The organism is Stenotrophomonas sp. 2YAF26 (genome assembly GCF_052114625.1).
GTDB lineage: Bacteria > Pseudomonadota > Gammaproteobacteria > Xanthomonadales > Xanthomonadaceae > Stenotrophomonas > Stenotrophomonas indicatrix.
The window spans coordinates 52,095-280,669 of the sequence record NZ_JBFRFC010000002.1 but is presented as its reverse complement, the minus strand read 5'-3'; the positions used below and the strand labels follow the sequence as shown (position 1 = coordinate 280,669).

Sequence of the window (228,575 nt, the reverse complement as noted above, 5' to 3'; positions counted from 1 at the left end):
TGTCTTCGACGTACAGCTCGACATCGTTGTCGTCCAGGGCCTGCACACCGACCGTGACGGTCGCATCCGCGCCGGCGTAGCGCAGGGCGTTGTCGATCAGATTGTCCAGCGCCTCGTGCAGCAGGGCGCCGTTGCCCAGTATCCGGACCGGCTGCTGCGGACCCAGGTAGCCCAGGTCGATGCCATCGCGGATCGCTTCGGGCACGCGCATGCCCACCCATTGCGGCACCAGTTCGGACAGGTCCAGTGCCTCCACCGTCTCCGGCACGGTCTGGGCACGGCTCAACGCCAGCAGCTGGGTGCTGACGCGTGCGGTCCGCTGGTTGAGCCGGCGGATGTTCTGCAGCGCTTCGCGCACGGTCTCCGGATCGCCGTGGGCCAGTGCTTGGTCCACGTGCAGTGCCATGCCCGCCAGCGGCGAGCGCAACTGGTGGGCGGCATCGGCAATGAAGCGGTTCTGCAGCGTGATCATTTCCGCCTGCCGCGCGAACAGGCCATCGATGGTGCTGATCAGGGGCTGGATTTCCTCGGGCACGTCGGCATCGGAAATCGGTGCCAGCTCGCCGCGGCGCTGGGCCAGGCGCGAGGTCAGCGGGGTCAGGATACGCAGGCCGTGGGTGACGCCGAACCAGACCAGCGCGGCCATTCCCAGGGCCAGCATGGCCATCAGTGGAATGACGATCATCAGGATCTCGCGTGCACGCTGGCGGCGGTCGGCCATGCTTTCGGCCACGGTCACCGCCAGCTGGTCCTGCGGATCGTTCATCGCCTGGGTGCAGACCGTCGACATGCGCACCTGCTGGCCGTTCAACTCGCCTTCGTAAAGCGCCGGGTGCGTGCCGCTGCAGTCCTGCGAGGGCGCATAGGCGCTGAAATCTGCGTTGCCGGCGATGGTGCCCAAGCGGCTGCTGTCGACGTTGAAGTAGCGATGACCGTCGGGGTCGTATTCGATGAGAAAACGTGCCTGCGGGGACAGGTCGCTGCTGACCGGCATCGTGCTGAGCATCTGTGCGAACGACACGGTGTCATCGGTCAGGTTGCGGTCGTGGATGCGGTTGGAGTAGTCCAGCGCCACGTAGTAAGCCAGCAGCGTGTTGAAGGTCAGCAGACCCAGCATCGGCAGCGCCAGGAAGGCGAGCAGACGCCGTCGCAGGCTGGGCGGTCCGCTGATCACGCGCTGGCGTCTTCCAGCATGTAGCCCAGCCCGCGCACCGTGCGGATGCCCATGCCGCCCGGCTGCAGCTTGCGGCGCAGGCGGTGCAGGGCGATGTCCAGGCCGTTGTCGGTCAGGTCCTGGCCCCAGTCGCACAGGGCCTCCACCAGCTGCGCACGCGAGACGATGCGCTCGGCACGCACCGCCAGGGCGGACAGCAGGCCGAATTCGCGCGCGGTCAGTTCCAGCGTCTGCTCGTCTATCCACACACGGTGACCGGTCAGGTCCAGGCGCAGCCGGCCGATGCGCAGGTCGGGGTTGCCGTTGCTGGTGACCCGGCGCAGCTGTGCACGCACGCGTGCTTCGAATTCGTCCAGCGCGAAGGGTTTGACCAGGTAGTCGTCGGCTCCCAGGTCGAGCACGCGCACGCGCTCGGCCAGGCCATCGCGTGCGGTGACCACCAGCACGGCCAGGCCATCGCCGCGCTGGCGCAGCCGTTGCAGCACGTCGCGGCCATCCAGCTGGGGCAGGCCCAGGTCCAGCACCAGCAGCGCGTACTGGGTGGAGTTCAGGGCGGCATCGGCATGCGCGCCGTTGTCCACGTGGTCGACCACGTGGCCCTGCCGGCGCATCGAGGCGCACAGGCCAGAGGCGATGTCGGGGTCGTCTTCTGCGATGAGTACGCGCATGCGCGGGGCTCCTGGGGGCGGATGGGCCGCCCGCTGGACAGGGCGGGCCTCTCGGCTGCCGAGGGTAGCGGCAAACGGGGCGGAGGTGGCGGGCGAGGGCGGCCTGCGCGCACCCGGCGCTGGCCCTTCGTTCAGTCCTGCAGGCCGGGCTCACCCTCGGCCAGCGGCACCCGCGATCCGTCCAGCAGGCCGCGGCTGAGCTTGCCGTCCTCGATGAACAGCAGTTCGCCGTTCTCGCCATTCTTGATGCTGCTGTCGATGGCAATCACGCGGCCGTCGTGGAAGCTGCTGACGTGTGGCATCGAGGTGTGGCCGACCACGATGCGCCTGAGTTGGAGACGGTCGAGCACCGCCTGCACGCCCTGGCTGTCCAGGCGCCCGTCGAAGTAGCCGCGGTACCAGATCGGGCTGGTCTTGCCGTCGTACAACGGTGCGGTGGCGGGGTCTGCCTTCACCTCGGCCTTGGGAATGCCCAGCGAGGCCTGGTAGGCGGCATTGGTGTGGGCCGGGTCCAATGCCATCTGCACCGCTTCGGGCGAGATGCCGCCGTGCAGGAACAGGGTATCGCCGATCTGCAGCAGCACCGGCCGCGTGCGCAGCCACTGGCCGATCACCGAGTCGGCACCATACAGCTGCGGGTAGCTGCGACCGAGCAGCTGCGCGCTGCGCAGGTACTTCGGGTTGACGTACCGCAGGTCGTCGTACAGCACCATGGTCTCGTGGTTGCCGAGCACGAAATGCACCGCGCCACCGGCGGCGGCTGCCTGCTGCTGCAGGCCATACAGCAGCCAGAACGCTTCGGTCACCTGCGGGCCGCGATCGAACACGTCGCCGGCGATCACCAGCGTGTCCGTGCCCAGTGCCCAGCGGTCCTGCGTGTCGATCACCCGGTTGGCGCGCAACAGGCGGACCAGCAGCTCGTACTGGCCGTGGATGTCGGACACGGCGACGATGCGCGGCACGGCCGGCAGCACCGATGCCGACGGCGCGTTCGGCGGCAGCACATGCACCGCATGCGGGTAGCCGCAGCGCGAGGCAACCTCCGTGCCATCGGTGCCTGCCTGCACGCTGTGGGTTTCCACCTGGTCCTGGCAGATCCACTGCGCTTTCAGCTGCGCGCCTTCACGGAACAGGTAAGGGCCGTCGCTGTCCACGTGCTCTGCGGGTGCTGCCACGTCGCGGGCAGAGGCCGGTGGTGCGGCCAGCAGCAGGACCAGTGGCAGCAGGATCGACAGGGTTCGGGCGTAGTTCGGCATCGACGGCATCCAGCGGCAGGAGACGAGCGATGCTAACCGCCCACGAAAGCCACCGGTGTGCGCGAATGGGCGGATCAGGCCCGGCCGCCTTCTCCCTTGAGCTTGCGCACGCGGGTATCGGCGGCGCGCACGGGCTGACCGTCACGGCCATGGGGTTGCATGTAGGGCAGCGGCCGGCGGCTGCTGGATTCGATCAGTTGCGAGTGTGCTTCGCCAGCAGCGAAGCAATGCCGTTCTCCCCATTGGCGCAGGGCCACCAGCAGCGGAAACAGGTCCTGGCCGGCCGCGGTCAGCACATAGTCCTGGTAGGCGCTGCCATCGGCGGCGGGCTGCTGCACCAGCAGCCCCGCCTCGACCAGGCGCCGCAGGCGGTCGCTGAGGATGTTGCGCGCCGCGCCCAGGCTGCGCTGGAAATCGCCAAAGCGACTGACGCCATCGAAGGCATCGCGGATGACCAGCAATGCCCAGCGGTCGCCGAGCAGATCGGCGCTGCGGGCCACGGGGCAGGGGCTGTTGGCGTGCATGGCGGACTCCTCGATTGTGGTTGCAGTTTAAAACCAGTGACGCTACCGTGCACGTAGTTTTAAAATGCAACCACATTGATGATGCCTTTGCTTTCCCGCCCCGTGTTGGGCCTGCTCGCCATTGCTGCCGGTGCCAGCGTGGCCAACGTCTATTTCGCGCAGCCGCTGCTGGAGCGCCTGGCCCATGATTTCGCCCTGGATGCCGCCGTGGCCGGTGCAGTGCTGGCCGCCACCCAGGCCGGCAGCGTGCTGGCCCTGCTCGGGCTGCTGCCGTTGGCTGATCGTGGCGACCGCCGTCGACTGTTAAGGATGCAACTGCTGGCATTGGTCGTGGCGCTGCTATGGCTGGCCGCCGCCCGCAGCACCGCGTGGTTGCTGTCGGGCATGCTGCTGGCAGGGCTGCTCGGTACGGCGCTCACCCAGGGACTGATCGCCTACGTCGCCAACCTCGCTGCACCGGAGCAACGCGGGCGGGTGGTCGGCATGGTCCAGGGCGGCGTGTTCATCGGCCTGCTGTCGGCACGCGTGGTCTCAGGTGCGGTAGCCGCCGTAGCGGGATGGCGCGCGGTGTACCTGCTGTCGGCATTGCTGATGGCGGCGCTGGCGCTGCTGCTGTGGCGGCGTCTGCCGCACGTGCCGGTGCCTGCAATGCCGCCGTCGTGGCGCAACCTGCTGCGTTCGATGGCCGATATGCTGCGGCAGGATCGCGCGCTGCGCGAACGCGGGCCGCTGGCATTGTTCCTGTTTGCCGGCCTCAACGTGTTCTGGGCCGCGGTGCCACTGCCGTTGTCGGCGCCGCCGTTGAACTGGTCGACCGCCGCCATCGGCGCGCTGGGCCTGGCCGGCATCATCGGCGCACTACTGGCAGCGCGGGTCGGGCACTGGATGGATCGTGGCCTTGCCCACCGGGTGAGCCTGGGGGCGCTGCTGCTGATGCTGGTCGCCTGGGGGCCGTTGCTGGGCCTGCCGCATTCGCTGGCCCTGTTGCTGCTGGGCGTAGTGGTGCTGGATCTGGGCGGGCAGGCGTTGCATGTGTCCAACCAGGCCCTGCTGCTGCGTGCACCGGCCGAACAGCATGGACGCTTGGTGGCGCTGTACATGCTGTTCTATGCCGTGGGCAGCGGTGTGGGGGCTGCGGCGGGCACCTGGACGCAGGCGCGCTATGGGTGGCCGGCGGTGTGTGCGCTGGGCGCGGGCATCGCCTTGCTGGGCTTGGCTTGGTGGACGGCGTGGCGCATTCCGCGCAAGGCCGCCCGGTAACGCCGACGCCGTTCGACGCCCTACCGCGCGCGCTGCAGGCTCAACGTTGCAGCGCGCGTCGTCCTGGTGCCTCGGGCAGGGCTTCGTCGGCCACCACCACCCGGTTGCGGCCTTGCCGCTTGGCGGCGTACATCGCCGCGTCGGCGCGCGCCATCAGCCGCTCGTAATCGGGATGCCCATCGTGCCCGGCCACGCCGATGCTGGCGGTCAGCCCCAGCGTCTGTCCATTGGGCAGGGTGATCGGCGATTGTGCGATCTGCCGACGCAGGCTTTCGGCAATCACCTCCGCCTGCGACTCGCTTGCCGCCACCAGCACCACCACGAACTCCTCGCCGCCGTAGCGGAACAGGTAGTCACTGCCACGGGTCTGCTGGCCGAGCAGGGCGGCGACGTGCTGCAGTGCGCGATCGCCGGCGTCGTGGCCGTGGCCATCGTTGATCGCCTTGAAATGATCCAGGTCCAGCAGCAACAGCGAGAACGGCGTGCGGTTGCGCGTGGACAACTCGATCTCACGACGCAGCACGGTCGGCAGGAAGCGTCGGTTGAGCAGGTTGGTCAACGCATCGCTGCCCGCATCCAGTTCACCGATGCGTTCGAACAGCAGGGTCATCAGGTTGCGGATGGTGGCCAGGTCTTCGCGGATCATCGGCAGGGCGGTCAGCCGCCGTGCCGGATCTTCATCGGTGGCGCGCTGCAGGCGGCTGTCGATGCGTGCCATCAGCTGGCCCACCTGCTGCGTCTCGCTGCTTTCGCCGAAGCTGGGAATGCCCTTGTGGGTGAACCACAGGCCGAATTCCGAGCTTGCCAGACTGGCGTTGTCGGCACCTGTCGCATGGCCGGCGAGGGTGTACAGGAGGGTATTTTCCCAATCCAGCAGCAGGGCGCGCTGGCGCTCGCGCTCCGTGCTGACGTTCTGCACCAACGAGAACAGCCGGTACGCCGCATCGGTGCGCGAAGAGCGCTCACGGGCGTGCGTGTAGGCCAGCGTCATGCCTTCCATGGCGATGTCCATGATCGCGCTGAGGCAATCGATGGCGGCGAAGGCAGTGTCGTTGTCAGCGGCGTCGGCGCGCAGGCGGACGAACAGTTCGTGCTTCAGCACGCGAGCACCGCGTGCCACCAGGTCAACCGGAATGCCGACCCGCGCATGCACATCGCCGATCACCCGCTGCGCGGCGACCGTAGCGGCAATACCATCCGCATCGGTGGTCAGCAGCTGGGCCAGCCAACGCTGCATCGCTGGTTGCAGGCGCTGCTTGACCTGTTCGTGGGACAGGAAGCGGCGCGCACGCGTGTCCTGCAGCAGCACTTCGTAGAAGCGCTGCGCCAGCGTCGGCGGTGCATCGGCGGCCACGGCATGCAGCAGCGCGGCGGCGGCGGGGCCGGCCAGCAGCAGACACTGCTGCCAGGCCTGAGCCAGCGGTTGGCTGGCTTCGTCCAGTTGGGGTGTATCCACGTCGATCTCTAACGGCGCACAACAGACCACGGTATCGGCCGCGGCTGTCGACGGTTGATGGCAGGGAAGCCGGCCAGTTTAAGCGCCATGCAGGACGAAAAACGCGGGTGAAGCACATGCCGGCCGATGCCGCAATGCGTTGACGCATTTGAGAATCACTCGCATTTGTGAAAAAATGACGGCAGGAACCGGCATGCGGGCATCCCGCAGTGATCGTTCCGCCTCCCCCGTCGCCGCCTCGTGCCCTATGCCAGAGGCTTCCGTTGCCCTGCCAGAAGGTTCAGAACATGCCTGCAAACACTCTTTCACCGCGCCCGCTGGCGCTTGCCGTCGCTGCGCTGCTGGCCACCGCTGCCGTCACCGCCCAAGCGGAAACCGATGCCACCGATATCGACACCGTGCATGTCACTGCCTCGCAGATCGCGCGGCAGGCGCTGGGCACCTCCACCATCACCGCCGAGGACATCGCCAAGCGGCCGCCGGTCAACGACATCGCCGAACTGCTGCGGACGATGCCCGGCGTCAATCTGACCGGCAACAGTGCATCGGGCCAGTACGGCAACAACCGGCAGATTGATCTGCGCGGCATGGGGCCGGAAAACACCCTGATCCTGATCGACGGCAAGCGCGTGGGTGCACGCGACGCGGTGCGCATGGGCCGCAGTGGCGAGCGCAACACGCGCGGCGATACCAATTGGGTGCCGGCGGAAATGATCGAACGCATCGAAGTGCTGCGCGGCCCGGCAGCGGCACGCTATGGCTCGGGCGCCTCCGGTGGCGTGGTCAACATCATCACCAAGCGCCCGACCGGCGACCTGACCGGTGCGGTTGACCTGTACGGCCTGGTGCCCGAACACAGTGCCGAGGGCGGCAGCGAACGCCTCGGCCTGCAGCTGAGCGGGCCGATGACCGACACGCTGTCGTTCCGGTTGTACGGCAACCTCAACAAGACCGATGCCGATTCGCTGGATCTCAACCGCAACTTCGCCACCGGTGCCAATGCGGTACCGCCGGCGGGCCGCGAAGGCGTCAAGAACCGCGACGTCAACGCGCTGCTGCGTTGGGACGTGACCGCCAACCAGGTGGTCGAGTTCGAGGCCGGTACCAGCCGCCAGGGCAACATCTATGCCGGCGATCGTGCGGTCAGTACCACTGGTACCTCCACCGGCGTCGACCTGGCCGCGCTGGCCGAGCAGCAGGCCGAGACCAACCGCATGTACCGCACCACCGGCGCGATCACCCATCGCGGACGCTGGGGCGATGTCAGCTCGCGGCTGACGGCAGCGGTGGAAGGGGTCAACAATTCGCGCATCAACGAAGGCCTGGCCGGCGGCCCGGAAGGCAGCTTCAATGGCGCCGACTGGTCGACCTCGCGCCTGCGCAACTACCAGTTGGACGGCGAAGTCAGCTTCCCGACCACCCTCGGCGGTGCCGAGAACGTGTGGACGCTGGGCTTCGAGTACCTCGACAGTCGGCTGACCGATCCCTATTCGATGAGCCAGTCCAGCAGCAGCGGTGGCGGCATTCCGGGCCTTTCGGCCGATCGTGCACGCGGCAAGTCCGATGCACAGACCACCGCCGTCTACGTGGAAGACAACATCTACCTCGGTGAGCGCTGGATCGTGACCCCGGGCCTGCGTTTCGACCATCACAGCCAGTTCGGCAACAACACCAGTCCGAGCCTCAACGCGCAGTTCCGGCTCGACAGTGACTGGGTGGTCAAGGGCGGCATCGCACGCGCCTTCAAGGCGCCGAACCTGTACCAGTCCAACCCGGACTATCTGTATTACACCCGTGGCAACGGCTGCCCGAACGCGTTGCCGAGCCTGGGCGCCGGCTGCTACATGCAGGGCAATGCGGATCTCAAGGCAGAGACCAGCCTGAACAAGGAACTGGGCGTGGAGTGGGCACCGCAGAGCGGTTGGCAGGCCTCGTTGACCTATTTCCACAATGACTACAAGGACAAGATCCAGGCCGGTTACACCCAGATCGGCCTGACGGCCGACCGCAAGGGCCGCATCTTCCGCTGGGAGAACGCACCCAAGGCCATCGTGCAGGGGCTCGAGGGCAACCTGGTGATCCCGCTGCTGGGCGAGCAGGGCGACCGCCTGAAGTGGAGCAACAACTTCACCTACATGGTGGAGAACGAAAACAAGAGCACCGGCCAGCCGCTGTCGGTGATTCCCAAGTACACCGTCAACACCATGCTGGACTGGCAGGCCAACGAGCAGCTGTCGCTGCTGCTGACCGGCACCTTCTACGGCAAGCAGGAACCGGCCACGGCCAACATCAACAACGATCCGCGCTGCACCGCCAACTGCGATGCGTCCACCGTGCTGCAGACCCGCGGCGCGTACAACGTCTGGGGCGTGAGCGCGCGCTACAAGGTGACCGACACGGTCAGCGTGGGCTTCGGCGTCAACAACCTGGCCGACAAGCGCCTGTTCCGCGAGGCCAACAGCAGTGACGCCGGTGCGGCGACCTACAACGAGCCCGGCCGCGCGTACTGGGCCAGCCTGCGTTTCGGCTTCTGATCATCAGGCGGTGGTGCCGGCCGTCGGCCGGCACCCTCCCGCTTCGCGCCAGCCGTGCATGCCTGCAATGTTATAAACACCGTGATAGTTTCCCGACACCCGCCGGCGTAGCCTGACTCCCATCGCTAAGGAGCTGTTGCCATGGGTCACGACCACGATCACCTGCCATCCGAGATCCGCCACGAGAAACCCTTGTGGTGGGCGCTCGGCCTGACCTCCACCTTCCTTGTCGTGGAGGTGGTCGGTGCATTCTGGACCAACAGTCTGGCACTGCTGTCCGATGCCGCGCACATGGCTACCGACACCCTGGCGCTGATGATCGCGCTGGTGGCCGTGCGGCTGAGCCGGCGCCCGCCGGACGCGCGCCGCACCTACGGTTATGCACGTCTTGAAGCACTGGGCGCGATGATCAACGGTGCAATGCTGTTTGTGGTTGCGGGCTACATCCTGTGGGAAGCCATCGGTCGCTTCCGCCAACCGCAGGAGATCGCCTCCACCGGCATGCTGGTGATTGCCGCGGTCGGCCTGGTGATCAACATGATCTCCATGCGCCTGCTGCAGGCCGGTAGCGGCGAGAGCCTCAACGTGAAGGGCGCCTACCTGGAAGTGTGGGCCGACATGCTCGGCTCGGTGGCGGTGATCGCCGGCGCGCTGCTGATCCAATGGACCGGCTGGAAGCCGATCGACCCGATCCTGGCCGTGCTGATCGGTTTGTGGGTGCTGCCGCGCACGTATGTGCTGATGCGCGAGGCCATCAACGTGCTGCTGGAAGGCGTGCCCAAGGGCATGGACGTGGCCAGGGTCCGCGACCGCCTGTCCGACCACGACGCAGTGCTGGACGTGCATGACCTGCACGTGTGGGCGCTGGCGTCCAGCACGCCGGCACTGACCGCGCACATCGTGATGCGCGAAGGCGACGACGCCGACCGCCTTCGTCGCGAACTCGGTGATCGCCTGCACGACGATTTCGGCATCGAACACGTGACCCTGCAGATCGAAGCTGACCATTGCGGTGAAGCCTGTGGCCAGCCTTCAGCGGCCAAGGACGACGATCACGCCGGGCACGATCATGCAGCTGCCGATGCGCAGGGCCATCGCGGTCACGTGCATCGCTGAAGCGGGTGTGGCGGCCGGTGCCCGGCGCTACCTCTGTTCGTCGCGCCGCGAGGCCAGCCGATCCGCCAGCCGGGTCGGCTCGGGCAGGCGATAGCCGCGCAGCGTGCGCTGCACCCAGGCCAGCGCGGTATCGGCACTGACCCGATGCCCGCCGGCGACGAACAGCGGCTTGCAGCGCAGCTTGCTGCGCAGTACCCAGCCGAGCTGCTCGCCGCCGTCCAGCAACGGCGTGTGCGCGCCGGCCTCAGGGTCGGGCTCGATGAAGCGGCCCACCAGCTTCGATTTGGCCACGCCGATGCTCGGCAGGTCGGTCACCACGCCCAGGTGTGCGGCAATGCCCAGCCGGCGCGGATGGCTGATGCCATGGCCATCGACGAACACCAGGTCCGGTGCGCGCGGCAGCAACGCCAACGCAGCCAGCAGCGCCGGCAGTTCGCGGAAGCTGAGCAGGCCCGGGATATAGGGCATCACGGTGGGGATGCGGGCGATTTCCTGCGCCACCGGCTGCAGGGTGTCCGCGTCGAGCAACACGGCCGCAGCGCGGGTGATCGCGCCGTCTTCCTCGAAGCCGACATCCAGCCCGGCCAGCCAGCGCACGGTAGCGGGCAGCCGGTCCTGCCGTTGCACGCGGGTGGCCAGCTGCTTCTGCTGTTCGCGGGCGGCGCTGACGCTGCCTTCCCAGCGCCCGGGGTCGATCAGTGTATTCATCGGCCACAGGATGACATCCACACCGCCACGGCGCGGTGAGCGGGCGCCGGGGCTACAATGGCCGCCTGCCTTTCCTCGCGTTGGAGACCCTGCAGTGACCCGTAAACTCGTACTGTTGCGCCATGGCCAGAGCCAGTGGAACCTGGACAACCGCTTCACCGGCTGGGTCGATGTCGACCTGACCGAGCAGGGGCGCCGGGAAGCGGCTGCCGCCGGCCGCCTGATGCGCGAGGAAGGCCTGCAGTTCGACGTCGCCCACACCTCCGTGCTCAAGCGCGCCATCCACACCCTGCAGGGTGCGTTGGCCGAGCTGGAGCAGGACTGGCTGCCGGTGAACAAGTCCTGGCGCCTCAACGAGCGCCACTACGGTGGCCTGCAGGGCCTGGACAAGGCCGAGACCGCCGCCAAGCATGGCGAGGACCAGGTCAAGGTGTGGCGCCGTTCGTACGACATCCCGCCGCCGGCGATGGACCTGGAAGATCCGGGCCACCCGATCCACGACCGCCGCTATGCCGGGCTGGATCGCAACGCGCTGCCGGGCACCGAATCGCTGGCCACGACGCTCGACCGCGTGCTGCCGTACTGGCACGACGCCATCGCGCCGCAGTTGAAGGATGGCAAGACCGTGCTGGTCACCGCCCACGGCAACTCGCTGCGCGCGCTGTACAAGTACCTCAACAACGTCTCGCGCGAGGAAATCCTCGAGCTGAACATCCCGACCGGCATTCCGCTGCTGTTCGAGTTGAACGACGACCTCACCGTGAAGTCGTTCCGTTACCTGGGTGACCCGGAAGCGGCACGCAAGGCCGCCGAAGCCGTGGCCAACCAGGGCAAGGCGCGGTAGATACCCACCGTTGGTGGGTATTCCCCTGCTGGGTGTGTGCGGACCAACGGTCCGCACCTACCCGGTTGCGACCACGGGCGTTCCCCCTGTGACCTTTGGCCGGTCCCCACCATCGCCGCAGCGGCTACGCTGGACGATTCGCCGTTGGAGACACGCCATGAACGTCCGTAATCTGGTCCCGCTGGGCCTGACCATCGCCATCGCCGCTTCGCTCGCCGCCTGTGGCAAGAACGAGACCGCGCCCGCTGCCGACGCCGCCAAGCCGGCGTTCGACCAGTCGCAGATCAAGACCGCGCTGATCAGCCTCAACAGCGCCGATCTGGATCCGTCCATCGCCGCGTGTACCGACCTCAACGGCTTCGTCAACAGCAAGTGGCTCAAAGCCAACCCGGTGCCGGGCGACCAGACCACCTGGGGCAGCTTCGAGATCCTGCGCGAGCGCTCGCTGGAAGTGCAGCACGCGCTGGTGCAGCAGGCCGCGGCCAGCCAGGCCAAGGCCGGCTCGGTGGAAGCCAAGATCGGTGACATCTGGAAGACCGGCAACGACGAAGCGAAGATCGAGGCTGCCGGCCTGGCGCCGCTGCAGCCGACGCTGGACAAGATCACTGCGCTGAACGACACCGCCGCCATCACCCAGTACCTGCGCGACAGCCAGGCGCAGGGCCAGGGCGTGCTGTTCTCGCTGTTCGCCAATGCCGATTACAAGGATTCGGCCAACGTCATCGCCTACGTCGGCCAGGGCGGCCTGGGCCTGCCGGAGAAGGGCTACTACTTCGACGACGCGCAGGCCAAGATTCGCGACGCCTACGTGGCCTACATCGGGCAGGTGCTGACGCTGTCCGGCGTGGACGCGGCGCAGGCTGCCGAACAGGCCAAGGCGGTGATGGCGTTCGAGACCCGCCTGGCCAAGGCCTCGATGTCGCGTATCGAAATGCGTGACCCGGCCAAGCGCTACAACCCGCTCAGCGCCGCCGATGCGGACAAGCTGACCCCGAACTTCAGCTGGACCGCGCTGTTCGACACGCTGAAGGTGCCGGCTGCACAGAAGTTCTCGCTGGCCCAGCCGGGCTTCTTCAGCGAAATGGACAAGATGCTGGCCGACGTCCCGGCCGCAACCTGGCAGTCCTACCTGCGCTTCCACACCATCGACGATGCCTCGCCGTACCTGAGCAGCCAGTTCGAGAAGGCCAACTTCGAGTTCTACGGCAAGACCCTGCGCGGCCAGCAGGAAATGCAGCCGCGCTGGAAGCGTGTGCTGGAGTCGGTGAACGGCGGCATGGGCGAAGCCTTGGGCCAGCTGTACGTGGACGCGGTATTCCCGGCCGAATCCAAGGAGGCCATGCAGCATCTGGTGCAGAACCTGTCGGTGGCGCTGAAGGCGCGCCTGGAGCAGCTGCCGTGGATGGGCGAGGAAACCAAGAAGAAGGCGCTGGAAAAGTGGGCCAGCTTCACCCCGAAGATCGGTTACCCGGACAAGTGGCGTGAGTGGACGGGTCTGCAGACCAACGGTGACAGCTATCTGGGCAACATGCAGGCAGCGCGTGCGTTCAACTACCGATACATGCTGGACAAGATCGGCAAGCCGGTGGACAAGACCGAGTGGGGCATGACCCCGCAGACCGTCAACGCCTACTACAACGCCACCAAGAACGAGATCGTGTTCCCGGCGGCGATCCTGCAGGCACCGTTCTTCGATGCCAAGGCCGATCCGGCGCTGAACTACGGTGGCATCGGTGCGGTCATCGGCCACGAGATGATGCACGGCTACGACGACTCGGGCAGCCAGTTCGCCGCCAACGGCAACTTCGACAACTGGTGGACCGACAGCGACCGCAAGGCCTTCACCGAACGAACCGACCAGCTGGTCGCGCAGTTCGACGGCTATGAATCGGTGCCGGGCGTGTTCGTGAAGGGCAAGCTGACCCTGGGCGAGAACATCGGCGATCTGGGTGGCCTGACCGTGGCCTACGATGCCCTGCAGATGGCGCTGAAGGAGAACCCGAAGGCGAACGTCGAGGTGGACGGTCACAGCCAGGACCAGCGCTTCTTCATGAACTGGGCCACCGTGTGGCGTCGCAACTTCACCGACGGTGAGCTGCGCGTGCGCCTGAACACCGATCCGCACGCACCGGCGAACTTCCGTGCCAACGGTGCGCCGTCGAACATGCCGTCCTATGCGGCTGCGTTCCAGTGCAAGGCTGGCGATGCGATGGTGCGTGCCGACGACAAGCGCGTGGTGATCTGGTAATCGATCGCATGCGGCAGTAATGCAGGAGGCCCGGCGAATTCCGGGCCTTCCTGTTTCCGCCTGCCTACATCGCCATCGGCTGCAATGAATGCGTTAGGATGCGCGCGCTGCGCACGCCCTGCACGGGGCCCAGGGACGGTCATGAGCTTCAATTTATACGAATCCAGCAACACGTTACCTGCTGCAGCGGTCGCGCCGATGCCGACGTGCGGGCACCGCCGGCCCTTTTGGCTGGCGATGACCATTGGCGCGATCACGCCCTGGGTGGGCCTGGTGGTGGTGGTGGTCTTGTTCGCGCTGACACTTGGCAGGACCCCGTACTATCTCGTCCGGCTGGCTGCATCACTTCACGAAGTGATGGTGTCGATGGCATTCGCGGTAGTGCTCTGCGGGCCCTGGATCGGGCTGCTTCGCTGGCGCCGACGCCTGAGCTGGGTATCGGTCTGCGTTGGCGCTACGCTGATCGGCGGCATCATGCTGATGCTGCGGGCCGCCTGGCCGCCGGAAGATGGCTACCTGGAGATTCTGCTGATGGACCTTGGTTGGGGGCTCATCTTCTGCTTCCCGGTCGGCGGCTTCTTTGGATTGCTGAGCGGGATTGGCTTCAGTGCGGTTGCTGGGATTCCATTGAGGTCCCGCGCCCGCGCCAAAAGTACCTAGAGAGGCCCGCAGGCAGTCTCCGCGGTGTGCAACTCAGAGCAGCGCCGGCTCGTTCCTGAGCATGCCGTGGAAACGCTGCAGCACGTAGGGATCGATCAGGCCACCGGCCTGCTCATCGAGGATCCGCAGCACCGTCTCGTGCTCCATCGCCGCGCGGTAAGGGCGCACGCTGGTCATTGCATCGTAGGCATCGGCAATGGTGACGATGCGGGCGCCCAGCGGAATGGCCTCGCCGTGCAGGCCATCGGGATAGCCGCTGCCGTCGAACGCTTCATGGTGCGCGCGGATCAGGCGAGCGACCGGTGCCGCATCGCTGCGACCGGTGGCCAGGAAAATGTGCTCGCCGCGCACCGGGTGCTCGCGCATGATCGCGCGCTCTTCGTCGCTGTGCCGGCGCGGGCTCAGCAGTACCTCGTCGGGGATGCCGATCTTGCCGATGTCGTGGAAGCGCGCGGCCAGGCCGACCTGCGCACAGGCGTCCTCATCCAGGTCGCAGTGCAGGGCAAGGTGCTGCGCAAGAAGGCCCACGCGGTCACAGTGGTGGCGGGTATAGGCATCACGCATCTGCAGCGACATCGACAGGGCGTCGATCAGGCAGGCCTGCGCGTGCAGGAGGTCGGGAGGTCTGGGCTGGGGCATCGGAACTGGCGGCGCGACGAAGCTGCGCAGGAAACGGAAAGGCCCGCGAGAGCGGGCCGGGGCGGCGCATAGGGTACCCGCATCAGTGTCACGCGGGGGGCATCGACGGTCCCGCGTGGGGCTGTGCGTTCAGTCGCATGCAGCATTTGGCCCCGGCCGCATCGGCAACCGGGGCGGCGTGGCTCAGCCGGTGGTCTGCAGGTGGATGCGATGGGCTTTGGCGAAGGCGTCCTGCGCGTCGCTCAGGGTCTGCATGTCTTCGTCCATTCTGGTCACGGCCTCATCCAGGGTCTCCAGCAGCGGGGCGACCTGTTCTTCGCTATAGCCATCGGGCAGGGCAGCCAGCTGTTCCATCACCGCGAACATCTGTTCGGTGCTCTTCAGGGAATCGAGCAGGTTCTGGTGCAGTGCATCGGCGTCCTTGCCATGGGTGAACTGCTGGACGAAGACCAGCCGGTCGGCGATTTCCTTGTGCGCGTTCTTCAGGCCGAAGCGATGCTGCTGCATGCTCTTGCCGTCCTGCAGCGACGCATGGAAGGACTCGCCGTTCGGGCCGTTGGTCCATTGCTCGACCATGCTGACCGTGCCGTTCCAGCTGGCGACATTCTCGTGCAGGTAATCGCGGTTGCTCATGCCGCTGTGGCAGGCGGCCAGCAGGCCCAGGCTGGTGGCGAGCAGAAGGGGGGCGAAACGATTCACGGCAACACTCCTTGTCGCGGGCGCAGGAAACGGAAAGGGCGCCGGTCTGCCGCCCGCGGCGGACCGGAACCTTGGATATCGATCAACGCAGGGCCAGGGTCAGCAGCAGCGCGCGTGCGGCGTTGAAGCGGTCTTCGGGCAGTGGCAGCGGATGCTTGACGCGCAGCTTGTCCGGACCGTCCATGGCATAGAGGTTCGGTTGTTTCTGGATCAGCTGGATCACCGCCATCGGGTCGATGTTCGGCTTGGATTCGAACACGATGCGGCCACCGTTCTCGCCCAGGTCCAGCTTGCGGATGCCCAGCGTGCTGGCCTGCAGCTTCAGCTCGGCAATGGCGAACAGGTTCTTGGCCGCATCCGGCAGCAGGCCGAAGCGGTCGATCATCTCCACCTGCAGCTCGCGCAGCGCATCGCTGTCGCGCGCGCTGGAAATGCGCTTGTACAGCGTCAGGCGGGTGTGCACATCCGGCAGGTAGTCGTCCGGAATCAGCGCCGGCACGTGCAGCTCGACCTCGGCACCCCGCGCTTCTTCGCCGGCATCGATGTCGGGCAGATGGCCCTGCTTGATGCTGCGCACTGCGCGTTCCAGCAGCTCGGTGTACAGGCTGAAGCCCACTTCGGCCATCTGCCCGCTCTGGTCCTCGCCCAGCAGTTCGCCGGCGCCGCGGATCTCCAGATCGTGGGTGGCCAGGGTGAAGCCGGCACCCAGTTCGTCCATCGAGGCGATCGCTTCCAGGCGCTTTTCCGCATCCGGCGTGATCGAGCGACGGTCGGGCACGACCAGGTAGGCATAGGCGCGGTGGTGCGATCGACCGACGCGGCCACGCAGCTGGTGCAGCTGGGCCAGGCCGAAGCGGTCGGCACGGTTGATGATGATGGTGTTGGCGTTGGGGATGTCGATGCCCGATTCGATGATCGTGGTCGACAGCAGCACGTTGAAGCGCTGCTTCTGGAAGTCCAGCATCACCTTTTCCAGCTCGCGCTCGGGCATCTGCCCATGGGCGATGCCGATGCGCGCTTCGGGCACCAGCTCGGACAGCTCGCGCTGCATGCGGCCGATGCTCTCCACGTCGTTGTGCAGGAAATACAGCTGGCCACCGCGCGCCAGCTCGCGCTGGAACGCTTCGCGCAGCAGCGCGTTATCCCACTGGGTGATGAAGGTCTGCACCGCCAGCCGGTTCGGCGGCGGGGTGGCGATGATCGACAGGTCGCGCAGGCCGGCCATGGCCATGTTCAGCGTGCGCGGAATCGGCGTGGCGGTCAGGGTCAGCAGGTGCACGTTGGCGCGCAGTGCCTTCAGCGCCTCCTTCTGGCGCACGCCGAAGCGCTGCTCCTCGTCGACGACGACCATGCCCAGGTCCTTGAACTTCACGTCCGGCTGCAGCAGGCGATGGGTACCGACGATGACGTCGATGGTGCCGGCCGCGACCTTCTCCAGCTCGGCCTTGATCTCTTTGGTGCTCTTGAAGCGCGACAATACTTCGACCTTCATCGGATAGTCGGCGAAGCGGTCGCGGAAATTGCGGTAATGCTGTTCGGCCAGCAGCGTGGTCGGCACCAGCACCGCCACCTGCTTGCCGGCGCTGGCGGCAGCAAATGCGGCACGCACCGCGACTTCGGTCTTGCCGAAACCCACGTCGCCGCAGACTACGCGGTCCATCGGCTGGCTGCTGGCCAGGTCACGCAGGGTGGCGTCGATGGCGGCCAGCTGGTCCGGGGTTTCCTCGAACGGGAAACCAGCGGCGAACGGCTCGTACATCGCGCGGTCCACCTGCAGTGCCAGTCCGGCACGCGCCTGGCGGCGGGCCTGGATCTCCAGCAGCTCGGCGGCCACATCGCGCACCTTCTCGGCGGCCTTGCGCTTGGCCTTGCTCCACTGCTCGCCACCCAGTGAATGCAGTGGCGCGGTTTCGGCGGAGGCGCCGGAATAGCGGCTGATCAGGTGCAGCTGTGCGACCGGCACGTACAGGCGGTCGCCCTTGGCGTACTCGATTTCGAGGAACTCGCCGGGCATGCCGCCGACGTCCATCGCGATCAGTCCGCGGTAGCGGCCGACGCCATGGTCCTCGTGCACGATCGGCGCGCCTTCGGTCAGCTCGCCCAGATCGCGGATGATCGCTTCCGGCTCTCGTCCGGCGCGGCGCGTGCGACGGGTGCTGCCGGCGCGCTCGGGGAACAGCTGGCGCTCGGTCAGCACCGCGATGTGCGGCGCATCCAGGGCGAAGCCGTCTTCCAGCGGCGCCACGGCAATGGCGAAGCGCTCGTCGCTGGCCAGGAAGGACAGCAGGTCGGCCACCACCGGTGGCTTCAGCTCGGCGGCCTGCAGCACTTCCAGCAAGGCCTCGCGACGGCCGGGCGAATCGGCGGCGATCAGTACGCGGCCAGGGTAATGGCCGAGGAAGGATTTCAGCGCGTCACCCGCCGGTGCCTCGCGCGCGGCCACCGGCAGCGGCGGCAACGGCTGGTCGCCCAGCGCATGCGCCTCGGCGATGCGGGCGTGATCGGCAGCCCATACCTCGATGCGCGGTGCGTCGTTCAAACGCTCGCGCAGCAGGTCCGGCGACAGGTACAGCGCCGACGGTGGCAGCAGCGGTCGTTCCACATCATGGCGGCGTTGCTCGTAGCGCTCACCGGTCTGTGTCCAGAAGGTCTCTGCCGCTTCAGCGGCACCGACACAGACCACCGGCAGGCTGCCGGCAGGCAGGTAGTCGAACAGGGTGGCGGTGCGCTCGAAGAACAGCGGCAGGTAGTACTCGATGCCGGCCGGGGCCAGGCCCGATTTCAGGTCCTGGTACAGCGAACTGCGTCGGGTATCGACGTCGAAGCGCTCGCGCAGGGTCGCCAGCACCCGGGCGATGCTGGCGTCGTCCATCGGTACTTCGCGGCCGGGCAGCATGTGCACCGCCTCGACCTTGTCCAGCGAGCGCTGGCTTTCCGGATCGAACGCACGAATTGAATCGATGTCCTCGTCCAGCAGTTCCACCCGCAGCGGCTCGTCGGCGCCCATCGGGTAGACGTCAAGCAGGCCGCCACGCACGGCGAAATCACCCGGGTCCATCACCTGCGGCACGTTGCGGTAGCCGGCGCTTTCCAGGCGACGCTTCTCCGCTTCCAGGTCCAGGCGCTGGCCGACTTCAAGATTGAAGCTGCCGCCGATGACATAGCTGCGGGGAGCCAGCTGCTGCAGCAGGGTCTGCACCGGCACCACCACCAGGCCGCGCTTCAGCGTGGGCAGGCGGTGCAGGGCCGACAGACGCTGCGAAATGATGTCCGGGTGCGGGCTGAAGCGATCGTAGGGCAGCGTCTCCCAGTCCGGGAACGCCACCACCGGCAGGCTCGGGTCGCCTCCCAGAAGGGTATGCAGATCCGCTTCGATCTGGTTGGCACCGTGGTTGTCACGGGCCACCACCAGTATCGGGGCGTCATGCGTGCGCGCTGCCTGGGCCAGATACCAGGCCAGGGCAGTGGGCGAGGCGGGGGCGCGCCACCAGGCGCGAAGCTGGCCGGCACGTGGCAGCGGCGGGGCGGGGTATTGAGTACGCGACATGAACCGCGGATTTTAGCAGAAGCCCGATCGAAGCCCGCTGGGTAGTGCCGGCCGCTGGCCGGCAGCTCATGATGCTGCGGGGAATCGGTGGAGCCGGCCACAGTAGCCGGCACTACCGGAACGCGTGCCGGGCAGGGCCCGGCGCTGCCGTCAGTTGTCCAGTTCCAGCACCATCCGCACCAGGCCTTCGGCCCCGTTCGGATGGGGGACCGGCTTGAAGCCCAGCGAGGCGGCCAGCTGCTTCATCGGCTCGTTCTCGGCGGCGACATCGCCATACAGGCGGTCCAGGTACTTGCCGCGGCCCCATTTCACCAGCTTGCGCATCAGCTGGCGGCCCAGGCCCTGGCCGATCAGGAAGCGGCTGATCAGGATCGCGTACTCGGCTTCGCGGGTACCGGGGATGATCGAGGCACGGGCCACCGCGCCGACCACGGCCTCACCGGCCGGCAGCGACTCGGCGGCGACCAGGGTGATCTCGGTCTTCGGGTTGGGATGGGTCAGGCGCTGGGTGGTTTCCGGCGACAGCTCGGTCACCGACTGCAGGAAGCGGTCGCGGATTTCTTCCGGCCCGAACAGGCTGAAGGCGGCCTGCAGCGGCGCGCCATCTTCCGGGCGGATGGGGCGGATCAGCAGCTCGTGGCCGCTGGGAGCCTTGAAGATCTCATGCCAGGGCGGCATGCGGTTGCGAGTGGCCATACCGGGTGATTCCTTGGTGGTCCATCGATTGTGTCATCACCGGGGCTGCATTCCGTGAACGAAAGGCTCACGGTCGTACAGCCTCGTGAAGGCCCTTATTCGGCCGTCTTCAGCCAGTCCAGGCGGGTGCTGGCGCCAGGCTCGCCCAGATGCTGGCGCAGGGCCGGCAGGGCCGGGCCGACCACGCGGTCGAACTGCCAGGGAGCATTGAGCACCAGCATGCCGCTGCCGTTGAGGCGCAGCGGGGAGTCGTCCGGGCGGACCAGGAACTCGATGGTCATCGCCGACTTCACCGGCAGTGCGGTGGCCTTGCGCAGGAAATGCAGGATGGTGCGGCGCTGCTTGATCGGGAACCAGACCGCACAGGTGGCCTGCGGCCAGCGCGCCAGGGTCTCGGCCAGCGCGGCAAGGATCGCCTGGTACTCGGCATCCTGGGCTTCGTAGGGCGGGTCGATCAGGACCAGGCCGCGGCCGATCTTGGCACCGTTGGACTTGGGCGGCAGCAGCGAGCGCAGCAGCGCATAGCCGTCACCGGGGTGCACGCCGACGCGGCTGTCATGGGCGAACAGGGTCTTCAGCGACGCGGCTTCGTCCTCCTGCAGCTCGCACACCGCCATGCGGTCCTGCGGGCGCATGGCCTGCGCGCTGAGCAGCGGCGAGCCGGGGTAGGCGATCATCGCGCCGACCGGATTGTCGGCCTGCACCGCCTTGAGGTAGCGCTCGACCACCTCCGGCAGCTTGGGCTGGGCCATCAGCCGCATGACCCCGGATTCGGCTTCCAGGGTCTTGCGGCTTTCTTCGCTGGCCAGCAGGTAACGGCCGGCACCGCCGTGGGTGTCGAGCACGAAGAACGGGCTGTCCTTGCGCTTGAAGCTGTCGATCAGGGCCAGCTGCACGATGTGCTTGAGGACATCGGCGTGGTTGCCGGCGTGGAAGGCGTGGCGATAGTTCATGGGCGGCAGTGTACGGGGCAAGGGCCGCAGCGGCTATGCTGCGCGCCATGACAGCCCCTGTTACCCATGTCCTGGTGGTCGAAGACGAAGCGGCCATCGCCGAAACCGTGCTCTATGCGCTGCGCAGCGAAGGCTATGCCGCCAGCCATTGCCTGCTGGGCGGGCAGGCGCTGCAGCAGCTGCAGGCCGGCGATATCGACCTGGTGGTGCTGGATGTCGGCCTGCCGGACCTCAGTGGTTTCGAGGTCTGCCGCCGGCTGCGGGCCCTGCCGGGGCCGGTGGCGCAGGTGCCGGTGATCTTCCTGACCGCCCGCAACGACGAACTCGACCGCGTACTGGGCCTGGAGCTGGGGGCGGACGACTACATGGCCAAGCCGTTCTCGCCGCGCGAGCTGGTGGCGCGGGTGCGTGCCCGGCTGCGGCGTGCCACGCCCGTTCCGGCCGCCCCGGGCGCCGAGACCGGCTGGCAGGAACACGGTGCCTTCGCCATCGACCGCGAAGGCCGCCGCATCCGCTTCCAGGGAAACGCGCTGGATCTGACCCGTTATGAATATGCGTTGCTGGAAGCGCTGCTGCAGCGCCCCGGCGCGATCCTCAGCCGTGCCCAGTTGATGGACCGTGGCTGGGACAGCGCCGCCGACAGTGCCGACCGCACCGTCGACACCCACGTCAAGACGCTGCGCGCCAAGCTGCGTGCGGCCGGCGCCAGCGGTGAGCCGATCCGCACCCATCGCGGCCTCGGCTACGCCCTGGAGGTCTGACGCGTGCGTCTGGTCCTGAAACTGTTCCTGGGGTTCTTCCTGATCGTTGGCATCGCCGCGTTCTTCGTGATGCGCGTGTTCGTCAACGAAGTGAAGCCGGGCGTGCGCCAGGCGATGGAATCGACCCTGGTGGATGCGGCCAACGTGCTGGCGGAGATGGCCGCCGCCGACGTCAAGGCCGGCACCATCCGCAACGGCACTTTCACCCGCAACCTGGCCAAGGCCCGGCAGCGCGACCTGAAGGCGATGGTCTGGCGCTTCCCCAAGCGTGCGCTGGACTACCGGGTGACGATCACCGACGCCAAGGGCATCGTGATCTACGATTCGCTGGGCCGCGACGTGGGCCGCGACAATTCGCGCTGGAACGATGTCTATCGCACCCTGCGCGGCGAATACGGTGCGCGCTCCAGCCCGGAAACGCCGGGCGATGACAGCAATACGGTGATGCACGTGGCCGCGCCGGTGTACGACCCGGTCGATGGCAGCACCTTGATCGGCGTGCTCAGCCTGGCCCAGCCCAACCGCAGCATCGATCCGTTCATTGCCGCCAGCCAGCGCGCCATCATCGAGCGCGGTGCGTGGCTGATCGGCCTGTCGGCGCTGGTGGGCGTGCTGGTGACGATGTGGCTGACCAACGGCCTGGGCCAGCTCAGCCGCTATGCGCGCGCGGTCAGCGCCGGTGAACCGGTGCCGCCGCCGAAGCGGCGCAGCGACGAGATCGGCGATCTTGGCCAGGCGCTGGAGACCATGCGGCGCAAGCTGGAAGGCAAAGCGTACGTCGAGCAGTACGTGCAATCGCTGACCCACGAGATGAAAAGCCCGCTTGCGGCGATACGCGGTGCCGCCGAACTGCTGCAGGAGCCGATGGCCGACGCCGACCGTACGCATTTCGCACGCAGCATCGTCGACCAGCAGGAACGGCTGACCGAAACCATCGACAAGCTGCTGGCGCTGGCCGAGGTCGAGCAGCACGGCTGGTTGCAGACCCGTGATCCGATCGCCTTGCCGGTGCTGCTGCAGGAAGCCGCGGCGGCGGCGCAGGTGCGCGCGCAGGCCGCAGGTGTCCAGCTGCATATCGACGAGGTGCCCGACCTGCGCGTGCAGGGCGATGGTTATCTGCTGCGACAGGCGCTGCACAACCTGATCGACAACGCCATTGCGTTCTCGCCACCCGGGGCACAGGTGCAGCTGGATGCCCAACTGGACGGGCAGGGCGTACGCCTGCAGGTTGCCGACCGTGGCGCGGGCATTCCCGATTACGCACGCGAGCGCGTGTTCGAGCGCTTCTATTCGCTGGCCCGACCCGGCACTGGCCGCCGCAGTTCCGGCCTCGGCCTGCCCTTCGTGCAGGAAGTCGTGCGCCTGCATGACGGCCGCGCCAGCCTGCAGCCGCGCGAAGGCGGCGGCACCGTGGCCAGCCTGTGGCTGCCGCTGGCGATACCGGGCCAGCGTCTGCGGCGCTGACTTCACACCCGCTTCAAATTCGCCACAAACCCTGCTCACCGCAGCCGTCCATCCTGCAGTCCTCTCCAACGAGGACGGACGATGAAATCCCTGAAGATGCTGCTGCGGTTCGCCATTGTCGGCGGCCTGATCCTGCTGCTGCTGATCCCGCTGTTCCTGATCCGCAGCGTCATCACCGAGCGCAGCGCCTATCGCGAAGAGGCCTACTCGCGGGTGGCCGAAAGCCGTGCCGGTACCCAGCGCGTGGTCGGGCCGGTGCGCGTGGTGCCATGGTCCAAGCGCGAGCAGGTGGAAGTGGTCGATGCGCAGGGCAACAAGAAGACGGAGCTGCAGACCACCCAGGGTTACTGGTTGCAGCCGCCGGCCACCCTGCAGATCAGTGGCGAGCTGCTGCCCAGCCAGCGCTCGGTCGGCCTGTTCAAGGTGCCGGTATACAGCTGGAATGGCCAGCTCAAGGCGACCTTCAGCGAGGACGACTACCCGGAGCACGATGGCATGACCTATGGCGACGCCTACATTGCGCTGGGCGTGTCCGATGCGCGTGGCCTGGTCGGTACGCCGAACCTGCGGGTTGATGGGCAGCAGGTCAAGCTGCTGCCGGGCGTGGCCGGCGCATCCGCACTGGGCCGTGGGCTGCATGCACCGATTGCCGGCATTGCCCGCACCGGAGGCACCTTGGCGGCCAGCAGCGTGGAACTGGAACTGCAGCTCGATGGCAGCCGCTCGCTGTCGGTGGTGCCGGTGGGCGATGACAACCAGATCGCGCTGCGGTCCAGCTGGCCGCACCCGTCGTTTGCCGGTGCATTCCTGCCGAACGAGCGGCGTGTGGATGCGCAGGGCTTCGATGCACGTTGGGCCGTGTCCTCGCTGGCATCGGACGCACAGCAGCGACTGCGCGAGGGCGATGACCTGGATGCGCAGGCGGTGCAGGTTTCGCTGGTCGACCCGGTCGATACCTATACCCAGGCCGACCGCGCTTCCAAGTACGGCGTGCTGTTCGTGGTGCTGACGTTCGTTGGTTTCATCCTGTTCGAACTGATCAAGTCGCTGCGCATCCACCCGCTGCAGTACCTGATGGTCGGCCTGGCGCTGGCGATCTTCTTCCTGCTGCTGATCAGCCTGTCCGAGCACATCGCCTTCTGGCAGGCCTACCTGGTTTCCGCGCTGGCCTGCATCAGCCTGCAGGCGGTGTACCTGGCCAATGTGCTGGGTCACTGGAAGCGGGGCCTGGGCTTCGCCGCAATGCTGACGGTGCTGTACGGCGCGCTGTATGGGCTGCTGGTCTCGGAAAACAATGCACTGCTGATGGGGTCGCTGCTGCTGTTCGTGATCCTCGCGCTGGCGATGTGGGTGACCCGTCGGGTTGACTGGTACGCCCTGGCCGAGCAGAAGTAAGGAGCACGCCATGGGCTGGCGCCAAGGATTGCAGCAACGGGCACGACAGGGCATTCCCGCGCTGTTGGAGGTGGATGCACTGCTGCAGGCCCATGGGGTACTGGCGGCCTTGCCGGGGGCACGGATCGCGCCCGGCCTGGTCCGCTTCCAGCTGGCCGCCGTCACCTGCGAAGGATTGCACCGGCGCGGGCTGGACTGGTTGCGGGAGGCGCGGCACGGACGCGGCGCGCTCGCCGGCAAGGTGCCCCGTTACCGGCCATGGAAGGCCGGGGCGGCGGCATTGTCGGAGATCGGCATCGACGGGTTGCCGGCAGACTGGCCGGAACATGCGGCGGTGTTTGGTTGCAGCAGCATCGACCAGCGGCACTGGCTGCTGCTGTTGCCCGAACGCGCGCAGCTGTGGCTGGGGTGGAAGGGGTGACAGCGGAAGGCCCATCCACGCATGGCGTGGATCTACGGGGCCTCTGGTGGGCGGACCTTGGTCCGCACCGCTCTTCGGTGGGAAGGCCCATCCACGCGTGGCGTGGATCTACCAGATGCCCATGACCGATGGGACGGGGGCCGGGGCCCCCGGCTGGCTAGACTCGACCGGATGATGATCGAGCCGAAGGGCAGGGGTGCGGCGTGTTGACGTGGAGCGGGCTGAAGTGGGGCGTGCTGGCAGTAGCGCTGGCGATGGGTGGCAATGCGGTGGCGCAGCAGCGCGAGCCGGTGGACTTGGACATGGTCGGCAAGATCCGCCAGCAGGCGTTCCACAAGTCGCAGGTGATGGATACCTTCAGCTACCTCACCGAACGCATCGGGCCGCGCCTGACCAATTCGCCGGCGATGGGGCGTGCCAACGCCTGGACCCGCGGCAAGTTCAGCGAATGGAAGCTGGACAATGTCCATGACGAAGCCTTCGACGAATTCGGCCGTGGCTGGGAATTCACCTCGGCCAGCGTGGAGATGCTGGGCGATCGCGTGCAGCCACTGCATGCGCTGCCCAAGGCGTGGACGCCGGGCACCAACGGCCCGGTCGAGGGCGACCTGCTGCAGGTGGACATCAAGAAGCCCGAGGACATCGAGAAATATCGCGGCAAGCTGCGTGGAAAGATCCTGCTGCTGGGCGAGGCACGCGAATACAAGCGCGGCACCGACGCCGATTCGCACCGGCACGACGCCACCTCGCTGGAAGGCCTGCAGGAATTCACCCTGCCCAAGGACAAGGACGTGGCCGCCGACCGCGCCAAGCGGGTCAAGGAATACCAGGAGAAGCAGGCGCTGGCGGCGAAGGTCAACGCATTCTTCGTTGAAGAAGGCGCGCTGGCCTCGATCAGCATCAGCAGTTGGGACAACGGCATCATCCGCGTGGCCGGTGGCGGCTCGCGCAAGGCCGGCGAAGCGGTCGGCATTCCCGAACTGGCGATGATCGCCGAGCACTTCAATCCGCTGGTACGCGCGCTGGAAGCCAAGCAGAGCGTGCGCCTGCGCGTGGATGTGGCCGCACGCTTCACCGACGAGGCCGACCAGCCCGGCTACAACACCCTGGCCGAGATCCGTGGCAGCAGCAGGCCGGACGAGGTGGTGATGATCGGCGCGCACCTGGATTCCTGGCACAGCGGCACCGGCGCGGCCGACAACGCCGCCGGCGTGGCGGTGATGATGGAGGCCATGCGCATCCTCAAGGCCAGCGGCGCCAAGCCCAAGCGCACCATCCGGGTTGCGCTGTGGAGTGGCGAGGAACAGGGACTGATCGGTTCGCAGGCCTACGTGGCCAAGCACTTCGGTCGATTCCCCGAGCCCACCGACCCGGCGCAGAAAGCGCTGCCGGCCTCGCTGCGCGAACCGACCGGTGCCCTGCAGAAGACCCGCGACTACGGCAAGTTCCAGGTCTACTTCAACATGGACAACGGCTCGGGCCGCTTCCGTGGCATCTACGCACAGGAAAACCTGGCGGCGATGCCGATCTTCGAAGCCTGGCTCGCCCCGTTCCATGACGTGGGTGCAACCACCGTGGCCACCCGCAACACCGGCAGCACCGACCACATCAGCTTCGATCGCATCGGCCTGCCGGGCTTCCAGTTCATCCAGGACAAGCTGGACTATTTCAGCAACGTCCACCACAGCCACCTGGACACCTGGGACCACGCCGAACCGGAAGACCTGAAGCAGGCCGCCGCCATCGTCGCCTCCTTCGCCTACCACGCCGCCATGCGCGAGCAGCCGTTCCCGCGCAAGCCCGAGCCCTGAAAAGGGGACGGAGGGGATCAAGTCGTATTTCCCCTCCGTTGCATCGGCGTTCTCCCGGAAGCGCGGCAATAGCGACTTGACCCCCTCCGCCCCCTTTTTCCGCAGGGGGCGGAGGGCTGGTAAAATCGGGGGATACCCGTTCCTCGAGCCCTCCATGACCTGCCGCACCCGCTTCGCCCCCAGTCCCACCGGCTACCTGCATATCGGTGGCGCCCGCACCGCGCTGTACTGCTGGCTGGAGGCCCGCCATCGTGGCGGCGAGTTCGTGCTGCGCATCGAGGACACCGACCGTGAACGCAGCACCCAGGGCGCGATCGATGCGATCCTGGAGGCGATGGAGTGGCTGGGCCTGGACTACGACGAAGGCCCGTTCTACCAGACCGAGCGCGTCGCCCGGTACAAGGAAGTGGCCGAGCAGCTGATCGCCGACGGCAAGGCGTACTACGCCTACGAGACCCGCGAAGAGCTGGACGCCATGCGCGAGGCCGCGATGGCCAGGCAGGAAAAGCCGCGTTACAACGGCGCTGCCCGCGAGCAGGCCCTGCCGTACAGGGACGACCCGAACCGCGTCATCCGCTTCAAGAACCCGCTTGAAGGCACGGTGGTGTTCGATGATCTGATCAAGGGCCGCATCGAGATCGCCAACAGCGAGCTGGATGACATGGTCATCTTCCGGCCGGACGGCTACCCCACCTACAACTTCGCGGTGGTGGTGGACGACTGGGACATGAAGATCTCCGAAGTCATCCGTGGCGACGACCACATCAACAACACCCCGCGCCAGATCAACCTGTACGAAGGCATCGGCGCACCGGTGCCGAAGTTCGGCCACATGCCGATGATCCTGGACGAGCAGGGCGCCAAGCTGTCCAAGCGCACCGGCGCGGCCGACGTGATGCAGTACAAGGACGCCGGCTACCTGCCTGATGCACTGCTGAGCTACCTGGCCCGGCTGGGCTGGTCGCACGGTGACCAGGAACTGTTCAGCCGCCAGGAACTGATCGACCTGTTCGATGTGAAGGACTGCAATTCCAAGGCCTCGCGCCTGGACATGGCCAAGCTGGGCTGGGTCAACCAGCACTTCCTGAAGACCGAGGAGCCGGCCGCGATCGTGCCGCACCTGGTCTACCAGCTGCAGAAGCTGGGCCTGGATGTGGCCGCTGGCCCGGCGCCGGTGGACGTGGTGATCGCCCTCCGCGAGCGCGTGCAGACCCTGAAGGAAATGGCCGAGAAGGCCGTGGTCTGGTACCAGCCGCTGAACGAATACGATGAAGCGGCCGTGGCCAAGCACTTCAAGGTCGGTGCGGAACTGCCGCTGGGCAAGGCCCGCGAGCTGCTGGCGGCCCTGCCGGAGTGGACCGCCGAAGCCGTTGGCGTGGCCCTGCACGATGCAGCCGCCGCGCTGGAAATGGGCATGGGCAAGGTCGCCCAGCCGCTGCGCGTGGCCATCACCGGCACCCAGGTCAGCCCTGACATTTCCCATACCGTGTACCTGGCCGGCCGCGAGCAGGCCTTGAAACGCATCGATGTGGCCATCACCAAGGTAGCAACGGCCTGAGCCCTGCGGCCCACGCCCGAACTGGAGAACGCGCATGTCCGCCAAAACCGCCTGTACGGCCCCGCACCACCATGTCCACGACGCTTCTGATTTCGTGGCGGTGGTCGAGCGTGTCTCGCGCGAGCGCGGGCTGCGCCTTACCCCCATCCGCGCCAACGTGCTCAAGCTGATCGCCGAGGCCGGCAAGCCGGTCAAGGCCTACGAGCTGCTGGAGTGGGTGCGCAACGGCAAGGGTGTGGGTGCTGACGCCCCGCCCACCGTGTACCGCGCGCTCGACTTCCTCATGGCCAATGGCTTCGTGCACAAGCTGGAATCGGTCAATGCCTTCGTGGCCTGCCACCACCCCAGCAGTGCGGCCCATTCGGTGCCGTTCCTGATCTGCAACAGCTGCCACAGCGCGGTGGAACTGGAAGACCGCGAGATCGTGACCCAGCTGGAAAAGCGGGCCAAGGAGCTCGGCTTCCAACCGCAGGCACAGACATTGGAAGTACACGGACTCTGCGCCCGCTGCGCAGGTTGATGCGAGGGTAGGGCCGGCCGCTGGTCGGCTTCCTCGGGATTGGGGTCAGATCCCTTTGCCAGTGGCAAAGGATCTGACCCCATTTCACAACAATGCAGCCGAGCATGGAGCATGGCTCGACTCCACCGGGCCGGCGCCCTAGTCCATCGGCTTGGTCGCGGTATCCACCCGCACGATCACCGACATGCCCGGCCGCAACCGCGCCGCCAGTTCCTGGTCCCCGTTGATCGAGATACGCACCGGCAGCCGCTGCACCACCTTGGTGAAATTGCCGCTGGCATTGTCCGGGCGCAGCACGCTGAACTCCGATCCGGTGGCCGGCGCGATCTGCTCCACCCGTCCGCGCAGCACCTGGCCCTGGAACGCATCCACCGAGAACGAGGCGGGCTGCCCGATCTTCATCTGCCAGGTCTGGCCTTCCTTGTAGTTGGCCACCACCCACAATGCGTCGGGCACCAGGAACAGCAGCTGCGAACCGGCGGCTACGTACTGTCCCACGCGCACGCTGGCTTCGCTGATCTGCCCGTCGCGCGGCGCATGGATCACCGTATTGGCCAGGTCGATGCGGGCCAGCTCAAGCTGTGCCTGCGCACTTTCCACCTGCGCTTCCAGGCTCTTGCGCGAGACCTGGGTCGAGACCAGGGTTTCTTCGGCGATGCGGATCTGCGCCTGCGACTGCTGCACGCTGGCCTGCGCCGAGGCCTGGCTGGTGCGGAACTTGTCGCGGTCGTTGATCGACACCAGCTGCTGCGCCGCCAGTTCCTCGTAGCGCTTGGCCTCGTTGCGCGAGCGCTGCAGCTCGGCCTGGCCGGCCGACAGCGTGGCCTGCGCTGCAGCGATCTGCGCGCGGTTCTGCGCCTGCGACTGGTCCGAATTGGCCAGGGCCGCGCGCGCGCTGTCCAGCGTGGCCTGCGCCTGCGCCACCCGCTGCGCGTAGATGCGGTCGTCGATGCGCAGCAGCGGCTCGCCCTGCTTCACGTGCTGGAAGTCCTTCACCAGCACGTCGGTCACGTAGCCGTTCACCTGCGGCGCCATCACCGTGATCTGCCCGCGCACGTAGGCGTTGTCGGTCACCATCACGCTGCTGGTGAACGGCCACAGGTGCCAGGCGCGCAGGATCAGCGCGATGCCCAGCAGGGCCACCACCACCATCACCACCACGCTGCGCGAACTCGGCTTGAGGTACTTCGGCGCGGCGGCGGGCGCGGCAGGCGTCGCCGCCGGTGCCGCATCGGTGGGYGGCGGCGGGGTGACGTTCTCGGCAGCGTCGGTGTCGTCTGGACGGGGCGGGACGGGAGGCATGGCGGTGGACTCAGCGCGGTGCCGCGGTCGCAGCCGCAGCGGGGGAGGAAGGATGGCGCTTGCGCCATTGTTTGCGTACGGCGGTACGCAGCGACAGCAGCAGCAACCAGCACAGGAAACCGATTGCCAGCCAGCCGCTCAGGGTGAATACATCGTTGAAGCCTCGCACGTTGGCTTCGCGGCGGGTGGTCTGCGCCAGCTGCGCGCTGCCCTGGGCACTGCGCAGCACCGGGTCGGTGATCTGCGCTGCGTACAGCTGCTGCTGGATGCGCAGGCGCTGTGCCACCACCGGGTCGGCTGGATCAAGCTGGCTGGTCAGCGCGCTGGAATACAGCTGCTCGCGATGCAGCTGGAATGTTCCCAGCACGGCCGAGCCGGCCAGTCCGCCCAGCGTCTGCGTGATCGACAATGTCACCAGGAAGGTGATCATGTGGTCCACGCCTTGTTTCAACGCGGCGGAAATGCCGAGCATGATCAGCGGGCCCATGAACATGCCGGCGCCCACCGACGCCAGGAACTGGCTGATGTAGAAGTCGTGCGGGCGATCCAGGCTGGTGCGGTGCTGGTCGAAGAACGCGGCGGCACCCAGCAGCAGGATCGCCATCAGCAACTGCGCAATCAGGCGCTTCGGGCCGAAGGTCAGTGACGCACCGGCGATGCCGGTGACCACCCCGGCCAGGATCACTACGAACAGCGGCCGCATCTGGTCCGGCCCCATGCCCAGGGTGCGCATCAGGTTGACCACGCCGTAGGACTGTTCAGTGGTCAGGAAGCGGATCAGGAAGGCGCCGACGATGAAGTGCATCACCGGCAGGGTCGACAGCCAACGGATCTGCAGCAGCGGGTTGCGCCGGTAGTGTTCGATGATCAGTGCGGTGGTGGTCAGCACGATGGAGGCGATCAGCGCCCAGCCCAGCCACGGCGTGTTCAACCACCAGCGCGTGTAGCCCTGGGCCAGCACCACCACCAGCAGGGCGACGGCAGGCGCGAGCAGGGCGAAGGTGAGGAAATCCAGCGGTTCGAAGGCCTTGACCTGGATGCCCGGCGGCAGCTTCAGCACGACCACGGCGGCAAACGCGCACAGCGCCAGCCCCGCTTCGAACGAATACAGCTGGTGCCATTGGCCGGTATCGACCAGGCCGGGCGAGACGATCCAGGCAATCGGCACCGCCAGCTGCGACAGGCCGACGCCGATCACCAGCAGGTTGCCGGTGAATCGCCGTGGCAGCGCCTGCAGCATGTACAGCGTCCCCAGCGTCGAGCAGGCCGCGCCGGCGAAACCGCTGGCGGCGCGGGTCAGCATGGTGGTCTCGAAACTGCCGACGAACAGGTGCAGCACCGCCAGCGCCGCGTACAGCCCCAGGCCGATCTCGGCAAACAGGCGGATGCCGTATTGCTGGCGGAACTTGAAGGCCAGCAGGTTGGCGGTCACGTTGACCATGGCGTAGGCAGCCACCAGCCAGCTGCCCTGAGTGGGAGTGAGTGCCAGTTGCCCCTGCAGGAAGGGCAGGTTGGCCGTTACCAGCGCGTTGCCAAGGCCACCGGTGACGGCCACCAGCAACGACACCAGTGCATAGGCTGCACGCCGATAGGGCGGGTGCCAGGGCATCGATGCCGAACCGGGCATGGTCGGCTTCTCGTGCTCCTCCCAATCCGGAACCGGCTTGAGGTACGGCTGCACCATCAGCGTTCCCCGTTGGCTGCTCCCTGGAGTCCCCCGCGCAGCAGCTGCAGGGCACGCCCGGCCAGCTGGGCGCGCTCATCGCGGGTCTTGCCGCGCAGGGCCGCCCCCAGCATGCCCGAGATCAGTGAAATATCCGTCTTCTCCAGGTCGGGCCGGCACAGGCCAGCGGCCTTGGCGCGGGCGATGGGGGCTTCCAGCAGGTCGCGCACGGTCTCGCGTGCGGTGCGCATGGCCGGCACGTCCGAATCGACCGCGCGCCAGTAATCGGCCAGTGCCGGCGAATCGACGATGCGCTGGGCCATACCCTCGAACACTTCGAACAGGGCGTCGTCGCGGTCGCCAAGCTGCTCGACCTGGCGGCGGATGCGGTCGACCGTGCGCTGCAGCAGCGCCTGGATCAGCGCGGTGCGGTCAGGAAAATTCCGATACAGGGTGGCGCGGCCGACTTCGGCACGCTCGACCACCAGGTCCAGCGGCGCGGTAACGCCGTGTTGGCCGAACACATGGTCGGCAGCATCGAGGATGAGGGCTCGGCGGGCAGCGGCATCGGCGCGTTGGGTGGTCATGGCTTCATTTTCGGACACAAATGTCCGGATGGCGAGAGACGAATGGCGACGGGATTGTCCGCTTGTTGTCGTACGCACATCTTTGTGACGGATGCGTGAGGGTCGATCGAGGTCATCAAAAAAGACGGGGGGCCAACCTGGCCCCCCGGGAGAGAACGACAGCATGCCGCCGTCAAAGTCAGTAAATCCACACCACGCGCGGATGCACTTCAGTAGATCCACGCCATGCGTGGATGCCTCATCAGAAGAACGCGCGGATCCCGAAGGCGACACCACGACCCGGCAGCGGCGAGTAATCCTTCAGCAGCGAGGTATGCGGACGCACTTCGCGGTTGGTCAGGTTGCTGCCATCCAGGAACAACTCGTAGCTGTTGCTGTCGCTGCGGTCCCAGCGGTAGGCCAGGTGCGCATCGACCAGGGTGTAGCCGTTGCTCGGCTCCTCGTTCTGCGCAACGTCCTTCTGCCGGCTGTAACGCACCGCGCCCACCGAGGCACGCCAGCCATCCTTCGCCCAGCGCAGGTCGGCGCCGACACGGGCCGGGGCGATGCGCGGCAGGTAACCGGTGTTGGCCAGTTCCACGCTGTAGTTGTGGTTGTGGTCGCCGTGCGGCACGGCGATGTCGAGGGTGCGGCTGCCGTTGCCGTCCAGCTTGGCCTGTACGTAGTCGCCGAACACGCGCAGGTCCCAATCGCCGGCGCCGCCTTCGAACAGGTGCACCAGCGCTTCGGCCTCGGCGCCCTTGAACACCGCGTCCTGCTGGGTCCAGCTGCGCACCGGCAGGCTTTCGGTGATGCCGGTGTCGGCCAGGTAGATGAAGTCCTTGAACCTGGTCTGGTAGATCGCGGCAGAGAAGTCCAGGCGCTCGCTGTGGGTGTGGATGCCCAGTTCAATGCGTTGGCCGCGCTCGGTCTTCAGGTTGGCATCACCGATTTCCAGCGAACGGGTGGCGATGTGCGCACCCGCGGCGTACAGCTCCTCATTGGTCGGTGCACGCTCGGAGCTGTCCACGCCGATGCGCAGGTCGACCGCATCGTTGAGCTTCCAGATACCGGCGGCCGACAGGTTGGTCGCGTCGAACTTGCGGCGGCGGTAATCGCCGGTGGGGTCCAGCTTGACCTGGTCGTGGCGACCGCCCAGTTCCAGCTTGAACGGGCCGAACTGCTTTTCCTGCAGAACGAACAGGCCGATGTTCTTGGTTCCGGTATCGGGCACGAACGCTTCTTCGCCCTTGGCGCCGAAATCGCTGTTGCCGAACTGCAGGCCGAAGGCGCCGTCCCAGCCGCCGATCTGCTGCTGCACCGCTTCCAGGCGGCCTTCGATGCCGCGGTTGGTGAAGCGGGTGGACGGCGTGCCGGCTTCCAGCTCCACGTGTTCGTAGTCGGTGTAGGCCACGCGCGCGTTGACGTTCTTCAGGAACGATACCGGGTTGTAGGTGCCGGCCTTGGTCTCGAAGCGGTTCTGCACCATGTCGATGCGCACGTCGTGCTCTTCACCTTCCTCCTCCTCGCCATGGTCGTGGTCGTGACCATGGTCGTGGCCATCGCCGTCAGCATGCACGTGGGCGCCGTTGGGGATGCCGTAGTTGGTGCGGTAGGTGCTGGCCGAGGCGCCGAAGTAGCCGCCTTCGCCCAGCCAGGTGGCGCCGACGCCACCGGCGCGAGTGCGGATGGAACTGTTGTCCAGGCGGCCGCGACGCGGCTCTTCACCTTCCTCGCCCGCGTGGTCGTGGTCATCGTGGTGGTCTTCCAGGCCGTCGATCACCGCGTAGCCGGGAATGCGGAAATCATCGCCATTGCGCACCAGGCCATCCACGTGCAGCACGACATTGCCGCTCACGCCGTCCAGGCGGAACATGCCGCTGCGTTCGTCGTTGACCGAATTGCCACGCAGCTCGGCGCGGCCGCTGAGCGGACGGTCCGGCAGTTCGCGCGCAATGCGTCCATCGACCACGTTCACCGCGCCGCCGATCGCGCCGCTGCCGAACAGCAGCGTCGCAGGGCCTTTCAGTACTTCGATCTGGTCGGCCAGGAACGGCTCGATGCTGGTGGCATGGTCGGCGCTGACGGTAGAGGCGTCCATGTTGCCCATGCCGTTGGACAGCACGGCCACGCGCGGGCCTTCCTGGCCACGGATGATCGGGCGGCCGACGCCGGGGCCGAAGAAGGTGCTCTGCACGCCGGGCAGCTTGGCGACGGTGTCGCCGAGGGTGCCGGCCTTCTGCTCGTCCAGGCGCTCACCGGCCAGCACTTCAACCGGGCGCGCCAGCGATTCGGCATCACCCTGCAGCGGCGATGCCGTGACCTGCACCGAGGACAGCTCGGTCAGGTGGCGGTCACGATGCGAATCATCGTCGGAGGCTGCAAAGGCGACGGAGGGCAGCAGCGCAGCAAGCGCCAGGGCCAGGGAATGCGGCTTGAAACGAGGGTGGTGGGAGGGCATGGGCGGTCCTTTGTTACAATATATCAATCGGGTGGCGCACGAATCCCGTCGGCGGGACAGGGGGAGAGAACCGTGCGGTTCGGGGATCGATGTTATATTATTCCATAACGATTCGCCGCCCTGCTGGAAGTCATGCCTTTGCCCTCACGCCTGCGCCACCTGCTCGATCGCTTCGGCGCCACCGGTTCGATGCTGTGCGCGGTGCATTGCGCGGTCATTCCGCTGCTGCTGGCCGCTGCCCCCTCGCTGGGCCTGTCTTTCTGGCTCAGTGATGGCGTGGAGAAGGCGCTGGTGGTGTTCGTGACCCTGCTGGGCTTGTTCAGCCTGGTCTGGGGCTATCGGCGGCACGGCGCGCTGCGTGCGCTGGCGTTTCTGATTCCCGGCCTGGTCGCTTTGTGGGCCGGCGTGCTGTACGACCCGCTGCACCACAACGCGGTGCCGCATGCGGTGGTGATGACCTTGGGCGGGCTGCTGGTCGGCATCGCGCACTTGGTCAACCTGCGCCTGAACCACGGCCACGTGCATGACGCCAGCTGCGCGCACTAGGCGCTACGTGGTAGGCTTTCCGATCGTGCGCGGGGGCGCCCAGCAAGGCGGCCCCGCCGAACCCGTGTCAGTACGGGGTAACCAGATTTCACATTTGAGGAGTTGAAGACATGGGTAAGGGTGACCGCAAGACCGCCAAGGGCAAGCGCTACAACGCCAGCTACGGCAACGCCCGTTCGCACACCGCGAGCAAGGTCGCCGTAGGCGCCGCCGCCCCGGTTGCCAAGAAGACCGTGGCCAAGGCTCCGGCGAAGAAGGCTGTGGCCAAGAAGGCAGTGGCCAAGGCCGGCTGATCCGCCGACCGACCGGTCCAGAGAAAAACGCGGCGCTCGGCGCCGCGTTTTTTTTTGACCATGGCCAGGGCATGGCGCCGCGATCAGCGCAGGGTTTTCTGCAGCGTCTGCGCGTTGCCATCGTTGGCCGCTTCCGGCACCTGCAGCAGGTGCACCAGCAGCGGGTAGACGTCGACATTGTCGAAACCGTCGATCACCAGGCCTTGCCGGAATGAAGGGCCACGGGCGACGAACACTGCGCGCATCGACGGCAACGCGTTGTCGTAGCCATGGGAGCCGCGATCGGCGTGCTCGCGCTTGGCGATCTTCTCGCGCGTCAGCGCGTCCCAGCCTTCATCCATCTGGCAGACGATGGCAGGCACGCGCGGATGGGTGCCGTAATGCCAGCGGGCCGGCAGGTTCTCCTTCTTCCAGCATTCGTAGTGTGCGTGGCGACCGAGCAGGGCACGCTCGGCCTCTGCTTCGCGTCCCACCTCCGGCGCGAAGCCGACCGACTGGCCTGCGCTGACGTTGCGCGCGATGGCAGGGTCAACCATCGATTCGAGGGCGATCACCTGGCCCTCCGGTACCGGCGCCATGCCGTGATCGGAGACCACGATCACGTTGGTGCTGTCGGACAGACCGTGCTGCTGCAAGCCATCGAGTACCTGGCCGATGATCCGGTCGGCGTGCACGATGGCCTCGGTGTACTGCCTGGATTCGGGGCCAAAGTTGTGGCCGGCCTTGTCCACGTGCTCCATGTACAGCGTGGTCAGGCGCGGCGCATCGGCATCGGTCTGCGACAGCCAGTCGAGCACCGTCTGCGCACGCTGCCCCAGCGGTTCCTTGGCATCGTAAATACGCCACTGGCTGGGCCGTGTGCCCTGGATCTCGGCTTCGCTGCCCGGCCATGAGGTGGTGGCGGTGCGCACACCGACCTTCTCGGCACCGACCCAGATCGGTTCACCGCCCCACCATCCGCTGGTGGTCACCGCAGTGCGGTCGTGCAGCGCGAAGCGACCGAGCGCGGTATCGTCCATGCTGTTGTTGATGATGCCGTGGTGGTCCGGACGCAGGCCGGTGACCAGTGTGTAGTGGTTGGGGAAGGTGAGCGAGGGATAGGAGGGCGTCATCCAGCGCGCACGCACGCCCCCATCGATGATCCGTTGCAGGTTCGGGGTAAGCCCGCGATCCAACGCATCGGCGCGCAGGCCATCGATGGAAATCAGCAACAGTTTCGGCGGGCTGGCGGGCGGCGTATTCGCCTCCGCGGCAGGTGCAGCGATGGTTGTCGAAGGCGAGGGCGTGGTGGTACATGCGGCCAGGGGCAGCAGCAGCGCCAGCGTGCAGGTCAGGCGTACGGAAGTCATCCGGTCATGATAATCCGCAGCAATGACGTACCCAAGACACGCCATCGCGCCTGTGGCGCGCTGGTGTGTCCGCGCATTTCACCTTATCCCCGCGCTTTTGGCGCGCCCTCTTGAACAACAAGGGGGCTTTTCTCCAGACAGATTGCGGATGCTTCCATCCACGCACGGCGTGGATCTACCGGAACGAATCAAGCCGACACCGCCCCGACCACCCACGGATAGCCCGCTTTGGACGTTGATGTTGACGTTGACGTTGCTCTGGCTTGTAGCGGGTGCAGGGCGCAGCCCTGCCTCCAACCCTCATGCAAACAGCGGTGCCTGTCGCTGCTCCAGCCGCAACAACGCTGCTTTGGTTTCCAGGCCGCCACCGAAACCGGTCAACGTACCGTTGCTGCCGATCACGCGATGGCACGGTAGCACGATCGGCAACGGATTGCGGCCATTGGCCGCGCCGACCGCACGGGTCGCCGTCGGCTGACCCAGCTGCTGCGCCAGCTGCAGGTAGCTCCAGGTCTGGCCGAAGGGAATCAACGCCAGCGCATGCCAGACGCGCAGCTGGAACGGCGTGCCATGCGGTGCCAGCGCCAGGTCGAAACCGCTGCGCTCACCGTGCAGGTACTGCAGCAACTGTTCGCGCGCCTCCGGCAATGCGCCGGGCGCGTAATGCCAGTGCTCGCGGCCGCGCGCAGGATGGCGGTTTTCCGGGAACAGAACGTGGGCCAGGCCATTCTCATCCCCGGCGATGGTCAGTTCACCGATTGGTGTATCGAAGCGATCGAACAACAGGTTCATGAGGGTTCTCCAACGAAAGTGCCGGACAGGTGCCACAGATGCAGCACGGCATAGGCGCGCCATGGTCGCCATGATTGCGAACGGGCCTCGGTGGCGCGTTCGCTGAGACGCTGGCCCTGCGCGTGGCCCAGCACCTGCTGCAGCACCAGGTCACCGGCGGGGAAGGCATCAGGCTGGCCCAGCCCGCGCAGGGCAATGTACTGCGCCGTCCACGGGCCGATGCCGGGCAGGGCCACGCAGCGGGCGACGAATTCCTCCAGTGCCTGCCCCGGCCCGAAGTCCAGCTGGCCGCTCGCGCAGGCTGCGGCGAGGGCGCGCACGGTGGCGGCGCGGCTGCGTGGCAGGCCGATCGATTCCAGCGGCGCGTCGGCCAGTACGTCCGGCGCTGGAAACTGACGGTCGAATTCGGACGGCATGCCGGGCAGGTGCGCACCGTAGGCATCGACCAGCCGGCGCGCGAACGTGGTGGCCGCGGCCACGCTGACCTGCTGGCCCAGTACCGCGCGCACGCCCACCTCGAAGCCGTCCCATCCGCCTAGCACGCGCAGGCCGGGGCGCTCGGCGATGCCGCGCGCCAACAGCGGTTCGTCGCCCAGCGCTGCGTGCACCTGCTGCAGGTCGGCGTCCAGGTCGAACACACGGCGCACGCGGCGCACGATGTCCGGAATCAGGCGTGGGTCGACCGCGCCCAGTTGCAGGCGCAGCTCGGGCCGCTTCGGGTCGGCGGTGACGCGCAGCAGGGCGGGGCGCTCGGCTGTGCCCAACACGCGCTGGTAACTGTCTTCCCCGATCAGTTCGATGCCGGGCAGGCTGCGCTTACGCAGGAAGGCCAGCATGCGGGGGAAATCCAGCGGCGGTCGATAGCCCAGGCGCAGCACCAGCCCGCCATCGTCGGCGGCCAGCGGATGGTGTTGGCGACGCAGTACGGTGGGCGCCATGCCGCAGCCCTGCAGGAACGCCGTATTGAAGCGGCGCAGGCTGTTGTAACCAGCGGCCAGTGCCACGTCGGTCACCGGCAGCGTGGTTTCGGTCAGCAGCTGCTTGGCCAGCAGCAGGCGATGGGTTGCGTGGATCTGCCCTGGCGTTGCGCCCAGCCGTTCGACGAACAGGCGTTGCAGCTGGCGTGCGCTGAGGCCGATCTTTCCCGCCAGCTCGGCCACCGGCTGGTCCTGCAGGAAGCCGGCATGGATCAGCGCGAGGGCACGCTGCACGGCCTGTCCGGCCAGCGCCTGTTGTGCCAGCGGGGCCAGCTCGGGGCGGCAGCGCAGGCAGGGACGATAGCCGGCCGACGCAGCGGCAGCAGCCGTGGGGTAGTAGGTGATGTTACGTGGTTTCGGTGGCGGCGCCGGGCACACCGGCCGGCAGTAGATGCCGGTGCTGCGCACGGCGGTGAAGAATACGCCGTCGAAGCGTGCATCGCGGGCCAGGCGGGCACGGTCGCATGCGGCGGTGTCGAGGGCGAGTGCGGTATCCATGGCGCCAGTCTAGGCGCCTGCGGGCGGTAGTACTCGCCATATTCGGACATGGATGCTGGAGGGGCTTGGCCGGGCTGCGCCCGGCACCCTCAACAGCAACAGCAACAGCGGGCTATCCGTGGGATGGCGGGGTGGGGCCGGTTGCAGGGGACGCTGCAAGTCCCCCTCCGGGGCCCGGCCCAGCCGCTGGCGGCTGTGCGTTCGGGCGCTTGCGAAGCAGTGCGTCGCAAGCAAAGCGCCCTCACCCCTGTAAGCTTGGCCGCGGCATCCATGCCGCGGACACCCCTGCAACCGGACCCACCCCGCCTTCGACAGTTTCACGCGGCTGTTGGTGGGGGGGCGACCTTGGTTGATACGGTAGATCCACGACATGCGTGGAGGGGATGTCGGATGACGTTGGGACGGGAAATGACAGGGGCAGAGGGTCAGAACAGGTTCAGTGGCGGGCGCTGAATGCGCGTCGTGGACGGGTAGACTGTGGTTCTTGCCTGTCTGAATCCGGTTGCCCGATGTCCGCCAAACTCCGCTGGTTGCCCCTGTTGTGCCTGGCCCTGGCGGGCTGCAGCCAGTTGGAGAACCCTGGCAACGTAACCGCTGCCGACAAGGCCACGCGGGCTCCGGCCAGCGATGGCGAAAACATGGTGTCGATCAATGCCGCCGATGCGCCGCCACCGCCGGCACAGGCACGCAGCCGGGCTGATCGGCCCTGGCCGCAGGCGCAGCTGGAAAACGGCAAGGCCTGGGTCAGCTGCACCACCGATTACGCCGGCGACGGCGGCGATGGCATTGAACTGGAAGGCCTGCAGCGCGAACAGCTGAAGCAGGCGCTGGCGCCGTGCGCCGAGCGTGGCCTGCTGCGCGTGCGCTACAACGGCAAGATCAACCCCGGGTTTGCCGAGATGATGTGGCGGCTGGCCGTGGTCGCCGACGAGCTGCAGATCCACAAGCGCATCCTGGATCTGGATTCCAGCGGTGGCCAGGTGGAATCGGCCATCGTTGCCGGCGACAGCATCGGCGAATCCGGCTGGACCATCTGGGTGCGCGAGGGCTCGATCTGCCACAGCGCCTGCGTGTTCGTGCTGGCTGCCGGCGACAACCGCCTGTTGACCGGCAAGGTCGGCATCCACCGCATGATGCGCATCAGTTCCAAGGCCACTTCGCGCGCGGAACTCAACCGCGAGCTGCACGAGGTCTATGACAACGTGAAGGATTATCTGCAGCGCAATGGCGTGGCGGTAGGCGTGGCCGACCTGATGATGACCGTGCCCAACCGCAGCCTGCGCCTGCTGACTGCCGAAGAGCTTCGCCAGTACGGCCTGGACGGGACCAACGCCGTGCAGGACGACCTGGAGCGGATCAAGCAGATGCGTACCTGCGGCGACGACTTCGTGCAGCGCAAGGATGCGTTCCTGGTGGCGTTCGACCAGCAGTGCAAGCGCGACGGTGCCGACATGGAATCGATCAACAGCTGTGGCCAGTCGCTGAAGCAGCGCTTCGGCTTCCCCGACCCGGTGTGCCCGGAGGAAAGCCCGCTGTCGGAGATCGACGTGGCTACGCTGCCACCGGCACCGCCGGAGCAGCCGCCGGTGGCCGAGCAGCTGCCCGCGGCATCGGCGGCACCGGCGGGGCAGGCCGAGGCGGGTGCGGTGGAAGGCAGCGTGCAAGCGCGCTGACGGCCCACTCACTGCGCTGGCGTAGACTGCGGTTCTTTCCATCGAACCGGCGGTGTCCATGAAGCGCGTGCTCCTGCTGCTGTCCCTGTTGCCCCTGGCTGCACTGGCGCAAACGCCGGCGCCGGCCACGCCTGCACCGGCCCCGGCTCGCCCCGCGCCGAGCGCACCGACGGCCGCGAAGCCGGCCACTGCTGCCGCGCCGGCATTGAGCCCGGCGCAGCAGGCGCAGGTGCAGAAACAGGACGCGGAAATGGGCAGTGCCGCATTGAAGGCCGCGCAACTGGTCGACGCCAATCGGGCCGGTGAGTTGTGGGACGGCGCCTCGGCGGTTGCCCGCCGCGCAGTGCCCAAGGCGGCCTTCGTCAGCCAGCTTGCCGCAGACCGCACGCGTCTTGGCGCGCTGGCCGGGCGTGGCCAGCCGACCATCACCCGCGTGAAATACGCTGCAGGTGCTGCCGTGCCCGAGGGCCTGTACATCAACGTCAGCTTCCCGACCCGTTTCGCCAACAGCGCGCAGCCGGTACGCGAGCTGGTGTCGTTCCGCTTCGACGAAGACCAGACCTGGCGCTTGGCCGGCTACAGCCTGCGCGCATCCAGCCCCTGACGGAGATCGACGATGGCCACCGAACTGACGATGCTGGCGTGGGCGATGCTGCTGGGTTTCGTCTACATCTTTGCCGCCTCCACCGTGGTCACCCGCGAGCGCGGGATGAAATGGAACGCCTCCGCACGTGACGACTCGTCCAAGCCGCTGAGTCCACTGGCTGGACGACTGCAGCGGGCGCAATCCAACTTCTTCGAGACCTTCCCGTTCTTCGCCGCCGCAGCGATTGCGGTGGTGGTGGCCGGGCGTGGCAGCGACACCACCGCGCTGGCGGCGCAGGTCTACTTCTGGGCACGCGTTGTCTACCTGCCGCTGTACGCAGCCGGCGTGCCCTATGTGCGCAGCCTGGTCTGGCTGGTGTCGATCGTGGCGATCCTGGCGATGGTGTTCGCGCTGCTGTGACGCGCAGCTGATCCAGATCAAGGCCGGTCAGGCACGCGGCGCTATGCTGGCCGCGACTGGATCAACGGCAGGAGGCGCGCATGCGCAGGATGGACGTGGTGGTGATCGGTGCCGGACCGGCAGGGCTTTGCTTTGCGCGCGCGCTGGCCAGCACTGGCCTGCAGGTGGGGCTGGTCGAGGCACAGCCGCGCCAGGCCCTGGCCGAGGCGGCCTTCGACGGCCGCGAAATCGCCTTGACCCATGCCTCGCGGCAAAGCCTGGAACAGCTTGGCCTGTGGCAGCGCCTGCCCGAAGCCGAGGTTGCCGAACTGCGCGACGCGCGGGTGCTGAACGGAGGTTCGCCCTTCGCGCTGACCTTCGCCAGCAGCCAGGTAGATGGCCAGCCGCTGGGCTGGCTGGTGCCCAACCATCTGATCCGCCGCGCGGCCTGGGAGGCGGTGCAGGGCCAGGAAGGGCTGGACTTGTTTGATGGCCGCAAGGTGCAGGCGGTATGCGCCGACAGCCAGGGCCACGTGGTGCGCCTGGATGATGGCAGCGAGCTGCATGCGCGGCTGCTGGTATGTGCCGACAGTCGCTTCTCCGGCACCCGCCGCATGCTCGGCATCGGTGCGCAGATGCGTGACTTCGGCAAATCGATGCTGGTCTGCAGGATGCAGGTCGAACGCGATCACCACCACACGGCGTGGGAGTGGTTCGGCTATGGCCGCACGATGGCGCTGCTGCCGCTCAACGAAGGCCAGGCATCGGCGGTGATCACGCTGCCGCCGCGGCAGATCGAAGCGCTGCTGGCGATGGATGAGATCGCGTTCGGGGAGGCCATCAGCGGCTTCTTCGAACACCGCCTGGGACGCATGCAGCCGGTGGCCACGCCACAGGCCTATCCCCTGGTCGGGGTGTATGCGCACCGCTTCGTCGGCGAACGTTCGGCACTGATCGGTGATGCCGCAGTGGGCATGCACCCGGTCACCGCACATGGTTTCAATCTGGGCCTGGCCAGCGCGCAGCGGCTGGCGCAGGGCATTGCCGAGCAGCAGCGACGCGGAGCGGACATCGCCGCGGCCGGCATGCTGGGCCGCTACCAGCGCGGGCATCGGCTGGCGGCGCGGCCGCTGTATGAAGCGACCAATGCGATTGCCAGCCTGTATACCGACGACCGCCGTCCGGCGCGCCTGTTGCGGGCGGCCGGGTTGCGGGTAGCGCAGGGGGTGGCACCGTTCCGGCAGTTGATTGCCGCCCACCTGACCCAGCGCGTGGCCTGACGGCCACGCGGTGACTTACGCGGCGGCCAGGACGCGGATCTGGCTGTCGTTGAACTCGACCACCTGGCCTGCGCGGATCTTGCAGGCCTTGCGCAGCTCGACCTCGCCATCGACCAGCACCAGACCTTCGCTGATGACCATCTTGGCTTCGCCGCCGCTGGTGACCAGGTCGGCCAGCTTCAGCAACTGCTTGAGTTCGACGTAATCGCCGTCGAGGTCGAATTCGAGGATCTGCATGGAACGGGTTTCCTGGGGCAGGCGCTGCAGGACAGGGCCCGCGGCGGTAAAATGGGCGCCTATTGTGCGCCACGGCGGGCCGTAAAGGCATGCCGTTGGCTTCCTGTACACCTTGTTCAGGCACAGTGCGGTATCATTCCGCTCTGAGCGAGTAAAACCTCAGCTCCAACCGAGCAGCGCCAGGGCACGCGATAAGAAGGGCGCCCAAAGCGCGGAATCCCCCTTTTTTTTCGCCTGCCATGCTCGTGGCAGTGCCTTCGGAGTTCCCCATGTCCCAAGAAACCCAAGCGCAGCTGCAGTTCGCGCAGCTCGGCCTGTCCGATTCTGTCATGCAGGCTGTCACTGCCATCGGCTACGAAACGCCGTCGCCGATCCAGGCTGCCACCATCCCGGCGATGCTGGAAGGCCGCGACGTGCTGGGCCAGGCCCAGACCGGTACCGGCAAGACCGCGGCCTTCGCGCTGCCGGTGCTGTCCAACATCGACCTGCAGCAGATCAAGCCGCAGGCCCTGGTGCTGGCCCCGACCCGCGAGCTGGCCATCCAGGTTGCTGAGGCGTTCCAGTCCTATTCCTCGAAGATCCCCGGTTTCCGCGTGCTGCCGGTGTACGGCGGCCAGCCGTATGGCCAGCAGCTGACGGCCCTGCGCCGCGGCGTGCACATCGTGGTCGGTACCCCCGGCCGCGTCATCGACCATCTGAACCGCAGCACGCTGGACCTGTCCGAGCTGAAGACGCTGGTGCTGGACGAAGCCGATGAAATGCTGCGCATGGGCTTCATCGACGACGTCGAAGCGGTGCTGAAGAAGCTGCCGGAGAAGCGCCAGGTGGCGCTGTTCTCGGCCACCATGCCGCCGGCCATCCGTCGTATCGCGCAGACCTACCTGAAGGACCCGGTCGAAGTCACCATCGCGACCAAGACCACCACCTCGGCCAACATCCGCCAGCGCTACTGGTGGGTGAGCGGCATGCACAAGCTGGACGCGCTGACCCGCATCCTCGAAGTCGAGCCGTTCGACGCGATGATCGTCTTCGCGCGCACCAAGGCCGGCACCGAGGAACTGGCCAGCAAGCTGCAGGCCCGTGGCCTGGCCGCTGCCGCCATCAACGGTGACATGCAGCAGGCGCAGCGTGAGCGCACCATCGCCATGCTGAAGGAAGGCAAGCTGGACATCCTGGTCGCCACCGACGTGGCCGCTCGTGGCCTGGACGTGGAACGCATCAGCCACGTGCTGAACTACGACATCCCGTACGACACCGAAAGCTACGTGCACCGCATCGGCCGTACCGGCCGTGCTGGCCGCAGCGGTGAAGCAATCCTGTTCGCCACCCCGCGCGAAAAGGGCATGCTGCGCCAGATCGAGCGTGCGACCCGCCAGCCGATCGAAGAAATGCAGCTGCCGAGCGTGGAAGCGGTCAACGACAACCGCATCAACAAGTTCACCTCGCGCATCACCGAGACGCTGGGCCAGGGCGGCCTGGACTTCTACCGCCAGCTGCTGGAGCGTTTCGAGTCCGAACAGAACGTGCCGGCCATCGAAGTGGCCGCCGCACTGGCGAAGATGATGCAGGGCGACACCCCGTTCCTGCTGCAGCCGCCGGTGCGTGCACCGCGCGAAGAGCGTGCGCCGCGCGAGCGTTTCGAGCGCACTGAGCGCCCGGAACGTGGCGACCGCAACGAGCGCGGCCCGCGCTTCGAGCGTGGCCCGCGTCGTGACGATGCCGAGGGTGGCTTCGAGCAGCGCCCGCGCCGTGACGTGCCGCCGCGCGGTGCACCGGAGCAGGGCATGGAGACCTACCGCATTTCGGTGGGCCACCAGCATGGCGTGAAGCCGGCCAACATCGTCGGCGCCATCGCCAATGAAGCCGGCCTGGAAAGCCGCTTCATCGGTCGTATCGACATCCACGACGACTTCTCGCTGCTGGATCTGCCGGCACAGATGCCGTCGGACGTGCTGACCCACCTGCAGAAGGTCTGGGTGTCCGGCCAGCAGCTGCAGATGCGCCCGTTGGCGGCCGGTGAAGAGGTCAATCCGGCGCCGCGTCCGTTCAAGCCGCGCTTCGACAAGCGTGGTCCGGGCGGTCCGGGTGGCCCGGGAGCTCCGCGTCGCAGCGGTCCGGGTGGCCCCGGCGGCGACCGCGACAGCCGTCCGCCGCGTCGTGATGGCTTCAACAAGCCACGTGGCCCGCGCAGCTTCTAAGCCGCGCTGAAGTAGACGAACAACGCCAGCCTCCGGGCTGGCGTTGTTGTTTGCATGGCGCCAGGGCGGCCCGGCCGCCGCTGCCGATCACCGGCCGGGTCCGGTTTCGCATGGCCCACACATCACCGGTTCTAGGCTGGCGCAGTTCCGTAGGAGATTGTCACCGCAGCACATTCGGGGGATCCAGGATGGGTAGAAGTGGCATGGACCAACAGCGTCGACGGGTACCGATGACCCGCGGGCTGGGACTGCGATTTGCGCTGTTGACGGGCATGGCGATCGGCTTGGTCGCGCTGTCGGCTGTGATCCAGGAGCTGCAGGCGGCATCGACCGCATGGATCGCAGGGCAGGGCTACTGGTCGCGGGGGCAGCAGGACGCCACCGCAGCGCTCAGCCGTTACCTGGCGCGTGGCCATCTGCAGGATCTGCAGGATGCCCAACGGGCACTGCAGGTTCCGTTGGGTGACCTGCAGGCCCGCAAGGCGCTGGAGCAACCCGAACCGGACGAGGCGACAGCCCGCGCCGGTTTTCTGCGTGGGGGCAATGCCCGCGCCGACATTCCGCGGCTGATCTTCTCGTTCCGCCATGCGCGCAACGTCGGAGCCTTCCGCGAAGCCACCTGGTTGTGGCGGCAGACCGACGCAAACCTGCTGGCCATGCAGTCGCTGGCGGAGGAACTGCAGCGGCGCCATGGCTCGGGACCGCTGGACGAGGCGACCGTGGATGACTACTTGCATCGGCTGCGTGGCATCGACCACCAGCTGCGCGGGCAGGCGCAGGCGTTCTCGCAGGCACTGCTGCGCATGGCCCGCGCGGTGCGCATCGCGACCCTGGCCGTGGGCGGCCTGTCGGTCCTGCTGATCAGCCTGATGGCGGTGGCCCTGGCGCGCCGGGTCGGCAAGGACCTGACCGAGCATGAGAGCCGCTTCCGGGCTGCCTTCTACCAAGCCAACGTCGGCATGCTCAAGCTGGATGCCGGCGGCCGGGTGGTGGAGGCCAACCAGGCGATGGCCGACATTCTCGACCATCGTCGGGACGTGCTGCTGCAGATGTCGCTGGCCGAGCTGCTGATGGAGGGCGAGCTGGTGATCGATGAAAGTGGCCGAATCGACTGGGAACGTCAGCTGCGACCGGGCGAACTGCGTTTCCGGCGTCGTGATGGCAGCCTGGTGTGGGGACGCTGGAGTGGCACCGGCGTGCGCACCGCCAGCGGTGGCCTGTCGGTGTTCGCCATCGTCGAGGATGTCAGCCAGAACCATGCGTTGGCACGCGAGATCGAACACCACGCCAGCCATGACCCCCTGACCGGCCTGATCAATCGCCGCGAGATCGAGCGCCTGCTGGAAAAATCGCTGCTGCAGGTCCGCTCCGACGGTGGAACCCATGCACTGGGCTACATCAACCTGGACCACTTCAAGCTGGTCAACGACAGCTTCGGCCACGCGGCCGGCGACCAGATGCTGCGCAGTTTCGCCGAGTACCTGGTCGGTGCGGTGCGCGATGGCGACTGGGTCGGCCGCCTGGGGGCGGACGAGTTCGCGGTGTTCCTTGCCCGCGCCAACCAGGATGAAGCCAAGCGCGTGTTGCAGCGGCTGATCCGCAACCTGGGCCAGGCTACCTTCCCGGTCAGCGAGGGCAGCCCGCAGTTGAGCTGCAGCGTGGGCGTGGTCGAAGTGACGGCCGAGGCGCTGGACGTGAACTGGTTGATGAGCGCGGCCGACAGCGCGTGTTATGCGGCCAAGCAGGCCGGTCGCAACCGCGTGCATTGCTTCAACGAAAACCGGCTGGCCCTGGAGGAGCGACGGCTGGAGGCCGAACGCCTGCAGGGCGTCAGTCGCGCCATGGCCGAGAACCGGATGCTGTTGTATGCGCAGCGCATCGCCAAAGTGGGTGATCCGTCCTACCTGCACTACGAGGTGCTGGTACGCATGCGTGACAGTGACGGCGTGCTGCACCTGCCGGGCCAGTTCATGCCCGCGGTGGAGCGCTATGGCATGGCGGTGGTGTTGGACCGGCACGTGCTCGGGTTGCTGTTCCGCCACCTGCAGGTGTGCCCGGCGCACGTACGCCAACTGGGCCTGTGCAACGTCAATGTGTCGGCCCAGTCGATCGCCGAGCCGGGATTCCTGGCCTTCGTCTGCGACCTGCTGGAGCGCAACCGCGCACTGGCGTCCAAGCTCTGTTTCGAGATCACCGAAACCGCGGCCATCGGCAACCTGAGCCAGGCGCGTGCCTTCATCGACGCGGTCAAGGCGCGCGGCTGCCGGGTGGCGCTGGATGATTTCGGCTCGGGCCTGTCCTCGTTCGGCTATCTGCGGCAGCTGTCGGCGGACATGCTGAAGATCGACGGGGCATTCGTGCGCGACATGGACACCGATCCGGTCAGCCGTGCCAGCGTGCGCGCGATCAGCGAGCTGGGCCGCGAACTGCAGATGGAGGTGGTGGCCGAGTGGGTGGAGACCACCGAAATTGCCGAGGCGCTGGCCGGGATGGGCGTGCAGGGGCTGCAGGGTTATGCCATCGAACGGCCGCAGCCGCTGGAACGGCTGACCCTGGCTGACCTGCGACCGATGCGGTTGGTCGGCACGCAGGGGCCATCGGCTGTCGGCTGAAGGTGCTGCGGCCGGGCGGCGCCCGGCACCCTCAACCTCAACAGCAACAGCAACAGCAACAGCAACAGCAACAGCAACAGCAACAGCAACAGCTGCATTCCGTGGGATGGCGGGGTGGGTCCGGTTGCGGGGGACGCCGCAAGTACGTCCCTGTAGGCTCGGTCGCGCCATCCATGGCGCTCACGCCCCCGCAACCGGACCCACCCCGCCTTCGACAGGTTCCGGCTGCTGTTGGTGGGTGTCGACCTTGGTCGACACGTAGATCCACGCCATGCGCGGATGATATCCAATCCATTCATTGATTTCGAAACGGTATGAACATCCATCCACGCACGGCGTGGATCCACCAGATGGCGGGACACTGTCAGGGGTGGGGCGGTATGGGCAGGCAGGACCGTTGGCGCCATGGGCCCGAGGCATGCCCTCGGGCGGGTTGGGCAGGACGCCCAACCCCGGTCTTGCCGTGTGCGCAGGACGGCGCACACGAGCAAGGCGCCATCGAGCCCCCATGGATGGGTTTACGGCGTGTCCTGCTTGCCCATACCGCCCCGCCCACCTCGGTAGCCGCTTTCGCTGTTGCTTCGGCTCCGGCCTCTGCGGGTGCCGGGCGGCAGCCCGGCCAATACCCCCGCCACTTTGGTCTACACATCGGTGGTGCATTCCGCTGCGATAATGCCGCCAGGGGCGACGCGCAGTGGGCGCGGACGTAAGCAGGAACAGGACGTGGCGTGGGCGGCAGGCAGGTGCGTTTGGAAACAGGGGCGGTGCTTGTCCTGCTGCTGGTGTGGTTGGCGTTGCCGTGGCTGGGCCATGCGCGCAGCGTCGACGCCGGCCGCGATTACCTTCTGGTCGGCACCGCGACAGCCGAACCTACGCCCCATCGCGCGTGCACGCCGGAGATGCTGGCCGGGCCGCGCCAGCAGACACGGGTAAATGCACCGCCAGAAGGCTGGTCCGGCGAGCCGCAGGCGCTGGATGTCTTCAACATCTTTGCCGGCGAAGTGCGGCTGCAGCACGGTGATCGCGAGATCTGCGGCAACATGCAGGATGCGCGCACCCGCGATTCGCGCTTTCGTGCGGGCATCGGCATAGTGGCGGTACCCGCTGCCGGCAGCCACGAGCCCTTCCTGGTTTCCTGGCAGACGCCGCTGAAGGCGCGCTGGGTTCCGACATTGCAGCTGGGTGCGCCCAGCCCGGTGCAGCAGAACGACACTGCCCGGCTGCTGGTGCGCGCCGCATGCATCGCCGTGGCAATCGCGCTGGCGCTGTCGGCACTGATGGCCTATCTGACCACCCGCGACCGCAGCTTCCTGATGTATATCGGTGCCACCCTGGTGCTGGTGCTGTGGCAGTCGATCCTTGGCGGTCTCAGCGGCTATCCCGAGCCCTGGCTGCGGGTCGGCGGGCGCGGTGACTGGTGGCTGCTGGCGCTGACTGCGGCGACCCAGGCACTGGTGTTGCCGGCGCTGTGGCGCCTGAACGGCGGTGACCGCGTGCTGCCACGTTCGCGCGTGGGTCAGCAGCTGGTGTTGTGGTCCCTGCTCACGCTGGCGGCACTGGTGCCGTGGTTGCAGCGCGATGGACTGGTTGTGGTCGCACAGGTCCTGCAGTGGAGCTTCATTGTCGGCTGTGCACTGTCGTTGGCGATGGGCATCTGGGCACGCCTGCGCGGCGATGTCTGGTCGCTGGCCGGGCTGGCCGCACTGGCGCCGATGCTGGTGCTGATCGTGGCCGACGCCGCCAGCGCGCATTGGTTGATGGAATACCGGGTGGAGGCCCTGCAGCTGGCGGTCACCTGGCTGCTGATGATGGCGGCCTATGCGCTCAACCTGCGCCTTGGCCGGCTGCGCCAGCAGCGTGATGAAATGCGCCAGCTCGCCGAGACCGACATGCTGACCGGTCTGCCCAACCGCCGTGCCGGCCTGCACCAACTGGCCCAGCATCTGCAGGGCGGCGAGCGCGAGAGGGGGCTGCTGGTGATCGGCTTCCTCGATATCGATCTGTTCAAGGACATCAATGATCGCCATGGCCATGAGGTCGGCGACCAGGTGCTGGTGGCCGTGGCCCGCGCGCTGCGCGCCGCTGTCCGCAGCGAGGACCAGGTAGTGCGGATGGGCGGCGAGGAGTTCCTGCTGCTGTTGCCGGGAATGCCACGTGAGATCGCTGCCGCGCGCCTGGAACGCCTGCGCCAGCGCATCACCGAGACCTGCCGGGACCTGCAGGTGCCCGGCCTGGAAGTGACCGCAAGCATCGGTCTGGCACAGTGGCGGCCAGCCGAAGATGACCTGGCTGCGCTGCTGCGACGGGCCGACCACGCCATGTACGTGGCCAAGCGCAGTGGCCGCAACCGGGTGTTCGATGGCGAAACCGAAGAACCGTTGACCACGGCATGAGGCGGGAAGGGCGGCGATGCCTGATAATGGGGCGATGACCAGCCGACTCAACAAATATATCGCCGACACCGGCTTCTGCTCCCGTCGTGAGGCCGATCGCCTGATCGCCGCCCGCCGGGTTACCGTCAATGGCCATGCCGCCGGCACGGGCGCGGTTGTTGGCGAGGATGACAAGGTGCTGGTCGACGGCCAGCCGTTGCGCGTGCGCACTGCCCGCAAGCCGGGCGCCCGCCGCCACGTGTACATCGTGCTGAACAAGCCGGTGGGCGTGACCTGCACCACCGAAAGCACGGTGAAGGGCAACATCGTCGAATTCGTCGGCCATGAACAGCGTATCTTCCCGATCGGCCGCCTGGACAAGGAATCGGAAGGCCTGATCCTGATGACCAGCAACGGCGACATCGTCAACCAGATCCTGCGCGCCGAAAACGGTCACCAGAAGGAATACCTGGTGGCGGTGAACAAACCGGTCACCGACGAATTCCTGCGCGGCATGGCCCGCGGCGTACGCATCCATGACCAGATGACGCTGCCGTGCAAGACCTCGCGGATCGCCAAATTCGGTTTCCGCATCATCCTGCAGCAGGGCCTGAACCGGCAGATCCGGCTGATGGCGGCCGAGTTCGGCTACCGCGTGACCCAGCTGCGCCGCGTGCGTATCGACAACATCAAGATCGGTGCACTGAAGCCGGGCCAGTGGCGCAACCTGACCGAGCAGGAGCTTCACGGCCTGTTGCCGCAGCAGCAGGACTGGTAAGCAACGACCGGTAGTGCCGGCCGCTGGCCGGCAACTGCACGGTGCTGGCAATGAACATCAGGGAGCCTACCAACGGCCGGCACTACCGGAATGCAGATTGGCCGCCCGCATCCGCTAGACTTTGCGGCGACCTGCCGGAACGTGACGCTGCATGATCAAGCCCGACAAGCCTGCCAACGAAGCGCTGCGCCTGGAGGCGCTGTACCGCTACCGGATCCTCGATTCCGAGCGCGAACGCTCGTTCGATGACCTGGTGGCCATCGCCAAGGCGGTGTGTGGCACGACCATGGCGGCCGTGACCCTGATCGACGTCGAGCGCCAGTGGTTCAAGTCGATGCAGGGCATCGCCGCGACCGAGAACCTGCGCAGCGAGTCGATGTGCGGCCACGCGATCCTGCAACCGCAGGAAATCATGGTGGTTGAGGATGCATTGCAGGACGTCCGCTTCCACGACAATCCGGTGGTGACCGGCGACCCGCATGTGCGCTTCTATGCCGGTGCGCCGTTGATCAGCAGCGACGGCCTGCCGCTGGGAACCCTGTGCGTGTTCGACGCGCGGCCGCAGCAGCTGGCGACCGACAAGGCCGAAGCGTTGGCCGCGCTGTCGCGGCAGGTGATGGTGGTGATGGAGCTGCGCCGTTTCGCCCTGGATATCCAGCGGCACATGCTCGAGCGCAACGATTACGAACGCCTGCTGTCGGAGTATCACGATGTGCTGCTGGCCCAGAATGCCGACCTGGCCGAACAGAGCCGTACCGACGCTCTGACCGGCCTGCCCAACCGGCGGGCACTGGCAGCAGCGCTGGACGAGGCGGTGATTGCCGTCGATGGCCGCGACCGGCAGACCTGCGTGGCCCTGCTGGACATCGATCATTTCAAGCACATCAATGATTTCCAGGGCCACGCGACCGGCGACCGGGTGCTGGCCGAACTGGGGGCGCTGCTGCGCTCGCACTTCGCCGGTGGGGGTCTGGCCGCGCGCTATGGCGGCGAGGAATTCGTGGCACTGATGCCGGACGCGGACCTGCGCACCGCCGAACTGCAATGCGAGTTCCTGCGGGTGGCCGTGTCCAACCTGCCGCTGGGCTTCCCGGTGACCATCAGCATCGGTGTGGCGCAGCACCAGCCCGGTGAAACGTCCGAGCAGACTCTCGCCCGTGCCGATGTGGCGCTGTACCGGGCCAAGGGCGCCGGCCGCAACCGGGTGGAAGTGGCGCCCTGACCGCCCGCGCGGCTGCGGTAGATCCACGCCATGCGTGGATGGCCTGGGCCTTTGCGTGCAGTCGCAGCCATTGCGATACCCGTACGGCACCCTCAACGTCTCACCGCAAGGACGTCGACCATGCTGCAGACCCTGGCCATCGCCAATTACCGATCGCTGCATGCGCTGGTGCTGCCGATGCAGCGGCTCAACGTGGTCACCGGCGACAACGGCAGTGGCAAATCAAGCCTGTACCGCGCGCTGCGCCTGCTGGCGGAAACCGCCCAGGGCGGTGTTGCAGCGGTACTGGCGCGGGAGGGTGGATTGGGCTCGGCGCTGTGGGCCGGTCCGGAAAAGATCGACCGCCGCGTGCTGGCCGGTGAGATTCCGTTGCAAGGCGGGCCGCGACAGGAGTCGGTGGGGCTCAAGCTGGGCTTCGCCACGGATGAATTCGGCTACGCCATCGACCTCGGATATCCGCCGCCTAGCCGATCGGCCTTCGCGCTGGACCCGCAGATCAAGGCCGAATCAATCTGGGCGGGCCCGTTCCTGCGCAGCGCCAATCTGCTGGTCGACCGCCGCGGTGCGCTGGTGCGGCAGCGGCACGCGCGCGGCTGGGACCTGGTGGACGACCGGCTTTCGCTGTTCGACAGCCTGTTCACCCAGGTGGGCGATCCGCAGCGCATGCCGGAAGCCATCGCCTTGCGCGAGTACATCCGCCGTTGGCGCTTCTACGACCACTTCCGCAGCGATGCCGATGCGCCGGCGCGACAACCGGCGATGGCGACCCGTACGCCGGTGTTGCACCACGACGGCCGCGACCTCGCCGCCGCCTGGGTGACGATCATGGAAATCGGCGATCCGCAGGCGCTGGCGCGCAGTGTAGAGGATGCGTTCCCGGGGGCGACGGTCAGCTTCGAGGAACTGGATGGCCGGCTCGCGCTGCGTTTCCACCAGCCCGGTCTGCTGCGGCCACTGTCGATGGCCGAACTGTCCGACGGCACGCTGCGTTTCCTGTTGCTGGCAGCGGCGCTGCACACGCCTCGGCCGCCGCCGCTGCTGGTGCTCAACGAACCGGAGACCAGCCTGCATCCGGATCTGCTGCCGGCGCTGGCGCGCCTGATCATCGCCGCCAGTGCGCGCAGCCAGGTCTGGGTCGTTTCGCATGCCACGCGCTTGATCGCCGCGCTGGAACAGGCACCGCAGTGCCATTCAATGCACCTGCACAAGGAACACGGGCGTACGCTGCTGAGCGGGCAGGGCCTGCTGGATGCACCGGCCTGGCATTGGCCGCAGCGCTGAGACGGGTGCCGCGAAGATCCACGCAATGCGCGGACGCGCTCAATCGGCGATGTTGCGCGCTTCGGATGTTCCGAGGATTTCAGGATGCTGCACGCGCTTGCGGCGGTTGAGCAGCGGATGCAGGAACACGGCACCGACGATGATCGCCACGCCCAGGTAGAACCACGGGGTGACTTCATGCTGCTCGCGCAGCAGCACCACGGCCAGCAACACGGCGTAGACCGGTTCCAGGTTGGTGACCAGCTGCACGGTGTAGGCGCTGAGGTGGCGCAGCGCGACCAGGGCCAGGGCGAACGGCAGCAGCGTGCAGACACCGGCCAGCACCAGCAGCAGGATGCCGTCGTGCAGGTCGGGAACGATCCACAACGGGCTGGCCAGCGCTGGCAGCAGGTACGGCATCAGCGGTGCCAGCAGGGTCAGGGTGAGCGTGCCCGCGCCAAGTTCCAGTGCGGTGACCGTCAGCGGATCGGCATGGCTGACCATGCGCTTGTTGAGCGAGCCGAACACTGCCACCAGCAGGGCCGAGAGCGCACCGATCAACACGCCCAGGCGCATGCCGTCGGGCACGCCGCCCACCACCAGCGCCACACCGGGCAGCACGGCCAGGCCGAAGGCCAGTTCGCGCAGCTGGAAGGGACGCTTGGCCACCCAGGGCTCGATGATCGAGGTGAACACCGGTGCCAGGGCGATGCAGGTGGCGGCAACCGAGGCATTGGCCAGCTTCACCGCGCCGTAGAAGGTCAGCCAGTGCAGGGCCACCAGCGCGCCGATACCGGCATAGCCGGCGACCAGCCGCAGCGGCAACGTGCGCAACCCGCGCCAGACCCGCGGCAGCAACGCCAGCATCGCCACCACCAGCAGCATCCGCCACCACACCAGCGGCAGCGCCGGCAGGGTGATCAACTTGCCGAGGATGGCGGTGACGCCCCACAGCAGGACACAGAAGTGGATCTGCCAAAGCGCTTTGCGGGTGTCGGGTGTGCTCATCGGCGTATTGTGAGGCAAGCCGCATCGGCGGGCGATGCCTGTGGCATGCTCGCGGCGTTGCCACGAGGGAGCCGTGCATGCCTGCTGCCCGTTTTCTTCTGCTGCGCGGCTGGGCGCTGTTGACCGCGCTGGTCGCGGCAGCATCGCTGCTGCTGCAGTTTGCCCTGCTGATGCGTGGCATCGGCGCCAGCCTGGGACTCGGCGTGGCGAGCCTGCGCTTCTTCAGCTACTTCACCATCCTCAGCAATCTGGCCGTGTGCCTGGGCTGCCTCTGGCTCTGCAGCGGCCGCGCACTGCGACCTACGGTAGCCGCCACCCTGGCACTGTGCATCGGCGTCACCGGCCTGATCTATCTGCTGGCGCTGCAGGGGTTGTGGCAGCCAACTGGCCTGCAATGGTGGGCCGATGTCGGCTTGCACTACGTGGTGCCGCTGCTGTATCTGGCCGGTTGGGCGGGGCTGCTGCCACATGGTGGCCTGCGCTGGCGTGCGTTGGGTGTGGTCCTGCTGGTGCCGCTGGCCTACCTGGGCTGGGCGATGCTCACGGCCTCGTGGCTGGGCAGCGCACCGTATCCGTTCCTGGAAGTACAGCGGATCGGTTCGCGTGCATTCGGCCTCAGCGTGCTGCGCGTCGGCGGGGTGTTCGTGCTGGGCTGGACACTGCTGTGGGCAGTGGATCGCTGGCGCCGTCGATGACCCGCTGCAGTGCCATCGCCGCCGCCGGATTGCGCACCTTGCCGGCACCGATGCACAGCAGGTAGACATCGCGCGGCGCGGCAGGGGCCGGTGCGGCCAGGCAGGGCAGGTCGTCCACCGCCTCACCCCGGGCCCAGCACCGCGCGCGCGTGGCCCAGCGCTGCTGCATCGGCTGGGGAAGACCTTCGGCCAGTCTGGCCTGGCTGCGTTTGATCCGTGCATAGACGAAGCTGGCGGTGATGTCGCCATGCAGCGGCGATTCGTCGCTGTCTTCGATCACCAGGGCCACGCCATGCCGGCGCGCCGCTTCCACCAGTTCCGGCCCATGGACGCATGCGTTGCGCACCTCCAACGCATGCTGCAACCCCGTTCCATCCAGCTGCTTGGGCAGCTGTGCCATGAAGGCATCCAGCGCCGCGGCATCGGCCGGGTGCTGCGGGTCGAACTGCCAGAGCAACGGGCCCAGCCGGTCGCCCAGCGCGACGGCCGCCTGCAGGAACGCGCTGGCCGCCTCGATCGTGGACGACAGGTCGCGACGCTGCGCCAGATGACGCGGGGCCTTCATCGAGAACCGGAAACCTTCCGGCGTCTGCGCTGCCCATTGCGCGCACTGGGTCGCTGTCGGGGTGCGGTAGAAGGTGCCGTTGATTTCGATGCAGCGCAACGCGCGGCTGGCATAGGCCAGCTCTTCGCGTTGGATCAGGCCGGGCGGATAGAAGGCGCCACCACGCCATTGCGGGAACACCCAGCCGCCGATACCGCAGCGCACCGGCGCCGCAGACCCATGCCGTGCCGTCATTGCGTGTGTTCCCCCCGCCACGGATCGTAACTGCCGAACCACCACAGGTAGCCTTCCGGGTCGGCACAGGCATAGCCACGTCCGCCGTAGGCCTGGTCGGCAATGTCGATGACGATGCGCGCACCGGCAGCCTTGGCACGGACGTAGTGCGCGTCGACATCGGTGACGATCACGCAGGCACTCTGGGTCTGCCGGCCACCGACTTCATCGGGCATCACCGCCAGCTTGGCCCATTCGCCGCTGTTGCTGGCAGATCCGAGCATGATCATGCCCTGGCCGAATACCAGCTGGGCGTGATGCACAGTATCGCCGTCGGCATGCACGGCCTGCGCGTGGAAACCGAACGCGCGCTGCAGCCAGTCGATGGCGGCCAGCGCATCGCGGTAGCGCAGGCACGGAATGATGGTGGAGCCGTTGCTGCTCTGGCCGTTCGCACCCATGACACCCCTCCTATGGCACAGGGCAGGCTGCACCCGGGGCCGTTACCATCGCGCGAAACCCCGGTGACGGCCTGCACATGGCCGCTACCCCTGTTCGGAGATGGTGCTGGATGAAAACCTGGATCGGAGGAGCCGTGCTGCTTGCGTGCACGACCATGGCCAATGCGGCGACCCCGCAGCAGCTGCAGGACCTGGATGCGACCGTGGAGCGCGTGCGCGCGCAGTTCGACGTGCCCGGTATCGCCGTGGCCGTGGTCAAGGACGGGCAGGTGGTGCTGGAACGCGGCTGGGGCGTGCGTGAGCTGGGCAAGCCGGCGCCGGTCGAGGCCGATACCCTGTTCGCCATCGCCTCCAACACCAAGGCCTTCACTGCCACCTCGCTGAATCTGCTGGCCGAGGACGGCAAGCTGAAGATGGACGACAAGGTGATCGACCACCTGCCATCGTTCCGCATGTCCGATCCGTTCGTGACCGGGCAGATGACGATCCGAGACCTGCTTTCCCACCGCAGTGGCCTGAGCCTGGGCGCAGGCGACCTGCTGTTCTGGCCGACCACCTCCTACAGCAATGCCGAAGTCGTGCAGCGCCTCGGCCAGGTGCCGCTGAAGGGCGGTTTCCGCGAGCGCTATGCCTACGACAACATCCTGTATGCGGTCGCCCAGCAGGTGATCGAGCACGTTTCAGGCATGAGCTACCAGCAGTTCCTGCAGACACGCATCTTCGACAAGGTCGGCATGGCCGGCACGCGCTACAACGCCGATCACCTCAAGGCCGGTGACAACGCTGCGGTCGGCCACGCCAAGTACGATTTCAAGGACCTGCGCACCGTTGCACCGTTGACCTGGTCGAACAATGCCGGTGCCGGTGGCATCTATTCCAGTGCCCACGACATGGCACGCTGGATGCAGGTGCAGCTGGCCGAAGGCAAGCTGGCCGATGGCACTGCGCTGTTCACCGCCAAGAGCCAGCAGCAGATGTGGCAGATGATCACGCCGCAGACGATCCCGGCGCCGAGCGTGCCGGAGCTGGCACCGGCGCGGGCCAACTTCGCCGGCTATGGCGAGGGCTGGAGCCTGAGCGACTATCGCGGGCAGAAGCTGGTCTGGCACACCGGTGGCTGGCCGGGCATGGTTTCGCGGCTGACCCTGGTGCCGGGCGAGAAGCTGGGCGTGGTGGTGCTGACCAACCAGGAAGTGGGGGCCGCCTTCAATGCGATCACGCTGAGCGTGCTCGATGCCTACCTTGGCGGTGAAAAGCACGACTGGGTGGATGCCTATGCCAAGGGCGTGGCCAAGGGCCAGGACAAGGCCGACGAAGCGTGGGCCAAGCACCAGGCCGAGCGTGACAAGGGTAGCAGGCCGTCGTTGCCGCTGGCCGGATATGCGGACACCTACCGCGACCGCTGGTATGGCGACATGGTGGTGACGGCGGAAGGCAAGGGCCTGCGCCTGCGCTTTGCGAAGACGGCACAGCTGAGCGGCCGCCTGGAGCACTGGCAGCACGACACCTTCATCGTGCGCTGGGACGACCGCTCGCTCAATGCCGATGCGTTCGTCAATTTCAGCCTGGACCCGGATGGAAAAGTGCGCGAGGTGCGCATGCAGCCGATCTCGGACCTGACCGATTTCAGCTTCGATTTCCAGGACCTGCTGTTCACGCCGGTGAAATGACGCCGCCGGGCGCGGCGCTACCGTTTGGCCGAGCGGACGGGTAGCGCCGGACCACGTCCGGCGAGCGCGTAGCGCGGTTGCAGGCGATCCGCCGGGCATGGCCCGGCGCTACGCGGAACCGGTGGTGATCGTCGGCCGGCGTACACACGCGGCGTGGGATACTCCGCCGGCTATCGGTGGCGAGGGAATGCGATGTTCCGTTGGTTTGAATCCCTGATTCCGGTGTTTCCGCCCATTGACGGGCGCATGCCGCCGCGCACCGTGGTGCCGTTCTACCTGCACTACCTGCGGCCGGTGTGGCCGGTGCTGCTGGCCACTCTGGTCGCCGGCCTGTTGCTGGCGCTGGTGGAAGTGGCGATGTTCGATTTCCTCGGCCGCATCGTCGACATGGTTGCCGAGCAGCCCGGCGCGGACTTCTTCCAGCGCCATGCCGATACGCTCGGCTGGATGCTGTTCATCACGGTCATCGCGCGCCCGATCCTGGTCGGCCTGCACAACCTGCTGGTCAACCAGGCCATCGTGCCGGGCCTGAGCAATCGATCGCGCTGGCTGATGCACAACTACGTGGTGCGGCAGAGCCTGAGCTTCTTCCAGAACGACTTCGCCGGCAGCATGGCCAACCGGGTGATGCAGACCGGTACCTCGCTGCGCGAGTCGGCGGTGCAGATGGTCGATTCGCTGTGGTACATCGTGGTCTATACCGGCACCGCGCTGTACCTGTTCGCGCAGGCCGACTGGCGGTTGATGGTGCCGCTGATCCTGTGGCTGCTGGCCTACGTGGTGATCATGATCTACTTCGTGCCGCGCGCGAAGGAACGGGCCTGGATCGCCTCGGAGGCGCGCTCCAAGGCGATGGGACGCATCGTTGATGGCTACACCAACATTCCCACGCTGAAGCTGTTCGCCCATGGCGGCCGCGAGCAGGCCTATGTTGCCGATTCGATCCAGGAGCTGGCGGTCAAGCACCGCGCGCAGACCCGGATCACGACCGGCATGGACCTGACCATCGCCATCGTCAATGGTTTCCTCATCGCCGGTACCTGTGGCCTGGCGCTGTGGCTGTGGAACGGCGGACACATCACCGTCGGCGCGATCACCCTGGCAACCGGCCTGGTGATCCGCATCCACAACATGTCCGGCTGGATCATGTGGACCATCAACGGCATCTTCGAAGACATCGGTACCGTGCAGGATGGCATCACCACCATCGCCCAGCCGCTGACCGTGCAGGACCGCGAGGATGCGGTGCCGCTGCAGGTGACTCGTGGCGGTGTGCACTTCCAGGATGTCCATTTCCATTACGGCAAGAAGGGCGGCGTGATTGCCGGCCTGGACCTGGTGGTGAAGCCGGGCGAGAAGATCGGCCTGGTCGGCCCCTCCGGTGCCGGCAAGTCGACGCTGGTGAACGTACTGCTGCGGCTGTACGACCTGGAAAGCGGTCGCATCCTGATCGATGATCAGGACATCGCCTACGTCACCCAGGAAAGCCTGCGCCAGCAGATCGGCGTGGTCACCCAGGACACCTCGCTGCTGCACCGTTCGATCCGTGACAACCTGCTGTACGGCCGCCCGGATGCCACCGACGCGCAGCTGCGCGCGGCCGTGGCCAAGGCGCGCGCGGAGGCCTTCATCGACACGCTGGTCGACGGGGAGGGGCGTCGTGGCTACGACGCGCATGTCGGCGAGCGCGGGGTGAAGCTGTCCGGTGGCCAGCGCCAGCGCATCGCCATTGCCCGTGTGCTGCTGAAGGACGCCCCGATCCTGGTGCTGGACGAGGCGACCTCGGCACTGGACTCGGAAGTGGAAGCGGCCATCCAGGACAACCTGGACGAGCTGATGGGCGGCAAGACGGTGATCGCGATCGCCCATCGCCTGTCGACCATCGCGCGCATGGACCGGCTGGTGGTGATGGACCAGGGCCGCATCGTCGAGACCGGTAGCCATGCCGAGCTGATCGAGGCCGGTGGACTGTACGCGCGGTTGTGGGCACGGCAGACGGGTGGCTTTGTCGCCGCGGAGCAATGACCAACGCCGCACGGTGGATGCGCAACAGTAGATCCACCCCATGCGTGGATGCCGTGCAACACGGATAAAGAAACGGCCCGGGTTTCCCCGGGCCGTTTTCATTCACCTCACACCCGATCCATCACTCGATCGGCTGGTCCAGCATCAGCTGGCGTGCGAAGCGCACCGGCGGGGCGCCGTAAGACAGCATCTGGTCGTGGTAGGCCTTCAGGTTGAACTTGTCACCCAGCTTGTCCTGCATCGCCTTACGGGTGTCGAAGTGTTCCTGCGCACCGACGAAGTAGGTCGGCAGCTGAGCCGAGGTCAGCTGCGCACGAACCCACTTGCCCGAGGCTTCGCTTTCCTGCTGGAAGGCGTCGTGGGTCATCAGGTGCATCGCCTTCTCGCGATCCCAGTTGTCCACGTGCACACCCTGGTCGAGGATCGCGTTGGAGATGGTGCGCAGGTAGAATTTCAGCTGCACCAGGTGGAACAGCGGATCGTTGTTGAGATAGCCCTGCTCCTGCATCATGCGCTCGGTGTAGACCGCCCAGCCTTCAGCGAACAGGCCCGAGCGCAGCACCGCGCGCAGGGTGGAGGGGAACTTGGCCGAATGCCAGCCTTCCAGGTAGTGGCCCGGTGTGCCCTCGTGGATGCTGAGCAGGTGGATCATGCGTGAGTTGTATTCGCGCAGGAACGAATCAACCTGCTTGTCGTTCCAGTCGTCCGGAATCGGCGAAACCGCGTAGAAGGTCTTCAGGTTCTTGTCCAGCGGGCCCGGCGAATCGCAATAGGCCACGGCCACGCCACGCTGGAATTCCGGCATCAGGATGATGTCCACCGGCGCGTCGGGCAGGGTCATCAGGTCGTGCTCGCGGACGAACGCAGTGGACTGCTCCAGTGCGGCCTTGGCGTCGTCGACGACCTTGTCGCGCGCCGGCTTGTCAGCGTAGGCCAGCTCCAGCGCGGCCTCGATCGCCTTCTGCTGCTGTTCGTCGGTCGGCTGCGCCGGCATTTCCGGTGCGCCCGGCTTGTCCTTCAGCACGGTCTGCGCGATGCCGTACATGTCCTCGCGCACGCGCTTGAGTTCGGCGCGTGCACGCTCACCGATCTCCTGCCGCGACAGCGAGGAATTCAGCGCGAACTTGAGCTTCTGGTCGTACTTTTCCGCACCGATGCGGAAGTCACCCTTGGCGTTCGGCACCAGGGTCTTGTCCAGCCAGGTCTGCTGTTCGTCCACGGCCTTCTTCAGGCCGTCGATGGCGGCCTGCAGGCGCTGCTGGTCGGCCTGCGGCAGCTCGCCGATGTGCGGGGTGATGAAGGTATCGACGATGCTGAGGATGCCCTTGTTCTGCTTGGCCACCGTCTCGGCATGGATCTTCGGCACGCGTGCCGGATCCAGGTTTTCGCGGGCCTGGGCGAAGATCGCCGGCAGTTTCTCCATGCGCGCGGTGGCGGCCTTCAGGCGCTCGGGCAACGGCGCGAACTCGCGTGCCATCAGGCCGTAGATCGCGCTGCCGGCAACGCCGTTGTACAGCTGCGGATCCCACTTGCCGGACTGCATGACCTCGGCATTCCAGATTTCCGACTGCAGCTGGTTGCGCAGGATCGCTGCATCCACCTGGTTTTCGCGGCCCAGCTTGGCCACCTCGATCTTGTCCAGCTCGCCCAGCAGGCCCTTGTAGGCGTCCACGGTCTTCTGCTGGCCAGCCGCGCTCAGGTCGTCGATCTCGCTGTCATAGCGGTGGTCGCCGATCTGGGTGGCGCTGACCGGAGACAGCTGCATCCAGGTATCCAGGGCACGCTTGGACAGGTCGGCGAAGGCGGCGTCGACCGCCGCATCACCAGCCTGCTGGCTGGCGGCCGGGGTGGAACCGTTGGTCGGGGCATCGGCCGGCTGGCAACCGGCCAGGGCGGCGACGAGGGCGAGGGCAAGAAGATGCGGGCGCATCGGCATTCCTGTACGGGGTCAATCCTCGAGCATAGGCCCCCGGGGCTGCTTTGTCCCCGTGCCATAGGATTACCATGGGCGCATACAAGGACTCTCCAGCGGAGCGCGGGACATGGAATACCAGGGAAGCTGCCATTGCGGCAGGATCGCATTCACCGTGCAGGCCGACGCCCCCATCAAGGACGTCATCGACTGCAACTGCTCGATGTGCCGCCGCCGCGGCAGCCTGCTCTGGTTCGCCCCGCGCGAGGCGTTCCAGCTGGGCACCGATATCGCCGACGTGGCGACCTACCAGTTCAACACCCATAACATCGATCACCATCACTGCCGTGAGTGCGGCACCGCGCCGTACAGCGAGGCGGTGGATCCGCGCAGCGGCCTGCCGATGGTGGCGATCAACGTGCGCTGCCTGCCGCAGGTCGAGCTGGGTGGGTTGTCGATCACCGCGTTCGACGGAGCCTCGCGATGACGGCGCGGCGCGCGTGGACGCGCCTGATGATCGTGCCGGCATTGCTGCTGGCGCTGGCTGCCTGCGCCAAGCAGGGTGAGAGGGCCGCCGATGCCGGTGGTGCCGGTGGTGTCGCCGAAGCGGGCGTAGCCTCGCCTGAAGGCGCGTTCCTGGCCTATGAGCACGATGTGCAGGTGCAGCTGGAAGCAGCGCAGATCGCCCCGCGCATCCAGCAGGTCGCGCAGGCGTGCCAGAACGCGAAGTTCGGTGAGTGTGCGGTGCTGCAGGTGGATCAGCGCAGTGGCGAACAGCCCAGTGGCGAGGTCAAGGTACGCATCGCGCCGAAGGGCGTGGAGTCACTGATCGGCCTGGCCGGCGAGGGTGGCACGCTGCAGGCGCGCAACACGCGTGCCGAGGATCTGGCCCAGCAGGTGGCCGACACTGCGCTGACCAAGGCACGGCTGGAGAAGGAGCACGCGCGGTTGCTGTCCTACCAGGACCGCGGCGATCTGAAGATCGAGGATCTGATGGCGATCACCACGCGCCTGTCGGAGATCGAAGCGGGTGTGGAGCAGGCCACCAAGGATGCCGCCCAGCAGCGCAGGCGCATCGATACCCAGCTGGTGACGATGCATTTCGACACCACGTCGGGCCAACGCAGCCGCAGCGAAATCGGCGAAGCCCTGAGCGAGTCGGGCAGCATTCTCAGTACCAGCGTGGCATTCCTGATCCGTGCCGCCGCCGCTTTGCTGCCGGTGGGCGTGGTGGCGCTGGTGATGGCCTGGGTCGTCCGTGCGCTGATCCGTCGCCGCCGCCGCAAGCTGCCGCCCGCAGTCTGACCGGCACAGGAGTGCCGGCCGCTGGCCGGCACTCCCGCATCTCAGCCTTCGTCGGTCTCGTATTCGACGAACACATCCAGTTCCAGCGCCAGTTCCTGCACCGCATCGCGGACCTTCTGCGCGGTGCTTTCGTTGCCCACTTCCACTTCCAGTTCGTGGGTGCCCGGGCCGATGTCGTCGGAAAGGCCGGCCGAGCTGGAATCATCGTCATCCATGTGCGGCATCAGGTCGTCGGTCTCTTCGACGTGTTCGATGCCTTCCAGGCCGAGCAGCAGGTCGCTGATCGCGCGGGCATCGTCTTCGGTTCCGGTAATTCGCAGTCGCAGCAGGGCCATGGCGGAAGCACGTTGTGGGGTTCGCCTGCAGCCTAGCCAGCGCTGGGCAAAGATCGGGTGAGGGCGCAGTCAGCCGGGTGTGGTCGGGCGGCCCAGCAGACTGTCCGGCAATGCAGGAACCGGCGTACGTTCGTCCTGCGCCTGGCCCAGCAACCAGTCGATGAACAGCCGCGCAGCGGGGCTGGGCGGCCGCCCTTCGGCATGCACCACGTAGTAGGCATAACGCGCCTTCAGCGCAGGCCCTGGCAGGCGCACCAGCTCATAGCGCTGCAGGTACGGCTGGGCGACGTGGGTGCGTGCAAGCACCGCGCCCATGCCATACACCGCTGCGCGCATCGCGTCGGTACTGTCGGCGAAGGTGTGCATGGCTGGCAACGGCGACGGCGGGCGCACGCCGGCATGGCGGAACCAGTCGCGCCACCCCTGTGGTGACAGATCACTGAGCAGCGGCAATTCGGCGATGCGTGCCGGGTCTTGCAGTGCTTCGACACCGGGCAATGCCGGGGATGCTACGGGAAAGAGGTTATCGTCCATCAGGTGCTGCGCGTGCAGTCCGGGCCACTGGCCCAGCCCATAACGGATGCCGACTTCCGGGCCGTTTTCGTCGTAACGGTCGAGGCCACTGCCGGTGTGCAGTTCGATGCGGATGTGTGGATGGGCCTGGGTGAAACGCGGTAGCCGTGGCAGCAGCCAGCAATACGACAATGAGCGCAGCGTAGCGATCCGCAGCGGCACGCTGTCCGCGTCCGGCTGCAGATGGTGGGCGACGGCAGCGACATCGGTAAACGCGGCGCTGGCGGCGTCGGCCAACTGCCGGCCTTCGGCCGTCAGCCGCACCCCGCGCGCATGGCGGAGGAACAGGCGTGTGGCCAGCACCTCTTCCAGGCGGCGGACATGGTGGCTGACCGCGCTGGCGGTCAGATGCAGTTCCTGCGCCGCCTGGGCGAAGTTCTGATGGCGCGCGGCGACCGCGAAAACGGCCAGCGCAGGAAGCAGGGAAGGGCGTAGCAGCATGTCCAGCCTCAAACCATATTTGTGGCTGGCAGCGATACTACGCGCTTGTGTGGCGGGCGTCTGCGTCCGATCCTGTGTGGCCAGACCTGCTGCACGATGACGGACGGACACAGCACATGAATGCGATACCCCAGGCGACCGAACGTGATTGGCGCACACCGCTGGAACTGACCCTGCTCGGCGCGATCTGGGGCTGCTCGTTCCTGTTCATGCGGGTGGCGGTGCCCTCGTTCGGCCCGTTCGCGCTGGTCGAGGTGCGGCTGGTGCTGGGCGCACTGGTGCTGCTGCCGTTCCTGTGGCGCGCCCGCGCGCAGTTCCCGCCGCGCCGCTGGCTGTGGCTGGCACCGATCGGTCTGGTCAATTCGGCGTTGCCGTTCGTGCTGTTCGCTTACGCCGCAGAGCGTGCGCCGGCCGCCATCGGTGCGATCTGCAATGCGATGACCGTGCTGTTCGCCGCGTTGATTGCGTTCCTGTTCTTCGGCGAGAAGATCGGTGTGCGCCGCGCCGGCGCGTTGCTGGTCGGCTTTGCCGGCGTAGTTGTGCTGGCCACGGCCAAGATCTCGGGCCTGAGCATTGGTACCGCGGTGCTGGCCGGTGCGGCGGCGTCACTGCTGTACGGTCTGGGCGTGAACCTGGTGAAGCGGCACATGACCGGGTTGCCTTCGGCCGCGGCCGCCGCTGCCACGTTGTCGTGCGCCTCATTGTGGTTGTTGCCGCTGGCGCTCACGCATCTGCCGCAGGGGCCGATTCCGGGCAAGGCATGGGGCGCGGCGATCGCGCTGGGCGTCGTCTGCACCGGATTCGCCTTCCTGATGTTCTATCGCCTGATCGGCCGCATCGGCCCGTCGCGTGCGTCAACGGTGACTTATCTGGTTCCGCTGTTCGGTGCTGCGTTTGCCTGGCTGTTCCTGGGCGAAGCGGTGACGGTGCAGATGTTGATTGCGGGTGCGTTGATTCTGGGCAGCGTGGCGGTCAGCCAGAAGGGCTGAGGCTCATTGGCGCTCACGCATCGGTAGCGCCGGGCCATGCCCGGCGAGCCCTTTTCCGTGGCTGCGGGGAGGTGTCACTTTCTTTGCTCGTGCAAAGAAAGTAACCAAAGAAACACGCCGCCACACCGCGAGCCGCCGTGCTTCGCACGTCGGTCCCCTGCGCTTCTCGGCGAATCAGGGGACGGTGCCGAACTCGCTGCGCTCAGACATCGGACCTCTTCGCCCCTGATTCCCCTGCGATGCTCGGCTCGCTCAAGGCGGACTGAAAGGTCAAGATCAACAGCAAATGCATCCACGCATGGCGTGGATCTACTGGGTGCAGCTGTGGCCTTTGACCTGGGTCCGCCTTGAGCGAGCCGAGCACCGCAGGTCCGGCGAGGGCGAAGAGGCGCGGGTGTCTGAGCGCAGCGAGTTCCCGCGCCGTCCCTCGGCGGACCGAGAAGCGCAGGGGACCGACGTGCGAAGCACGGCGGCTCGCGGCCGGCGGAACGTTTCTTTTGGTTACTTTTCTTTGCGTACAAAGAAAAGTAACGCCCATGAACAGTGAAGCACCTTCAGCACGCGCCACGCGCAGAACCCGCGACGGCGTTACTTCACCGGCACCGGAATATTGCAGAGATCGATATGCCCGGCCGGGCGCTTGTAGAAATCATCCGCGCGATTGCGCCGCGCTTCGACCGTATCGGCGAAGGTCTTCGAATCGGTACGCAGTACCTGGATCGGTGTGCGCTCGGCCGCAGGCACATCGTTGACGCGACGGATCGACACGATCGGCGTGCGCAGCTTCGGGTCAGTGTAGAAGCCCATCGGTGCCGGTCCACGCGGGATCGCGCTGAGCAGCTCCATGCCCTTCAGCACGCGGCCGACCAGGGTGATGTTGCGGTCCAGCTGGCGCGGCGATTGGCCGGTAACCACATACAGTTCGGCGCCGATGCTGCTGTCTTCCTCGTTGCTGCGGCCCGCACCCAGCATGCCGTAGCAGTGTGCCAGCCAGGCTTTGCCGGCCTGCGGGTCCTGACCGACCGGGAAGCCATCGACGAAGCCGGTCTGCGCTGCCCAGCCATCGCGATCCGGCAGCACGCTCACCTTCAAACCGCTGTCGGCACGCTCGAATTCGGCCGGCAGCTTGCGCTGCGCGCTGCCGAACGGTTTGGCCTTGGCTGCATCGTCGGCGTCGGCATCGCCGAACTGCACCACGAAGTTGTCCTGCGAGCGGTAGATGCTGGTGCCGTCCCAGAAGTGCTCATGGGCGAAGGTCTGGATGTTGCCGACATGGCGCGGGGCGAACTGCGGCGCCAGTTCGATGATCACCCGTCCGGCCGGCAGGTCCATGTACAGCAGGTTGGCCGGGTCCGGCGTGCGCCAGTCGCTGGCCGCCGATGCGTCGAGGATCTGCTGCGGGCTGCGGTAGGGCGTGGCCGCGCTGGCGAGTGCGGGCAGCAGGAAGGCGAGGGCGAGAGTGGTCAGGGCAAGACGGCGGCGGTGCGACATGGGATCCCCGGAGCATGAACGAGGCCTCGATTCTGCGCGAGTCGCTGCTCTTGCGCCAATCCTGCAGACTGGCTGTCGCGCCGCCCCTGCGGCACGATGTGCTTCCTTTGCATGGATGCACGAAATGCCAATGCTGGATCCAGGGGCCGAACTGCAGGCGGTGGTCGATGGCTATCTGAAAGGCTATATCGAACCCGGCGAAGACGGTGCCGGCTGGCTGCATTCGCAGTCGCCACGGATGCTCGTCGATCTCGATGGCCGCCGGCGCAGTTGGTGGGCGCCGCGGAACAGTGAGCTGCTCGACTGCCTTCAGGTCAGTCCGCAGGCACCAGCCGCAGTGCAGGCGGCTGCGTTGTTTCTCGCCGGCGCGGACGGCAATGGTCGCACGCGTCAGGCGGCGCTGCAGCGGATGGACGCCCTTGCAGGACATCTGACGCTTTCCAGTGCGTTGCTGCGCTGCAATGACTGGGTCCCCGAGGTGCGGGTTGTAGCCCAGCAGGTGGTGGAAGTTCTGCTGTCCCGCTGCAGCATCGACGACGTGCTGGCAGCGTGGCCGCTGGCGGTTCGCTTGCAGGATGCGCAGCGGGTGGATGCCGATTGGCGCAGGGATACGCTGGAGGGCTGGCTGTCGGCGCCCTCGCAGCGGGCAGTGCTGGGTGGCCTGCTCGTCCATCGTGACTCACGTACGCGGCTGAGCGCCCATGCGATCGCCTTCGATGTCCACCCGGAGCGTGTGGCGATCCGTGCGCGCGCGCTGCGGGACAGCGATCCGCGCATTGCACGCATGGCCTTCCAGGACCTTCTCGATGAGGGCGACCCATCGCAGGTGCTGGAGCAGTGCAGGGGCGCGCTGACGGCTCCCTCCAGCCAAGTGCGCGCGTCGGCCCTGCGTACGTTGGTGGCGCATGAGGTGGAGGGGATCGACGTGTTCGTCGAGGATGCACTGTTCGACCGTGCACGGGCTGTCCGCAGTCTGGCGGCATTTCTGGTGCGGCAGCGCCACGCAACGCCGGCCATCGAGCTGTGGCGCAATGCATTGGCACAGCAGACAGCGGGGCGCTGGCGCGTGGCGCTGGAAGCGCTGGCCGACCATGCCGTCGCTGAGGACGTTGCACTGTTGCGGTCGCTGTATCCACGGGTGGCGGCGCGCCATCGGCGGAATTGTGTACGAGGCTGGATACGGGCCGAGGGCGGCGCAGGCCTGGCGTTGCTGCGCGTTGCGCTGGAGGAGCCAGGGCGAAGCATCCACGAACTGTTGACCCACGCACAGGCGGACTGGGTAGCCGAACTGGACGCCGCCCGGCTGCTGGCGTTCTGCCACGACGGTCCTTCCCCGGTGGCTCAGACCGGGCTGCTGCGGCTGCTGCCCCACATGCCGTTGTGGCAGCATCTGGAACTTCTGCTGGACGCGGTACCGCAGAGGCATGACGAACGTGCATGGCATCTGCGCCTGGTGGAGAACTGGCTTCGTGTGAGCGAGGGTTACTCACCGCTGTCGGCAGCGCGCCGACAGGCCCTGCTGACCCGCCTTGAACACGGTGGGCACGACCTCTCCAATGCAATGGCACAGCGGCTGGCCGAGGCGGTCCGCCAAGCCTGACGCGGCCGGTGCCCAACCGGCAGAGTGACTAACGACACATTCGCTATACCGAACTTCGCACTACTGTTGACTTCAACGTAGTGGAGGGCCGGTCATGTCCGAGGACGATGTCCACCTGAAGAAGTTCCAGAAGGAGCTAAGCGCCGGCACCGTGTCGCTGGCCCTGCTGGCAGTGCTGGCCCGCGCCGGTGAGCCGCTGTACGGCTACCTGATCGCCAAGGAGCTGGAACGGGTGGGCGAGGGCGTGCTCAGTGGCAAGCAGAGCGCGCTGTACCCGGTGCTGCGCAACCTGGAGGGCGCCGGCCTGCTGGAGAGCCATGTGGAGCCGTCCAGCAGCGGGCCGCCGCGCCGCTACTACCGCATCAACGCACGTGGCCGGGAGGTGCTGCAGCAATGGCGCCAGGCCTGGCGCGACACCCGTGATTCCGTCGATTCCGTGTTGGAGGGGGTACCGCAATGAACGACCTGGACCTGGCAGGCAACCGTCTGCCCAGCACCATCCCGCAGTACCTGGCGCAGCTGCGTGCCGCGCTGGACGGTGCCGATCCGGCGATGGTGCAGGACGCCCTGTACGACGCCGAGGAATACCTGCGCTCGGAACTGGCGGCGCAACCCGGCCGCAGCGAAGCCGAGGTCATCGCCGACGTCGCCGGCAGCTACGGTGCACCGGACGAGGTGGCGGAGATCTATCGCGAAACCGAGCTCACGGTGAACCGCGCGCTGCGTACGCCGCGGGCCGACACGGGCCCGGTGCTGCGTGCAGCGGCCGAGGCCAGCGGTGCTGCACCGGCGGCACAGCCCGCAGCGCCCGTGCACCGCTCGCTGCTGGCGCGCTTCTTCGGCGTGGTGACGGACCCGCACACCTACGGCGCGCTGTTCTACATGCTGTTGTCGCTGGCCACCGGCATTTTCTTCTTCACCTGGGTGGTCACCGGCCTGTCGTTGTCGCTGGGACTGCTGATCCTGATCATCGGCGTTCCACTGACCGTGCTGTTCTTCGGCTCGGTACGTGGACTGGCGCTGCTGGAAGGGCGGTTGGTGGAAGCGCTGCTGGGCGAGCGCATGCCGCGTCGGCCGCAGTACACCGACCGCAGCCGCAGCTGGCTGCAGCGCATCGGTGACATGTTCACCGATGGCCGCACCTGGCTGACCCTGCTGTACTTCGTGCTGATGCTGCCGCTGGGCATCATCTACTTCACCATCGCGGTGACCCTGCTGTCGCTGTCGCTGGGTTTGATCTGGGCGCCGGTGGCGGCGATCTTCAGTGGCGACATCCCCGGCATCTACATCAACGACGTGAACGTGCTGCCGATGGCGGCCTCACCGCTGGTGGCCATCGTGGTTGCAGGGGTGGGCGTGTTGTTGCTGCTGCTGACGATGCACCTGGCACGCGGCATCGGCAAGCTGCACGGCATGCTGGCCAAGAACCTGCTGGTGCGGTTGTAAGGGCATGGGCCCAGAACGCTTGGCGCGGACGCGTGCTGGAGCAGAGCCCCCTGAGTCAGGGGGCGGCCGCGAAGCGGCGGGGGATTGGATGAATGGTGCGGCGGGGGCCCACGATGCGCGCAGCGCATCGTGGGAGCGACAGCGCGAATGCGATGGTGCTACCCGGCCTTGCGGCGCAGCGGGGTGACGTTGCTCTTCTTCTTCGTGGCCTTCGCTGCCGGGGCTTCGGCATGCGCGGCGAAGAAGTCACGCACCTTCGGGTAGACCACTTCGCGCCAGCGGCGGCCGCTGAAGATGCCGTAATGGCCTGCACCATCCACGATGAAGTGTTCACGGCGCTCGGCCGGAATACCGCTGCACAGTGCCTGCGCCGCTTCGGTCTGGCCGAGGCCGGCAATGTCATCCAGTTCGCCTTCGATGCTCAACAGCGCGGTATCACGGATTGCCGACGGGTCGACCTTTTCGCCATTGACCACCCACTCGCCACGCGGCAGCAGGAAGTCCTGGAACACCACGGAGATGGTGTCCAGGTAGTACTTGGCCGGCATGTCCAGCACCGCGTTGTACTCGTCGTAGAAGCGACGGTGCGCGTCGGCATCTTCCAGGTCGCCCTTCACCAGGTCGGTGTAGAAATCCCAGTGCGAGCTGAAGTGGCGGCTGGGATTCATCGACAGGAAGCCGGCGTGCTGCAGGAAACCGGGATACACGCGGCGGCCGGCACCGGGATAGCTGGCCGGTACGGTGTGGATGACGTTGTTCTCGAACCACGACAACGGGTTCTGCGTGGCCAGGTTGTTGACCGCGGTCGGGCTGCAGCGCGCATCGATCGGGCCACCCATCATCACCAGCGTGCGCGGTGTCGGTTCGCCGCGGCTGGCCATCAATGAAACCGCAGCCAGCACCGGTACGGTGGGCTGGCAGACACTCACCACGTGCAGGCGCTCGACGCCAAGATGGCGGATGAACTCCTGGATGTAGGCGATGTAGTCGTCCAGCCCGAACTCGCCCTCGCTGCCGGGCACCATGCGAGCGTCGACCCAGTCGGTCACATAGACGCGATGGTCGCGCAGCAGCGTGCGCACGGTGTCGCGCAGCAGCGTGGCGTGATGGCCCGACAACGGCGCCACCACCAGCACGAACGGCTGGTTGAGCATGGTGTGCAGCTGGTCGGCTTCATTGCTGTGGCGCTTGAAGCGCAGCAGCTTGCAGAACGGCTTGCTGAGTTCCTCGTGCACCACGATCGGCACGCGCTCGCCCTCGACCTCGATTTCGTTGATGCCCCATTCGGGCTTCTCGTAATCCTTGCCGATGCGATGGAACAGCTCATTGACCGCGGCCAAGCGATCAGCGCCGGGCATCTGCGACCACCAGTGTCCCTGGTTGGCGAAGAACTTGGCGTTGGCCTGGGCCTGGTGCACCCAAGGGGCGAGCAGGTTGCGGGTCAGTTCGTGCAGTTGATAGAGCATGCCGACCGAATATGTATGGTCTTATGTTGCCGCGCAGCATAGCGCATCCGACTGTCCCGGACGTTAAGCAGACGCACTGCCCGTATTCAGCGGGCCGCCTGTTCCAGCGCAGTCGCTTCGGTGGCCAGCGCTGGCCCCAGCCAGAGGTGGGACCCCACTGCCTGCAGGCCCTGCCGAGCCAGCTCGCGCCGGTACCAGCGGGCCGGACGCGACTGGAAGCCGTCATGGTCGCCCTCGAATTCATCTTCGGCGGCGAAGGTCTCCAGGAAGGCCACGCCTGCGGTCAGCTCGGCGACACCGGCCAGGCCTGCGCGAAGTTCGCGGTTGGGCACGTAGTGCATCACGTCCGAACAGACCAGCAGGTCGACCGGGGCGCAGGGCCGCAGCCAGGCGAAATCGCCGAAGCTGGCCAGGTGCAGGTTGCGGGTCCGGCCGTAGCGGCGCACAGCGTACTCGCTGCTGTCGAAACCGAGGTATTCGACCTTCGGACGCAGTTTCAGCAGCGGCGCGCGCCACGCACCTTCGCCGCAGCCGATATCCAGCACGCTGCGGATCGGTCGTTCCAGGTAGTACTCGGCCGTCGCCACGGCGAGGGCGACCTTGCGCGCCAGGCGCGCGCTGCCGCCGATGTCGGCGTGCCGGTACCAGCGCTGGAAGTAGGCGGCGTCGTAGGTCTTGTCCATGGCGTTCGGGTGCAGTCGTGAAATCGGCGCCTATCGTACGGTGTTGCACCACACTATGCGTCGATGTGTCGCGGCGGTTGCACGTGAGGCGGCCTCGTCAGCGCATGCGAGAATGGCGGACATCCACGCCAGCCGCCGGAGCGAGCGCATGCAGAGCTATTACTGGGTCAAGACCTTCCACATCGTGTTCGTGGTGGCATGGATGGCCACGGTGTTCTACCTGCCGCGCATCCTGGTGAACCTGTCCGAGACGGCGGGGCAGCCGGCGGTGGTCGAGCGCCTGCAGCTGATGGGCATGCGCTTGTACCGCTTCGGCCATTCGATGTTCGGCCTGGCGTTCGTGCTAGGCCTGGTGCTGTGGCTGGGCTACAAGGTGATTCCGGATTTCCCGACCATGGTCGCCCCGGGGGGCGCGGGATGGCTGCACGCCAAGCTGGGCCTGGTGGTGGTGCTGCTGGCGTACTTCATCTGGATCGGACGCCTGCTCAAGGGCGTGGCCAGGGGCAGGGCGCTGCCGTCGTCGCGCGCGCTGCGCTGGATCAACGAGATCCCGCTGCTGGCGTTCATCCCGATCGTCTGGCTGGTGCTGGCCAAGCCGTTCTGAGATCTGGAGCTCTCGAACATGTCACTTTCTTGCTCGTGCAAGAAAGTAACCAAAGAACACGCCGCCAGGTCGCGAGCCGGTGCTACGCACCGGTGCCCTGTGCTTCTCGGTCAATCAGGGGACGGCGCCGAACTCGCTGCGCTCAGACATCGGCGCCTCTACGCCCCTGATTCCCCTGCGATGCTCGGCTCGCTAAAAGGCGGACCCAACGTCAAACGCCACACCTGCACCCAGTAGATCCACGCCATGCGTGGATGCTTTTCGCTCTGCTTTCCCAATCCGCCTTCAAGCGAGCCGAGCACCGGAGGTCCGGCAAGGGCGTAGAGGCGCGGATGTTTGAGCGTAGCGAGTCCCGCGCCGTCCCTTGGCGGACTGAGGAGCGCAGGGAACCGGTGTGCAGAGCACACCGGCTCGCGGCTGGCGGAGCGTTTCTTTTGGTTACTTTTCTTTTCGCGAAAAGAAAAGTAACGCCTCGAGCAGAGGCTTACGCCGCTTCGTAAGTACCGTAGCTGCGCAGGCGCTTGTAGCGCTGGTCCAGCAGCTCTTCGGTGGACAGCGCGTCCAGCGCGTCCAGCTCGTTCAGCAGCACGGCCTTCAGCCGCTTGGCCATCTGCGTCGGGTTGCGGTGGGCGCCGCCGGTCGGCTCGCGCACGACCTTGTCGACCAGGCCCAGGCCCTTCAGGCGCGGCGCGGTCAGGCCCAGCTGCTCGGCAGCATCCTTGGCCTTGCCGGCATCCTTCCACAGGATCGAAGCACAGCCTTCCGGGGTGATGGTCGAGTACACCGCGTATTCCAGCATCACGGTACGGTCGCCCACGCCCAGCGCCAGCGCGCCACCGGAGCCGCCTTCACCGATCACGGTGCAGATGATCGGCACCTTCAGTTCGGCCATTTCGATCAGGTTGCGCGCGATCGCTTCGGACTGGCCGCGCGACTCGGCATCGATGCCCGGCCAGGCGCCGGCGGTATCGATCAGGGTCAGCACCGGCAGGCCGAAACGCTCGGCCATCTTCATCAGGCGCAGGGCCTTGCGGTAGCCCTCCGGCTTGGGCATGCCGAAGTTGCGCTTGATCTTTTCCTTGGTGTCGCGGCCCTTCTGATGGCCGATGACCATCACCGAGCGACCATTGATGCGAGCCAGGCCGCCCATGATCGCCTTGTCGTCGGCGAAGGCACGGTCGCCGGCCAGTTCCTGGAACTCATCGCAGATGATGCGGATGTAGTCGGCGGTGTACGGGCGCGACGGATGGCGGGCCAGCTGCAGCACCTGCCACGAGGTCAGGTTGCGGAAGATCTGTGCGGTGCGCACGCGCAGCTTGTCCTGCAGCGCATGCACTTCGGCCTCGACATTGACCGCCGGCCCGGCACTGGCGTTGCGCAGTTCCTGGATCTTGGCTTCCAGGTCGGCGATGGGTTGCTCGAAGTCGAGGTAGTTCGGATTCATCGGAAGCCGTCGTGTAAAGAAGAGGGGAATTCTAGCCGAATGCGCAGGAACGGCCCGTACGCCTTCGTCTGGAAGCCGACGGTAGCGCAGTGGGGGCCGGCGGCGCCAGTCGGTCCGCCGGCCGCCGGTTCAGGGCAGGACCAGCGCGCTGCGGGCCATTTCGGTACTGCGGATCGTCACGAAGTCGTTGTAGGCCTGGTTGGCCGCCACAGGCAGCTTCGCGCCCAGCGTCATGGTGGCCTGGGTGAAGGCCATCTGCGCCTGGAAGTCTTCCTTGCGCAGGGCCTTCTGCTCGCTGGCCGTGGTGGCCTTCAGCCAGCGGGCATAGATGTCGCGCACCGGACCGGCATGGGCCTCGAAGGCCGGGTCCAGCGCGGGCAGCGCCGGCGCCGGTTCCAGCGTGTAGGCCGGGGCCACGTAGCCGGCGGGCCGCTCGCGCTTGTAGGCACCGGGTTCGCCCATGCTGGCCTCGATGTAGGTGGTGAACTCGGGCGCGGTGAAGATCTTGGTGCTGATCCGGCCGCCGGTCGAGTCCACGTGCGCAACCACCTGCTCCTCGGGGAACGGCTCGCGCACGCCGAAGTTCCAGGTCTTGTCGATGAACAGGCCGTGGTGCTTTTCGAACGGCCCCTTGAACTCGACGCCGCCCAGCTCGATGCCCAGGCCGCTGACGCCGAAGTTCTTCAGCTTGTCCTCGCCGGTCACATAGATCTCGCGCGCGGTCACGTATTCGCTGAGGCTGGGATTGATCAGGCCGCCGCGGCCATCGGCGTAGACGATGAAGCGCACATCGCCCAGGCGGTCGGTATGCAGGTGATGCTCACCGGCAGCCAGGCTGATCGGTCGCGACGCGTGCGCGGCCACCGGCAGGTCCTTGCCATCGATGCTGATCGCCAGCGGCGCATCGGTCGGGTTGTCGATCTCGAAATCGACCTTGGAGGAACAGCCAGCCAGCGCGAGCGCGGCCATCATCGGCAACAGCAGGTTCTTCATTACGGGCAATCGTCCTTGACGTATGCAGCGGGAAAGCGGAAACGGGGTGGGGCCAGCCTCAGCTGGCCCATGGCGGGCTGTAGCGCACCTTCAGCGTGCGCACTGCCGGTTCGGCGCGCAGCGCCTCCATCAGCTTGGAATCGACGCGCACCGCGCTCTGCCCGGAAACATCGAGCATGCCGGCGATGCCGCCATCGGGTCCCTTCAACAGCAGGTCCAGGCGCAGGGGCGTGCGGCCGGGGCGATGGCGGTCGAGCAGGGCATCGATGCGCTCCCACACCGGTCGCTGCTGGCGCAGGTCCAGGCGCAGCGACAGGCGCGTGGCGTAGTTCGCACAGACCTCGTCGAAGTCCCAGCACTGGCGGATGCGCAATGCGAAGCCGCCGTTGAACTCGTCTTCGCGCAGGCCGCCCTTGACCACCAGGATACGGTCCTTGGTCATCAGGTGGCCGAACTCGGCCATGGCATCGGAGAACGCGCTGCATTCGACGCGGCCACGACCATCCTCCAGCTGGATGAAGATCTGGCTCTCGCCCTTGCGGCGCACGCCGACCACCTGGCCGGCAAGCACGGTCTGCACTTCCGGACGCCAGCGCTTCTCGCCGCCACCACTGTTGCTGTTGGCGCTCCAGATCTTTTCCACCGAGCCGAGGTCGGTGCCGACCAGATCGCGCACATCATCGCGCCAAGGATCGAACGGGTGGCCGCTGAGGTAGAAGCCCAGCGTGTCGCGCTCGCCGTTGAGGCGCTGCAGCAACGGCCATTCGTCGGTTTCCTGCAGCTCCAGGTGGATGGCCTGCACGCCTGGCTCGGGGCCGCCGAACAGCGAGTTCTGGCCGGACGCACGTTCGCGCGCCATCTGTTCGGTGGCCTTGATCACTTCCGGCAGCTGCAGCATCAGCGAGGCACGGTTGTGGCCCAGCTCATCCAGCGCACCGCAGTTGATCATTGCTTCCAGCGTGCGCCGGTTGAGCTTGGCCGAACCGATGCGGGTGCAGAAGTCGAGCAGGTCGGTGTAGTCGCCGCCGCGCAGGCGCTCGTCAACCACCGCTTCGCAGGCACCCTGGCCGACGCCCTTGATCGCGCCCAGGCCGTACTGGATCGTGTCCGGCGTGGCCGCTTCAAACATGAAGGCGGACTGGTTCACCTTCGGCGGCAGCACGGTCAGGCCGAGGTTGCGCACCTCATCCAGGAATCCGACCACCTTTTCGGTGTTGTCCATGTCCGAAGACAGCGTCGCGGCCATGAACTCGGCCGGGTAATGGCGCTTGAGCCAGGCGGTCTGGTAACTCACCAGCGCGTAGGCGGCGGCGTGTGATTTGTTGAAACCGTAGCCGGCGAACTTCTCCATCAGGTCGAAGATCGCATCGGCCTTGGCTTCGCCGACGCCGTCCTTGGCCGCACCTTCGCGGAAGATCTCGCGGTGCTTGGCCATTTCCGCCGGCACTTTCTTGCCCATCGCACGGCGCAGCAGGTCGGCGCCGCCCAGCGAGTAGCCGCCGACGATCTGCGCCATCTGCATCACCTGCTCCTGGTACACCATGATGCCGTAGGTGTCGCGCAGGATGCGCTCAGTGCGCGGATCGGGATACTCCACGTCTTCGCGCCCGTGTTTGCGGTCGACGAAGGAGGGAATCAGGTCCATCGGGCCGGGTCGGTACAGCGACACCAGCGCAATCAGGTCTTCGAAACGGTCGGGCTTGGCGTCTTTCAGCAGGCGGCGCATGCCCGAGGATTCGAACTGGAACACCGCACCGGTATTGCCCGACGCGAAGATGTCCTTGTAGGTGGGCGCATCGTCCAGCGGCAGCTGGGTGATATCCACCGGCGGAATGCCGGCGCGCTCGTGACGCTTGTTGATCGCCTTCACTGCCCAGTCGATGATCGTCAGCGTACGCAGGCCGAGGAAGTCGAACTTCACCAGGCCCACTTCTTCAACGTCGTTCTTGTCGAACTGGGTGACCGGATTCTTGCCGCGGCCATCTTCATCGTGTTCGGCGAACAGCGGGCAGAACTCGCTCAACGGCTCGGGCGCGATCACCACGCCACCGGCGTGCTTGCCGGCGTTGCGGGTCAGGTCTTCCAGCTGCCGCGCCAGGTCGATCAGGTCGCGGACGTCGTCCTCGCTCTGGTAGCGCTGGATCAGCTCGGGCGAAGCCATCTCGCTGTCCTTGCCCTCACCCATCGCATCCTTCAGCGAGATGCCGAGGATGTTCGGGATCAGCTTGGCGACGCCGTCGACCAGGCCGTAGGGGAAGCCGAGCACGCGGCCGGAATCGCGCACCACCGCCTTGGCTGCCATGGTGCCGTAGGTGATGATCTGGCTGACCCGCTCGCGGCCATACTTGCGCGCAACGTAGTCGATGACTTCGTCGCGGCGGTCCATGCAGAAGTCGATGTCGAAGTCGGGCATCGACACGCGTTCGGGGTTGAGGAAGCGCTCGAACAGCAGGTTGTACGGCAGCGGGTCCAGATCGGTGATCTGCAGTGCCCATGCCACCAGCGAGCCGGCACCGGAACCACGGCCCGGGCCGATCGGGATGCCCTGCGCCTTGCCCCACTGGATGAAGTCGGCCACGATCAGGAAGTAGCCGGGGAAGCCCATCTTGATGATGGTGTCCAGCTCGAACTCGAGGCGGTCGCTGTAATCCTGCGCGGTCATGCCGGGCGCGATGGGATTCTTTTCCAGGCGTGCGGCCAGGCCCTTGCGCGATTCGCTGCGGATCCAGCTGTCCAGCGTCTCCTCGTCCGGCACCGGATAGTCGGGCAGGAAGTAGGTGCCCAGGCGCATCTCGATGTTGCAGCGCTCGGCCAGAGCCAGCGTGTTGTCGATCGCATCGGGAATGTCGGCAAACAGCGCGCACATCTCTTCGGCCGACTTCAGGTACTGCTGGTCGCTGTACTCGCGCGGGCGCTTGGGGTCATCCAGCACGCGGCCGGTGGAGATGCACACGCGTGCTTCGTGCGCGCTGAAATCGGACGGCGACAGGAAGCGGACGTCGTTGCTGGCAATCACCGGCAGACCACGCTGCCCAGCGGCCATCAGCGCGAACTGGTTGAAGCTCTCTTCGCCATCGCGGCCGGTGCGGGTCAGCTCCAGGTGCAGGCCGTCGCCGAACACGCGCTGCCAGTCGGCCAGCTGCTGCTCGGCCAGATCGTGCTTGCCATCCAGGGCCAGGCGCCCGGCCAGGCTCTCGCGGCCGGCCAGGGCGAACAGGTTGGCGTTGCCGGCCTTCAGCCAGTCCGGGTGCACGGCGACGCCGCCCTCGGGGCGATGGCCTTCCATCCAGGCACGGGTCAGCAGACGCGACAGGCTCAGGTAGCCCTCTCGGTCGCGGCACAGCAGGGTCATCCGCCACGGGTCCTGCCCTTCCTCGGCGATCATCACGTCGGCGCCGGCGATGGGCTTGATGCCCACACCTTCGGCTGCCTTGTAGAACTTGACCAGGGCGAACAGGTTGTTGAGGTCGGTTACCGCCAGCGCAGGCAGGCCGAGTTCGACCGAGCGCGACAGCAGGTTGGCCTGCTTGGCCTTCTTCGGGTCAGCCTGGTCCGGCTTGGCCGGCACGCGGATGGTCGAGTCCGCCAGCGAGAACTCGGTGTGGACGTGGAGATGTACGAAGCGGGAGTTGGACATGCCGGACCAGGTTGGAGCGCGCAGGCCCCGGGTGCAGACGCGGGAATCGTCGCCGGGGTCGGGAAGCGCTGGAGTGCCCGGTCAGGGTAGCGAGGGCAGGGGGTTGCGACAAGGACTTGACGGTGCGCGATATCGCGAATGTCGCCGGGCATGGCCCGGCGCTACCGAGGGCGTTCATGTTGCCGTGGTAGCGTCGGGCCACGCCCGGCGACCGTTCAGGCGATCGCGGTGGCGGCGGCCACAGCCGGCGGCGTTTCCAGGCACTCGCGCACCGGTGCGAAACTGCGCCGGTGCTCCGCGCACGGGCCATGCTCACGCAGGGCGGCCAGATGCGCCGGGGTGCCGTAGCCCTTGTGCTGGTCGAAGCCGTACTGCGGGTGGCGTGCGTGCAGGTCCAGCATGTAGCGGTCGCGCGAGACCTTGGCCAGGATCGAGGCCGCCATGATCGCGCGGTCGATGCCATCGCCGCCGACCAGCGCCTGCGCCGGCAGCACCAGTCCCTTGGGCACCACGTTGCCGTCGATACGGGCGAAGCCGGCCACGTGGGCCACCGCCGCGACGACATCGCGCATGCCCTGCAGCGTGGCTTGATAGATGTTCAGGCGATCGATGGCTTCCACGTCCACCAGCACCACGTGCCAGGCCAGGGCGCGGTCGAGGATGCGGTCATGCAGCTGCTCGCGGCGGGCTGCGGTCAGCTGCTTGGAATCATCCAGGCCGTTCAGTCGTGGCCGCTGTGGATCGAACACCACTGCTGCCACCGCGACAGGGCCGGCCAGCGGTCCCCGGCCGGCTTCGTCTACACCGGCGATGCGATGGCCGGGATCGATCACCGCAGCGCCATCGAACAGGGCCAGGCTGGCCGCTGCGGCATGCCGGCGGCTCATGCTTTTTCCTGGCCACGGATCAGCAGTTCGCCGACAGCATCGGCTGCGCGCGCCGACGCGTTGCGACGCAGGCGTTCATGCAGGCGCGTGTAGGTTCCCTGCAGGTCGGCGATCCGCTGCGGGTGGTCGAACCACTGCTGGACGGCGGCGGCCAGTTTCTCCGGCGTGCAGTCGTGCTGCATCAGCTCTGGCGCCAGGTCCTGGCCGGCAAGGATGTTGGGCAGGGCGAAGCGGTCGACCTTGATCAACCCCAGCGCCTTTACCAATCGGTACGTCAGTTCGTTGACCCGGTAGCCGACCACCATCGGTCGCTTCACCAGCATCGCTTCCAGGGTCGCAGTGCCTGAGGCCAGCACCACAACGTCGGCGGCGATCATCGCGCTGCGCGCCTGGCCGTCCAGTACATGCGAATAGGCCACCGGCAGCGCCGAGCGTGACAGCTGCTCCTCGATCAGGCGTCGGCAGGCCGCATTGGCCGCCGGCACCACCACGTGCAGGCCGGGAATACGCTCGGACACCTGCCAGGCGGCCTCGAAGAAGGCTTCTCCGAGCTTGGAGATCTCGCCCAGTCGACTGCCGGGAAGCACGGCCAGCACCTTGGCCGAGGCGGGCAGGCCGAGTTCGATCCGGGCCGCTTCACGGTCGACATGCAGCGGGATGTCATCGGCCATCGGATGGCCGACAAAGCGCGCATCGATGCCGTGCTTGGCGTAGATCGGTGGTTCCATCGGGAACAGGCACAGCACCAGGTCCGCGCTGCTGCCGATCTTCTCGGCACGCTTCTCGCGCCATGCCCACACCGAGGGGCTGACGTAGTGCACGGTGCGCACGCCACGCTGTTTCAGCCAGCGTTCGATACCCAGATTGAAGTCCGGAGCGTCGATACCGATGAACACATCGGGTTGCCACTCCAGCGCACGCTGGCGGAAGGCCGAACGCAGCTTGAGCAGGCGCGGCAGATGGCGCAGTACTTCGGTCAGGCCCATCACTGCCAGTTCGCTGGCGTCATGCCAGGTCTGGCAGCCGGCGCTGCGCATGGCATCGCCGCCGATGCCGGCGAATTCGGCATGCGGGAAGCGGGCCTTCAGTTCGCGAATCAGGCCCGCACCGAGCAGGTCGCCGGAAGCTTCACCGGCGACCAGCGCGATCCGCAACGGACGATCGCTCAGCACCCGATGGGCAGGCACGCTGCCGGCCATCGAGGCCAGCGAAATCACCTCGGCGCCGGCCGGCGCCTGGCCGGTCGCGCTGCTCATCGCAGCAGGTGCCTCTCGGTGTGTTCGATGAAGTCCAGCATCGACTTTACGTCGTCGCTGTCGCGCGCCTGCTCGGCCAGCTGCGCCTTGGCTTCGGCCAGCGGCAGGCCCGCCACGTACAGCGTGCGGTAGGCGCGCTTGATGGCGGTGATGCGCTCGGGGTCGAAACCGCGGCGCTTCAGGCCCTCGCTGTTGATGCCGCGCGGGCGGCCCAGCGAGTCGGTGCCGACCATCGTGAACGGGGGCACGTCGCCATTGGTCAGCGCGCCCATGCCGAGGAAGGCGTGCGCACCGATGCGGCAGAACTGATGCGCACCGGCGAAGCCGCTGATGATCACGTAGTCACCCACCGTCACGTGGCCGGCCAGCGTGGTGTTGTTGGAGAACACGCAGAAGTTGCCGACGTGGCAATCGTGGGCTACGTGCGTGTAGGCCAGCATCCAGTTGTCATCGCCGATGGTGGTGATGCCGCCACCGCCGCCGGTGCCACGGTTGAGGGTGACGAACTCGCGGAACACGTTGCGGTCGCCGATCACCAGTTCGGTGCGTTCACCGCCGTACTTCTTGTCCTGCGGTTCGCCGCCGACCGCGACATGGCCGATGAAACGGTTGTCGCGGCCGATCCGGGTCGGGCCATGGATGCTGCAGTGCGGACCGACGTCGGTGCCGGCACCGATCTCGACGTCCGGCCCGATGATCGTGAACGCGCCCACGCGGACGTCGTCGGCCAGGCGTGCCGACGGATCGATCACGGCGGTGGGATGGATCAGGGGGGCGTTGTCGCTCATCTCGGTCCTCCAGCCAGGGTCATTCGCGGGTGCCGGCGCACAGCACCTCGGCGCAGGCAACGACTTCGCCGTCGACCTTGGCCACACAGTCGTACACGGCCATGTTGCGGATCACGCGCTTGATCTCGACGTGCATCTCCAGCACGTCGCCCGGCACCACCTGCTTGGTGAAGCGGGCCTTGTCGACCTTGACCATGTAGAACAGCTTGGACTGCGCATCGCGGCCCAGCGTCAACTGGGTCAGCACGCCGCCGGCCTGGGCCATGGCTTCGATGATCAGCACGCCGGGCATGATCGGCTGGCCGGGGAAGTGGCCCTGGAAGAACGGCTCGTTGATGCTGACGTTCTTGGTCGCGACGATCGTGCGCTTCTCGTAGTCGATCGACACCACCTTGTCCACCAGCAGGAACGGGTAGCGGTGCGGAAGCAGCGTCTGGATCTGCGCCATGTCCGGCAGGGTCTGGGTGTGGCTCATTCTTTCTCCTTGCTCACAGACAGGATGCGACGGGCCAGTGCATCGAGCTGCTTGAAGCGCGCGGCATTCTTGCGCCACGTGCGGTTGTCGGTCAGGGGCGTGCCGGAGGAGTACTCGCCCGGCTCGGTGATGGAGTTGCGGACCACCGATTTGCCGGTGATCACGACCTTGTCGCAGATTTCAAGATGACCGACGACGCCAACGGCGCCGCCGAGCAGGCAGTAACGGCCGATCTTGGCGCTGCCGGCAATGCCGGTGCAGCCGGCGATGGCCGAGTGGGCGCCGATCTGCACGTTGTGTGCGATCTGCACCAGGTTGTCCAGGCGGACGTCCTCGGCCAGCACGGTGTCTTCCAGCGCGCCACGGTCAACACAGGTGTTGGCGCCGATCTCGCAGTCGTCGCCGATGCGCACGCCGCCAAGCTGCGGCACCTTGATCCATTTGCCAGCGTCCATGGCCAGGCCGAAGCCATCGGCGCCCAGCACGGCGCCGGGGTGGATGCGCACGCGCTTGCCCAGCTTGACGCGGGTGACCAGGGTGACGCGGGCGATCAGTTCGCAGCCGCTGTCGAGGGTGCAGTCTTCGCCGATGATGCTGCCGGCGCCGATGATGCAGTTCTCGCCGATGACGCTGCGTGCGCCGATGGTGACGAACGGACCGACGTGGGCGCTGGCGGCGACCTGCGCCTGCGGATCGATCACCGCGCTGGGATGGATGCCGGGCGGGCGGGTCGGGGCGATGTCGAACAGCGCGCCGATCTTGGCAAAGGTGGTGTAGGGGTCCTTGGCAACCAGCGCGGTGCCGGGAGCTGCATCGGCATCCTCGGCGCGCAGCACCACGATGCCAGCCTGGCTGTCGGCCAGCTGGGTGCGGTAGCGTGGATTGGCAAGGAAGGTCAGCTGGCCGGCACCGGCATGGGCGAGGGTGGCCACGCCATGGATGGCGGTGCTCGGGTCGCCATGGACCTGCAGGCCGAACTGATCGGCGAGTTGCTGGGCGGTGTAGGTAGGAGTATTCACGGCGGGAGTTTAACGTGTGACGCCATTGCGGTCATGCGGGAGCAAAAGCCGGCGCCTGGCTGACCGTGGGGCGATGGCGCAGGGGGCTTGCCCAGGACACGCCGTAAACCCATCCCTGGGGGCTCGATGGCGCCATCCATGGCGCCAACGGTCCTAGTCAGCCCCCTGCGCCATCGCCGGATAGTCTTCCGCGCGCGAGCGGATCCAACGTCCACAGTCGCCTGCAGCGCCGAGCCATACTCGGCTCACCGCGCGTCAGCGTGCGCTTCAATAACGAAAACGCCGGGCAATGCCCGGCGATTCGAGACCCGTCTGGTGGAAAGCCCCCCTTCTGTTAAGGGGGGCGCGCCAGCGGCGCGGGGGATAGGTGAAATGCGCGGGCAATTCACCGGAGGTGGATCAGTTCTGAGGAACGTCGTTCCTCAGAACTGGCCACCGAACGTGAATTGCAGACGTTCGATCTCGTCGCCGTCCTTCTTCTTCAGCGGGAACGCATAGCTGATCGAGATCGGGCCGACCGGGGCGCGCCACAGCAGGGCCACACCGGTGGACACGCGCAGTTCGTTGGCCTTGAAGTTGTCAGTGCCGTTGTAGACGTTGCCGAAGTCGACGAAGGCCGACACGCGGGCCGACGGGCTGTCGAACAGGCGCGGGAAATAGGCCTCGACCGAACCGACGGTCTTCAGCGAACCGCCCAGCGGCTGGCCGTTCGGGTAACCGCTGGTGACTTCACGCGGGCCGAGGGTGTTGTCCTCGAAACCACGCACCGAGTTGGTACCACCGGCGTAGAAGTTCTCGTAGAACGGCAGGCCCGACGCGGTGACGGTACGGGTGGTGCCATCGCCGTTGTCGATCACGCGGGTCTTGTCATTGCCGTAGGCATCGCCGTAGCCGATTTCGGCGCGGGTGTTGATCACCAGCGAGGGGATGATCGGCCAGTACTTGCTGATCTGGTAGTTCAGCTTGTAGTACTCGATGGTCGAACCCGGCAGGGTGGTTTCCAGGCCCACGCGCTGGTAGGTACCGCGGGTCGGCATGAAGTAGTCGTTGCGCGAGTCGCGCGCCCAGCCCAGTTCCGTGCGCCATGCATGGAAGGTGCGGCTGCCGACGGCATCGATGTAATCGATGATCGACTTCGGGGTCGAGCCCGCGTAGGTGGTGATCTGGTTGCTGTCGATGCCGAACATCAGCGAGACGGTGTCGGTCTCGGTGATCGGCACGCCGAATACCACCTGCGCCGAACCATTGGTGCTGTTGTACTGCGCGGTGTTGAAGTCGGAGTAGTCCAGTTCGCGCCAGGACAGGTTGTAACCCAGCGAGACGCCGTCATCGGTGAAGTACGGGTTGGTGTAGCTGAAGCCGTAGCGCTGCAGGTAGCTGCTGCGCGAGGCTTCGACCGACACGCGGTTGCCGCCGCCCAGGAAGTTGTTCTGCGACAGCTGCACCGAGGTGGTCATGCCGTAGGACTGCGAATAGCCCAGGCCGAACACGAAGCTGCCCGAGGTGGTTTCCTTGACGTTGTAGACGACGTCGACCTGGTCGTTGCTGCCGCTGACGGCCGGGGTTTCCACTTCGACGCCTTCGAAGTAGCCCAGGCGCTGCAGGCGGATCTTGGAGCGGTCGATGGCCGCCTGCGAGTACCAGCTGTTCTCGAACTGGCGCATTTCGCGACGCATCACTTCGTCGGAGGTGCGGGTGTTGCCCTTGAAGATGATGCGGCGGACGGTCACGCGCGGGCCGGGAACGACCTGCATGTTGACCGCCACGGTCTGCTCGGCGCGGTTGGTGGTCGGAATCGGGTTCACCTTGGCGAAGGCATAACCGATGTTGGACAGCGAGTTGGTGATCGAGTCGGAGCTGAATTCCAGCAGCGCACGCGAGAACGTGTCGCCGGATTTCTGCACGACCATGCGCTCGACGTCTTCCTGCGGCAGGATCGTATCGCCGCTGACCTTGATCTCCGAGATCTTGTACTGGTCACCTTCGGTCACGCCGGCGGTGATGAACATGTCGCGCTTGTCGGGGCTGATCGAGACCTGCGTCGAGTCGATGCTGAAGTCGACATAGCCGCGGTCCAGGTACCAGGAGTTGAGCTTCTCCAGGTCGCCGGACAGCTTTTCCTTGGAGTACTGGTCGTCACGGCGGTACCACGACGCCCAGTTGTGCTCCTTGGACTCCCAGTACTCCAGGATGTCCTTGCTGTCGTACTTCTCGGTGCCGACGATGTTGACGTGGCGGATCTTGGCCGCCTTGCCTTCCTTGATCGCGATGGCGATGTCGACACGGTTGCGGTCCAGCGGACTCACCGTCGGGGTGATGTCGACGGTGTATTTGCCACGGTCATTGTACTGGCGGCGAAGTTCCTGGGTTACGCGATCCAGGCTCAGGCGATCGAAGGTGCCGCCTTCGGTCAGGCCGATGTCGGACAGGCCCTTGAGCAGCTGGTCGGACTTGATGTCCTTGTTGCCGGTGACGGTCAGCTTGTTGATCGCCGGACGTTCCTTGACGGTCACCACCAGGATGCTGCCCTGGCGATCCAGCTGCACATCTTCGAAGAAGCCGGTCTTGTACAGGGCGCGGATGGTCTCGCCGACCTTGCTGTCTGTGACCGTCTCGCCACGCTCGACCGGCAGGTAGGTGAACACCGTACCGGAGCTGATGCGCTGCAGGCCGTCGACGCGGATGTCGCTGACAGTGAAGGGCTCGGCTGCCTGGGCCAGGGCGGGGGCGCCGGTGACGGCGGCGAGGGCGAGGGCCAGCAGGCGGCGATTGGGGAGTCGCGTCATGTCACGTCCGGTAGGAAGGTCGATTTCATTGGTAAGGGATGCCGACGCTGTAGACGGCAAAAACATGGAAAAGTTCATCGCGGGACCAGGCCGAGGATGTCGTTGTAGAACGCCAATCCCATCAGCCCGGCCAGCAACGCCAGGCCGATGTATTGGCCGGCGGCGACGGCACGCTCGCTCAGCGGGCTGCCCTTGACCAACTCGATAAGGTAATACAGCAGGTGGCCGCCGTCCAAGATGGGGATCGGCAGCAGGTTGATGATGCACAGGCTCAGCGACAGCAGGGCGAGGAACTGGATGAACCAATCCACGCCACGTTTGGCCGAAATATTGGCGACCCGGGCAATGGTGACCGGGCCGGAAACGTTCTGCAGCGAGGCTTTGCCGGTGACGATCCGGCCCATCATGGCCAGTGAGTCGGCGGCCATCCTGCCGGTTTCACGCACCGCCACCGTCACGGACTGCAGTGGGCCGAACTTGAGCAGGGTGTCGTAGGCGGGGCTGTAGCTCTCGGCAAACCCCGCGCCGATCTGCCAGGTGGGCTGGCCCTTGCCGTCCTTGCCCTGACGCGGGGTGATCTCCAGCGCCAGGCGCTCGCCACCACGCAGCACCTCGATCATCGCCGGGCCACCGCGGCGGCCCAGGCTGCCCACTTCGCTGATGGCCTGCTCGACGCTGTCGATGCGCTGCCCATCGATCGCCACGATCAGATCGCCAGTCTGCAGGTGACCCTCCGCAGCCGAACCCTTCACGATGTTGTCCACCAGCGGGGGCTGCAGCCACGCACGCCAATACACGCCGGCCAGGATCGGAACCCGGCGTTCATCGAAACCAGCCGGCAGCTGCGACAGCGGCAGGGTACGCGCGCGCAGCTGGTCTGCGGGGTCGAGGACCTGCAGGGTCACGTCGCGACGGTCCATCGCCGCCGCGGTAAGGGCCATGCTGGCCTCACCCAGGGTGATCACATCGCGGCCGTCCACGCTCAGCAGGCGATCGCCGCTGCCGAGCCCGGCCGTGGCGGCCATGCCGGTAGCGCGGCCGACGGTTGCGGAATAGTCCTGCTTGCCGATCACGAACATCGCCCACAGCAGCAGGATGCACAGCAGCAGGTTGGCGATCGGGCCGGCCGCGACGATGGCGATGCGCTGCCACACGGTCTTGTGGTTGAAGGCCTGGCCACGTTCGTGCGGATGGACCTCGACTTCGCGTTCGTCGAGGAATTTCACATAGCCGCCCAGCGGGATGGCGGCAATGGCGAACTCGGTGCCATGGCGGTCACGGCGCGACCACAGCGGACGGCCGAAGCCTACCGAGAAGCGCAGCACCTTGACCCCGCACAGGCGCCCGACCCAGTAATGCCCGAATTCGTGGAAGGTGACCAGCAGCCCAAGGCTCACGATCATCCACCAGACCGATCCGATGAAGTCAGTCATGCAGGTTCACATTGGCGGACACGGGCGGCGGCGTCATACGGGATGGGTGCGCTGTTCAGGTGGCGGCGATGGCGTTCAGGGTCAGCTGGCGGGCCCGCTGGTCGGCGGACAACAGAACCTCAAGTGTATCGGCTGGTTCGGTCGGCAGTGTTGAAAGAGCGTTAGCAACCAGCGTCGGAATGGTCAGGAAGCCTATGCGGCCCTGAAGAAACGCTGAAACAGCCTCTTCGTTGGCGGCGTTCAGCACGGCCGGGGCGGTACCACCGGCGCGCATCGCCTGCCACGCCAGGGCCAGGCAGGGGAAGGCGTCAGTGTCGGGAGCCTCGAAATCCAGCCGGCCCTGGGCGAGCAGGTCCAGCCCGGAGACGCCCGATTCGATCCGTTGCGGCCAGCCCAGGCCCACGGCCAGGGTGGTGCGCATGTCTGGCAAGCCCATCTGCGCCAGTGTGGAGCCGTCAACGAACTCAACCAGTGAATGCACCAGGCTCTGCGGGTGCACCAGTACCTCGATGCGCTCGCCGGGGATGCCGAACAGATGGTGGGCCTCGATCACTTCCAGGCCCTTGTTCATCAACGTCGCCGAATCGACCGAGATCTTCGGCCCCATCGACCACTTCGGGTGCGCCACGGCCTGGGCCGGGGTGACCTGCTCCAGTTCGGCGCGGCTGCGCCCGCGGAATGGTCCACCCGAGGCGGTCAGCAGGATGCGGCGCACGCCGGCACCGTCGAGGCTGGCATCACGTGAACGCAGGCACTGGAAGATCGCACTGTGCTCGCTGTCGATCGGGATGATCTCGGCGCCGGCACGTTCGGCGGTACGGGTCAGCAGTTCGCCGGCCAGCACCAGCGATTCCTTGTTGGCCAGGAGGATGCGCTTGCCGGCCGCAGCGGCGGCCAGGGTCGAGGACAGGCCGGCGGCGCCGACGATCGCGGCAACCACGGTGTCGCAGGCGTCACTGGCCGCCAGCTGGTCCAGAGCGGCATGGCCGGCGTGGGCCTGGGTGGCCAGGCCGGCATCGCGCAGGCCGTCACGCAGTTCCGCATACAGGGTTTCATCGGCGATCACCGCATGCGCGGGCCGGTGCTGCCGGCACAGGGCCAGCAGTGCCTGTACCTGGCGACCGGCGGCGAGCACGGTGGCCTGGTAACGCAGCGGATGGCGGGCGATCACGTCAAGCGTGGAGGCACCAATCGAGCCGGTGGCGCCGAACACGGCGACCCGGCGCAGGTCTGCAGCAGCATCCATGGTCAGAACCCGAAGATTTCCTTGCCCAGTGCGAACACCGGGATGGCCGCCAGCACGCCGTCGACGCGGTCGAGCACGCCGCCGTGGCCGGGGATCAGGTGGCCTGAATCCTTAGCGCCGGCATGGCGCTTGATCAGGCTTTCGAACAGGTCACCCAGTACCGAGGCGAATACTGCCACCACCGAGGTGACCAGCAGGCCCGGCAGGTGCGCGGCATCGATGCCGGCCAGCCAGCCCAGGCCGACGGCCACCGCAACACCGGCGATCAGCCCACCGACGAGGCCTTCCCAGGTCTTGTTCGGGCTGATCCGCGGTGCCAGCTTATGCTTTCCGAAGTGACGGCCAGCGAAGTAGGCGCCCGAATCGGCGGCCCATACCAGCGCCAGCGCGGCCAGCAGCCACAGGTGGCCCTGATGGCCCGGCGGGTCGCCGCCGGCATGGATCAGTACCAGCGCAGCCCACGCCGGCACGATGGCCAGGGTGCCGGCCAGCAGCTTGAGGATGCGCGCCGGACTGCCAGGCTGCGCGCCGAAGTTGAAGAAGCGCAGCCACACCAGCGCGCCCAGCCACCAGGCCACGCCCACCAGGGTCGCGATCTGGAACAGCACCAGCGTGCCGGCATCGGCCCACACCAGCAGCACCATCAGCACCAGGTTGAGGACCAGCAGCACGGTGCGGGCGAGGGTGTCTTCGACATCGGCCAGCTTCAGCCATTCCCACAGGCCGATCAGCAGCACGGCAGCGGCGGCGGCGGCCAGCCATTGCGTGGGCAGCAACAGGATCGCAGCAATGGCGACCGGCGCCATGATCAGCGCGGCGAGGACTCGGGTCTTGGTCATGGGCTGGACGTCTCGGTGGCCAGGGCGGCGATCTGGGCGCTGGTCAGGCCGAAGCGGCGCTCGCGGCTGGCGTAGGCATCCAGCGCCAGCTGCAGCTGCGTGGCGTCGAAATCCGGCCACAGCGCTTCGGTGAACCACAGCTCGGTATACGCCAGCTGCCACAGCAGGAAATTGCTGATGCGGGTATCGCCGCCAGTGCGGATGAACAGGTCCGGTGGCGGCAGGTCGGCCAGAGCCACCTGTCGCCCCAGCAGGGATTCGTCGATCTGCTCGGGGAGCAGGCGGCCGGCGGCCACTTCAGCGGCCAACGCGCGTGCGGCACGGGCGATGTCCTGACGGCCACCATAGCTCGCGGCGATCGACAGGGTCAGGGCGCGGTTGTCGGCGGTGCGCTGTTCGGCCAGCTGCATGCGACTGACCAGGGCGGCACCGAAGCGCTCGCGTTCGCCGATGAAGCGCACGCGCACGCCGCGCCGATGCAGCTCGTCCACTTCGCGGTCGAGCGCGCCGAGGAACAGCTTCATCAACGCGTCGACTTCGTCCTGCGGCCGGCCCCAGTTCTCGCTGGAGAACGCGAACAGGGTCAGCGCCGGAATGCCCAGTTCCAGGCAGCGCTCGATGGTACGGTTGACCGCGCGCGCACCGGCTCGATGGCCGATCACGCGGGGGCGACGGCGCTGCTGTGCCCAACGCCCGTTGCCATCCATGATGATGGCGACGTGGCGCGGGAGGGCGGCCGGCAGGGGAGGCGGGACTGAAGGCATCGACTTCAGACCGACATCAGTTCCTTTTCCTTGTCGGCGACGACCTTGTCGATATCCTTGATGTTGGCGTCGGTCAACTTCTGGATATCGTCTTCGCCGCGCTTCTTCTCGTCTTCGCTGATGACCTTGTCCTTCAGCAGCTTGGCGACTTCCTTGTTCGCATCCTGGCGGATGTTGCGCACGGCGATCTTGGCGCCTTCGCCTTCCTTCTGTACCTGCTTGGCCAGTTCCTTGCGGCGCTCTTCGGTCGGCGGCGGCAGGTTGACGCGGATCGAGGTGCCGATGGTGTTCGGGGTCAGCTCGATGTTGTACAGGCCCTTCTCGATCTCCTTGATCATGCTCTTGTCGAAGGGCGTGACCAGCAGGGAGTGGGCGTCGGGGTTGGAAATGGACGCTACCTGGTTCAGCGGCGTGCTGGCGTTGCCGTAAGCATTGACCGTGACGCGGTCCAGCAGGGCCGGCGTTGCGCGGCCGGTGCGGATCGAGGTGAGGGTGTGCTTAAGAGCGTCGATGCTCTTGGCCATGCGCGTCTGCGCGTTGTTCTTGATGTCGTTGAGCATCGCCAGGGTCCTGGATGTAACTGGAATCGGGCGATTATAGGCGAATACGGGACGCCGCCGGGCCTGAATCGGCCCGGAGGTCGCCTTGCGCTCAGCCTCAGGCCGGATCGCGGCCCTGGACGAGGGTGCCGATGTTCTCGCCGTGCAGGATCTTCAGCAGCTCGCCCGGCTGGCCCATGTCGAACACGCGCATCGGCAGGTCGCTGTCACGGGCCAGGGCGAAGGCGGCGGTATCCATCACTTCCAGGCCACGGCGGATCACTTCGTCGTAGCTCAGGCTGTCGAAGCGGACGGCGTCGCTGTACTTGTTCGGATCCTTGTCGTACACGCCATCGACCTTGGTTGCCTTCAGCAGCAGGTCGGCGCCGATCTCGATCGCGCGCAGGGCGGCGCCCGAGTCGGTGGTGAAGAACGGGCTGCCGACGCCAGCGGCGAAGATCACCAGGCGGCCCTTTTCCAGATGGCGGATGGCGCGGCGGCGGATGTAGTCCTCGCACACGTCGTTGATCTTGATCGCGCTCATCACGCGGGCCTTGGCGCCCACTTTTTCCAGCGCATCCTGCATGGCCAGCGCGTTGATGACCGTGGCCAGCATGCCCATCTGGTCGCCGGTGACCCGGTCCATGCCGCCAGCGGCCAGGCCTGCGCCGCGGAAGATGTTGCCGCCACCGATGACCAGTGCGACTTCGGCGCCAGCCTGCTGGGCCTCGACGACCTCACGGGCCAGGCGATTGATGATCTTGGGGTCGATGCCGTAGTCCTCATCTCCCATCAGCGCCTCCCCGGAAAGTTTCAACAGGATGCGGCGATAGGCGAGCTTGGACATAGGGACCTCGGGTGCGTGGAAATCGCGGGCGATTCTACGCGCAAGCGGCGCGCGGCCAAAGCGTTTTGTGCACTGCGGCGCAAAATGCCGGTGTGCCCCGTGCATCCGGGGCGCACCATTCAGCCAAGCTCGGCGCCCGCAGTGGCAGACAGTTCATCATGCCCCAGTTCGCCGGGAGAGCGCGCGATGACCCGGTTGCGGCCCAGGTTCTTGGAGCGGTAGAGCACGTCATCTGCGGCGCGCAGGAGGTCCTGCACACCGGCAAAACGCTCGTAACCACCTTGGGTGGCCACGCCGGCCGAGAAGGTGATGAACAGCGGGCCGCCTTCCAGTTCCGCCATCGGGGTGGCGACGATATTGGCCAGCACGCGGCGGATCACGTCAAGGGCGACCGATTCGCTGGTATTGGGCAGCAGCGCGACGAACTCCTCGCCGCCGAAACGGGCCACGGTGTCGCTGTTGCGCAGTTGCCCCTGCAGTTTGCCGGCGAAGGCGCGCAGCACCTCATCGCCGGTCAGGTGGCCGTGCGCGTCGTTGATCTTCTTGAAATCGTCCAGGTCGATGAACGCTACCGACAATGGCCAGCCATGGCGGCCGGCGCGCAGGAACTCCTGCTCAAGCACGGCTTCGAGCTGGCGGCGATTGAGGACGCCGGTCAGGGCGTCGCGATGGGCCTGGTCGGCCAGGCGCTTGGCGCGGGCCTCGAATTCATCGGCGCGACGGCGGGCCTGGTCGGCATCCTGCAGTTCGCGCAGGTTGCGCAGGGTGGCCAGCTCCTGGGCGTGGTCGATCAGCTCGCGCACGCGTGCCGGTGAATTCAGGCCGTTCTCGAACAGGCTGGCGATGTCCGGCAGCGCTTCGCTGATCCGGGCCAGGACCTGGTCGAAGCGGGCGCTGTCCATCTGCAGTCGGTCGTGGACCTGCTGCAGGGCGCTTTCGCGGGCGGTATCGGCGTCTTCATCCAGCCAGATGTCGGCAACGGCTCCAGACAGCTGTACGCAGGCCTGGAATGGATTCTCGGCGGTGCCTTCGTCTTCGCTGTGGCGGATGCTGTCGACCAGGTAGCGCGGCAGGCCCCACTCCTCGGCGACCCAGGCGCCGACGTCGGCGTGGCTGCAGCCGAGTTCCTGGCGCTCGCGCGCGATCAGATCAGGGTTGTCGCGCGCTTCGCGCAGCAGGGGCAGGTAGCGTTCGGATTCGGCCTGGGCCAGGCACAGCACGCCCATGTCCTGCAGCAGTCCGGCCAGCATCAGCTCCTCCAGTCGGCGCAGGCCGCGGGCCTGGCCGAGCTGGCTGGCCGCCAGCGCGCTGAGGATGCTGCGCTTCCAGGCGCGTTGGCGCAGGTCGTGGTCGGCGCCGCCTTTGCCGGTCAGGCCCTGGGTGACAGTGAAGCCCAGGGCGAGGCTGATCGTAGCGTTCAGCCCGAGCATGGTCAGCGCCTGGCCGAGGTTCTCGATCCGGCGCCGGCTGGCGTACAGCGGTGAATTGGCGATACGCAGCATGCGTGCACTCAACGCCATGTCGATGGCGATGATGTCCGCAGCGGTCGCGATGTCCGCTTCCGGGTCCTGGGCCAGTTCGATGATGCGCAAGGCAATACCGGGCGGCGAGGGGAGGTTGCGGCAAAGCGCCAGTGCAGCTGTCAGCTCGGGAGGCATGTCGGGTCGTTCAATTCCATTAGGACAAGAATACCTAGGAATGCATCACAGTCTGCGAATTTCGTTCCTGTTATGTGACTGCAGGTTCCCTGTGCCGAGTATCGGCTTGATTCGCTTGCAACGCAAAGGTGTCGGTGTGCGCACCAACGGTGCGCACCCACAGATTCGGCCACCCACAGGTGAGGGGCACCCACAGGCCCACCGGCATAAAAAAAGAGCCGCGGTTTCCCGCGGCTCCTTCTGGTTTCATTACAGCCGTGAGGCTGGAATCAGACCTGCATCGCCTTGGCAACTTCGGCGGCGTAGTCTTCCACCACCTTCTCGATGCCTTCGCCAACGACCAGCAGCTGGAAGCCAGCCACGTCGGCGCCGGCGGCCTTGACCACCTGCTCGACGGTCTTGTCGCCGTCCAGCACGTAGCTCTGGCCGTACAGGGTCACTTCGCTGACGATCTTGTTGATCTTGCCGCTGATGATCTTTTCCAGGATGTCGGCCGGCTTGGACTTGTCCTTCTCGGACATCTTGGCCAGTTCGATTTCCTTTTCCTTTTCCACGAACTCGGCCGGCACATCGGCGGCCTTGTTGTGCGGCGGCTTCAGCGCAGCCACGTGCATGGCCAGGCCGCGAGCCAGTTCGGCGTCGCCACCGATCAGGTCGACCAGCACGCCGACCTTGCCGTTGGTGTGGACGTAGGAACCGACGTTGCCGGTGGTGTCCAGCTTGACCAGGCGACGGATCTGGATGTTCTCACCCAGGGTCTGCACGGCGGTCGCGCGGGTTTCTTCGACGGTCTGGCCGGTCGGCAGGGTGGCCGACTTCAGGGCTTCCACGTCGGCGGCGCCCGATGCCAGTGCAGCGGCAGCGACGGAATCGACGAAGTTCTTGAAGTTGATGTCGTTGGCGACGAAGTCGGTTTCCGAGTTGATCTCGACCAGCACGGCCTTGCCGCCGTCCTGGGCCAGGCCCAGACGACCTTCGGCGGCCACGCGGTCAGCCTTCTTGTCGGCCTTGGCAGCGCCGGACTTGCGCAGCGCTTCAGCAGCGGCGTCGATGTTGCCGCCGGCCTCGGTGAGCGCCTTCTTGCATTCCATCATGCCGGCGCCAGTGCGCTCGCGCAGTTCCTTGACCAGGGAAGCAGTGATTTCCACGGGATTACCTCACGAAAGAAAGGGGTTGGGCCGGCATGGTGGCCGGCCCGTGTGACAGTGTCCTGTCGTCGCGCCATCGGCAGCGGACAGGAAAGGTGGGCGCGTGGCGCCCACCGGGGCCTGGATCAGGCCTGGGCTTCGCCCTTGTCGGCAGCAGCCTTCTTGGCCGGAGCGCGGCGAGCCGGCTTGCCTTCTTCGGCCGGAGCGTCGGCGAACTCTTCTTCACGGACGGTGGCAGCGTGCGGTGCAGCAGCCTTGCCTTCCAGCACGGCGTCAGCAGCGGCGCGTGCGTACAGCTGCACGGCACGGATGGCGTCGTCGTTGCCCGGGATCGCGTAATCCACCAGCTCCGGGTTGTAGTTGGTATCGACAACGGCGATCACCGGGATGCCGAGCTTCTTGGCTTCCTTGATGGCGATGTCTTCGTGGCCGATATCGATGACGAAGATCGCGTCCGGCAGACGGTTCATGTCCTTGATGCCGCCCAGCGAGGCTTCCAGCTTGTCGCGCTCGCGACGCAGGCCCAGCACTTCGTGCTTGACCAGCTTCTCGAAGGTGCCGTCGGATTCACCGGCTTCCAGTTCCTTCAGGCGGGCAACCGACTGCTTGACGGTACGGAAGTTGGTCAGGGTGCCGCCCAGCCAACGCTGGTTCATGAACGGCATGCCGCAACGCTCGGCTTCTTCGCGGATCGACTCACGCGCGCTGCGCTTGGTGCCCAGGAACAGGATGGTGCCGCGCTTCTGGGCAACCGACGAGATGAAGTTCATCGCGTCGTTGAACAGCGGGACGGTCTTTTCCAGGTTGATGATGTGGATCTTGCCGCGGGCGCCGAAGATGTACGGAGCCATTTTCGGGTTCCAGTAGCGGGTCTGGTGGCCGAAGTGGACGCCGGCTTCCAGCATCTGACGCATGGTGACCTGGGGCATTGCAAAACTCCTGATGGGGAACCGGCGATTCCGCCCGCGGGATAGGTATGCGGGACGCGTGGAAGCGCTGAAGGTTCCGGGGTTGGGCTTCCCTGTTGCCTCCGTGGCCGAACTCCTTGCGGAGCACCCCGGCACGGATGGGGGCAGCAGGTGTGGATTCACCGGTGACGTCCGGTGTGGACGGTGTCCCGCGCACGCGGCGGCAGGACATCCGGGCAATTATAGCCCGCTTGGCTGGCTCGCTGCAATTGCGGGTGTCTGCGCCGCCAGAATCACCTCTGTGCCGTCCTGCAAGCGGGCATGGAACCTGCCGCCTGCATAGCCATCGGCGCGCGGCGGCAGCTGCCACTGGCGCTGGCGCGCCGCCAGTACGTAGCCGGCAAGACCGGGCAGCAGCAGGCTGCGTTGGCCGCCAGCCGCCTCATAGGCAAGGTCGCTCAAGCGCGCGTGCCCGGTGCCACCGTTCAACAGTCTCAGTGTGAATTGCGACCCGTTGACCACCAGCTCTGCCCGCAGGCAGGGGGGCGTTGGGCCGACCGGTTCGCTGCGGAACAGGGGCAGTGAATAGCGCGGCATGGCCGGTTCTGCCGGAGCCAGGATGATACGGAATGCCTGTTCAGCGGCCACAGGTGCGGATGACGCCGGCAGCAACCAGACGCGCTGGCGTGCACCGGCAGGAAGGTCCAGCAGGGTCGGACTGGCCAGCACCTGCGCGCTGCGTTGCAGGTGTTCGGCGCCCGGTTGCTGGTCCCACGCCCAGATCTGCACCTGGCCGCGCCAATGCCCAGGGCCAGGATTGCGCAGCCACAGCTCGGCCCGCCCCTGCGCAGCCGGCAGGTTCAGGGTGGTCGGCACCAGCTCCAGCGCCTGCGCGGCAATAGGCAGCACCGCGGCCAGCAGCAGTAGCCGGCGCATCAGTAGTAAGTGGTGGGCGGTTCGGGCAGCGAATGCCCCTGTTCGTCCTGCGCTGGCGGGGCCAGTTCACGGACCTGGGGCGGCAGGTGACCGCCGTCGCTGTGCTGCTGTGGCACCGGGCAACGTGGGCCACGCTCCGTGCCGGCGCAGCCTTCAACCACAGTCAGGCGGATCTGCAGTGGGACGGGCGCCGGGTCGGCCCACGCTGTCGTGCTGGTGATGGACATCGCTCCGATCAGTATTCCGCGAACCACCTGCCATCCACCGTGTTGTCGACTTGATGCGCGGTATCGGCCGACAGGGGGGATTCTGTAGAGCGGGCTCCCCTCAGTAGGTGATCGTCACCTGCACCAGGTCGTTGTAGGTGCCCGCCGGAGGCTGTCCGGCGACGGGAGGCACACGCCCGAATATGTTCAGTGTCTGCGCGCTGCCAGTGCCGACGCCGCTGAAGGTGTCCACGGTGAGCGTATTGCCCCAGCGCTGGCTGCGCGCAGCGTCCCGGTACAGCTCGTAGGTCAGGTAATAGCTGTTGCTGCCGATGGTGGTACGCATGCGCCGGGTGGTGGTCAGGGCCGGGTTGTTCTGACCGTTGTTCAGGCCGACCTGGTAGGCGGTGCGCTTGAGGCAGGTCAGGGTGAGGGTGGCGGTCTGGTCGATGTTGGCGGGAATGCTGCCGGTGACGTTGCCGAAATTCATGGTGGTGGTGAGGTAGCTGCCGCATTGCGGCAGCACGGTGGCAGTGGCATTGAAGGTGAAGGCATTGCTGGCGGTGTTGGTGCCGGTAGCGCCGCCATTGCAGGTGGCCGGTACGGTGGCGGTGCCCAGCAGCACCTCGTTCCAGGCCCAGGTGAGCACCACGTTGGCCCCGGTGAAGGTGCTGCTGTAGTTGCCGGAGGCCAGCACCTGGTTGGCCGGAATCTGTGCGAACAACTGCGTGGTACGGCTGCCGGAGCCGCCGATCAGCGGCACGTTGTAGGTCATCGTCAGCTCCTGTGCGGGAGGTGTACCGCGCGGTGCCAGGCCGGTGACTTCGCTGTAGTTGGCGACGTTGTAGATCTGGAAATTGAGCGGATCACTGCTGCCGTTGACCATTGTCCGCCACGGCGAAGTACTGGTGCCGCCGGTGCCATTGCCCAGGCCGATGCAGACGCGGATGCCGGTGGTGGCGATCAGGCTGAGTGCGGCGGTGGAGCAGTTCACGGTGATGTTCAAGGTGCCGGGGGTGGCACCTGGCGCGCCGCTGCTGACGTTGCCGAAGGGCAGCAGCGCGTCGGCGGTGGCGGTGCACGTCGCGGCCGCGCGTGTCGGCGCACTGGCGATCAGGCCGGCCAGAAGCAGCAGGCCGAGCAGCAGCATCCTCATGGCGCCACCTCCGGCACGCATTGCAGCGGGGCCGGGCGCGCGCTGGCCCCGACGGCGACCACCTGCGGTACCGGCACGCGGACCCGGCACTGGCCACCGCTGCTGGTGATGTACAGCACGCTGCCAGGTGCAACGTCCTCCAGGTACAGCAGGCCGTCGTAGCCCACGGTGGCCTGGCGGCCATCGGGCAGCTGCACTTCGCTGCCCACCTCCAGCGGTTGCCCCCTCATGTCCTGCAGGATCAGCCGCAACGACGCGCGCGAACGCAGGTTGAAGGTCAGGCCGGTGCCGGCGCGCTGGCGGGGTGTCACCCAGTCCTCGATGCGATCAGCGCGCATGTCCGCCGGCAGGTCCAGGGTGTCGATGGAGACGCGGTTGCGCTGCCAGGACAGCAGCGGACTGATCAGCAGCAGGCCCCGATCGTCGGTGACACCGATCAGGCGGTTCTCAAGCCGCACCGGCACACCGCCAACGCCATTCGTGCTGACCACGGCGAAGGCGTCGGCGACTTCGCGGGCGGCAAAGGTGTGCCCGGCCATCCACACCAGGCTGCCGCTGGCGCTGCCATAGGCGTAGTTGAGGCCCGCCTGGCGGGAGGCACCGAAGGCATAGCGGCCGACATCGTTGAGGATGCCGACTTCGGCCAGGCCGCCGCTGCCGCCGTCGCCATGGCGGACCTGTGCGCGCCAACCGATACCACCTGCGCTGCCGTCGCCCGGCACCGGCTGGGTGACGTCGGCAACCCAGCTCTGGCTGTCACCGTTGCGCTGGCTGGACAGGCTGGCCTGGCGGTTGTTGCCCAGGCTTGCGGTCAGCGACAGGTAGACACTGCGGTCATCGCTGTTGTCCAGGTTCTGGTTGACCGACAGGTAGGCCGACCAGCGCTGGCTCCAGCTGCGGGACCAGAACAGGCTGGCATAACGGTTGTCATCGCCATCGGGGTAGCGCAGGCGCAGGTAACTGGCGCTGAGCGTGCCCAGGCGCAACAGGTCCAGGCCGACCGTGGCCTGCTCGCTGATGCTGGGCGGCAGGTTGGCCTGCAGCGCGCCCAGGTCGCGGTAGTCGCCGTGGCTGCGCACGCTGCGCAGATTGAAGTTGAAATGGCGGTTGTTCCAGCTGTACCCCAGCGCCCACTGGCCGCCCTGCAGGCCCTGGTAGCGGCTGTGGGCGTAGGCGGCATTGAATACGCCCGCACCGCCCAGCAGCCACCAGCCGCCCAGGCCGGCCTGTGCCAGGCCGCCGCCGCCTTCGGCGTGTGCTTCGCCGGTGAACGTATCGCTGACGCCGCCGCGCCAGCTGGCGCTTGCCACGGTACGGTCGTCGTAGGCGAAGGAGCGTTCGCCGAACTGCTCGCGCAGCTGGCCGACGCCGAGCGACCAGTCCGACAGGCCCTTGGCCAGCAGCTGCTGGGTGCCGTAGAAGCTGAAATCCAGCGTCTGCATGCGGCCAAAGGCGTCGGTAACCACGACCTGCGCGCTGCCGTTGCCGCTGATGCCCGGTTGCGCCGCCAGCTGGAACGGCCCTACCGGCACCTGGCCGCTGTACTGGCGCAGGCCATCCACATACAGCTCGACCGTGGATGGCACCACCGCCTGGCCGAGGAAGGCCGGGGTGGGGGTGAGAACGCGATACGGCTGCAGCCCATAATTGCGCCCGATCTGCAGGCCGCCCAGGCGTACCGGCCGGCTCCAGTCGACAAAGCCGCTGTAGAAGTCGCCCACCTCCAGGGTCAGCGCCTTGTCCGGGAAATCCAGGGTCCAGCGCGTATCAAGGCGTACGCTTTCGCTGCGCCAGTGGCGGTCTCCGGTCTGGTAGCGACGGCTGACGGCGGTGCTCTCGAAGGTGCCGGTACCGATGCCGAACACCCGCAGTTCAGAGCTCAGGGCAAGGTTGCCCAGGCTGTCGACGCGGCTGCCGTACAGGTCGTAATTGAGCAGGACGCCGGGCGAGGCGCTGCCGCGGGAAGCGCGGACCTGCGGGCGGCTGAGCACGGTCGTGGGCAGGGTCAACTGGTCCAGTGGCACGTCCAGCGCCAGGGTCTGCAGGTGCGCGTCATAGCGCACCACCGCACCGCTGATCTGGTCCAGATACACCGGGGCATCGCCGCTGGTGTTGAAGCCAAGCTGGCGCAGGATCTCGGGGCTGGCCTGCAGGCGGCCACGATTGTCGGTGAAGGGCAGCAGGCCGCGTGGCGTGCTGTTGAGGGTCACGTCCAGGTACAGCGTCTGGTTGGCCGTGAGCGGGGTCGGCGGAGGCAGCAGGGCATCGGCGGAGACCCCGGAGACATCGGCTGCATGGGCCGCCGGGGACAGGGCCGCACCGAGCGCTGCGCTCATCAGCGCCTCAGCGAGCCGGTGGTGGCGGCAGCGACGTCTGTTCCGACTCGCCATTGAGCTTGGCCGTGATCTGTTCGTTGTCGCGGTCGATCGCCGTGCGCGCCAGCGGCCAGCGCATGACCTGGCCGGGCAGCACATAGCCCAGCAGGCCGGGATGGACGATGCGCGGCCGCTCCGGGCTACCCAGGGCGAGGTCAGCGATCTGCGCGTAGCTGTTGCCGGTATTGCCTACTTCCACGCCGTTGCGTCCGTCGTCCAGCCGGACCAGGCGGGCGTGCAGCTGCGGTGCCAGCCGGCTGCCAGCGCCGGGTTGCACGAATACCGGGATGGAATAGCGCAGCACGAACTGCATGCCTTCGGTGCGCGTGGCCAGATCGGGCACCTCGTCGACGATCAACCGGTAGTACTGCTGCGCAGCCGGTGTGTCGGCCACGGCGCGCATGACCCGTACCAGCTGCTGCTGGCCGGCGGCCAACTCCTGCATCGGTGGCGTGGCCAGCAGATCTTCGGTCGGCAGCAGCTGTTCGTTGCCGTCCTGCTGCACCCAACGGAATACCCGGACCTGCAGCTTCACCGGCGAGGTGCCGCTGTTGGTCAACCACAGTTCGCCGGCGCGCTGGCGTGCCTCCAGCTGCAGGCTGGTGGGCGCGACCTGCAGGCTGGTTGCCGAGGCCGCGGAGACCCAAAGAAGCAGGCTGAGAACGAGCAGCGCCACGCCGGTGGCGCGCCACGGGCGGGATCCGGCCATGCGGGCGTGCTCCATCAATAGGTGATCGTTGCGGTAACGGTATCCAGGTAGTTGCCGGTCGCAGCGTTGGCCGTGCTCAGGTTGAGGATCTGGCCGTAGACGATGTAGGGCACCGCCAGGCCGGTGCCGATGCCGGCCTGGGTGTTGGTGCCCGTGGTGGCGCCCCACACCAGGGTATGCGCCGCATCCTGGTAGAGCTGGTAGCCCACGTAGTTGTTGGCCGTCACTGCCGCGTTGGTGTTCTTCATCCGCCGCGTGGTGACGTCATTGGCCGTGCCGGCATTGGCACCGGCGTTGAGCGAGATGGTGTACGGGGTCAGCGCCGAACACTGCGCGGTTACGGTGCCCTGGCCCAGGGTCGGGGTGGCGGTGGTGGAGGCGGCGGTACCGAAATCGACGTTGGTGGCGGCGGCCGCAGTGATGGTGCAGGCCTTGGTGACCACCAGAGTGACGTTGAACGTAGTGGTGTCGGCGGCGGCGGCCGGGCCTGCCACCAGCAGGGCCAAGGCCCAAGCCCAGGGGGAACGAACGGTGGATCGCATGGACAACCTCCCTGACCCGAAGGTCCGTTGAACAGCGCGAAGTCGGCACGTTCGGCGCCGATTTGACGACAGTGGGGCCAGCGTAGGCACCGCAAGTGTCTGTATTCCGTGAGAAACAGGCGATCGAAAGGGTGTGGCTCATCACGCTTTCACGTTCCTTGCCGGATCCGTGCATGCCCCGGATCGCCAGTTGGGTGGCGTTCGTTCAGATTGCGGCCGGATCGGCGATAATGGGAGCCATGAGCGTGAATATCAAAACCCCGCAGGAAATCGAGATGATGCGCATCGCCGGCCGCCTGGCCAGCGAAGTGCTCGACATCGTCACCCCCCACGTCAAGCCCGGTGTCACGACCGAGGAACTGGACCGCATCTGCCACGACCACATCGTGAACGTGCAGGGCGCCATTCCGGCCAACGTCGGCTACCGCGGCTTCCCCAAGACCGTGTGCACCTCGGTCAACAATGTCATCTGCCACGGCATTCCCAGCGAAGGGAAGGTCCTCAAGGATGGCGACATCATCAATATCGACGTCACCGTCATCAAGGACGGCTGGCATGGCGACACCAGCCGCATGTACTTCGTCGGCACCCCGTCGGTGATGGCCAAGCGCCTGGTCGACGCCACCTACGAGGCCATGTGGCGCGGCATCCGCGCGGTGCGTCCGGGCGCAACCCTGGGCGACGTCGGCCATGCGATCCAGAGCTACGCCGAAGGCGAGCGTTTCAGCGTGGTGCGCGAGTACTGCGGCCACGGCATCGGCAAGGTCTACCACGATGAACCGCAGGTGGTGCATTACGGCCGTCCGGGCCAGGGCCTGGTACTGCAGCCGGGCATGACCTTCACCATCGAGCCGATGATCAACGAGGGCACCCGCTACAACAAGGTGCTGCCCGATGGCTGGACCGTGGTGACCAAGGACCGCAAGCTGTCGGCACAGTGGGAGCACATGATCGCGGTCACCGAGACCGGCGTGGACGTGCTGACCCTGTCGCCGGGCGAGTCGCAGGTCTCCTGACGATGCTGCCGGCGAGTTCGCTGCTGGACACGCCGGCCGCGTCGCTCAACGACCCGGACTGGGCTGCTGCCGCGCGCGACGCGCTGCAGCAGGCCGATACGCGCCTGTACCGCCGCTTCGACCAGGGCGACAACATCGAGCGCCTGCTGGCACTGCGCGCGCGCGCGGCCGATCACCTGATCCGCCATGCGTGGCAGCGCTGCCTGCCGGCCGACAGTGGCCTGTCGCTGTTTGCGGTCGGTGGCTATGGGCGCGGTGAACTGTTCCCGCGCTCGGACATCGACCTGCTGGTGTTCGGCGATCCGCAGGCGCAGCTGGCCCATGAAGAGGCGCTCGCGCGCCTGTTCGCGCTGCTGTGGGATTGCGGCCTGGCGGTCAGCCACGCGGTGCGTTCGGGCGGGCAGTGCAGCGAGGCTGCAGCTGACCAGACCGTGCTGACCGCGTTGATCGAAGCGCGCCCGCTGATGGCCGATGAGGCGGCGCGGCGTGCGCTGCGTGCGGCAGTGGATGACCGCGAACTGTGGCCGCCGCGTGCGTTCTTCCTGGCCAAGCTGGAGGAACTGCGCAACCGCCACCAGCGTTTCGGCGACACCGCTGACAACCTGGAGCCTGACCTGAAGGATGGCCCCGGCGGCCTGCGCGATCTCAACACGCTGGGCTGGATGGCGCTGCGTGCGTTTGGCGTGCGCGATCTGGAAGCGCTGGTCGGCCTGGGCCACCTGGGCGCTGACGAGGCCGCGGCGCTGAAGCGCGAACGTGCGGTGCTGGCGCGACTGCGCTTCGGCCTGCACCTGGTGGCGCGACGCCCGGAAGAGCGCCTGCGCTTCGATTACCAGAAGACCCTGGCCGCGCGCCTGGGCTTTGAGGACGATGCCGAGAGCCTGGGCGTCGAGAAGATGATGCAGGGCTTCTACCGCGCCGCTTCGGTGGTGCGGCGGATCAGTGATCGTCTCCTGCAACGTTTCGAGGAACAGTTCGATGGCGAGGCACAGCCTGAGCCGCTGACCGTGGGGTTCGCGCTGCGCCGTGGCTATCTGGCGGCCAACGATGCCGACTGGCCGAATGCTGACATCGGCCAGGTCTTCGCGCTGTTCGCCAGCTGGGCGAACAATCCGCAGATCCGTGGCCTGCATTCGTTGACTGCGCGCGCGCTGGCCGAATCGCTGCCGTTGCTGCCTGCCTATGACCAGGCAGACCCTGATGCGCGCGAACAGTTCATGGCCCTGCTGCGTGGCCAGCGCCCGGTCGACACGCTTTCGCGCATGGCGCGGCTGGGCGTGCTCGGGCAGTGGATTCCCGCATTCGCCCAGGTCAGCGGGCGAATGCAGTTCGACCTGTTCCATGTCTACACCGTCGACCAGCACACGCTGATGGTCCTGCGCAACATGGGGCTGTTCGCCAGCAGTCGCGCCGATGAACGTTTCTCCATCGCCCACGAAGTCTGGCCGCGCCTGCGCAAGCCCGAACTGCTGCTGCTGGCCGGCCTGTTCCACGACATCGCCAAGGGGCGCGGCGGCGATCATTCCGAACTGGGCGCGGTCGATGCACGGGCGTTCTGCCACGCGCAGGGGCTGAGTGGTTCGGATACCGAACTGGTGGCCTGGCTGGTCGAACAGCACCTGCGGATGTCGGTGACCGCGCAGAAGCAGGACATCGCCGATGCGGACGTGATCCATCGCTTCGCGACCCTGGTCGGCAGCCGCGACCGCCTGGATTACCTCTATCTGCTGACCTGCGCCGACATCGCCGGCACCAGCCCGAAGTTGTGGAACGCGTGGAAGGACCGGCTGCTGGCCGATCTGTATTTCGCTACCCGCCGCGCGCTGCGCGAGGGCCTGGAGCATCCGGTGCCGGCCGCCGAGCGCGTGGCCGAAGCGCGCGACAGCGTGCGTGCACTGGTGCGCGAGCAGGGCTACGACGATGCCACCATCGATCGCCAGTTCGCGGTGATGCCCGACGAAGGCTTCATCCGCCTGCGCCCGGAACAGCTGGCATGGCAGGCTGCCGCGCTGATACCGATCAAGCAGGGCCAGACGCTGGTGAAGGTTCGCCGGATCAGCGTCGATGATCCCGCGCTGGAAGTGTTCGTGCATTCGCCGGACCGTGACGGCCTGTTCGCCGCGATCGTGATGACCCTGGACCGCAAGGGCTACGGGATCCACCGCGCGCGCGTGCTGGATGGTCCGGCAGACACGATTTTCGATAATTTTGAAGTGAGCCCGGCCGATACGTTTGCCGATGGCAGCAGCGCCAATCTGGAAGCGGCCCTGCGCGAGGCGCTCAGTGGCGACTTGGCGCGGCTGCGTCCCTCGCGCCGGGTGGTGCCACGCCAGCTGCGCCACTTCCGTTTCGCCCCGCGCATCGAGTTCCGCGATGAACCCGGCGCGACCCGTTTTGCCTTGGTCGCGCCCGACCGCCCCGGCCTGCTGGCCGACGTGGCGTTCGTGCTGCGCAACCAGGGATTGCGCGTGCAGGACGCGCGCATTGCCACATTCGGCGAACGCGCCGAAGACACCTTCGTGATCAGTGACGAACACGACCTCCCCCTGACTGAATCCGCCCGGCAGCAGCTGCATGACGCAATGCTGGCCTGCCTGGACCCTGATCGAAACGCCGGAGACTCCGCCTGATGGCCACCAAGCCCGTAAAGAAGACTGCCGCGACCGCCAAGAGCGCAGCAGCCAAGAAGACCGCTGCCGCTGAGCCGGTTGCGAAGAAGACTGCCGCACCGAAGAAGGCTGCGGTGAAGAAGGGTCCGGCCAAGACCGCAGAAGCCGCGCGCGCCGAGAACATCGCACGCAAGTCGCTGCGCAAGCCGGCCGGCCCGGGCGTGGAAGAACTGAAATTCGGCATCGAAAGCGCTTTCGAGCGCCGCGCCACGCTGACCCTGCACGAACTGGAAGGCTCGACCCGCCCGCTGGTCAACCGCGTGATCGACGGCCTGGAAAGCGGCGAGTTCCGCGTCGCCGAGCCGGACGGCCAGGGTGGCTGGAAGGTCAACGAATGGCTGAAGAAGGCGGTGCTGCTGTATTTCCGCGTCAACGACATGGCCGTGGTCGATGCACGTCCGGCACCGTTCTGGGACAAGGTCGAATCGCGCTTCGCCGGCTATGACGAGGCGAAATTCCGCCGCGGCGGCGTGCGCGTGGTGCCGGGTGCGATCGCCCGTCGCGGCACGTATTTCGGCAAGGACGTGGTGCTGATGCCGAGCTTCACCAACATCGGTGCCTACGTCGGCGAAGGCACGATGGTCGATACCTGGGCCACCGTCGGTTCCTGCGCGCAGATCGGCCAGCACTGCCATCTGTCCGGTGGTGCCGGCATCGGCGGCGTGCTCGAGCCGCTGCAGGCCAGCCCGACCATCATCGAAGACCATTGCTTCATCGGTGCGCGTTCGGAAGTGGTGGAAGGCGTGGTCGTCGGCCATCACAGCGTGATCGGCATGGGCGTGTTCCTCAGCCAGAGCACCCGCATCTACAACCGCGCCACCGGCGAAATCAGCTACGGCTACATCCCGCCGTACAGCGTGGTGGTGTCCGGCTCGCTGCCGAGCAAGGACGGTACCCACTCGCTGTACTGCGCGGTGATCGTCAAGCAGGTCGATGCCCGTACCCGCAGCAAGACCAGCGTCAACGACCTGCTGCGCGGCCTGGCCGACTGACGGAGCCGCACGCATGAGCACCACCGTCTACGGTCTGAAGAACTGCGATACCTGCAAGAAGGCGACCAAGTGGCTGGACCGCTTCGGCGTGCCGTACACCTTCGTCGACTACCGCGACAACAAACCCAGCCCGGAAACGCTGCTGGAATGGGCGGCACAGCTGGGTGGCCTGGCAGCGATGGTCAACAGGTCCTCCACCACCTGGCGGCAATTGCCGGACAACCGCAAGGCCGCCGATTCGGAAGCGGAGTGGAAGCTGCTGCTGCGTGAATACCCGCAGCTGATCAAGCGCCCGCTGGTGGTGACCGCCGACGGCAAGGTGAGCCAGGGTTTCAGCGACAACGGCTTCAAGGCGCGCTTCGGCGTGGGCGGCGCGTGAGCGCCGTCCTCGACCTGGCCTGCGATCTGATCGCACGGCCATCGGTGACCCCGGACGATGCCGGCTGCCAGGTGCTGATCGGCGAACGTCTGCAGGCGGCGGGTTTCACCTGTGAGCACCTGCGGCTGGGCGAGGTCGACAACCTGTGGGCCACCCACGGCAGCGGCGCACCGGTGCTGGTCCTGCTGGGCCACACCGACGTGGTGCCGCCGGGCCCCCGCGAAGCGTGGCAGAGCGATCCGTTCGCACCGCAGATCCGCGATGGCGTGCTGTACGGTCGCGGCACCGCGGACATGAAGGGCAGCGTGGCTGCGTTCGTGATCGCTGCCGAACAGTTCGTTGCCGCCCATCCGCAGCACACGGGCACGCTGGCGGTGCTGTTGACCAGCGATGAAGAAGGCGATGCCATCGACGGCGTGCGCCATGTCGCGCGCCTGTTTGCCGAGCGCGGCCAGCGCATCGACTGGTGCATCACCGGCGAGCCGTCGTCCACCGCCACGCTGGGTGACCTGCTGCGCGTCGGGCGGCGGGGCAGCCTGTCGGCCAAGCTGCGCGTGCAGGGTGTGCAGGGCCACGTGGCCTACCCGGACAAGGCGCGCAATCCGATCCATCTTGCCGCGCCGATGCTGGCCGAACTGAGCGCACGGCGTTGGGACGAGGGCTACGAGAGCTTCCCGGCGACCAGCCTGCAGATCTCCAACATCCATGCCGGTACCGGCGCCAACAACGTGATTCCCGGTGAGCTGGAGGTGGATTTCAACATCCGCTACAACCCGCATTGGGATGCAGCGAAGCTGGAAGCGGAGATCACCACGCTGCTGGACCGTCATGGCCTGCATTACACGCTGAAGTGGCACCGCAGCGGCGAACCGTTCTACACCCCGGAAGGGACGTTGCGGGCAGCGGCGCGCGCGGTGCTGGCCGAGCACACCGGTCGCGCGCCTGAAGAGAGCACCGGTGGTGGCACCTCCGATGCGCGCTTCATCGCACCCCTGGGTGCGCAGTGCATCGAAGTCGGCCCGGTCAACGCCAGCATCCACCAGGTGGATGAAAACGTGCGGGTGGACGAGCTGGAAGCGTTGCCGGGGCTGTACCAGCGACTGGTAGAGCGCCTGCTGGTGTAGCGCTCGTCCACCGGGTTTCTGTGGATCCGCCGGGCATGGCCCGGCGCTACTCCGAGAACTGGAAGAACGGCGGCTTGATCGCTTCGCGCCAGTACGACTCGTCGGCCATGTAGAAGCCCTGTGCGCTGGCCTTGGCGAACCACGCCGCCGCGGCATCCACGTTCTTCTGCAGACCATCGCCGCCGCGGCCGAGTGCCAGCCCGGCCAGGTACTGCCCATACACGTTGCCCTGTGCAGCGGCACGCTCATACCAGCGCAGCGCTTCAGCCTTGTTCTGCACTACGCCGATGCCGGCCTCGTACAGCGTGCCCAGGTCCACCTGCGCTTCGGCATCGCCGCGCGCGGCGCGGCGCTGGATGCGCGCGATCACCGGGTTCGGTGAGGCATCAGCGCTGAGCGGAGTGCCGGGCTTCGCGGACCCGCTGGTGGCATCGCGCAACGGCTGCAGCTTGTACAGCTGGCGCAGGTAGACCGCGCGGCGCAGGCGCCAACGCAGTGCGCCCTCCATGTCGCCACGTCGCTCGTACCACGTCTCCAGATCGCTCATCGCATACGGCGAGCCGTGATAGGCGGCGCGGTGGTACCAGCGGTAGGCCTTGCGCGCGGAAGGTTTGAGCACCACCGCGTCGGGCTTCTGCGGGGCATCACCGCTGTCCAGTCGGCCGCGTTCCAGGATCGTACCCAGCTGCTCCTCGGCACTGGTGGTGCGGTGCGTGCGCGGCGTGGTGGCAGCGGCGCGCGCGTACCAGTCCAGCGCGCGCACGTCGTTGCGGTACTGGTACAGCTTGGCCACGCGTAACGCCGAATCGAACTGGCCATCGGCAGCCGCGGCCAGGGCGTCGCGTTCGCTGTCATCGACCGGGCGGGTGGGCGTGGTCGCGCAGCCGGCCAGGGCGATCACGGCCAGGAGGGGCAGCAGGCGACGGTAGGAAGGGTTCATCCATGAATTCCGGAAAGCGGGCAGGGGATTATCCGGGTCGCTACCGGCGTGGCCGCTGAATCGGTTGCCATCGCAACAGTTGCGCCGCGCCGGAAACCCGGTTACGGTCGGATCCATGTCGCTCCGCCTGGCCACCGCCGTCAACAACACCAACCGCAATAATCTGCGCGCGAATAATCGTGCGCGGCCGATGCGGGACTGCGCCCTGGGTAGATAGACAGCAACACACGCCCGGACACCAGAAAACCCGCATCGGCCGATGCGGGTTTTTTTTGTGCCCGGGCGCAGCCCCACCCGGGCCTGGATGGCCGGTCGAACACTTTCCCCCCGTGTACTTCCCCACAACAGGAGCTCCACCCATGTGTTCGATCTTCGGTATTTTCGGCCTGCAGGCCGGTGACGATCTTCCTTCCCTGCGCCGCCATGCGCTGGAGCTGTCGCAGCGCCAGCGCCATCGTGGCCCGGACTGGAGCGGCGTGTATCTGGACGAAGGCGCGCTGCTGGTCCACGAGCGCCTGGCCATCGTCGATCCGGCCGGCGGCTCGCAGCCGCTGCTGTCCGAAGACGGGCAGCTGGCGCTGGCGGTCAACGGCGAGATCTACAACCACCAGCAGCTCAAGGCCGGCCTCGCCGAAGCCTATGCCTTCCAGACCGGTTCGGACTGCGAGGTGATCAACGCGCTGTACCGCCAGGGCGGATCGCCTGCGCAGTGGCTGGAACAGCTCAACGGCATCTTCGCCTTCGCTCTGTGGGACCGTGCAGCCGGCCGTGTGCTGGTGGCGCGCGACCCGGTCGGCGTGGTGCCGCTGTACTGGGGCCATGATGCGCAGGGACGGTTGCGCGTAGCGTCTGAAATGAAGGCGCTGGTGGATACCTGCGCCGACGTTGCCCAGTTCCCTCCGGGCCATTACTACGACAGCGCCAGCGGTGAACTGGTGCGCTACTACCAGCAGCCGTGGCGCGAGTACGACGACGTGCAGGGCCGCCAGGCCGATCTCGCCGAGCTGCGCCAGGCCTTCGAACATGCGGTCGAGCGCCAGCTGATGAGTGACGTGCCGTATGGCGTGCTGCTGTCGGGCGGGCTGGATTCGTCGCTGGTTGCTGCCGTGGCAGCACGTTATGCGCGCCGTCGCATTGAAGATGGCGGCCAGAGCGAAGCGTGGTGGCCGCGCCTGCATTCGTTCGCCATCGGCCTGAAGGGCTCGCCGGATCTGGCGGCTGCTGCGGTGGCCGCCGAAGCGCTGGGCACGGTGCACCACGGCTTCGAATACACCTTCGAAGAAGGCCTGGATGTGCTGCCGGAGGTGATCCGCCACATTGAAACCTACGACGTCACCACCATCCGCGCGTCCACGCCGATGTTCCTGCTGGCGCGCCGGATCAAGGCGATGGGGGTGAAGATGGTGCTGTCCGGCGAAGGCAGCGACGAGATCTTCGGCGGCTATCTTTATTTCCACAAGGCACCGGACGCGCGCGAATTCCACCAGGAACTGGTGCGCAAGCTCGATGCCCTGCACAACTACGATTGCCTGCGCGCCAACAAGTCGATGATGGCCTGGGGCGTGGAGCCGCGGGTGCCGTTCCTGGACCGCGAGTTCCTCGACGTGGCGATGCGATTCGATGCCGCGCACAAGATGGTCGGCGCCGGTTTCGGTGGTCGCCGCATCGAGAAGGCCGTGCTGCGCGAGGCCTTCGAGGGCTATCTGCCGGACAGCATCCTGTGGCGGCAGAAGGAGCAGTTCAGCGATGGCGTCGGTTACGGTTGGATCGACGGCCTGAAGGCGCATGCCGAAGCACAGGTCAGCGACCGCGTGCTGGCCGCCGCCGACAAGCGCTTCCCGCACAACCCGCCGCAGACCAAAGAGGCGTATTACTACCGCCACCTGTTCGAGCAGTTCTTCCCCAGCCACGCGGCGGCTGAAACCGTGCCGGGCGGCAAGTCGATCGCCTGTTCCTCGCCGGCGGCCATTGCCTGGGACGCCAGCTTCGCCGCTGCCGCCGATCCGTCGGGCCGCGCCATCGCCGGCGTGCACGAGCAGGCGCTGGCCTGAACCAAAAAGGGGGCGGAAGGGGATCAAGCTGTTCGTGGCATAAGCAACTTGATTCCCTCCGTCCCCTTCTTGCGACGTATCATCGGCGCCCTGCACATTGGGGAATGTTCATGGACGTACAGACCGGAGATCCCGTGCGGCCGACGAAGTGGGCGTGGCGTTACCTTGTCTGGGCCGGCGTGCCGCTGCTGGTCGGCCTGCTGCTGGCCCGCTATGCCGGGCCCGGGCTGCCGACGGTGGCCAGCAAGGCCGAGGCCGTGGTCGGCAGTGATTGGGCGCATCACCTGGCCTCGCCGCTGGGCCGGTTCCTGCTGCAGCTGCTGGTGCTGTTGCTGGTCGCCAAGGGCGCGGGCGCACTGTTGAAGCGTTTCGGCCAGCCGGCCGTGATCGGCGAGATGGCCGCTGGCCTGATGATGGGGCCGCTGTTGCTGGGCAGTCTGCTGCCACAGGTGCACGGCGCGCTGTTCCCCGCCGCTTCGCTGGGGCCGCTGGGCATGCTCAGCCAACTGGGCGTGCTGATGTTCCTGCTGGTGGCCGGCGCCGAACTGGATCTGGGTGCGCTGCGTGGGCGTCGCCGATTTGCCTTCACCGTCAGCCACGCCGGCATCGCGGTGCCGTTCGTGCTTGGCGTGGTCCTGGCGATCTGGCTGTATCCGCAGCATGGCCCGCAAGGCGTGAGCTTTACCGCGTTCGCGCTGTTCGTCGGCATCTCGATGAGCATCACCGCCTTTCCGGTGCTGCTGCGCATCCTTGCTGATCGAGGCATCACCCACACATCGCTGGGGCAGACCGCCATCGCCTGCGCGGCGTTGGGCGATGCGACTGCGTGGTGTCTGCTGGCGCTGATCGTGGCCGCAGCGCAGGCCACTGGCTGGTTGCCGGCCAGCCTCAACCTGCTGTGCGTGGTGGCGTTCATCGCACTGATGCTGGGGCTGGTGAAGCCGTGGTTTGCCCGCCAGGCCATCGCGCCGGGCCGCGAAGGGAGCTGGCTGCTGGGCATCCTGCTGCTGTCACTGGCCAGTGCGCTGGTTACCGAAGTGCTCGGCATCCACGCGCTGTTCGGCGCGTTTGCTGCGGGCGTGGCGGTGTCGTCCAACGCGCAGTTGCGTCAGCTGCTGGTGGCCAGGGTCGAACCGTTCGCGGTGACCCTGCTGCTGCCGCTGTTCTTCGCCATGACCGGCCTGCGCATGCGTGCCGACGCGCTGCAGGGCAGCGACATCCTGCTGTGCGTGGTGGTGATCGCAGTGGCCACGGTGGGCAAGCTGCTGGGCACCTGGAGTGCGGCGCGCAGCACCGGCATGGCCTCGCGCGAAGCGTGGCGACTGGGGGCGCTGATGAACACCCGCGGGTTGATGGAACTGATCGTGCTCAACCTGGGCTACGAGCTGGGCCTGCTCGGCGACCGCCTGTTCGCGGTGCTGGTGATCATGGCGCTGGTGACCACCGCAATGACCGGGCCGCTGTTGAACCTGATCGAGCGCCGCAGGGCCTGACCCGGTCGCGCCGAGCGGCTCCACAGGGCCATCCCCTCAGCCGGATGGCGTAGTAGTGCCGGCCGCTGGCCGGCAACCACGCACACGAGTCGGGCATCAGGCGGTCGCCGGCCAGCGGCCGGCGCTACTTCACCGGTGCCAGCGTCATCGTGTGCTCTGCCTTGCCGGGCAGGAACGGGGTGGGGCGACCGTGCACCCAATCCTCATGTCCCGCGCCCCAGTAAGGCGATAGCGGATGGCCGCTCTGCCCGCCCGGCATGTGCACGATGCCGTCGGCTTCGTGGCCGGGCGAGACCACCATCCGCTGCGAGGCACCGAAGGCCGGTGTCTGTACACGCGGCATGTCACGGTCGCCGGGTAGGGGATCGGCCGGCATGCACAACCAGCGACTGGCGAAGGCAGGCAGGGCGCGCGCCACCGGATGGCAGATCGCTGCGGTATTGCGCTCGCCCCAGCTGCGGTGCGCCAGCGGCCCCTGCTTGGACAGCTCCGCTTCGGTGCGACGTGCAGCATCAGCCAGCAGCGCATCCCAGCTCGCGTACGCGGGCGGCAGCAGGTTGGCGGGGCGCTGTTCCAGCATCGGCCAGGCGACGCCTTCCAGCTGCGCCAAGCGCGGTGCCAGGAAGTCCTCGCCCAGCTGCGCCCGGGCCGGTGCCAGCAGCGCATCGGTCAGCGTGTCGAGCACCTGTGTACGGAATTCGCGCACCACCCGGTAGCTGGTCGAATTGATCGCGGCGCGACCATCCCAATGGCCGCTTACCGTGCCCAACCGCTTCAGTGCCGGATCGTCGCTGTGCTCGATCACCTCCTGCAGCAGCACCCACCAGCGCTGCAGGAACACCGCGCGGTCGTCCAGCTGGATTGCCAGCAGGTCGTGTTCGTCGAAACGCTCCTGCGTGGCCAGCAGGTCGCGGATCTGCCGTCCGCGTGCACCGAGGTCGTAGCCGCCATTGCCGACGGTGGCCAAGGTCGCCTCGTCCACCACGCGGCTGTTGGCGGTCCACAGCCGATGCGCAGCAGGATCGATCAGGCTCGGCGCGGCGTCGCTGCGGATCGGCCAGGGTGCGCAGCCCTGGTTGGCCTGATTTTCATTGAAACCCAGTGGCGTGCAGTCCGGGCCACGGTCAGGCCGCGCGCCGACCAGGCGCCACGCGATGCGCCCGCTGCGGTCGCCGATCACAAGGTTCTGCGCGGGAATGCCGGCGTGGTCGGCAATCTGCAGGGCCTGGTCCAGATCGGCGGCCCGTGCCATGTCGGCGAAGTCCATGCGCACCGCGCCCGGCAACTGCGCGACCCAGCGCAGGGCGTCGCCGCTGCCATCGGCGTGGGTGTGCAGGATCGGCCCCCACGCGGTTTCCCGTACCGGGAAACGCACGTCGGCAGCGCCGGCCACGACGATCCGTTCCTCATGCACGGTCACTGCAGCGTCCGCTGGCTCGGTGCGGAAGTCGGCAGTGTCGATGTAGCTGTTGGTGAAGCCCCAGGCCACGTGGCCGTTGCTGCCGACAATCACCGCCGGCACGCCCGGCAGCGAGAACCCGCTGACGTCGACCTGGCCACCCGCGGCCTGTGGATCGGGGTAGCGCAGGCGCACACGGAACCACAGGCTGGGCGCGCGCAGGCCCAAGTGCATGTCGTCGGCGACGATCGCACGGCCATCGGCGGTCAGTGCGCCGGAGACGGCGAAATTGTTGCTGCCGACCGCGTCGGCATCCTCGGCAGTCGCGCCGGTCGCGGCCTTCAGCGTGCGCAGGTCCAGTTGGCTGGCATCAGGCAGGGGGGCGTTGCCGCGGGCAGCGCCGGCAAGCGGCGCATCCCACTCGCTGCCGTCGTGCGCCAGCAGGGCATACAGGGCCGGCGGCACCACCGAGCGGATGCGCTCCAGGGCGAGTTCGGACTGGTTGCTGGGGTCCTGCAGGTCGGCGTACATGGCCAGGCCTGCCAGCACGCTGTCGCTGGCCCGCCAGGGTCGGGGCGCCTGCCGCAGCAGCAGATAGGCCCATGGCCGCACCGCCAGGCTGCCCAGGCCCTGGTTGACCCCGTCCACGTAGGCGCGCACGGCCGCAGGGTCGCTGCCCAGTGCGTCCTGCAGATGGGCCTCGGTACGCGCGCGCAGGCGGTGAACGCGCATGCGCTTGTCGGCTTCGATCGCCTTCGCCCCGAACAACGCGGACAGTTCACCCGCGGCACTGCGCCGCATCAGGTCCATCTCGAAATAACGTTCCTGCGCGTGAACACGGCCGAGCGCCCGCAGGGCATCAGCCTTGTTGCCGGCGGTGATGGTGACCACCCCCAGCGCATCGCGCTCTACGGTGACCTTTGTGACCAGCCCGGGCAACGGGCGCTCGCCGTCCAGTTCGGCCAGGCTGCCGCGCAGCAGCAACCACAGGACCAGCACCGCGAGCAGCACGATTGCCACCAGCACACCCAGAATCCACCGCCACGTACGACGCATTGCAGGTCCTTTCCGAGCATGTCGGCCGATTGTAGCCGCAGGCGCAACTGCGACTGATTCCGATTAGATCACCGTATTTCCAGATGGGGCACCATGGGCGCCATCGATTCACAGGAGCTCCCCCCATGAAAGGCAACCCGGACGTCATCGCCTGCCTGAAGGAACTGCTGCGCGGCGAACTCGCCGCCCGCGACCAGTACTTCATCCACTCCCGCCGCTACGAGGACCAGGGCCTGTTCGCGCTGTACGAACGCCTGAACCACGAGATGGAAGAAGAGACCCAGCATGCCGACGCGCTGCTGCGCCGGATCCTGTTCCTGGGCGGCGACCCGGACATGCGCCCGCATGCCACCGAGCCGGGCAAGACCGTGGAGGAGATGCTGCGCAAGGACCTGGACACCGAATACGCGGTGCGCAACAACCTCGCCGCCGGCATGAAGCTGTGCGAGGAGAAGGGCGACTACGTGAGCCGCGACATGCTGCTGGCGCAGTTGAAGGACACCGAGGAAGACCACGCATGGTGGCTGGAGCAGCAGCTGGGCCTGATCAAGCGCATCGGCCTGGAGCTGTACCAGCTGAGCAAGATCGACGGCAGCGGCGCCCCGGCGCACTGACCACGATTGTCGTAGCGCCGGGTCATGCCCGGTGACTACCCGGTAGAGCCGACCGCTGGTCGGCTGCATTTAGCAGAGCAGCCGACCAGCGGTCGGCTCTACCAGGAGCGCAAAGCAACGTCGCCCGCCAGCACCGGAGCACCGCCAGCCAGCCTTCGCCCGCCAGCTGCTCCACCGCCCGCCAGCCGACAAACAAAGAAGCCGGGGAATGCCCCGGCTTTTTTGTGTCTGATGCTCCGTTCCCGGTAGCGCCGGGCCATGCCCGGCGGGTTCCCGATTGCCGGGCAAGGCGTGTCAACCAAGGTTGACACCTACCGTCATTCGACCGACAACCCTTCCACCTTCTGCCAGCCACGCGGCAGCAGATGGCCACGGGTGGCGCGGGCGCCCAGATAGGCGTCGAGTTCGTTGAACTTCAGGCCCATGGTGCGCTGGCCGCTGCGGACCTGCAGGGTCTGGCCGGGGCTGATTGCCACGATGGCGACCACGCGTTCGGTGGCGAGCTTGGCCTTGGGGATCTCGATGATCTTGTTGCCCTTGCCCTTGTCCAGTTCCGGCAGGTCGTTGGCGGCGATCGCCAGCAGGTTGCCCGAACTGGTCACCGCGACGATGCGGTCGGTAGCGACGTTGGCCACCACCGATGGGGTCAGCACCGACGAGCCCGCCGACAGGTTCAGCATCGCCTTGCCGGCCTTGTTGCGACCGATCAGGTTTTCGAAGCGGGTGACGAAACCATAGCCGTGGGTCGAGGCCAGCACGAAGCGGGTATCCGGTTCGGCGCTGGCCAGGGTCACGAAGCTGGTGCCTGCGGCCGGCGAGAAGCGGCCGGTCAGCGGTTCACCGTTGCCGCGTGCCGAGGGCAGGGTATGCACCGGCGTGGAGTAGGCACGGCCTTCGCTGTCGAGGAACGCGACCTGCTGGGTGCTGCGCGCACGCACTGCACCCTGCAGCGCATCGCCATCGCGGTAGGACAGGGTCGAGGCATCGATGTCGTGGCCCTTGGCGGCGCGGATCCAGCCCTTCTCGGACATCACCACCGTCATCGGCTCGCTCGGTACCAGCTCGGTCTCGTCGATGGCCTGCGCGGCCTGGCGCTGCACCAGCGGCGAGCGGCGCTCGTCGCCGAACTTCTTCGCATCGGCCTGCAGCTCGTCGCGGATCAGCTTCTTCAGTTTGGCCTTGCTGTCGAGGATGCTGAGGATCTTCTCGCGCTCCTTGGCCAGCTCGTCCTGCTCGCCGCGGATCTTCATTTCTTCCAGGCGGGCCAGCTGCTTCAGCTTGGTTTCCAGGATGTACTCGGCCTGGTCTTCGGACAGGCCGAAGCGCGCGATCAGCGCCGCCTTCGGTTCGTCTTCGGTACGGATGATGTGGATCACCTCGTCCAGGTTGAGGAACGCCACCAGCAGGCCTTCCAACAGGTGCAGGCGACGCTCGACCTTCTGCAGGCGGTGCTGCAGGCGGCGGGTGACGGTGCTGCTGCGGAACGCCAGCCACTCGCTGAGCAGCGTCTTCAGGTTCTTCACCTGCGGACGGCCGTCCAGCCCGATCACGTTGAGGTTGACGCGGTAGCTGCGCTCCATGTCGGTGGTGGCGAACAGGTGGCCCATCAACTGCTCGGCGTCGACGCGGTTCGAGCGCGGCACCAGCACCACGCGCACCGGGTTGGCATGGTCGGACTCATCGCGGATGTCCTCCAGCCACGGCAGCTTCTTGGCGCGCATCTGCGCGGCGATCTGCTCGATCACCTTCGACGGCGACACCTGGAACGGCAACGCGGTGACCACCACGTTGTGGGTTTCCTTGATGTAGGTCGCACGCGCACGCACGCTGCCGTTGCCGGTCTCGTACATGTTCCGCAGGTCGTTGGCCGGGGTGATGATCTCGGCATTGGACGGGTAGTCGGGACCCTTCACGTGCTCGCACAGGTCGCGCACGCTGGCGTCCGGATCGTCCAGCAGGTGCAGCAGCGCGCTGACGATCTCGTTGAGGTTATGCGGCGGCACATCGGTGGCCATGCCCACGGCGATGCCGGTGGTGCCGTTCAGCAGCAGATGCGGCAGGCGTGCCGGCATCCAGGTCGGTTCCTGCAGGGTGCCGTCGAAGTTCGGTGCCCAGTCGGTGGTGCCCTGGCCCAGTTCGCCCAGCAGTACTTCGGCGATCGGGGTCAGCTTGGATTCGGTGTAACGCATCGCCGCGAACGACTTCGGATCGTCGCTGGAACCGAAGTTGCCCTGGCCTTCGATCAGCGGATAACGGTACGAGAACGGCTGCGCCATCAGCACCAGCGCTTCGTAGCACGCGCTGTCGCCATGCGGGTGGTACTTACCGATGACGTCACCGACGGTACGCGCGGACTTCTTCGGCTTGGACGCGGCATTCAGGCCCAGCTCGCTCATCGAATAGATGATGCGGCGCTGCACCGGCTTCAGGCCGTCGCCGAGGAACGGCAGGGCGCGATCCAGGACCACGTACATCGAGTAGTCGAGGTAGGCGCGTTCGGCGTATTCGCGCAGCGGCAGTTGTTCGAAACCGTGGAACACGGGGCGGGCAAGATCGGTCATGCGGCGTTGTTACCTATGTCGGGAGGCGGTGACGGCGGTCGCCGCTCTCAATCCAGTGATTATCCGGATGCGGCGGGGGATGCCAAGCCGCGTGCAGGATCCAGGCCCGGTTCCAGGCCGTGGCCGGCCCGTGCCAGGTAGCGTCCGGGCGGTAGCCCGAAGTGTCGCCGGAACACGGTGACGAAGGCGCTGGCGCTGCTGAAGCCCAGCGCGTGGGCGATATCGGCCACGCTGCGGCCCTCGCTGAGCTGCCGCAGCGCCTCGGCCAGCCGCGCCTGCTGGCGCCATTGGGCGAAGCTCAGCGTTGTCTCGTCGCGGAAATGGCGGGTCAGGCTGCGCGGCGACAGGCCGGCCCAATGCGCCCACTGCGCCAGGCCGCGCTCGTCGGCCGGGTCGGCCAGCAGCTGTGAGGCGATCTTCAGCAGGCGCCGGTCGCGTGGCATCGGCAGGTGCATGCGCTGGCGCGGCGCGGTGCGGATCTCGTCCAGCAGCACGTTGATGATGTGCTGCCGCTCGGCGGTGCTTTCGTAGTCCTGCGGCCAGTCGCAGATGCGTTCGGCCACCGCCTGCGCCAGCCGCGAGATGCCCAGCACGCACGGGTCGGCAGGCAATTCGGCGCACAGCGGTGCGGCCAGCACCATGCCCCAGCCGCGCAGGGGGCCATCGATGTGGACCGTATGCGGTTCGGCCGGTGGCATCCAGCCTGCCGAGCCTGGCGCCAGCGACCAGGTGCCATGCGAGGTGCGTGTTGTCAGCAGGCCGCGTTCGACGCAGATCAGCTGCGCGCGGACGTGGTGATGCCAGTCCACTTCTCGGGCCAGTCCCTGCGGGCTGTCGAAGCGGAAGGCGATGACCGGCGGGCCGTCATTGCGCTCGAACCAGTCCAGCGCTTCTTCACGCAGCAGGGTGGCCGGTCCGGGTTCGCCCGCCTTCACGTGGGCTGGGGGTGGCTTGAATGTGACATTCATTGGCTGGATTGTACTACCGGGCCAGTTGGGAGCGCCATTAAGGTGGCGCCTTCACCTGATCCAGCCCACTGCTGCAACACAGCATTTGATGCCAGATCGAATATTTCCATTGAGAAATATTTTTTTTGGAAGAGAATGCTCCCCCATGATCTGTCCTGCAACCACTCCCCCCAGCTTCGGCCTGCTGCTGCGCCAGGTGCGCGACGGCCTGGTCCGCCAGCTCGACGCGTCCATGGCCGAGGAAGACCTCGGCATCGGCTTCACCCACTACATCGGGCTGAAGGTGCTCTCGAACATGGCGCCGTGCACGGCCAACGAGCTGGCCCAGGCCATCGACCAGGTGCCCAGCGCGGTCACCCGCCTGCTGGACAAGCTGGAAGCGCTCGGTTGCGTGCGCCGCGAGCCGCATGCCCAGGACCGGCGTGCGCTGCAGATCGTATTGACCGATGAAGGCCGCGCGCTGTGGGCGCGGTTGAAGCTGCGCGGCGACGCGGTGATGGATTACGCCCTGCGCGATCTGTCCGCCGACGAACGCACGCAGCTGCTGTCCCTCCTGACCCGAATCCGCGATTCCTTGACGACCCCATGAACCCGATCCCGTATCCCACTCTCCGCCGCTCCGGGCGCGCGCTGCTGGTTTCAGCGCTGGCCCTGGCCCTGGCCGCCTGCGCCAGCAGCCGCGGCCTGAACCCGCAGGGCCACGTGCTCGACGTGGGCAGCCTGCACAGCGAACGCACCCTGGCCGACAGCGATCTGAGCGCCGCCGGTTTTCCCGCCCAGGACTGGTGGAAGGCACTGGGCGATGCGCAGCTGGATGCGCTGATCGCCGAAGGCCTGGCCGGCCATCCGAGCCTGGACGCCGCCGACGCCCGCCTGCGCCAGGCACAGTCACAGGTCGGCACCGCACGCGCTGATCGCCTGCCAAGCCTGTCCGTGTCCGGTGGCTACACCGGCCTGCGCCTGCCCGAATCGATGGCCGGCGATGAAATCGGTGGCCACTACGCCGGCAGCAGCCAGGTCGCCTTCGATTTCAGCTACGGCATCGACCTCTGGGGTGGCAAGCGCGCCGCCTGGGAGGCCGCCGTGGACGGCGCCCACGCCGCTACCGTCGAGGCCCAGGCCGCACGCCTGAACCTGTCCACCGGCATCGCCCAGGCCTATACCGACCTGGCCTACGCCTGGCAGCTCAACGACGTGGCCGAAGAAGAGCTGGCGCGCTCGCAGAAGTCGCTGGAACTGACCCGTCAGCGTCGCAGCGCCGGCATCGACAGTGATCTGCAGGTACGCCAGGCCGAAGCCCGTGTGCCGGCCGCACAGCAGCAGTTGCTGGCGGCGCAGCAGCGCATCGATGCGGGACGCACTGCGTTGGCCGCGTTGGTCGGCAAGGGCCCGGACCGGGGCCTGTCGATCGAACGCCCGCGGGCGATGAACCCGCTGGCCCTGCAGCTGCCGGGTGTAGTGCCCAGCGAACTGCTCGGTCGTCGCCCCGACATCGTCGCCGCGCGCTGGCGGGTGGAAGCGGCCGACAAGCAGATCAAGGTCGCCAAGACCCGGTTCTACCCGAGCCTCAACCTGACCGCGCTGGCCGGCGTGGTCGCACCGAATGTCGGTGACCTGCTGCAGAGCAGTTCCAGCTTCGCCTACATCGGCCCGGCGCTGAGCCTGCCGATCTTCGAAGGCGGCAAGCTGCGCGCCAACCTGGCCAACACCGATGCGCAGTACGACCTGGCCGTAGCGAACTACAACCAGGCGGTGCTCGACGCACTGCGCGACGTGGCCGACCAGGTCAACGCGGTGCGCTCACTGGCGCAGCAGGCGCAGTCGCAGCAGCAGGCGGTGGATACCGCACGCGCCGCGTTCGACCTGGCCCAGCAGCGCTATCGCGCCGGCATCGGCAGCTACCTGGACGTGTTGACCGCGCAGTCCACCCTGCTGCAATCGCAGCAGCAGCTGGCCGGCCTGCAGTCGCAGCAGCTGCAGACCTCGGTGCGCCTGAGCAAGGCGCTCGGCGGTGGTTTCCAGCCCAGTGACGCTGATGCCGCACCGCTTGCTTCCCATTCCGATTCCTCGCATTCCTGAAGACGCCTGCCATGAGCCAGACCCAAGACACTGCGGCCCCCGCCGCCCCCAACCGCCGCGGCAAGCTGTTGCGCGGCCTGTTCGTGATCGTCGTGCTGCTGCTGGCGGCACTGGCGCTGTGGTACTTCATGTTCGGCCGTTGGTTCGAAGAGACCGACGACGCCTACGTGCAGGGCAACCAGGTGCAGATCACCCCGCTGGTGGCCGGTACCGTGGTCGCCATCAACGCCGATGACGGCATGCGCGTGGAGCGCGGCCAGCTGCTGGTGCAGCTGGACCCGGCCGATACCTCGGTGGCCCTGCAGCAGGCCGAAGCCAACCTGGCCAAGACCGTGCGCCAGACCCGCGGCCTGTACCGCAGCGTCGAAGGTGCGCAGGCGGACTTGAACGCACGCCAGGTGACCCTGAAGCGCGTGCGCGACGACTTCGCACGCCGCAAGGGCCTGGCCGCCACCGGCGCCATCTCCAACGAAGAACTGGCCCACGCCCGCGATGAACTGGCGGCTGCCGAAGCGGCCGTGGCCGGTTCGCGCGAGACCGTCGAGCGCAACCGCGCACTGGTCGATGACACCGTGATCGCCACCCAGCCGGATGTGCAGGCTGCCGCCGCGCAGCTGCGCCAGGCCTTCCTCAACAACGCACGTTCGGGCATCGTCGCGCCGGTCACCGGCTATGTCGCCCGTCGTTCGGTGCAGGTCGGCCAGCGCGTGCAGCCGGGCAATGCGCTGATGGCGGTGGTGCCGACCGAGCAGATGTGGGTCGAAGCCAACTTCAAGGAAACCCAGCTGCGGCACATGCGCTTGGGCCAGGAAGTGGAGCTGAAGTCGGACCTGTATGCCGGCGACGTCAAGTACAAGGGCCGCATCGATAGCCTGGGCCTGGGCACCGGCTCGGCGTTCTCGCTGCTGCCGGCGCAGAACGCCAGCGGCAACTGGATCAAGATCGTGCAGCGCGTGCCGGTGCGCATCGCCATCGATGCCAAGCAGCTGGCCGAACACCCGCTGCGCATCGGCCTGTCGATGAAGGCCGAGGTGAGCCTGCGCGACCAGAAGGGCGAAGTGCTGCCGAGCGCAGCCGCCAAGGGCACGGTGTTCGACACCGACGTGTATGCCAAGCAGCTGCACGATGCCGATGAGGTGATCCACACGATCATCCAGGGCAACCTGCCGCAGCAGTCCAAGGCGAGCTGAGGTCGGCCATGTCCGCACAAGCTCCAGCTGCGCCCGGCTCTCCGGGCGCACCGGCGGCGCCGGGTGCGGCCGCCGGCTTCCTGCCACCCAGTGTGGCCCTGTGCACCGTGGGCCTGGCGATGGCCTCGTTCATGCAGGTGCTCGATACCACCATTGCCAACGTCTCGCTGCCGACCATCGCCGGTAATCTTGGCGCCAGTTCGCAGCAGGCAACGTGGGTCATCACCTCGTTCGCGGTCAGCACCGCGATCGCGCTGCCGCTGACCGGCTGGCTCAGCCGTCGCTTCGGCGAGCGCAAGCTGTTCGTGTGGGCCACGCTGGCCTTCGTGATCACCTCGCTGCTGTGCGGCCTGGCCCAGAGCATGGGCATGCTGGTGCTGTCGCGTGCACTGCAGGGCTTCGTCGCCGGCCCGATGTACCCGATCACCCAGTCGCTGCTGGTCTCGATCTATCCACGGGAGAAACGCGGGCAGGCGCTGGCGCTGCTGGCGATGATCACCGTGGTGGCGCCGATCTGCGGTCCGATCCTCGGTGGCTGGATCACCGACAACTACAGCTGGGAATGGATCTTCCTGATCAACGTGCCGCTGGGCATCTTCGCTGCGCTGGTGGTGGGCAACCAATTGAAGGGTCGCCCCGAGCACGTCGAGAAGCCGAAGATGGACTACGTCGGCCTGGTCACCCTGGTGATCGGCGTGGGCGCATTGCAGCTGGTGCTCGACCTGGGCAACGACGAAGACTGGTTCTCGTCGATGAAGATCGTGGTACTGGCCTGCGTGGCCGTGGTGGCGCTGACCGTGTTCCTGATCTGGGAGCTGACCGACAAGGACCCGATCGTCGACCTGAAGCTGTTCCGGCACCGCAACTTCCGCGCCGGCACGCTGGCGATGGTGGTGGCCTACGCCGCGTTCTTCAGCGTGGCCCTGCTGATTCCGCAGTGGTTGCAGCGCGACATGGGTTACACCGCGATATGGGCAGGCCTGGCGACGGCGCCGATCGGCATCCTGCCAGTGATCATGACCCCGTTCGTGGGCAAGTACGCATCGCGTTTCGACATGCGCATGCTGGCCACGATCGCGTTCGTGGTGCTGTCGATGACCAGCTTCCTGCGTTCGGGTTTCAACCTGCAGGTGGACTTCAATCATGTGGCCGGCGTGCAGCTGATCATGGGCATCGGCGTGGCGTTGTTCTTCATGCCGGTGCTGCAGATCCTGCTGTCGGACCTGGATGGTCGTGAGATTGCGGCCGGCTCGGGCCTGGCCACATTCCTGCGCACGCTGGGCGGCAGCTTCGCCGCCTCGCTGACCACCTGGCTTTGGGCGCGTCGCACGCAGGTGCATCACGCGGACCTGACCGAGCACATCTCGGCCTATCAGCCGGGCATGCAGGACCAGGTGGCGGCGATGGGGCAGGGCGACCTGCAACATGGTGCGGCGGTGCTGAACAACATGATCAACCACCAGGCATCGCAGATGGGCTTCAACGACATCTTCTTCCTGCTGGGCTGGATCTTCCTGGCGATCATCTCGTTCCTGTGGCTGGCCAAGCCGCCCTTCGGTGCGGGCGCGGGTGCTGCCGCCGGTGGCGGGCACTGATCGATCGCTGTTGCTGAAAAACAAAACCCCGCCGGAAGGCGGGGTTTTTGTTTGCACTGCATCCACGCATGCATGCGAATTCCAGTAGATCCACGCCATGCGTGGATGGACGCGCGTGATCCCGGCAAACGCTGGACATGAAAAAACCCGCTTGCGCGGGTTTGATCATTGTCTGAGTCATGGTGCCCAGGAGAGGACTCGAACCTCCACGAAGTTGCCCCCGCTAGCACCTGAAGCTAGTGCGTCTACCAATTCCGCCACCTGGGCGACTCAGGAGGAGAATTTTGCAGGAAGGCTGGATATGTGTCAACACCATTTCACACATTTTTTTCTGCACCGGCTTCCGCGTCCACATCCAGATGCAGCAGCAGGCTGCGCATCGGTGGCGAGAGTGATTTCCAGTCGGCGAACGCGGCGCACAGCCGGCGTTGTGCCCACGCGTTGCCGAGTGCAACGGCGACGATGCCGGTGGCCCGTCGATGTTGCCGCGCGATCGTGCGCGGCGCGATGCCCACGCCGATGCCATGGCCCACCATCGTGCAAAGGCCTTCAAAGGTCTTCATGCGGATGCGCACGTCGAGCGTGCGTCCGGCCTCTGCCGCCAGCTCTTCGATATAGGTCTGCAGCGCATTGCCGTCGGCCAGGGCAACAAAGGTCTCGCCCAGCACATCGCTGAAGTCGAGCGAACGCCGGGCGGCGAAGCGATGGCCTGCCGGCAGCATCATCATCAGCGGGTCTTCGGCAACGACATGACGACGCAGTCCATCGGCGGGAACAGCATCACTGATGATGCCGGCCTCTGCCTGGCCGGCACGGATCGCGCGCACGACTTCATTGCTGGTGCGTTCGTGCAGTTCCACGCGCAGGCGAGGGCGCTCTGCCAGCCATGGGGCCAGTCGCGCGGGCAGATAGTTGGTCAATGCCGCGGTGTTGGCGTACAGGTGCAGCGTGCCTCGAGCGCCGTGGGCGAACGCCTGCAGTTCGCCGCGCAGCTGCGCCTGCTGCTGCAGGATCAGGCGCGCGTGATGGGCCAGTGCGGCACCCGCTTCGGTGAGGCTGATGCCGCGCGGGTGACGGGTGAGCAGCGCCGTGCCAGCGTCGGTTTCGATGGCGCGCAGGCGTTCGCTGGCCGATCCCAGTGCCAGATTCGCCTCCACCGCGCCGGCAGTGATGCTGCCGGCTTCGGCCACCGCCAGGAACAGGCGCAGATCGGCAATGTCCAGACGCATGTCGTTTGCTCCGCTCGGCCCTGCCTTCGGCTGGTCCGAAGGCGCAGGCGGGAAGACCGCATTGTGCGCGCCTGCGGCGCCGGCTCCAATGGCGGCATGAACGAGACGACATACTTCTATGGATTGCTGGTGGTGGTGTTCGTGCTGGCCGGGGTGGTCAAGGGCGTGACCGGCATGGGCCTTCCGACGGTGGCGATGGGATTGCTGGGCGGCGCGTTGTCGCCGGTGGCGGCGGCCTCGATGCTGTTCATTCCTACCTTCGTCACCAATGCCTGGCAGTTGCTGTCCGGGCCATCACTGGGCCGCACCCTGCGGCGGCTGTGGCCGATGATGCTGGCCGTGGTGGTGGTGACGCTGGGTTCGGCCGCGCTGCTGGTGCGGGTGGATCGTGATGCCTCGCGCGCCGCGTTGGGCGTGGCGCTGATGGTGTATGCGCTGTACGCGCTGGTGGCGCCGGTGTTCCGCGTACCGCAGCGGCGCGAGCGCTGGCTGGGGCCGCTGGTCGGGGCGGTGTCCGGCGTGGTCACCGGCGCGACCGGCGTGTTCGTCATGCCGGCGGTGCCGTACCTGCAGTCGCTGGGGTTGCAGCGCGAGGAGCTGGTGCAGGCACTGGGCCTGGCGTTCACCGTATCGACAATCTCGCTGACCACCGGGCTGGTGCTCAATGGTGCGTTTGGCGTGCAGCAGCTGGGGTTGAGCGCGCTGGCGGTGCTGCCGGCGTTGCTGGGCATGTGGCTGGGGCAGGTGATCCGCCAGCGCATCAGTGCGCGCGTGTTCCGTGCCTGCTTCCTCGGCTTCCTGCTGTTGCTGGGCCTGGAGCTGATGCTGCGTTCGTGGTGGTGACGCCGACCGGACGCCAGACAAGAAAAAACCCGCTTTCGCGGGTGTTTTTCATTCTCGACATGGTGCCCAGGAGAGGACTCGAACCTCCACGAAGTTGCCCCCGCTAGCACCTGAAGCTAGTGCGTCTACCAATTCCGCCACCTGGGCGTCGAGGAGGAGAATTATGGGGTGCCGTGACGGAGGTGTCAACACCCTTCTGAAATTCCTGCGTCCAACGCGCTCAGTAGATCCACGCCATGCGTGGATGGGTGCGGCAGCCGGATTACAGGCAAAAAAAATCCCCGCCGAAGCGAGGAGTTTTTTCGTTGGTGCCCAGAAGAGGACTCGAACCTCCACGGTTTTACCCGCTAGTACCTGAAACTAGTGCGTCTACCAATTCCGCCATCTGGGCGTTCCAGAGGCGCAATTGTGAAGATGAACCCGGGGCCTGTCAACGATTTCCTGAAAATTCTTAATGGGGGTTCTTCAACGTGTTTGCTGACCCGTTCTGCACGCCCACAGCGGCTACCATGGAGGGCGATGACTACCAAAAAACCAAGCAAGGGCGGGAGCAAGTCCCGCAGTGAAGCCCCCAACAAGGGCACCAAGCAGGGCACTGCCCGCAACAACAAGCCGGGCAAGCCGTTGCCGGGCTGGCTCCCCGCACTGGCCGAAGGCGGTGCACCGCCTCCAGGACGTGGCCGCCGCAACGCCGAGCCGCCAAGTCCGGCGCCGGGCCGCAAGCTGCCGCCGACGGGCAAGGTGATCGACGATCCCTATGCGTCCCGCGAAGCGGAAAAGTACGAACAACCCATCGCCAGCCGCGAGGCCATCCTGGCCCTGCTGGAACGCTGCGAAGGGCCGCAGACGGCTGAGGAACTCGGCGCGCGCCTGGGCCTGACCGCACCGGACCGTGCCGAAGCGCTGTCGCGCCGTCTCGGCGCCATGGTCCGCGATGGCCAGCTGGTGCAGAACCGACGCGGCGGCTTCGCGCCCATCCAGACGTTGAACCTGGTCACCGGCGTGGTGATCGCCAATCCGGAAGGGTTCGGCTTCCTGCGCCCAGTCGAGGGCGGCGACGATCTGTTCCTGCCGCCGTATGAAATGCGCAAGGTGATGCACGGCGACAAGGTGTTGGCGCGTGTTACGGGCATCGATCATCGCGGCCGTCGCGAAGGCAGCATTGCCCGCGTGCTCGAGCGCGGCATGACCCGCCTGATCGGCCGCTTCAGCGTCGAGATGGGCATCAACTACGTGGTGCCTGATGACAAGCGCATCCAGCGCAACGTGCAGGTGCCACCGGATCAGATCGGCGGTGCGCGCGATGGCCAGCTGGTCGTCTGCGAGTTGACCCAGGCACCGGACAGCCGCCGTCCGCCGATCGGCCGCATCATCGCCGTGCTCGGCGACAAGCTGACCGCATCGCTGGTGGTGGAGACCGCGATTCACGGCCACGAACTGCCGTTCGAGTTCCCGCAGGAGGTGCTGGACGAAGCCGCCTCGGTGCCGCTGGTGGTCGAGCCGGCGATGATCGGTGACCGCGTCGACATGCGCAGCACGCCGCTGGTCACCATCGATGGCGAGGACGCCAAGGACTTCGACGACGCGGTGTACTGCGAGCCGAACGCCGATGGCTTCCGCCTGGTGGTGGCCATTGCCGATGTCTCCAACTATGTCCGTCCCGGCACGCCGCTGGACGATGAAGCACAGAAGCGCGCCACCTCGGTGTACTTCCCGGGCTTCGTGGTACCGATGCTGCCGGAGACGTTGTCCAACGGTATCTGTTCGCTGATGCCGAAGGTCGACCGCATGTGCTTCGTCTGCGACATGCAGATCGACCGCGAGGGCCAGGTCACCGGCTCGCGCTTCTACGAAGCGGTGATGAATTCGCACGCGCGCCTGACCTACACCCAAGTGTGGCAGGCAGTGGGCGAGGATGACGCCGGTGCCAAGGCCTTCATCGGCGATCTGTTGCCGCAGGTGCAGCGCCTGCACCAGCTGTACAAGGTGCTGTCCAAGGCGCGCACCAAGCGTGGCGCGATCGAATTTGAAAGCAGCGAAGTCCGCTTCGTGCTCGACAACCGGGGCGAAGTCACCCAGGCCGGCATGCTGGTGCGCAACGATGCGCACAAGCTGATCGAGGAATGCATGATCGCGGCCAACGTGGAGGCGGCAAAGTACCTGTTGTCGCGCCATGTGCCGGCGCCTTACCGCGTGCATGAGAAGCCGCCGGAGACCAAGTACGCCGATCTGCTGGAATTCCTCAAGGAGTTCAAGCTGAGCCTGCCGCCGTGGTCGAAGGTGCGCCCGGGCGATTACACCAAGCTGCTGAAGAAGATCCGCGACCGTCCCGATGCCACGCTGCTGGAATCGGTGCTGCTGCGCAGCCAGAGCCTGGCCGTGTACAGCCCGGACAACAACGGCCACTTCGGCCTGGCGCTGGAGGCATACGCGCACTTCACCTCGCCGATCCGTCGTTACCCGGATCTGCTGGTGCATCGTGCGATCAAGCATGCGCTGTCGGGCAAGCCGCTGGAGAAGTTCACCTACAACGCCCGCGAGATGGCCGCACTGGCACTGCAGTGTTCCGAGCGTGAGCGTCGTGCCGATGAGGCCGAGCGCGAGGTGGATGAGCGTTACCGCGCCGCGTGGATGGAAAAGCACGTGGGTGGCCAGTTCGACGGCGTGATCAGCGGCGTGACCAGTTTCGGCCTGTTCGTGGAGTTGGCCGACTCGAAGGTACAGGGCCTGGTGCATGTGACCCAGCTGCCGCAGGACTATTACAAGTTCGACGCGACCCGCAAGACATTGACCGGTGAGCGCCGTGGCAGCAGTTACCGCCTGGGTGACCAGGTGCGCATCCTGGTGCTGAAGGCCAGCATGGAAGAGCGCAAGATCGACTTCCGCCTGGTCGAGCACAAGGGCGAGGAAGAGGAAGCAGGCGCGGCCCCGCTGCCCGAGCGCGGCAAGCCGGCCAAGCGCGCGAAGAAGAAGTATTGAAAGCTGTGCCGACCAACGGTCGGCACCCACCACGCCGGCGCCGCCCATCCCGGTAGGCGCCGGTCCCGGGCGGCACGTTCCCATCGGTAGGTGTCGAGCTTGCTCGACACGCTCCCCATCGGTAGGTGTCGACCTTGGTCGACACGATGTTCCGGAGGAAAGCAGCAATGCAGGGCCAACCCGAATACAGCGGCGGCTGCCAGTGCGGCGCGATCCGCTTCCAGGCGCGGGGCGAGCTGACCGACAGCTCGATCTGCCATTGCCGGATGTGCCAGAAGGCCTTCGGCGCGTATTACGCGCCGCTGGTGTCGGTGCGCGGTGTGCAGTTCAGCTGGACCCGTGGCCAACCGCGCTATTTCCAGTCCTCCAACGTAGTGCGGCGCGGCTTCTGCGCCGACTGTGGCACGCCGTTGACCTATGAAGCCCCCGATGGCGTGGCGGTGGCCGCCGGTGCCTTCGACCAGCCTGAACGCCTGCCGCCGACCCTTCAGTACGGCGTCGAGCGCAAGCTGCCCTTCGTCGATGGGCTTGGCCGGCTGCCGGCACGCCGTACGGAACAGGACATGGCCGCGCTGGAATTCCTGGCCACGGTCGTTTCCCATCAGCATCCCGACCACGACACCCCGCACTGGCCGCCGCGCAGCCGTTCGGCCGAAGGGTGAACGGCGGGTAGCGCCGGGCCATGCCCGGCGAGCGCGAAGCGCGGCCGCCCCTGATGCTCTACCATAGCCACCCCCTTTCCGGTCCTGCCCGCATGAGCAAGAACAGCCAGTGGATCGTCGGCGTCAACGCCGTCGCCTCCTCCATCGAGAACGACGCCGAGAACGTCCGCGAAGTGCTGGTCGAGGCCGGTGCGAAGAACCCGCGCCTGGTCGAAATCGAGGAAAACGCCCGCCGCAAGGGCATCGACGTGCGCAAGGTCAACAGCCAGGCGCTGGACGGCGTGGGCGGTTCGGTGCGCCACCAGGGCGTGGCTGCACGCTATGCCGCCGCCCGCACCTACAACGAGAACGAGCTGGAAGGCCTGGTAACCGCTGCGGAAGGCAAGGCCCTGCTGCTGGTGCTGGACGAGGTGCAGGACCCGCACAACCTCGGCGCCTGCCTGCGCTCGGCTGCCGCTGCCGGCGCCACCGCCGTCATCATTCCCAAGGACAAGTCGGCCACGGTCAATGCCACCGTGCGCAAGACCTCGGCCGGCGCTGCCGACCGCATCCCGGTGGTGGCGGTGACCAACCTGTCGCGCTGCCTGAAGGACCTGCAGAAGCAGGGCGTGTGGATCTACGGCCTGGCCGGTGAGGCCACTGCGTCGCTTTACCAGCTGGACCTGAAGGGCAACATCGCCCTGGTGCTGGGCGGCGAAGCCGACGGCCTGCGCCGCCTGACCCGCGAAAACTGCGATGGCCTGGTCAAGATTCCGATGCCGGGCGAGATCGAGAGCCTGAACGTCTCGGTCGCGGCCGGCGTCAGCCTGTTCGAGGTCGTGCGCCAGCGCGGTTGATCGGCATCGCCGCAGCGTGATCCGGGTCAGATTCCTTTCCCTTGGGAAAGGGATCTGACCCTATTTTCTGCCGGACCCCAATCCACGCATGGCGTGGATCTACTATCAGCTCTCGCGGAACTGTATGAGCCGGGGTGCCGTGGGTGTGCGGGGTGTGAGCCGCATGGATGCGGCGACCAAGCCCCCAGGGATGGGTTCACGGCGTCCCCGCACATCCACGGCACCCCGGCGATCCTGCAGAAACCGCGCTGTTGTCGTTGCCTCTGCGGGTGCGGGGCGCAGCCCCGCATCGCGCTTACCCCGCACTGCCTCCCAGTGCCTTGAACAGCGTCACGTCGTTGTTCAACTGGCTCTGCCGCACCCGTGCCAGTGACAGTTCCGCGTCGCGCCGGGTCTGCTGGGCTTCCAGCCAGGTGCGCAGATCGGTGGCGCCCACGTGATAGCGCACTTCCTGCGCGCGCTCCACTTCCACCGCTTCATCGTAGGACGCTTGCGATGCGGTCACCTGGCGCAGCAGCTGCTCGCGTGCGGACAAGGCGTTGTCCACCTCCGACAGCGCGGTGTACAGCGTCTTGCGGAAGTTGGTGGCGGCGATCTGGTAGTTGGTGCCGGCCACGTCCGTATCCAGCTGCGCGCGCTGCAGGTTGAGGAAGGGCAGCGACAGCCCGGCTCCCAGCGTCGCCACCGGATTGCGCAGCACATCGCCCAGCGAGGTGGCGCTGGAACCCAGGCTGCCGGTAAGACTCAGTGCCGGGTAGTACTGGGTGGCGGTTACCCGGATCGTCTTCAGGCTGTTGCGCAGCCGCAGTTCGGCCGCGCGCAGGTCGGGCCGCCGGCCGAGCAGGTCGGCGGGCAGGCCTTCGGCAATGCTCGGGCTCTGCGCCTCCAGCAGGTTCTGCGGTTCGTCCTGCTGTGGCCACGGCGTGCCATCCAGCAGCACGGTCAGCGCGTTGCGCACTTCCACCCGCTGTTGTTCCAGCGCGCTCTGCGCCGAACGCTGCGACTGCAGGTTCTGCAGTGCCTGGCGTACTTCCAGGCGCGAAACCGCACCGGCATCGAAGCGCGCCTGCACCAGTTCGTGCGTGCGCTGCAGCCGCTCAAGGTTGGCTTGGCCGGTGGCGATGGACTGGTTGAGGTAGGCCAGTGCCCAGTACTGGTTGATGACATCGCCGATCACCAGCAGGGCGGTGTTCTGCCGGTCTTCTTCGCTGGCGTTGGCCTCCCAGCGGGCGATGTCGCGCTGGGTGCGCAGGCGGCCCCACAGATCGATCTCCCACCCCAGCGACACGCCGGTGGAATAGCTGCGGCGCCAGTCGTCGGCCTGGTCGGTGGCGCGGCTGCCGCTTCCGCTCACGCCGGACGACGAAGGCTGCGGCCACAGCGCGTTGCTGGCCAGCCCGGCCTGCAGGCGTGCACGTTGCACCGCCAAGCCGGCCGCACCGAGGTCGCTGTTGGCGGCAAGCGCCTGCGCGACGAGGCGGTCGAGGCGCTCGTCGCCGAAGCCGGTCCACCAGTTGTCCTGGCGGACGTCACGGGCCGGGGTATCCAGGCCGCTGCGCGGGTCGTCGGCCGGCGCGTTGAGGGTCGCATCGCCACGACCATAGGTGGCGGCAACGCTGGGGTCTTCGACCGGATAGCGGCCTACGGAAGCGCAGGCGGAGAGTGCAAGCAGCACGGCGCCGGACAGCAGCAGGCGCGAGGGAGCGGGGAAGGGCAATCGGGTCATCATCTTCATTCGCGGGCCAGGGCCTCCACCGGGTCGAGCTGGGCGGCACTGCGTGCCGGCAGGAAGCCGAACGCCACGCCGATCAGGGTCGAGCAGGCGAAGGCGGCAATGATGGAAGCGGTGGAGAACAGCACCTGGAAATCACTGGCGAACCGGCCGATCAACACGCCCATCAGCAGTGCCAGGCCGATGCCGAGCAATCCGCCGAGCAGGCATACCAGCACCGCTTCGATCAGGAACTGCTGGCGGATGTCGCTCTGCCGCGCCCCCACCGCCATGCGCACGCCGATCTCGCGGGTGCGCTCGGTCACCGAGACCAGCATGATGTTCATCACGCCGATGCCACCGACCAGCAGCGCGATGGCGGCAATGGCGCCGATCAGCAGGGTCATCGTGCGCGTGGTCTGTTCGATGGTGTCGCGGATCTCGGCGCTGTTGCTGAGGAAAAAGTCCTCGGTGCCGTGGCGCATGGTCAGCAGCCGGGTGATCGCTTCCTGTGCCGCATCCATCGGCGTTTCATCGTTCACCCGCACGGTGATGCTGGAAACGTGGCTCTGCCCGAGCATGCGCGACATCACCGTGGTGTAGGGCACGAACACGCTCAGGCTGGTGCTGCCGCCGAAACCGAAGCTCTGCTTCTTGGCCACGCCGACCACGCGCACCGGCACGTTGCCAAGCAGGATCACCTGGCCGATCGGGTCGCTGTCGGGGAAGAACTGGGTCCGGGTGTTCTCATCGATCACCGCCACCTGGCCCAGCCCTTTCACCGCGTCGGTGTCGAAGAAGCTGCCGCTGAGCAGGCTCACGCCCTTCACCCGGAAGTACTGCTCGCCGACGCCGCTGATCTGCGCGGTGGCCGACTGGTTGCGGTAGCGCGCGGTGACCGAACTGGACACGCTGGGGGTGGCGCTGTCGACGTAGCTCTGCCGCGACAGGGCATCGGCATCGCTGGCCTTGAGGGTCTGCACCCGCGCCGAACGCATGTCGCCGAAGCCGCGACCGGGGTAGACGTCGATGGTGTTGGTACCCAGCGCGCTGATGTTCTGCAGGATCTGCTGCTGCGAACCGTTGCCCAGTGCCACCACCGAGACCACCGAAGCGATGCCGATGATGATGCCGAGCATGGTCAGGAAGGTGCGCAGGCGATGGGCGTTCATCGCCAGCAGGGCCATCCGGAACGCTTCGGTGAAGCGGTCGCGGGCGGCCTGCCAGCTGCTGCCATGGGCCACGCCAGCGCTCGGCTCGCGTTGCGCACGGTAGCTGGGCGCGGCCGGATTGGCACGGTCGGCGATGATCTCGCCGTCGCGGATCTCGATGATGCGCTGTGCGTGCTCGGCCACGCTCATGTCGTGGGTGACGATGATGATGGTGTGGCCTTCGGCATGCAGTTCGCCGAGGATGGCCATCACCTCTTCGCCGGATTTCGTGTCCAGGGCGCCGGTCGGTTCGTCGGCCAGGATCACCTCGCCACCGTTCATCAACGCGCGCGCGATCGACACGCGCTGCTGCTGGCCACCGGACAGCTGCCCGGGTTTGTGGTGCATGCGGTCGGCCAGGCCCAGCCGCTGCAGCAGCTGCTCGGCACGCGCGGTGCGCACCGGGCCGGGGCTGCCGGCATAGACCGCCGGCACGGCCACATTGCCGCGTGCGTCGAGATCGCCCAGCAGGTGGTAGCGCTGGAAGATGAAACCGAAGTGCTCGCGGCGCAGCTCGGCCAGCTCGTCAGGCGCCATTTTTCCGGTCTCGCGGCCCGCCACCTGGTAGCTGCCACGGGTAGGGCGGTCCAGGCAGCCCAGGATGTTCATCAACGTGGACTTGCCCGAACCGGACTGGCCGACGATCGCCACCATCTCGCCGGCATGGATGTCCAGGTTGACGTCGCGCAGCACGGCGATGACATCCTCGCCGGCAGGGAATTCGCGTCGCAGGTCGCGCAGGCGCAGCAGTGGCGCCGTCATGCTCATCGGCGCCCCATGCCCGGGCCGCCGACCCGCATCTGCATGCCGCCACGGTTGCCGCCGCCCGCGGCTGCCGCAGCGCCGCCTTCGCCGACCACCACGCGCTCGCCTTCCTTCAGGCCGGACAGGACCTCGACGTTGGCGCCGTTGTTGATGCCGACCTTGATCTTGCGCGGCTGCGGTTGGCCCTTGTCATCGACCACCCGCACGATGCGCTCGCCATCGCGCGACTTCGGTCCCAGTGCCACGGCCGGCACCATCAGCACGCCCTTGGCCTGCTTGAGCAGCACCGATACCTGTGCGGTCATGTCGATGCGCAGGGTGCCATCGGGGTTTTCGACGTCGAACAACGCGTTGTAGTAGACCGCGCTGCTGGAGCTGGAACTGGACGAGCTGCTGGAACTGGACGAGCTTTCGTTGGCGATCGATGCCGGTGCCGGATTGATCTGCCGCAGCGTGGCGTGGTACTTGCGGTCCGGGTCGCCCAGCGTGGTGAAGTACACCGGCATGCCGGCCTTGATCTTGACCACGTCGGCCTCGGACACCTCGGCATTGACGGTCACCACGTCCAGCCGTGCCAGCATCACGATGGTCGGCGCGGTCTGGTTGGCGTTCACCGTGCGGCCTTCCTCGGCCACCACCGCCACCACGGTGCCGTCCATCGGCGCGACGATGCGGGTATAGGCCAGGTTGGCACGGGCAGTGCCCAGCTCGGTTTCGCGGCCCTTGATCTGCGCCTCGTAGGACTGCAGCTGCGCACGCGCGGTCTTCAGCTGGGCCTCGGCGGCGTCGTATTCCTGGCGCGAGGTGGCTTCGGCAGCCAGCATCTGCTGCTGGCGTGCGAACTCCAGTTCGGCCTGGCGCAGGGTGGCCTGCTGCACTGCGCGCTGCGCAGTCACCTGGTCCAGCGAGGCCTGCGCGTTGAGCACCTGGTTCTGCTGGGTGGTGGCGTCGATCTCGGCGATCAGGTCGCCTTCCTTCACCGTATCGCCCAGCTGCACCTTCAGCGACTTGATCTGGCCGGAGGCCTGCGCACCGACGCTGACCAGCTTGTAGGCGTCGATCACGCCGGTGGCTTCCACCGTCTGCTCGATGTCGCCGCGGCTGACCGGGGTGGTCGCCAGCGCCGGTGCGGCAGGCTTGCGCAGCAGCCACCAGGCGGATACAGCGGCGATCAGGACAATCAGGGCGACCAACATCAGGCGACCCTTGCGGGTCGCGGGCAACAGGCGGGAGATCACGTGGCGGCTTCACTCTGGGGGCCGCAGCGGCGGCGTTGGTGGGCATTGTGAAGATCGAGCGATGCTGCGCTCAATCCTCGGGGTGTGTCTCTATGTAACACTGTCGCCGAGACTGCGTATCAGCAGGTATCCCGCATTGCGGGGGATACAGTGGTACGTATTGGCCTGGATGCGGTTCAGCTGCCGACACGGGATGATTCGCGACATGGAGACTGAAAACCCGATGCACCGTTTGCTGATCGTCGATGACGACAACGATATCCGCACCCTGCTGGCCGAGCAGCTCGGCCGCGCTGGCTACCAGGTCAGCACCGCCGCCGATGGCACCAGCATGCGCCAGCTGCTGGAACGCGAGCACGTGGACCTGATCGTGCTCGACCTCAACCTGCCACGCGAAGATGGCCTGACCCTGTGCCGCGACCTTCGCGCGCGCTCGAACACGCCGGTGATCATGCTCACCGCGCGCGCCGAGCCGATCGACCGTGTGCTCGGCCTGGAAATGGGTGCAGACGACTACCTGGCCAAGCCGTTCGAACCGCGCGAACTGCTGGCACGCATCCGCAACGTGCTGCGCCGTACCGAAGCGCTGCCGGCCAACCTGGAACCGCTGGCGGTGCGCCGTGCGCGTTTCTCGCGCTGGATCTTCGACCTGGAGCATCGCCACCTGGTCGACCCTGACGGGCGCGTGGTGGTGCTGTCCGGCGCCGAGTTCCGCCTGCTGCGGGTGTTCATCGCCCATGCCAACAAGGTGCTCTCGCGCGAGCAGCTGGTGGCCCTCAGCAGCGGCCGCAACTATGAAGCGCAGGACCGGGCGATCGACCTGCAGGTCAGCCGGCTGCGCAACAAGCTGGCCGACGATGGTGGCCCCGACGGCCTGATCAAGACCGTGCGCAACGAAGGCTACGTGCTGGCCTCGGCCGTCAACTTGGAATAAGCCGCGATGAAGCGCCTGCGCCACTTCCTGTCCTCGATGGTCGGACGGCTGTTCGTGATCCTGCTGCTGGGCATGAGCGTGGCCGCGATCGGCGCGACCATGCTGGCCAGTTCCAAGCGGCAGCAGGAATTCGAGCGGCAGAACCTGAACCGCATCGCCGACCGCCTGCAGGGCTACATCAACCTGCTCGACGGCAACCCGGAGCTGCGCGAGAGGCTGCTGGAGATCGGTGGCCCCAGCGTGCGGGCACTGCAGCCCGGCGCGCGCATCGGGCGGGCCGACAAGGCGCTGATGGAAGTACTGGAAGACCGACCGGGCCCGGTGTCGCGGGCGCATGTGCACTTCACCTCGTTCCGTTCGTGCATTCCCAAGCTGCAGGACCTGCTGCCGCCACCGCCGCCGGGCCACCGCAAGCCGCCACACGAACGCGATCCCACCTTCATCCCGCCCAAGTGCCGGGCGGTGGACGTGGTGCTCAACGACGGCACGTTGCTGAAGCTCGCCCTGGATTCGCCGGCGATCGCGCACAACGGCATCCTTGCCGTGGACCCGCTGTTCCTGACCCTGCTGGTACTGGCCATTGCCGTGCTGGCCTACGTGGTTGCACGCATGGCCAGTGCGCCGCTGCAGGAGCTGGCGGCCGCCGCCGAGGACCTGGGCGATGACCTGCAGCGGGCACCCTTGCCGCTGCGCGGGCCGCGTGAAGTGCAGCGCGCCGCCGAAGCCTTCAATGCCATGCAGCATCGGCTGCAGCGCCACCTGGCCGAACGTACGCAGATGCTGGCGGCGATCACCCACGACCTGCAGACGCCGCTGACCCGGCTGCGCCTGCGCCTGGAAAACGTGACCGACGAGACGCTGCGCGAGCGCCTGATCGGCGACCTGGCTGCGATGCAGGCACTGGTACGCGAGGGGCTGGAACTGGCCCGGAGTGCGGAGAGTGCCGAACAGCGTGCCGCGCTGGATCTGGATTCACTGCTGGAGAGCATCGTCGAGGACACCGCCGAGGACGGCGCCGACGTTGTCTTTGAAGGCCGCAGCGGCGCGGTGCTGATGCTGCGCCCGCTGGCGATGCATCGCTTGTTCTCCAACCTGGTGGACAACGCGGTGATGTATGCGCAACGCGCCCGGGTACGTGTCGAGCGCGGCGAGGGCACGATCACGGTGGTCATCGCCGATGATGGCCCCGGGCTGGCCGATGACCAGCTGGAAGCGGTGTTCGACCCGTTCGTGCGCGTGGAGACATCCCGTTCGCGCGAGACCGGCGGTGCCGGCCTGGGCCTGACCATCGCCCGCGCGCTGGCCGAGAAGGACGGGGGCCGACTGTGGTTGCGCAACCGCCCCGAAGGTGGGCTGGAAGCGGTGGTGCAGTGGTCGACCAGCGCCGAGGCGCGGTAGCGGCATTGATCCCGGACCCGGCCCGGTTGCGCCGGGCTGCCCGGGCGCGGTGACGCCGGTGACAGGGTTTGCCCTATCATCTGCGTACTTCCCCATTCTTCGTCCGATGAGCCTGCCTGTTCCTGCCGGCATGCCGCCCTGCGCGGTGCGGCTGTCCCTGTTCGCGTCTGCTGCCGCCACCGGCATCCGCAGCTGGCCGCCGCCGCTGCGCTGATGGGCGGGCAGGGGGCGGGCAGGCGCCGGGCGGGGCGCCACGCGGAGAACATCGGTCGCCTGCTGCGGGTGGGTATGCTGTGGCTGCTGCTGGCGATTGCCACGCCACTGGCCGCGCAGAGTGGCGCGCCGCCGTTGCGCGACTACGCCATCGACGTGTGGACCTCGCGCAATGGTCTGCCGCACAACTCGCTGCGCGACATCGCGCAGACCCCGGAAGGCCACCTGTGGTTCGCCACTTGGGAAGGCCTGGTGCGCTACAACGGCCTGGATTTCACCGTGTTCGACCGCAGCACCCGGCCGGGGCTGCGCGACAACGGCATCGGCGCGCTGCTGGTCGACCCGCAGGGCGGTCTGTGGATCAGCGATTCGCGCGGCAATGTCAGCCACCGCGGCAGCGACGGCCAGTGGCGGGTCTGGGAACATCAACCGGATACGCCGCAGGTGCTGATCCAGTCCATGCAGATGGACAGCCAAGGGCGCCTGTGGCTGTTGTACGAGGGCAAGGGCATCGGCTATCTGACCCCGGACAAGGGCATCGTCTACCAGCGCCCGCCGCCGGACCTGCCGCTGGCGATGAGTTTCACCAAGATGGCGGTCGATGCGCAGGACCGGGTCTGGATCGGCACCCTCGACGGCCTGGTGCTGCGCGACAATGACGGCGTACTGCAGCGCGCGCCAGCGGCGTGGGGCGTGGACAAGGGCCTGTCGTGGCCCTATCGCGCGCCCGATGGGGCGCTGTGGATCGTCGCGGGCGAGCGCCTGTACCGGGAGGAGGACGATCGCCTGGTGCTGGTGCACCGGCTGCCTGGCCAGTTGCACTTGACCGCCATGCTGCAGGACCGCCATGGCGACCTGTGGCTGGGCACCGAGAACCAGGGTCTGCTGCGCATCTCGGCGCATGGCCTGGAGCGCCTGCCGGCGGGTCTGAACCTGCCCGGCGGGCGCGTGGTCAGCCTGCGCGAAGACGCCGAGGGCAGCATCTGGGTGGGTGCCAATGGCGGCCTGTACCGCCTGCGCGAAACCCTGTTCAGCAGCTACACCGAACGCGACGGCCTCAGCGGCGACTACGTGCGCACGGTGCTTGAAGACCGGGACCGCCATCTGTGGGTGGGCAGCGCCAGCGGCCTGGACCTGCAGACCGCCGACGGTCGATTCCGTGCGATACCGCTGCATAACCGCGGAGGCAAGGCGCCTTCGGTGCTGAGCCTGGCGCAGGATGCCGGCGGCGATCTGTGGGTGGGCACCTTCGGCGACGGCATCTACCGGTTGCACGCCGATGGACGGCTTCGCCACAACTACGCGGCGGCCGATGGCCTGCCCGGCGGCAACATCCGTGCGATCAGCATCGCGCCTGACGGCGTGGTCTGGGCGGGAACGCAGAAGGGCGTGGTCCGTATCGAAGGTGACAAGGTAACCGTGCCCATGGTTCCCGGCATGCCGGGAGGCCTGACCACCGCGCTGGAACACGATCACCAGGGAAATCTGTGGATCGGCACCATCGAAGGCGTCCGCGTGCTGCGCGGTGACCGGGTGCAGTCGATCGACCTGGCGCCGCTGGGCGGTGGCCGCAGCGTGTTCGGCTTCCACCAGATCGGCGATGCGATGTGGATCAGCAGTGATCGTGGGCTGTATCGCTGGCAGGCGGGGACGTTGGCACGGGTGGGCCTGGAGCAGGGCATGCCGGTGGATGCGGTGTTCCAGTTGGTGCCCGACCGACTGGGCAATGTGTGGATCAGCAGCAACCGCGGAGTACTGCGCACCGACATGGCCACGCTCAACGCCGTGGCCGACGGACGCGCACCGCGGGTCACGGTGGAGCGTTACAACGAAATCGACGGCATGGCCAATGCGCAGGCCAACGGCAGCTCCGGTCCCTCGGCGATCCTGCGCCAGGACGGCACGTTCTGGGTGGTGACCGCCGGTGGCTTGAGCACGGTCGATCCGCAGCGGCTGCAGCGTTTCCGTGAACGCCCGGCACCGCCTGCGGCAATCGAGAACGTACAGGTCGACGGTGCGCCGGTGCACTGGGAAGGCCCCGAGCGCAACCTGATTCCCGGTGGGCGACGGCTTGCGGTGAGCTACGTGGGCCTGAGCTACCTGATGTCCGACCGCATCCGCTACCGCACGCGGCTGGAGGGGCTGGACAGCGGCTGGGTGGAACGTGGCCCGCAGCGCAGCGTGGAATTCGTCGGCCTGCCGCCGGGCGATTACACGCTGCACGTGGCCGCCGCGCACCCGGGTGGCAGCTGGGGCCATCAGGAAGCGGTGTGGAGTTTCACGGTCGAGCCGTTCTGGTGGCAGCGGCACAGCGTGCAGGCGCTTATGGGGCTGGTGCTGCTGTCCGCGCTGGTGGCGCTGTACCGCTTCCTGCTGCAGCAGTACAAGGCCAGCAACCTGCGCCTGGCACGGCGCGTGGACGAGGCGACCTTCGACCTGCAGGCGCAGACCGTACACCTGCAGGCCCTGAACCAGGAGAAGACCGAGCTGGCCGAGCGCCTGGCGCGGCAGGCCGAGGCGTTCGAACGACAGGCCCGCGAAGACGCGCTGACCCGGCTGGCCAACCGTCGCGGCTTCGACGAGGCGCTGGCCCGCGACTTCGCCCGCGCCCAGCGCAGCGGCCATCCGCTGTGCCTGGTGGTGCTGGACATCGACCACTTCAAGGACGTCAACGACCAGCACAGCCACAGCATCGGTGATGCGGTACTGGTGGAAGTGGCCCAGGTGATCGCCGCCGCCAGCCGCGATTCGGATCTGCCGGCACGCACCGGCGGCGAAGAATTCGCGCTGCTGCTCAATGACACACGGTTGGAGGAGGCGGCGCAGCTGTGCGCGCGCCTGCGTGGCCTGTTCCATGACCACCCGGACTGGGCCGGCATCCCGGGCCTGCGGGTGACCTTCAGCGCCGGCCTGGTGGAACTGGACGGTGACGACCGCACCCCGGCACTGCTGTACCAGCGCGCCGACCGCGCGTTGTACCGTGCGAAGAGTGACGGCAGGGATCGCACGAGCATCGGTTGATCCACTGCAAAGCATCCACGCATGGCGTGGATCGACCGGCATTGCCGTACCAACAGTCGGCACCCATCGAGCGCAGCGACCCGCTGTTGCTCCCGCTTTTCTGATCTTTCCGTGGCGCCCGGGAAATTGTCGAAGGCCGGGCAGGGTGGGTTCGCGGGGGTATCCGCGGCATGGATGGCGCGGCTAAGCCCCCAAGGATGGGTTTACGGCGTCCCCCGCGAATCCATCCTGCCCGGCCTCACCCGCAATGCCGATTCGCCACGAGGGGCTTCGCCGTTGGCTGCTTCACCGCGGCCAGGCGTTGGCGATCGTGCAGAACAACCGCGCCGTCTGCTCGGTGTCATACACCGCGCTGTGCGCCTCGTTGGCGTCCCAGCCCAGCCCGGCCGCCGTGGCTGCGCGTGCCAGCACCGTCTGGCCATAGGCAATGCCCGCCAAGGTGACCGTGTCGAACACGCTGAAGGGGTGGAACGGGTTGCGCTTGTGCCCGGTACGGGCGACGGCTGCGTTGACGAAGCCGAGATCGAAATGCGCGTTGTGGCCGACCAGGATCGCGCGCTGGCAGCCGTACTTCTTCATCGCTGCACGCACCGGAGTGAAGACGTGGTCCAACGCCGCCTTCTCTTCCTTGGCCAGCCGGAACGGATGGTCGAGGATGATGCCGGTCACTTCCAGCGACTTCGGGTCGATCTCCAGTCCCTCGGCCGGCACCACATGGGCGCTGGCGGTCTGGCCAGGGTAGAGCAGGCCGTTCTCGTCCATCTCGATCGGCACGGCGGCGATTTCCAGCAGCGCATTGCGCTGGCTGTCGAAGCCGCCGGTTTCAACATCCACCACCACCGGCAGGAAGCCGCGGAAGCGTTGTGACATCGCGCGCTGCGCCTGGGGTACGTCGGAAACAGGGAGGGCGGCAGGTGCGGAACTGGGGTCGGTCATGTACGGATTCTAGCAGAGCGACCCTGAGCACCCGGGATCCCGGTAGGTGCCAGCCTTGGTTGGCACCCTGCGCGCCGACCAAGGTCGGCATCTACCGGAGCGCAGGCCGCGCCGTGGGGCCCGACGGATACCAGCGCGCCAGCACGGCATCCACGCTCAGGCGCCCAGCACCGGTGAACAGCAGCGGCAGTAGCATCGCCATGAACAGCAGTGGCAGTTTGAAGTTGCCAAAGCCCTGATCGCTGATCGCATAGCCCATCGCCAGATCGCCCAGCGAGCTCCATTCGGCGGGCCAGTGCACCGCGTACGTTGCCACAGCTGTCAGCACCAGCAGGCTGGCGGCGGCAAAGCGGGTGCCGAAGCCCAACAGCAGGCACGCTGCGCCCACCAGTTCGAACCAGGTGGCCAATTGCCAGTTCAGCGCAGCGGGCAGCTGGTCGAACGGAAACGGGAAAGCATCCTGCAGATCGGCGAACCAGTTCTGTCCGTGCAGCTTCTCGCGCCCGGATTCCAAGAATTCCCAGGCAAGCAGCAGGCGCAGGCCAAGCGGGGCCAACCACGGGGCGAAACGGTCCAGCTGGCCGCGTGCGGCGGCCAGGGTCGGGGTCTTCATCGGTGTTTCTCCTGGAAGGGGCGTCAGGGTGAAGCGGGGAGCGGACCGATCACGCCAGCACGCAGGAACTGCTGCAGCAGTTGCGCGCCAGGGGCGGCCAATGTCCCAGGATCGAGGTGGTGCAGGGCGGCCAGTTGCTGCAGCTGTTGTTGGCCGGTGGCCCCGGGGGACTCGCCGATCAGGGTCAGTAGATGCACTGCGAGGCTGGTCAGGGTGGCAAATCGCACCGCGCCATCAGCATCGCGCCGCACCAGCAGGCCGGTGGGCTCTGCCGGTGGTTGCGACGGTGCATCTTCGCTACCCAGCTGATGCACCGGCCAGCGGTACAGCAGCGGCCAGGCCAGCGGTGAGCGGCGCAACGGCACCCGCAACGGATCAATGTCGCCCGGTTCCGGCAGCGGATCGGCCTGCAGCTGGTACAGCGCGGTCTCCACCCACTCGTAGTGGGCCAGTTCGGCAAGTGCCGGATGCGGCAGCTCCGGCTGCACCTGCAACCACTGCACGAACTCGGCAGCCAGTTCGGTGAACAACGGGGTGTGGCAATGGTGGCTGGCGAAATAGTGGCGCACCAGTGCACTCCAGTCCGGTTCGCCCAGCAGGCGCACGCAGACCGGGAAGCCATTGCTCAACAACCCCAGCAGATTGTTGAACAGCAGGCGTTCGTACACCGCCACCCGACGCGGATCCATGCCGGGCGGCGCCGGTACCTGCGCCGGGTCGCGCAGGTGCGCGGTGAACGCGTGCTGCTGCGCACGCAGGCGTTCGGGGGCGTCAGCCATGGGCGGCTCCGGCATGCGCGGCCTGCAGGCGGTGGATGGTCTGCAGTTCGCCCCGCAGCTCGGCGTAGGGCGGGAAATTGAAGTCGCGTTCGAGCAGGGTAGGGCGTGGGCCGATACGGGCGTAGGTGCGTGCCAGCAGGTCCCACACCGGGTCGATCACCGGGCTGCCGTGGGTGTCGATCTTCAGGTCCGGTGCCTCGTCCAGGTGCCCGGCCACGTGCAGGCAGACGATGCGTTGTGCGGGCAGGCCGGCGATGAAGGCATCGGCGTCGTAGCCATGGTTGCAGGCATTGACGTAGACGTTGTTGACGTCCAGCAGCAGGTCGCAGTCGGCCTCGGCCAGCACGGCAGTGGTGAAGGCCAGTTCGTCCATCGTCGGGTCCGGCGCCAGGTAGTACGACACGTTTTCCACGGCGATGCGGCGACCGAGAATGTCCTGCACCCGGGCGATGCGGGCAGCGGTGTGGCGTACCGCTTCATCGGTGAATGGAATCGGCAGCAGGTCGTACAGGTGGCCCTCGTCGCTGCAGTAGCTCAGGTGTTCGCTGTACAGCGGCACTTGATGCTGGTGCAGAAACGCACCCACCTGCGCCAGCAGCTGGGTATCCAGGGGGGCACTGCCGCCCAGCGACAACGACAGGCCGTGGCAGCTCAGCGGATGGCGCGCCGCCAGTTCGGCCAACGCGTCACCCGCGGGACCACCGACACCGATCCAGTTCTCCGGCGCGCATTCGAGGAAATCGAAATCGCCGGCCGGTGCATCGCGCAGGTCCTGCAGCAGGGCACGGCGCAGGCCCAGGCCCACGGCCGCCGCAGGAAGCAGCGACCGCGGGTGGACGACGCCGGCGCGGACGTCAGTGCTTGCCACCGCACTTGCCTTCGCCGCACTTGCCTTCGGCCGACTTCTTGTCACCGCCGGTCTTGGCCTTGGTGTCCGCACCGGCCGCTGCCTTGCCCTTGTCGCCGCCGCACTTGCCTTCAGCACTCTTGCCGTCGGCGCCACACTTGCCTTCGGCATGCTTGGCCGCGTCGGCGGATTTTGCATCGGCCGCCTTCGCATCGGCCGCCTTCGCATCGGTGGCCTTGGCCGCCTGGCCGGCCACCAGGTAGCCCTGGGCGAGGTCGGTCATGCTCAGGGCCGAGGCGGAGGCGGTCATGCCGAGGCCTGCGGCCAGGGCGGTGGCGGTCAGCAGGGACAGCGTCTTGTTGGAGGTGCTCATCGGTCGTGCTCCTGGGTGGTGGGCGGGTGCCCGTGGTGAAGCGATGGTGCAGCGATCCTACTCAACGAATCCTCGCCGGGAATTCAAATTTTCGTGAGAAGTATTACAGCGCCAACAAAAAGGCCGCTGTCACGAGGACAGCGGCCACCCTGGAGTCGAATCCGGTGTTGCAGTGCAGTATCAGATATCGCCCGCGCTGGAGGTCTCGTCGCGCTTCTGGCGCGGCGGCAGCGGCTGTTCGCCGTGCACCAGGAACCACACGTTCTCGGCGATGTTGGTGGCATGGTCGCCCACGCGCTCCAGGTTCTTGGCCATGAACAGCAGGTGGGTGCACGGGGTGATGTTGCGCGGGTCTTCCATCATGTAGGTCAGCAGCTCGCGGAACAGCGCGGTGTACTGCGCATCCAGGCGGGCGTCGTCCTCGCGCAGTTCCAGTGCGGCATCGGCGTCGTTGTCGCGGTAGGCGGCGATGGCGCGGCGGACCTGCTGTGCGGCCAGGCGGCCGAGGGCGCGCAGGCCCTGGATCTGCGGCAGCGGAGGTACCTTGCCCAGCGCGATCGAGCGCTTGGCGACGTTGGCCGCGTAGTCGCCAATGCGCTCGATATCGGCCGGAATGCGCAGGCCGGCGAGGATTTCGCGCAGGTCGCGGGCCATCGGGCCACGCAGCGCCAGGCGCATCACGTCGTGGCTGATCTGCTGTTCCAGCGAATCGATCGCTTCGTCGTTGGCGATGATGCGATGGGCGGCGTTCTCATCGCGCTTCTCGATGACGTCCATCGACGCCTCGAGCTGGGCGACGGCCATCTCGCCCATGCGCACGATTTCGGCCACCAGGCGCTGCTGCTCTTCGTCGTAGCTTTTGACGATGTGGTCGTTGGGAAGGTTCATGTTCTGCAATCCAGGTAGAGCCAGGCGCGCCTGGCTGGGACAGGTGGCGAAGCGTCAGCGCCGATCAGCCGAACCGGCCGGTGATGTAATCCTCGGTCTGCTGCTTGGACGGCTGCGAGAAGATCACTTCGGTGCGGTCGTGCTCGATCAGGTCACCCAGGTACATGAAGGCGGTGTAATCGGACACGCGCGCGGCCTGCTGCATGTTGTGGGTGACGATCACGATGGTGTACTCGTGCTTGAGCTCTTCCACCAGCTGCTCGATGCGGCTGGTGGAAATCGGGTCCAGCGCCGAGGTCGGCTCGTCCAGCAGCAGCACCGACGGGCGCAGGGCCACGGCACGGGCGATGCACAGACGCTGCTGCTGGCCACCGGACAGGCCCAGCGCGCTCTGGTTGAGCTTGTCCTTCACTTCGTCCCACAACGCGCCCTGGCGCAGCGCGTGCTCGACACGGTCGGCCATGTCCGCCTTGGACAGCTTCTCGTGGTGGCGGATGCCGTAGGCCACGTTCTCGAAGATGGTCATCGGGAACGGCACCGGCTTCTGGAACACCATGCCGACCTTGCTGCGCAGGCGGTTCATCGGGTACTTCGGCGACAGGATGTTCTCGCCGTCGAGGATCACCTCACCGCGCGCTTCCAGCTTCGGGTACAGCGCGTAGATGCGGTTGAAGATGCGCAGCAGGGTCGACTTGCCGCAACCGGAGGGACCGATCAGCGCGGTCACGCGCTTTTCCGGGATCTCCAGGTTGATGCCCTTCAGGGCGTGGAACTTGTCGTAGTAGAAGTCCAGTCCACGCGCGGCGAGCTTGACCGGGGCCGGAGCGTGCAGGTTCTCGTGCGAGGCCGGCACGACGATGCGCTGCATCGGCACGGCGTTGGAAAGGTCGTTCATGGCGGTATCCACGGAAAGGTCAGTCATGGGAGATACGGTTGCGCAGCAGGATGCCGCGCGCAGAGAGGCTGACCAGCAGCACGAACACGGTCAGCACCAGCGCGCCGGCCCAGGCCAGCACCTGCCAGGATTCGTACGGGCTGCCGGCGAACTGGTTCATCACCACCGGCACCGAGGCCATCGGCTGGAACACGTTGCTGTTCCAGTACTGGTTGCCGAAGGCGGTGAACAGCAGCGGTGCGGTCTCGCCGGAAATGCGGGCCAGCGCCAGCAGGATGCCGGTGATGATGCCGGCCGAGGCACTGCGGTACAGTACCTGCACGATCACCTTCCACTGCGGAATGCCCAGCGAAAGCGCGGCTTCGCGCATCTGCGAAGGCACCAGGCGCAGCATCTCGTCGGTGGTACGCACCACCACCGGCAGCACGATGAAGGCCAGCGACAGTGCACCGGCGAAGGCGGAGAAGCTGCCGCCGGTCTGCATCACGTACAGGGTGTAGACGAACAGGCCCAGCACGATGGACGGGGCCGACAGCAGGATGTCGTTGACGAAGCGGACCACGGTGCCGGCCTTGCGGGCGTTGCCGTACTCGGCCAGCCAGGTGCCGGCCAGCACACCCAGCGGGGTGCCGATGCCGATCGCCAGCGCACACATCACCGCACTGCCGAAGAAGGCATTGGCCAGGCCGCCTTCCTGCATCGGCGGCGGTGTCATCTTGGTGAACAGATCCAGGTTGATGCCGGCCAGGCCCTTGGAGGCCAGGGTGAACAGGATCCAGCCGAGGAAGAACAGGCCGAACAGCGCAGTGGCGCAGGACATCGCGATGGCGATGACGTTGCCGATGCGGCGGCGCAGGTACAGGGAGTCAGCGGTGCTGGACATCAGTTGCCCTCCTTGCGGGACAGGCGCATCAGCATCAGGCGGGCGATGGCGAGCACCACGAAGGTGACGATGAAGAGGACGAAGCCGAGCAGCAGCAACGCCGAGCGGTAGGTTTCAGTGGCTTCGCCGAAGTCGTTGGCGATCAGTGCGGCGATGGTGGTGCCCGGTTCCAGCAGCGACGGCGACAGGCGCACGCTGTTGCCGATCACGAAGGCCACCGCCATCGTCTCGCCCAGTGCGCGGCCGAGGCCGAGGAAAACGCCACCGATCACCGCCGAGCGGGTGTAGGGCAGCACGATGTCCCAGCTCACTTCCCATTTGGTGGAACCCAGCGCGTAGGCCGATTCCTTCAGGCGGGTCGGCACGGTCAGGAACACTTCGCGCATCACCGAGGAGATGAACGGGATGACCATGATCGCCAGCACGAAGCCGGCGGTGAGCATGCCGATGCCCAGCGGCGGGCCCTGGAACACCGGGCCGATGATCGGCCATTCGCCCAGGGTTTCGTTGAGGAACGGGGTGACGTACTCGGTCATCACCGGCACCAGTACGAACAGGCCCCACATGCCGTAGATGATCGAGGGAATGCCCGCCAGCAGTTCGATGGCGGTGCCGACCGGGCCACGCAGCCAGCGCGGTGCCACTTCTGTGAGGAAGAAGGCGATGCCGAAGCTGACCGGTACGGCGATGACCATCGCGATCAGCGCGGTGACCAGGGTGCCGTAGATGGGGGCGAGGGCGCCGAACTTGTTTTCGACCGGATTCCAGTCGGAGGAGAAGAAGAAGCTCAGGCCCTGCATCTGCAGGGCGTGGCGACCACCCCACAGCATCGACAGTGCGGCGCAGGCCAGCGCGATCAGGACGAAGATGACGGTGCCGACCAGCACCCATCGGAACAGTTTGTCGTTGCGGGCATCACGCGTATCACGCGTGGACGGGGCGGCTACAGGCTGGGCGATGGCATTCATGGGGACGGCAGGGCCAGGAAGGGGCGGGGCAGCACGATGTGCAGGAGACGGTGCCCGCACGTGGCGGGCACCGTCGGGTCCATCACTTCAGTTCGGTCGCCCAGTAGGCTTCGATCTGCTTGACCAGCTCGGCCGGCAGCGGTACGTAGTGCAGTTCGTTGGCCTGGGTCTGGCCGCTTTCGAAGGCCCACTTGAAGAAGGCCAGCGCATCCTGGTTGCGCTTGGCATCCTTCGGCTTCTTCTGCATCAGCATGAAGTTGGTGGCGGTGATCGGCCACGCCTGCTCGCCCGGTGCGTTGGTGATGACCAGGTTGAAGTCCTTGGCGCTGGCCCAGTCGGCGCTGGCGGCAGCGGCAGCGAAGGTTTCAGCGTTCGGCTGCACCCAGGTGCCGGCGGCGTTCTGCAGCGAGGCGTAGGGCATCGCGTTCTGCAGGGCGTAGGCCAGTTCGACGTAGCCGATGGAACCCTTGATCTGCTTCACGTAGGAAGCAACGCCTTCATTGCCCTTGCCACCCACGCCGTCCGGCCACTGCACCGAGGTGCCTTCGCCGACCTTGCTCTTCCACTCCGGGCTGACCTTGGACAGGTAGTTGGAGAAGTTGAAGGTGGTGCCCGAACCATCCGAACGGTGGACGATGGTGATCTTGCCGTCCGGCAGGGTCACGCCCGGGTTGGCGGCGACGATGGCCGGGTCGTTCCAGGTCTTGACCTTGCCCAGGAAGATGTCGGCGAGCAGGGCGCCACTGAGGCGCAGCTTGCCGGCTTCCAGGCCGTCGATGTTGACCACCGGCACCACGCCGCCGATGGCCGACGGGAACTGGGCCAGGCCGGCCTGGGCCAGCTCATCGCTGCTCAGCGGCTTGTCGGACGAACCGAAATCGACGGTGCCGGCCTTGATCTGGGCGATGCCACCACCGGAACCGATCGACTGATAGTTGATCTTGGCGCCGGTGGCGGTGTTGTAGTCAGCCGACCACTTGGACACCAGCGGGAAGATGAAGGAGGCGCCAGCACCGGAGACCTCAGCGGTCACCTTGTCGCCGGCAGCGGCCGGAGCAGCGGCGCCGTCAGCGGCCGGCTGCTGAGCGGCCTGCTTGTCGCCACCGCAGGCAGACAAGCCCAGGGCGATGGCCAGGGAAAGGGCGGCAAGGCTGGCCGAGTGCAGTTTCATGGTCACTCCATAGCGGGGTAGAGCCGACGGTGTCGGCGGATGCGGCTATGAAATGATGTTTTTGTTACAGCCGTATGACGTCCATGACAGAGGTGTCCTGGATCACGTTCTGGCAAGGGTTTCGCGGGATTCACGGTTGGCCGCCGGGTCGGCTGACGACACCAACTGCGCTTCTGCGCGGTCCCCGGCGCGGCGGAGGGCCGGGCAGCCGTTGCCCCCGCTCCTGCCTTCCATGACCCATCGCCGCAACAACTCACCAACGGAAGCGCAGCGCCTTTCACGACCAACCCTGCAAAAAAGAAGAGCGCCGGACCCAGAAGGATCCAGCGCCCGGTGGGGCCGGCGGGGGAGAGAGGACCCGCCGGCCCCGTTCCTGCGGGGGAACGCCTTGCAACGAACTCAGTACTTCAGGTTCTGCGTCCAGTAGGTCTCGATCTGGCGCACCAGCGCGTCCGGCAGCGGCACGTAGTCCAGCTGCTTGGCCTGCGCATCGCCATTCTTGTAGACCCAGCGGAAGAACTCCTGCGTGGCCTTGGCGCCCGCCACGTTCTTCGGCTGCTTGCGCACCAGGATGAAGTTGGTGGCAGTGATCGGCCATGCATCAGCGCCCGGGGCGTTGGTCATCACCAGGTAGAAGTCACGGGCGTTGGCCCAGTCGGCGCTGGCCGCGGCGGCCGAGAACGAGGTGTCCGAAGGCTGCACGATCTTGCCGGCCGCGTTCTTCATCGCCGCGTAGGACATCTTGTTCTGCAGCGCGTAGGACAGTTCGACGTAGCCGATGCCGCCCTTGATCTGCTTCACGTAGGCAGCAACGCCTTCGTTGCCCTTGCCGCCGATGCCGGCCGGCCACTGCACCGAAGTGCCTTCACCGACCTTGCTCTTCCACTCCGGGCTGACCTTGGACAGGTAGTTGACGAAGTTGAAGGTGGTGCCCGAACCGTCCGAACGATGGACGATCGTGATCTTGCCGCTGGGCAGGGTAAGGCCGCTGTTCAGTGCGGCGATGGCCGGGTCGTTCCAGGTGGTGATCTTGCCCAGGAAGATGTTGGCCAGGGTCGGGCCGTCCAGCTTCAGCGCGCCGGGGGCGACGCCAGCAACGTTGATCACCGGCACCACGCCGCCGATCACCGACGGGAACTGGGCCAGGCCAGCGGCAGCCAGCTCTTCCGGCTTCAGCGGCGCGTCGGACGAACCGAAGTCCACGGTCGCTGCCTTGATCTGGGCGATACCACCGCCGGAACCGATCGACTGGTAGTTGACCTTCTTGCCGGTGGCGGTGCTGTAGTCGGCCGACCACTTGGACATCACCGGGTAGATGAACGAGGCGCCCGCGCCGGTGACATCGGCGGCGTTGGCGGCGAACACGGACGACGCGGCCAGAATGGCGACGGCGGCGCGCGACTTGAAGGCGTGGATCACGGGAGAGACTCCTGGGGTGGTCGAGGGGCGGCTGCCCGACGTTTCGGTGCACATTCCATAACGGTTCCATGACACGCCCGCGTCTGTCATATGACGCGAACGTGACAGCCGTCATGGCGGTGCCCAAGCCCGCCCTTCACAGCCCGCGCAGCGCCTCCGGAACGGCATAGCGACCGTCGCGGGGCTGCAGTATCCAGCGCTGTGCGGGTGCCGTCGTGTCGGTGGCATGGCAGTCGTCACCGGCGGCGACGCTGATCGTATCGGTGCGCTTTTCGCGCACGACGATCGGCGCCAGGCCAGCGGCATTGGCATTGCCCATTTCCAGCGTGCGCTCGAAGCGGCTGAACTCGCCGGCGCACCGCGTATCCCATTCGCCGCGACTGCCGCTGACGGCCAGCGGGGCAAGCACTCGGCGCAGCTGCCGGCCCTCGCGTACGAACAACTGCAGCTCGGTCTGCGCGAACGGGTTGGGGCCTGAGCTGCCGTTGTAGTCCATGCGCACGCCGAATGCGCGGGTGGCCGGATCCAGCTGCCAGCGTGCCGTGTCCAGGCGCAGGCCGGTAAAGCGCAGCGCATCACTGCTGACTGCATCGGCCACGCGGGTCCAGGCCAGCGGCTGGCCACTGGCGGTATCGATCAGCAACAGGTCCAGGTCGCCACCGCGCAGGTCTTCCGAGGCGGGGGCGGTCCATTGCGCGACGGCCAGCAGGGTCGTGCCGGGCTGTGCGGGCCACGCGCGGCAGGCCGTGCTGTCCGCATCGGTGAAACGTGCCGTGACCGGCAGCGCGCCGGCCGGCAACTGCCGATACGCGGCCTCGCGCACGGCCTCCGCATCGTCACAGGCGAACGCAGTGGCGGGCAGGGCAGCGAGCAGGACACCGCAAAGCAGGCGGCGCAGGCGGAGCGAGGAAGGCATCCCGAAGGTCCTTGTCGACAGGGCAGGGCATCATCGCGCGGCCACCGCCTGCCCACAACGACGAAGGCACGGCCTGGGCCGTGCCTTCGTTCGAACGCGTGCTTCCAGTATTACCAGAAGAACTGCGCGCGGGCTTCCAGGATGTTCGGATCGTCGTTGACGAAGCCGCGGGCGGTCGAGCTGTACTTCTTGCTGTCGACCATCACGTAGTTGAGCATCAGCTTGAAGTTCGAGCGCCAGTACCAGTTCGCGCCGACGGTCCAGATGTCCATCTTGCCGCCGAGCACGCCATCGACGATCGGCGGACGGCCGGCCACCGGGTTGGCGGCGAGGTTGCCGTCGTTCAGATCCATGTGGTCATAACGCACGCCCAGCTGCCACTGGCCGCCAGCCGGGTTGTTCGGCAGGCCGGTGCCCGGGGTGCCGCCCTTGTAGCTCCAGCTCTCGCCGGTGACATTCCACACGCCGCTGACGTAGTAGCCATCGCTGGTGTAGTTGTCGTTGGCCAGGCGCTTGGCCTTGCTGGTGTAGTACTCGGCCTGGGCCTTGAACGGGCCCTGGAAGTACATCGCTTCAGCACCGATGGTGCTGACGCGGTCGGTGTCGACCAGGTTGCCGCTGTCGACCAGGCGCGCGGTGGCCAGGTCAGCGTTCGGGCGGGCACGCACGCGCAGGGTGTCCGCGTCGGTGTCGTAGTCGACGTAGCTCAGGCCGAAGTGCAGGACCTGGCCCTTCTCGTTGATCGGGGCCCAGGTGCCACGTGCGCCGTAGCCGCTGCCGTGGGCCAGGTTGCGGGTCAGTTCGCGGCCGAAGGCGCTGGCGGTGACCGACCAGTTGTCCTGGCCGTAGCTGTAGGCACCGCCCAGGCGACGGGCGACGGCGTAGGTGTTGGTGACCGCAGCCTTGGAGATGAAGTCGTTGTTCTTGGTGCTGGACAGTTCTTCCAGGCTGTTGGGCTGCTTGAACTGGCCGACCTGGATGAAGTGGTTGGCGTTGCCCAGCAGCTTGTACTTCACGTTGGTGTCGAGGAACTTGTCGGCCTTGGCGTCGTAGCCCACGACCCATTCCACGTTGCCCGGGCCCTTGCCCTTCAGCACCAGCTCGGCGCGGCGCAGTTCGAATTCGCTGTTCTTGCCGTTGCCGGCGTCACCGCCGTTGAGGTCCACGACGTCATTGTCGTACCAGTTGCCGTCGGCCTGGACCAGGCCTTCGAAGGTGATTTCCGAACCGCCGATCACATCGATGGCGACTTCGGCGTGGGCGGCCGGCACGTACAGCGCAGCAGCCACGGCGATCGTCAGGAGCTGGTGATGCAGTTTCATGGAGAGGAGCCTTGCAGGCAGGTGGGAAGATGCGCGCAGGCTAAAACGTGAAGATTGCGTAAATGTGACAGTTCGCGCACGGCCGCGATCCGCCGCAGGCCCCGTCACGGCTGGGCCTGCCATTGAAACCGGTTACGTATGACGCGCGGATTGCGCCCCGGTTGCAGTAGATCCACGCCATGCGTGGATGGATTTTCCAGCCGATCCACGCCATGCGTGGATGGCGCGGTCACTCCGCGGGTGTCTTGTCCTTGTACCGGCACAGGTCGGCAATCACGCACCCCGGGCAATCCGGTTTGCGTGCTTTGCACACGTACCGGCCGTGCAGGATCAGCCAGTGGTGCGCGTCGAGCAGGAACTCGGCGGGAATCGCTTTGACCAGTCGATCTTCAACCTCGCGCACGTTCTTTCCGGGGGCAAGTCCAGTGCGGTTGGCGACACGGAAGATGTGCGTGTCCACCGCCATCACCGGTTCGCCGAATGCGGTGTTGAGCACCACGTTGGCGGTCTTGCGGCCGACACCGGGCAGTGCCTCCAGTGCGTCGCGATCGCGTGGCACTTCGCCACCGTGCTTCTCCAGAAGCAGCGCGCAGGTGGCGATCACGTTTTTCGCCTTGGCGTTGAACAGACCGATGGTGGCGATGTATTTCTTCAGTCCCTCTTCGCCCAGGGCGAGGATTTTCGCCGGCGTGTTGGCAACCGGGAACAGGCGACGGGTCGCCTTGTTGACGCCGACGTCGGTGGCCTGCGCGGACAGCGCGACCGCCACCAGCAGTTCGAACGGCGAGCTGTATTCCAGCTCGGTCTTCGGATGCGGGTTGAGTTCGCGCAGGCGGGTGAACATTTCCACCACGTCGGCGCGCGGCATCGTACCGCCGCGGCGCGCAGGTGCGCGCGCGGTCTTCTTCACGGTCGCCATTACTGCTCCTTGCCGGCGGCGCGGGCCTTGGCCCGGGCGAGGATGGCGGCCGCTGCTGCGGGCAGGGCGGGTTTGGCGTCAGGTGCCGGCGCGGGTGTCCGGCGCGCGTCACGCTCGGCCTCGCGGCGGGCCAGGCGCACGGCACGTGCGCGGAAGCGTTCGCGCGCCGCCCATGCGCGCTGCAGCTGCAACTGCATCTGGCACAGACGGTCGGGCAGGTCTGGATGATCGGGCAGCAGCCGCTCATCGCCAGTACGCGCCACGTAGTCCATCAGCCCAGCCTGCAGCGCACCATCGGGATCGTCTGCCTGGACCCGGGCGAACAACAGCACGGGGTTGGGTCGGGATGCCATGGCGTCAGCGGTTCTGGAAGGCGGGGGGACGGCGCTGCAGGAAGGCGCTGGTGCCTTCGCGCATGTCCTCGGTGGCAAACAGCAGGCCGAACTGCGCACTTTCGTATTCCAGGCCGGCTTCCAGGCTGCATTCGCCGCCCACGTGCACCGCATCGAGCAGGCCGCGCAGCGCCAGCGGCGCCGACTGTGCCAGCTGCCGGGCCAGGGCCTGCACGCGGGCGTCGAGCTCGGCGGCGGGTACCACCTCGTTGACGATGCCCAGGGCCAGTGCGCGTGCGGCGTCGATCGGGGTGCCCAGCAGGCACAGCTCCAGCGTGGCCGCACGGCCACACAGGCGCAGCAGTCGCTGGCTGCCACCGAAGCCGGGAATCAGGCCGAGATTGATCTCCGGCTGGCCGACCTTGGCGGAATCGGCGGCGATGCGCAGATGGCAGGCCATGGCCAGTTCCAGCCCGCCGCCCAGCGCAAATCCGTTCACCCGGGCGATCACCGGCTTGGGCATGCGTTCGATGCGGCGCATCAGGGCTTGGCCGAGCAGGGAGAAATCACGTCCCTGAACCGCGCTCAAGGTGTTMATTTCCGCGATGTCGGCCCCGGCCACGAACGCCTTGGGGCCAGACCCGGTCAGCACCACCACCCGTACCGCCGGGTCGGCGGCGGCGGCGCCAAACGCCTCGGCCAGGGCCTGCAGGGTGGCGGCATTGAGGGCGTTGAGCTTGTCCGGGCGTTGCACGGTAATGGTGCGGACGGCGCCATCATCGCTGACGTCGACCGGGTGGGGAGCGGGGGCCTCGACCACGGGAAACTCCTGGAACGTTAAAAAAAAGTGATATTGAACTCTGTAAACGCAGACAGGTCATAGCCTGCGTGGTGAGTAGCGGTTACACGTTGTGGCCGTTATCCTAACCCGTCGCCTCAGGGCGGCGCAGAACGTCCCTGAGTTACCACCCCTGGAGAACTGTTTGATGAAGTTGCGTTCTATCGCGGTCGCCGTCGCGGCCCTGGCCCTGACGGGCAATGCCTTCGCCCAGGACATCGCGTCCGAGAAGGGCAAGCTGAGCTACTACTTCGGTTACGACTACGGCAACAACCTGGCGGAGCTGACTGGTCGCGGTGAGCAGCTGGACATCAACTCGGTGGTGAAGGGTCTGCAGGACGCCTACGCCAAGAAGCAGCCGGCGATCACCGCCGAGCAGCTGAAGCCGGCTGTTGAAGCGTTCCAGAAGCGCGAGCAGGGCCGTGCCCAGGCCGCCAAGGCCGAGTACGAAAAGGCTGCTGCCGAAAACAAGACCAAGAGCGATCAGTTCATGGCGCAGAACAAGGCAAAGGCGGGCGTGCAGACCCTGCCGAGCGGCGTTCAGTACCGTGTGATCGAAGCCGGCAAGGGTGCCAAGCCGACCCAGGCCAGCACCGTGCAGCTGGAAGTGGCCGGTCCGTTCCCGTACGGCCAGCGCCCGACCGAATCCCGCCCGGCCCAGCAGATTCCGTCGATCAAGGTCAGCGAAGTCGAAATGAAGGCCATGCGTGAGACCCTGCTGCAGATGCCGGCAGGCTCGAAGTGGGAAGTCTCGCTGCCGCCGGATCAGGCCTACGGCGCCGACCCGCGCACCCCGTTCCCGCCGAATGTGGCTGTGCAGTTCGAGATCAAGCTGATCAGCGTCAAGTAAGAAGAAACAGCGTCAACATCAACGCGCCGGTGAACCCACCGGCGCGTTTTTGTTTCTGCACCACGCTGCAGCCGTGCGGGGCCCATCCCAAATTCAGCCCATTCGCGCTACTGTTGACCGGTGCAAATAATGGAAGAAACGGCGCGTGCTGTCGCAAGCCCCTGCATCAACGTCTGCAAGCTGGATCGCAACCGGCTCTGCGCCGGGTGCGGGCGGCATATCGACGAAATCGCACGGTGGTCGTCGATGAGCGACGGCGAGCGCAGCCACATCCTGCAGCGTGTGCTGCCCCTGCGCCAACAGCTGCAGCAGTCGCTGCGAGGTTCGTTGGCCGATCATGAGCGGCTGCTGCGCGCGCTGCATCCGCTGGCCGAACCGCCGGCAGGTGACGGCTGGAACCGCAGTGAACTGGATGACCTGCTGCCCCCGGGCCCACCGGTCGAGGCGGCGGTGCTGGCTGGCATCGTGCCGCGCGCCAACGGCGCGCAGGTGATCCTGACCCGGCGTACCGAAACCCTGCGGCAACATGGTGGCCAGGTTGGCTTCCCCGGTGGCCGTACCGAGCCCGATGATCGCGATGCGCTGGCTGCCGCACTGCGCGAAAGCCAAGAAGAAATCGCGTTGGCGCCGACACAGGTGCAGGCACTGGGATATCTCGATCCGTTCGTGACCATCACCGGCTATCGCGTGACCCCGGTGGTGGCGGTGATCGATCCGGATTTCGTGGCGGTCCCGCAGCCCAGCGAAGTGGCCGAGGTGTTCGAAGTGCCGCTGGACTATCTGATGGCCGCCGACAATCTGCGGCAGGTCGAAATCAACCATCGCGGCCGCGTCCGCCATGTCCTTGAATATGGCTGGCCCGGCCAGCGCATCTGGGGCGCCACTGCGGCCATCCTGTACAACCTGCGTCGCCGCCTGGAGCAAGTGCAATGAAGCCGATCGACCCACCGTGGACCACCCTTGTCGATGTTGCGACCCTGGCTGCGGCCTTGGGCGATGGGGTGCGCGTGGTCGATGCCCGCGCGACCGCAAGTACCGTGCGCGTGGTCGACGCGCGTGCATCGCTGGCCGACCCGCAGGCGGGCAATGGCCTTTACGCGCAGGGACACATTCCCGGCGCAGTGCATGCCGATCTCAACCGCGACCTGTCCGATCTGACGCGGGTGGGCCATGGCCGCCACCCGTTGCCCGACAGCGATGCGTTCGCCGCACGACTGGGGCAATGGGGCATCGGCACCGACACGCAGGTGGTGGTGTATGACGGCAGCGATGGCAGCATGGCCGCCGCGCGCCTGTGGTGGCTGCTGCGCCTGATCGGGCATGCGAACGTGGCCGTACTCGATGGCGGCATCGCCGCGTGGCAGGCCGCCGGCCAGCCGCTGGCGACCGGCAGCAGCGAGGTCACCGCGTTGCCCGCGTATCCGGGGCGCTTCGATAGCGGCCAGGTTGCCAGCGCGGACGAGATCGAATCACGCCTCAAGCACGCACCGGGCTGGCTGGTCGATGCCCGCGCGGGCGAGCGGTTCCGCGGTGAGGTGGAGCCGCTGGACCCGGTCGCCGGCCATGTACCGGGCGCGGTCAATCGCCCGTTTGCGTTGAACGTGCTGGACGGCCGCCTGCGCGATGCACAGGAACTGCGTGCCGAACTGCAGGGCGTGATCGGCAACCAGGACCCGCAACGCGTGGTGCTGATGTGCGGCTCGGGCGTGACCGCCTGCCACCTGCTGCTGGCGATGGAAAGCGCGGGCCTGTCCGGCGCCCGCATCTACGCGGACTCATGGAGTGGCTGGGTCAGCGACAGCAGCCGCCCGGTCGCCACCGGCGCCTGAGCAAAACGGGTTGGTCGATTTGACGTTCATCCACGCATGGCGTGGATCTACTGGCCACCGATTCATCTCTGGGGCAGAGCCCCCTGAGTCAGGGGGCGGCCGCGAAGCGGCGGGGGTGTGGGAGCTGGTAAGTGGGGCCCGCGGTTCGCGCAGCGAAGCGTGGGAGCGACAGCGCGTATGCGATGGCGTGTACCCAGGGCGCAGCCCTGCCCATCATCCCAACCCCTGCAACGGCACCTTCGCCAGCACCCGCGCCCACGGGAACAACGGGCCCGGATCACGCTTGCGCGCCACGGTCACCGCCGGGTCATCACTGGCCGGCACCTGCTCCAGGTCCAATTGGTCATGTCCGGCAATCCGCCGCAGCGACGGGTAACGAGCCACCAGTGCCTGCAGCAGCTGTTCCAGCGCCAGCAGCTGCGCTTCGGTGTACGGCTCGTCCATCGCCTGGTGGCGGCTGTCGAGCCAGTGCGGGTAGCGCCCCGAATTGACCAGTTCGATGCCCACGGTATCGGCATTCATGCCGCGCACGTGGTGGGCGATGCGCTCCGGCGCCACGTACTGCACCACGCTGCCGTCGCGGTCGATGTAGAAATGCCCGCTGTTGCCGGCGCCGCTGTCGTACAGCACGCGCTCGCCGTACTCCCGGGCGGTCGCCAGGTCGGGTAGTTCCGTGCAGTGGATCACCACCATTGCCAGGCTGGATGGATCGCGCAGTGGCAGGCGGTCGTGGTAGGGCAACGGCTGCAGCTGCAGGCCGGGCAGGAGCGGTTTGGGCATGCGGCGATGCTAGCATTGCCGGATGAAACTGCCTTCCCTTCTGCTGTCGATCCGCTCCGTGGGAGCGTACGCATGAGCCGCGGTCACTGCATCCTGTCCCACGGCTTCGAGAGCGGCCCGGAGGCGACCAAGGTCACCGCGCTGGCCGAAGTCGCCGAGCGACTGGGCTGGACCCATGAGCGCCCCGATTACACCGACCTGGACGCGATGAGCCAGGTGAGCCGCGTTGGCGATGTGCGCACCCGCCTGCAACGCCTGATCGAGCGCACGGCCGCTGCCGCTGCGCAGGGGCCGGTGGTGCTGGCCGGCTCTAGCTTGGGCGCCTACATCTCTGCCATTGCCTCGCTGCAGGTACCGGTGGCCGGCCTGTTCCTGATGGTGCCGCCCACCACCATGGGCCCGATGCCGGCGCTGGATGCCGCGCCGGTGCCGACCACGGTGGTGCAGGCCTGGCATGACGAGGTGGTGCCGGCCGCCGGGGTCATCGCCTGGGCGCAGGCGCGCTCGGCGCAGCTGCTGCTGGTGGACGATGGCCATCGCCTGGAACATCACGTGGAAGCCTCTGCGCAGGCCTTCGAGCGCCTGCTGCGGCAGCTGTGAAGCCCGGGCGCACAGCGCGCCCGCCCGCATTGACTACAATGGCAGCCCCGCCGCCCCCGGCGCGGGCCTGCCGGCCGTGTCCACGGCCCTCCCTTCCGAATGGCCCGGCCCCCTGCCGTGCCTGACCACCTGCGAACCGATCCCGTGAAATTTTTTGTCTCCTGCGCCAAGGGCCTGGAATACCTGCTTGCCGATGAGCTGTCGGCCCTGGGCCTGGAAAAGGCCACCGCCACCATCGCCGGCGTCAACGCCGATGGCGAACTGGAGCAGGCGCTGCGGATCGTGATGTGGTCGCGGCTGGCCAGCCGCGTGCTGTGGCCGATCGACGAATTCGAATGCCCGGACGAGCAGGCGCTGTACGACGGCGTGCGTGCGCTGCCGTGGCACGAACACATCAAGCCGGAGATGACCCTGGCGGTGGATGCGCATGTGTCCGGCGACAAGATCACCCATGCCCGTTTCGCCGCGCAGCGGATCAAGGACGCCATCGTCGACCGCATGCGTGACGAAGGCCTGGAGCGCCCTTCGGTCAATACCGATCTGCCGGACGTGCGCGTCAACCTGTCGCTGCGCAAGGGCCGCGCCTCGCTGTCGATCGACCTCGGCGGCGGCCCACTGCATCGCCGCGGCTGGCGCGGTGCGGCGCATGACGCGCCGTTGAAGGAAAACCTGGCTGCCGCGCTGCTGATGCGCGCGCAGTGGCCGCGCCTGCACGCTGCCGGTGGCGGCCTGCTGGACCCGATGTGCGGCAGCGGCACCCTGCTGATCGAAGGCGCGCTGATGGCGGCCGATGTCGCCCCCGGCCTGATGCGCCATGGCAGCCTGCCGCCGAGCCGCTGGCTGGGCTTCGACAAGGCCGCCTGGAAAACCATCCAGAGCGAAGCACGTGATCGCGAAGCGGCCGGCCTTGCCGCGCTGAAGCCGGTCATCCACGGCAGCGACATCGACCCGGTGGCGATCCAGGCCGCGCGCGAGAACGCCGAAGTTGCCGGCGTCGCCCATGCCATCCGCTTCACCCGCACCGATGTGGCTGACCTGCCCACCCCGGAGCAGGAGATCGGTGCGGTGGTCTGCAACCCGCCGTATGACGAGCGCCTGGCCGCCGATCCGGCGCTGTACCGCAAGCTGGGCAATGCCCTGCAGAAGGCCGTGCCGCAGTGGCGCGCCAGCCTGCTGTGCGGCAATGACGAACTGGCCTTCGCCACCGGCCTGCGTGCGGGCAAGAAGTACCAGATGTTCAATGGTGCGCTGGAATGCGCACTGATCGTCTGCGATCCGATCGCCGTGCCGGGCCGTGACCCGGCACAGGTGCGCGAGCTGAGCGAAGGCGCGCAGATGGTGGCCAACCGCCTGCGCAAGAACCTGAAGAAGTTCAAGAGCTGGCGCGCGCGCGAAGGCATCACCTGTTTCCGCGCCTACGATGCCGACCTGCCGGAATACGCAGCGGCCATCGACGTGTACGAGGAAGATGGCGGCCAGCGCCGCACGTTCCTGCATGTACAGGAATACGCTGCACCCGCTGCGATTCCCGAGAACGACGTGCGCCGCCGCCGCAATGAACTGCTGGCCGCTGCGCGCGAGGTGTTCGGCGTGCCGCCGGAACAGGTATCGATGAAATCGCGTGAACGTGGCAAGGGCGGCAGCAAGTACGGCCGTTTCGAGCAGCGCGATGAGTTCCTCGTGGTACGCGAGAACAACGCGCTGCTGCAGGTGAACCTGTTCGACTATCTCGATACCGGTCTGTTCCTCGACCATCGCCCGCTGCGCCGGCTGATGGCCGAGCAGGCGCGCGGCAAGCGCTTCCTCAACCTGTTCTGCTACACCGGCGTGGCCAGCGTGCAGGCGGCGGTGGCCGGTGCGGCCAGCACCACCAGCGTCGACCTGTCGGCCACCTACCTGCAGTGGTGCTACGACAACCTGGCCTTGAACGGGCAGGGCGGCAATCAGCACCTGCTGGTGCAGGCCGATGCGATGGCATGGCTGGAAGGTGATCGCGGCCAGTACGACGTGATCTTCTGCGACCCGCCGACGTTCTCCAACTCGGCCCGCGCCGAGGACTTCGACGTACAGCGCGAACAGGTGAAGATGCTGCGTGCGGCCGTCGCGCGACTGGCGCCGGGTGGCGTGCTGTACTTCTCCAACAACTTCCGGTTCATGGGGTTGCCGGCCAGCGGCCGGCACTACCCTCCAGGATGGATCCACGCCCCGCGCGGCATCCGAAGTAGATCCACGCCCTGCATCGGATTCGCAGTAGATCCACGCCATGCGTGGATGCGGTACACCGCACGGGTTACAACAGCGCCACCACCAGCCCGATCACTGGCAACGCGATCGCCAGCGGCGCGATCCATTTCGGCCGGTACGGGTACAGCGCGAACGCCAGCACGATTCCACCCAGGGTGAGCGCGCCGAGCCACAGCACCGGGCCCATCGCCCAGCCGTGGTCGACCACGCACAGTGCGAAAGCCACCGTCAGCAGTACCCAGCCCAGCACCCGCCATTGCGTACGCCGTACCGGTGATGCCGCGGATTTGCCGTGCAGTTCCTGCTGGTGCTTTTCCATCGCCAGCGACAGCGCGGTGAACGCTGTGAATGACAATCCCAGTACCAGCAGCATCATGCGCTGGCCTCCGCTTCCACTGCATCGGCCGGTGCCTTCGTCGCTGCAGCGGCCGCCGCACGCTTCTTCTTCTCGGCGGCAGTCAGCTGTGGCGTCCAGCGCTGCATGCGCCAGCCGCACAGGGCCAGCATGGCGCCGAAGGCGATCATCGACAGGTCGAAACCGGCCAATGCCCAGTCACCGTTGAACAAGGTGACGCCCAGGTGCGCGTGGGTGGTCAATGCGTTGACCACCGGAATCAGCGCGAACGCGGCCGCGCCGATGTACAGCTGCCACGCCCACATCATCCGCTTGGGCCAGATGAAGGCCGCCAACAGCGAGGCGCCCCACGCGTAGAAGAACACGTTCGCTTCGGCGTTGGATCGCTCGGCCAGGCCCAGCGGCAGCAGGCGGTTGCCCCAGAAATAGGCGGCGAAGGCGATCGGCAGACCGGCCACGGCGCCGATGTTCAGTGCATCGACCAGGCGCAGGCCGAAGCCGGTGCGACCGCTCTTGGCGTGCTTCGGCCGCTCCTTCACCGCCCACAGCACCACGCCGCTGGCCACCATCAGGCAGCCGGTCAGACCGGACAGGAAGAACAACGCGCGCAGGCCCCAATCGGCAAAGCGGGCCAGGTGCAGGCCATACAGCACGCCACGGGTGGCGGTGGCGCCACCGGAAGGCGGCGTTTCCTGCAGCAGCGCGCCAGTGACCATGTCATAGCGCAGCGCCGGGGTATCGATGGACAGGCGTTTGCCATCGCGCTGGCGGATGTCGATCACCGCATTCGCGGCACCGGGATTGGCAACGCTGAAACCGGCGACCTCGGTGCCGTGCCAATGCGTGCGGGCGCTGTCCAGCAGCTGCCGCAGCGGCAGGGGGGCTGCCTTGCCTTCGGCGGGCGCGGTGACCTCGGGCAGGCCACCAAAGGCCTCCGCATAGAACGCATCCTGGTCGGTGCCGTAGGCCACGTTCACTCCCCACGGCAGGTACATGATCATCAACGTGACGATGCCGGTGTAGGTGATCATCGCGTGGTAAGGCAGGGCCATCACCGCGCTGACGTTGTGGAAGTCCAGCCAGGAACGCAGGCCCTTGTCCTTCCGGAAGGTGAAGAAGTCCTTGAAGATCTTCTTGTGGGTGATCACGCCGGTGATGATGGCCACCAGCATGAACATCGCGCAGAAGCCCACCAGGTAGCGCGCCCACAGCACGGGAATGTAGTGCAGGTCGAAATGCAGGCGGTAGAAGAAGTCGCCGCCACGTGTCTCGCGGGCCTTCAGCTCGGTGCCGGTGTTCGGGTCCAGGGTGGCATCACCGAAGGCGCCGCGTCGGCCCTTGCTGGGGTCGGCCAGCTCGGCCGGCAACCGCCAGAACATCTGCATGGCCGGATTGCGTGGCTGCGGCAGGGTGACGAACCAGCTCTCGGCCTGCGGTGCGTTGGCCAGCAGGTAGTCGGCCGCGCGCTGCGCCGCTTCGTCGGTGCTGACCGTGCTGCGCGGCAGCTCCGGGCGCATCCAGCGGCTGATTTCCTCGCGGTAGTAGCTGGCGGTGCCGGCCATGAAGATCAGCAGCAGCAGCCAGCCGACCAGCAGTCCGGTCCAGGTATGCAGCCAGGCCATGGATTGGCGGAATCCATTCTTCATGCCCACGCTCCCAGCAGGCGCGAAATGCCGGCCAACAGCAGGGTGGGGGCGAGAATGCCGACCCAGGCACGCAGCGCACTGCGCGTGGCGAACGCCCACAGCGCGGCGCAGGCGGCGACCAGGATCGCCAGCAGCATGCCGGTCAGCACGGCCTGGCCGCGCGCGCCCGGCAGCGCCAGCGCACAGAACACCGTGGTCATCGAGGCAAGCGCGTAGCCGCCGAAGATGGCGGCAAGGGATCGGGACAGCACGCCCCATCGCGGGTTGGCGAAGAGGGTGCTAAGGCGGGGGCTGGCGGTTGCGGGCGAGCGGTCCACGGCGGTCCTGCAGGTTGAATGAAAGAGGACCGGCGCACCGAAGCGCGCCGGGGTTGGCCATCCGTGGCCGGGTGCCGGTCGCAGAACCGGCGCCATCCATCAGATTGTCAGAGCTTCCAGCGCAGCGTCATCATCGCGTTGCGCGGTTCGCCCCAGTACACGCCGTCGTAGAAACCGACGCGGTTGTAGTACTTCTTGTCCAGCAGGTTGTTGACGTTCACCTGGGCGGTGAAGTTTTCGTTGAAGCGATAGCCGGCCGACAGGTTGAGCAGGTAGATATCACCCTGTTCGATCGCCACGCGGTCGCGCTTGCCGCTGACCAGGAAGTCCTCGCGCGGCTTGTTGCTCAGGCTCCAGATGCCGCTCTGCCAGGTCGCGCCGCCACCGATCCAGAAGCGGCCTTCGGCACCACCCGGGCGCCAGCTGGCGTTGAGGCGGAACAGATCGACCGGAACGGTGGTGTTCTGGCGAACGCCCAGCGCATTGCGGCTGACGGTGTGGGTGAACCCTGTAGACAGGTTCCAGTGCTCGCCCAGGCTGCCCTGCGCTTCGATTTCCCAGCCCTTCACCTTGTTGCCCTTGCCGGTGGAGCGGTAAGCACTGATGCCACCGGGCAGCGAGTTTTCCGGTACCGAATCATCGAGCTCGGCGACGTTGTCCTTCTCGCCCTTGAACACCGCGACCGAGGTGTTGAGCAGGCCATCGAAGAACTCGGCCTTGACCCCGGCTTCCCACATGTCACCGACGACCGGTTCGAGGTAGTTGTTGGCCTTGTCGCGGTAGTTCTGTGGCTGGAAGATGTCGGTGTAGCTGACATAGCCGCTGAAGTAGCGGTTGAAGTCGTAGATGAAGCCGGCGTACGGGGTGAGTGAGTCATCCGGCTTGTAGCCGCCGCGGCGTGTGTCGGTCAAGCGGCCGGCGGCGTCATGGGTGTAGGTCCAGCTGCGCGTTTCCCAGCTGCCGTAACGGGCACCGAGCACGGCGGTCAGCGGCTCGGCCAGCTGCAGGCGCGCGGCCAGGTAAGCGGCACGCTGGCGCAGTTCGTCCTCCGATGCGAGATAGCCCAAGCGGGTGACCTGCAGCGGCGCGACGTCGCCGTTCCAGCTGCGCCAGTCCGGCACGCGATCGTAGCTGGCAGGGTAAGCGGCGGTTTCACTCGCAGGCACTTCGCCCTTGCGCACCGACTGGGCGAAACCGAACACCAGTTCGTGTTCACGGCCAAACAGCTGGAACGGACCACCGACGTTGAAGTCGAACACCTGCATGTCGCCGTTTTCACCGAAGCTGCCGACGAAGGCAGAGATGCCGCTGCCATCGGCACGCGGGTAACCGGACGCGCCATACCAGACCGCGCCGTCGGTCTCGCGCTTGGAGCGGGTGTAGGCGAATTTCGCTGCCCAGCCATGGCCCAGCTGCTGTTCGAGGCGGGCGAACGCGCTCTTTTCGACGATCGGCCAGCTGCTCCAGCGCGCCGACAGGTTGGTCGAGCGCGGCAGGTTGGCCGGCTTGCCATCGGCGCCCCAGTACGGCACCACGCCCCAGGTCACGCCGGTGGTGCGCGGCGACTGGTACTCATAGCCGGCTTCCAGCAGGGTGGTGTCGGTGATGTCGGCCTGGACGATGCCGTAGAAGACGTCCTTGTCCAGCTTGTACACATCGCGGAACGAATCGCTCTGCTGCTTGGCAGCGACCACGCGGGCGCGGATGCGGCCATCCAGGGCGATGGGACCGCCGAGGTCGGCTTCCAGGCGCTGGTTGCCCCAGCGGCCGAGCGTCAGGTTGGCGCTCATCTGGAACGTATCGCTGGGGCGCTTGCGGACGAAGTTGATGGTGCCCGACGGATCACCCGCACCGGTGGTCAGGCCGGTGGCACCACGCACCACTTCGATGCGGTCGTAGATCACGCTGTCGGTGTTGGTCTTGATGTAGCCACCGAAGGTGTTGAGCATGCCATCGACCTGAAAATTGGTGATGTTGTACCCGCGCGAAACGTAGTTGATGCGTTCGCTGTCGGTGACCGACACCGCTACGCCGGTGACCTGGCCCATCACATCGGACAGGGAGAACAGGCCCATGTCGTCCAGCCGCTGCCGGGTCACCACGGTCATCGACTGCGGGGTGTGGCGCAGTGACAGGCCGAGCTTGGTTGCGGTGCTGGCCCGCTTGACGGTGTAGCTGTCGGCAATGTCGCCATCGGCAGTGACCTGGACGGTGTCCAGGGTGCGCGCAGACGGGTCGGCAGAACCTTCCTCAGCGTGTGCCAACGGTGCGATCAACAGTGCGGTCACGGCCAGGGCCAGAAGGGTTGGACGGGGAGTAATCAGGGGAGAAGCCATCGGTGCGATTCCATGCAGGACAAAAAACAGGCGATGGCAAACGCACCCATGGCAGCCATGCGCTCCGCGCACGTCACCCAGCGTGATTCCCATCGACGGTGCGACACCTGCGGCAGGCAGGTGACCCAGTGGTCGGGGGATGTACACGGGCGAAGGGGCGGGTGGGCGCGTGCTTCCGTGCCCCGCTTGGCTAAGCGCACAACCGATCAGTAAATGATAGGCATTCGCATTTCGTTAAGCAAGTGTGACAGCCCCATTCGTCCCCGAACATGTGGATCCAGGCAGATCGAGGGAAACGGTCGAAGGCGGGGCGCTGTGGGTTTGCGGGGTGTGAGCCGCACGGATGCGGCGACCAAGCCCCCAGGGATGGGTTCACGGCGGCCCCGCAAACCCACAGCGCGCTGCCATCCCGCAGGAAACCAGCTGTGGCTGTTGCTCTGGCTCCGGCCTCTGCGGGTGCCGGGCGCAGCCCGGCCGGGAACCCATCTCAGAAACGGAACAGAACAGTCGCCGCATGCAGCAGCAGGCCGATCAGGCCGCCCACCAGGGTGCCGTTGAAGCGGATGAACTGCAGGTCGCGGCCCACGCTCAGCTCCAGCTGCTCGACCAGGTGGCGTTCGTCCCAACTCTTGACCGTCTGCGCGATATGGGTGGTGACGCCCTCGCGCAGGCGCCCGGTGAGGCGCTGTGCGCCTTCCAGCAGGTGCTGGTTCAATGCCTCGCGCAACGCCGGGTCCGATTGCAGGCTGTCGCCCAACGAAGCCAGGCTGCGCTGCAGATGACCGACCAGTGCCGAATCCTCACGCTGCAGATCGCCGCGCAGGCTGGCCTGTATGCGCGACCACAGGCCCTGCACGTAGTCCTGCAGGGCAGGGTGGTCGATCATTTCCTGCTTGAGCTGTTCGATGCGCTCGGTCAGTGCCGGGTCTTCGCGCAGGCGCTGCACGTAGTTACCCAGCCATTGTTCGTAGTCCTGGCGCAGCGGGTGCTGCGGCTCGGCCAGCACTTGCTGCAGTTCTTCCAGCACCGCCCGGGCCAGGCGTTCGGCAAGGTTGTCGCCGATCTCATCGATCGGCTTGATCCAGTTCACCGTGCTCGACAGCGTCGGCCATTCGCGCTGGATGTAGCGCACGATCAGCTGCGAGGCGCGTTCCTTCACTTCCGGTTGCTCCAACCAACGCCCCAGCCGCTGCAGGCCCTCGTCCAGCACGCGCTGGTGGCGGCCATCGGCGGTCAGCAGGCCCAGCAGTTCGCCGGCGGTGGCAGCTGCGTTCCACTGCCGCAGCTGCTGCACCACGAAGCTGTGCAGCTGCCGCCGCACCGCAGCTTCATCGAAGAAATCCAGCGCCTGCAGCGCCCAGCCACGGGCCATGTCGGCCAGCATCCGTGAACGCGCGGGATCGGCCAGCCAGCTGCCGAGGCGGCTGGCCGGGTCGAACACCTGCAACTTGGCCAGCAGCACCGTCGGTTCCAGGAACTGGTCGCGCACGAACAGGGCCAGGCTGTCGCCGATGCGTTCCTTGCTACGCGGAATGATCGCCGTATGCGGAATCGGCAGGCCCATCGGCCGCCGGAACAGGGCAACCACCGCAAACCAGTCGGCGAGCGCGCCAACCGCGGCGGCCTCGCAGAAAGCCGAGACCCAGGCCCAGATGCCACGCTCGCCCTGCCAGTGGCTGACCGCGAAACCGGCCAGCATCAGCAGCAGCAGGCCAAGGGCGAGGGTTTTCAGGCGCCGCAGTTGGGCGCGGCGCGGATCGATGGCAGACGTCATGCCCGAAGTCTACCCGCAGGCCGGTGAGTACCCGGTAGTGCCGGCCGCTGGCCGGCAACCCATGGACGTTGGAAGCACGTTGCAGCTGCCGGCCAGCGGCCGGCACTACCGGGGGATGCTCAGAGCGTTTCCAGCTGCCTGCGCAGGTGGGCCAGCTGTGCGCGCAGGGTGTCGTTCTCGCGGGTCAGGGCAACCACGCGGCGGCGCAGCGCCGGGGTATCCTCGCCAAGCTGCTCCAGCGCGGCCAGCACCTCGGCATCGCGGCTGGCGATCTCATCTTCGTTGGCCTCTTCGAAGTCCATTTCCGCCGACTCCGGTTCAGGCTTCGGCGCACGCGGCTTGCGCTTGGACTCACGCACGCGCTTTGCAGCCTGCTTTAGCTCATCCTTGCCACCGGCAGCCGCCGCGCGCTGCTCTTCTTCCGGCAGGTCGGCCACGGCGGCGGCGGCGCTGATCGAGATCATGCCGGCCTTCACCGCTTCCACCACCTCGGCCGCAGCCTGGGCGTGGATGCGCTCGATCATGCCCACCTGGCTGGTGCTCAGCTTGGCTTCGCGGGCCAGTTCGGCGCGGCTGATCTTCGGCGCCGGTTCCCACGGTGGGCTGTCTTCGCCGGCCTCGTCGGCAGGCTCGGCGGTGCCGTCGCTTTCGCGCTGCAGCTGCGCCTGTTCGACCTGCTTGCGCGCGGACAGGATGTCGCGCTTGCGCAGGGCCAGCACGCCGCGCTGGAAATCGGAAACGCTGCGCCGGCCCAGGTGCTGCTCGATCATCCACAGGTGCACGTCTTCCATGCTCTGGAAGCGGGTGTTCTGCACGGTGTTGAACGGCAGTCCATGCTTCTGGCAGATGCCGAAGCGGTTGTGTCCATCCACCAGTACGTCGCCCCACAGTACCAGCGCATCGCGGCAGCCTTCGGCGAGGATGCTGCGCTCCAGCGCCTCGTGTTCGTCGGCGGTGAGCGGGTCGATGTAGGCCTTGAGTTCTTCTTTGACGACGATGTTCATGGGCACGGCAACAGGCAGGAGCGGAACCGCCCATTGTACCTGCTCGCCAGCACCGCCCTGGCCTCAGGCGGTGGCCCGGATCATCTCGCTTAGGGTGCCGGTGATCTGGTCGATCTGTGCCTTGTCCACGATCAGCGGCGGTGACAGCGCGATGATGTCGCCGGTACAGCGCACCAGCAGGCGCCCGTCATGGAAGCAGCGGCGGAACACCTCGTAGCCACGGCTGCCGGGGGCGTCCTTGCGCGGCGCCAGCTCCACCGCACCGACCAGGCCGAAGTTGCGGATGTCGATCACGTTCGGCAGCCCCTGCAGGGCATGCAACCGCTCCTGCCAGTACTCGCCCAGTTCGATCGCACGCTCGAACAGGCGTTCCTCGGCGTAGACGTCCAGCGTGGCCAGCGCCGCCGCGCAGGCCAAGGGATGGCCCGAATAGGTATAGCCATGGAACAGCTCGATGGCCTGTGGCGGACCCTGCATGAAGCTGGCATGCACACTGTCGCCGACCAGTACGCCACCCAGCGGCACCGCGCCGTTGCTGGCACCCTTGGCAAAGGTCAGCAGATCCGGGGTGACCCCGAAACGCTGTGCGGCGAATGCCATGCCGACCCGGCCGAACCCGGTGATGACTTCATCGAACACCAGCAGGATGCCGTGCTGGTCGCAGATCTCGCGCAGGCGCTGCAGATACCCCGGTGCCGGCAGGATCACACCGGCCGAACCGGCGATGGGCTCGACGAACACGGCGGCAATGGTGGAGGGATCGTGCAGGGCGATCAGCCGTTCCAGATCGTCGGCCAGCTCGGCCCCCTGGCGCGGCAGGCCCTTGCTGAAGGCATTGCGTGACAGGTCCAGGGTGTGGCGCAGGTAGTCCACGCCACCAAGCTGCAGACCGAACTGGCGGCGGTTGTTGGGCAGCCCGCCCAAGGCCATGCCGCCGAAGCCGACCCCGTGGTAGGCCTTCTCGCGGCTGATGAAACGCGTGCGCTGGCCTTCGCCGCGCAGGCGGTGATGGGCGAGCACGATCTTCATCGCCGAATCCACTGCCTCCGAGCCCGAGCTGGTGAAGAACACGTGGTTCAGCCCGGCCGGAGCCAGCGCCGCCAGTCGCTGCGCCAGGGCGAAGGCCGGCGGCGAACCCATCTGGAAGGCGGGCGAGTAATCGAGCGTGGCGGCCTGCTCGGCGATCGCGTCGACGATGCGCCGGCGCGCATGCCCTGCATTGCAGCACCACAGGCCAGCGGTGCCATCAAGGATGGCGCGCCCATCCACGTCTTCGTAGTGCATGCCCTCGGCGCGTACCAGCATGCGCGGCGCGCCCTTGTACTGGCGGTTGGCAGTGAACGGCATCCAGTACGCGTCCAGTGAATCGGGGCGCTGGGTGGCCAGGTCGTGCAGGTCGCTTGCAGGGGTTTTCATGCCGGCTCCATCGGGTCCGATGGTTGTGACTCTAGCGCAGCCGCGTCACGGATCTGTCGGCAGGCATGGCCCGGCGCTACCGTTCGGGCCTCGACCTTGTGGTAGCGCCGGGCCATGCCCGGCGAGCGCGCAGCGCGGTCGATCACGGTGGGGTCGCGGCCGCGCCGGTATAAACAAGGATCGTTGATTGCTGGAGCGACCCATGACCCACTTGCCCGACCGCAGCCACTGGCAGGCCCTGTCCCGCCGCGTGGCGATTCCCGGACAAGCGTTCATCGATGGCCGCTACGTGGATGCCGCCAGCGGCGCGCGCTTTGATTGCATCAGCCCGATCGACGGGCGCGTACTGGGTGCGGTGGCCGACTGTGATGCACAGGACGTCGAGCGTGCGGTGGCCTCGGCGCGCTGCGCGTTCGAGGCAGGCCACTGGTCGCAGGCCAGCCCCACCCATCGCAAGCGCGTGCTGCTGGCGCTGGCCGCGCTGGTGGAGACGCACGCCGATGAGCTGGCCCTGCTGGAAACGCTGGACATGGGCAAGCCGATCCGCGATGCGCGTCGCATCGATCTTCCCGGCGTGGTGCGCTGCCTGACCTGGACCGCTGAAGCGGTGGACAAGCTGTACGGTGAAATCGCCCCCACCGGTCCGCACGAGCTGGGCCTGGTCACGCGCGAGGCCGCAGGCGTGGTGGCGGCCATCGTGCCGTGGAATTTTCCGCTGCTGATGGCGTGCTGGAAGATCGCGCCGGCCTTGGCGATGGGAAATTCAGTAGTGCTGAAACCCTCCGAGCGCTCGCCACTGAGTGCGTTGCGGCTGGCCGCACTGGCGGCCGAAGCGGGATTGCCGGACGGCGTGCTCAACGTGTTGCCCGGTCACGGCTCACGCGTGGGCGAGCCGCTGGCCCTGCACATGGACGTGGACGTGCTGGCCTTCACCGGCTCCACCGCTACCGGCGCCAGGCTGCTCGAATACGCGGGGCGCTCCAACCTCAAGCGGGTCTGGCTGGAATGCGGTGGCAAGAGCCCGCACGTGGTGTTCGCCGACGCGCCGGACCTGGATGCGGCCGCCAAGGGCGTGGCGCAGGGCATCTTCTTCAACCAGGGCGAAGTCTGCACCGCCGGTTCGCGGTTGCTGGTGCAGCGTTCGATCCGCGATGACTTCGTGCACCAGGTGATCGCCTACGGCCAACGCATGCAGCCCCGCCATCCGCTGGAGGCCGATGCACCGATGGGCGCGCTGGTCGATGCCGCGCACGTGGACAAGGTACTGGCCGATATCGCCCGGGCCGAAGCCGATGGCGCGCGCCTGCTGCTGGGCGGCCAGAGGGCCGAAGTGGAGGCGGGCGGTTGCTATGTGCAGCCGACGGTGTTCGACCAGGTACGCCCGGAACAGGCATTGGCCCGCGAGGAAGTGTTCGGCCCGGTGCTGGCCGTGCTCGGCTTCGATGACGAAGCCGAGGCTGTGCGCTTGGCCAACGACAGTCGCTATGGACTGGCCGCCGGCCTGTGGACGCGGGATCTTGGACGCGCCCATCGCGTAGCCCGCCAACTGCGCGCGGGCAGCGTGTGGGTGAACGGCTGGGACGGCGGTGACATGACGGCACCGTTCGGTGGCTACAAGCAGTCCGGCAACGGCCGCGACAAGTCGCTGCACGCCTTCGACAAGTACAGCGAGATCAAGGCCACCTGGATCCAGTTGTAGCGCCGAGCCGCGCCCGGCTGCCTTTGGTAGACGCCAACCTTGGTTGGCGCCGAGCAGATTCATCCACGCATGGCGTGGATCTACTGTAGAGGCGGCATGGTGGGATTCATCCACGCAGAGAGAATTCGTTGGCATCGGTGTCGGCTGAAACCATCGCCCCGTACAGCCACTGCCCCGTGGCAGAATCGGTCGATCCGCCGTTACCCGCCTTGCCGATGTCGACGATCACCGCTGCCGCGCCACCCGTGAATTCTCCCCGCCGTGTCCTGCTGGCCAGCCTGATCGGCACCACCATCGAGTTCTTCGACTTCTACATCTACGCCACCGCCGCAGTGCTGGTGTTCCCGCACCTGTTCTTCCCGGAAAGCAGCGACCAGGCCGCCTTGCTGCAGTCCCTGGCGACCTTCGCGGTGGCGTTCATCGCACGCCCGGTGGGCTCGGCGGTGTTTGGTCACTTCGGGGACCGTATCGGCCGCAAGGCCACCCTGGTGGCCGCGCTGCTGACCATGGGCCTGTCCACGGTCGCCATCGGTCTGCTGCCCACCCATGCGCAGATCGGCCTGTGGGCGCCGGCACTGCTGGCGCTGTGCCGCTTCGGCCAGGGCCTGGGCCTGGGCGGCGAATGGGGCGGGGCGGTGCTGCTGGCCACCGAGAACGCACCGCCGGGCAAGCGTGCCTGGTACGGCATGTTCCCGCAGCTGGGTGCACCGATCGGCTTCCTGCTGTCAGCCGGGATCTTTCTGCTGCTCGGCCGCTGCCTGGGCCAGGACGATTTCCTGCAATGGGGCTGGCGCATTCCGTTCGTTGCCAGCGCGCTGCTGGTCGGCCTCGGCCTGTGGGTGCGGCTGAACATCCACGAGACACCGGATTTCAAGCGCGCGCTGGAGCGCAAGGCGCCGGTGCGCCTGCCGATGTGGACGGTGCTGCGCGACCATCCGCTGCCGATGCTGCTGGGCACGCTGGGTGCGTTCGCCACCTTCGTGCTGTTCTATCTGATGACGGTGTTCAGCCTCGGCCACGGCACCGCCGTGCTCGGCTACAGCCGCGAGCAGTTCCTGCTGATGCAGATGGTGGCGATGCTGTTCTTCGCCGCCGGCATCCCGCTGTCGGCGCGCTACGGCGACCGCTGGGGGACGCGCCGCACGATGGCCATCGCCAGCCTGCTGATCATCGGCTTCGGTGTGCTGTTCGCGCCGTTGTTCCAGGCCGGCAGCCCGTGGCTGGTACTGACGTTCCTGTGCCTGGGCCTGTTCCTGATGGGGCTGACCTACGGCCCGTGCGGCACGTTCCTCGCCGAAATCTATCCGGTGGAAGTGCGCTACACCGGTGCCTCGCTGTCGTTCAACCTGGCCGGCATTCTTGGCGCAGCTCCGGCGCCGTACCTGGCGACCTGGCTGGCCGAGCGTTATGGGCTGGTCGCGGTCGGCTACTACCTGTGCCTGACCGCAGTGATCACCCTGTGCGCGCTGCTCGCCCTGCAGCGCCGCCAGCGCTGATCAGCCGAAGAAGCGCTTGAGCGTGCGGCCCAGCCAGCCGCCGCTCTGGTGCTCGCGGGCAAACTGGTTCAGGTGCTGCTTGACCTGTTCGGCATAGGCCTGGTCGTCGCCGCGGATGTGGTTGAACAGCCAGCGCGAGAGCATGGTGCGCAACTCGTCACTGATGTCCTCACCGGCCTGGAAGCGCATGCGGTATTCCGATACCCGCTTGATGAAGACCTCATGCACACGCTTGTGCGCGGCACAGAACGGGTAGCCGGCCTCCTCCATCAGCTCTTCTTCGAATGCGAAGTGCGACATGGTGTAGTCCACCACCTCGTCGATCACTTCGCCCACCGCTGCCCGCTGCAGGCTGGTCTGCGCCACGTGCAGGTGGTTGAGCATTTCGATGATGCGGCGGTGTTGTTGATCGATCACATCGATGCCGATGTTCAGATCGTCCTGCCAGACCAGTAGTGCCATCCCCGGCTCCCCTTCATGCTGATGTCGGGGCCGACTGTAGAGGCGCCGCCCACGGGCGGCGTTGATCTGGATCAAGGCATGCCTGTCAGGACAGCGCAGCCTCGCGCGGGCGCAGCGGGCTGGCCACCGTGGTGCAGCTGACCCGGTTGCGGCCTCCGGCCTTGGCCAGGTACAGCTGGCGATCGGCCTCGGAAATCAGCCGGTGCAGCGCATCACGCTGTGGCCGCAGGCAGCACAGGCCGATGCTGACCGTCATGCGCAGCGTGGCACTGCCGATGTCCACTTCCAGCGCGGCGATGCGCTGGCGCAGCTCCTCGAAATAGAGCAGAGCTTCGTCCTGTTCCATGTCCGGCACCAGCAGACAGAATTCCTCGCCGCCGAAGCGCGCGATCAGGTCCTGGCTTCGCGCGTGGTCGCCGACAGCACGGGCGACCGCGCGCAGTGCATCGTCACCGGCCTCATGGCCGTGGGTGTCGTTGATGTGCTTGAAATGATCGATGTCGATCATCGCCACCGCCACGCACTGGCCGTGCAGCTGCAGTTGCGGCAGCTGGCGCTGGCTCTGTTCCAGGAAGCAGCGGCGGTTGGGCAGGCCGGTGAGGAAATCGCGGGTGGCGAGGTCCTGCAGCGTGCCGATCAATTCCAGCTGGTCCACATTCTGCGAGACGCGGCAGAAGAACTCTTCGCGCGAGAAGGGTTTGCGCAGGAAGTCATTGGCGCCGTTCTTCAGGAAGCGCGGAATCAGCGACGCATCGGTATTGCCGGAAATGCCGATCACCGCCACCTTGTCGCGCGAGCGCAGGGTACGCAGGCGGCGGGTGAACTCCACGCCCTGCATGCCCGGCATCTCCTGGTCGACCACGGCCAGGCGGATCGCCGGGTGCGCCTCGATCGCCGCCAGGCCTTCATTGCCATCGGCCGCCTCGTACACCTCGTGACCGTACATGCGCAGCAGGGCGGCGGCATAGCCGCGTGCGGACGGCGAGTCGTCCACCACCAGCGCGGCGATGCGCCGGTTGCGTTCCAGACGCTGCACCAGCCAGACCAGATAGTCGATGCTGCCCGGAGTGTTCTTCAGCACGTAATCGATGATTTGCTGCTGCAGCACGCGCTTGCGCAGGTCCTCGTCGTACACGCCGCTGACCACCACGGTCGGCAGGTTGCGCTTGAGGAAGAACTCGACCACCGCGTCGCGGTCGCCATCAGCCAGCACCAGCCCGGTCAGGACCAGGAACCAGCCGTCCTCGGTGCTGAGCAGCCGGTCGGCCTCGGCCAGCGAGCTGGCCACCACCACCGGCAGCTCCAGGCGTTGTTCGATTGCCTCGCGCAGCATGCCGGTGAACGCGCGCGAGTTTTCCACCAGCAGGATCCGCTGAGGCAGGGGATCGGTCAGGTCGCCATCCAGAGCGGCCTGCGACAGGACGGGCATGATGCGGTGGCTCATGTGGGAAAGTCTTGGCACGGGTAGCGGCGGTTTCGGGTGTAACTTTAGCCGGACAGGGTGCTTGGCCCGACCGATATCGGCTCAGTCCGGCTGTATGATCGCCGATCGAAGCTGCGTGGACGGTTCGTGCAGCACCAGACGAAGCCGGTTGCTGCGGCAATGTACCGAGCCACCATAGGCCAGTATCCGACCGGCCAGACGTTCGACGGCCTGGTGGGTTGTCCGGGTCGACAGCACGCAGCGCCGGTCGAGCAGCGAGACCACTACCACGATGCCACGGCGACTGCCTGAGTTGCCGCACCGGGCCGCTACGCAGACCTGCCCGGATTCCAGTTCCAGCAGCAGTGAGACCGCCTCGATCAGGGTGCGGTAGATGGCCAACTGCAGATCCACGGTCAGCAGGCAAGGGTTGCCCGCCAGTCTGGGCGGAGTCACGCGGTGCGTGTTGCTCCAGTTTTTGCATGCACCGCCGGCCTGCAGCGCGACATACAGCCCGACCTGCTCCACCCCAGTGGGATAGACCAGGCTGGCCTGTTCACGGAACAGCCGTGAATGCACGGACGACGCATGTCGCAGGCTGTTTGCCACCGCATGGTGGCCTTGGGAGTTGAGCCAGTTGATCATCTCGTCGAGTGAACTGTCCATGCCCTCGCTCAGATGCTTGAGGTGGATGGCTCGTTCACGCAGCTCACGCTCGCTGGTCTGGTGGGAGCTGCGCGCCAAGCGCAACGTGGTTTCCTCTGCCAGACCGCGGGATCTTGCGCGCTGATGGTGATAGCTGATGCTCGATCCCAGTGCGAGCAGAGCGACGCTCATCACAGCCATGTTCTGTTGGGTAGCGAACGTGCCCAGGTCGAAGGAGGAGGGCAGGCCGGTGCTGGGCGTCGCGGCATGAAGCGGGAGGTTCAACAGCGGAATTGCGATGGCTGCACCGCGCCAGCCATGCATGAAGGTCAGGGCGATGGCGGGCAAGGCCGCTATCAGTACAAGGTGTGTGCGGGCGGTATGGGCGCTGCTGCCTGTCAGCTGCATACCCAGCCCCAGTATCAGCATCAACAGGATCGCTACAGCGGTAGGCGCGACAAAGCGGGGGCGCCAGCTGGGATCTGCGTGCCGCAGGGTCCACAGGAAGGCCAGCGGGACCAGGGTGATGATGGCTGCGAAGTGGCCGAAGATCGTTCGATCGACCGCGTCCAGCAGGTTGCTCGGCGGCGGATTGGACCAGAGGACATATGAAATGCTCAGATTGAGACCCGGGACCAACAGCGCTGTGCATAACGACAACGACAGCAGCCAGAGGCCGGTGGCTGCCTCGGATGGTGTTCTCATTCGATGCAGATAGATCACCAGCATCGCCATCGGCATCAGCAGCGTCGACGCCAGGATGACCCAGTCCAGGCCGTAGGTATCGATCATGGGAAGGCGCAGCTTGGCGAAGTAGATGTACTCGCCGAGCAGTAGATAGGGCCACAGGCGCGTCGGGACGATCAGCAGCGCAGCCGCCCGGATACCCGCTGGCAGGAAGAACTGGTCCAGCGAGAACTGGCGTGAGATGAGGCAGCTGGCAGCGTAGACGGCGGCCAGTGCAAGTCCGACCGGCCGGAGGCGGAAGCTCACCTCGAAGGCATTCTTCAATCGGTCCAAAAAACCTCCCTTACCATCGCTCAGCTACCGCTCGCCCAGGAATTGACACTATCCACGGATGAGTGCGGACGCAATCGGCACCCCATGTTCTTCTGCCAAGGACATGGCACGCGGACATAGGGTGCACATATGGGACTAAATCGTCCGGATTATCCCCCCATCACTGCGTTGCGGCGGGAAGACGTTACTATCGTTGCGACGTTGTTTGCTCTCACCCCGACCAGGAGGTCATTGTGCGATCCATGTTTTTTGGTGTTGTAACCACTGCAGCAGTGTTCGTCGCAGCTCCGGTATTCGCGAGTGATAGAGGAGGCGGTGACTACCACGGCAAGCCCTTGGCAAGCGCCGCAGTCTCGACCGCAGGGCTCGGCGAGACCGCTCCCGCCGCTGCAGACATCAGCGCCGATCCCGCTTGGCAGGTGTACGCTTTCCAGCGCGATGGCGTGGTCTATCTGCAGGTCAACGATCTGGCCGGGCAGGTAAAGGTGATCATCGGCAACGCCGGTGATGCCTACTTCGTATTGCCCGCAGGCAAGTCTGCGGCGCGTGTTTCGCTTCCCGGTCAGCGACTGACTGTTCCGGCTGCGGCACGGCGTTTCGAGGTATATCGTGCGCAGGACGTGGTACTGGTGCGCTACGCGAGCACCGATGGCGACATCTGGTCCGTTGAAGCACCGTAGTACTCGTGCTTCAGGATCCTGGACGTGCAGGCGGCTAAAGCCGCTTGCACGTTTCCGCTCCAACACCGGTGGCGGTACATGCCTGCTACGGAATCAGAAGCCGGAGGGTGCTGTCATTCACGCCTTCGCGCGTGAGGCATCCGCTTCGAATCCCGAAAGGCTGTTTCTTCCATTTGACGAGAAAACATCCAGAGGGGCGGCCGTGCCCGTTTCCTTCATTGCCAGCACGATGCGATTCCGGGTGCATTTCAGCGCGCCCCCGTAGGCGAGCGTTCTACCGGCCAAACGTTCCATGGCTGCGGCGACAGTCGCATCGGAGAGGTTTCGCTGTTGATCCAGCAGTGAAACCGTCATCAGGATTCCACGATGCGAACCGATCCGTCCGCAGCGTGCCCGCACGTGGATCTGCCCTGCTTCACCCTGGATCAGCAATGACACCGCGTCGATCACCGTGCGGTAGGCGGCCAGTTGCAGACCGACACTGAGTTGGCAGGGGTCGCCGAGCAACGCCGGATTGGCGACACGGGCCGTCTTCTCCCACGCTTCGCGAACGCCTCCTGCTCTCAAGGCAACGTAGAGTCCGAGGTGCTCCAGAGCAGTCGGGTAGATCATGCTTGTCTGCTCGCGGAGCTGGCGCGAATGGATCGATGCCACATGCACAAGGCTTTCCGCAATCGCAAGATGGCCCTGTGCTGATAGCCAGTTGATCACCTCGTCAAGCGCGTGATCAATGCCATCACCCAGCTTCCGTAGATGCAACGCACGTTCGCGAAGGTCAAGTTCACTGGCAACATGTGAGCTCCGCGCGAGTCTGATGGCATTTCTCTCTCCGACCTCCCGGAGTCGATAACGCCGATAGTAGTGGGTGATCCGGGAGCCAAGTATGAGCAGCGCTGCGCCGGTGACTGCCATTATCTGCTGGGTAGCGAATGACGCAGGGTCGAATGACTCCGGGTGGGTGGCGGGCGTAGTCAGGCCGATGATCATGTTCAGGGTGGGCACGCCGATGGCGGCGCCCCGCCATCCGTACACGCATGTCAGCAGAACGGCAGGAAGTGCCATGAGAAGTTGCAGAGATACTTTCGTCGTCACTGCATCAGCAGGCACATCGGCAGCTGACAGGCCGAACACGACCATCAGTGCGAGGGCCCCTGCCATCTGCGCGACGTCACGCTTCCGGACCTGCACTTCGGCCTTCCCTCGCGACCAGAGCAGCACAAGTGGTGCGAACGTCAGGATGCCGATGAAGTCACCCACCACCAGGCGGACGATGCCGGTCAGCAGCGGAAAATCGGGTGGTGTTGGCCAGAGGAAATTTGCAAGAAGAAGGTTGATCAGCGTGACGGATACCGCGGCGAATGCAGCAACCGATATGAGCCAGGCATTCTTTACTGCCGAGATCACGTTGCGGTGGAGATGGACGATCGTCATGACGACCGGCATCTGGAATGCCGAGCCAAGAATGACCCACGTCAATCCGTACCGATCGATCATCGGCACGCGCATCTGGGCGAAATAGGCGTACTCACCGAGCAGCAGATAGGGCCAAAGCCGAGGCGGGCAGAGCAGTACCGCGGCAACACGTACGCCGGCGGGAAGATAGAACTGATCAAGCGAGAGCTGGCGTGTGGCCCAGCAGGCAATCGCGTACAGCACAGCCAAGGCAAGTCCTGCCGGATGGATGCGCAACTTCAGCTGCAGGCCTTCATTCCACCAGTTCAATCGCACTACCCCTTCACAGTACGTTCCCTGTCAGCATCCATTCGCCGCGGGACCCGGTTCTTACCGACGGTATCGACACGCGTTCGATTATGCAATCGCCTCAGCGTTCTGCCTGACCAGTGGGAAAGTCATCACATGATTACCTGCGGCGACGAGTTTCACAGTTTTCGGGGGGGCGGTAGATTCAGCTCGCTTCCCGATGACTCACCACAGCGCATCCCGCAGCTTGTACCAGGACATCGCCGCCACCAGCAGCGGCATGCGCAGCAGGCGTCCGCCGGGGAAGGGCGCATGCTGCAGGCGCTGGAACACGTCCAGACGCTCGCTCTGGCCCGCAATCGCGGCGGCAATGACCTCGCCGGCCAGCCCGGCCGCTGCCACGCCGTGGCCGGAGAACCCCTGCGCGAAGTACACATTTCCATCCAGCCGGCCCCAGTGCGGGGCGCGGTTGCGGGTGATATCCACATAACCGCCCCAGACCTGCTGCAGCGGGATGTCGGCCAGTTGCGGGAACACCTCGTGCATGCGCCGCTGCATCACCCGGTGCAGGCCCGGCGGCGGCAGCGCGGAATAGCTGGCGCGGCCACCGAACAGCAGGCGGTGGTCATGGCTGAGCCGGAAATAGTCCAGCGCCCAGGCCGTATCGGAGACCGCCATGTTGTTGCCGATCAGGGCGCGGGCGCGTTCGGCCCCCAGCGGTGCGCTGGCGCCGATATACGTACCGACCGGCATGATGCGCCGCTCAAGCTCAGGCACCAGCCCCTGCAGCAGGGCGTTGCCGGCCACCACCAGCTGCGGCGCGCGCACGCTGCCGTGGTCGGTATGCAGCGCCGCATGTGCGCCGCGTTGAATGCGCGTCACCGGCGATTGTTCGTGGATGACCACCCCGGCTGCGCGCGCGGCATCGGCCAGCCCGCGGGCGTAGGCCAGCGGATGCAGGTGGGCGCTGAGCGGGTCGAACATCGCCGCGCGGTAGCGCGGACTGTCCAGTTGCCCACGCAGGGCATCGCGCTCCCACCACTGCATCGGATAATCGTAATGTCGCTGCAGGTGTTCGCAGGTGGCGCGCAGGTCGCGCTCGTGGCGTGCGCGGATGGCAACGCTGGCGTGGCCCTCCACCCAATGGCAATCGATGCCATGCCGGTCGATGCGCGCACGCATCGTCTGTACCGCCTCGCGCGACCAGTCGAAGAGGCGGCGCGCATCCTCGTGGCCGAGCTGGCGTTCCAGCTCGTCCACTTCGCAGCCGTAGCCGACCAGCGCCTGGCCACCATTGCGGCCCGAGGCTCCCCAGCCGATCCGCTGCGCTTCCAGCACCACCACCCGCCGGCCGCGCAGGGCCAGTTCCAGTGCTGCGGTGAGGCCGGTATAGCCGGCGCCCAGTATCGCCACATCGGCACGCAGTTCACCGCGCAACGGCGGCAATGCGGGCGATTCGGGCAGGCTGCTGGCGTACCAGCTGGGCGGGAAGGCGGCGCTCACCGGCGGCCTCGCAGAAGCGGGAAAGGGCGTCGGAGCGGGGGAGGACGGTCGGGCTTCACGCCGATAGTTTGGCCCAAGCCGGGCGCCCGTGGTGTGAGGGCAGCGGCTTGCCGATGCCGATGCCGGGCGCGTACCTTGATGCCACGCCAAGGAGTTTCCCCATGCGCCGCCTGCCCTGGGTGGGCCTTCCCACCGACAGCACCGTGCTCGGCCATCATCGTTTCGCGGTGGCCGGGGAAAAATATGTGCGTGCGTTGGTTGACGCTGCGCAGGCAACACCGCTGGTGCTGCCGAGTCTGCAGCCGCCGCTGCCGGCGCGCGATTGGCTGCAGGGCCTGGATGGCCTGCTGCTGACCGGCGCGGTCAGCAACATCGAGCCGCAGCATTACGAAGGGGGCCGCACCTGGAACGGCAACCGGCATGACCCGGCGCGCGACGCCACTGCGTTCGCGCTGCTGCACGAGGCGCTGGCGTTGAATCTACCCGTGCTGGCGATCTGCCGCGGATTCCAGGAATTGAATGTGGCGCTCGGTGGCACGCTGCATCCGCAGGTGCATGCAGTACCTGGCATGGCCGACCATCGCGAAGATCCGCAGGCGCCGGTGGAGGTGCAGTATGGTCCGGCCCATGCGATCACCTTGGCCGATGGGGGTTGGCTGGCGCAGTGGTGTGCCGCCGATCGTGTGCAGGTCAACTCAGTGCACGGGCAGGGCATCGCGCAGGTGGCCGAAGGCCTGCAGATCGAGGCCTGGGCCGACGATGGCCTGGTCGAAGCAGCCCGCAGCCCGCGCCATCGATTCGTGCTCGGCGTACAGTGGCACCCGGAGTGGCGTGTCATGCAGACGCCGTTCTATCACGCTATTTTCCGTGCGTTCGGCCAAGCTTGCCGGCAGCACCAACAGAATCGACTGGAATCCCAATGAGTTCCCGAACGCGCCCGCGCAAGACGGCCACGCCCCCGCCCCCGCAGGAAAGCAGCCTGCTGCGCTGGCTGAAGGAGCGGCGCATCACCGAGGTCGAGTGCCTGGTTCCGGACATCACCGGCAATGCGCGCGGCAAGATCATCCCGGCCGACAAGTTTTCGCACGATTACGGCACGCGCCTGCCCGAAGGCATCTTCGCGACCACCGTCACCGGCGAATTTCCGGACGATTACTACGACCTGACCTCGCCGTCGGACTCGGACATGATCCTGCGCCCCGACCCGGACACCGTGCGCATGGTGCCGTGGGCGACCGACCCGACCGCGCAGGTCATCCATGACTGCTACACCAAGAACGGCGAGCCACACGAACTGGCCCCGCGCAACGTGCTGCGCCGGGTGCTGGATGCCTATACCGAGCTCGGCCTGCGGCCAGTGGTCGCGCCCGAGCTGGAATTCTTCCTGGTGCAGAAGAACACCGATCCGGATTTTCCGCTGCTGCCCCCGGCGGGCCGCTCCGGCCGCCCGGAAACGGCGCGGCAGTCGTACTCGATCGACGCGGTCAACGAATTCGATCCGATCCTCGACCTGATGTACGACTACTGCGATGCGATGAAGCTGGACGTGGATACGCTGATCCACGAATCCGGCGCGGCGCAGCTGGAGGTCAACTTCACCCACGCCAATGCGATGGATCTGGCCGACCAGGTGTTCCTGTTCAAGCGCACCATGCGCGAATCGGCGATGCGCCATGGGGTGTATGCCACCTTCCTGGCCAAGCCGATGGAGAACGAGCCGGGCAGTGCGATGCACATCCACCAGAGCCTGCTGCGCATCAGCGATGGCCAGAACGTGTTCACCGGCGAGCACGGTGGTGAGGATTTCAGTCCGCTGTTCGCCCATTACCTGGCCGGCCTGCAGAAATATGTGCCGATGGCCATGGCGTTCTTCGCGCCGAACGTGAATTCCTACCGGCGCCTGGTGTTCGGTGAGGTCTCGCCGAGCAACGTGCACTGGGGCTTCGACAACCGCACCTGCGGCCTGCGGGTGCCGCTGGATACGCCGGAGAACATGCGGGTGGAAAGCCGCTTTGCCGGCTCCGATGCCAACCCTTACCTGGCGATGGCCGCGACCCTGGCCTGCGGGCTGCTCGGCATCCGCGAGCGCCTGGCGCCGGATGCGCCGGTGACCGGCAGCGCCAAGGAGCTGGGCTACGACCTGCCGCGTTCGCTGGGTGAAGCGCTGGATGGGCTGGAGCAGTGCAGTGAGCTGCAGGCGTTGCTCGGCGAGCGCTTCTGCCGCGCCTACACCTCGGTCAAGCGCAAGGAATACGAGACCTTCTTCCGCGTGATCAGTTCGTGGGAGCGCGAGTTCCTGCTGCTGAACGTGTGAAGGCCGCGAATAGAAAAATCCCTCGCCGGGGGGTAGGCTGGCACCCGTCGCCGGCTCGGCCGGCCCCCCTTTCCGCATTCTGGAGCACCCGATGAAGCTGCGTATCCTCACGCTCGGCCTGGCCTCCGCCATGCTTTCCGCCTGTGGCGGCGGCAACGGCGGCGGACAGGACAGCCAGGTCCTGAACGTCTACAACTACAGCGACTACATCGCCGAAGACACCATCCCCAACTTCGAGAAGCAGAGCGGGATCAAGGTCACCTACGATGTGTTCGACAGTGACGAGATGGTCGAGACCAAGCTGCTGGCCGGCAACAGCGGCTACGACGTGGTGGTGCCGACGCTGAACTTCTTCGGCCGGCAGATCCAGGCCGGCGTGTTCCTGCCGCTGGACAAGTCGAAGATCCCGAACCTGGCCAACCTCGACCCGGCGGTGATGAAGCGCATCGCCACCCAGGATCCGGGCAACCAGTACGGTGTGCCGTACATGATCGGCACCACCGGCATCGGCTACAACGTGGACATGCTGAAGGAGCGTTTCGGTGGCAGCGCCGACATCGCCAACAGTTGGGACCTGGTGTTCAAGCCGGAAAACATCAGCAAGATGAAGGACTGCGGCGTGACCATCCTGGACACGCCGGCGGACATGATTCCGATCGCGCTGCACTACCTGGGCCTGGATCCGCACAGCGGCGATCCGGCCGACCTGCAGAAGGCGGCGGACCTGCTGAAGTCGATCCGCCCGTACGTGCAGAACTTCCACTCCTCGCAGTACGTGGGCTCGCTGGCCAACGGCGGCACCTGCCTGGTGGTGGGCTGGTCGGGTGACATCATCCAGGCCCGCGACCGTGCGGCCGAGGCCAGCAATGGCGTGCACGTGGCCTATTCGATCCCGAAGGAAGGCGCGCCGCAGTGGTTCGACATGCTGGCCATCCCGAAGGATGCCAAGCACCCGGAAGCGGCCTACGCGTTCATCAACTATCTGCTGGAACCGAAGGTCGCCGCGGCCAACACCAATTTCATCCACTACGGCAACCCGGTGCCGACCGCGACCCCGCTGGTGGACGAGGCGATCCGCACCGACCCGACAATCTACCCGCCGGCCGACGTGGCGGCGAAGATGTTCACCTATTCGATCAACACGCCGGAGACCGACAAGCTCTACACCCGGCTGTGGACCGAGGTGAAGACCGGTCGCTAAGCGTTTCCGGTAGCGCCGGGCCTTGCCCGGCAGCTGCCTTGCCCTGCGCCGGCGCCGGTATTGCCGGCCCGGCCAAGGTGCCGCAGGATGGCGGGCAACAGGTCGCGCGCATCGCGACCGCCGTTGCACAGGAATGATGAGCTCATCCGCTGCAGGTTGTGCATGCCGATGAAGAACAGACCAGGCTGCGGGGAGACACCAAACTCGCCGAGCGGGTAGCCGTGTTCGTCCAGCACGCCGTCCACATCCAGCCACGGCCATTCGGCGACGAAGCCAGTGGCGAGGACAACCGAGCGGATGCCGGCAGCGTTCAGATCCAGTTCGCACGGCGAGGCGTCAGGCTCCCAGTGCAGGTACACCTCTTCTGGAATGTAGCGGGCGTCATCGGTGCGCGGTTCGGGCCGCGTGGCGTAGTACCCGCTTGCCAGTGAATCGAGATAGGCGTACTCGGCCCGCGTTGCTTCGACCGCAGTGCGCAGCTGTGGGCGGACATCGGCGAAGCGGGCGATGTCCGCGTCGAAGCCCTGCAGGCGGCCCAGCAGTGTGATGCCCTCGCGATGCATCGACAGCAGGCTGATCGAGCTGCCCAGGCCTGCGCGTCCCTTGCCGGAAATCAGCGGGAACTCTGCGGTCCGGGCCTTGCGCAGCGCGTCCGGCTCCCCGGCGAGCACCCCGGCCGATTCACTCACATGCTGGTGGATGCGTCCGGCCATGTCCCACCAGGTCATCGAATCCTTGCCGCGCAGCCGGCGCGTATGCGAATGGCGCTCGGCCAGCGACCAATACACGTTGCGGCCGCTGGCGCGGAGATCCTGGGCGATCTGCGCGCCGGACTGGCCGCCGCCGATGACCAGCACCGCGCCGTCGGGAAGCTGCCGGCAATTGCGGTAGTTGCTGGAGTGCAGTACCGCCAGCGCCGGCCCGGGCGCAAAGGGAACGCGGGGCATCCGGGGACGGCCGTATTCGCCGGTGGCCACCACCACCGCAGCGGCCTGGATCGGCCCGCGGCTGGATTCGATGGCGTAGCCGCCCGCCTTGGGCGTGACACGCAGGACCGCGCAGCCTTCGTGGATCGGCAGTGACCTTTCGCTGGCGTAGTCGCGGAGCCGCTGGATCACTTCCGGTGCAGCCATGAAGCCCTCCGGGTCGTCGCCCGCATAGGCGTGGCCATGCAGGGCCATCGTCGCGTTGGCGGTGTTGGTCTGGAAGGAATCCCAGCGCCGCCGCCAGCTGGCGCCCACGGTTTCCGCCTCCAGTACGCGATGCTTGATGCCGGCCTCCTGAAGGACCGTGCTGAGTGACAGCCCGGCCTGGCCGGCGCCGATGATGGCCACCTCCAGCCGATCAGCTGACGAGGGCTGGGGGGCGGGTGGGGCGAAGACAGAAGTGTCTGCGGATGTCACGCGTGTTCGTCCATGGTCGGCCTCGATCCTGGGGATTGCGACGGGGTAGTGGCGGGCGATCAAGGCTCCCGGTTCTGAAAAGCGTTGCAGATTCGGCGCGGCACCCGCAGGCCAAGGCGGAAACACCAGGCAACGGCCACGCAGGGGGCGCGTGTTGCGCCTGGAGTGCGCCATTTGCGGGCCAAACCCGACACCGGTCCGGTACTCCAGGACGGCCAGCGGCGCCTTCCCGCCCGCCGTCGTCATATCCCCATCGGCCCCCGGCCGGTAGAATGGCGGCCGCTGTCCACCGCCCGCTCCCGGAGCCCCCATGCCCGTTGAAGCCCAGCCGGAAGCCGCCGTCGTCGAAGCGACCGGTGTGCCCGGCTATCTCTCCATTCGTGATCTGCGCAAGGAATTCGATGGCTTCGTCGCCGTCGACGACGTCAACCTGGACGTCCGCAAGGGCGAGATATTCGCGCTGCTCGGTGGCTCTGGCAGCGGCAAGTCGACCCTGCTGCGCTGCCTGGGCGGCTTCGAGACACCCACCAAGGGCAGCATCACCGTCGATGGCCAGCGGATGGATGCGCTGCCGCCGTACCAGCGGCCGGTCAACATGATGTTCCAGTCCTATGCGCTGTTCCCGCACATGACCGTGGAGCAGAACATCGCCTTCGGCCTGAAGCAGGACGGACTCGCCCGCGAGACCATCGCCAAGCGCGTGGGCGAGATGCTCGACCTGGTGCAGATGGGCCATCTTGGCAAGCGCAAGCCGCACCAGCTGTCCGGCGGCCAGCAGCAGCGCGTGGCGCTGGCGCGGTCGCTGGCCAAGGGGCCCAAGCTGCTGCTGCTGGACGAACCGATGGGCGCGCTGGACAAGAAGCTGCGCTCGCAGATGCAGCTGGAGCTGGTCAGCATCATCGAGTCGTCGGGCGTGACCTGCGTGATGGTCACCCACGACCAGGAAGAGGCGATGACCATGGCCACCCGCATCGCGGTGATGGACGCCGGCTGGATCCAGCAGGTCGGCAAGCCCGACGAGGTCTACGAGCAGCCGGCCAACCGCTTCGTCGCCGAGTTCATCGGTTCGGTCAACCTGTTCGACGGGGTGATCGACGAGGACCTGCCCGAATACGTGACCGTGCGCTCGCCGCTGTTCCCGGCGCCGGTCTACATCGCCCATGGCATCACCTGTTACGAAGGGCAGCCGGTCGCGTTCGCGCTGCGCCCGGAGAAGGTGATGATCGGCAAGGATGAGCCGGAAGGGCACACCAACAAGGCGCAGGGCGTGATCGAGGACATTGCCTACTTCGGCAGCCATTCGGTCTACCACGTGCGCTTGCCCAGCGGCGCCAAGGTGCTGGCCAACTTCGCCAACTCGCAGCGCTGGGCCAGCGATGGCCTGACCTGGGGTGACGAGGTGTGGGTGCACTGGCGCGACAACGACGGCGTGGTGCTGACCTCATGAGCGCCGCCGGCCTCAAGCGCTGGCTGCCGGGGCTGCGTGCCACGGTGATCGGCATTCCGTACCTGTGGCTGCTGCTGTTCTTCGCCGTGCCGTTCCTGATCGTGCTGATGATCAGTTTCTCGCACAGCCGGGTCGGCTCGCCGCCGTACACCTGGCTGCTGCAGTACGTCGATGGCGGGCTCTCGCTCAAGCTCAACCTCGAGAACTACCTGGCGCTGTTCCGTGATTCGATCTATGCGCAGGCGTTCCTGAGCTCGATCAAGATCGCCGCCATCTCGACCTTCCTCACCCTGCTGATCGGCTATCCGATGGCCTATGCCATCGCCCGCCTGTCGCCGGCCGCGCGCAACGTGGCGATGATGCTGGTGGTGCTGCCGTCGTGGACCTCGTTCCTGATCCGCGTCTATGCATGGAAAGCGATCCTGGACCGCAACGGCCTGCTCGACCAGTTCCTGCAGTACACCGGCCTGCAGTCGCTGATGACCTCGATGGGCCTGCCGAAACTGCAGCTGATCGACACCCCGACCGCAGCCTACATCGGCATCGTGTACTGCTATCTGCCGTTCATGGTGCTTCCGCTGTACGCCAACCTGGTCAAGCATGACCACCGACTGCTGGAAGCAGCCTACGACCTCGGCGCCAAGCCGTGGCAGGCGTTCCTGCGCATCACCCTGCCGCTGTCGAAGGCGGGCATCATCGCCGGCTGCATGCTGGTGATGATCCCGGCGATCGGCGAATTCGTGATCCCGGAAATGCTGGGTGGCTCGGAAACCCTGATGGTCGGTCGCCAGCTGTGGAACGAGTTCTTCAACAACCGCAACTGGCCCGGTGCCTCGGCAATGGCGGCGGCGATGATCCTGTTGCTGCTGGTGCCGATCCTGCTGTTCAACCGATCCCAGCAGCGTTTGCTGGAAGGGAAGCAGGCATGAGCCCGCGTTCTGCCAAGGGCCTGGGCCTGGGCGTGCTGCTGCTCGGCTTCGCTTTCCTGTACCTGCCGATCCTGCTGTTGATGTTCTATTCGTTCAACAGCTCGCGGTTGGCCATGGTCTGGGCCGGGTTCTCCACCCGTGCCTACAGCGATCTGTTTGCCGACCGGGCGCTGATGGATGCGATGTGGACCAGCCTGGTGGTCGCGTTCTGGACCGCCTGTACCGCCACCGTGCTCGGCACGCTGGCGGCGATGGTGATGACCCGCTTCAAGCGTTTCCGCGGGAAGCCGTTCTTCGGTGCGCTGGTGACCGCGCCGCTGGTGATGCCGGACGTGATCCTCGGCTTCTCGCTGATGGCGCTGCTGGCCTCGATGGGCGCGATTCCGGGCTTCCCGGCGCGTGGCCTGGCTACCATCTGGATCGCCCACGTCACCTTCACCCTGTGCTTCGTCACCGTGGTGGTGTCCTCGCGCCTGCAGGAGATGGACCTGTCGCTGGAAGAAGCGGCGATGGATCTCGGCGCGAGCCGGCTGACCGTGTTCACCCGCATCACCCTGCCGATCATCGCCCCGGCGCTGGTGGCCGGTTGGCTGCTGGCGTTCACCCTGTCGCTGGATGACGTGGTGGTGGCCAGCTTCGTTGCCACGCCGGGCTCGACCACGCTGCCGATGAAGGTGTTCGCCTCGGTACGCATGGGCATCAGCCCGAAGATCAATGCGCTGGCCACGCTGCTGGTGTCTGCAGTGTCCATTGCTGCGGTGATCGGCTGGTACATCAATGCGCGTGCGGAGAAGCGACGCCAGCGCGACCTGCAGCTGGCCCGCCAGGACAACGGCTGAGCCGGCAACATCCGGCTCACGGCGGCCGGCGCACAATGGGGGTCTACCTGATGGAGACCCCCCATGACCGTCGAGATCATCAACCCGGCCACCGGCCAGGTGACCTACCGCCATGAGCTGATGGATGCCGCTGCCATCGAGCAGCGCCTGCAGGCCGCAGCCGAGGCGTTCCCACGCTGGGCCGAGCGCTCGCTGCAGGATCGCGGGGCGATCCTCAAGCAGATTGCCGGCCAGCTGCGTGCGCGCCGCGATGACCTGCAGCAGGCCATGACCAGCGAGATGGGCAAGCTGAAGGCCGAGGCCCTGGCCGAAGTGGAAAAGTGCGCGACCACCTGTGAGTTCTATGCCGACCATGCCGCCGACTATCTGAAGCCGCAGCTGATCGATACCGAGGCCCAGCGCAGTTACGTGCGCTATGAACCGATCGGCTGCGTGTTCGCGGTGATGCCGTGGAATTTCCCGATCTGGCAGGTGTTCCGCTTCCTGGCCCCGGCGTTCATGGCCGGCAACGTGGCGCTGCTCAAGCACGCCAGCAACGTGCCGCAGTGCGCCGACCTGATCCTGGCGGTGTGCCGCGATGGCGGCCTGCCGGACGGTGTGTTCGACGTGCTGCACATCGACAACGACCAGGCTGCCGACGTACTGCGCGATGCACGGGTGAAGGCAGTCACCCTGACCGGCAGCGAGAGGGCAGGGCGCTCCATCGCGTCCAACGCTGGCAGCCAGTTGAAGAAGTCGGTGATGGAGCTGGGCGGCAGCGACGCCTTCGTGGTGCTCGATGATGCCGACCTGGACAAGGCGGTTGCCGCCGCGGTGAAGTCGCGCTTCGACAACAGTGGCCAGACCTGCATTGCCGCCAAGCGCTTCATTGTGGTTGAAGCGGTGGCCGATGAATTCACCCGGCGCTTCGTCGAAGCTGCAGGCGAGCGTCAGTACGGCGACCCGAACGAGCGCGGCACCACGCTGGCACCGATGGCCCGTGCCGACCTGCGCGACGAACTGCACAAGCAGGTGCAGGCCAGCGTCGCCAAAGGCGCGCGGGTGCTGATCGGCGGCGAACCGATCGCCGGTTCGCATGCGGGCTACCCGGCCAGCGTGCTCGACCAGGTGGGGCCGGGCATGCCGGCCTATGACGAAGAACTGTTCGGGCCGGTCGCTGCGGTCATCCGGGTCAAGGATGAAGCCGAGGCACTGCGCGTGGCCAACGACACCCGCTTCGGCCTCGGCGGCAGCGTGTGGACGCGCGACCCGGTGCGTGGCGAGTCCTTCGCCCAGCGCATGGAATGCGGCGCGGCCTTCGTCAACGCCATCGTCAAGAGCGATGCACGGTTGCCGTTCGGCGGCAGCAAGGAATCAGGTTTCGGCCGTGAACTGGCCGACCACGGCATCCATGAGTTCATGAACATCAAGACCATCTACGTGGCTTGATGTTCGCCCAATGCGCCACGATAGGTACGCTAGGTGTCGACCGTCGTGGCCTACCGGTCCAGTGGGTATCGACGGTTGGTGGCCTACCGGTCCAGTGGGTATCGACCGTTGGTCGATACGCCCTACAGCCACTTCACCCGTTGGTGGCCTAACGGTTCGGTGGGTATCGACCGTTGGTCGATACGCCCTACAACCACTTCACCCGCTTGAACAGCCGGTACAGGCCAACGCAGATGCCACCGACAGCGACGATCATCAGCGGGTAGGCCCATGGCTGGTTCAATTCCGGCATGTGGCTAAAATTCATGCCATACCAGCTGGTGATCAGCGTCGGTGCGGCCAGCAGCGCGGCCCAGGCACCCAGCCGCTTCACTGTCTCACCCTGGGCCAGCGTCACCAGTGACAGGTTCACGCTCAGGGCCGTGCCCAGCATCTCGCGCAGCGTGTCGATGACATCGCTGATGCGTACCGCATGGTCGTGCACGTCGCGGATATACAGCTTCACTTCGTCCGGGAACAGCTCGCCCTGGTAGCGGCGCAGCTGTGCCAGTACATCCTGCAGTGGCGCCACCGCCATCCGCATCTTGTTCAACTCGCGCTTGAGCTCGTACAGGCGCACCACCGTGCTGCGTTTGTAGCTGTCGGCGAAGATGTCCTTCTCCAGCAGTTCCAGGGTGTCGCGGAAGCGGTTGGTGATGGGCAGGTAATTGTCGACCACGAAGTCGGCCACGGCGTACAGGCAGTACGACGGGCCCATCTTCAGCAGCTGTGGTTCGCGCTCCACGCGCGCACGCACCGGTGCGTACGAGAGCGAGGCGCCATGGCGAACGGTCACCAGGAACCGTGGGCCGAGGAAGGCGTGGGTCTCGCCGTACTGGATGCGCTCGTCAACCATCTGCGCGGTGGTCACCACCACGAACAACGAGTTGCCGTAGGCCTCCACCTTGGGGCGCTGGTGCGCGTTGCGCGCATCTTCGACGGCCAGGTCGTGCAGGCAGAATTCTTCCTGCAGCTTCAGCAGTACATCTTCGTTCGGATCGTACAGGCCGACCCAGACGAAACCATTGTTGCTGGCGATGACATCGCTGATGGCATCCAGACTGATGTCGTGGCGTTTGCCGTCGTCATCGTAGTGGACGCAGTTGATGACGCAGGTGGGATTGGCTGCGGCGGAGGCGGCAGCAGCAGGGGCGGGCAGTGAGGCGGGCAATGACATGCCCGCCATCGTGCGTCAGTGCTGCGTTTCCGACAAGTGAGGACGGCGCCCCAGCACCCAGGCCAGCGCCGCGTGGACCGGCAGCAGCAGTACGATCCACTGCACGTTGTACTGCGCCTGCAGGCTCAGCCAGTGCAGCACCAGGGCAGCCACGGCCTGCACCGCCACCAGCCACAGGACGATCCTGAACATGCGGCCAGGCACGCGCCGTCGCAGCAGGCTGATCGCCCCCGGCAACAGCAGTACGCACAGCGGCGACAGCAGCAGCAGGTTGCGGTTGGCCCAGGCAGCGTAGTGCGTGCTGAAACCCCACAGGAACACCAGCAGGCCACCGGCGATCGTGCACAGCAGCCACAGCGGCAAGGCCAGGCCGGCCAGCAGGCGCGTACGCCTGCGCAGCGCCAGCACGCCCACCGCAATCACCAGGCCACACAGCAGCCACGGCCACCAGCGGCGCGCGAACTCCTTGGGTTCGGGATCGATGCGGTGCGGCAGCAGTTCCTGCTCGGACTGCACCAGCGGGCGGCCGTCGCTGTTGCGGGCTTGCCGCAGGGCATCGGCCAGGCGCATCGGCACGAAGGCTTCCTGCCAGCGCGACAGCGGCTGGTCGGCAAACGGACCCAGGCCGATATCGAAGCCCAGCCACATCCACGGGGCCGGCGACGCCAGGCGCACCGACTCGCTGCGATAGGTGTTGCCACGCGAACGGCCCGACAGCTGTGAATGCAGCCCGCCGCCCAGTGCCTTGTCCAGCGTGTCGCGCACCATCGTCGCGCAGTTGGCGGTGTAGTAATCGTAGTGGTAGCGCGCGTTTTCCGGCTTGGCCCGTTCGGCCAGGTCGGCGGCCAGCGAGCGCGCCTGGTCAGGCGTGATATCCAGCCACTGCACGCTGGCACCGCGGCCGGTCTCGTCGTAGTACGACAGGTCCTGCTGCAGCGGCAGCGCCACCAGGTAATACATCATGTCGCCACGCACGAAGCGGCCGATGAAATCCTGTTCGGACGGATCGAAGTAGCCGAAGTTGTACGAGATCGCCTCGCCGCTCACTGGGTCCAGCACGACGATGGCATCGTGGCCGAAGCGTTCGAAGAACACGGTGCCGGGCTGCATGGTGACCACACCGACGCGCGGGGCAGGGGCATCGCTGGCCGTCGAAACGGTCGGCGCCGCCGCCTGCGCGAACGCAGCCAGGGGCAGGGCCGTGGCCAGCAGGCACAACGCCAGCCACAGGGTCAGGATCAGGCCACGGTGCTTCAAGCGTCGTCCTGCGCGTCCGGTGCCAGCACCGTTACATGGAATGCCTGGACCCGGCGCGCATCGGCGCGGGCTACGCGGAACATGAAGCGGTCCAGCGCCAGTTCGTCACCGACTTCCGGCAGATGGCCCACCGCTTCGGTTACCAGGCCACCGATGGTGTCGTAGTCCTCATCGGAGAAGGTGGCACCGAAGCGCTCGTTGAAATCGCCGATCGGCGTCAGTGCATCCACCACGTACTGGCCATCAGCCTGGATGGCGATCTGCGCGGAGAAATCCTCGGCCTCGTCATGCTCGTCGTCGATCTCGCCGACGATCTGCTCCAGCACGTCCTCGATGGTGACCAGGCCGGCGACACCGCCGTACTCGTCCACCACGATCGCCATGTGGTTGCGCGACAGGCGGAATTCCTTCAGCAGTACGTTGAGCTTCTTCGCTTCCGGAATCAGCACCGCCGGGCGCAGCAGTTCACGCACGTTGCCCGGACCGTTGTCGGCAACCACGCCACGCAGCAGGTCCTTGGCCAGCAACACGCCAAGGATGTCGTCCTTGTTTTCGCCATGCACCGGGAAGCGCGAATGACCGGACTCGACCACCTGCTTCATCAGCTCCAGGAAGGGCGCCTCGACCGGCAGCGAGACCATCTGCGAACGCGAGATCATCACGTCGCCCACGGTCAGCTCGGCCACCGAAATGGCACCTTCCATCATCTTCAGGGTATCGGCGGCGATCAACCCTTCTTCCTGCGCGGTGTGCAGGACAGCGACCAGCTCGTCGCGGGTGTGGGGTTCGCCGGAAAAAGCAGACGTCAGGCGTTCAAGCCAGCCGCGCTTCTTTTCACTGTGCTCCACGAAGGAGCTACTACTGTCGTCTTCTGACATCTCTGGAAAAAAGGCACCCGGCAGGCCGGGCGATGACCCAAGTCTAGCAGGATGTGGGGGCCTGTCAGTGACCGTCGGCCGCCGGGGCGGTGGCGGCCGGGCCCTCGTCCTCGGCCGGCAGGTCCAGGCTGTAGGTGCAGCCGGCCAGGGTCCTTCCGGGGTGGCTGGCGACGGTGGATACGCTGAGGATGATCGACTCGATCTGCGCCTCCCCGGTCTTCGGGTCGGTCACATCGCGGCTGACCAGCTCGCGCCCGGCCATGAACTTGCCGTCCTGGTCGTAGCCGATCTCCAGGGCCAGCTGCTTGGCCAACGGCCGCGGGTCGGCCTGGTCGAGTACGGCCATGACGCTGGCGCCGGCCACGGCCACACGCTCGGCCTGCTGGCCGAACACGGTGATCGGGCTGGCCAGCCGGTACTCGCTCATGAACTGGTTGCCCTGCGGCAGCGGCTGCAGGCCGTGGGCCACGGCCTTCAGCGGATCGGCCAGCAGCGGTGCCAGCGCGGCGTGCTCGGCCACGCCCTGGCGGCATTCGATCAGGGCAGGCAGGTCCGGCGCGGCGGAAGCGGTGGAGGCAACGAGCAGCAGGGGCAGGGCAGTACGCAGCAGCACAGGCGAGGTTCCGTGGTAGAGCCGAGCCCATGCTCGGCTGCATTCTGGTCGGTTCTGCGGGGCGCATGGCCCACTGCGCCCGAGCATGGGCTCGATCACGCAGGGGCTGGCCAGGTTTCAGCGCTCGCCCGCGTACGGGTCGTCGATGCCGAGCTCGGCCAGGATTTCGCGCTCCAGCTGTTCCATCGCCTCGGCTTCCTTGTCGTCCTCGTGGTCCCAGCCGAGCAGGTGCAGCACGCCGTGTACGGTCAGGTGCGCGTAGTGGGCGTTGAGCACTTTGCCCTGCTCGTCGGCTTCACGCGCCACCACCGGTGCGCAGATCACCAGGTCGCCCAGCAGCGGGAACTTGACGCCCTTGGGCAGGCCCTCCGGCACGTCGGCCGGGAAGCTCAGCACGTTGGTGGCGTAGTCCTTGCCCCGGTAGTGCCGGTTCAACGACTGGCCTTCCTTGCTGTCGACCACGCGGATGGCCAGGTCGGCCTCGCGGATCCGGCCCTTCAGCGCAGCCGCCACCCACTTGCGGAAGCTGACGGCAGAGGGCAGCCCGGCGCGGGGCAGGGCGTAGCTGACGGCGACATCCAGTCGTACGGGACCACGGGTCATGGAGTCGCTCCAGGTTGGATCTCATGCAGGTCGCGGCGGTCGTAGGCACTGACGATCCGCGCCACCAGCGGGTGGCGGACCACGTCGCGGGCTTCGAAGAAGGTGAAGCTGACGCCCTCCACGTCGCGCAGCACGTCGATCGCATCGCGCAGACCGGACTTCACATGCTTGGGCAGGTCGGTCTGGGTCAGGTCGCCGGTGACCACGGCGGTGGAACCGAAGCCCAGGCGGGTCAGGAACATCTTCATCTGTTCGATGGTGGTGTTCTGCGCTTCGTCCAGGATCACGAACGCATCGTTGAGCGTGCGGCCGCGCATGTAGGCCAGCGGCGCGATCTCGATGACGTTCTTTTCCAGCAGCTTGAGCACCTTTTCCACGCCCAGCATTTCATACAGGGCGTCGTACAGTGGGCGCAGGTACGGGTCGACCTTCTGGCTCAGGTCGCCGGGCAGGAAGCCCAGCTTCTCGCCGGCCTCGACCGCCGGACGCACCAGGATCAGGCGCTGTACGCGCGATTCGTTCAGTGCTTCCACCGCGCTGGCCACGGCCAGGAATGTCTTGCCGGTACCGGCCGGGCCGATGCCGAAGTTGATGTCGTGGCTGACGATCTGGTGCAGGTAGCGGCTCTGGTTGGAACCCCGGCCGCGCACGGTTCCGCGCTTGACCTTGATCGCCACGTCCTGCGCTTCGTAGGAGCGGTCGGCGATCTGTTCGATGTTGGCCGCGTTCAGCCGCAGGTGAATGGCGTGGTTGTCGAAGGTGGTCTCGGCGGCTTCTTCGTACAGCGCCTCGATCAGTTTCTGCGCCTCGGCGCTGGCCTCGGCCGGGCCGCTGATGCGGAACACGAAGCCGCGGTTGGCGATTTCCACGCCAAGCTTCAGTTCGATCTGGCGAAGGTGGCCGTCGAACGGGCCGCACAGGTTGGCCAGCTGCGCGTTGTCTTCCGGCGACAGGGTGAAGTCTCGATGCTCGATGCTTTTCATTGCTTGGGGTGGGGCGGGGTCGCCGTCCACCGCGATGGAGTCAGGGACGACAAGGGTAACGCGCAAGTCGGCATGACGACAGTTCTCCACACCGGGTGTGGACCGGCGCCGAAGAAACCTGTGGATAGACCTTCGCAGGGCTTGTGCCACAAGGAAGATGATGCCGTGGTGAAAATTGTGCCAGTGCCTGCAGGGTTTTCCACATGCGGTGTGGACGGTGTTGCCACGAACCTGTGGATAGGTGGCAGCGAGCCTTGCGGCAGTGGCGTTGGCAGCGGCTGATCAATTATTGGCCAGCGCTGATCTGGATCATTGCGGGTGCACAGGGAGCATGGCACCGTGGCGCCATCGCAGGAGGTGGCGCATGGCCGTGGGCACGTGGGTGCGCAGGATGGGGTTGCTGGGCAGCTGCCTGCTGGCGGGGTGCGGCGAAGCACCACCAGCAGCACTGGGTACGCTTGAATGGGACCGGATCAGCGTGCCCGCACCGGCGGCTGAAGTGATCAGTACCGTTGACGTGCGCGAGGGGCAGGCGGTCAAGGCGGGCGCGCTGCTGATGCGCCTGGACCCTGTCCGTGGCGCAGCCCAGCTCGACGCCGCACAGGCCGAAACGGCCCGCGCGCAGGCACAGCTCGAGGAACTGCAGGTGGGACCGCGTCCGGAGCAGATCGCCCAGGCGCAGGCACAGCTCACCGCGCTGCGCGCGCAGGCGGCGGAAGCCACCGCGTACTACCGCCGGGTGCAACCGCTGGCCCGCCAGCGGCTGGTTGCGGCCGCCGACCTCGACCGGGCGCGAGCGGCCGCCGACAACGCCGTGGCCAGCGTGCGCGCTGCCGAACAGGTGTGGCTGGAGCTGCAGCGCGGCAACCGTCGTGAGGACATCGCCCAGGGCCAGGCTACCTCCAGGGCGACACAGGCACAGGAGGTCGTGCAGGCCGTCAACCTGCAGAAACTGCAGCTGCGCGCGCCACGCGATGGCGTGGTTGATGCGTTGCCCTACAGGCAAGGCGACCAGGCACCGATCGGTGCGCCGTTGGTGGTGATGCTGGTGGGCGAACGGCCGTATGCGCGTGTGTACCTGCCGCAGCCATTGCGCCTGCAGGTGAAAGTAGGGCAGGCGGTGCAGGTGCAGCTGGACGGCGCGAATACCGTATTGAAAGGGCATGTGCGGTCGATCCGCAGTGAACCCTCCTTTACCCCCTATTACGCGTTGACCGGTGATGACGTCTCGCGGCTGAGCTACCTGGTCGAGATCGAGATCGACGACAGTGCCGACATGCAGGCGCTGCCTGCCGGGCTGCCGGTGCAGGTGCGTTTCTGAATCCGGTCGATGGCATCGCCGTGCGCGCGCAGGGCCTGAGCCGCCGTTTCGGCGACCTGCTGGCGGTGGACAACGTCGATCTGCAGGTGCCGCGTGGGCAGGTATACGGCTTCCTCGGCCCCAACGGCTCGGGCAAGTCGACCACCATCCGCATGCTGTGCGGGCTGCTTGAGCCGAGCGCGGGCGAGATCGACGTGCTGGGCCTGGCGATCCCGGCGCAGGCCGAAGCGTTGCGCCGCCGCATCGGCTACATGACCCAGCGCTTTTCGTTGTACGAAGATCTGTCAGTGCGGGAGAACCTGGAATTCCTTGCCGCCATCCAGGATCTGCCACGCGCGCAGGCGCGGCAACGGGTCGATGCGCTGCTGCTGCAGTATCGCCTGCAGGACCGCCAGGTGCAGTTGGCCGGCACCCTCAGTGGTGGGCAGAAGCAGCGGCTGGCGCTGGCCGGTGCGGTGATCCATGCGCCGGAACTGCTGTTCCTGGATGAGCCGACCAGTGCGGTCGATCCCGAGTCGCGTCGCGATTTCTGGGAGGCGCTGTTCGAACTCGCCGATGCCGGCACCACGGTGCTGGTGTCCACCCACTACATGGACGAGGCCGAACGCTGCCACCGGCTGGCGATCCTTGATCGCGGTGCCCTGGTAGCCGATGGCACGCCGGCCGAACTGTGCGCGCAGCTGCAGGGTCGCACCCTGGCCGTCACCACCGCGCAACCCCGGCAGGCCAGCCGCGCGCTGGCGGCGCTGCCGGGCGTGCTCAGCGTGGCGCAGATCGGCACCGAGCTGCGTGTGCTGTGCAGCGAGGGCGCGGCCGATACCGCCGTGCTGGCGCAGGCCCTTGCCACCGCCGATCCGCAGGCCAGCATCGAACCGGTGGCGCCCAACCTGGAAGACGTCTTCGTTTCCGCTACCCGTGGCCGCGGCCGGGAGCCGGCGGCATGAGCCTGCGACGGCTGTGGGCGATCATGCTCAAGGAGCTGCGCCAGCTGCGCCGCGACCGGATCACCCTGGCGATGATCATCGGCATCCCGGTGATGCAGCTGCTGCTGTTCGGCTATGCGATCAACCTCAACCTGCGGCACCTGGATGCCGGCATCGCCGACCAGGCCAACAGTGCGGCTTCTCGCGCGCTGGTGCAGGACATGGTCGCCACCGGTGTGATTGCCCCGCGCGCACAGGCCTATACGCCCGACCAGCTGATGGAGGCGTTGCGACGGGGCCGGATCAGCGTGGGTATCGTGATTCCCGCCGATTTCGAACGACGCCGCTACGAAGGCCGCGAAGCGGTGCAGGTACTGGTCGATGGCAGCGACACGGTGGTGCAGAGTGCGGCGATCCAGTTGGCGCAGGTGCCGCTGGACACGCGGCCGACCAGCAACACGCGGCCGCTACGCGAAGGCAGCATCGCCAGCGGGCCGGTGAGTGTCATCAGCTTCTATAACCCGCAACGACGGTCAGCGGTGAACATCGTGCCCGGCCTGATCGGAGTGATCCTGACCATGACCCTGGTGATGTTCACTGCAGTGGCGGTGGTACGCGAGCGCGAACGCGGCAACATGGAGCTGCTGATCGCCACGCCGGTATCGCGCAGCGAACTGATGGTCGGCAAGGTACTGCCATACGCAGCGATCGGTCTGCTGCAGACCACCCTGGTGCTGCTGCTGGGCACGTGGTTGTTCGAGGTCCCGATCCGCGGCAGCCTGCTGGATGTCTATCTGGCCGCCGTGCTGCTGGTGCTGGCCAACCTGGCGCTGGGCCTGTTGATTTCAACCCGGGCGCGTTCGCAGTTCCAGGCCATGCAGATGACCCTGTTCCTGTTCCTGCCCTCCATCCTGCTGTCGGGCTTCATGTTCCCGTTCGCTGGCATGCCCCGGCCGGTGCAGTGGCTGGCTGAAGTATTGCCGCTGACCCATTTCCTGCGCCTGGTACGCGGCATCATGCTGCGCGGGGCTTCGCTGTGGGAGCTGTGGCCGGACGCGCTGGCGCTGCTGGTGTTCATCGTGGCGATGATGACCCTGGCCATCCTGCGCTTCCGCAAACGCCTGGATTGAAGCACGCCGACCAACGGTCGGCATCCACCCCGGTAGGTGCCGACCGCTGGTCGGCACACCTCAATTCCTCGGTGGGTGCCGACCGTTGGTCGGCACACCTCAATCCCTCGGTGGGTGCCGACCGTTGGTCGGCACACCCTATTCCGTCACGACGCGCCCGCGCAGCGAGTTGGTCATCGCTTCCGTGATCACCACGTCCACGAACTGGCCGATCAGGCGCGGGTGCGCCGGGAAGTTCACCGAACGCATGTTCTCGGTCTTGCCGGTCAGTTCGTTCGGGTTCTTGCGCGAAGGGCCTTCCACCAGCACGGTCTGTACGCTGCCGACCATCTTTTCGGAGATCTGCGCGGCATGCGCGTTGATTCGTTCCTGCAGCCGCGACAGGCGCGCATGCTTTTCCGCGTCGCTGATCGTGTCTTCCAGGTCTGCAGCCGGCGTGCCCGGGCGACGCGAATAGATGAAGGAGAAGCTGTGGTCGAAGCCGATATCCTCGATCAGCTTCATGGTCTTCTCGAAATCAGCATCCGTCTCGCCGGGGAAACCGACGATGAAGTCCGAACTGATCGAGATGTCCGGGCGCACCGCACGCAGCTTGCGGATCTTCGATTTGAATTCCAGAGCGGTGTAACCGCGTTTCATCGCCGACAGCACGCGGTCGCTGCCAGCCTGCACCGGCAGGTGCAGGAAGTTGGCCAACTGCGGTACATCGCGGAACGCGTCGATCAACGAATCGCTGAACTCCAGCGGGTGCGAGGTGGTGAAGCGGATGCGACCGATGCCGTCGATCTCGGCGATGGTGCGGATCAGCAGGCCCAGGTCGGCGAGCTCGCCATCACCATAGGGGCCACGGTAGGCGTTGACGTTCTGGCCGAGCAGATTGATCTCGCGCACGCCCTGTGCCGCAAGTTGTGCCACTTCCACCACCACGTCTTCGAACGGGCGGCTGACTTCGGTGCCACGCGTGTAGGGCACCACGCAGAACGAACAGTACTTGGAGCAGCCCTCCATGATCGACACGAATGCCGATGCGCCATCAGCACGCGGYTCGGGCAKGCGRTCGAACTTCTCGATYTCCGGGAAGCTGATGTCCACCTGCGGGCGCTGCTGCTCGCGACGGGCGCGGATCAGTTCCGGCAGGCGATGCAGTGTCTGCGGGCCGAACACCAGGTCGACGAACGGCGCACGCTTGATGATCGCCTCGCCTTCCTGCGACGCCACGCAACCGCCAACGCCGATGATGACCTCGCGGCCCTGGTTCTTCAGGCTCTTCCAGATGCCCAGCTGGCTGAACACCTTCTCCTGCGCCTTTTCGCGGATCGAGCAGGTGTTGACCAGGATGACGTCGGCGTCTTCCGGGCGATCGGTCAGTTCCAGGCCATCGCTGGCGGCGAGCACGTCGGCCATCTTGGCCGAGTCGTACTCGTTCATCTGGCAACCGTGGGTCTTGATGTACAGCTTGCCTTTCACCTGGTCGGGCTTGCGCGGACCAGAGGGCAGGGCAACGAGCGGGGTACCGCCCGGCGTGGCGGGCGGAAAGACGTCTGGCGTCCCGGTCATGGCGCTTAATCCATTCGGGTGGCGGGAAAGGGGCGATTCTACCCGCATCCCGCCCCGCTCGCCCTGCGCTCGCGCGGCGCCATGGTCCCGCGCCACCCGCATCCCGCCCCGTTTGGTAGCGCCGGGCCGTGCCCGGCGAGTGCCCTTACGCCGCGATCAGCTCCGCATCGATCTGCCGCGAACGATCAAACGCGGTCATCGCGCTCATCCGTTCGATGTAGGCGGCCGTCGCCGGTGCTGGCTGCACCAGGCCGAACGCACTGGTCCAGGCCAGCGCATTGCCCCACAGCACGTCGGCCGCACTCATCACCTCGCCCAGCAGGTACGGTCCCTGCGCGAGCTGTGCTTCGATCACCTGCAGCACCGTATCGGCATCGTTGTAGGGCGACATCGCATGCGGCGGAGGATCGCGGCGCATCGCCCGGTCGATCATCGCCGGCTCGAAACAGGCGCCATAGAAGGCCATCCAGCGCAGGTAAGGGCCGCGCAGGGCGTCGCCGATCGGCGGCGCCAGCCCTGCTTCCGGGTACAGGTCGGCCAGGTACAGATAGATCGCCACCTGCTCGGTCACCAGGGCGCCGTTGTGGACGATGGCCGGCACCTTGCCCATCGGGTTGATCGCCAGGTAGGCCGGGGCCAGGTTGGCGCCAGCCTTCAGGTCCAGCACCTGCATGCGGTAGTCGGCGCCCAGCGCTTCGAGCAGGGCGACAGCGCCGCTCGAGCGTGAACGGGCGGCGTGGTAGAGGGTGATCTGGCGTGACGTCATGGCATTGCTCCCTGCAGGTGGTGGTGAAGTGGGGTCATGCTGGGGCACAATTGCGGACGACTTCTGTCCGCGATCTCTCATGCGCCATACCGCCCATCGCCTGCTTCGCCTGATTTCCCTGCTGCAGGCCCGCCGTCACTGGTCCGGCGCCGAGCTGGCCGAGCGCATGGGCGTGGACCGGCGCAGCATCCGCCGCGATGTCGAGCGCCTGCGCGAGCTGGGATACCCGGTGCAGGCCTCGGCAGGCGTAGGCGGGGGCTATCGGCTGGGTGCGGGTGCGCCGGTGCTGCCGATGCTGCTGGATGAGGAGGAGGCCACCACACTGGCGATTGCCCTGCGCGCGGCGTCGGCCACGGTCTCCGGCATCGACGACACGGCACGGGGCCTGCTGTCCAAGCTCGACCCGCTGGTGCCGGCGCGTCGCCGCCAGCAGGCCGGCGAAGTGCATGCCGCCACTGCGACCCTGTCTGACCTGCCGTCCACCGACGCGCGCCTGCTCGGGCAGCTGGCCCAGCATTGCCGGCAGGCCGCGCGGCTGGCCTTCGAATACCGCAGCGCGCAGGACGCGGTGACGCAACGGGAAGTCGAGGCCCAGCACCTGGTCAACTACGGACGGCGCTGGTATCTGCTGGCCTGGGACCTGGGGCGGCAGGATTGGCGCACGCTGCGCGTGGACCGGATGGGCGCAGTGCGTCCGCTGCCAGAGCCCGGCCTGCATCGGCGCACTCCGGCGCCGCCGGATGTGATGGTGCGTCAGGCGGTCAGCCAGGCGCCGTTCGCGCTGCAGGCCGTCCTGCGCCTGGCCGGCAGCGAAGCGGAGCTGACCGGGCGCATTCCACCCTGGTGCGGCGTGCTGGAGGCCGACGGACCAGCGCATTGCCTGTTGCGGATGGGCGCGGAAAGCCGCGGCATGATGCTGGCCCAGATCCTCAGCCTGGATCGCCTGCCGGTGGCGGTGTGGACCATGCCGGCCGAGCTGCGCGAGGAGCTGGCCCAGCGCCTGACCGGGCTCGGCCAGGTCCTGGCCGTGCCCGCCGTCACGGTCTGAGCCGGCGCCCTTGGCAAGCTGCAGCGAAGCTGGGACACTCGCGGCCATGAAGGGGAGACTGGGGATAACGGCGATCATCATCGCTGCGCTGACCGCTGCGCCGGCCAGCGCCGGTACCCTGTACAAGTGCCTCGGCGCCGACGGTGTCACCAGCTATGTCAGCAAGCGGGTGGCCGGTGCCCAATGCAGCACCATCAGCTACACCCGCAGCGCGGGCAGGGCGGTGCGCGCTGCGGTCGCCACGCCGGTGCCAACCCCGCTACCAGCACCTGCGGCACCTGCTGCAGTGGTGGCCAACGCCGAGCGTAATCCGGTCGCGGTCGCCGCCGCTGCGGCCAGTCCTGCTGTCGCAGCGACCCCGGCACCCGCAGCGGCCGCTACGCCGGCCAGTCCGCGCGGCGGCAGGATGGTCAGCGGACAGGTCTATTCGTACATGCAGGACGGGGTGCGCCACTACACCAGCGCACGCCCGACCCAGGTCGCCAACCTCGGCCCGGTGCGGACGATCCGCTACAGCTTCATGGAGCGCTGCTACGCCTGCGGGGTCAATCCGCGCGTCGATTTCGGCAGCGTGCGCCTGAACACCACGGCCTTCCAGAGCGAGATCACCTCGGCCGCACGCGAATTCGGGGTGGAAGAGGCCGTGGTACGCGCGATCATCCATGCCGAGTCGGCCTACAACCCGACCGCACTCAGCCGTGCCGGCGCCCAGGGCCTGATGCAGCTGATGCCGCCCACCGCCGCGCGCTTCGGCGTCAGCGATTCCTACGACGCGGGGCAGAACATCCGTGGCGGTGTGCAGTATCTGGCGTGGCTGTTGAAGCGTTTCAATGGAGACCTGACCCTGGCCGCTGCCGGCTACAACGCGGGCGAGGGCGCGGTCGATCGCCATCGCGGCGTGCCTCCCTACAGCGAGACCCAGTATTACGTGCGCCGGGTCGGCCAGCTGGCCGAGCGCTATCGCACGGTGCTGAGCAAGCAGTAGGTGCCGATCGTTGGTCGGCCCACCGTTAACAGGTAGGTGTCGACTGTCAGTCGCACACCTTTGAACAGGTAGTGCCGGCCGCTGGCCGGCAACCCCGCAAACTATGTTGTTGCAATGCGTTGTGTGGCGCGCAACGGTTCCGCTACACTCGACCGAGATTCAATGCGGCTCTGGCCCCCACCGGAACCGCTGGCAGCCTTAAAGCTACCTAATCAATATCGGAGTGCCGGATGGCCAACGATGGGGTACACGATCCAGTCAACACCGGACGTCGGCGTTTTCTTACTGCCACCACAGCCGTGGTGGGCGCCGTCGGCGTCGGATTCACCGCAGTTCCCTTCATCAAATCCTGGAACCCCAGTGCCCGCGCCAAGCTTGCCGGCGCACCGGTGGTGGCCGACATCAGCGCCCTGCAGGAAGGCCAACGCCTGATCGTGGAATGGCGTGGCCAGCCGATCTGGATCGTCAAACGGTCCAAGGCGATCCTTGACGCGCTGCATGGGCTGGATGGCCGCTTGAAGGACCCCGAGTCCGGCGAGAAGGACCAGCAGCCGGAGTACGTGCTCAAGCAGAACCCGGAGCTGCGCTCGATCAAGCCCGAGATCTCGGTGCTGGTCGGTCTCTGCACGCACCTGGGCTGTTCGCCGGAAATGGTCGGTGAAATCCGCCCCGAGCCCTACGACCCCCAATGGAAGGGGGGCTATTTCTGCCCCTGCCACAAGTCGCGCTTCGACATGTCCGGCCGCGTCTTCAAGGACGTGCCCGCACCCATCAACCTGAAGGTGCCCGCGCACCACTACCAGGACGACAACACCATCATCATCGGTGTCGATCCGCAGGGGGCTGCCTGATGTCCAACATCCTCAGCCGTACCGCCACCGGCGTGGCCGACTGGGTCAATGCCCGCGCGCCGGGGTTGATGCCGATCTATCGCAAGCACGTCAGTGAGTACTACGCGCCGAAGAACTTCAACATCTGGTACTACTTCGGCTCGCTGGCGCTGCTGGTGCTGGTCAACCAGATCGTCACCGGCATCTTCCTGACCATGCACTACAAGACGAATGCCGCCGAAGCATTCGCCTCCATCGAATACATCATGCGTGACGTGGAGTGGGGCTGGCTGATCCGCTACATGCACTCCACCGGTGCCTCGCTGTTCTTCATCGTGGTCTACCTGCACATGTTCCGCGGGCTGCTGTATGGCAGCTACCAGAAGCCACGCGAACTGGTGTGGATCCTGGGCATGCTGATCTACCTGGTGTTGATGGCCGAAGCCTTCATGGGCTACGTGCTGCCGTGGGGCCAGATGTCGTTCTGGGGCGCCAAGGTGATCATCTCGCTGTTCGGCGCCATTCCGGTGATCGGCAACGGCCTGACCGAATGGATCATGGGCGATTACCTGCCCAGCGACGCCACGCTCAACCGCTTCTTCGCACTGCACGTGATCGCGCTGCCGCTGGTCCTGCTGCTGCTGGTGGTGCTGCACCTGGGCGCGCTGCATGAAGTGGGATCGAACAATCCTGATGGCGTGGAGATCAAGAAGGGGCCGAAGGGCAACCGCTGGTCACCGAACGCGCCGACCGACGGCATTCCGTTCCATCCCTACTACACRCTCAAGGACGGCGTCGGCGCGGGCTTCCTGCTGATCATCGCGGCCTTCATCATCTTCTTCGCACCGGCCTTCGGTGGCCTGTTCCTGGAACACGACAACTTCACCGAAGCCAATCGCCTGGTCACCCCCGAGCACATCAAGCCGGTCTGGTACTACACGCCGTACTACGCGATGTTGCGGGTGGTGCCGAACAAGCTGGGTGGCGTGATCGTGATGTTCTCGGCCATCGCCATCCTGTTCCTGGTGCCCTGGCTGGACCGGGCCAAGGTCAAGTCCTACCGCTACCGCGGCTGGCTGTCGCGCGGCCTGCTGGGCATGTTCGTGGTGTGCTTTGCGTGGCTGATGGTGATCGGTTCCGGTCCTGGTACCGATGCGCACGAGACCTATGTCGGGCGGGTGCTGACCTTCCTGTACTTCGCCTTCTTCATCACCATGCCGATATGGACAAGGCTGGACAAGACCAAGCCGGTACCGGAAAGGGTGACCACGCATGACTGAGCGCTGGATGGTCCGGCTGGCCCTGGCGGCCGCCCTGATGCTGGGCAGTACCCTGGCCATGGCTGCCGAGGGCGGCACCAAGCTCCTGCAGGCCGGCAACGACCTGGGTGACCGGGCGTCGCTGCAGCGCGGCGCCCAGTTGTACATGAACTACTGCAGTGGCTGTCATGCACTGAAGTACCTGCGCTATTCGCGGATGGGCGATGACCTGGGGCTGAGCGAGGAAGAGGTGATGAACAACCTCAACTTCACCGGCTCGGCGATCGGCGATCCGGTGCCGGTGGCGATGCCCAAGGAGCAGGCCGAAAAGTGGTTCGGCAAGATGCCGCCGGACTTGAGCCTGATTTCCCGGGTGCGCGGCAGCGACTGGATCTACACCTACCTGAAGTCTTTCTACCTGGACAGCAGCCGCCCGCTGGGCTGGAACAACGCGCTGTTTGCCAACGCATCCATGCCCAATCCGTTGTGGGAGATGCAGGGCCTGCAGCATGCGGTGCATGGCAAGGCCGAAGCGCCGGGCATGGATCCGCCGGTGACGGGCCTGCGCATCGAAAGCCCGGGCTCGGTCGATGCGGCACAGTACGACCAGACCGTGCGCGACATCACCAACTTCCTTGAATACGCCGGCGAGCCGGCCGCGCTGAAGCGGCAGCAGCTCGGTGTCTGGGTGATCCTGTTCCTGGCCCTGCTGACCTTCCTGGTGTACCTGTTGAAGAAGGAATACTGGAAGGACGTGCACTGATCCAGGGCCGGCCATCGCAACGGGCCTATTGGCTTTTGTGATGGTCGGTTGCACACTCGGGGAGGAGTCGACCGTCAGCACGGTGCTGGCGGCGCCGATGCGGCAGGCGGTCTCCTGTCGTAGGAGAGCCTTTGATGGCGGCGAGCGTACGCATGCGCAATACACTGACGCTGTTTTCCTCGAACGACGATGTACTGTGCCACCGTGTGCGCCTGGTGCTGGCGGCCAAGGGCGTGAGTTTCGACTTCGTACCGGTGGATCCACAGAACCCGCCGGAAGATCTGATCGATCTCAATCCGTACCACTCGGTGCCGACCCTGGTCGAGCGCGAGCTGGTGCTGTATGCCGCGTCGGTGGTCAGCGAGTATCTGGACGAGCGCTATCCGCATCCGCCGCTGATGCCGGTTGATCCGCTGTCGCGCGCTCGCATCCGCCTGGCCATGCTGCGTATCGAGCACGACTGGGTGCCGCAGGTGCAGGCGATCCAGCTGGGCAACAAGACCCAGGCCGAGGCAGGGCGCAAGCGGCTGAAGGAACTGTTGACGGCATCGCTGCCGTTGTTCAAGGCCAGCAAGTTCTTCCTCAACCCGGAAATGAGCCTGGCCGACTGCGCGATGGCGCCGATCATCTGGCGCCTGCAGTCGCTGGATGTGCCGTTGCCGAAGGACAGCAAGGCGATCGAGGACTACGGCAACCGTATCTTCCGCCACCCCGGTTTCGTCCGCAGCCTGACCGATCAGGAAAAGAAACTGCGCGATCTGCCGGGCTGATCCGCCATCCGCTTTCCCGTCTGCACGCCGACCGGCGTGCAGGCGATCCGCCCCGGCCGGGGCGTCGGGCGCTACACTTCACGCATGACCGAAGACTTCTTCCACATGACCAGCCACCGACCGTACCTGTTGCGGGCACTGGTGGAATGGATCAATGACAACCAGCTGACGCCGCACATCCTGGTCGACGCCGGCGTTCCCGGCGTGCAGGTTCCGCCTTCAGCCATCAAGGATGGCCGGGTGGTGCTCAACATCGCCGAACGCGCGGTGGTACGGCTGGTGATCGACAACGAGTCGGTGAGCTTCTCGGCGCGCTTCTCCGGCACCAGCTATCCGGTGCAGGTGCCGATCAGCGCCGTACTGGCGGTATATGCCCGCGAAACCGGGCAGGGCATGGCGCTGCCGGATGACATTCCCGGTGGCGAGCCGGCGCCGGCCAGTGATGAGCTGCTGCACGACGATGAGCAGACGCCGCCGGACGACACGCCGCCCGCTGGTCCGCCGCCGAAAGGCCGTCCGACCCTGCGCGTGGTCAAGTAATGGTGGGGGCCGACCGTTGGTCGGCACACCTTTAGCCCCTACACATCCTCGGCCTCTTCGTTGTCCGCACGGATCTGGCTGATCCGTGCCGCGCCCGGGCCGGTGAAGGAAACCAGCTGATCGCCGCGCAGCACCATGCGGCCGACATGGCGATCGATGCCGTCGTAGGAATACTCGAACTTGAAGGTGCGTTCGAAGCCGAGGCGTCCGTCTTCCCCGCGCGACAGGCGCAGGCCCGTGGCGTGCACGGCCTGGTCCAGCCACTGCACATCGGCGGCACGGCAGGCGTTGCGGCCCAGTTCGATCGCACGTTCGGCGGCCGAACGCGCTGCGTTCCAGAAGAAGTAGACGATACCGCCGGCAATCAGCAGGAACAGCAGGGTGGGCATGGCGTCAGCCGTCAGGTGTCGATCCGCCAAAGATGGCGACGAATGGCGACCGGATCAAGCGGCATCTGCTCAGCGATTGCTGCCAGGCTCCGTTGCCGGCTGCAGCGGCAACGGTGTCGGCGCAGCGGGTATCACCGGCGGAAGCGGTGCGACCCGCGGCGCAGTGGCATTCAACTGCAGCAGCGCGGCCCAATCCTGCCGGTTGAAGCTGCATTCGTCCTCACGGCCCGGCGTGCAGGTCGGGTCGATGCCGGTGGTATCGCGCTCGCGCGGCGGCGGTAGCTTGATCGTGCCGGTGCGATCCAGTTGCAGCAGGCGCATCGCCACGGTGTTCATGACATTGCCGCCCACCAGGTAAAGCGTCTGGTCGCCACCGAGGTTGGCCGCCACCACCACTTCGCAATGCGACTTCCAATGGCCGACCGAGCCGTTGCCCAGGGCCTGCACCAATCCGCTGTAACTGAGCGTGCTGCTGCGGTCGCGCAGGAAGCACAGCAGATCGCCCGGCGCAGGCTTGGCGGTGGCCGGGTCCACCAGGCGGTAGGGCACGCCGGAAGGGCCTGCCTGGTAGGCGGCGCGGATGTAGTCGATATGGCGTGGGGAAGTATTGAAGCCGGGTACGCCGGCACGCACCATCACCCAGGAAATGAAGGCCGCCGACCACGGATTGTCGATCAGGAAGGCGCGGCAATCGCTGTCGGTGTAACGCGTGCCCAGCGGTGCCAGGCAGCTGCTGGCGCCGGGCTGGCTGCCCAGCGCGTTGAGCGTGCCGCTTTCGCGCCAGTAGCTGGTGACCCGTTGCCAGGCGATCAGGCCGTTGTCGGCCAGATGATCGCCTTCGGCCTCGGTGACACTGAGACTGGCGGCGCGGCCGTCACGGTCGATGAAGGGGCGATACCAGAGCCGATGCTCGTTGCAGGCGGTGTTGCGGATGGCGATCGCCAATGGGCTCAGGCCGAAACGAGGTGGAACATCGCAGGCTTCGACAGCGGCAGCCGAGAAGGGCGTCGCTGCCAGCAGCAGGCAGGCAGGCAAGAGCATCCGGCGCATGCGCGGCTCCTGTGGGGGATGGCCGCAGCGTCGCAGCGCCGTTGTGAACGCCGGGTGTGAGAACGGTAGTGCCGGCCGCTGGCCGGCAACATCACGATCCGCGAATCCACCCTCAACCCGGTGGCGGACCCAGTTTCAACGACAGGTCGATTGCCTGCACGTGCTTGGTCAGGCCGCCGATGGAAATGCAGTCCACGCCATCTTCGGCGATCGAGCGCAGGCCGCCGAGGCCGACGCTGCCGGACACCTCCAGTGGAATGCGGCCTTCGGTGATGCGTACCGCTTCGCGCCGCAGTTCCGGGCTGAAGTCGTCCAGCAGGATGCGTTCACAGCCGGCTTCCAGCGCCTGCCGCAGCTGTTCCAGGTCCTCGACCTCGACCACCAGCGGCAGCTGTGGCCATTGCTGGCGGGCGGCCGACACAGCCGCAGCCAGTGAACCGGCCGCGCGGATGTGGTTCTCCTTCAGCATCACCGTGTCGTACAGGCCGAAGCGATGGTTGTCGCCGCCGCCGCACCGCACCGCGTACTTCTGCGCCAGACGCAGGCCGGGCAGGGTCTTGCGGGTATCAAGGATGCGAGTGCCCGTACCTTCCACCGCAGCCACGTAGCGGGCAGTGGTGGTCGCTGTGCCGGACAGGGTCTGCAGGAAATTCAACGAGGTGCGTTCGGCGCTGACGAGGCTGCGGCTGCGACCATGCAACAGGGCCAGCACGGTGCCGGCGCTGACGCTGTCGCCTTCGGCCACCCGCCACTCGATCTGCACGTCCGCATCGAGTGCGCGGTGGGTGGCATCGAACCACGGACGGCCCGCGATCACTGCATCCTGCTTGCACAGCAGGTAGGCACTGTCGGGCTGGTCGGGCAGCAGGGCGGCGGTGACGTCGCCACTGTCCAGGTCCTCGGCCAACGCGCGGGCGACATCGGCCGCGACGACGGCTGGATCCGGCGTCGGCAGCGCGCTCATGCGGTCGGGAAGTCGGCGATCTGTGCGGTCGGGATGGCTTCTTCGGCCAACAGCACCGGAATGCCGTCGTCGACGCGGAATACCTGCTTGCGGTCGCGGGTGACCAGGGCTTCGCGCAGCGGCTGCGCCAGCGGGTTGCCATCGGCGCGGTTGACGGTACCGGCGGCGATCGCCCGGTTGAGGGCTTCCAGGCCCTTGCCATCCAGCAGGGACAGGGGCTGGCGGGTATCGGGAGATACCAGCAGGTCGAGCAGCTTGCGATCCATGGTTCTTCGTCTTGCGTGGAAGATGGCTAGAATACGTCTTTAAGGCAGGTGACGGCCAATGACCCCCAACCCGATCGCGCCGCTTGTCGGCATCGTCATGGGTTCCCGCTCCGACTGGGAAACCATGCAGCACGCCGCCCAGAAGCTTGAAGCTCTGGGTGTTCCGTTCGAAGTGAAGGTGGTGTCCGCCCATCGGACGCCGGATGTGTTGTTCAGTTACGCCGAGCAGGCGGGTCTGCGTGGCCTGCGCGCGATCATCGCCGGTGCCGGCGGTGCTGCGCACCTGCCGGGCATGATCGCGGCCAAGACCGCGGTGCCGGTGCTGGGCGTGCCGGTRCAGTCCAAGGCCCTCAACGGCATGGATTCGCTGCTGTCGATCGTGCAGATGCCCGCCGGCATCCCGGTCGCCACCTTCGCCATCGGCAATGCCGGCGCGTCCAATGCCGCGCTGTTCGCTGCGGCGATGCTGGCCAGCGACCAGCCGGCGATCGGCCAGGCGCTCGACGCGTTCCGCGCACGCCAGACCGAAGATGTGATGGCCCACGACGATCCGCGCCAATGAGCCTGACCGTCGGCATCCTCGGCGGCGGTCAGCTCGCCCGCATGATGGTCCTGGCCGGTGCGCCGCTGGGACTGCGCTTCGAACTGTATGATCCGGCCGCCGACGCCTGTAGTGGCCCGCTGGCGCCGCTCACCGTCGGCGCCTTCGATGATCGGCAGGCCCTGGCGGACTTCGCTGCCAAAGTCGACGTGGTTACCTTCGATTTCGAGAACGTGCCAGCTGACAGCGCGCAGTGGCTGGCCGACCGTGTGCCGGTCTACCCGCCGCCGTCCGCGCTGGCCGTGGCCCAGGACCGGTTGAGCGAGAAGACCCTGTTCCAGCAGTTGGGTATTCCGCTGCCGGCGTTCGCCGATATCCGCAGCCGCGACGAGCTGGCTGCCAAGGCCGCCGAATTCGGCCTGCCGTGCATCCTCAAGACCCGCCGCTTGGGCTACGACGGCAAGGGTCAGTTCCGCCTGCGCAGCGAAGCGGATATCGAGGCGGCATGGCAGGCGCTGGGGGCGCAGGTCGAGCGCACCGGCCTGATCCTCGAGGGCTTCGTCGCCTTCCAGCGTGAAGTCAGCGTGGTGGCCGTGCGCGGCCGCGATGGCAGCTTTCGGGCCTGGCCGGTCACCGGCAACTGGCATGTCGACGGTGTGTTGTCGGCAAGCGTGGCACCGGCGGTGCTGTCCGCTGCCGAGCACGAAGCGGCGATCGGCTATGCCCATCGTGTCGCCGAACACCTGCAGTACGTGGGTGTGTTCGCATTGGAGCTGTTCTGCCGCGACGGTGAACTGCTGGCCAACGAGATGGCACCACGCGTGCACAACTCGGGTCATTGGACCATCGAAGGCAGCGAAACCTCCCAGTTCGAGAACCACCTGCGTGCGGTGCTCGGCCTGCCGCTGGGCAGTACTCGCATGCTCGGCCATGCCTGCATGCTGAACTGGCTGGGGGCGATGCCCGACCCGACGCCGGTCCTGCAGCAGGCCAGCGGCCATTGGCACGATTACGGCAAGGAATCACGTGACGGCCGCAAGGTTGGTCACGCGACGCTGCGTGACGATGATGCCGGTGCACTGGCCGATGCGCTGGAGCAGGTAGGCCTGGAGCTCGACCGCCAGGCCCAGGTGGCCCCGGCCGTGCACGCGCTGCGCAACCGCTGAGCGAAGGCGTGCCGACCGCTCGCCGGCCGGCGCCGCTGTCCCGGTAATGCCGGCCGCTGGCCGGCAGACGTCGCTGATGCTGGTAGTGCCGGCCGCTGGCCCGCAACGCCCACCAAGGTGGGCATCTACCAGAGCAGGGCCCACCAGGATGGGCATCTACCAGAGCAGGGCCGACCAGGATGAGCGCCCACCACGGCCTGGCGTGATGCCGGTAGCGCCGGGCCATGCCCGGCGGATGCCCGTCCGTATCAGCGCAGCTGGTTCTCGGCGAACTCCCAGTTCACCAGTTGCCAGAATGCTTCCAGATAACGCGCACGATCATTCTGGTAGTCGGTGTAGTACGCGTGCTCCCAGACATCGCAGCACAGCAGCGGCGTGCTGTCGCCGGTCAATGGCGTACCCGCATTGCGCGTGGCCTGCAGGCCGAGCTGCCCACCCGGGTGCTGTACCAGCCACACCCAGCCGGAGCCGAACAGGCCAAGCGCGGTTCGATTGAACTCTTCGCGCAGGCGTTGGCCGTCGCCGAACTGGCGCTTGACCAGCTCGCCCAGACGGCCCTGCGGCTCGCCGCCGCCGCGCGGGCGCAGGCATTGCCAATAGAAACCGTGGTTCCAGGCTTGGGCGGCGGCATCGAACAGCGCGCCCTGGGCGTGGCGGACGATGTCCTCCAGCGTGGCTTCTTCCCATTCGGTGCCGACAATGGCGGCATTGACCGCGTCGACGTAGGTGCGATGGTGGCGGCCGTGATGCAGTTCTACGGTCTGTGCCGACAGGTGCGGCTGCAGGGACGAGGGCAGGTAGGGCAGGGCGGGCAATTCGACGGGCATGGACAGGTTCGTGGCCAGGGGGCGGCGGCAGCCGGTACCATCGGCTTACAATGGGGACTACCGTGGGCAGTCTAGCCGACCATCACGGTTGGTTTGTCCGGCGAAGCAAGGAGTGAGGTGTGGCGGTAATGCAGCAAATCCAGGCCGAGGTGGATCGTTACCCGCTCGTGCTGTTCATGAAGGGCACCCCGCAATACCCCATGTGCGGCTATTCCAGCCGTGCCGTGCAGGCCTTGATGGCCGCAGGCGCCGTTGCGCTGCGCACGGTCAATGTTCTGGAAGAGCCCGAGATCCGCGCCAACCTGCCGCGCTTCTCCAATCTGCCCACCTTCCCGCAGCTGTTCATCAACGGTGAGTTGATCGGCGGCTGCGACATCGTCATGGAACTGTTCGAAGCCGGCGAGCTCAAGCGCATCGTCGAAGAGGCTGCGCAGGGATGAGCGCCTGGCCATCGACGTCACCGGCAGACGGGGCGCTCGATGGCCGCCCTTTGCAGGATCGCGTGGTGCTCGTTGCCGGCGCCGGTGGTGGGCTGGGGAGTGCCGCGGCTGTGGCTGCCGCCGAGGCGGGAGCGACCGTGGTCCTGCTGGGGCGCAAGCCACGCCGGCTGGACCGGGTCTACGCCCAGGTGCAGGCGGTGGGGCCGGAACCCCTGTTGTACCCGTTGGACCTGGAAGGTGCAGGTCCCGACGATTATGCCGAACTGGCCCAGGCCGTGGCACAGGAGCTGGGACGTCTTGATGGCCTGCTGATCTGTGCAGCGCACTTTCCCGGCCTGACCCCGTTCGAGCTGGCCGACCCGGCCAGTTTCGCCCGTGCCGTGCACGTCACCCTGACCGCTCCGGCCTGGCTGGCCCAGGCCTGCCTGCCGTTGCTGCGCGAGCGTGAAGACGCGGCTCTGGTATTCACCGTGGATGCTCCTGAGCGGGTGGGGCAGGCTTACTGGGGCGGCTATGGTGCCGCCCAGCATGGTCTGCGCGGGCTGATCGGCAGCCTGCATGACGAGCTGGCCCGAAGCTCGGTGCGGGTAAGTGGTCTTTACCCCGGCCCCTTGCGTACCGCCCTGCGGGCGCGGGCCTATTCGATCGACCAGGACCCGGCCGCACGTGGCCCGGAGGCGGCCGCTGCTGCGGCCGTGACCCTGTTGTCCGCCGCTGGACAGGCGTGGCGCGGGCAGGTGCTCGATGCGGGCAATCCGGCATCGACGAGTGAAGACGTTAGTAAAGCGGAATGAAGATTCCGTCACGATAGCGTTGCGATCCGGTGCCGTTTGTCGCACAACCGTCACATTGAAAGCGTAGCGTGTTAATCTAGTGTTAACCGTTGCGGCAGCTGCCGTTCACGGTAGGGAACCCCAGATAAATGTCCGAACAGCCGCCCGCAAGGCTGCTTGGATGCGCTTTTTTTCCGCCATCGCCAACTCGCATCGAGGCTACCGAACAATGACTCACCCATTCCGGATGTCCAAGCTCACCCTTGGTCTCGTGGCTGCGCTCGCCGCCGCTCCCGCCTTCGCCCAGAGCACCTCTGCCGGTGTCGGCGGCCAGGTCGTGTCCCGCGCCGGCCAGCCCGTCGCCGGTGCTGAAGTCACCATCACCCACACCGAGTCGGGCACCGTTTCGCGTGCCACCACCGATGCGGCGGGTCGTTACAACGCGCGCGGCCTGCGCGTGGGTGGTCCGTACTCGATCACCATCACCAAGCCGGGTGAAGGCACCAAGACCGAAGATGGCGTCTATCTGGGCGTGAATCAGACCGGCACCATCAATGCCACCCTGGCCGGCGACCTCGCCGCGACCAACCTGGACACCGTGCAGGTCACCGCTGTCGGCGGCGGCTCGGAAGTGTTCAGCGCCACCAAGATGGGTTCGGGCACCAACATCAGCCAGCAGCAGATCGAAGTTGCGCCGTCCATCGGCGGCAACATCCAGGATCTGATGCGTCTGGATCCGCGCGTGACCTTCATCGATCGCGCCTCGGGCTCGATCTCGGCCGGCGGCCAGAACCCGCGCTTCAACTCGATCAACATCGACGGCGTCTCGGCCAGCGACACCTTCGGTCTGGAAGGCAACAACATGCCGACCCGCCGCCAGCCGGTCGCGATGGAAGCCATCGAGGCGCTGGACATCAACCTGTCCAACTACGACGTCAGCATCGCTGCCGCCGCCGGTGCCACCGTCAACGCGGTGACCAAGTCCGGTACCAATGAATTCCACGGTTCGGTGTACGGCACCTACCGTGACGGCGACTGGTTCGGTGACAACCCGGAAGGCCAGCCGTTCAACGGCTTCACCAAGGAAGAGACCTACGGCGTGACCTTGGGCGGTCCGATTATCAAGGACAAGCTGTTCTTCTTCGCCAACTACGAAAAGTTCAAGCAGGCCGCCCCGGGCGCCGACCTGAGCGGCACCGCGCTGGGCAAGGCCAACCCGCAGTTCACCCTGGCCGACGTGACCCGCGCGCAGCAGATCGCGCAGGGCTACGGCATCAACGCCGGTGGGCTGGAAAGCAACGGCGACACGGAGATGGAAGAGTACGCGCTGAAGCTGGACTGGAACATCAGCGAAAACCACCGTGCCAACATCCGTTACAGCAAGATCGACCAGAGCAAGCTGCGCATCAACGGCATGACCACCAGCTCTGCCTCGCTGAGCTCGTACTGGTACCAGCATGACAAGACCAACGAGAGCTACGTCGCCCAGCTGTTCAGCGACTGGACCTCGAACTTCTCGACCGAACTGAAGGCCTCGTACCGCGAGTACTCGGCGATCCGCAACGTGTCCACCGACGCGCCGAGCATCCGCATCTTCTTCGGCGGCAGCCAGGCTTCGCCGTCGGGTGACTCGCTGTACTTGGGTACCGAAGTCAACTCGCAGAACAACATCCTGGAAACCAAGGCGTGGAACTACTACGCCGCCGGTACCTGGACCCTGGGCGACCACGACGTCAAGTTCGGTGCGTCGTACGACACCAACGACATCTACAACTACTTCGGCGCCAACTCGTGGGGTGCCTACACCTTCTACGGTCTGGACAACTTCGCCGCTGGCCGTTGGAGCAGCTACAACTACAACCCGGAGCGCACCCCGGGCTCGATTCCGGCTGACTACAAGTTCAGCAACCTGGCCCTGTTCGTGCAGGACACCTGGTATGTCAACAACAACCTGACCCTGACCCTGGGCGTGCGTGGCGATCGTGCTGACACCAGCCCGGCGCCGGCCTACAACGCTGCGGCGTCGACGTTCTTCGGTCGCAACAACAGCGATGTGCTGAGCAACAAGTTCCTGATCCAGCCGCGCTTCGGTTTCAACTACACCTTCGACAGCGAGCGCCCGACCCAGCTGCGCGGTGGCGTGGGTCTGTTCCAGGGTGATGCCCCGCAGGTGTGGCTGAGCAACAGCTATTCGGCGACCGGCTTCAACAACTCGGTCTACGCGTACACCTCCAACAACCCGGCGCTGCCGTTCAACCCGAACAAGGGCAGCCAGCCGGTCCCGACCGCCCCGGGCTCGAACCGTCAGAACGTCAATTTTGTCGGCAGCGACTTCAACATGCCGTCGGTGTACAAGGCCAACCTGGCCTTCGACCATGAGACCCCGTGGTACGGCATCGTGGCTTCGGCCGAGCTGCTGGTCACCAAGGTCAAGGATGCGCTGTACTACAAGAACCTGAACCTGGGTCCGGTGCAGCAGCTGGGTCCGGACGGCCGTGAGCTCTACTACGCAGCGGCACGCAACGGCAACCTCTGGACCAACAACGACGCACGCGCCGGGCGTAATGGTGCCTACGACTCGGTGTACGAAATCGCCAACACCGACAAGGGCCGTACCTCGCAGTTCACCGTGTCGTTGAGCAAGCCGTGGTCGGAAGCCAGCGACTGGTCCTGGAACATCGGCTACACCTACACCGACGCCACCGAAGTGGGCTCGCTGACCAGCTCCACCGCCAGCTCGGGCTGGGGCTACCAGTACGCCTTCAACGCCAACAGCGAAACCGAGAACACCTCGCGCTACGAGATCCGCGACCGCCTGTCGGGCTCGCTGAACTGGAAGCACAAGTTCTTCGGCGACTACGAAACCAAGGTGGGCCTGGTGTACGAAGGCCGTAGCGGCCGTCCGTACAGCTACGTCTACGTCAACGACGCCAACGGCGACAGCCGTAGTGCGAACGACCTGTTCTACGTGCCGAACCGGGGCGATGTGCTGTTCGGTGACATCAACAAGGACACCGGTCGGTTCACCGCCAACCCGGAAATGGAGAAGTCCTTCTACGAGTGGCTGGCCGCCAACCCGCAGCTGGCCAAGTATGCGGGTAGCTATGCTCCGGCCAACCAGTTCCGTACCGGCTGGATCAACACCTTCGACATCCGTATCAGCCAGCAGCTGCCGGGCTTCATGAAGGGTCACAAGTCGGAAGTGTGGCTGGACATCCAGAACGTCGGCAACATGCTGAACAAGAAGTGGGGCAACATCTACGACTACGGCTTCTTTGCCGATGCGCGTGTGGCCACCCTGCAGGGCATGAAGGACGGCAAGTACGTGTACAACTTCCGCGGCGCTGACCTGCCGGCGGTGGCAAACAATGACGCAGACGGCTTTGACGTCGGTGTGTCGCAGTGGTCGCTGCAGCTGGGCTTCCGCTACCAGTTCTGATGAACTGACGTAGTTGCTGCATACGGAAACGGCCGGGGAAACCCGGCCGTTTTCCGTTCAGGCGAAAGTCCTTGCAGGGGGCAGGGCATCGGCGTAGCATCCGGACACGTGCGCGGCGCAGATGCCGCCGAAGCGGTCCCGGAGCGGCGAACGCGGGACGCACCTATCCAACGGTCGGGCTTCCCGGCCGTTTTGCTTTTTAAGGGGGCGGCAGTACAGTCGGACACCTTAAAGGAAGCAGAAAAGTGGATATGACAACGAATGAAAAGGCAGCGCGGACGCTGCCGGTGCAGGACGCGCGGATCTACCCGCGTGGTGGCCTGGATGTGCTGTCGCGGGCCGAGGTTGCGCGCCTGCGCGACGCCTCCAGTGGTGGCATGCACGAGCTGCTGCGCCGCTGCGCGCTGGCCGTGCTGACCAGTGGCAGTGCCTCCGATGATCCGCGCGCCGCGCGCGATCTTTACCCCGATTTTGACATCCAGGTCGCACAGCAGGATCGCGGCGTGCGCATCGACCTGGCTAATGCGCCGGCGATGGCGTTCGTCGATGGCGAGATCATCCGCGGCGTGGCCGAGCTGCTGTTCGCGGTGGTCCGCGATCTGGCCTACATGGCCATCGAGATGGGCCCGGCCTACGCGGCCGAGCTGGAGTCGTCCGAGGGCATCACCAATGCGGTGTTCGGGCTGCTGCGCAATGCGCGCATCCTCAATCCGGGTGATCCGAACCTGGTGGTCTGCTGGGGCGGCCACTCGATCTCGCGCGATGAATACCTGTATACCAAGCAGGTCGGTTACGAGCTGGGCCTGCGCGGCCTGGACATCTGCACCGGCTGCGGCCCGGGCGCGATGAAGGGCCCGATGAAGGGCGCCACGATCGCCCACGCCAAGCAGCGCCGGACCGTGACGCGCTACATCGGCCTGACCGAGCCGGGCATCATCGCCGCCGAGTCGCCGAACCCGATCGTCAACCACCTGGTGATCATGCCGGACATCGAGAAGCGCCTCGAAGCCTTCGTCCGCATCGGCCACGGCATCATCGTGTTCGCCGGCGGCGTGGGTACCGCCGAGGAGATCCTGTACCTGCTCGGCATCCTGCTGCGTGAGGAGAACAAGGACCTGCCGTTCCCGCTGATCCTGACCGGCCCGACCGTGGCCGCGCCGTATTTCGAGCAGATCGACCGCTTCATCCGCCTGACCCTGGGCGACGCTGCGGCCGAGCGCTACGAAATCGTCATTGGCGACCCGGTGGCGGTGGCCAAGAAGATGTCGGCCGGCATCAAGCGCGTGCGTGAACATCGCCTGGCGCAGAAGGATTCGTTCTTCTTCAACTGGTCCATCGAGATTCCGTGGGAGTACCAGCAGCCGTTCGTGCCGACCCACGAAGCGATGGCTGCGCTGGACCTGCATCACGGGCGTGCGCCACACGCGCTGGCGGCCGACCTGCGCCGGGCGTTCTCGGGCATCGTCGCCGGCAATGTGAAGGAAGACGGCATGCGCCGCATCGAGGAGTTCGGGCCGTTCCAGATCCATGGCGACCCCGACATGATGCAGGCCCTGGACGGGCTGCTGCGCGCCTTCGTCGAGCAGCGCCGGATGAAGATCTCCGGCGAGTACCAGCCCTGCTACCAGGTGCTGGCGTAAGCCGGGCGAGGGCGGCTGGGCGGCGCGGCGGGGGGCGTGCCGGATCGGCCGGGGGAGGGCGGGACGTCAAGCCTTTGACGCCCGTCGCCCGGATCTGACCGTTCATCCTGCCGCCGCTTGCTGGCGGCAGGCGGGTGCGCCATCGTGGCCACCAACACGCTGGGGAGCGTCCAATGTCATCGCGCCGGTCCAAGGGCTTCACGCTTGTCGAACTGATGGTCACGATTGCCGTGCTGGCGATCCTGAGCACCATTGCCTATCCCAGCTTTCAGGGCACGATTCGCTCCAACCGGATGGCCACCACCAGCAACGAGTTGATTGCTGCGCTTGCGTTGGCGCGCTCGGAAGCCATTCGCGGTACGCATGGTGGCGGGGTCTGTGCTTCCACGGCGGGCACCAGCTGCGATGGCAAGTCCTGGACGGATGGCTGGATGGTCTGGAACGACGCCAATGGCAATGGCAGCTTCGATACCGGCGAGGCCGTGCTGCGCTATGCAGAGGCCCGGACGAAGATGCAGGGCGTCAGCGACCAGGCCCTTACCATCGCATTCGACCCCCGTGGCCGCAGCCGTGCCGTGACCGCGCAGGACATCACATTGCGTCCGGCCGATTGCGGCAGCCAACCGCTGCAGCGGCGGTTGTCCATCTCGCTTACCGGGCAGACCCGCCTGCAGAAGGAGGCCTGCAAGTGACACGCGCCGCTTACCAACGTCGTCGGTTTTCCGGACGCACGCAACAGGGTTTCACCCTGATCGAAGTGCTGATCGCAATCCTTGTGCTGGGCTTCGGCCTGCTGGGCTTCGCCCTGCTGCAGACGATGAATGTCCGCTACGTGCAGAGTGCGAATTTCCGCACGCAGGCCACCAATCTCAGCTACGAACTGCTGGATCAGATCCGCGCCAACCGTGTTGCCGCGCCGGTGTACGTGGGTGATTACACCGCAACGACCACCAAGTGTGCGCCGCCAACCGGGGCGGCCATCGCCAAGGACACCTACATGACCGACTGGCGCTGCCGCCTGGGTAAATCGCTGGGTGCGGAGAGCAAAGCCTCGGTCACCCGCAATGGCAATCAGTATTCGGTCCAGGTCACGTGGGGCGACGAACGCTGGAAGGCGGATGCGGTCGACACCACCTTCACCGCGAGTACTCGCCTGTGAGCCGCGCCAGCTTCTCTGCCCGGCGCATGCAGGGCCTGTCGCTGATCGAGCTGATGATCTCGCTGGTCATCGGCCTGATCATCCTGTTGGCGGTGGTGCAGGTGTTCTCCGCCTCGCGCACCGCCTATCAGCTGTCCGAAGGTCTTGCCCGCGTGCAGGAAAACAGCCGTTTCGCGATGGATACGCTGCAGCGTGAGATCCGCATGGCTGGACATTTCGGCTGCACCAACGACCAAGCGCACACGCTGGAGTCGTTGTCCACACTGCAGTCCACCCTGGATGGCGCGGCCAACCCTGGCCTCGACTTCATGCGTTCCATCCAAGGCTACGAGGCCACCGGCACCGAGCCTGGCAAGACACTCACGCTGGCAGCGACACCAGCGACGGGGGGAACCGCCTATACCCCGGCATTGCCGACGGCGATCTCCAGCGCGTTGACCAACCGGGTCGACGGCAGCGACATCATTGCGCTGCGCTACCTGATGCCTGACGGCGTTCCGATCACCGCCATCGGCGGCACCATCGAAAAACCGGTGTACACCTTTGAAGCCGCGCGTTGGTCGGTGCTGCGCAGCGGCGTGACCAATCCGGGTCTTTTCGGTGTTGCCGATTGTGGTTCTGCCACGGTCTTCCAGGCCAGTGCAGTCAACGCAACGACTGGCACCATCACCTTCGATACCGTGAAGTTGAACGGCTCGCGCACTTTCAGCAATGGTTACATGCTTGGTCAGGCGATGCTGTATCGCGCTGAAAGCGCCGTCTACTACGTGGGTTACGACGCGACGACCAAGCAGAGCTCGCTGTACCGCGTGCGCTTTGGTGCGGCCCCCAACGGCGATCTGGTTGCGTCCAGCCCGGAAGCGATGGTGGAGGGAGTAGAGAATCTGCAACTGCTTTACGGCCAGGATCGCAGTCTGGGCGCTCGGCCTTCGGGTTACATCGATCGTCAGGGTACGGCGAAGGCCGTGCAGGAATCGCTGCCCAGCGACATCGGCCTGGCCTGGCGACGTGTCGGCGTCGTCCAGGTGGGCCTGCTGGTCTCCAGTCCGGATCCGGCGGCAGCGCGCCAGGCAGACTCCAACGCCTCGCTGGTATCCATGGGGGTGACCTATACCGCCCCTACCGATGGACGCATGCGCGCGGTCTACCAGACCACCGTCGCACTGCGTAACCGCCTGTTCGGCAACTGAGGTCATCATGCGCTCATACCGATTCCGGCCCGTCGCTCCCCGTCGCCAACGCGGCGCGGTGCTCTACGTGGCCCTCATCATGCTCATTCTGTTGGCGTTGATCGGCATCGCGGGCATGCAGGTCACCAGCATGCAGGAGCGCATGGCCTCCAATTACCTGCGTACGAACCTGGCGTTCCAGAACGCTGAGTCGAGTGCACGCCAGGTCGAGACCGGCATCGAAACCGCGCTGGATGGCGCCAACGTCTTCCTCGCTGATCAGGAAGAGTGCAGCCCGACCTACGACCCGTTGACCTGGGCCAACGCGATCACCAAGACCGCGGCCAGCTACACCCGACGCATCGACAAATGCTCTTCGGGCAATACCGGTTCCAGCATCAAGACCGGCAAGCGGGCCAACGAAGAAACCGGAAACACCTACCAGGTCACGGCCCTGGCCAGTGATGCCCCCACCGACGCCTCTGCCAGTGCCGTCATCGACACGGTCTTCATCCCATGAACAACGAACGTCGTTTCCTTCGCCTCCGTCCTGCCGCCTGGCTGCGTGCCGGGGCCGGGGTTGCCGTGTTGGCCGGCCTGGCCGCGCTGATTCTTCCGTTGCAGGCGGCGCTCGGCGACTACGACATCGCCCAGGAGCCGCTGTACACCAAGCAGAGCCAGCCGCCGCTGATGATGATGGTGATGTCGCGCGATGAGCAGCTGTTCAACAAGGCCTACAGCGACTACAGCGACATCGGTGGCGGGCCGGGCGGTGAACCGGATGGCATCCTCGATACCACGTATCTGGATGCATTCGAATACGGTGGCTACTTCGATTCCAAGCTGTGCTATGGCTACGCCAGCGGCGTATTCAAGGCGTCCGCTGCCGCAGGCGGTGCCAACGGCCACAGCTGCAGCAGCGCCTGGTCGGGCAACTTCCTCAACTGGGTGACGATGAGCCGCCTGGACGTGATGCGTGGTGTGCTCTATGGCGGCCAGCGTTCGGAAGATACGAAGGACAAGACCGTCATCGAGCGCGCGCAGATCCCCAGTGATCTACATGCCTGGGTCAAGGTCTACAGCGGCAGCGACATCGGCAGTTTCACGCCACTTTCCGGCACGCAGTCGTTCTGCAATGCGACCATCGCCGCCAATGGTGCGCCGTTGATGCGTGTTGCTTCTGGCAACTGGTCCGAGTGGGCGTCCACTGCATCCTACCAGTGCGGCGTCAATCGCTCCGGCGAGGGCAGCGCGGACACGCCGCGTTCGACAGTTGACTACACCGTGCGTGCGGAAGTCTGCGGCTCGACCAATGCAGCCCTGCGCGAAGGCTACTGTCGCAAGTACAACGATGGCGCCACCGATCGCTACAAGCCGGCTGGCGTGCTGCAGACCTATGGCGAAAGCGGGCGCCTGCGCTTTGGCCTGATCAGTGGCACGTATTCCAGCCCGCGCGATGGCGGCGTCCTGCGTCGCAACATCGGCAAGATCGCCGGCAATGGCACCACGTTCTGTGCCGCCGGCGATGAGATCAACCTGTCTACGGGCCAGTTCTGCAACGCGCTGGCCAGTGCTTCTGAAGGCATCATCAATACCATCTCCAACTTCCGCATTGATCAATGGAACTGGAGCAGCAACTGGAACGACTGCAACACCTACGGCATCCTCAATCGTCAGGACCAGGGAGGCAATGGCAACCTGGCCGACCCGGGTACCAGTGGCCAGAAGTGCAGTGCCTGGGGTAATCCGCTGGCGGAGATGTACGCCGAAGCACTTCGCTACGTGGGGGGCGGCGCCAAGATCTACGGGGACAGTGGCGACCTCAGCGGCCTGCCAACCAGCGTGGCCTGGAAGGATCCCTATCGCCTGCCCGCCGACGGTGGCAACTCCTACTGCGCGACCTGCAGCATCCTGGTCCTGTCTTCGGGCCTGCCCTCGTTCGACAGCGACAACATCGGCTCGGTGACCAATCTGGCCGCCGCCACCACGGCTACCGATGCGATCGGCGCTGCCGAAGGCATCGCCGGCAACACGTACATGATCGGCCGCATCGGCGACACCCCCAAGGGGACTTCGCTGAACACCCATGAAGATATCTGCCAAGGCCGGACCATAACCAGCCTGAGCAAGGCGCGCGGCATATGCCCGGATATCCCGTCGATGGAAGGCAGCTACATGATGGCCGGCCTGGCCAAGGCGGCTGCCGAGACCGATATGCGCCCGGGCGTGCAGAGCAAACCGTCCTCTTACAAGCTGACAGCGACGACTTATACCGTTGCGATGGCCGAAAATCTGCCGCAGTTCGAAATTGCAGTGGGTGGGCGCAAGATCGGCCTGGCCCCGCTTTGCCAAGCCAACGATTCCGGCGGCGCAACGCAGACCACCAAAGGCTGGCGCAGCTGCTTCCTGGGCTCGGTTGGCATCGGCACCAAGGTGGCAAACAGCACGGGCGGTAACCTCGTCTACGGCCGCACCTATCGCTCCGATGCCCAGGCCGGCAGTTTCTCGCTGGTCTGGGAGGATTCGCTGTGGGGCAACGACCATGACAATGACGTCGTGGCAATGTTGAGCTACTGCGTGGGCGCAGCCTGCAACGACACGGGTGCCTTCAACAACATCTGCTGGCGGGCCGATGCGAAAGTGAGCAACAGCGCGGTGGGCAATACCCGGTTGTGCAACTACACCCGCAACAGCAATGATGACTGGATCGGGACAACGTTGGTCAATGACGTCGCCGCTGATGAAGTGCTGATCCGTATCGAAAACCTGTCTGCCTATGCCGGCAACGCGATGCTGACGGGCTATACGATCACCGGTTCCAATGCATCAAACGCCGTGCAGCGCCTCGCGTTGCGCCCGGGTAATTCCAACGGCTCCGTGCTGAGCACCACCAACAACTTCCCCAACAACTGGCAGAAGCCGGTGGTCATCAAGTACAAGGCATCGACCACTGCTGCTGGCCAGCTGGAAAGCCCGCTTTGGTACGCAGCGAAGTACGGTGTCCCTGCGGGTGGCAAGGCGTGGGACAGCAAGAAAAAGGGTGTGCCGGACAACTACTTCCTGGCTCGCAACCCGACCAAGCTGAAGCAGGCGCTGGAAGAAATCTTCGACAGTGCGGCTGAAGGCGATGCGCCGGTCGGTGGCAGCGGCTCGGGCGCGCGCATCAGCACCGGTTCGTTCACGGTAGCGTCCCATTTCCGCGTGCCCTCCGGCAGCAACGACTGGACCGGTGATGTCATCGCCACACGGGTGACCAGTACCGGTGCCGACGGTGCAGAGCTGTGGCGGGCATCGAGCAAGCTCGCTTCATCAACCCGGCGCATCTACATGGCAACGGCGCCCACCTCCACCGATTCGGCCAAGGACACGGTTACCGCTGCGAAGGTGGCAGAGTTCACTTCGGCCAACGTACCCGGTGCCGATGACAACGCAAAGGCTGCGACCCTCGGCCTGGTCACGCGTCCGGACTGGTACACCGGCAAGACCTCGGCCAATTTGGTCAGCTACCTGCGTGGTGCTGCCATCAGTGGTTTCCGCACGCGCACCTCGCCGCTGGGCGATATCGTCAACTCGGGTACCGAGGTCGTTTCCAACCGTGATGACTTCGGTTACGGCTACTGGAGTGTCCAGGCGGCTCCATGGAAGAAGACGCTGGGCGCGGCGTACGCCACGTATCTCAAGGCAAAGCGGGCGAGTAGTGGCCCGCCGACGATGATCTATGTCGGTGCCAACGACGGCATGCTGCATGGTTTCAATGGTTCGGACACTGCCGCAGCCGGGAACGAGGAGCTGGCATTCATTCCGTCGGCGTCGCTACAGCACATCGCTGAACTGGCCAACCCCAAGTACGGTCACCGCTACTACGTGGATGGTCCGCTGACATCGTCGGACGTGTACGACGGCAGCAATTGGCGCACTGTGCTGGTGGGTACCACCGGTGGTGGTGGCTCGTCGGTGGCGCCCAGTGGTGGCAAGGCCAGCAACGGATCGGTGTTCGCGCTGGACGTAGGCAATCCGACCGGCTTCGGTGCCAGCAACGTGCTGTGGGAAGTGTCGGGAAAGACCGAGTCGGATCTGGGCTTCGTACTTGGCAAGCCGGTGGTGGTTCCGGTATCGGGCACCACGGCTGGCGGCCAGCCACGTTTCGTGGCGCTGTTCGGCAACGGCGTCAATTCCACCAGCGGCAAGCCGGTGCTGTTCGTGGTCGACATCGCCACGGGCAAGGTGCTGCGCAGGATCTCCCCGACCGGTGCGGCCTACGCCAACCGCAACGGGCTGATCAACGTGGCCACGGTGGCGCTGAAGAACAACGACGGCATCACTGATACGGTTTACAGCGGCGACATGCAGGGCAACCTTTGGAAGTTCGACCTGTCCGATACCAACCCGGCCAACTGGGGGGTGGCATTGGGAGGGGCGCCTTTGTTCACCGCTGTGCGCAACAGCAAACCGCAGCCGATCATGGGCGGCATCGAAGTCACTCGTGGCCCCAGCGGTGGCGTCAGCCTGTTCTTCGGCACCGGCCAGTACTTCGCCGCCGATGACAACGCGGTCAGCAGTTCCTCGCCGGTGCAGAGCCTGTACGGTGTGTGGGACAACCTGCAGACGGCGGCTGGCGGGCGCGCCAACCTGGTGCAGCAGAACATCATCACCACTACGGCCACCGATGGCTACTCGGCGCGTGCCGTCAGCAGCACCAGTTTCGTGTACGGCGCTGTTCGCGGCTGGTATGTGGATCTGGTGGTGAACAGCAGCATCGAAGGTGAGCGCTTCGTGGGCAACCCGAACGTACAGGGCGGCACGGTGTACTTCACCACTTATGTTCCAGGTACCGCCATCTGCGGCAGCGGGGGCGGTGTGAACTGGATGTACGGCCTGAACCTGTTGTCCGGCGGTGGGTCAATGAGTGGGTTGAGCTCGACCATCGGCGGCACCTCGATCTGTACCGGCGACTGTGCGGCCGTGGCCCTGACCAAGGGCGGAGATCTGGGGCAGGGACCTCCGGTGACAGGTACCAACATGTTCGTGCCCAAGCTGGAGCCGTGCGACCCTGCTACCTCCAGCTGTACGGTCGACAAGCTGCTGGAAGCCGAGGCCTGCACGTTCGTACTGCGCAGCCCGGGCGCCGATCCGCTGTACAAGCCGCGTGCGTGTGGTCGCCAGTCGTGGCGGCAGATCCGTTGATGATGCAGTTCGAGGACATTGAATGAACGCCTTTACCCTCCGCCGCAACGCCCGCGGATTCACCCTGATCGAGCTGATGATCACGGTCGCCGTGATCGCGATCCTCGCCGCCGTCGCCATTCCGTCCTACAGCGAGCACGTACGCAAATCCCGGCGTGCACAGGCGAAGGCCGATCTGGTGGAGCTGGCACAGCAGCTGGAGCGCTTCCATACCGTGCAGAACACGTACAGCGGGATGACTCTGCCGTTCACCGTCTCGCCCCGGGAGGGCAAGTCGTACTACACGTTGTCGTTGTCCGGTGCGGCGACGTCATCGGCGTTCACGCTGCAAGCGGTGCCGGGGACTGGCCAGGACAAGGACAAGTGCGGCACCCTGACCCTGGACCAGGCGGGGCGCAAGACGCCCACCGAGGCCAAGGTGGCGGGTTGCTGGTAAGAGACGAAGGTGTTGCAAGCCTCGCAATGAGCGTCTAGAATGCGCCTCCCCGCCCGAATAGCTCAGCCGGTTAGAGCACTTGACTGTTAATCAGGGGGTCGTTGGTTCGAGTCCAACTTCGGGCGCCAGATTCGAAAAAGCCGCGAGAAATCGCGGTTTTTTTCGTTCTTCGATCCGCCATCGGCCGCATTCAGCAAGGTTTTTCAGTTCGTGGCCGTTCGCTGCGTACGCGTCCGCCGACGTTGATGATCACCCTGCTGTGTTCTTTGCCGTTCACGCAGAGCAGCAGCGACTGATTGGTGCCGGCGTTGCGGCCATCCGGCAGGAACTGCACATGTCGCCGATGTTGGCTGGATTCCATCCGCACAGGCGGCGGTATGCGATCCCGCACATGGATGACGGCGGCGGCAGTCGCGGCTGCCCATGGCGAGGGTTCCGTCCGTACCAGCCACCCTTGGCTCCATGCGTTGCTGCAGTTGACACCATCGGCCGACCCGCAGACCGTCACTCTTCGGCGCTGGGTGATGGCTGTATTGCGCGCCAGTACCAGGCTGCTGGTCAGTTCGGCACGCAGTGATTCCGCTTGCAGGTGGCGGAGCGTGCGCTGCCAGGGTCCCCAGGCCAGGGCCAGGAGCACCGACAGCACCATCAGTACGCTCACCAGTTCCAGCAGGTGAAGGCCGCGTGCCAACCGAGCAGGGTGGGGGAGGTGTGTGGCCGCAGTCATGGCTACAGGTTGGCTGCAGGTCTTGACTGCCACCATCAGCCAGACCCCCATCTTTGAGGCAGGCTTCCCCTCAGCCGACCGTCACCGGACGCCCCGTATACTCACCTTCCCCGAGACCTGGCAACACCATGAGCGACAGTTTTCAACTTGTCTCGCCGTATTCGCCGGCGGGAGACCAGCCCAACGCCATCGCCAAGCTGACCAGCAATTTCGAAGCCGGCGTCGCCAAGCAGACCCTGCTGGGCGTGACCGGCTCGGGCAAGACCTACACCATTGCCAACGTCATCCAGCAGATCCAGAAGCCGACG

196 protein-coding genes, 4 tRNA genes and 1 pseudogene (2 of these 201 cut by a window edge) are annotated in these 228,575 nt (G+C 66.6%); 93 read left to right on the top strand and 108 right to left on the bottom strand.

Annotated elements, in window-relative coordinates; all coding sequences use genetic code 11:
- The 4 genes from AB4Y98_RS03595 to AB4Y98_RS03580 all read right to left on the bottom strand — a co-directional run.
- Positions 1–1,174, bottom strand: the 5' portion of a protein-coding gene (locus AB4Y98_RS03595; RefSeq protein WP_312786692.1) for a sensor histidine kinase. It extends 206 nt beyond the left edge of the window; 1,174 of the gene's 1,380 nt are visible here — the first part of the coding sequence; it begins with the start codon at positions 1,172–1,174; the stop codon falls past the left edge of the window.
- Complete coding sequence (locus AB4Y98_RS03590; RefSeq protein WP_025873777.1) at positions 1,171–1,842, bottom strand: response regulator; 672 nt, start codon at positions 1,840–1,842, stop codon at positions 1,171–1,173. The genes AB4Y98_RS03595 and AB4Y98_RS03590 overlap by 4 nt, the downstream gene beginning before the upstream one ends.
- Positions 1,843–1,973: 131 nt before the next feature.
- Positions 1,974–3,098 carry a metallophosphoesterase gene (locus tag AB4Y98_RS03585; protein WP_442243784.1) on the bottom strand — a complete coding sequence of 375 codons (1,125 nt, stop codon included), beginning with the start codon at positions 3,096–3,098 and terminating at the stop codon, positions 1,974–1,976.
- A gap of 74 nt (positions 3,099–3,172) precedes the next feature.
- A complete protein-coding gene (locus AB4Y98_RS03580) occupies positions 3,173–3,622 on the bottom strand; it encodes a winged helix-turn-helix transcriptional regulator (protein ID WP_223494591.1) in 450 nt (149 codons plus the stop codon).
- A gap of 78 nt (positions 3,623–3,700) precedes the next feature.
- On the opposite strand from AB4Y98_RS03580, the gene AB4Y98_RS03575 reads away from it, so the two are divergent.
- Positions 3,701–4,882: an MFS transporter gene (locus AB4Y98_RS03575; protein WP_442243783.1), complete on the top strand. Its 1,182-nt coding sequence runs from the start codon at positions 3,701–3,703 to the stop codon at positions 4,880–4,882.
- A gap of 40 nt (positions 4,883–4,922) precedes the next feature.
- Here AB4Y98_RS03575 and AB4Y98_RS03570 read toward each other — a convergent pair whose 3' ends face one another.
- Positions 4,923–6,338, bottom strand: coding sequence for a GGDEF domain-containing protein (locus AB4Y98_RS03570; RefSeq protein ID WP_442243782.1), 1,416 nt, complete (start codon positions 6,336–6,338; stop codon positions 4,923–4,925).
- 287 nt (positions 6,339–6,625) lie between these two features.
- Here AB4Y98_RS03570 and AB4Y98_RS03565 point away from each other — a divergent pair, with 287 nt between their 5' ends.
- Both AB4Y98_RS03565 and AB4Y98_RS03560 read left to right on the top strand, forming a co-directional pair.
- Positions 6,626–8,872, top strand: a complete 2,247-nt coding sequence (locus AB4Y98_RS03565) for a TonB-dependent siderophore receptor (RefSeq protein WP_442243781.1) — start codon at positions 6,626–6,628, stop codon at positions 8,870–8,872.
- A gap of 141 nt (positions 8,873–9,013) precedes the next feature.
- Complete coding sequence (locus AB4Y98_RS03560) at positions 9,014–9,988, top strand: cation diffusion facilitator family transporter (protein WP_049466006.1); 975 nt, start codon at positions 9,014–9,016, stop codon at positions 9,986–9,988.
- Between the two features lie 27 nt (positions 9,989–10,015).
- Here AB4Y98_RS03560 and nfi read toward each other — a convergent pair whose 3' ends face one another.
- Positions 10,016–10,696, bottom strand: a complete 681-nt coding sequence (nfi, locus tag AB4Y98_RS03555) for a deoxyribonuclease V (RefSeq protein WP_025873770.1) — start codon at positions 10,694–10,696, stop codon at positions 10,016–10,018.
- 94 nt (positions 10,697–10,790) lie between these two features.
- Here nfi and gpmA point away from each other — a divergent pair, with 94 nt between their 5' ends.
- The 3 genes from gpmA (at position 10,791) to AB4Y98_RS03540 (ending at position 14,448) form a co-directional block, all read left to right on the top strand.
- On the top strand, positions 10,791–11,540 hold the full coding sequence (gpmA, locus tag AB4Y98_RS03550; protein WP_025873769.1) for a 2,3-diphosphoglycerate-dependent phosphoglycerate mutase: 750 nt from the start codon (positions 10,791–10,793) through the stop codon (positions 11,538–11,540).
- 157 nt (positions 11,541–11,697) lie between these two features.
- Positions 11,698–13,788 (top strand): M13 family metallopeptidase, encoded by a 2,091-nt coding sequence (locus tag AB4Y98_RS03545; RefSeq protein ID WP_394195808.1) that lies wholly within the window; start codon positions 11,698–11,700, stop codon positions 13,786–13,788.
- A 141-nt stretch (positions 13,789–13,929) separates the two neighbouring features.
- The gene (locus AB4Y98_RS03540; protein ID WP_442243780.1) at positions 13,930–14,448 is read left to right on the top strand and encodes a hypothetical protein; all 519 of its coding nucleotides are present in this window, start codon (positions 13,930–13,932) and stop codon (positions 14,446–14,448) included.
- A gap of 33 nt (positions 14,449–14,481) precedes the next feature.
- On the opposite strand, the gene AB4Y98_RS03535 is transcribed toward AB4Y98_RS03540, so the two are convergent.
- The 5 genes from AB4Y98_RS03535 to AB4Y98_RS03515 form a co-directional block, all read right to left on the bottom strand.
- Positions 14,482–15,087, bottom strand: coding sequence for an HD-GYP domain-containing protein (locus AB4Y98_RS03535; protein ID WP_394195804.1), 606 nt, complete (start codon positions 15,085–15,087; stop codon positions 14,482–14,484).
- Between the two features lie 183 nt (positions 15,088–15,270).
- Positions 15,271–15,786, bottom strand: a complete 516-nt coding sequence (locus tag AB4Y98_RS03530; protein ID WP_313248711.1) for a hypothetical protein — start codon at positions 15,784–15,786, stop codon at positions 15,271–15,273.
- Between the two features lie 82 nt (positions 15,787–15,868).
- Positions 15,869–19,333, bottom strand: coding sequence for a transcription-repair coupling factor (gene mfd / locus AB4Y98_RS03525; protein ID WP_336026047.1), 3,465 nt, complete (start codon positions 19,331–19,333; stop codon positions 15,869–15,871).
- A 150-nt stretch (positions 19,334–19,483) separates the two neighbouring features.
- On the bottom strand, positions 19,484–20,029 hold the full coding sequence (locus AB4Y98_RS03520) for a GNAT family N-acetyltransferase (RefSeq protein WP_025879325.1): 546 nt from the start codon (positions 20,027–20,029) through the stop codon (positions 19,484–19,486).
- A 95-nt stretch (positions 20,030–20,124) separates the two neighbouring features.
- The gene (locus tag AB4Y98_RS03515; protein WP_442243779.1) at positions 20,125–20,982 is read right to left on the bottom strand and encodes a 23S rRNA (adenine(2030)-N(6))-methyltransferase RlmJ; all 858 of its coding nucleotides are present in this window, start codon (positions 20,980–20,982) and stop codon (positions 20,125–20,127) included.
- Between the two features lie 35 nt (positions 20,983–21,017).
- Between AB4Y98_RS03515 and creB the strand changes: the two genes are divergently transcribed.
- From creB to AB4Y98_RS03480, 7 genes are all read left to right on the top strand, one after another.
- Positions 21,018–21,743 (top strand): two-component system response regulator CreB, encoded by a 726-nt coding sequence (creB, locus tag AB4Y98_RS03510; RefSeq protein ID WP_442243778.1) that lies wholly within the window; start codon positions 21,018–21,020, stop codon positions 21,741–21,743.
- 3 nt (positions 21,744–21,746) lie between these two features.
- A complete protein-coding gene (gene creC / locus AB4Y98_RS03505; RefSeq protein WP_363730821.1) occupies positions 21,747–23,207 on the top strand; it encodes a two-component system sensor histidine kinase CreC in 1,461 nt (486 codons plus the stop codon).
- An 81-nt stretch (positions 23,208–23,288) separates the two neighbouring features.
- The gene (gene creD, locus AB4Y98_RS03500; RefSeq protein WP_312110418.1) at positions 23,289–24,602 is read left to right on the top strand and encodes a cell envelope integrity protein CreD; all 1,314 of its coding nucleotides are present in this window, start codon (positions 23,289–23,291) and stop codon (positions 24,600–24,602) included.
- Positions 24,603–24,612: 10 nt separating this feature from the next.
- Positions 24,613–25,023, top strand: coding sequence for a hypothetical protein (locus AB4Y98_RS03495; protein ID WP_442243777.1), 411 nt, complete (start codon positions 24,613–24,615; stop codon positions 25,021–25,023).
- Positions 25,024–25,277: 254 nt separating this feature from the next.
- Positions 25,278–26,834: a M28 family metallopeptidase gene (locus AB4Y98_RS03490; RefSeq protein WP_051562478.1), complete on the top strand. Its 1,557-nt coding sequence runs from the start codon at positions 25,278–25,280 to the stop codon at positions 26,832–26,834.
- Between the two features lie 154 nt (positions 26,835–26,988).
- Positions 26,989–28,392 (top strand): glutamate--tRNA ligase, encoded by a 1,404-nt coding sequence (gltX, locus tag AB4Y98_RS03485; RefSeq protein WP_442243776.1) that lies wholly within the window; start codon positions 26,989–26,991, stop codon positions 28,390–28,392.
- Positions 28,393–28,426: 34 nt separating this feature from the next.
- Positions 28,427–28,912 (top strand): Fur family transcriptional regulator, encoded by a 486-nt coding sequence (locus AB4Y98_RS03480; RefSeq protein ID WP_025879333.1) that lies wholly within the window; start codon positions 28,427–28,429, stop codon positions 28,910–28,912.
- 138 nt (positions 28,913–29,050) lie between these two features.
- Here the strand turns inward: AB4Y98_RS03480 and AB4Y98_RS03475 are convergent, their stop codons facing one another.
- The 4 genes from AB4Y98_RS03475 to AB4Y98_RS03460 form a co-directional block, all read right to left on the bottom strand.
- Positions 29,051–30,214 (bottom strand): HlyD family secretion protein, encoded by a 1,164-nt coding sequence (locus AB4Y98_RS03475; RefSeq protein ID WP_059063548.1) that lies wholly within the window; start codon positions 30,212–30,214, stop codon positions 29,051–29,053.
- A gap of 10 nt (positions 30,215–30,224) precedes the next feature.
- On the bottom strand, positions 30,225–31,898 hold the full coding sequence (locus tag AB4Y98_RS03470) for an MFS transporter (RefSeq protein ID WP_442243775.1): 1,674 nt from the start codon (positions 31,896–31,898) through the stop codon (positions 30,225–30,227).
- The gene (locus AB4Y98_RS03465; protein WP_223494609.1) at positions 31,898–32,464 is read right to left on the bottom strand and encodes a TetR/AcrR family transcriptional regulator; all 567 of its coding nucleotides are present in this window, start codon (positions 32,462–32,464) and stop codon (positions 31,898–31,900) included. Before AB4Y98_RS03465 ends, AB4Y98_RS03470 begins: the two co-directional genes overlap by 1 nt.
- Before the next feature lie 241 nt (positions 32,465–32,705).
- Positions 32,706–34,904, bottom strand: coding sequence for a TonB-dependent receptor (locus AB4Y98_RS03460; RefSeq protein WP_442243774.1), 2,199 nt, complete (start codon positions 34,902–34,904; stop codon positions 32,706–32,708).
- A gap of 132 nt (positions 34,905–35,036) precedes the next feature.
- Here AB4Y98_RS03460 and AB4Y98_RS03455 point away from each other — a divergent pair, with 132 nt between their 5' ends.
- On the top strand, positions 35,037–35,450 hold the full coding sequence (locus AB4Y98_RS03455) for a MerC domain-containing protein (protein WP_025879338.1): 414 nt from the start codon (positions 35,037–35,039) through the stop codon (positions 35,448–35,450).
- 110 nt (positions 35,451–35,560) lie between these two features.
- Positions 35,561–35,743: a 30S ribosomal protein THX gene (locus AB4Y98_RS03450; RefSeq protein ID WP_025879339.1), complete on the top strand. Its 183-nt coding sequence runs from the start codon at positions 35,561–35,563 to the stop codon at positions 35,741–35,743.
- A gap of 83 nt (positions 35,744–35,826) precedes the next feature.
- Here AB4Y98_RS03450 and AB4Y98_RS03445 read toward each other — a convergent pair whose 3' ends face one another.
- The 3 genes from AB4Y98_RS03445 to AB4Y98_RS03435 form a co-directional block, all read right to left on the bottom strand.
- Positions 35,827–37,092: an alkaline phosphatase family protein gene (locus AB4Y98_RS03445; protein WP_442243773.1), complete on the bottom strand. Its 1,266-nt coding sequence runs from the start codon at positions 37,090–37,092 to the stop codon at positions 35,827–35,829.
- Between the two features lie 300 nt (positions 37,093–37,392).
- Entirely contained in the window at positions 37,393–37,884 is a 492-nt protein-coding gene (locus tag AB4Y98_RS03440) for a methylated-DNA--[protein]-cysteine S-methyltransferase (protein ID WP_025877732.1), read from the bottom strand.
- Complete coding sequence (locus AB4Y98_RS03435) at positions 37,881–39,359, bottom strand: AlkA N-terminal domain-containing protein (protein ID WP_442243772.1); 1,479 nt, start codon at positions 39,357–39,359, stop codon at positions 37,881–37,883. The genes AB4Y98_RS03440 and AB4Y98_RS03435 overlap by 4 nt, the downstream gene beginning before the upstream one ends.
- A gap of 509 nt (positions 39,360–39,868) precedes the next feature.
- On the opposite strand from AB4Y98_RS03435, the gene AB4Y98_RS03430 reads away from it, so the two are divergent.
- From AB4Y98_RS03430 to ubiM, 4 genes are all read left to right on the top strand, one after another.
- Complete coding sequence (locus AB4Y98_RS03430) at positions 39,869–41,032, top strand: hypothetical protein (protein WP_442243771.1); 1,164 nt, start codon at positions 39,869–39,871, stop codon at positions 41,030–41,032.
- Between the two features lie 58 nt (positions 41,033–41,090).
- Positions 41,091–41,636 carry a DUF4019 domain-containing protein gene (locus AB4Y98_RS03425; protein WP_032975755.1) on the top strand — a complete coding sequence of 182 codons (546 nt, stop codon included), beginning with the start codon at positions 41,091–41,093 and terminating at the stop codon, positions 41,634–41,636.
- 12 nt (positions 41,637–41,648) lie between these two features.
- Positions 41,649–42,038, top strand: a complete 390-nt coding sequence (locus AB4Y98_RS03420) for an MAPEG family protein (protein ID WP_312112989.1) — start codon at positions 41,649–41,651, stop codon at positions 42,036–42,038.
- Positions 42,039–42,118: 80 nt separating this feature from the next.
- Positions 42,119–43,297: a 5-demethoxyubiquinol-8 5-hydroxylase UbiM gene (gene ubiM / locus AB4Y98_RS03415; protein ID WP_442243770.1), complete on the top strand. Its 1,179-nt coding sequence runs from the start codon at positions 42,119–42,121 to the stop codon at positions 43,295–43,297.
- A 15-nt stretch (positions 43,298–43,312) separates the two neighbouring features.
- Here the strand turns inward: ubiM and AB4Y98_RS03410 are convergent, their stop codons facing one another.
- Positions 43,313–43,534 (bottom strand): RNA-binding S4 domain-containing protein, encoded by a 222-nt coding sequence (locus tag AB4Y98_RS03410; protein WP_025877723.1) that lies wholly within the window; start codon positions 43,532–43,534, stop codon positions 43,313–43,315.
- A 269-nt stretch (positions 43,535–43,803) separates the two neighbouring features.
- Between AB4Y98_RS03410 and AB4Y98_RS03405 the strand changes: the two genes are divergently transcribed.
- The 6 genes from AB4Y98_RS03405 to AB4Y98_RS03380 all read left to right on the top strand — a co-directional run bounded on the left by AB4Y98_RS03405 (position 43,804) and on the right by AB4Y98_RS03380 (position 53,997).
- Positions 43,804–45,732, top strand: coding sequence for a DEAD/DEAH box helicase (locus AB4Y98_RS03405; RefSeq protein ID WP_025877722.1), 1,929 nt, complete (start codon positions 43,804–43,806; stop codon positions 45,730–45,732).
- 188 nt (positions 45,733–45,920) lie between these two features.
- Positions 45,921–48,344 carry a putative bifunctional diguanylate cyclase/phosphodiesterase gene (locus AB4Y98_RS03400; RefSeq protein ID WP_442243769.1) on the top strand — a complete coding sequence of 808 codons (2,424 nt, stop codon included), beginning with the start codon at positions 45,921–45,923 and terminating at the stop codon, positions 48,342–48,344.
- Positions 48,345–49,072: 728 nt separating this feature from the next.
- On the top strand, positions 49,073–50,737 hold the full coding sequence (locus AB4Y98_RS03395) for a sensor domain-containing diguanylate cyclase (protein ID WP_442243768.1): 1,665 nt from the start codon (positions 49,073–49,075) through the stop codon (positions 50,735–50,737).
- A 34-nt stretch (positions 50,738–50,771) separates the two neighbouring features.
- Entirely contained in the window at positions 50,772–51,494 is a 723-nt protein-coding gene (locus AB4Y98_RS03390) for a pseudouridine synthase (protein ID WP_223494621.1), read from the top strand.
- 151 nt (positions 51,495–51,645) lie between these two features.
- A complete protein-coding gene (locus tag AB4Y98_RS03385; protein ID WP_442243767.1) occupies positions 51,646–52,716 on the top strand; it encodes a diguanylate cyclase in 1,071 nt (356 codons plus the stop codon).
- A gap of 120 nt (positions 52,717–52,836) precedes the next feature.
- Positions 52,837–53,997, top strand: coding sequence for an AAA family ATPase (locus tag AB4Y98_RS03380; protein WP_442243766.1), 1,161 nt, complete (start codon positions 52,837–52,839; stop codon positions 53,995–53,997).
- 39 nt (positions 53,998–54,036) lie between these two features.
- Here AB4Y98_RS03380 and AB4Y98_RS03375 read toward each other — a convergent pair whose 3' ends face one another.
- Positions 54,037–54,984, bottom strand: coding sequence for a DMT family transporter (locus tag AB4Y98_RS03375; RefSeq protein WP_025877711.1), 948 nt, complete (start codon positions 54,982–54,984; stop codon positions 54,037–54,039).
- A 77-nt stretch (positions 54,985–55,061) separates the two neighbouring features.
- Here AB4Y98_RS03375 and AB4Y98_RS03370 point away from each other — a divergent pair, with 77 nt between their 5' ends.
- Positions 55,062–55,679: a Pr6Pr family membrane protein gene (locus AB4Y98_RS03370; RefSeq protein ID WP_312785616.1), complete on the top strand. Its 618-nt coding sequence runs from the start codon at positions 55,062–55,064 to the stop codon at positions 55,677–55,679.
- Here AB4Y98_RS03370 and AB4Y98_RS03365 read toward each other — a convergent pair.
- On the bottom strand, positions 55,600–56,478 hold the full coding sequence (locus AB4Y98_RS03365; protein ID WP_442243765.1) for a DUF72 domain-containing protein: 879 nt from the start codon (positions 56,476–56,478) through the stop codon (positions 55,600–55,602). The two genes, AB4Y98_RS03370 and AB4Y98_RS03365, sit on opposite strands and share 80 nt — an antisense overlap.
- Positions 56,475–56,918 (bottom strand): VOC family protein, encoded by a 444-nt coding sequence (locus tag AB4Y98_RS03360; RefSeq protein ID WP_442243764.1) that lies wholly within the window; start codon positions 56,916–56,918, stop codon positions 56,475–56,477. Before AB4Y98_RS03360 ends, AB4Y98_RS03365 begins: the two co-directional genes overlap by 4 nt.
- Before the next feature lie 110 nt (positions 56,919–57,028).
- Between AB4Y98_RS03360 and AB4Y98_RS03355 the strand changes: the two genes are divergently transcribed.
- Positions 57,029–58,588 carry a serine hydrolase gene (locus tag AB4Y98_RS03355; RefSeq protein ID WP_442243763.1) on the top strand — a complete coding sequence of 520 codons (1,560 nt, stop codon included), beginning with the start codon at positions 57,029–57,031 and terminating at the stop codon, positions 58,586–58,588.
- Positions 58,589–58,780: 192 nt separating this feature from the next.
- Positions 58,781–60,613, top strand: a complete 1,833-nt coding sequence (smrA, locus tag AB4Y98_RS03350; RefSeq protein ID WP_025877703.1) for a multidrug efflux ABC transporter SmrA — start codon at positions 58,781–58,783, stop codon at positions 60,611–60,613.
- Between the two features lie 121 nt (positions 60,614–60,734).
- On the opposite strand, the gene AB4Y98_RS03345 is transcribed toward smrA, so the two are convergent.
- Positions 60,735–62,543 (bottom strand): DUF885 domain-containing protein, encoded by a 1,809-nt coding sequence (locus tag AB4Y98_RS03345; RefSeq protein WP_025877701.1) that lies wholly within the window; start codon positions 62,541–62,543, stop codon positions 60,735–60,737.
- A gap of 112 nt (positions 62,544–62,655) precedes the next feature.
- On the opposite strand from AB4Y98_RS03345, the gene AB4Y98_RS03340 reads away from it, so the two are divergent.
- Both AB4Y98_RS03340 and AB4Y98_RS03335 read left to right on the top strand, forming a co-directional pair.
- Complete coding sequence (locus AB4Y98_RS03340) at positions 62,656–63,012, top strand: GFA family protein (RefSeq protein ID WP_025877700.1); 357 nt, start codon at positions 62,656–62,658, stop codon at positions 63,010–63,012.
- Complete coding sequence (locus AB4Y98_RS03335; RefSeq protein WP_442243762.1) at positions 63,009–63,830, top strand: DUF4349 domain-containing protein; 822 nt, start codon at positions 63,009–63,011, stop codon at positions 63,828–63,830. Before AB4Y98_RS03340 ends, AB4Y98_RS03335 begins: the two co-directional genes overlap by 4 nt.
- Before the next feature lie 41 nt (positions 63,831–63,871).
- Here AB4Y98_RS03335 and AB4Y98_RS03330 read toward each other — a convergent pair whose 3' ends face one another.
- Both AB4Y98_RS03330 and AB4Y98_RS03325 read right to left on the bottom strand, forming a co-directional pair.
- Entirely contained in the window at positions 63,872–64,165 is a 294-nt protein-coding gene (locus tag AB4Y98_RS03330) for a hypothetical protein (protein WP_025877698.1), read from the bottom strand.
- Positions 64,166–64,234: 69 nt separating this feature from the next.
- Entirely contained in the window at positions 64,235–65,179 is a 945-nt protein-coding gene (locus tag AB4Y98_RS03325) for a LysR substrate-binding domain-containing protein (protein ID WP_442243761.1), read from the bottom strand.
- Positions 65,180–65,295: 116 nt separating this feature from the next.
- On the opposite strand from AB4Y98_RS03325, the gene AB4Y98_RS03320 reads away from it, so the two are divergent.
- On the top strand, positions 65,296–66,168 hold the full coding sequence (locus AB4Y98_RS03320) for a DMT family transporter (protein WP_442243760.1): 873 nt from the start codon (positions 65,296–65,298) through the stop codon (positions 66,166–66,168).
- Positions 66,169–66,756: 588 nt separating this feature from the next.
- Here the strand turns inward: AB4Y98_RS03320 and AB4Y98_RS03315 are convergent.
- The gene (locus AB4Y98_RS03315) at positions 66,757–67,659 is read right to left on the bottom strand and encodes a peptidylprolyl isomerase (RefSeq protein ID WP_442243759.1); all 903 of its coding nucleotides are present in this window, start codon (positions 67,657–67,659) and stop codon (positions 66,757–66,759) included.
- A gap of 130 nt (positions 67,660–67,789) precedes the next feature.
- On the opposite strand from AB4Y98_RS03315, the gene AB4Y98_RS03310 reads away from it, so the two are divergent.
- The 3 genes from AB4Y98_RS03310 to AB4Y98_RS03300 all read left to right on the top strand — a co-directional run bounded on the left by AB4Y98_RS03310 (position 67,790) and on the right by AB4Y98_RS03300 (position 70,705).
- Positions 67,790–69,259 carry a hypothetical protein gene (locus AB4Y98_RS03310; protein WP_442243758.1) on the top strand — a complete coding sequence of 490 codons (1,470 nt, stop codon included), beginning with the start codon at positions 67,790–67,792 and terminating at the stop codon, positions 69,257–69,259.
- A 94-nt stretch (positions 69,260–69,353) separates the two neighbouring features.
- Positions 69,354–69,719, top strand: coding sequence for a PadR family transcriptional regulator (locus AB4Y98_RS03305; protein WP_032975774.1), 366 nt, complete (start codon positions 69,354–69,356; stop codon positions 69,717–69,719).
- A complete protein-coding gene (locus AB4Y98_RS03300) occupies positions 69,716–70,705 on the top strand; it encodes a sensor domain-containing protein (RefSeq protein WP_442243757.1) in 990 nt (329 codons plus the stop codon). The genes AB4Y98_RS03305 and AB4Y98_RS03300 overlap by 4 nt, the downstream gene beginning before the upstream one ends.
- 158 nt (positions 70,706–70,863) lie before the next feature.
- Here the strand turns inward: AB4Y98_RS03300 and AB4Y98_RS03295 are convergent, their stop codons facing one another.
- Both AB4Y98_RS03295 and AB4Y98_RS03290 read right to left on the bottom strand, forming a co-directional pair.
- Positions 70,864–72,171: a polyhydroxyalkanoate depolymerase gene (locus AB4Y98_RS03295; RefSeq protein WP_025877691.1), complete on the bottom strand. Its 1,308-nt coding sequence runs from the start codon at positions 72,169–72,171 to the stop codon at positions 70,864–70,866.
- Positions 72,172–72,257: 86 nt separating this feature from the next.
- Complete coding sequence (locus tag AB4Y98_RS03290; protein ID WP_313249177.1) at positions 72,258–72,854, bottom strand: class I SAM-dependent DNA methyltransferase; 597 nt, start codon at positions 72,852–72,854, stop codon at positions 72,258–72,260.
- A gap of 148 nt (positions 72,855–73,002) precedes the next feature.
- Between AB4Y98_RS03290 and AB4Y98_RS03285 the strand changes: the two genes are divergently transcribed.
- Positions 73,003–73,458 (top strand): CopD family protein, encoded by a 456-nt coding sequence (locus tag AB4Y98_RS03285; protein WP_099844244.1) that lies wholly within the window; start codon positions 73,003–73,005, stop codon positions 73,456–73,458.
- A gap of 484 nt (positions 73,459–73,942) precedes the next feature.
- Here the strand turns inward: AB4Y98_RS03285 and AB4Y98_RS03280 are convergent, their stop codons facing one another.
- The 24 genes from AB4Y98_RS03280 to AB4Y98_RS03165 form a co-directional block, all read right to left on the bottom strand.
- A complete protein-coding gene (locus AB4Y98_RS03280) occupies positions 73,943–74,902 on the bottom strand; it encodes an acetyl-CoA carboxylase carboxyltransferase subunit alpha (protein WP_025877686.1) in 960 nt (319 codons plus the stop codon).
- 129 nt (positions 74,903–75,031) lie between these two features.
- Positions 75,032–75,895 (bottom strand): hypothetical protein, encoded by an 864-nt coding sequence (locus tag AB4Y98_RS03275; protein WP_442243756.1) that lies wholly within the window; start codon positions 75,893–75,895, stop codon positions 75,032–75,034.
- Between the two features lie 58 nt (positions 75,896–75,953).
- Complete coding sequence (gene dnaE, locus AB4Y98_RS03270) at positions 75,954–79,532, bottom strand: DNA polymerase III subunit alpha (protein ID WP_223494640.1); 3,579 nt, start codon at positions 79,530–79,532, stop codon at positions 75,954–75,956.
- A 215-nt stretch (positions 79,533–79,747) separates the two neighbouring features.
- Entirely contained in the window at positions 79,748–80,419 is a 672-nt protein-coding gene (locus AB4Y98_RS03265; protein WP_312785767.1) for a ribonuclease HII, read from the bottom strand.
- Positions 80,416–81,618 (bottom strand): lipid-A-disaccharide synthase, encoded by a 1,203-nt coding sequence (gene lpxB / locus AB4Y98_RS03260; protein ID WP_312108547.1) that lies wholly within the window; start codon positions 81,616–81,618, stop codon positions 80,416–80,418. Before lpxB ends, AB4Y98_RS03265 begins: the two co-directional genes overlap by 4 nt.
- 53 nt (positions 81,619–81,671) lie before the next feature.
- Entirely contained in the window at positions 81,672–82,463 is a 792-nt protein-coding gene (gene lpxA, locus AB4Y98_RS03255; protein ID WP_312785768.1) for an acyl-ACP--UDP-N-acetylglucosamine O-acyltransferase, read from the bottom strand.
- A gap of 19 nt (positions 82,464–82,482) precedes the next feature.
- Entirely contained in the window at positions 82,483–82,938 is a 456-nt protein-coding gene (gene fabZ, locus AB4Y98_RS03250) for a 3-hydroxyacyl-ACP dehydratase FabZ (protein ID WP_025877675.1), read from the bottom strand.
- Entirely contained in the window at positions 82,935–83,957 is a 1,023-nt protein-coding gene (gene lpxD, locus AB4Y98_RS03245) for a UDP-3-O-(3-hydroxymyristoyl)glucosamine N-acyltransferase (RefSeq protein ID WP_223494642.1), read from the bottom strand. The genes fabZ and lpxD overlap by 4 nt, the downstream gene beginning before the upstream one ends.
- A 422-nt stretch (positions 83,958–84,379) precedes the next feature.
- Positions 84,380–86,743, bottom strand: coding sequence for an outer membrane protein assembly factor BamA (gene bamA / locus AB4Y98_RS03240; protein ID WP_165376689.1), 2,364 nt, complete (start codon positions 86,741–86,743; stop codon positions 84,380–84,382).
- A gap of 74 nt (positions 86,744–86,817) precedes the next feature.
- Complete coding sequence (gene rseP / locus AB4Y98_RS03235; RefSeq protein ID WP_312107861.1) at positions 86,818–88,176, bottom strand: RIP metalloprotease RseP; 1,359 nt, start codon at positions 88,174–88,176, stop codon at positions 86,818–86,820.
- Between the two features lie 55 nt (positions 88,177–88,231).
- Positions 88,232–89,422, bottom strand: coding sequence for a 1-deoxy-D-xylulose-5-phosphate reductoisomerase (locus tag AB4Y98_RS03230; protein WP_223494644.1), 1,191 nt, complete (start codon positions 89,420–89,422; stop codon positions 88,232–88,234).
- Positions 89,423–89,424: 2 nt separating this feature from the next.
- A complete protein-coding gene (locus AB4Y98_RS03225) occupies positions 89,425–90,261 on the bottom strand; it encodes a phosphatidate cytidylyltransferase (protein ID WP_025877667.1) in 837 nt (278 codons plus the stop codon).
- Positions 90,258–91,025, bottom strand: coding sequence for a polyprenyl diphosphate synthase (gene uppS / locus AB4Y98_RS03220; RefSeq protein ID WP_442243755.1), 768 nt, complete (start codon positions 91,023–91,025; stop codon positions 90,258–90,260). Before uppS ends, AB4Y98_RS03225 begins: the two co-directional genes overlap by 4 nt.
- 5 nt (positions 91,026–91,030) lie before the next feature.
- On the bottom strand, positions 91,031–91,585 hold the full coding sequence (frr, locus tag AB4Y98_RS03215) for a ribosome recycling factor (protein WP_099821430.1): 555 nt from the start codon (positions 91,583–91,585) through the stop codon (positions 91,031–91,033).
- Positions 91,586–91,682: 97 nt separating this feature from the next.
- A complete protein-coding gene (gene pyrH, locus AB4Y98_RS03210) occupies positions 91,683–92,411 on the bottom strand; it encodes a UMP kinase (RefSeq protein ID WP_025877663.1) in 729 nt (242 codons plus the stop codon).
- A gap of 119 nt (positions 92,412–92,530) precedes the next feature.
- The gene (locus tag AB4Y98_RS03205; RefSeq protein WP_312107859.1) at positions 92,531–94,069 is read right to left on the bottom strand and encodes a sensor domain-containing diguanylate cyclase; all 1,539 of its coding nucleotides are present in this window, start codon (positions 94,067–94,069) and stop codon (positions 92,531–92,533) included.
- A gap of 269 nt (positions 94,070–94,338) precedes the next feature.
- Positions 94,339–95,217, bottom strand: a complete 879-nt coding sequence (tsf, locus tag AB4Y98_RS03200) for a translation elongation factor Ts (protein WP_032975792.1) — start codon at positions 95,215–95,217, stop codon at positions 94,339–94,341.
- 125 nt (positions 95,218–95,342) lie between these two features.
- A complete protein-coding gene (gene rpsB / locus AB4Y98_RS03195) occupies positions 95,343–96,146 on the bottom strand; it encodes a 30S ribosomal protein S2 (protein ID WP_025877657.1) in 804 nt (267 codons plus the stop codon).
- Positions 96,147–96,365: 219 nt separating this feature from the next.
- Positions 96,366–97,061, bottom strand: coding sequence for a fimbrial biogenesis chaperone (locus tag AB4Y98_RS03190; RefSeq protein ID WP_363730891.1), 696 nt, complete (start codon positions 97,059–97,061; stop codon positions 96,366–96,368).
- Positions 97,061–97,288: a hypothetical protein gene (locus AB4Y98_RS03185; RefSeq protein ID WP_394195764.1), complete on the bottom strand. Its 228-nt coding sequence runs from the start codon at positions 97,286–97,288 to the stop codon at positions 97,061–97,063. The genes AB4Y98_RS03190 and AB4Y98_RS03185 overlap by 1 nt, the downstream gene beginning before the upstream one ends.
- Before the next feature lie 100 nt (positions 97,289–97,388).
- Positions 97,389–98,423 carry a Csu type fimbrial protein gene (locus AB4Y98_RS03180; protein ID WP_442243754.1) on the bottom strand — a complete coding sequence of 345 codons (1,035 nt, stop codon included), beginning with the start codon at positions 98,421–98,423 and terminating at the stop codon, positions 97,389–97,391.
- Positions 98,420–100,759: a fimbria/pilus outer membrane usher protein gene (locus AB4Y98_RS03175; RefSeq protein WP_442243753.1), complete on the bottom strand. Its 2,340-nt coding sequence runs from the start codon at positions 100,757–100,759 to the stop codon at positions 98,420–98,422. The genes AB4Y98_RS03180 and AB4Y98_RS03175 overlap by 4 nt, the downstream gene beginning before the upstream one ends.
- A 7-nt stretch (positions 100,760–100,766) precedes the next feature.
- Positions 100,767–101,522, bottom strand: coding sequence for a fimbrial biogenesis chaperone (locus AB4Y98_RS03170; protein ID WP_442243752.1), 756 nt, complete (start codon positions 101,520–101,522; stop codon positions 100,767–100,769).
- The gene (locus AB4Y98_RS03165; protein ID WP_025877648.1) at positions 101,522–102,049 is read right to left on the bottom strand and encodes a Csu type fimbrial protein; all 528 of its coding nucleotides are present in this window, start codon (positions 102,047–102,049) and stop codon (positions 101,522–101,524) included. The genes AB4Y98_RS03170 and AB4Y98_RS03165 overlap by 1 nt, the downstream gene beginning before the upstream one ends.
- Before the next feature lie 173 nt (positions 102,050–102,222).
- Here AB4Y98_RS03165 and map point away from each other — a divergent pair, with 173 nt between their 5' ends.
- The 5 genes from map to dapE are packed head-to-tail and all read left to right on the top strand — an operon-like array spanning position 102,223 to position 108,229.
- The gene (gene map, locus AB4Y98_RS03160; protein ID WP_080277585.1) at positions 102,223–103,065 is read left to right on the top strand and encodes a type I methionyl aminopeptidase; all 843 of its coding nucleotides are present in this window, start codon (positions 102,223–102,225) and stop codon (positions 103,063–103,065) included.
- A 2-nt stretch (positions 103,066–103,067) separates the two neighbouring features.
- Positions 103,068–105,695 (top strand): [protein-PII] uridylyltransferase, encoded by a 2,628-nt coding sequence (locus tag AB4Y98_RS03155; RefSeq protein WP_442243751.1) that lies wholly within the window; start codon positions 103,068–103,070, stop codon positions 105,693–105,695.
- On the top strand, positions 105,695–106,726 hold the full coding sequence (gene dapD / locus AB4Y98_RS03150) for a 2,3,4,5-tetrahydropyridine-2,6-dicarboxylate N-succinyltransferase (RefSeq protein WP_312787012.1): 1,032 nt from the start codon (positions 105,695–105,697) through the stop codon (positions 106,724–106,726). Before AB4Y98_RS03155 ends, dapD begins: the two co-directional genes overlap by 1 nt.
- 13 nt (positions 106,727–106,739) lie before the next feature.
- Positions 106,740–107,105, top strand: a complete 366-nt coding sequence (locus AB4Y98_RS03145) for an arsenate reductase (protein WP_025877641.1) — start codon at positions 106,740–106,742, stop codon at positions 107,103–107,105.
- A complete protein-coding gene (dapE, locus tag AB4Y98_RS03140) occupies positions 107,102–108,229 on the top strand; it encodes a succinyl-diaminopimelate desuccinylase (protein WP_442243750.1) in 1,128 nt (375 codons plus the stop codon). Before AB4Y98_RS03145 ends, dapE begins: the two co-directional genes overlap by 4 nt.
- 46 nt (positions 108,230–108,275) lie before the next feature.
- Here the strand turns inward: dapE and AB4Y98_RS03135 are convergent, their stop codons facing one another.
- Positions 108,276–109,169, bottom strand: coding sequence for a tetratricopeptide repeat protein (locus AB4Y98_RS03135; protein ID WP_312787010.1), 894 nt, complete (start codon positions 109,167–109,169; stop codon positions 108,276–108,278).
- A gap of 359 nt (positions 109,170–109,528) precedes the next feature.
- Between AB4Y98_RS03135 and asnB the strand changes: the two genes are divergently transcribed.
- Both asnB and AB4Y98_RS03125 read left to right on the top strand, forming a co-directional pair.
- Positions 109,529–111,220, top strand: a complete 1,692-nt coding sequence (gene asnB, locus AB4Y98_RS03130; protein ID WP_108266122.1) for an asparagine synthase B — start codon at positions 109,529–109,531, stop codon at positions 111,218–111,220.
- A gap of 104 nt (positions 111,221–111,324) precedes the next feature.
- The gene (locus AB4Y98_RS03125; RefSeq protein ID WP_442243749.1) at positions 111,325–112,713 is read left to right on the top strand and encodes a cation:proton antiporter domain-containing protein; all 1,389 of its coding nucleotides are present in this window, start codon (positions 111,325–111,327) and stop codon (positions 112,711–112,713) included.
- A gap of 124 nt (positions 112,714–112,837) precedes the next feature.
- On the opposite strand, the gene AB4Y98_RS03120 is transcribed toward AB4Y98_RS03125, so the two are convergent.
- A complete protein-coding gene (locus AB4Y98_RS03120) occupies positions 112,838–115,168 on the bottom strand; it encodes a penicillin acylase family protein (RefSeq protein WP_442243748.1) in 2,331 nt (776 codons plus the stop codon).
- 125 nt (positions 115,169–115,293) lie between these two features.
- On the opposite strand from AB4Y98_RS03120, the gene bfr reads away from it, so the two are divergent.
- On the top strand, positions 115,294–115,782 hold the full coding sequence (gene bfr / locus AB4Y98_RS03115; RefSeq protein ID WP_025877631.1) for a bacterioferritin: 489 nt from the start codon (positions 115,294–115,296) through the stop codon (positions 115,780–115,782).
- A gap of 317 nt (positions 115,783–116,099) precedes the next feature.
- Here bfr and parC read toward each other — a convergent pair whose 3' ends face one another.
- Positions 116,100–118,343, bottom strand: coding sequence for a DNA topoisomerase IV subunit A (gene parC / locus AB4Y98_RS03110; RefSeq protein WP_363730914.1), 2,244 nt, complete (start codon positions 118,341–118,343; stop codon positions 116,100–116,102).
- Between the two features lie 59 nt (positions 118,344–118,402).
- Entirely contained in the window at positions 118,403–119,311 is a 909-nt protein-coding gene (locus AB4Y98_RS03105; RefSeq protein WP_363730916.1) for an AraC family transcriptional regulator, read from the bottom strand.
- A 145-nt stretch (positions 119,312–119,456) separates the two neighbouring features.
- On the opposite strand from AB4Y98_RS03105, the gene emrR reads away from it, so the two are divergent.
- From emrR to emrB, 4 genes are read left to right on the top strand one after another with little or no spacing between them, the layout of a single operon-like run.
- Entirely contained in the window at positions 119,457–119,900 is a 444-nt protein-coding gene (gene emrR, locus AB4Y98_RS03100) for a multidrug efflux system transcriptional regulator EmrR (RefSeq protein WP_025877626.1), read from the top strand.
- Positions 119,897–121,390: a multidrug efflux transporter outer membrane subunit EmrC gene (gene emrC / locus AB4Y98_RS03095; RefSeq protein ID WP_442243747.1), complete on the top strand. Its 1,494-nt coding sequence runs from the start codon at positions 119,897–119,899 to the stop codon at positions 121,388–121,390. Before emrR ends, emrC begins: the two co-directional genes overlap by 4 nt.
- A gap of 11 nt (positions 121,391–121,401) precedes the next feature.
- Positions 121,402–122,580 (top strand): multidrug efflux MFS transporter periplasmic adaptor subunit EmrA, encoded by a 1,179-nt coding sequence (emrA, locus tag AB4Y98_RS03090; RefSeq protein ID WP_025877623.1) that lies wholly within the window; start codon positions 121,402–121,404, stop codon positions 122,578–122,580.
- A gap of 8 nt (positions 122,581–122,588) precedes the next feature.
- Positions 122,589–124,175, top strand: coding sequence for a multidrug efflux MFS transporter permease subunit EmrB (gene emrB / locus AB4Y98_RS03085; RefSeq protein WP_442243746.1), 1,587 nt, complete (start codon positions 122,589–122,591; stop codon positions 124,173–124,175).
- A gap of 180 nt (positions 124,176–124,355) precedes the next feature.
- Here the strand turns inward: emrB and AB4Y98_RS03080 are convergent.
- A tRNA-Leu gene (locus AB4Y98_RS03080) sits at positions 124,356–124,442 on the bottom strand.
- Positions 124,443–124,492: 50 nt separating this feature from the next.
- Positions 124,493–125,404 carry a LysR substrate-binding domain-containing protein gene (locus tag AB4Y98_RS03075; protein ID WP_442243745.1) on the bottom strand — a complete coding sequence of 304 codons (912 nt, stop codon included), beginning with the start codon at positions 125,402–125,404 and terminating at the stop codon, positions 124,493–124,495.
- A 96-nt stretch (positions 125,405–125,500) separates the two neighbouring features.
- Between AB4Y98_RS03075 and AB4Y98_RS03070 the strand changes: the two genes are divergently transcribed.
- Positions 125,501–126,247: a sulfite exporter TauE/SafE family protein gene (locus AB4Y98_RS03070; RefSeq protein WP_442243744.1), complete on the top strand. Its 747-nt coding sequence runs from the start codon at positions 125,501–125,503 to the stop codon at positions 126,245–126,247.
- Positions 126,248–126,307: 60 nt separating this feature from the next.
- Here AB4Y98_RS03070 and AB4Y98_RS03065 read toward each other — a convergent pair.
- Together AB4Y98_RS03065 and AB4Y98_RS03060 are read right to left on the bottom strand one after the other, a co-directional pair.
- Positions 126,308–126,394 (bottom strand) — tRNA-Leu (locus tag AB4Y98_RS03065).
- A 159-nt stretch (positions 126,395–126,553) separates the two neighbouring features.
- A tRNA-Leu gene (locus AB4Y98_RS03060) sits at positions 126,554–126,638 on the bottom strand.
- A gap of 128 nt (positions 126,639–126,766) precedes the next feature.
- Between AB4Y98_RS03060 and rnr the strand changes: the two genes are divergently transcribed.
- From rnr to rlmB, 3 genes are all read left to right on the top strand, one after another.
- Entirely contained in the window at positions 126,767–129,226 is a 2,460-nt protein-coding gene (rnr, locus tag AB4Y98_RS03055) for a ribonuclease R (RefSeq protein ID WP_442243743.1), read from the top strand.
- A gap of 167 nt (positions 129,227–129,393) precedes the next feature.
- Entirely contained in the window at positions 129,394–129,888 is a 495-nt protein-coding gene (locus AB4Y98_RS03050) for a GFA family protein (RefSeq protein WP_093817773.1), read from the top strand.
- Between the two features lie 92 nt (positions 129,889–129,980).
- A complete protein-coding gene (gene rlmB / locus AB4Y98_RS03045; protein ID WP_223494668.1) occupies positions 129,981–130,724 on the top strand; it encodes a 23S rRNA (guanosine(2251)-2'-O)-methyltransferase RlmB in 744 nt (247 codons plus the stop codon).
- A gap of 295 nt (positions 130,725–131,019) precedes the next feature.
- Here rlmB and AB4Y98_RS03040 read toward each other — a convergent pair whose 3' ends face one another.
- From AB4Y98_RS03040 to AB4Y98_RS03030, 3 genes are read right to left on the bottom strand one after another with little or no spacing between them, the layout of a single operon-like run.
- Positions 131,020–132,459: an efflux transporter outer membrane subunit gene (locus tag AB4Y98_RS03040; RefSeq protein ID WP_442243742.1), complete on the bottom strand. Its 1,440-nt coding sequence runs from the start codon at positions 132,457–132,459 to the stop codon at positions 131,020–131,022.
- On the bottom strand, positions 132,456–134,414 hold the full coding sequence (locus AB4Y98_RS03035; protein WP_032975817.1) for a MacB family efflux pump subunit: 1,959 nt from the start codon (positions 134,412–134,414) through the stop codon (positions 132,456–132,458). Before AB4Y98_RS03035 ends, AB4Y98_RS03040 begins: the two co-directional genes overlap by 4 nt.
- Positions 134,411–135,649 carry an efflux RND transporter periplasmic adaptor subunit gene (locus AB4Y98_RS03030; protein WP_442243741.1) on the bottom strand — a complete coding sequence of 413 codons (1,239 nt, stop codon included), beginning with the start codon at positions 135,647–135,649 and terminating at the stop codon, positions 134,411–134,413. The genes AB4Y98_RS03035 and AB4Y98_RS03030 overlap by 4 nt, the downstream gene beginning before the upstream one ends.
- Positions 135,650–135,854: 205 nt before the next feature.
- Between AB4Y98_RS03030 and AB4Y98_RS03025 the strand changes: the two genes are divergently transcribed.
- From AB4Y98_RS03025 to AB4Y98_RS03015, 3 genes are all read left to right on the top strand, one after another.
- Positions 135,855–136,583 (top strand): response regulator, encoded by a 729-nt coding sequence (locus tag AB4Y98_RS03025; RefSeq protein WP_025875399.1) that lies wholly within the window; start codon positions 135,855–135,857, stop codon positions 136,581–136,583.
- 6 nt (positions 136,584–136,589) lie between these two features.
- Positions 136,590–137,981 (top strand): ATP-binding protein, encoded by a 1,392-nt coding sequence (locus tag AB4Y98_RS03020; protein ID WP_312112124.1) that lies wholly within the window; start codon positions 136,590–136,592, stop codon positions 137,979–137,981.
- A gap of 213 nt (positions 137,982–138,194) precedes the next feature.
- Complete coding sequence (locus AB4Y98_RS03015; RefSeq protein WP_442243740.1) at positions 138,195–141,215, top strand: two-component regulator propeller domain-containing protein; 3,021 nt, start codon at positions 138,195–138,197, stop codon at positions 141,213–141,215.
- 285 nt (positions 141,216–141,500) lie between these two features.
- Here AB4Y98_RS03015 and rnt read toward each other — a convergent pair whose 3' ends face one another.
- The 16 genes from rnt to AB4Y98_RS02935 all read right to left on the bottom strand — a co-directional run bounded on the left by rnt (position 141,501) and on the right by AB4Y98_RS02935 (position 155,296).
- Positions 141,501–142,085 carry a ribonuclease T gene (rnt, locus tag AB4Y98_RS03010; protein WP_032951815.1) on the bottom strand — a complete coding sequence of 195 codons (585 nt, stop codon included), beginning with the start codon at positions 142,083–142,085 and terminating at the stop codon, positions 141,501–141,503.
- Between the two features lie 157 nt (positions 142,086–142,242).
- The gene (locus AB4Y98_RS03005; protein WP_442243739.1) at positions 142,243–142,764 is read right to left on the bottom strand and encodes an HvfX family Cu-binding RiPP maturation protein; all 522 of its coding nucleotides are present in this window, start codon (positions 142,762–142,764) and stop codon (positions 142,243–142,245) included.
- 23 nt (positions 142,765–142,787) lie between these two features.
- Positions 142,788–143,543 carry an HvfC family RiPP maturation protein gene (locus AB4Y98_RS03000; protein WP_442243738.1) on the bottom strand — a complete coding sequence of 252 codons (756 nt, stop codon included), beginning with the start codon at positions 143,541–143,543 and terminating at the stop codon, positions 142,788–142,790.
- Positions 143,536–144,411 carry an HvfB family MNIO-type RiPP peptide maturase gene (locus AB4Y98_RS02995; protein WP_442243737.1) on the bottom strand — a complete coding sequence of 292 codons (876 nt, stop codon included), beginning with the start codon at positions 144,409–144,411 and terminating at the stop codon, positions 143,536–143,538. Before AB4Y98_RS02995 ends, AB4Y98_RS03000 begins: the two co-directional genes overlap by 8 nt.
- Positions 144,398–144,763 carry an HvfA family oxazolone/thioamide-modified RiPP metallophore gene (locus AB4Y98_RS02990; protein WP_442243736.1) on the bottom strand — a complete coding sequence of 122 codons (366 nt, stop codon included), beginning with the start codon at positions 144,761–144,763 and terminating at the stop codon, positions 144,398–144,400. The genes AB4Y98_RS02995 and AB4Y98_RS02990 overlap by 14 nt, the downstream gene beginning before the upstream one ends.
- Positions 144,764–144,943: 180 nt before the next feature.
- Complete coding sequence (phoU, locus tag AB4Y98_RS02985; RefSeq protein ID WP_025875384.1) at positions 144,944–145,651, bottom strand: phosphate signaling complex protein PhoU; 708 nt, start codon at positions 145,649–145,651, stop codon at positions 144,944–144,946.
- 64 nt (positions 145,652–145,715) lie between these two features.
- The gene (gene pstB / locus AB4Y98_RS02980) at positions 145,716–146,546 is read right to left on the bottom strand and encodes a phosphate ABC transporter ATP-binding protein PstB (RefSeq protein ID WP_025875381.1); all 831 of its coding nucleotides are present in this window, start codon (positions 146,544–146,546) and stop codon (positions 145,716–145,718) included.
- A 19-nt stretch (positions 146,547–146,565) separates the two neighbouring features.
- Positions 146,566–147,429 carry a phosphate ABC transporter permease PstA gene (gene pstA, locus AB4Y98_RS02975; protein ID WP_032951813.1) on the bottom strand — a complete coding sequence of 288 codons (864 nt, stop codon included), beginning with the start codon at positions 147,427–147,429 and terminating at the stop codon, positions 146,566–146,568.
- On the bottom strand, positions 147,429–148,397 hold the full coding sequence (pstC, locus tag AB4Y98_RS02970; protein ID WP_025875378.1) for a phosphate ABC transporter permease subunit PstC: 969 nt from the start codon (positions 148,395–148,397) through the stop codon (positions 147,429–147,431). The genes pstA and pstC overlap by 1 nt, the downstream gene beginning before the upstream one ends.
- Positions 148,398–148,479: 82 nt before the next feature.
- The gene (gene pstS, locus AB4Y98_RS02965; RefSeq protein ID WP_180164220.1) at positions 148,480–149,568 is read right to left on the bottom strand and encodes a phosphate ABC transporter substrate-binding protein PstS; all 1,089 of its coding nucleotides are present in this window, start codon (positions 149,566–149,568) and stop codon (positions 148,480–148,482) included.
- 399 nt (positions 149,569–149,967) lie between these two features.
- Positions 149,968–150,987, bottom strand: coding sequence for a phosphate ABC transporter substrate-binding protein PstS (gene pstS / locus AB4Y98_RS02960; RefSeq protein WP_312109970.1), 1,020 nt, complete (start codon positions 150,985–150,987; stop codon positions 149,968–149,970).
- Between the two features lie 136 nt (positions 150,988–151,123).
- A complete protein-coding gene (locus AB4Y98_RS02955) occupies positions 151,124–151,903 on the bottom strand; it encodes a hypothetical protein (RefSeq protein ID WP_442243735.1) in 780 nt (259 codons plus the stop codon).
- Between the two features lie 110 nt (positions 151,904–152,013).
- Entirely contained in the window at positions 152,014–153,225 is a 1,212-nt protein-coding gene (locus tag AB4Y98_RS02950; RefSeq protein ID WP_093817784.1) for an OprO/OprP family phosphate-selective porin, read from the bottom strand.
- A 229-nt stretch (positions 153,226–153,454) separates the two neighbouring features.
- The gene (nth, locus tag AB4Y98_RS02945; protein WP_312788073.1) at positions 153,455–154,144 is read right to left on the bottom strand and encodes an endonuclease III; all 690 of its coding nucleotides are present in this window, start codon (positions 154,142–154,144) and stop codon (positions 153,455–153,457) included.
- A complete protein-coding gene (locus AB4Y98_RS02940) occupies positions 154,144–154,497 on the bottom strand; it encodes a hypothetical protein (RefSeq protein ID WP_428704117.1) in 354 nt (117 codons plus the stop codon). The genes nth and AB4Y98_RS02940 overlap by 1 nt, the downstream gene beginning before the upstream one ends.
- A gap of 4 nt (positions 154,498–154,501) precedes the next feature.
- Positions 154,502–155,296, bottom strand: coding sequence for an enoyl-CoA hydratase/isomerase family protein (locus tag AB4Y98_RS02935; RefSeq protein ID WP_442243734.1), 795 nt, complete (start codon positions 155,294–155,296; stop codon positions 154,502–154,504).
- A 166-nt stretch (positions 155,297–155,462) separates the two neighbouring features.
- On the opposite strand from AB4Y98_RS02935, the gene AB4Y98_RS02930 reads away from it, so the two are divergent.
- From AB4Y98_RS02930 to AB4Y98_RS02920, 3 genes are all read left to right on the top strand, one after another.
- Positions 155,463–156,164: an FKBP-type peptidyl-prolyl cis-trans isomerase N-terminal domain-containing protein gene (locus AB4Y98_RS02930; RefSeq protein WP_442243733.1), complete on the top strand. Its 702-nt coding sequence runs from the start codon at positions 155,463–155,465 to the stop codon at positions 156,162–156,164.
- Between the two features lie 129 nt (positions 156,165–156,293).
- Positions 156,294–157,097 carry a CoA pyrophosphatase gene (locus AB4Y98_RS02925; RefSeq protein WP_312112155.1) on the top strand — a complete coding sequence of 268 codons (804 nt, stop codon included), beginning with the start codon at positions 156,294–156,296 and terminating at the stop codon, positions 157,095–157,097.
- Positions 157,094–157,993: a sulfurtransferase gene (locus AB4Y98_RS02920; protein ID WP_428704118.1), complete on the top strand. Its 900-nt coding sequence runs from the start codon at positions 157,094–157,096 to the stop codon at positions 157,991–157,993. The genes AB4Y98_RS02925 and AB4Y98_RS02920 overlap by 4 nt, the downstream gene beginning before the upstream one ends.
- A gap of 213 nt (positions 157,994–158,206) precedes the next feature.
- Here AB4Y98_RS02920 and AB4Y98_RS02915 read toward each other — a convergent pair whose 3' ends face one another.
- Positions 158,207–158,773 (bottom strand): N-acetylmuramoyl-L-alanine amidase, encoded by a 567-nt coding sequence (locus tag AB4Y98_RS02915; RefSeq protein WP_093817788.1) that lies wholly within the window; start codon positions 158,771–158,773, stop codon positions 158,207–158,209.
- A 72-nt stretch (positions 158,774–158,845) separates the two neighbouring features.
- Between AB4Y98_RS02915 and AB4Y98_RS02910 the strand changes: the two genes are divergently transcribed.
- Together AB4Y98_RS02910 and rlmKL are read left to right on the top strand one after the other, a co-directional pair.
- On the top strand, positions 158,846–159,373 hold the full coding sequence (locus tag AB4Y98_RS02910; RefSeq protein ID WP_025875362.1) for an alpha/beta hydrolase: 528 nt from the start codon (positions 158,846–158,848) through the stop codon (positions 159,371–159,373).
- Between the two features lie 144 nt (positions 159,374–159,517).
- A pseudogene (rlmKL, locus tag AB4Y98_RS02905) lies at positions 159,518–161,524 on the top strand (bifunctional 23S rRNA (guanine(2069)-N(7))-methyltransferase RlmK/23S rRNA (guanine(2445)-N(2))-methyltransferase RlmL); the annotation flags it as partial.
- 139 nt (positions 161,525–161,663) lie between these two features.
- Here the strand turns inward: rlmKL and AB4Y98_RS02900 are convergent.
- The 7 genes from AB4Y98_RS02900 to AB4Y98_RS02870 form a co-directional block, all read right to left on the bottom strand.
- The gene (locus AB4Y98_RS02900; protein WP_312786056.1) at positions 161,664–161,993 is read right to left on the bottom strand and encodes a DUF3325 domain-containing protein; all 330 of its coding nucleotides are present in this window, start codon (positions 161,991–161,993) and stop codon (positions 161,664–161,666) included.
- Positions 161,990–163,618, bottom strand: a complete 1,629-nt coding sequence (locus AB4Y98_RS02895) for a PepSY-associated TM helix domain-containing protein (protein ID WP_442243732.1) — start codon at positions 163,616–163,618, stop codon at positions 161,990–161,992. The genes AB4Y98_RS02900 and AB4Y98_RS02895 overlap by 4 nt, the downstream gene beginning before the upstream one ends.
- Complete coding sequence (locus AB4Y98_RS02890) at positions 163,615–163,935, bottom strand: DUF3649 domain-containing protein (RefSeq protein WP_442243731.1); 321 nt, start codon at positions 163,933–163,935, stop codon at positions 163,615–163,617. The genes AB4Y98_RS02895 and AB4Y98_RS02890 overlap by 4 nt, the downstream gene beginning before the upstream one ends.
- 107 nt (positions 163,936–164,042) lie before the next feature.
- Complete coding sequence (locus tag AB4Y98_RS02885; protein ID WP_442243730.1) at positions 164,043–166,271, bottom strand: TonB-dependent siderophore receptor; 2,229 nt, start codon at positions 166,269–166,271, stop codon at positions 164,043–164,045.
- A 487-nt stretch (positions 166,272–166,758) separates the two neighbouring features.
- Positions 166,759–168,045: a DUF445 domain-containing protein gene (locus AB4Y98_RS02880; protein ID WP_312786060.1), complete on the bottom strand. Its 1,287-nt coding sequence runs from the start codon at positions 168,043–168,045 to the stop codon at positions 166,759–166,761.
- 119 nt (positions 168,046–168,164) lie between these two features.
- Positions 168,165–169,049: a plasmid replication/partition related protein gene (locus AB4Y98_RS02875; RefSeq protein ID WP_312786061.1), complete on the bottom strand. Its 885-nt coding sequence runs from the start codon at positions 169,047–169,049 to the stop codon at positions 168,165–168,167.
- Positions 169,050–169,112: 63 nt separating this feature from the next.
- Positions 169,113–170,465 carry an aspartate aminotransferase family protein gene (locus AB4Y98_RS02870; RefSeq protein ID WP_442243729.1) on the bottom strand — a complete coding sequence of 451 codons (1,353 nt, stop codon included), beginning with the start codon at positions 170,463–170,465 and terminating at the stop codon, positions 169,113–169,115.
- Between the two features lie 202 nt (positions 170,466–170,667).
- Between AB4Y98_RS02870 and AB4Y98_RS02865 the strand changes: the two genes are divergently transcribed.
- Positions 170,668–172,164 carry an aldehyde dehydrogenase gene (locus AB4Y98_RS02865; protein WP_442243728.1) on the top strand — a complete coding sequence of 499 codons (1,497 nt, stop codon included), beginning with the start codon at positions 170,668–170,670 and terminating at the stop codon, positions 172,162–172,164.
- A gap of 106 nt (positions 172,165–172,270) precedes the next feature.
- Here AB4Y98_RS02865 and AB4Y98_RS02860 read toward each other — a convergent pair whose 3' ends face one another.
- Entirely contained in the window at positions 172,271–172,393 is a 123-nt protein-coding gene (locus AB4Y98_RS02860) for a hypothetical protein (protein WP_312112949.1), read from the bottom strand.
- Between AB4Y98_RS02860 and AB4Y98_RS02855 the strand changes: the two genes are divergently transcribed.
- On the top strand, positions 172,380–173,660 hold the full coding sequence (locus AB4Y98_RS02855) for an MFS transporter (RefSeq protein WP_080149309.1): 1,281 nt from the start codon (positions 172,380–172,382) through the stop codon (positions 173,658–173,660). The genes AB4Y98_RS02860 and AB4Y98_RS02855 overlap by 14 nt on opposite strands.
- Here the strand turns inward: AB4Y98_RS02855 and AB4Y98_RS02850 are convergent, their stop codons facing one another.
- The 3 genes from AB4Y98_RS02850 to AB4Y98_RS02840 all read right to left on the bottom strand — a co-directional run bounded on the left by AB4Y98_RS02850 (position 173,661) and on the right by AB4Y98_RS02840 (position 177,210).
- Positions 173,661–174,122: a bacteriohemerythrin gene (locus tag AB4Y98_RS02850; RefSeq protein WP_025875341.1), complete on the bottom strand. Its 462-nt coding sequence runs from the start codon at positions 174,120–174,122 to the stop codon at positions 173,661–173,663.
- Between the two features lie 85 nt (positions 174,123–174,207).
- Positions 174,208–175,551, bottom strand: coding sequence for a diguanylate cyclase (locus tag AB4Y98_RS02845; protein WP_089239961.1), 1,344 nt, complete (start codon positions 175,549–175,551; stop codon positions 174,208–174,210).
- A gap of 96 nt (positions 175,552–175,647) precedes the next feature.
- Positions 175,648–177,210: an MASE1 domain-containing protein gene (locus AB4Y98_RS02840; RefSeq protein ID WP_363730974.1), complete on the bottom strand. Its 1,563-nt coding sequence runs from the start codon at positions 177,208–177,210 to the stop codon at positions 175,648–175,650.
- 242 nt (positions 177,211–177,452) lie between these two features.
- Between AB4Y98_RS02840 and AB4Y98_RS02835 the strand changes: the two genes are divergently transcribed.
- Positions 177,453–177,890 (top strand): hypothetical protein, encoded by a 438-nt coding sequence (locus tag AB4Y98_RS02835; protein ID WP_363730977.1) that lies wholly within the window; start codon positions 177,453–177,455, stop codon positions 177,888–177,890.
- A gap of 117 nt (positions 177,891–178,007) precedes the next feature.
- Here the strand turns inward: AB4Y98_RS02835 and AB4Y98_RS02830 are convergent, their stop codons facing one another.
- Both AB4Y98_RS02830 and AB4Y98_RS02825 read right to left on the bottom strand, forming a co-directional pair.
- On the bottom strand, positions 178,008–179,618 hold the full coding sequence (locus tag AB4Y98_RS02830; RefSeq protein ID WP_363730980.1) for an MASE1 domain-containing protein: 1,611 nt from the start codon (positions 179,616–179,618) through the stop codon (positions 178,008–178,010).
- 198 nt (positions 179,619–179,816) lie between these two features.
- Positions 179,817–181,094 (bottom strand): NAD(P)/FAD-dependent oxidoreductase, encoded by a 1,278-nt coding sequence (locus AB4Y98_RS02825; protein ID WP_428704127.1) that lies wholly within the window; start codon positions 181,092–181,094, stop codon positions 179,817–179,819.
- Between the two features lie 161 nt (positions 181,095–181,255).
- Here AB4Y98_RS02825 and AB4Y98_RS02820 point away from each other — a divergent pair, with 161 nt between their 5' ends.
- The 3 genes from AB4Y98_RS02820 to AB4Y98_RS02810 all read left to right on the top strand — a co-directional run bounded on the left by AB4Y98_RS02820 (position 181,256) and on the right by AB4Y98_RS02810 (position 184,609).
- Positions 181,256–182,017 carry a gamma-glutamyl-gamma-aminobutyrate hydrolase family protein gene (locus AB4Y98_RS02820; protein ID WP_442243727.1) on the top strand — a complete coding sequence of 254 codons (762 nt, stop codon included), beginning with the start codon at positions 181,256–181,258 and terminating at the stop codon, positions 182,015–182,017.
- Positions 182,014–183,408, top strand: a complete 1,395-nt coding sequence (locus tag AB4Y98_RS02815) for a glutamine synthetase family protein (protein WP_025875326.1) — start codon at positions 182,014–182,016, stop codon at positions 183,406–183,408. The genes AB4Y98_RS02820 and AB4Y98_RS02815 overlap by 4 nt, the downstream gene beginning before the upstream one ends.
- A 91-nt stretch (positions 183,409–183,499) precedes the next feature.
- Positions 183,500–184,609, top strand: a complete 1,110-nt coding sequence (locus tag AB4Y98_RS02810) for a polyamine ABC transporter substrate-binding protein (RefSeq protein WP_033830748.1) — start codon at positions 183,500–183,502, stop codon at positions 184,607–184,609.
- Here the strand turns inward: AB4Y98_RS02810 and AB4Y98_RS02805 are convergent.
- The gene (locus AB4Y98_RS02805; protein ID WP_442243726.1) at positions 184,606–186,258 is read right to left on the bottom strand and encodes an NAD(P)-binding domain-containing protein; all 1,653 of its coding nucleotides are present in this window, start codon (positions 186,256–186,258) and stop codon (positions 184,606–184,608) included. The two genes, AB4Y98_RS02810 and AB4Y98_RS02805, sit on opposite strands and share 4 nt — an antisense overlap.
- Positions 186,259–186,322: 64 nt before the next feature.
- On the opposite strand from AB4Y98_RS02805, the gene AB4Y98_RS02800 reads away from it, so the two are divergent.
- The 4 genes from AB4Y98_RS02800 to AB4Y98_RS02785 all read left to right on the top strand — a co-directional run bounded on the left by AB4Y98_RS02800 (position 186,323) and on the right by AB4Y98_RS02785 (position 190,655).
- Entirely contained in the window at positions 186,323–187,459 is a 1,137-nt protein-coding gene (locus AB4Y98_RS02800) for an ABC transporter ATP-binding protein (protein WP_033830749.1), read from the top strand.
- Positions 187,456–188,388, top strand: coding sequence for an ABC transporter permease subunit (locus AB4Y98_RS02795; protein ID WP_032975682.1), 933 nt, complete (start codon positions 187,456–187,458; stop codon positions 188,386–188,388). The genes AB4Y98_RS02800 and AB4Y98_RS02795 overlap by 4 nt, the downstream gene beginning before the upstream one ends.
- Positions 188,385–189,227, top strand: coding sequence for an ABC transporter permease subunit (locus tag AB4Y98_RS02790; RefSeq protein ID WP_025875316.1), 843 nt, complete (start codon positions 188,385–188,387; stop codon positions 189,225–189,227). Before AB4Y98_RS02795 ends, AB4Y98_RS02790 begins: the two co-directional genes overlap by 4 nt.
- Before the next feature lie 63 nt (positions 189,228–189,290).
- The gene (locus AB4Y98_RS02785; RefSeq protein WP_032975683.1) at positions 189,291–190,655 is read left to right on the top strand and encodes an NAD-dependent succinate-semialdehyde dehydrogenase; all 1,365 of its coding nucleotides are present in this window, start codon (positions 189,291–189,293) and stop codon (positions 190,653–190,655) included.
- A 187-nt stretch (positions 190,656–190,842) separates the two neighbouring features.
- Here the strand turns inward: AB4Y98_RS02785 and AB4Y98_RS02780 are convergent, their stop codons facing one another.
- The 6 genes from AB4Y98_RS02780 to AB4Y98_RS02755 form a co-directional block, all read right to left on the bottom strand.
- Positions 190,843–191,871, bottom strand: coding sequence for a magnesium and cobalt transport protein CorA (locus AB4Y98_RS02780; RefSeq protein WP_051562385.1), 1,029 nt, complete (start codon positions 191,869–191,871; stop codon positions 190,843–190,845).
- Positions 191,872–191,886: 15 nt separating this feature from the next.
- On the bottom strand, positions 191,887–193,128 hold the full coding sequence (locus tag AB4Y98_RS02775; protein ID WP_312109026.1) for a lipoprotein N-acyltransferase Lnb domain-containing protein: 1,242 nt from the start codon (positions 193,126–193,128) through the stop codon (positions 191,887–191,889).
- Positions 193,125–194,006 carry an HlyC/CorC family transporter gene (locus AB4Y98_RS02770; RefSeq protein ID WP_032975685.1) on the bottom strand — a complete coding sequence of 294 codons (882 nt, stop codon included), beginning with the start codon at positions 194,004–194,006 and terminating at the stop codon, positions 193,125–193,127. Before AB4Y98_RS02770 ends, AB4Y98_RS02775 begins: the two co-directional genes overlap by 4 nt.
- A 64-nt stretch (positions 194,007–194,070) precedes the next feature.
- On the bottom strand, positions 194,071–194,619 hold the full coding sequence (locus AB4Y98_RS02765) for a hypothetical protein (protein WP_442243725.1): 549 nt from the start codon (positions 194,617–194,619) through the stop codon (positions 194,071–194,073).
- Between the two features lie 117 nt (positions 194,620–194,736).
- On the bottom strand, positions 194,737–195,222 hold the full coding sequence (gene ybeY / locus AB4Y98_RS02760) for an rRNA maturation RNase YbeY (protein WP_100464485.1): 486 nt from the start codon (positions 195,220–195,222) through the stop codon (positions 194,737–194,739).
- Positions 195,219–196,205: a PhoH family protein gene (locus tag AB4Y98_RS02755; RefSeq protein WP_025875300.1), complete on the bottom strand. Its 987-nt coding sequence runs from the start codon at positions 196,203–196,205 to the stop codon at positions 195,219–195,221. The genes ybeY and AB4Y98_RS02755 overlap by 4 nt, the downstream gene beginning before the upstream one ends.
- A gap of 364 nt (positions 196,206–196,569) precedes the next feature.
- On the opposite strand from AB4Y98_RS02755, the gene AB4Y98_RS02750 reads away from it, so the two are divergent.
- The 3 genes from AB4Y98_RS02750 to AB4Y98_RS02740 are packed head-to-tail and all read left to right on the top strand — an operon-like array spanning position 196,570 to position 199,579.
- Complete coding sequence (locus AB4Y98_RS02750) at positions 196,570–197,526, top strand: HlyD family secretion protein (protein ID WP_442243724.1); 957 nt, start codon at positions 196,570–196,572, stop codon at positions 197,524–197,526.
- A gap of 20 nt (positions 197,527–197,546) precedes the next feature.
- Positions 197,547–198,470 (top strand): ABC transporter ATP-binding protein, encoded by a 924-nt coding sequence (locus AB4Y98_RS02745; RefSeq protein WP_442243723.1) that lies wholly within the window; start codon positions 197,547–197,549, stop codon positions 198,468–198,470.
- Positions 198,467–199,579, top strand: a complete 1,113-nt coding sequence (locus AB4Y98_RS02740) for an ABC transporter permease (RefSeq protein ID WP_080149299.1) — start codon at positions 198,467–198,469, stop codon at positions 199,577–199,579. Before AB4Y98_RS02745 ends, AB4Y98_RS02740 begins: the two co-directional genes overlap by 4 nt.
- A gap of 138 nt (positions 199,580–199,717) precedes the next feature.
- Here the strand turns inward: AB4Y98_RS02740 and miaB are convergent, their stop codons facing one another.
- Together miaB and AB4Y98_RS02730 are read right to left on the bottom strand one after the other, a co-directional pair.
- Positions 199,718–201,136, bottom strand: a complete 1,419-nt coding sequence (gene miaB / locus AB4Y98_RS02735) for a tRNA (N6-isopentenyl adenosine(37)-C2)-methylthiotransferase MiaB (RefSeq protein ID WP_442243722.1) — start codon at positions 201,134–201,136, stop codon at positions 199,718–199,720.
- Between the two features lie 145 nt (positions 201,137–201,281).
- Positions 201,282–201,902, bottom strand: coding sequence for a glutathione S-transferase family protein (locus AB4Y98_RS02730; RefSeq protein WP_105163793.1), 621 nt, complete (start codon positions 201,900–201,902; stop codon positions 201,282–201,284).
- A gap of 79 nt (positions 201,903–201,981) precedes the next feature.
- On the opposite strand from AB4Y98_RS02730, the gene AB4Y98_RS02725 reads away from it, so the two are divergent.
- From AB4Y98_RS02725 to AB4Y98_RS02695, 7 genes are all read left to right on the top strand, one after another.
- A complete protein-coding gene (locus AB4Y98_RS02725) occupies positions 201,982–202,950 on the top strand; it encodes a helix-turn-helix transcriptional regulator (protein WP_442243721.1) in 969 nt (322 codons plus the stop codon).
- 46 nt (positions 202,951–202,996) lie between these two features.
- Positions 202,997–203,935, top strand: coding sequence for a lytic transglycosylase domain-containing protein (locus tag AB4Y98_RS02720; RefSeq protein WP_442243720.1), 939 nt, complete (start codon positions 202,997–202,999; stop codon positions 203,933–203,935).
- A gap of 230 nt (positions 203,936–204,165) precedes the next feature.
- Complete coding sequence (petA, locus tag AB4Y98_RS02715) at positions 204,166–204,786, top strand: ubiquinol-cytochrome c reductase iron-sulfur subunit (RefSeq protein WP_025875286.1); 621 nt, start codon at positions 204,166–204,168, stop codon at positions 204,784–204,786.
- On the top strand, positions 204,786–206,045 hold the full coding sequence (locus AB4Y98_RS02710; protein ID WP_025875284.1) for a cytochrome b: 1,260 nt from the start codon (positions 204,786–204,788) through the stop codon (positions 206,043–206,045). The genes petA and AB4Y98_RS02710 overlap by 1 nt, the downstream gene beginning before the upstream one ends.
- The gene (locus AB4Y98_RS02705) at positions 206,038–206,787 is read left to right on the top strand and encodes a cytochrome c1 (protein ID WP_442243719.1); all 750 of its coding nucleotides are present in this window, start codon (positions 206,038–206,040) and stop codon (positions 206,785–206,787) included. The genes AB4Y98_RS02710 and AB4Y98_RS02705 overlap by 8 nt, the downstream gene beginning before the upstream one ends.
- 134 nt (positions 206,788–206,921) lie before the next feature.
- Positions 206,922–207,557 (top strand): glutathione S-transferase N-terminal domain-containing protein, encoded by a 636-nt coding sequence (locus AB4Y98_RS02700; protein ID WP_089240017.1) that lies wholly within the window; start codon positions 206,922–206,924, stop codon positions 207,555–207,557.
- Positions 207,558–207,641: 84 nt separating this feature from the next.
- Positions 207,642–208,097 carry a ClpXP protease specificity-enhancing factor gene (locus tag AB4Y98_RS02695; RefSeq protein ID WP_025875278.1) on the top strand — a complete coding sequence of 152 codons (456 nt, stop codon included), beginning with the start codon at positions 207,642–207,644 and terminating at the stop codon, positions 208,095–208,097.
- A 38-nt stretch (positions 208,098–208,135) separates the two neighbouring features.
- Here AB4Y98_RS02695 and AB4Y98_RS02690 read toward each other — a convergent pair whose 3' ends face one another.
- From AB4Y98_RS02690 to AB4Y98_RS02675, 4 genes are all read right to left on the bottom strand, one after another.
- Positions 208,136–208,486, bottom strand: coding sequence for a DUF3301 domain-containing protein (locus AB4Y98_RS02690; RefSeq protein WP_025875275.1), 351 nt, complete (start codon positions 208,484–208,486; stop codon positions 208,136–208,138).
- Between the two features lie 69 nt (positions 208,487–208,555).
- The gene (locus tag AB4Y98_RS02685; protein ID WP_312107884.1) at positions 208,556–209,536 is read right to left on the bottom strand and encodes a DUF2272 domain-containing protein; all 981 of its coding nucleotides are present in this window, start codon (positions 209,534–209,536) and stop codon (positions 208,556–208,558) included.
- Positions 209,537–209,648: 112 nt separating this feature from the next.
- Positions 209,649–210,500, bottom strand: coding sequence for a carboxylating nicotinate-nucleotide diphosphorylase (gene nadC, locus AB4Y98_RS02680; protein WP_442243718.1), 852 nt, complete (start codon positions 210,498–210,500; stop codon positions 209,649–209,651).
- Positions 210,497–210,766, bottom strand: a complete 270-nt coding sequence (locus AB4Y98_RS02675; RefSeq protein WP_089240025.1) for a Trm112 family protein — start codon at positions 210,764–210,766, stop codon at positions 210,497–210,499. Before AB4Y98_RS02675 ends, nadC begins: the two co-directional genes overlap by 4 nt.
- A gap of 58 nt (positions 210,767–210,824) precedes the next feature.
- On the opposite strand from AB4Y98_RS02675, the gene purE reads away from it, so the two are divergent.
- Positions 210,825–211,328 (top strand): 5-(carboxyamino)imidazole ribonucleotide mutase, encoded by a 504-nt coding sequence (gene purE, locus AB4Y98_RS02670; RefSeq protein WP_442243717.1) that lies wholly within the window; start codon positions 210,825–210,827, stop codon positions 211,326–211,328.
- A complete protein-coding gene (locus AB4Y98_RS02665; protein WP_363731022.1) occupies positions 211,325–212,473 on the top strand; it encodes a 5-(carboxyamino)imidazole ribonucleotide synthase in 1,149 nt (382 codons plus the stop codon). The genes purE and AB4Y98_RS02665 overlap by 4 nt, the downstream gene beginning before the upstream one ends.
- 248 nt (positions 212,474–212,721) lie before the next feature.
- On the opposite strand, the gene AB4Y98_RS02660 is transcribed toward AB4Y98_RS02665, so the two are convergent.
- Positions 212,722–213,300, bottom strand: coding sequence for a superoxide dismutase (locus AB4Y98_RS02660; RefSeq protein WP_312786927.1), 579 nt, complete (start codon positions 213,298–213,300; stop codon positions 212,722–212,724).
- Positions 213,301–213,419: 119 nt separating this feature from the next.
- Between AB4Y98_RS02660 and grxD the strand changes: the two genes are divergently transcribed.
- The 11 genes from grxD (at position 213,420) to AB4Y98_RS02605 (ending at position 227,668) form a co-directional block, all read left to right on the top strand.
- Positions 213,420–213,740, top strand: a complete 321-nt coding sequence (gene grxD, locus AB4Y98_RS02655; protein ID WP_025875264.1) for a Grx4 family monothiol glutaredoxin — start codon at positions 213,420–213,422, stop codon at positions 213,738–213,740.
- A complete protein-coding gene (locus AB4Y98_RS02650) occupies positions 213,737–214,534 on the top strand; it encodes an SDR family NAD(P)-dependent oxidoreductase (protein ID WP_312786928.1) in 798 nt (265 codons plus the stop codon). Before grxD ends, AB4Y98_RS02650 begins: the two co-directional genes overlap by 4 nt.
- A 208-nt stretch (positions 214,535–214,742) precedes the next feature.
- Positions 214,743–217,952 (top strand): TonB-dependent receptor, encoded by a 3,210-nt coding sequence (locus tag AB4Y98_RS02645; RefSeq protein WP_394195727.1) that lies wholly within the window; start codon positions 214,743–214,745, stop codon positions 217,950–217,952.
- A gap of 251 nt (positions 217,953–218,203) precedes the next feature.
- Positions 218,204–219,592, top strand: a complete 1,389-nt coding sequence (gene ppnN / locus AB4Y98_RS02640) for a nucleotide 5'-monophosphate nucleosidase PpnN (protein ID WP_223494715.1) — start codon at positions 218,204–218,206, stop codon at positions 219,590–219,592.
- Between the two features lie 173 nt (positions 219,593–219,765).
- Positions 219,766–220,284 carry a GspH/FimT family pseudopilin gene (locus AB4Y98_RS02635; protein WP_312786243.1) on the top strand — a complete coding sequence of 173 codons (519 nt, stop codon included), beginning with the start codon at positions 219,766–219,768 and terminating at the stop codon, positions 220,282–220,284.
- Entirely contained in the window at positions 220,281–220,751 is a 471-nt protein-coding gene (gene pilV / locus AB4Y98_RS02630) for a type IV pilus modification protein PilV (protein WP_223494716.1), read from the top strand. Before AB4Y98_RS02635 ends, pilV begins: the two co-directional genes overlap by 4 nt.
- Entirely contained in the window at positions 220,748–221,941 is a 1,194-nt protein-coding gene (locus tag AB4Y98_RS02625) for a PilW family protein (protein WP_363731033.1), read from the top strand. Before pilV ends, AB4Y98_RS02625 begins: the two co-directional genes overlap by 4 nt.
- A gap of 7 nt (positions 221,942–221,948) precedes the next feature.
- Positions 221,949–222,440: a pilus assembly PilX family protein gene (locus tag AB4Y98_RS02620; protein WP_312786241.1), complete on the top strand. Its 492-nt coding sequence runs from the start codon at positions 221,949–221,951 to the stop codon at positions 222,438–222,440.
- Complete coding sequence (locus AB4Y98_RS02615) at positions 222,437–227,104, top strand: pilus assembly protein (RefSeq protein WP_442243716.1); 4,668 nt, start codon at positions 222,437–222,439, stop codon at positions 227,102–227,104. The genes AB4Y98_RS02620 and AB4Y98_RS02615 overlap by 4 nt, the downstream gene beginning before the upstream one ends.
- Positions 227,105–227,126: 22 nt before the next feature.
- A complete protein-coding gene (locus AB4Y98_RS02610) occupies positions 227,127–227,540 on the top strand; it encodes a type IV pilin protein (RefSeq protein ID WP_223494720.1) in 414 nt (137 codons plus the stop codon).
- 51 nt (positions 227,541–227,591) lie between these two features.
- Positions 227,592–227,668, top strand: a tRNA-Asn gene (locus AB4Y98_RS02605).
- A gap of 62 nt (positions 227,669–227,730) precedes the next feature.
- Here AB4Y98_RS02605 and AB4Y98_RS02600 read toward each other — a convergent pair.
- Entirely contained in the window at positions 227,731–228,201 is a 471-nt protein-coding gene (locus tag AB4Y98_RS02600; protein ID WP_442243715.1) for a GspH/FimT family pseudopilin, read from the bottom strand.
- A 194-nt stretch (positions 228,202–228,395) separates the two neighbouring features.
- Between AB4Y98_RS02600 and uvrB the strand changes: the two genes are divergently transcribed.
- On the top strand, positions 228,396–228,575 hold the 5' end (the start) of the coding sequence (gene uvrB / locus AB4Y98_RS02595; protein WP_442243714.1) for an excinuclease ABC subunit UvrB. It continues 1,845 nt past the right edge of the window; the window shows 180 of its 2,025 coding nt (coding positions 1–180); its start codon is at positions 228,396–228,398; its stop codon lies beyond the right edge, outside the window.

Excerpts from the sequence above, each read along its gene's own strand:
- AB4Y98_RS03590 (WP_025873777.1), bottom strand. The coding sequence starts at position 1,842 with ATGCGCGTACTCATCGCAGAAGACGACCCCGACATCGCCTCTGGCCTG.
- AB4Y98_RS03585 (WP_442243784.1), bottom strand. The coding sequence starts at position 3,098 with ATGCCGAACTACGCCCGAACCCTGTCGATCCTGCTGCCACTGGTCCTG.
- AB4Y98_RS03580 (WP_223494591.1), bottom strand. The coding sequence starts at position 3,622 with ATGCACGCCAACAGCCCCTGCCCCGTGGCCCGCAGCGCCGATCTGCTC.
- AB4Y98_RS03575 (WP_442243783.1), top strand. The coding sequence starts at position 3,701 with ATGATGCCTTTGCTTTCCCGCCCCGTGTTGGGCCTGCTCGCCATTGCT.
- AB4Y98_RS03565 (WP_442243781.1), top strand. The coding sequence starts at position 6,626 with ATGCCTGCAAACACTCTTTCACCGCGCCCGCTGGCGCTTGCCGTCGCT.
- AB4Y98_RS03560 (WP_049466006.1), top strand. The coding sequence starts at position 9,014 with ATGGGTCACGACCACGATCACCTGCCATCCGAGATCCGCCACGAGAAA.
- nfi (WP_025873770.1), bottom strand. The coding sequence starts at position 10,696 with ATGAATACACTGATCGACCCCGGGCGCTGGGAAGGCAGCGTCAGCGCC.
- AB4Y98_RS03545 (WP_394195808.1), top strand. The coding sequence starts at position 11,698 with ATGAACGTCCGTAATCTGGTCCCGCTGGGCCTGACCATCGCCATCGCC.
- AB4Y98_RS03540 (WP_442243780.1), top strand. The coding sequence starts at position 13,930 with ATGAGCTTCAATTTATACGAATCCAGCAACACGTTACCTGCTGCAGCG.
- AB4Y98_RS03535 (WP_394195804.1), bottom strand. The coding sequence starts at position 15,087 with ATGCCCCAGCCCAGACCTCCCGACCTCCTGCACGCGCAGGCCTGCCTG.
- mfd (WP_336026047.1), bottom strand. The coding sequence starts at position 19,333 with ATGTCGCGTACTCAATACCCCGCCCCGCCGCTGCCACGTGCCGGCCAG.
- AB4Y98_RS03520 (WP_025879325.1), bottom strand. The coding sequence starts at position 20,029 with ATGGCCACTCGCAACCGCATGCCGCCCTGGCATGAGATCTTCAAGGCT.
- AB4Y98_RS03515 (WP_442243779.1), bottom strand. The coding sequence starts at position 20,982 with ATGAACTATCGCCACGCCTTCCACGCCGGCAACCACGCCGATGTCCTC.
- creB (WP_442243778.1), top strand. The coding sequence starts at position 21,018 with ATGCTGCGCGCCATGACAGCCCCTGTTACCCATGTCCTGGTGGTCGAA.
- creD (WP_312110418.1), top strand. The coding sequence starts at position 23,289 with ATGAAATCCCTGAAGATGCTGCTGCGGTTCGCCATTGTCGGCGGCCTG.
- AB4Y98_RS03495 (WP_442243777.1), top strand. The coding sequence starts at position 24,613 with ATGGGCTGGCGCCAAGGATTGCAGCAACGGGCACGACAGGGCATTCCC.
- AB4Y98_RS03490 (WP_051562478.1), top strand. The coding sequence starts at position 25,278 with ATGGGTGGCAATGCGGTGGCGCAGCAGCGCGAGCCGGTGGACTTGGAC.
- gltX (WP_442243776.1), top strand. The coding sequence starts at position 26,989 with ATGACCTGCCGCACCCGCTTCGCCCCCAGTCCCACCGGCTACCTGCAT.
- AB4Y98_RS03480 (WP_025879333.1), top strand. The coding sequence starts at position 28,427 with ATGTCCGCCAAAACCGCCTGTACGGCCCCGCACCACCATGTCCACGAC.
- AB4Y98_RS03470 (WP_442243775.1), bottom strand. The coding sequence starts at position 31,898 with ATGGTGCAGCCGTACCTCAAGCCGGTTCCGGATTGGGAGGAGCACGAG.
- AB4Y98_RS03465 (WP_223494609.1), bottom strand. The coding sequence starts at position 32,464 with ATGACCACCCAACGCGCCGATGCCGCTGCCCGCCGAGCCCTCATCCTC.
- AB4Y98_RS03460 (WP_442243774.1), bottom strand. The coding sequence starts at position 34,904 with ATGCCCTCCCACCACCCTCGTTTCAAGCCGCATTCCCTGGCCCTGGCG.
- AB4Y98_RS03455 (WP_025879338.1), top strand. The coding sequence starts at position 35,037 with ATGCCTTTGCCCTCACGCCTGCGCCACCTGCTCGATCGCTTCGGCGCC.
- AB4Y98_RS03450 (WP_025879339.1), top strand. The coding sequence starts at position 35,561 with ATGGGTAAGGGTGACCGCAAGACCGCCAAGGGCAAGCGCTACAACGCC.
- AB4Y98_RS03445 (WP_442243773.1), bottom strand. The coding sequence starts at position 37,092 with ATGACTTCCGTACGCCTGACCTGCACGCTGGCGCTGCTGCTGCCCCTG.
- AB4Y98_RS03440 (WP_025877732.1), bottom strand. The coding sequence starts at position 37,884 with ATGAACCTGTTGTTCGATCGCTTCGATACACCAATCGGTGAACTGACC.
- AB4Y98_RS03435 (WP_442243772.1), bottom strand. The coding sequence starts at position 39,359 with ATGGATACCGCACTCGCCCTCGACACCGCCGCATGCGACCGTGCCCGC.
- AB4Y98_RS03430 (WP_442243771.1), top strand. The coding sequence starts at position 39,869 with ATGTCCGCCAAACTCCGCTGGTTGCCCCTGTTGTGCCTGGCCCTGGCG.
- AB4Y98_RS03425 (WP_032975755.1), top strand. The coding sequence starts at position 41,091 with ATGAAGCGCGTGCTCCTGCTGCTGTCCCTGTTGCCCCTGGCTGCACTG.
- AB4Y98_RS03420 (WP_312112989.1), top strand. The coding sequence starts at position 41,649 with ATGGCCACCGAACTGACGATGCTGGCGTGGGCGATGCTGCTGGGTTTC.
- ubiM (WP_442243770.1), top strand. The coding sequence starts at position 42,119 with ATGCGCAGGATGGACGTGGTGGTGATCGGTGCCGGACCGGCAGGGCTT.
- AB4Y98_RS03410 (WP_025877723.1), bottom strand. The coding sequence starts at position 43,534 with ATGCAGATCCTCGAATTCGACCTCGACGGCGATTACGTCGAACTCAAG.
- AB4Y98_RS03405 (WP_025877722.1), top strand. The coding sequence starts at position 43,804 with ATGTCCCAAGAAACCCAAGCGCAGCTGCAGTTCGCGCAGCTCGGCCTG.
- AB4Y98_RS03400 (WP_442243769.1), top strand. The coding sequence starts at position 45,921 with ATGGGTAGAAGTGGCATGGACCAACAGCGTCGACGGGTACCGATGACC.
- AB4Y98_RS03390 (WP_223494621.1), top strand. The coding sequence starts at position 50,772 with ATGACCAGCCGACTCAACAAATATATCGCCGACACCGGCTTCTGCTCC.
- AB4Y98_RS03385 (WP_442243767.1), top strand. The coding sequence starts at position 51,646 with ATGATCAAGCCCGACAAGCCTGCCAACGAAGCGCTGCGCCTGGAGGCG.
- AB4Y98_RS03380 (WP_442243766.1), top strand. The coding sequence starts at position 52,837 with ATGCTGCAGACCCTGGCCATCGCCAATTACCGATCGCTGCATGCGCTG.
- AB4Y98_RS03375 (WP_025877711.1), bottom strand. The coding sequence starts at position 54,984 with ATGAGCACACCCGACACCCGCAAAGCGCTTTGGCAGATCCACTTCTGT.
- AB4Y98_RS03370 (WP_312785616.1), top strand. The coding sequence starts at position 55,062 with ATGCCTGCTGCCCGTTTTCTTCTGCTGCGCGGCTGGGCGCTGTTGACC.
- AB4Y98_RS03365 (WP_442243765.1), bottom strand. The coding sequence starts at position 56,478 with ATGACGGCACGGCATGGGTCTGCGGCGCCGGTGCGCTGCGGTATCGGC.
- AB4Y98_RS03360 (WP_442243764.1), bottom strand. The coding sequence starts at position 56,918 with ATGGGTGCGAACGGCCAGAGCAGCAACGGCTCCACCATCATTCCGTGC.
- AB4Y98_RS03355 (WP_442243763.1), top strand. The coding sequence starts at position 57,029 with ATGAAAACCTGGATCGGAGGAGCCGTGCTGCTTGCGTGCACGACCATG.
- smrA (WP_025877703.1), top strand. The coding sequence starts at position 58,781 with ATGTTCCGTTGGTTTGAATCCCTGATTCCGGTGTTTCCGCCCATTGAC.
- AB4Y98_RS03345 (WP_025877701.1), bottom strand. The coding sequence starts at position 62,543 with ATGCGCCCGCATCTTCTTGCCCTCGCCCTCGTCGCCGCCCTGGCCGGT.
- AB4Y98_RS03340 (WP_025877700.1), top strand. The coding sequence starts at position 62,656 with ATGGAATACCAGGGAAGCTGCCATTGCGGCAGGATCGCATTCACCGTG.
- AB4Y98_RS03335 (WP_442243762.1), top strand. The coding sequence starts at position 63,009 with ATGACGGCGCGGCGCGCGTGGACGCGCCTGATGATCGTGCCGGCATTG.
- AB4Y98_RS03330 (WP_025877698.1), bottom strand. The coding sequence starts at position 64,165 with ATGGCCCTGCTGCGACTGCGAATTACCGGAACCGAAGACGATGCCCGC.
- AB4Y98_RS03325 (WP_442243761.1), bottom strand. The coding sequence starts at position 65,179 with ATGCTGCTACGCCCTTCCCTGCTTCCTGCGCTGGCCGTTTTCGCGGTC.
- AB4Y98_RS03320 (WP_442243760.1), top strand. The coding sequence starts at position 65,296 with ATGAATGCGATACCCCAGGCGACCGAACGTGATTGGCGCACACCGCTG.
- AB4Y98_RS03315 (WP_442243759.1), bottom strand. The coding sequence starts at position 67,659 with ATGTCGCACCGCCGCCGTCTTGCCCTGACCACTCTCGCCCTCGCCTTC.
- AB4Y98_RS03310 (WP_442243758.1), top strand. The coding sequence starts at position 67,790 with ATGCTGGATCCAGGGGCCGAACTGCAGGCGGTGGTCGATGGCTATCTG.
- AB4Y98_RS03305 (WP_032975774.1), top strand. The coding sequence starts at position 69,354 with ATGTCCGAGGACGATGTCCACCTGAAGAAGTTCCAGAAGGAGCTAAGC.
- AB4Y98_RS03300 (WP_442243757.1), top strand. The coding sequence starts at position 69,716 with ATGAACGACCTGGACCTGGCAGGCAACCGTCTGCCCAGCACCATCCCG.
- AB4Y98_RS03295 (WP_025877691.1), bottom strand. The coding sequence starts at position 72,171 with ATGCTCTATCAACTGCACGAACTGACCCGCAACCTGCTCGCCCCTTGG.
- AB4Y98_RS03290 (WP_313249177.1), bottom strand. The coding sequence starts at position 72,854 with ATGGACAAGACCTACGACGCCGCCTACTTCCAGCGCTGGTACCGGCAC.
- AB4Y98_RS03285 (WP_099844244.1), top strand. The coding sequence starts at position 73,003 with ATGCAGAGCTATTACTGGGTCAAGACCTTCCACATCGTGTTCGTGGTG.
- AB4Y98_RS03280 (WP_025877686.1), bottom strand. The coding sequence starts at position 74,902 with ATGAATCCGAACTACCTCGACTTCGAGCAACCCATCGCCGACCTGGAA.
- AB4Y98_RS03275 (WP_442243756.1), bottom strand. The coding sequence starts at position 75,895 with ATGAAGAACCTGCTGTTGCCGATGATGGCCGCGCTCGCGCTGGCTGGC.
- dnaE (WP_223494640.1), bottom strand. The coding sequence starts at position 79,532 with ATGTCCAACTCCCGCTTCGTACATCTCCACGTCCACACCGAGTTCTCG.
- AB4Y98_RS03265 (WP_312785767.1), bottom strand. The coding sequence starts at position 80,419 with ATGAGCCGCCGGCATGCCGCAGCGGCCAGCCTGGCCCTGTTCGATGGC.
- lpxB (WP_312108547.1), bottom strand. The coding sequence starts at position 81,618 with ATGGCCGGCAGCGTGCCTGCCCATCGGGTGCTGAGCGATCGTCCGTTG.
- lpxA (WP_312785768.1), bottom strand. The coding sequence starts at position 82,463 with ATGAGCGACAACGCCCCCCTGATCCATCCCACCGCCGTGATCGATCCG.
- fabZ (WP_025877675.1), bottom strand. The coding sequence starts at position 82,938 with ATGAGCCACACCCAGACCCTGCCGGACATGGCGCAGATCCAGACGCTG.
- bamA (WP_165376689.1), bottom strand. The coding sequence starts at position 86,743 with ATGACGCGACTCCCCAATCGCCGCCTGCTGGCCCTCGCCCTCGCCGCC.
- rseP (WP_312107861.1), bottom strand. The coding sequence starts at position 88,176 with ATGACTGACTTCATCGGATCGGTCTGGTGGATGATCGTGAGCCTTGGG.
- AB4Y98_RS03230 (WP_223494644.1), bottom strand. The coding sequence starts at position 89,422 with ATGGATGCTGCTGCAGACCTGCGCCGGGTCGCCGTGTTCGGCGCCACC.
- AB4Y98_RS03225 (WP_025877667.1), bottom strand. The coding sequence starts at position 90,261 with ATGACCAAGACCCGAGTCCTCGCCGCGCTGATCATGGCGCCGGTCGCC.
- uppS (WP_442243755.1), bottom strand. The coding sequence starts at position 91,025 with ATGCCTTCAGTCCCGCCTCCCCTGCCGGCCGCCCTCCCGCGCCACGTC.
- frr (WP_099821430.1), bottom strand. The coding sequence starts at position 91,585 with ATGCTCAACGACATCAAGAACAACGCGCAGACGCGCATGGCCAAGAGC.
- pyrH (WP_025877663.1), bottom strand. The coding sequence starts at position 92,411 with ATGTCCAAGCTCGCCTATCGCCGCATCCTGTTGAAACTTTCCGGGGAG.
- AB4Y98_RS03205 (WP_312107859.1), bottom strand. The coding sequence starts at position 94,069 with ATGCCTCCCGAGCTGACAGCTGCACTGGCGCTTTGCCGCAACCTCCCC.
- rpsB (WP_025877657.1), bottom strand. The coding sequence starts at position 96,146 with ATGCCCCAGGTCACCATGCGTCAGATGCTGGAAGCCGGCGTCCACTTC.
- AB4Y98_RS03190 (WP_363730891.1), bottom strand. The coding sequence starts at position 97,061 with ATGCGCCGGCTACTGCTGCTGGCCGCGGTGCTGCCTATTGCCGCGCAG.
- AB4Y98_RS03185 (WP_394195764.1), bottom strand. The coding sequence starts at position 97,288 with ATGTCCATCACCAGCACGACAGCGTGGGCCGACCCGGCGCCCGTCCCA.
- AB4Y98_RS03180 (WP_442243754.1), bottom strand. The coding sequence starts at position 98,423 with ATGAGGATGCTGCTGCTCGGCCTGCTGCTTCTGGCCGGCCTGATCGCC.
- AB4Y98_RS03175 (WP_442243753.1), bottom strand. The coding sequence starts at position 100,759 with ATGAGCGCAGCGCTCGGTGCGGCCCTGTCCCCGGCGGCCCATGCAGCC.
- AB4Y98_RS03170 (WP_442243752.1), bottom strand. The coding sequence starts at position 101,522 with ATGGAGCACGCCCGCATGGCCGGATCCCGCCCGTGGCGCGCCACCGGC.
- AB4Y98_RS03165 (WP_025877648.1), bottom strand. The coding sequence starts at position 102,049 with ATGCGATCCACCGTTCGTTCCCCCTGGGCTTGGGCCTTGGCCCTGCTG.
- map (WP_080277585.1), top strand. The coding sequence starts at position 102,223 with ATGCCCCGGATCGCCAGTTGGGTGGCGTTCGTTCAGATTGCGGCCGGA.
- AB4Y98_RS03155 (WP_442243751.1), top strand. The coding sequence starts at position 103,068 with ATGCTGCCGGCGAGTTCGCTGCTGGACACGCCGGCCGCGTCGCTCAAC.
- dapD (WP_312787012.1), top strand. The coding sequence starts at position 105,695 with ATGGCCACCAAGCCCGTAAAGAAGACTGCCGCGACCGCCAAGAGCGCA.
- AB4Y98_RS03145 (WP_025877641.1), top strand. The coding sequence starts at position 106,740 with ATGAGCACCACCGTCTACGGTCTGAAGAACTGCGATACCTGCAAGAAG.
- AB4Y98_RS03135 (WP_312787010.1), bottom strand. The coding sequence starts at position 109,169 with ATGAACCCTTCCTACCGTCGCCTGCTGCCCCTCCTGGCCGTGATCGCC.
- asnB (WP_108266122.1), top strand. The coding sequence starts at position 109,529 with ATGTGTTCGATCTTCGGTATTTTCGGCCTGCAGGCCGGTGACGATCTT.
- AB4Y98_RS03125 (WP_442243749.1), top strand. The coding sequence starts at position 111,325 with ATGTTCATGGACGTACAGACCGGAGATCCCGTGCGGCCGACGAAGTGG.
- AB4Y98_RS03120 (WP_442243748.1), bottom strand. The coding sequence starts at position 115,168 with ATGCGTCGTACGTGGCGGTGGATTCTGGGTGTGCTGGTGGCAATCGTG.
- bfr (WP_025877631.1), top strand. The coding sequence starts at position 115,294 with ATGAAAGGCAACCCGGACGTCATCGCCTGCCTGAAGGAACTGCTGCGC.
- parC (WP_363730914.1), bottom strand. The coding sequence starts at position 118,343 with ATGACCGATCTTGCCCGCCCCGTGTTCCACGGTTTCGAACAACTGCCG.
- AB4Y98_RS03105 (WP_363730916.1), bottom strand. The coding sequence starts at position 119,311 with ATGAATGTCACATTCAAGCCACCCCCAGCCCACGTGAAGGCGGGCGAA.
- emrR (WP_025877626.1), top strand. The coding sequence starts at position 119,457 with ATGATCTGTCCTGCAACCACTCCCCCCAGCTTCGGCCTGCTGCTGCGC.
- emrC (WP_442243747.1), top strand. The coding sequence starts at position 119,897 with ATGAACCCGATCCCGTATCCCACTCTCCGCCGCTCCGGGCGCGCGCTG.
- emrA (WP_025877623.1), top strand. The coding sequence starts at position 121,402 with ATGAGCCAGACCCAAGACACTGCGGCCCCCGCCGCCCCCAACCGCCGC.
- emrB (WP_442243746.1), top strand. The coding sequence starts at position 122,589 with ATGTCCGCACAAGCTCCAGCTGCGCCCGGCTCTCCGGGCGCACCGGCG.
- AB4Y98_RS03075 (WP_442243745.1), bottom strand. The coding sequence starts at position 125,404 with ATGCGTCTGGACATTGCCGATCTGCGCCTGTTCCTGGCGGTGGCCGAA.
- AB4Y98_RS03070 (WP_442243744.1), top strand. The coding sequence starts at position 125,501 with ATGAACGAGACGACATACTTCTATGGATTGCTGGTGGTGGTGTTCGTG.
- rnr (WP_442243743.1), top strand. The coding sequence starts at position 126,767 with ATGACTACCAAAAAACCAAGCAAGGGCGGGAGCAAGTCCCGCAGTGAA.
- AB4Y98_RS03050 (WP_093817773.1), top strand. The coding sequence starts at position 129,394 with ATGCAGGGCCAACCCGAATACAGCGGCGGCTGCCAGTGCGGCGCGATC.
- rlmB (WP_223494668.1), top strand. The coding sequence starts at position 129,981 with ATGAGCAAGAACAGCCAGTGGATCGTCGGCGTCAACGCCGTCGCCTCC.
- AB4Y98_RS03040 (WP_442243742.1), bottom strand. The coding sequence starts at position 132,459 with ATGAAGATGATGACCCGATTGCCCTTCCCCGCTCCCTCGCGCCTGCTG.
- AB4Y98_RS03035 (WP_032975817.1), bottom strand. The coding sequence starts at position 134,414 with ATGAGCATGACGGCGCCACTGCTGCGCCTGCGCGACCTGCGACGCGAA.
- AB4Y98_RS03025 (WP_025875399.1), top strand. The coding sequence starts at position 135,855 with ATGGAGACTGAAAACCCGATGCACCGTTTGCTGATCGTCGATGACGAC.
- AB4Y98_RS03020 (WP_312112124.1), top strand. The coding sequence starts at position 136,590 with ATGAAGCGCCTGCGCCACTTCCTGTCCTCGATGGTCGGACGGCTGTTC.
- AB4Y98_RS03015 (WP_442243740.1), top strand. The coding sequence starts at position 138,195 with ATGGGCGGGCAGGGGGCGGGCAGGCGCCGGGCGGGGCGCCACGCGGAG.
- rnt (WP_032951815.1), bottom strand. The coding sequence starts at position 142,085 with ATGTCACAACGCTTCCGCGGCTTCCTGCCGGTGGTGGTGGATGTTGAA.
- AB4Y98_RS03005 (WP_442243739.1), bottom strand. The coding sequence starts at position 142,764 with ATGAAGACCCCGACCCTGGCCGCCGCACGCGGCCAGCTGGACCGTTTC.
- AB4Y98_RS03000 (WP_442243738.1), bottom strand. The coding sequence starts at position 143,543 with ATGGCTGACGCCCCCGAACGCCTGCGTGCGCAGCAGCACGCGTTCACC.
- AB4Y98_RS02990 (WP_442243736.1), bottom strand. The coding sequence starts at position 144,763 with ATGAGCACCTCCAACAAGACGCTGTCCCTGCTGACCGCCACCGCCCTG.
- phoU (WP_025875384.1), bottom strand. The coding sequence starts at position 145,651 with ATGAACCTTCCCAACGACCACATCGTCAAAAGCTACGACGAAGAGCAG.
- pstB (WP_025875381.1), bottom strand. The coding sequence starts at position 146,546 with ATGAACGACCTTTCCAACGCCGTGCCGATGCAGCGCATCGTCGTGCCG.
- pstA (WP_032951813.1), bottom strand. The coding sequence starts at position 147,429 with ATGTCCAGCACCGCTGACTCCCTGTACCTGCGCCGCCGCATCGGCAAC.
- pstC (WP_025875378.1), bottom strand. The coding sequence starts at position 148,397 with ATGAATGCCATCGCCCAGCCTGTAGCCGCCCCGTCCACGCGTGATACG.
- pstS (WP_180164220.1), bottom strand. The coding sequence starts at position 149,568 with ATGAAACTGCACTCGGCCAGCCTTGCCGCCCTTTCCCTGGCCATCGCC.
- AB4Y98_RS02955 (WP_442243735.1), bottom strand. The coding sequence starts at position 151,903 with ATGCCTTCCTCGCTCCGCCTGCGCCGCCTGCTTTGCGGTGTCCTGCTC.
- AB4Y98_RS02950 (WP_093817784.1), bottom strand. The coding sequence starts at position 153,225 with ATGAAACTGCATCACCAGCTCCTGACGATCGCCGTGGCTGCTGCGCTG.
- nth (WP_312788073.1), bottom strand. The coding sequence starts at position 154,144 with ATGGCGACCGTGAAGAAGACCGCGCGCGCACCTGCGCGCCGCGGCGGT.
- AB4Y98_RS02940 (WP_428704117.1), bottom strand. The coding sequence starts at position 154,497 with ATGGCATCCCGACCCAACCCCGTGCTGTTGTTCGCCCGGGTCCAGGCA.
- AB4Y98_RS02930 (WP_442243733.1), top strand. The coding sequence starts at position 155,463 with ATGAAGTTGCGTTCTATCGCGGTCGCCGTCGCGGCCCTGGCCCTGACG.
- AB4Y98_RS02925 (WP_312112155.1), top strand. The coding sequence starts at position 156,294 with ATGGAAGAAACGGCGCGTGCTGTCGCAAGCCCCTGCATCAACGTCTGC.
- AB4Y98_RS02920 (WP_428704118.1), top strand. The coding sequence starts at position 157,094 with ATGAAGCCGATCGACCCACCGTGGACCACCCTTGTCGATGTTGCGACC.
- AB4Y98_RS02915 (WP_093817788.1), bottom strand. The coding sequence starts at position 158,773 with ATGCCCAAACCGCTCCTGCCCGGCCTGCAGCTGCAGCCGTTGCCCTAC.
- AB4Y98_RS02910 (WP_025875362.1), top strand. The coding sequence starts at position 158,846 with ATGAGCCGCGGTCACTGCATCCTGTCCCACGGCTTCGAGAGCGGCCCG.
- AB4Y98_RS02900 (WP_312786056.1), bottom strand. The coding sequence starts at position 161,993 with ATGATGCTGCTGGTACTGGGATTGTCATTCACAGCGTTCACCGCGCTG.
- AB4Y98_RS02895 (WP_442243732.1), bottom strand. The coding sequence starts at position 163,618 with ATGAAGAATGGATTCCGCCAATCCATGGCCTGGCTGCATACCTGGACC.
- AB4Y98_RS02885 (WP_442243730.1), bottom strand. The coding sequence starts at position 166,271 with ATGGCTTCTCCCCTGATTACTCCCCGTCCAACCCTTCTGGCCCTGGCC.
- AB4Y98_RS02880 (WP_312786060.1), bottom strand. The coding sequence starts at position 168,045 with ATGACGTCTGCCATCGATCCGCGCCGCGCCCAACTGCGGCGCCTGAAA.
- AB4Y98_RS02875 (WP_312786061.1), bottom strand. The coding sequence starts at position 169,049 with ATGAACATCGTCGTCAAAGAAGAACTCAAGGCCTACATCGACCCGCTC.
- AB4Y98_RS02870 (WP_442243729.1), bottom strand. The coding sequence starts at position 170,465 with ATGAAAACCCCTGCAAGCGACCTGCACGACCTGGCCACCCAGCGCCCC.
- AB4Y98_RS02865 (WP_442243728.1), top strand. The coding sequence starts at position 170,668 with ATGACCCACTTGCCCGACCGCAGCCACTGGCAGGCCCTGTCCCGCCGC.
- AB4Y98_RS02855 (WP_080149309.1), top strand. The coding sequence starts at position 172,380 with ATGTCGACGATCACCGCTGCCGCGCCACCCGTGAATTCTCCCCGCCGT.
- AB4Y98_RS02850 (WP_025875341.1), bottom strand. The coding sequence starts at position 174,122 with ATGGCACTACTGGTCTGGCAGGACGATCTGAACATCGGCATCGATGTG.
- AB4Y98_RS02845 (WP_089239961.1), bottom strand. The coding sequence starts at position 175,551 with ATGCCCGTCCTGTCGCAGGCCGCTCTGGATGGCGACCTGACCGATCCC.
- AB4Y98_RS02835 (WP_363730977.1), top strand. The coding sequence starts at position 177,453 with ATGTTTTTTGGTGTTGTAACCACTGCAGCAGTGTTCGTCGCAGCTCCG.
- AB4Y98_RS02820 (WP_442243727.1), top strand. The coding sequence starts at position 181,256 with ATGCGCCGCCTGCCCTGGGTGGGCCTTCCCACCGACAGCACCGTGCTC.
- AB4Y98_RS02815 (WP_025875326.1), top strand. The coding sequence starts at position 182,014 with ATGAGTTCCCGAACGCGCCCGCGCAAGACGGCCACGCCCCCGCCCCCG.
- AB4Y98_RS02810 (WP_033830748.1), top strand. The coding sequence starts at position 183,500 with ATGAAGCTGCGTATCCTCACGCTCGGCCTGGCCTCCGCCATGCTTTCC.
- AB4Y98_RS02805 (WP_442243726.1), bottom strand. The coding sequence starts at position 186,258 with ATGACGACGGCGGGCGGGAAGGCGCCGCTGGCCGTCCTGGAGTACCGG.
- AB4Y98_RS02800 (WP_033830749.1), top strand. The coding sequence starts at position 186,323 with ATGCCCGTTGAAGCCCAGCCGGAAGCCGCCGTCGTCGAAGCGACCGGT.
- AB4Y98_RS02795 (WP_032975682.1), top strand. The coding sequence starts at position 187,456 with ATGAGCGCCGCCGGCCTCAAGCGCTGGCTGCCGGGGCTGCGTGCCACG.
- AB4Y98_RS02790 (WP_025875316.1), top strand. The coding sequence starts at position 188,385 with ATGAGCCCGCGTTCTGCCAAGGGCCTGGGCCTGGGCGTGCTGCTGCTC.
- AB4Y98_RS02785 (WP_032975683.1), top strand. The coding sequence starts at position 189,291 with ATGACCGTCGAGATCATCAACCCGGCCACCGGCCAGGTGACCTACCGC.
- AB4Y98_RS02780 (WP_051562385.1), bottom strand. The coding sequence starts at position 191,871 with ATGTCATTGCCCGCCTCACTGCCCGCCCCTGCTGCTGCCGCCTCCGCC.
- AB4Y98_RS02770 (WP_032975685.1), bottom strand. The coding sequence starts at position 194,006 with ATGTCAGAAGACGACAGTAGTAGCTCCTTCGTGGAGCACAGTGAAAAG.
- ybeY (WP_100464485.1), bottom strand. The coding sequence starts at position 195,222 with ATGACCCGTGGTCCCGTACGACTGGATGTCGCCGTCAGCTACGCCCTG.
- AB4Y98_RS02755 (WP_025875300.1), bottom strand. The coding sequence starts at position 196,205 with ATGAAAAGCATCGAGCATCGAGACTTCACCCTGTCGCCGGAAGACAAC.
- AB4Y98_RS02750 (WP_442243724.1), top strand. The coding sequence starts at position 196,570 with ATGGCCGTGGGCACGTGGGTGCGCAGGATGGGGTTGCTGGGCAGCTGC.
- AB4Y98_RS02740 (WP_080149299.1), top strand. The coding sequence starts at position 198,467 with ATGAGCCTGCGACGGCTGTGGGCGATCATGCTCAAGGAGCTGCGCCAG.
- AB4Y98_RS02730 (WP_105163793.1), bottom strand. The coding sequence starts at position 201,902 with ATGACGTCACGCCAGATCACCCTCTACCACGCCGCCCGTTCACGCTCG.
- AB4Y98_RS02725 (WP_442243721.1), top strand. The coding sequence starts at position 201,982 with ATGCGCCATACCGCCCATCGCCTGCTTCGCCTGATTTCCCTGCTGCAG.
- AB4Y98_RS02720 (WP_442243720.1), top strand. The coding sequence starts at position 202,997 with ATGAAGGGGAGACTGGGGATAACGGCGATCATCATCGCTGCGCTGACC.
- petA (WP_025875286.1), top strand. The coding sequence starts at position 204,166 with ATGGCCAACGATGGGGTACACGATCCAGTCAACACCGGACGTCGGCGT.
- AB4Y98_RS02705 (WP_442243719.1), top strand. The coding sequence starts at position 206,038 with ATGACTGAGCGCTGGATGGTCCGGCTGGCCCTGGCGGCCGCCCTGATG.
- AB4Y98_RS02700 (WP_089240017.1), top strand. The coding sequence starts at position 206,922 with ATGGCGGCGAGCGTACGCATGCGCAATACACTGACGCTGTTTTCCTCG.
- AB4Y98_RS02695 (WP_025875278.1), top strand. The coding sequence starts at position 207,642 with ATGACCGAAGACTTCTTCCACATGACCAGCCACCGACCGTACCTGTTG.
- AB4Y98_RS02690 (WP_025875275.1), bottom strand. The coding sequence starts at position 208,486 with ATGCCCACCCTGCTGTTCCTGCTGATTGCCGGCGGTATCGTCTACTTC.
- AB4Y98_RS02685 (WP_312107884.1), bottom strand. The coding sequence starts at position 209,536 with ATGCGCCGGATGCTCTTGCCTGCCTGCCTGCTGCTGGCAGCGACGCCC.
- nadC (WP_442243718.1), bottom strand. The coding sequence starts at position 210,500 with ATGAGCGCGCTGCCGACGCCGGATCCAGCCGTCGTCGCGGCCGATGTC.
- AB4Y98_RS02675 (WP_089240025.1), bottom strand. The coding sequence starts at position 210,766 with ATGGATCGCAAGCTGCTCGACCTGCTGGTATCTCCCGATACCCGCCAG.
- AB4Y98_RS02665 (WP_363731022.1), top strand. The coding sequence starts at position 211,325 with ATGAGCCTGACCGTCGGCATCCTCGGCGGCGGTCAGCTCGCCCGCATG.
- AB4Y98_RS02660 (WP_312786927.1), bottom strand. The coding sequence starts at position 213,300 with ATGCCCGTCGAATTGCCCGCCCTGCCCTACCTGCCCTCGTCCCTGCAG.
- AB4Y98_RS02650 (WP_312786928.1), top strand. The coding sequence starts at position 213,737 with ATGAGCGCCTGGCCATCGACGTCACCGGCAGACGGGGCGCTCGATGGC.
- AB4Y98_RS02645 (WP_394195727.1), top strand. The coding sequence starts at position 214,743 with ATGACTCACCCATTCCGGATGTCCAAGCTCACCCTTGGTCTCGTGGCT.
- ppnN (WP_223494715.1), top strand. The coding sequence starts at position 218,204 with ATGACAACGAATGAAAAGGCAGCGCGGACGCTGCCGGTGCAGGACGCG.
- AB4Y98_RS02635 (WP_312786243.1), top strand. The coding sequence starts at position 219,766 with ATGTCATCGCGCCGGTCCAAGGGCTTCACGCTTGTCGAACTGATGGTC.
- AB4Y98_RS02620 (WP_312786241.1), top strand. The coding sequence starts at position 221,949 with ATGCGCTCATACCGATTCCGGCCCGTCGCTCCCCGTCGCCAACGCGGC.
- AB4Y98_RS02615 (WP_442243716.1), top strand. The coding sequence starts at position 222,437 with ATGAACAACGAACGTCGTTTCCTTCGCCTCCGTCCTGCCGCCTGGCTG.
- AB4Y98_RS02610 (WP_223494720.1), top strand. The coding sequence starts at position 227,127 with ATGAACGCCTTTACCCTCCGCCGCAACGCCCGCGGATTCACCCTGATC.